The following is a 230,686-nucleotide window of genomic DNA, read 5'->3' on the forward strand; positions in this document are numbered from 1 at the left end:
TTTCGATCAATCAATCAGTAAAAATCCACACAAGTTGTTCTTCATAATCTCTTAATGATCTTCTTGTTGGTTCGTCACCAGCAAGCTAGGTCGGCTATATTACTCTTTATTTCTAAAGAGTCAACTGGTAATTCAAATTATTTTTAAACTTATCAAATAAAACCTAACTTAATCAATTCAACCAAGTCATTGTTTTATCAGAAGTTTTAATCTTCATCACCGCCGATGGATGTGCATTCTACAGCATTTCTGATCCAACGCAACACCTTTTTTTAAATAATTATTTTGAGCGCACATTTTTCACTCAAATTACATTTTTTCATTCATATTTTGATCAAATTTGGTTTAATAGTAATAAATCAGGATTATTTGAACGTTTTTACTTATTATACGGCAAACATTTTGCCGCGCTAAAAGCGTCAGGACTATATATGCGCCAAACTTCTTTTTTATATGCAGGATTATTGTCACTTGTCGTAACAACACCTGTATTTGCAAATGACGAGTCTTCAGCACCTGTTGCTCAAGACTCTGAAGCTGCCAATAAATCAAAAACACAACAACTTGCGCATGCTGCGATGGTCAAGTCATCTGAAGTTGCAAAAAAATTATCTGTAAATGCCAATGCAGCACAATCAGAAGAAGATAAAGACCCTTTTCAGCCGATCAACCGGAAAGTTTACGCATTTAATGATTATTTAGATGTCCATATTGCTCGCCCTGCTGCTGTGCAATATGTAGCGAAAACTCCTAAGGATATTCGTGAATCTTATCGTTTATTCCGTAAAAATTTGGGCGAACCGTGGAATGCGTTTAACCAACTCATCCAAGGACGACCGACACGTGCCGCAAAAAGTCTGGGGCGTTTTACTGTTAATACACTGACAACTTTAGGCTTTGCTGACCCTGCAAGCCGTCTAGGTCTAGAAACAGAAGATGAAAACTTTGGCGCGACTTTAGGTTATTACGGTATTCCTTCTGGTCCTTATATTGTTCTACCAGTGCTTGGTCCAAGCACATTGCGCCAAACCGTCGGTCTAGCAGTAGATAGTCAAGGACGTCCACAGAAATATATGCTTGATGGTCATGATGTGGCGTATTGGTCTGAGCAAACTTTACGTGGAATCGATACTCGCGCTCAATTACTGGATATTGAAGGTGTATTACAAGGGGATAAATATGCTCAAATTCGCGACATCTATTTACAACGCCTGAATTATTCAATTTCTGAGAAAAAAGGTATCGCTGAAGAAAACTTATTTATTGATGAAGAAGATGACGATATTGATGAATCTGAAGATAATTCAACAGATGTTTCATCTGATGATTCTACCGATTTCATTGATGACAGCAGTTCAGATGATACCGACACGGTAACAACTGAATAAATAAAATTTTTCAATTGGCTGGTGTGGTTTTTCCCTCCAGCCATCATTAGCTTGCTATAGTACACTTATTGTCTATCGAAGGATTCATCTAATTCTTTATGTATTTCATTCAACCTACTCGTGATATTCCATATTTAGATCAGGTACTTGATGCGCTTCCTAGCGTACAAATGATTAACATTGAAGATCTAGACTTGTATGATCCAACGATCATTGCAATTGCTGATGTTGCCGACTTTTTAAATCACCAATGGACACTTCCTACTATTGTGCTTGCTTTTGAGCATGAAGGTGCTGCATTGGCTCAAGCTTGGCAACAAGGCGCTTTAGCAGGATGGGTTTGGGATCATATCCCAACTAACCTTCAGGTGGCACTCACTAAAATTGATGCGCAATACAAACGCAATCAAGACAGCCGTGATCTCCCTTCTGCTGCAGATTTGCAAAAACGTTTACTGCCCAACCCGATTGAACTCCACAACTATAAAATTGAAACATTCTTCCAGCCTTCAGCCTATTTATCCGGTGATTGGTACGATTACTGGAAAATCAGCGATAAAGAAATCATGTTTTATCTCGCAGATGTATCTGGTCATGGGGTGACGAGTAGTTTACTGACCTCTTGGATGGCTGCTTTCCACGGTCGTTCAAAAACCCCGAGAGAACTCATCAAAAAGCTCAATGGCATGTTGGTTCAAGAAAATATTGAAAAGCACATTACCATGATTGCGGGAATACTTAATCTCGATACGCATGTCTTGAAATGGTCTAGTGCAGGCCATTATCCGCCGGCCATTTTATTTGAACCCGGTCTTCCCGCACGAATTTTAAATACCAGTAGCTTTCCACTTGGCTTAACTGAAGACCTAGAAGTTGAAGAGTTTGAATTCACCTTAAATCGTTATTCACGCTTTGTAATTTGCTCGGATGGCGCACTTGAACCTTTTGACGGTGGATTGAATGAACAGCTAGGTCAATTGGTTTATCACTTGCAAAATCAATCATTTCAAGCACCAGACCATGTTGCTGATGATATTGCCATCCTAAGTTTACGTCGAATCAATTAATCACGAAATCAATCACTTAAACCGAATACGACTTTCTGATCATACTCGGCTACTTGAGTAAGCTGTGCCCCTATGGGATAATTTACTATCCTTCTCTGCAAATGGCATTTATATGTCAACAGGTCATGTTGAATATGCAAGCTTGAACGGAACGCATATTTTTAAGCTTATTGGCGAAGTGCGTGCCCAATCTTGTATTAGTCTAGACAAGTTATTAAACAAAATTGAACAGCAACAAAATGTCGTCGGTGCAATCGTTGATTTAACCCAAACGACATTTATCGATAGTACTGTCCTTGGCATTTTGGCGAAACTGGGTTTGAAGCTCAAACAAGTTCACCATATCCAAGCGGTAATGTTGTCTACAAACTCTGATATCACAACGCTTGCCAATAGCATGGGTTTAGGTCAAGTGTTTGTTATTTTGAATTATTGTGGTGATCCAAGTGTATGCACTCGCGCACTTATGGAAGAACACATTACCCATAGCAATATGCTGAATACGGTTTTAGATGCACACAAAACGCTGATGAAACTAAATGATAGCAACCAAAATATGTTTGAGCCTTTGGTAAAACAACTGCAAAAAGAGCAGGACAATCTAGAGCAACCCAAGCAGCAAAATGTCTAATTTAGGTTAATCACAGCAGAGACCCTCTTCGCATGACTTTACTTTCCGTTGCACAAATGAATTCTCAAAATGACATTGAAGATAACTTCAAAGTGATCGAATCATTGATGCAACTAAGTCAGGCTCAAGGTGCGAGTCTCATTGTATTTCCTGAAAATTTTGTCTGCTTTGCCGCAGGTAAACAACGTGAAACCGCGGCGCAATTTGAAAGTATTCAGCAGCGACTAGAACAACTCGCACATCGTTATCAACTTTGGATTGTTGCGGGCACACTCCCATGCCCTTATCGTCCAGATGGTTCAATCATTCAAGATGGCCGTGTCCGTACTGTCAGCCTGTGTATCAGCCCTGAACGTACCGAAGCACGTTATGACAAAATTCATTTATTTGATGTGCAAGTTGGTGACGCTGTCGGTGGCTATCAAGAATCAAAATTTTTTGAACCTGGTACTGAAACCGTAGTTGCAACAACACCTTTTGGCAATATTGGCCTGATGGTGTGCTACGACTTGCGCTTTTCTGAACTGGCTTTGAAACTTCGTAGCCAAGGTGCAAACATTTTAACGGCGCCTGCAGCTTTTACTTATACCACGGGTGAAATGCACTGGCAGTTGTTACTGCAAGCTCGTGCCATGGATAGTCAATGTGCCGTATTAGGTGCCGCACAACAAGGCTGGCATGGTGAAAAGCGTCAAACTTGGGGTCATGCTGGAGCAAGCAACAGCCGTGGTCAAATTTTAGCAATCACCGCGGAAGAAGGCGCTCAACTACTCACAGTTCCTTTTGACTTAGACGAGCAGCAACAGATTCGCGCATCAATGCCACTGATGCAGCACCGTGTTTTGGTTCAATATTGATTTTCACTCTATAAAATTACAAAAAAACTGAATATTATTTAAACAAAATCCCCCACGATATGATTTTGAACCATCATCTGAGGGATTAGAAAAATGACTTTAGAAAAAGCAGTTTATACAGCCCATGCAAAAGCCACTGGTGGTCGTGATGGTCGTGCAACGACATCCGATGGTCATTTAGATGTTCAATTGGCTGTGCCGAAAATTATGGGGGGTACAGGTAATGGTACGAATCCTGAACAACTCTTCGCCGCTGGTTATTCAGCCTGTTTTTTAGGTGCAATGAAATTTGTGTCTAACCGAGATAAAATTTCGATTACCCCTACTGCCTACGTCGAGGGTGATGTTGGTATCGGCCCTATTCCAACAGGATTTGGTATCGAAGTGACGCTTAATATTCATCTTGAGGGTATGGATGCAAGCGAGGCACAGAAATTGGTCGATGCTGCACATATTGTGTGCCCCTATTCAAATGCGACCCGAAACAATATTAATGTCACTTTGAATGTTTTGACTTAAATCCATTTGTACCTATCTATACAAAGCACTGTTTTAATTCCTTATAAAATAGTGCTTTGAGTTTTTTGACCTCTACACATCTACAGCTGAGCTCAAAATAAAATCTTATCCATTTCCAATACATTTAAATATTCATATTCAGCTACCAAAACCTTGCTAAAATATATAACGATTCTTATTTACATTCATTTATTGATCTATGATGCTTAAACCTCTCCTTATCAGTACATTGCTAATCAGCGCATCTACACTAAGTTTTGCCGAATTAACGCTGTCTGAAAAAGTCCGCCCTCAAATTAAATCCCTGGTCAATCCAGATATTCAACGTCTTGCGCTACCGCCAACACCGAACAACATGTCTTTACCTGCCTATGGTCAAGGCATCATTGGTTGGGGCACAGGCCCAGAGGGTGCAGCAGCGCGCTTAGCCAATATCAGTAAAGCCGACGTTGAAAAGCTTAAAACTCAAGATGTCACTTTAGAGATGGTTCAAACTTGGCAAAAGTTTTATGAAAATGAAACGCAGCGCAATGCAGGTAACCCAACCGCGCCCATTCGTGCTGAATTGATGAAGAAAGTTGTCAGTTTGTGGTAAGTGAAAGACCGTACAGCCCATATTTTTTGGGCTGTTTTTGTTCAAATTAAAATAAAAAATTATGAGACATTCGATAGAAAGAATAATGAATAAAATTTAAAAAATGTTTAATATTCAAACTATAATTAACTATACATCCATAAAAAATTAAAATCATTTTCAGGACTTTACAATGAAAACATACTTTTCGATGCTTTTTCTAAGCTTGGCCTTAGCCGCATGTAGCCAAACACCTGCGCCTGATTTTTCAGGGGAATGGAAACAAACACCTGACACGGAGAGCCTACGCAAACTTTCCATTAGCAAACAAGGCGATGACTACCAAATTAAAGACGAATTTTGGCTCGATAAAAATAATACTGAGCGCACTTCTAGTGCTTCATCCGGTATGGCCGAAGTGAATAATGATGTTTTGAAATATAAAGAGAGCAATAACATTGAAATGAAACTCAGTGATGCAACTCACCTCACTCTGACAGATAAAGCATACGATGCTGTTATTCATTTTGAAAAGATTAACTAAAGCAAAGCCCCGAGTCCTTGCACAGGCTTCGGGGCTTTTTTTATAATTCACACCGACTATTCAGCCGCTTCATTGGTTACACGTAAAACCTCTTCTATCGTGGTTTTACCTGCCAAAACTTTACGCAATCCATCATCACGAATTGAACCCGCATTTGCACGTACATGATTTTCTAACTCAAACTCAGCAGCATTACCATGGATGAGGCGACGTGTTTGCTCATCAATCGGGACGATTTCATAAATTGCGGTACGCCCTGTAAATCCAGTATGCGAGCATTGTTCGCAGCCTTTAGGTTGTGGCAATTTTAATTCGGTCGAGGCATCGAGATGCTTAAATAAGTCTTTTTCAAAATCATCGGCATCATGCCAAGTCGCACAATGACGGCACAAGGTTCGAACCAAACGCTGCGCCACCACACCTATCAATGAGCTTGACAGTAGAAAGGGTTCAATCCCCATGTCTTTAAGACGGGTCACTGCACCGATTGCTGTATTGGTATGCAGCGTTGAAAGTACCAAATGGCCTGTTAATGACGCTTGTACTGCAATTTCAGCAGTTTCTAAATCACGAATCTCCCCGACCATCACCACATCTGGGTCTTGTCGAAGCATGGCTTTTAATGCACGAGCAAAGGTCATATCCACTTTGGTATTGACCTGCGTCTGCCCGATCCCTTCAAGTTGATACTCAATTGGATCTTCCGCAGTCAATATATTTTTTGAACCATCATTTAGATCAGACAATGCCGCATATAAGGTTGTGGTTTTACCCGAACCCGTTGGTCCTGTAACCAAAATAATGCCATGCGGACGATGTACCAGTTGTTTCAATCGATCATAGTCATGCTGCATCAAGCCCAAATGGGTCATGTTTAAACGCCCAGCTTGTTTATCGAGTAAACGCATCACCACACGTTCACCATAGGAAGATGGTAAGGTTGATACACGAACATCAACTTCTCGGCCCGCCAAACGTAGTGAAATACGACCATCTTGTGGAATTCGCTTTTCTGCAATATCGAGTTTGGCCATGACTTTGATCCGTGACACCAACAGTGGTGCTAGTTCACGACGTGGCTGCACAATTTCACGTAACTGACCATCGACACGTAAGCGGACAGACAGCTTTTTTTCAAAAGATTCGATATGAATATCTGAAGCACCGACACGGATCGCTTCAGACAATAAGGCATTGATTAACCGTACAATCGGCGCATCATCCTCCTGATCCATCAAATCTTCAGCTTCTGGTACAGAGTCCGCAAGGCTAAGTAAATCAGGATGATCTTCCAGACCCGCTACCACTTGTTGAGACTCACCGGTGTCTCCGGCAAAGCTTGCACTGAGTAATTGATTAAACTCTTGCTCACTACATAATTGATATTGTGCAGGATGCCCTAAATAGCGACGTGCTTCTTGTAAAGCCAGCAGTGGCGTGCTGTCACGACGTACAATAAAAGCTTGATCACCCTCATATCGAAGCAATACGCCATGACGTTTGGCAAAACTATATGGTATTTGTAATTGTTTAAGTACTTGCATCACGCATTATAATGATGAAAAAAGTTGTTTTGAGTGTACTCTAAGCATCTGACAGCGTGAAGTCTGTTTTTAGGATTTATCAGGACAAGGGATATACGCATTGCCATTAGAAAATGATTTGACTGAAAAGGAATCCCCAAAACGTAAATGGTGGGGGGAATATCAATTTGAACTGAATCACCCGCGCAGTTGGCAGTTTGGGTCTTTATTGTTCCGGGTGACGCGCGGCATGCAAGAGTGGCGTATGGAATATCATCGCCCGACCTTTCAGTTTGACTATGAGCAGCAATGGCATCCGATTCAAGACCCTGAATTTGGTTTTCCACAACCCATTAAAATGGAACGTTATATGTTCCGCCAGACGCATGACAAAATTCAAATCATGCCACGTTTGGCAGATCGGTCTGTGGTGATTAAACCGGTCGATCCGATTTATATTCCAGCCGGACAGCGCGGAACGCTATATATCAGTACGCCGCTGTGGATTGCCGGCTTTGTCGAAGGTCTTAGAGAACCCTTGTTTGATATACCTGTGATTTTACCTAAAGATACTTGGTTTGGACCAAATCATCGAATGGGGGAAATTTGCTATGCCACAGCAGTCGATGGTCGTACAGAACTCAAACAACTCAAACCTCGTGCTTTTCGTGCAGTAACCCCTATTGAGTTTCATAACGTGAGTAACCAACAGATTCGTTTTGACCGAATGAATGTCCCTGTACCGGCTTTGCCATTATTTTATAGTGAAAGTACGGGACGTTTATGGACTTCACAAATTCGGGTCGTCCATGAAGGTCATGACAAACCGCCGCGGGTCAAAATTGAAAACCGTACACCGCCACAAGCCGGTGACGTAATTTATCTGCATCCGCCACGCGAGTCAGCCAATGTACTATTCAATATGTTTGATTCATTTTTCTAACGGTGAGCCATGGCAGATTTAAATATTTCGACAGAAATCACCAGCAGCCTAAAAGGAATGGTCGCCAATCTCAATACTGATCGGCTGACAGAATTATTGGTGGCTGTTTTACTAGCAGTCATCGGCTTTCTGATTGCACGTTTTATCTCGAATACCTTTATTCGTACTGTAGGTATGCGTTTCAATGCCCATCAGCAGTTGGTTTGGCGTCGCGGGATTTTCTATTTCATCTTTTTAATCTTTGTGATGGCAAGTTTAAAAGAAGCCGGCTTTAAACTCAGCGTCTTCTTGGGTGCGGCAGGTATTTTAACGGTCGCACTGGGTTTTGCCTCGCAAACGTCCGCATCCAACCTGATCAGCGGGATGTTCTTGATCGGTGAAGGGTCTTTTGAAGTTGGTGATACCATTCAATTGACACTGATTCGCGGGCATACCATTGAAGGTGAAGTAATCTCGATTGATTTACTGTCGGTCAAATTACTCACGCAGGACAATGTCTATGTCCGTTTGCCGAATGAACAACTGATTCGGGCACCTGTACATAACCTGTCTAAGTTTCCAATACGGCGAATTCCAATTACCCTTGCAATTAACTTTCATGAAGACATCATCAAAGTCCGTGAAGTTTTATTAGATGCCGTTAGTAAATATCCATTGGTCTTGGCCGATCCTAAACCTGCCGTGACCGTCACTGCCTTTCGTGAATCTTCCATTGAGCTGCTTTTTGCTATTTGGTGTCAAAGAGAGAATTTCCTGAAAGTCCGTGATGAAATGCAGGAACGGATTCGAAATGCCTTTGTCGAAAATAAAATTGAAATCCCTGTCCCGAAAATGGGTTTTGTTGACCACCCACTTTCTACACAAGCAAGCGATGCTAACGTCGATCAATATGCCAATGCGCAAGAAATTCAACGAGAGCCTCAACTCAAATAATGGTCTATCGACTTGATATGAAAGGCCCTGCATATCTTCAAATGTGCAGGTTTTTTTTATCATGTACTTTTATAGCCATCGACCTGTATAGCTTAGTGATCTCGTACCTTTAAGAATTTCATCATGGTTCAACCTTGTCATTCGGCATGGGTGCAATATAGGCAATCAAAAGCATGGCAAAACCTGCCGCCATAAATGAAATCACTCGCATGAGTGTGCCGACATGAGATAAATCCAGCAAAACCAATTTCAAAGTGACCAAGACCAAAATACTGCCGCCGAGCAGCCAAACTGAACGTAATTGGCGCTGAGTGGCAAAGCGCATACTCACCAAAGCCAATAACACCCACAGCACAGTAAAACTCAGTTGAACGGTCGCATCGCTCCAAATGTCTAAACTGTTATAAGGCGTATCCAGATACCTATGTAAGGCACGAAGCACGACATAGCTACTTAACCAAAGTAGCCCAAGGACACTCAACACGGCAGCCAAGCTACGATCTAAACCAGCTTTTAACTGTTGATTCAACATCCATAAAAAAGCCGCTAACAACAGCAAACTCACTGCATCAAAAGGATTCAGTATCGGCAAGATATATCCCACAAAGGCCTGCTGACTAAATAATTGCGAACTGATGATCCAACTTAAAGCCAAAAACAAACTGCTACGCGCTTGCCAAAACATTTTCCAGACCGGTTGCTGCGCTTGCCAATAACACCATGCACAAAATATCAGCGGCAAAATTACCACACTGATATACGGCATACTGGGTATCAGCGTCAGACTGGTCCACGCCAAGCTACTCAAAATTCCGAGACTGACCCATTCTTTTTCTTCACGTACACCGAGTAATGGTCGTAGCCAAAGCAGCGCCAAGCTCAGCCCAGCGAATGCAAAATACATCTGCTCCATCGTTGAATGCCAAAGTAACTGACCGTTCTCACTCACTGAAATAACTTGGTACAGCCCCATCACATAAACAGGCACTAGACCGGTCCACTTAATGATGGACCAACTCCACGAAGCTTTTCGTTTTAACAAGCCTTCATTCACCAACAGATAGGCCACACTGACAATCAATAAACTCAAGGCCAATTGATGACTACTCTGCAGCCAATCTAAGAGCAACATGGTGAACATAGTAGTTGCTGAGAGCATTTGCACACATTGAAAGGCAATACTCGAACTTGAAAGCTGTTTATGAAATGCAGGAACCGCGTGCGTCACGATAATGGCCGCCAAATAGCTCAAACACACGCCCCAATACATCTGTGCAGGGAAATGTGGCAGTTGAACCAAATAATACAGACTTGAACAACCCGCCATCACCAAGAGCGCCATGCCTAAATAACGGCTGATATTGGACTGCTTGTATAAGGCATATATAAATATCAATGCACCTTCAACTGCCCAACCGACCACACTCCACTGCTCTTTCAATACTATCGGTGGAATCAATACCAAGAAAATTAAGGTCAAACTCAAATAACTTTGTGCAATCAGTGGGATCACAGCACTACGTTTACTGATGCTATACAGCGCGGCAAAAAGCGCCGCGAATAGCAAGCTATACCCCGCCTGCCATACCGTTTCCTCAAAATACATCAAATACAATGCCAGATAAGCAAGCACTGGTGCGGCAAAAATCAGTGCAATATCCAAGGCAGGTTTAAGCTGAAAATGCGCAAGATCTTGTTTCGCCAATAACTGACTAAAACGAAAACCGAGCCAAATAAAAATCGCAGCGTGAGCTAAAACCAACACGCTCATCATCTGACGTTCGGTGGTGTATCCGTGGTAAAAAGCATATCCTCCACCCATAATCACCGTCATCAAAAAAGCGATTTGATTCAGATATTTCCACGGTCTTAATGTACTCATGACCGCAACAGCAATATTAATCACAAGATAATAGGCAATAAATTCCGTTGCAGTTGCATCACGAACAGGCAAGGTAAATGGCGCAAGATAGGCGATCAGCATTGCCATAATTGCCAGTTCTACCGACTGTTGTTTCAAACTGAGCCAAATCGTCAATGCCATAAGTGCAGCATATAGTAAACAAGCTATGCCAAAGCCCGGAATGACGGCATTGTAATAGGCAAAAAATAAAGTCAAAAACAGCGCTGCAAGACCTAGACCTTCTAGAGCCAAGGCAAAACTGCGATTTTTGGTTTGTAGCCAAAAACCCAGTCCCACAACACCAGCACTGATCAAACTCACGATCAGCAGTTTCATGGCCAAGCTTAGTTGCCAATGCTCTGTGGCAAATCTGAGTAATAGCACCACGCCAATCACCAAGACCAATACCGCCACTTTTAACACGGGATTGCCTTGGAAAAGCCATTGCTGAATTTGACTAGATAGATTTAGCGCAGACTTGGATGGTGTATTAGAAAGCGTTGAATTGAATGTTGCCTGATGTCTAACTGTACCAATTGCCGTCTCGGGATGTACAGATGGTGTATCATCAGAATCAAAATTTTCAGGACGATCTATTGTCGACGCTGATATTGAAGTAGCTGCATGAATCGATTGCGACTGGAGCGCACGTCCTTGCAATAAATGCAGCTGATGTTCCAATCGTTTCAGCCAACGCAGAAAAAAATAAACCCATAGGCTAATCCCAATCGCAACCAAGTATCCCAATTCTGTTAACAGTCCAACGACCGTTAATAACGATGCAATATATAATGGAACCTTTGATGTCATTTGAAATGGTTGTTTTGATGAGCTCAGTGCATCAGCGCCGTGCTGTAAATCATCGACATAATTCATCACACTGAGCATAAAACCGATGCCACTGATATAACTCAGGATACGGAGGTCTAAGTACCATGCCCCGATCCCTACCAAGATCAGCGTCATCAACCAAATCATCTTGATTTCATTATTCTGTTTCAGCATACCTGCTTCGTCATTTTCCTGAATGTTTTGATGATACATGAGCCTGACCGATGGATTAAAACTATTCATCAGTGATTCGGTAAGTTACATATACAATCTAGACTCAGCGTACGGGCAAAAAATCACGTACAATAAAACCGTTTTTAGGATTAGGAAATTATCAATGCCACCATTTGTCTTGGTCGATGGCTCATACTTTTTATTTCGTGCTTACCATGCACTGCCACCATTAACCACTTCAACCGGTTTGCATACCAATGCAATCCGAGGTGCCATTTCTGCCATCCAAAAATTAATGCGTCGTATCCAACCGACGCACATGGCCGTTATTTTCGATACACCTGAACCAACCTTCCGTCATGAATTGTCCCCAATTTATAAGGGTGACCGTCCAAGCATGCCTGAAGAATTATCACAACAAATTCCATATCTTCATGCGTTAATTCGTGCTCTAGGGATTCCACTACATATGTTGCCAGGCGCTGAAGCCGATGACATTATCGGAACTTTAGCCAAACGCGCTGAAGCAGCCGGTCATCAAGTTTTGATCTCCACTGGTGACAAAGACATGGCACAGCTCGTTACTGAGCGTGTCACTTTAGAAGACAGCTTCAAAGACAAACCGATGGACGTTCAAGGCGTTTTTGAAAAATTTGGGGTGTGGCCGAATCAAATCATTGACTACCTCACGCTGATGGGCGATGCCTCTGACGGCATCCGTGGTGTACCCGGTGTTGGCGCAAAAACAGCAGCGAAACTTTTAACCGAGTACGGCTCGATTGGCGGCATTTTAGAAAATGTCGACAGCATTAAAGGTAAAGTCGGTCAAAACATTAAAGACAATGTTGAAGGAATTGCTCTTGACCACCAACTGGCGAGTATTGTTTGTGACCTCGACATGGGCCTTAAATACGAAGATTTGAAACTTGCCGATCCAAATATTCCAGCACTGCGTGATTTATATACGGAACTAGAATTCCGTAACCAACTGCAGTCATTAGATCATCCGAACAACCCCAATGGCGCAACTTACAAACAAGCAGCCAAAGCCATCAACACCACGGCGACTGTAGCCAATGCACCTGAAGTTGAAGATCAAGCGGACAAAACTAGTGTTGATGATTTACTCGGTGAAGCTCGTTATCACACAGTATTGACCCAAGAAGATTGGGATGTGTTATTCAAGCGTCTAAGTACTGAAAAGCGTTTTGCCTTTGATACCGAAACCACTAGCCTTGACTACCGCGTGGCGCAGATTGTAGGTTTCTCGGTGGCTTTAGATGCACATGATGCCTATTACGTGCCGCTTGCGCATGATTATGAAGGTGCGCCGCAACAACTTGATCGCGACACAATTCTGAATCAACTCAAACCTTTACTTGAAGATAATGACGTACAAAAAATTGGTCATCATCTCAAATATGATGCACATGTCTTAGAAAATCATGGCATTCATTTGGCAGGTTGGTATTTCGATACCATGTTGGCCTCTTATGTCCTTAACTCTGTGGCTACACGTCATGGGATGGATGACGTCGCACGTTTGTATTTAAGTCATCTCACAACGACGTTCGAACAAGTGGCTGGCAAAGGTGCAAAACAAAAGACCTTTAACCAAATTGAGCTTGAAACTGCAGCTCATTATGCCGCAGAAGATGCCCATGTGACCTATCGTCTATATGAAGTACTCGATAAGAAGTTACAAGCTCACCCGGAGCTGATCAATATTTTGCACGATATTGAAATGCCTGTTGCCCGTGTTCTAACCTCTATGGAAGAAAACGGCATTGAGCTAGATATGAACTTCCTCGACCAACTTGGTGTGGAATTTGCCAATACCATTCAAAATTTAGAAACCGAAATTACCGATCTTGCGGGTCAAAGCTTCAATGTCAGCTCACCAAAACAAGTGGGTGAGATTCTGTTTGATAAATTAGGTTTAAAAGGCGGTAAGAAAACTTCTACAGGTCAGTACAGTACCAGTGAAAGTGTGTTAGAAAAAATCGATCATCCGATTACTGATTTAATTTTGGAATATCGTGGTCTTTCTAAACTGAAAAGCACCTATACCGACGGTCTATTAAAGCAAGTGAATGATGACACACATCGTGTGCATACCAGTTACCACCAAGCTTTAACGGCTACAGGTCGTTTGTCATCTACCGATCCAAACTTACAGAACATTCCTGTCCGTGAAGATATTGGACGTCAAATCCGTAAAGCTTTTATTGCACCTGAAGGTCGCATTTTATTGGCAGCCGATTATTCGCAAATCGAATTACGTTTAATGGCGCATTTCTCGCAAGATCATGCCTTGGTCGATGCTTTCAATCATGGGCAAGATGTACATAAACGTACTGCAGCAGAAGTTTTGGGCATTCCACTCGATGAAGTGACCAGCAACCAACGTCGTCAAGCCAAAGCGGTGAACTTCGGTCTGCTCTACGGCATGTCAGAATTCGGTTTGACCCGTCAACTGGGTTTCACTCGAGAAGAGTCGCGTAACTATATTGGTAAATACTTCCAACGCTACCCTGGTGTTTTAGAATATATGGAACGTACTCGCCAAGTCGCACGTGAACAAGGTTTTGTGGAAACTATTTTAGGTCGTCGTCTATATACACCGGACATTATGGCGAGCAACAAAATGGTGAAACAAGGCGCTGAACGTGCAGCGATTAATGCGCCGCTACAAGGTTCTGCGGCGGATATCATTAAACTGGCCATGATTGCAGTCGATAAAATCTTACCGAAAGATCAAGCCAAAATGTTACTGCAAGTACACGATGAATTGGTATTTGAAGTTGATGCTGCAATTGCCGATGAACTCTCTGCCCAACTGACTGAAGTGATGCAATCTGTGTTGAAAATTTCCGTTCCACTGATTGTGGAAGTCGGTCAAGGTAATAACTGGGACGAAGCACACTAATTCATTCACGTTCATTCACGCCTTTCTCCCTCTAAGAGGAAGGTTGGGATAGAGGTGAGATATTTCTACTAACTAAGAAATTTCTTGTTTTACACCTCATTTTAAATCCACAAAAAAAGGACGCCTCGGCGTCCTTTTTAATTTAACTCGTCTTAGCTCAGATTAAAGACCAGTCAATAATGCAATTGCGACTTGCTTCATAATGGTTTCCGCAACCAACAATGCCAAAATCGCAAAAATTGGCGATAAGTCAATCATCCCCATATTTGGAAGGATACGACGGAATGGTGCAAGTAGCGGTTCTGCCAATTCTTGAACCACTTCAATATAAGGCGAACGTGACTGACTAAACATCACGACCCAACTCAAAATAATCGATGCAAAAATTAAGTAACGACAGAAACGGATTAAATCCTGAATCATGGTCACAAAGGTCATAATGATCAGATGGAATGGACTATTCACTGCCACGCCAGACAAATACATCAAACCAAACATTTTTAACAAATACAGAATCACCACCAACACTAAGGCCGCTGTATTTACCCGCCCTTTTGCCAAAGTGGGGAAAATTCGGCTAAAGATATCGACAATTTTTGTTGCTTTTGCTGTTGCCAAAACCACAGGGTTATATGGACTCACGGCAGCAAGCTGCATTAAAAAACGGAAAAATACGAGCAAAATTGCAACGTTAATAATGATTCCAAAAATTTGAGCAGAGCCCATACTTGAACTTTCCTAAATCAAATCGAATTATTTGGTGCTTTCGCTTAACTCTTGTGCCAACTCTTGGCTACGCTTTTGCGCTGCGGCTAAAGCGGCCTGAATATTTTGTGAAATTTGAGCATGATCAAATACTTCAATCGCAGCTTGTGTTGTACCGTTTGGAGAGGTTACATTTTTACGCAACTCCGCAGGACTGTTGGCACTGGTAATCGCCATTTGTGCAGCGCCCAATGCAGTTTGCAAGGTTAGTGCTGTAGCCACTTTTTCATCCAAACCCATGTTTTTACCTGCACGGATCATACTTTCCATCATATAGAAAAAGTATGCAGGACCTGAGCCAGAAACAGCTGTTACCGCATCAATTTGCGCTTCTGAGTTTACCCAAAGTGTTAAACCCGTTGAAGCCAAAACTTGACTTGCAAGATCACGATCTTCAGCTGAAACCGCTTCACCTGCATATAAGCCATGCGCACCGGTTTGAACTAAAGCCGGTGTATTTGGCATGACACGAACAATACGCTCTGTGCCTAATAGTTTTGAAATCGTTGCAATTTCTGCACCTGCAACAATTGAAATCACCAACTTCCCTTCTAGCAAACCTTGTAATGGTGCCAAAACTTTTGCCAACACCTGAGGTTTAACCGCAAAAAGAACAATGTCAGCATCTCGAATTGCCGCAACATTATCATCGGTCACATGCAAATCTTTTTCAGCCAAAAGCTCACGTACTTTTTCTACGGGATCTGAAACTGTAATACGTGTAGTCGGGACACCACGTGCAATTAGGCCACCAATTAAAGCCTGTGCCATGTTGCCGCCACCAATGAAACTGATATTACAATTTAGAATTGCGCTCATGATTGAAGATCCGATATTGCAGATTTAGCGTTAAGAGATAATGTCGGTTGCCAGCCAGCTTGAGTACAAAATTCAGACTGCGCCAACCAAAAGCCCTGAGGCGTAAAGACGCCTAGCATAACATTATCTCGGCTTAATATTTGAATAGTATGACGCTGCCACGGAAAAATTTGCGCCTGTTGAATGGCTTTTTTCAACGGCCAACTTCCGACACGGCCATATAAATGAATTTTTTCACCTCCAAGACGTGGGCGAATCTGCAGTTGCTGCCCCAATAATTCAGGTGATAAACCAACCTCTGAGGGTTGAATCACAAAATGGCCGGCAGGCAACTTGAGGCACTGACCTGCAACACAAGTTACAACCTCAACCTCTTGAATGGATTCTGCTGGCAGATAATCCGCTTTGGCAATCCGATGAAGTTGCTGTTGAAAGCGCAGATAATAAAATCCATTCCAGTGTAGTGCCGCTTGCGAGTCTTCGCGTGAGTTAATCACTTCTGAAACTAAACGCTGTACCATTTCAAAGCTTGGACGATATTGCCCCTCACCTTTCATCCAGTGCGATAACAACTGACGCTGACGTGCCAGACTGAGCTGTTGTAAAGCCTCCAAAGATAACACTTGCGATGAACCACAGGCAGCTAAATCTTGTTGCAACACCTCAAGTAAAATTTCATCAGCATCTTGCATCAAGTAACTGGTTCGACTCAGAGCTTGCTGCATTTTAGGAAATCGATCGCTGAGTAACGGCCACAAAATCTCACGACTCCACGCGCGGTCATAGTCGGTATCAAAATTGGTGAGATCTTGAATATTTTGCACATGCAGCTGTGCTGCCCATTGGCAAATTTGCTCACGTGAAAGATCCAATAGCGGACGCCATAATGTAAAATCTTCACGTACATCGAATTTTTTCATGGCAGCAAGGCCATGGACACCGGCACCTGAAAGTAGCCGCAATATCAGTGTCTCGGCTTGATCTTGCTGATGATGCGCGAGTACTAATATTTCATCTGCTTGTAAATGTTGGGCAAAGGCTTGATAGCGGGCTGAGCGGGCTTGGTTTTCAAGGTTACCTTGCGCAACCTGAACTTTTTGTATAATGAATGGAAGATTTAGCGCTGCACACTGAGCACGTACAAACTCACCCCAAGCGTGACTACACGCTTGTAGTTGGTGATCAATATAAATTACCCGCATTTTTTCAGGGCACAAAAACGACATAAGATGCAGCAGCAACATGGAATCCATGCCACCACTACATCCTATTAAAAATCGGCTTTGTTCAGGCAGCGCCTGAATTTGACTTAAGCAGTCAGCCCTAAATTGTCGCTGCCAAACTTCATTAAACGCTGATAACGCGCTTCGCATCGTTCGTTTGCATCCATTGGTTGCAGTTCTTCTAGAGCTTGCTTCAAGACCACTTTCAAATCCTGCATGACTTTTTCAGGGTTTAAATGTGCGCCCTCCGCTTCGTCCACCACGTATTCCACAATGCCCATCTTCTGCAATTTATCTGCCGTCAATGCCAATGCTTCACTTGCTTGCTCTGCTTTTTCTGCAGTTTTCCACAAAATAGATGCACAGCCTTCCGGTGAAATCACTGAATAAATACTGTGAGATAACATAATCACACGGTCAGCTACGCCGATACCGAGCGCACCACCCGAACCACCTTCACCCAATACCGTTGCCACTACAGGCACTTTAAGTGAAGAAAGCTGAGCTAAGCTAGTTGCAATCGCTTCGGCCTGACCACGCTCTTCTGCACCCACACCTGGGTACGCACCCATGGTATCAATAAAGGTAAAGACTGGCAGATTAAAACGCTCGGCCATATCCAATAAACGCTGTGCTTTACGGTAACCTTCGGGGTTACTCATACCAAAATTATGCTGTAATTTTTCACGTGTACTACGACCACGGTGCTGACCTACGATCATCACAGGCTGACCATCTAAACGAGCCAAACCACCAATCATCGCTCCGTCATCACCAAATAGGCGGTCACCGTGCAAAGCATCGAACTCTGTAAAAATTTCGCCAACATAATCCAAAAACTGCGGACGTTCAGGATGACGTGCGATCTGAACCGTAGTCCAGGCTTTAGATTGAGCTGCTTTATTTTTCATAGGTCGATCATTATCCCTAACTTAACTGGTCTGTTAATTGATAAATTGTTCCGACTGGATATTCAGTTCAATATCCCAATGCTTAAATTGCACCTGCTCATCATGCAAGTCTGCAACCAACAAAGGCCACTGTTTGGCATCACCAGAAACACTAAGTTGCCATTGTTGCGCATTGTCCACGCTTAATTCAATGGCAGGAAGCATCTCATCGCTGCGACTATGATTTAATAAAACTGCTAAACGAAGCAATAGACATAAGTAAACAAGTTTGTTACCACCGACTTTCATCACATCAATGCGCGCGTCACTACGTAACTTACGACGATGATGCGCCACTAAATGCGACAAATGGTTTTGATCAATTTGTGAGAAACCCGGAATATCCGAATGTTGCAGTAAATAAGCACCATGACGATGGTAACCACTATGACTGATCGCTAAGCCAATTTCATGCAAATACGCTGCACGACGCAGTAAATCACTGTCATCACTGGTCAAATTCAGTGCGGTCGCCACACCATTAAACAGTTGTTGAGCGGTATTTACCACACGTTCAGCTTGTTTCATATCTGCGTTGTAGCGACCCATCAACGCATGTACAGAACGGTCACGAACATCTTCATGTTGGAAACGTCCCAATAGGTCGTACATCACGCCTTCACGTAACGCGCCATCAGAATAAACCAATTTATCGATATTCAACACATCAAAGACGGCATACAAAATGGCAATGCCGGCTGGCAAAACTGCTCGACGGTCTTCTTTTAGACCATCAAATTCCATTTCATTGACATGCTTATATTTAAGCAATTTATCTTTGAGTTTAAATAAACCGTCACGTGTCAGTTCTTCCTGATCGTTGCTCCAGCCCATATTGACACAAATCTGACGACATGCTTTGATCGTGCCACTTGAACCGACAACAGTATCCCAGCCCGCAGCTTTATAAGTGTTGGCAATGCCTGCGATTTCCTTGCGAGCAGCATTTACCGCTTTATCAAAACTTTTCAGGTTAATTTCACCATCAGCAAAAAACGCTTTGGTAAAAGCGACACAGCCCATTTGCACAGATTCTGTATGAATCGGTTCAAACTCTTCACCAATAATCAACTCTGTTGACCCCCCACCGATATCAATCACAAGGCGGCGACCACTATTTGCCATAGTATGTGAAACCCCTAAATAAATGAGACGGGCTTCTTCACGACCAGCAATGATTTCAATTGGTTTTGGTAAAATTTCAGCGGCTTTTTGAATAAATTCATGACCATTTTTTGCTTGACGCAAGGCATTAGTCGCCACAATACGTAAACGGTTAGCTTGTACAGGATTTAAACGCCCCACAAAACGTGCTAGGCAGGCTAATCCTCGTTGCTGTGCGGCTTCAGTCAAATTTTTATTTTCGTCTAGACCTGCGGCAAGCTGTACTTTTTCTGACATTGATGCAACTTTTTTCACTTCACCATGGTCTACGCGTGCGATAGCCAAGTGGAAGCTGTTCGATCCCATATCGATAGCAGCAAGTAATTCTTCATCAATCAAAAAATCAGACATTATTCAAAAAAACCTGTTCAGAATTGTGCTTAGATTAATTCACATACATGTAATTTAAAAGCCATTTATGAGTAGTTCGGGCGGAACTTATCGATTTTTTATCTGAAGCAATGATAGTCATACACGATCATCGGCATCGTGATCATCCATTAGACAAACTCGCCATTCAGGTCGAAAATTTACATAACCCCCTACATTGTTATAGTTGGCTATGTAATACTTATAAACATAGAGTCAACTTAAAAATTAATTCCGGAGCAAAATCCATGTCTGGCAATATCGTAAATACAACTGATGAAAACTTCCAAGCCGATGTACTAGAGTCTGATACTCCTGTACTTGTAGATTTCTGGGCAGGTTGGTGTGCTCCTTGTAAAGCCATTGCACCTGTACTTGAAGTACTTTCAACTGAGTTTGAAGGCAAAGTTAAAATCGTTAAAGTAGACGTAACTTCTTGCGAACAAACAGCTGTAAACTACAACATCCGTAACATTCCTGCATTATTAATGTTTAAAAACGGCGAAGTTGTAGCAACCCAAGTCGGTGCCGCACCAAAATCTAAATTGACAGCTTTCATCGAAGAAAACATCTAATATTTTTTCGATAAAAACACTCGAAAATACGCTGTTTTACACAGCGTATTTTTTTGGTTGATAAATTGACAAATGCTGTGTTCTCTCTTATATTGTTTACTCAAGAAATTAAGGATCTCAAATCCTGTCATTTTCTTACAACACAACACATAAAATGCCGCTCGGCAACAGAATTGTTTTTCACATCTCTCTTCATATAACGAATCAGATCTCTGAATTGTTTTGTGCAAACCAATTGCTATCGTTTCTTGCATGATCGCGGCACATTTGTTGCTCCCTTTTCCAACCTGTACCTCAGAATTTTAGATTCTATCTGACCACCTATGAACTTAACCGAACTCAAGAAAAAACCGATTGGCGAACTCATCAAGATTGCCGAGTTTATGGGCCTCGAAGGAATGGCTCGTAACCGTAAGCAAGATATTATTTTTGCCATCTTAAAGCGCCACGCAATGAACGGCGAAGAGATTTTTGGTGATGGCGTTCTAGAAATTCTGTCGGACGGCTTTGGTTTCTTACGCTCTGCAGCGGGTTCTTACCTAGCCGGCCCTGACGATATCTATGTGAGCCCATCACAAATCCGTCGCTTCAACCTTCGTACTGGTGACACTATTACAGGTACGATTCGTCCACCTAAAGAAGGCGAACGTTACTTTGCATTATTAAAAGTTAATCAAATTAACTACGACACACCAGAAAACTCACGTAATAAGATTCTTTTCGAAAACTTAACACCTTTATTTCCAACCGAACAATTGGTAATGGAATTAGGTAATGGTACAACAGAAGACTTAACTGCGCGTGTGGTTGACTTGGTTGCTCCGATTGGTAAAGGTCAACGTTCAATTATCGTTGCACCGCCAAAAGCGGGTAAAACCATGTTGTTACAAAACATCGCACAGTCGATTGTTCGTAACAATCCTGAATGTTTCTTGATTGTCCTTCTAATTGACGAACGTCCTGAAGAAGTAACAGAAATGGAACGTACTGTTCGTGGTGAAGTGGTTGCTTCAACATTCGATGAATCACCAGCTCGTCACGTACAAGTTGCAGAGATGGTGATCGAAAAAGCTAAACGTCTTGTAGAACACAAAAAAGACGTGGTGATTTTGCTTGACTCAATTACTCGTTTAGCACGTGCTTACAACACCGTAATCCCTTCATCTGGTAAAGTTCTTACTGGTGGTGTGGATGCCCATGCTTTAGAACGTCCAAAACGTTTCTTCGGTGCAGCACGTAATATCGAAGAAGGTGGTTCACTGACAATTATCTCAACTGCCTTGATTGAAACTGGCAGTAAGATGGATGAAGTGATCTACGAAGAATTCAAAGGTACAGGTAACCAAGAAATTACCCTAGACCGTCGTATTGCTGAAAAACGTGTGTTCCCTGCGATGAACATCAAAAAATCAGGTACACGTCGTGAAGAGCGCCTAATGTCTGAAGATAACCTACGTAAAGTTTGGATTTTACGTAAATTGCTTCATACACAAGACGAACTTGCAGCGATGGAATTCTTGCTTGATCGCATGAAAGAAACCAAAACCAATGATGATTTCTTCGATCAAATGAAACGTAAAGCATCCAACTAAGTTGAATGTTTGACTGAAAAGGCCATCTATAACGATGGCCTTTTTATTTGGTTGACTTTAGTTACACAAAGAAACATTTGATAGATCTCCATGTAAACTTATTTTCAAGCTTCTGATTATAAAAAATATATTTTAAAAAACCCTATTCTTTTTAGTAGTTTATTGCTATTTCGCCAATATAAAACTTTCTCTTAATTGTTATTTTCTGTTAAAAAATGGCCGTTTTTCACCTATTTTTAACGGTTTTTTCAAAGTCAGTAGTAGCATTTCAAAATACTCAGTGATAGCATACACGCAGACCAGTTAGACTGCTCTATGCATTTTTAATACCTATTCAAATTAGGCATAATAAAAGCACACAACAGACTAACGCAGGTTATTTTTTAATCTCATATTTTAGAGAGTGATGCCATGTTATTCAAAAAAATCGCTATTGCTGCTGCAGTTGCTACTACTTTAGCTTTCGTTGGTTGTGCTAAAAAAACTGAAGAAGCTGCTCCTGCTGCTGCATCTGAAGCTGCTGCTTCTGAAGTAGTTGCTGCGTCTGACGCTGCTGCTGTTGAAGCTTCTGCTGCTGCTTCTGAAGCTACTGCTGCTGCTTCTGAAGCTACTGCTGCTGCTTCTGAAGCTACTGCTGCTGCTTCTGAAGCTCAATAATCTAACCGATTATTCAGCACAAAAAGAGAGCCCTTTGGCTCTCTTTTTTATTGCCTCAAACTTTAAACCCTAGTTCATAAAAAGCACTAAAATTCAAAATACTAAGCCCATGCTTATTGAAAATAAAAACTGACAATTTAGCTAAAGGAAAGCCACAATCAATCTTTACGACAACTCAACTCAAATATATCGTCTCACTTTAAAACGAATATTCTTTAACATGACTTGTGTGATAGATGATTAAAACTGGACCTACTAAATCAAAGGCAAAAAAAAGCAGATCAATCGATCTGCTCATTTCCAACACGTTGACGGAATTTTTGTCCCGCACGGAAGGTCACTACACGACGGGCAGAAATCGGAATTTCTTCACCCGTTTTCGGGTTACGGCCTGGGCGTTGACGTTTATCACGCAACTCGAAGTTACCGAAACCAGAGAGTTTAACTTGTTCCCCAGAGATTAGCGCTTGGCTAATCTCATCGAAGAATAACTCGACCATTTGTTTTGCTTCACGACGGTTTAAACTCGTGAGCTCACTTAAATGATCAGCCATTTCTGCTTTTGTTAATGCTGTCATGAAGCCCTCAATGTCGCCTGGTAAGTGTTTTCCAACACCTGAAGTATGTTATCCATACCGGTTTTGATTTCAGCATCTTCTAATGTACGTGTTGGATGTTGCCATTGAATTGCAAACGCCAATGAGCGCTTGCCTTCTTCGACACCTTGACCAGTGTACACATCGAATAACCAAACTGCGTCTAGAAGCTCACCGCCGGTTTTTTCGATAAGTTGCTGAATTTCACTAACATTAATCTTATCACTAATTAAAAGCGCAATATCACGTCGAACCGACGGAAAACGTGATAATTCTGTAAAATTAGATACATAAGTTTGCAAAACAGCCGATTGATCCAACTCAGCGACCCAAGTTGTCGCCAAATCCAACTCATCTTCTAAAGATGGGTGTAAACGACCGAAGTAACCAATTGATTGACCATTGACTAAGATTTCAGCAGATTGACCTGGATGCAACCACGTACGCTCTGAACGTACATATTCAACATTTAAACGTGCAGAATTTAAAATCTCTTCTACATCGCCTTTAAAGTCAAAGAAATCCATTGGCTGTGCTTTACCATGCCAAGATTCAGTCGTACGCGAACCTGTTGCAACCAGTGCAAATGTTGGGATCTGTTTAAGATCATGAATGCTGTTCGCACCTTGATAATCAAAACGTAGACCAAGCTCATAGAAACGCACACGGTTTTGTTGACGGTTCACGTTGTATTGCACACATGGGATCAAACTTGATAATAAGGTTGAACGCATCACTGCAAGGTCGCTAGAAATCGGGTTTGCAAGCGCTAGTGGTTGAACCTGTGGATTCAATTGTTTCTCTAGTTTCGCATCTGCAAAGCTAAAGCTAATCGCTTCTTGATAACCCAAAGCCACTGCAGTTTGACGTAACTGAACCAATTCAAATTGGTCTTGGTATTTCGCTAGTTTGACATCAATCACCGGCAAGCTAATTTGAATATTGTCGTAACCGTGAATACGTGCTACTTCTTCGATGAGGTCTTGATAAATCGCCATGTCAAAACGATGTGATGGTGGTAAAACAGTCCACTCACCTTCTGCTTTCACAGTGACATTGCAACCCAAACGCGTTAAAGCATCCGTAATAAATGCAGATTCAACTTTATAACCGAGCAGTTGATCAACTTGCGCTTGGTTCAGTTCAATGGCTTCACGTTTTGGTAATAACTCTACTTTTTCAGCAACAGTAATTGGACCAAACTCACCACCAGCTAAATCAGCAATAAGCTGAGAAGCACGATGCATTGCCGTCATCGGCAATTCAAAGTCTACACCGCGTTCATAACGCTGAGATGCATCGGTATGCAAACCAAAACTACGTGCACGACCTGCGATATAGAGTTGATCAAAGAACGCCGACTCAAGGAAAATTTCAGTGGTATCGTCAGAAACCGCTGAACTTAGGCCACCCATGATTCCTGCAATCGCCAAAGCTTTTTGATCATCCGCAATCACCATTACGTTTTCAGATAATTCAACTTCTTGTTCATTCAACAACGTTAATTTTTCTGCTGCTGTTGCTTGGCGTACACGAACTGAACCTTGAACTTTACCACCATCGAATGCATGTAAAGGTTGACCCAATTCCATTAAAACGTAGTTGGTAATATCGACCAAAATACTGTGCTGACGGATGCCCGCACGAGCCAATGCACGTTCCATCCACTCAGGAGTTGGTGCTTTGGTATTCACGTTTTTGATCACACGGCCTAAATAGCGTGGGCAACCATCCGTACTAACAACGACATTTTTTTCATCGCTAATGGTTGCAGCAACTTCTGTAATCACTGGTGCAGTCACAGGGAGTTGGTTAATCACACCAATTTCACGTGCAATACCACGAATACTGAAACAGTCACCACGGTTTGGCGTGATGCTGATATCAATCACATGGTCATCAAGATCTAAATATTCACGCACATTTACACCAACAGGTGCATCGGCAGGAAGCTCTAATAGACCGTCGATTTTATCTTCAAGATCAATTTCAGACGCACCGCACAGCATGCCTTGTGATTCAACACCGCGAAGCTTGCCTTTTTTAATTTTGAAATCGCCCGGAAGTACTGCACCAATGGTTGCTACAGGAGCTTTCATGCCTACACGTACGTTTGGAGCACCACAAACGATTTGTAACGGCTCGCCTGAACCGATGTTTACAGTAGTGACACGTAAACGGTCAGCATCGGGATGTTGAACCACTGTTAAAACTTCACCGACTACTACACCAGTAAATGGTTTTGCAGCAGGAGATAAATCATCAACCTCTAAACCTAACATGGTCAGTTGGTCAGAAAGTGTATCGCTATCAATGGCTGGGTTAACCCATGTACGCAACCAATTTTCGCTAATTTTCATTGTATAAAAACCTATTAATTCTAAATTTCTAATCCCCTCTAGCGCCCCTTTAAAGAAAGAGGACGAACCCTAAGTCATGATGGACACCCCCTCTCCTTTTAGGAGAGGTTAGGGAGAGGTATAAAACTGTTTAAGCAAATTGGCGTAAGAAACGCACATCATTTTGGTAGAACATACGCAGGTCATTAATGCCGTAACGCAACATGGCAAAACGCTCTACACCTAAACCGAAGGCAAAGCCTTTGTATTTTTCTGGGTCGATGCCAGCGGCTTGTAAAACGTTTGGATGCACCATACCGCAGCCCAAAACTTCCAACCATTTACCACGTTCATCCATGATATCCACTTCTGCACTTGGCTCTGTGAATGGGAAATAAGATGGACGGAAACGTACTTTCAAATCTTTTTCAAAGAACTCATTTAACAAGTTCACCAACAAACCTTTAAGTTCTGCAAAGCTGGTGTTTTCAGCCACATACAAACCTTCGATTTGATGGAACATTGGCGAATGCGTTTGATCTGAGTCACAGCGGTAAACACGACCAGGGCACACAATACGGATTGGAGGCTGCTGATTTTCCATCGTACGAATTTGCACGCCTGAGGTATGCGTACGAAGTAAATGATTCGCATCAAAATAGAAAGTGTCGTGCATCGCACGTGCAGGGTGATGACCCGGAATGTTCAATGCTTCAAAGTTGTGATAATCATCTTCAACTTCTGGACCAGTCGCAACAGTAAAGCCAGCTTTGGTAAAGAATTGGCAAATACGTTCTTGAACTTGAGTCACAGGGTGAATGCTACCCACCGTTTGACCACGGCCGGGTAAAGTAATATCAATCGTTTCGCTAGCAAGCTTTTGTTCTAATGCAGCTTTTTGTAATTCAGCTTGACGAGCAGTCAGTGCGCCAGTAATCGATTCACGAACGGCATGAATTTGAGCACCAAAAACTTTACGTTCTTCTGGGTCCATTTTACCGAGCGACTTCGATTGTTCCGCGAGCTGGCTTTTCTTCCCTGTAAATTGCACTCGCACTTGGTCGAGTGTAGCAAGGTCCTCTGCTGCTGCAATCGCAGCGAGCGCTTCAGTGGTCAGGGCTTCCAGTGACATAGTAACTCTCAAAGCAACAATTTAAAAAAATAATATAAACCCCTTATTCTAACAGTTTTTAGCCGTTATGATGAAGCGCATTCACAAGTTAAAATTGCATTAGCATCAAGTTTTAAAAAAAGTATAAGATAAACACAATATCAATGGGATCCAATCTTTATGGCACTCGATCCAATCTGGAAACAACAGCTCACACTCGTCACTTATGGCAATGAATTTCTCAACCAAGATTTGAGTTTTCAACGTTGGTTGAATCACCACATTTTTGATCAGCACAGTTTCCATTTTCGTGATTTGCTATCACAGCATTTATTGGCTCAACATTTCCAAATTTGGCTAGAAGGCTTAAAAAAACAAGGGGTACAACGCTTAAGTTTACATAGCTCCAGCTTGCTGAATGATGAACAAAATCCGAATGCTAACGTTGAACTTCTTCCCTTTGCCCATTTTATTGTAAGCCACGAAAAAAATAAAAAGCAGGCATGGATTTTTGGTAAAGAACTTGCCGAGTGGTATAACGCAGAAAATGACTATGAAGCACCGGCATCCCAACAACTGCAAATTCGTCGAGAAACCTTTTGGCGCTATGAGCTGAACCATAAACTCATTAAACGCATCGAAGCAGATATGCAGTTACCAAAATGGGATGATATTCATAACTTCACTGAAGCAGAATTATTTTTACAAAAACCTGCGGAAGGTTTTATTGAGCCGGAGGTGTTAGGGACACCTTATTATGGTACGCAGCCCGATCTAAGCAGCGAATCGAATGAATCCGCAAAACTCGCACTCTTGCCAACGGATGCACAAGCAGATTTCGCACATGACAGCTTACATCGCTTAGATGCATTAAACCGCCACATTCAGTCTAAAATTCAGCATCCCTATCATGCAGATGGCAGCATCTATACACCTGAAGAACAGTTAAATTTACGCCATTTTGCTCAAAAAACTGAAGATTTAACGGCTAAATTTATTGTGAAAGTCGCTAATCACTATAAAACTGCACGTTTAACTCCTGTGGTCGAAAGCTCTCCTCTGGATGGATTTAAAACTGAACAAAGAAAATCAAATCCTCAGCATGTACACACGCAAAATCCAACCCATAAACCTGGTGCAGGTGGAGTGATTACCTTAATTATTATTACGGTAGTGATTTGCTTATTGGCTTATTACTTCGGACTTTAACTGTATAAATGTGATCAACACTAAAAAGCCCTTCTCATGGAAGGGCTTTTTTATGAACATGCTTATGTATGAATGACCTCAAAATTATGAGGTCGTTAAATAATTAAATGGACGAACTTCTAATCGAACGCGATGCTGATCGGCATGTTGATTAATATAATGACTGACCGAGACTACTTCACCTTCAAGCTCTGCGTCTGCACCATACATGATTTTGACCGCCTCACCTTTGCGGGGAATCATTTCGAGCTCTACAGTGATGCTACCTTGACCCATACCAACTATTTCAGCCAACATTTTATTTTCCTTTTGTTCTTTTCTATCCATACATTAGGCATGGCGCAAAGCGCGGTATAAAGATTATTTCTGTAACTTAACTGCACTTTTTATTGATAAAACATCAAAACTTAAACATCAAAAACATAAGAGTCCAATTGTTCTAAAAATGCATCAACTGCATTTGCAGACTTTAAACGAATCCATTGAATATGTTGATATTCAGGTGCATTCATCATCTGTAGATATTTTTCACGATTCTTTTTATGGGTCTTAATCATCCACCAGACAATGGAATCTCGACCAAACATCCGCCACAAACTTTCCTGATTATTTGAATCTGGCCAAAGATCTTGTTTGGACTTAGCCCGAGAAATTGCGCGCTTTACAGAGCGGTATAAATTGACTGGAAACGGAAGGTCTAACCATATCACCGTATCTATTTCAGACCATTTAACAGGAATCGCCCGAGTATAGTTGCCATCAATAACATAACCATTTTTCGCTTTAGCAATTTCAGCTCCGATACGTGCAAAAAAGATTTCGTCAGGACACTCCTGCCAATCATCCAGCCAAAATAGGTTATCTAGTTCAATATAATGCAGCCCTATTTTGTCCGCCAAAGCTCTGGAAAAGGTTGATTTTCCAGTGGCCGATGTACCGACTACGTTTATTCTTTTCATTGTCATGATGATCTACTTGAGTCTGGTGAATCTACTTCAAGATAACAGCATTGGATCTGTAGGTTAACTTTTATTCTTCACGATAATCCAAAAGATCTGCATCGATATTGATAAAGTCAGGCTTTGGGATTTGTTCAAATTGAACGGCTAATATATGCGACTGACTGGTTATGCATGCTTTTGCGACTCGATGCATCCCATCCATCACTCGACCGCTGGCACATAAAATAATGGGATAACTTAAGTCCGCAGCATTTACCAATTGCAGATGTTCAATAATTTGCTGTGTGGTCGGTGCAGATTTTGGAAATTAATATGCTTCATTTAACTCCTAAATGTCATTTACAGGGATTTGCTGAATCTTAAAATTTTGACTGAGTTTTACTAAACGATGTACATCCCAAATATACGTATCATCACCCACTCGGCGGAAGTGATACTATTTGCGCATCAAGCAGTTACCTCTTAAATCAAATTAAAGCTAAGATAGCTTACAATTGAAAAATAAAAAAATGCTTCATTATGATAGATCATTACGAGCAATTTATTCTTGGTTTGCAATATAACGCTCAACGCTTTTTTAACCAGAAAATTTACTATGACGAGATTTTGCACCCATGGTGCGGCCAAGCTTGCGACATTTTCTTGATTCGCGATTTTAAAACCAATGCATTACTACATGACTCAGTTGATCATTTGATTATGTATATGGCTGAAAAGCGGATTAGAACATGCTCACTTTATCCATTTGATCTTCTTTTTGAGCATGCAAAACTTAATCAACATCCTCATTTTGACTTTGTAAAAACCAACTACCCTCTTGCTGTTTTCCACAACAATTTAAATCAAGCCTTTGCACTGGTTCAAATCCAATCTGAAACGAAAATTTTAGATATCAGCCCTATTGGTGATCCTCGGGAGTTTTGGGGTGCAAGTTCCACACAATTTCATGACGCATTCGGACTGTTTACATTAATTGAGCTCAATCAACAACAGCGGAACGAATGCTTTTACTTTGATAAAAAATCGAGTTGGAGCAGTTTAGTAAATAGCATTCAACTGGATTTATTTGAACATCCGTTTTCTACCCACATTCAGCCTCAATTTAAACTAATCCATAATTTGTATTATTATGGCCTTCTGGATGACTCACTCCCTCTTTTGGAGAATCCTCAAGCTTCACCTCAAGTTGGATTAAGTCTGCTTGAAATGCTCAATTCAATCGAAGCTGCTATCCAAAATTTAAAACATGTAAAAAACGAAAGCTCACCGATCCATTTATTTACAACCGAAGAATATGCACAACTATTGGATTATGAGTACAAACTGTCAGAACACCATGTAGATGTCACGTGCTATACAGCCAATCATTTCAACCGCGAAAATTTAGTCAATGATGAAGAGAAAGCTTTACTCAAACAACTACAGAAAAAATACCCCAAAGTTAATTATTTCAAATCAACATCTGATCAAGTTCTTTCCGCCACCAACACTTCAACAGATAAAGAGCCTGAAAAACCATGGGTTGTATTTTTTTCTTTAGTTTTAATTTTTGCCATGCTATTCGCTTTACTTTATGGCTTTTATTTACTTTTTAAACAATTTGAGTTTATAAAATTTGCCGCAATCACAATTGGCATCATTGTGTTTTTAGCCATATGGTCGAAAAAATAAGATGTCTAATCAAATTCGTCCATAAAAAAAGACCGCTAAAAGCGGTCTTTTTTTAAGTCATAAAGACTTATGCAGCTAATGCATCTTTAGCTTTAGAAGCTAAAGCAGCAAACGCAACTGCGTCATGCATAGCGATGTCAGCAAGTACGCGACGGTCGATAATCACTTGAGCTTTTTTCAAGCCAGCAATCATACGGCTGTACGACAAACCATTTTGACGAGCACCAGCATTGATACGCGCAATCCATAGAGCACGGAATTGACGTTTCTTTTGACGACGGTCACGGTAAGCATATTGACCTGCTTTGATTACTGCTTGGAACGCTACGCGATATACGCGTGAACGAGCGCCGTAGTAACCTTTAGCACGAGCAAGAATTTTTTTATGACGGCGATGAGCCTGTACACCACGTTTAACACGAGCCATTTATAATCTCCTTAGATGTATGGGCACATACGGCGAACTGAAGCAACGTCACTTACGTGAACCATTACACAGCCGCGTAATTGACGGATACGCTTAGCAGATTTTTTGGTCAAAATGTGTCGTTTGAACGCTTGGTGACGTTTAAAACCGTTTGCAGTTGGCTTGAAGCGTTTAGCTGCACCACGGCGAGTTTTCATCTTAGGCATAAGAACCTCTTTTGAACACCTGTTCGGCACGTCTGCACCATTGCAAAGACGCCCTGCAGGTAAGGGAGCGAGTATTCTAAAGCATCTTTGCTCAAAACAAAAGCGAATCTTTCTACCGAATATCGAACTTAATTAATTTTCTAATATAGATTTTCCGATGATTTTAGAAGCGATGCCCAATAAGGCTTATATAATGTCGGCACGCCAACTATTAATGTCCATTATGAAACCTGCACAGGATGCTTTTGCAGCCCTACGTTATCGGGATTTCTCGATTGTTACGCTTAATCAATTTTGTCTGACCTTAGCCATTTTGATTCAAGAAATTATTGTTGCTTACTCACTGTATCAAATCACTAAAGACCCGCTAACACTGGGCTTAATTGGTTTAGCCGAAGCAATTCCTTTTATTGCTCTCTCTTTGTGGGGAGGATACTTTGCAGATCGTTTCAATAAACAGACCATTATGAAAATTTGTCTGTTTTTTTCTGTACCGATGCCACTGATTCTTTGGGGGTTATTTCACCAATATGGTCTCGGCCAAATTGATGTCACCCAACTGTCTTGGGGTATTTATGCGGTCATTTTTGGGCTTGGAACGATCCGTGGTTTCTATAATCCCTCGGCAACGTCGCTTAAACCTTTTTTAATCCCGCGGGAGCTCTATACCAATGGTGCAACATGGACAACGATTGGTTGGCAAAGTGGGGTAATTATTGGGCCAATGCTCGGCGGTTTCATGTTGGCATTTTTAGGCCGTGAAACCAGCTTACTCAGTGTTGCAGCACTACTAACGCTCTGCTTCGTCCTTATTAATCTGCTCAGTAAACGCAGTTTCCCTAAAATTGAATCTGACAATTTAAAAGATAGTTTAAGTGAAGGTTTTCGTTTTATCTGGAAAACCAAAATTGTCCTTTGGGCGATTTCACTCGATTTGGTTTCTGTGCTTTTTGGTGGCGTGATTGCCCTCTTACCGATTTTTGCTGAAGATATTTTAAAAGTGGGGCCTGAAGGTTTAGGCTACTTACGGGCAGCTCCGTCTATTGGCGCACTCATCACCATGATTGCACTAACCAAATTCCCTCCAACCCATCATGCATGGCGTAATATGTTATTGGCTGTAGCAGGTTTTGGTGTATTTACCATTTTATTCGCATTTTCCAGCCATCTTTGGTTATCACTCTTTGCACTAGCAATGACCGGCGCATGTGACAGCATCTCTGTAGTAGTTCGCCAAACCATTTTACAGCTCTACCCGCCCGAAAATATGCGTGGCCGTGTAGCCGCGGTCAATGGCATGTTTGTCTCCAGTAGTAATGAACTTGGAGCTTTTGAATCGGGACTTGCAGCAAAATATATGGGCACGATCATGGCGACACTTTTTGGTGGCTGTATGACCATGGCTGTAGTTGCGATCAGTTGGGCAAAAACACGTGATTTGTTTGGGATCGACATTACCCATCAGTCAAAAAAATAATGGCATATTTTCCATTTAAACCTTGCCAGTATTTCCAATACAGGAAATACTGCGCAGCAATATCGACGCATTCATCACTCACTTTGTGATCTTAGAATAGACTTATGAAACAATATCTGTGCTTAACCCTTTTGGCCTGCGCTCCATTTTCTACAGCGTTTAGTGCTTCAACCAAAACCCATCAACTTCCGGCACAGAATATTGAAGTTGCTCCTGCACATTTAACCACGCGTTTAAATTGGTCGGTTTTTCCAAAACCGGTATATGCCAATGAAGACCTCAAGCAACGTGACCGCGCGGCCATTATTCGTGTTACAGCAAATGCAAAAGGCACCATTACCGATGCAAGTGTTGAAGAAAGTACAGGTGTCGATCAACTCGACCGAATCTTAATTTCTGCTGTCAAAAAAGCTAAAGTCAAACCACATTTAGAAAATGGTGAAGCCAAAGCCATTATTGGCTATCAAGCGTTTAATTTGAGAGTTAAAGGCAATACGCCTGAATGTGATTTCAACTTTGATTCAAAAGTTTGGAAGGCACAAAGTGCAGATAAGAAAACGCCATTCCAATATGTATCTCAACCAAAATTAGATCTCACTAGTCATGAGTTGAAACAGCATGATCGTAAAGTCAAATTTAACTTTAAAGTGGATAAACACGGACAAGTAAAAAAGGTCAAGATCAAGCAAGGCTCTGGCATTTATGCACTCGATCAGAAAGTCGTTGAAGCATTGAGAAATAGTCAGATCTCGGTTAAACGTACTGCGAGCACCCTTTGGATCTATAAAAAGTCGAACTTTAAAGATGAAATTCAATTTCAAGTAAATGGCTGCTCATAATCTCAATTTTTAGCGGCATTAAAATAATGCATTGGCATGCCGCGCACTGATGGAATGACTATGTTGAAACAATATACAGCAATAGGTCTAATGCTCTGTGCAAGCACAGTGATGTGCACGCAGTATGCTGCCGCTGAGACTGCGCCCGCCAGCGAAGTAAAAATATTGCAAGACAGACCTGTCAGCTGGATGCGCGCACCCAAAGTTAAATTTGAGCCAGGAGATCTGGAAGGACGCCCTAGATTTGTCAATGTCGCAATTGATGCAGACAACTCGGGCAACATTACCGCAGTCAAAATCATCACCAGTTCAGGCTTGCCAGATTTGGATGATATGGTCATTAACGCGGTAAAAAAGGCACGCTTCAGGCCTTATATAGATTCGGGCATCAGCTATCCCTTCCGAGCGACGCAGCCATTTGAATTTAATGCTGATGACTATTCATCGACACGTAAAACACCAAAAAGAAAGCCCATCAAAACCTGCTGGGCTGATTTTGAGCCCGAGGGCTTGCAGCTCCAACAGTCTGGCCAACATAGAACATTTCAATACAAAGACGTCCCCGCAATGAAGCTGCCGATGACGGAATCTGAAGCAAAACAATTCAGCATAGATTTTAGTTTTAGCGTAGATCGCAAGAACCAAATTTCCGATATTCGTTTAATACAAAGTCCAAGTGATCCAATTGCCCGCTTGCTATTAAAGAAATTTGAACTGGCAAAAATCGAAGCGCCACGTAAGTTTTATCAGATCTTTAAAATTCAATTTAAAGAGCGCATTCAGCTGAAAAATATTCAATGTAATTGAAAAAATAGCCCGTAGATAAACAGATAACGTCCAATTTTGGCGATACTGACCAGTGTGAAAAATCGCCAGAAGTTTTCTTTCATTAAACCCGCGATTAAAGTAATTGGGTCTCCAATCATCGGCAGCCAACTCAGTAGCAAAGACCAATAGCCATATTTGTGATAAATGCCCTGTGCCTGCTGCATTTTTGGCTCTGACACGGGAAACCATGTTTTATTTTTATAATGTTCTACTTTTAAACCGAGCCACCAATTCACACAAGAACCGAGGATATTTCCGATACTGGCCACCAAAATCAGTAGCCATGGATTGTGTTGACCATAGCTCAACAATCCGAGCAATACGGCTTCGGACTGTAAAGGAAGTAAGGTCGCAGCCCCAAATGCCGCGAAGAATAAAACTAAAAACGACCACATCGAAACGAATGCTTAGAGACCTAATTTTTTCTTCGACTTCAAATATTCAAAATTTGACCAAAGCACTGCTGCAACAATTACAACGATTCTCGACCATTTATATTGTGAAGAAATCGGTTCAATCGCAGCTCGCATCAAGTTTTGATCTTTGGTATGTAAATCTGCAAGAATATTTTGAACATGCACAATTTCAGCGACAAATAGCACTAAGCAGCCTGCAATACCCAAAATAATACTCCAATAGATTCTTGGGTTATTTTCAACAATACGGGTAAAATTTAAGAAAAAGTCTTTCATCGCAAAATCGTCCAACTAAGCCGTCAACAACGCGTTCTTTCGGCAGCGCCGCATTCTAACACAGCGTTAGAATTTTCTTCCGTCCTATCTAAAATCTTAAGGTGAGTCTTTCCGCACTTTACTTTTATACATGAGACTTCTAATCTGCCACGCAAATATTGAATAATTTTAACTCACTTTATGAAAAAAATTCTTTTCTTAAGTTTTATTGTGTTATTACAAATTTTGACCACTTTATATGCACAAAGTCCTTCTGAAGTTGCCAAACAACACGTGATTACACAAGATCAAATTATTTGGAAAAAGCGACCTATTTTTAACTTCAACAATGACGATCTGGGCAATCAAAATCGTGACCTTAGTTTTAAATTGTATGTTTTAGCCACCGGCGAAGTTCAAAAAGCTGAATTAATCAAAAGCTCTGGATTTACACACATTGATAAGCGGGTTGAACAGTCACTTTTACGTGCCAAGTTCAAACCTTATATCGAAAATGGTGTAGCTTACCCCTTTGTTGCCCTACAGCCCTTCTCACTCAAGACCCTGAAAGAAAACCAAAGACCTTGGTGGAAAAAGCTTCTATTCATTTCATAAAAAAAAGAGCATGTTTCCATGCTCTTTTTTTAAACCTGTATTGCTAAGGCTTTTTGTACCGCTGGACGGGCCGTCAGTCGATCGATATAGTCTTTCACGTATGGATAATCTTCCAGCTGAATTTGCTGCCATTCATGACGCAGTGCCCAAGGCAGAATAGCCATATCTGCAATCGAATACTCTCCAGCCACAAATTTTTGACCAATCAACTGATGGTTCAAAACTTTATACAAGCGTTTAGATTCATTTACATAACGTTCAGTTGCATACGGAATACGTTCAGGTGCAAAACGACTAAAATGATGATTTTGTCCTAACATGGGCCCAAAACCGCCCATTTGCCACATCAACCATTGTTCTACTTCAACGCGCTCAAACTCATCTTCTGGATAAAACAAACCTGTTTTACGTCCAAGATATTGCAGAATCGCACCAGACTCAAAAACTGAAATTGACTCTCCTCGTGGGCCATTCTGATCCACAATTGCAGGGATTTTATTGTTCGGAGAAATTCTCAAAAAGTCTGGCTGAAATTGATCATTTTCCAAGATATTAATCGGAAAAATTTGGTATTCCAAACCCATTTCTTCTAAAGCGATGGTAATTTTATGTCCATTGGGTGTACCCCAATAGTAGAGATCAATCATCTATATTCCTTTTTAATTTTCAGTAAGGCAATCTCATTTTGCTTTATGTATAACATGTTTAATCCAGTGAAAGCTTGTCAGTTTTTCTGAAAAGTAATGTTAAAATGTGAATTATCACTTTGCTTTTAAAATCACTTAAGGTACAAAAATTCAAAAAATATAATTTTTTTATAAAAATCCCTTGAAAAAAATCAGCACAGACCGATATTGATACATGTACAAGGATCAAACGATCTTGTTAGTGAACAGTGGATGCCAAGCATCACTGAACATTTCTTATTGTTACAACTTTGCTTATTAAAGAGAGTTCTAATTATGAGTAGTTTAAATCTTAACCCACTTTTCCGTCGTAGCATTGGTTTTGATCGTTTCAACGATTTATTTGATTATGCCATGCAAAGCGACACACCAAATTACCCGCCATACAATATTGAAAAAACGGCTGAAAATAGCTATCGCATTGTGGTGGCAACCGCAGGTTTTACAGAAGATGAACTTTCGCTAAACTTAGAAAATCAAGTGCTAAGCATTTCAGGTAAACCAACTGAAGCGCAAGATACAACTGTGGAATTCCTGCATAAAGGCATTGCGCGTCGTACATTTAAACTGTCTTTACGCTTAGATGAACATATAGAAGTGCAACAAGCCCTATATGAAAATGGTTTATTGACAGTGGACTTACAGCGTATTATTCCTGAAGAAAAACTACCACGCCAAATTCCAATTGGCAAAAAGGCATTGATAGAAAGTCCTGTCCAAGAAAATAGCGCTGAGTAAACTCTCATAAAAAAAAGACCCTTCGGGGTCTTTTTTATATTAAGAAAATTAGTTAGATTCAAAACATGACAAACAAGAATAAAAAATCATGCCATCTCAAGAATATAGTGTCTCGATTCCAATTTATATGTTTCGTTTTTTATCTATTCTCAACTTAATCTTACCCATAGGTGTTTTTAATGAATCCTTGGTGGGTCTGGCTTACAAGCTGTTCATCTACTCTTTTTAAATTTTGGCGTATCTTGCAAAAAATAATCCTACTCTGTATTACTATCTATTTATATGAAATGTACTTTGTTCTGATTGCTTTTATAACATGGAATATACGACCTAATATTACCAAGATGAAAATCTATTGGAGGGTACTGAAAATCCCCATCTCACTGCCGGTGTTATGTAAATAGATCTCACATAGTTAGCTCAATAAAAAGCTTTGCTCACTTTATACCTACATTAAAACTAAATTAAAGCATTTCAAAACGTCTGAATCGAAACAACGATTGAATATCAATTAGAATATAATCAAATTTGTCTTTCTTAAAGAAACTTACTTAATACCCTCAGACATAAGTTCGCATTCATGAATTTTGCTCTATTTTTCAATCAATACGCAGCAAAAATTATTGGTGCCCTTGAACATCATTGAGATTAAAAAACCAAAATATAGGCAAAAAAAAGCACTGCAAATGCAGTGCTTCTTTTATGGATACTTACTTTTTCTTTTTAGGACCAAGTAGCATACCCATTTGACGGCCTTCCATTTTCGGGGTTTGTTCAACAACACCGTATTCAACTACGTCAGCTTCAATTTTTTGTAATTGAGCCAAACCAAGTTGTTGGTGAGCCATCTCACGACCACGGAAACGAAGCGTGATTTTTACCTTATTGCCTTCTTCAAGGAACTTGATAATGGCACGTAGTTTAACGTTGTAGTCACCAACATCAGTACCAGGGCGTAGCTTGATTTCTTTCACCTGTACTTGATGTTGTTTTTTCTTCGCTTCTTTTTGCTTTTGTTTTAGATCAAACAAATGCTTGTTGAAATCCATGATTTTGCAGACTGGTGGCTCAGCATTAGCAACAATCTCAACAAGGTCAAGATCTACTGCTTCTGCAGCACGCAAAGCGTCAGCAAGAGATACAATCCCTTTTTGCTCGCCATTTTCGTCTACTAGACGGACTTCTTTTGCACGAATTTCATCATTCAAGGCAGGACGGTTTGATTTTCCGCCCTGTTGATTACGGTCAGGCTGTTTAATCGCTTTTACTCCACAATGTACCGGCCGCGTTCGGCTACGGCTGCTTTTACTAGGTCAACGAATGCATCAATTGACATAGTACCCAAATTTTTTCCAGAGCGAGTACGGACGTTTACAGTACCTTCCTCAACTTCACGGTCCCCAAGAACCAATAAGTAAGGAATACGCTCTAAAGTACGTTCACGAATCTTAAAGCCGATTTTCTCATTTCTCAAGTCTGAAATCGCGCGGATACCGCTTTCTTTAAGTTTAGCGACGACTGACTCACATGCTTCAGCTTGTGAATCGGTAATGTTCATCACACATGCTTGAATTGGAGACAGCCAAGGTGGCATGAAACCAGCATAGTGTTCAATAAGTATACCAATAAAACGCTCGAAACTGCCAAGTATTGCACGGTGCAACATTACAGGCTGATCACGGTCGTTATCTTCAGTCACATAAGACGCATCTAAACGTTCTGGTAAGTTAAAGTCACATTGAATTGTACCGCACTGCCATACACGACCTAAGCAGTCTTTCAATGAGAATTCAATTTTCGGACCGTAGAATGCACCTTCACCCGGTTGAAGTTCCCACTCTAGGCCTGCAGCATCTAAAGCATCTGCTAAAGATTTTTCTGCCATGTCCCAAAGTTTGTCATCACCTACACGTTTTTCTGGACGTGTCGACAATTTCATTTGAACTTCTTCAAAACCAAAGTCTTTATAAACATCTAAAGTCAATTTAATGAAGTCTGCAACTTCAGTACCGATTTGTTCTTTCGTACAGAAGATATGCGCATCATCTTGTGTAAAGCCACGTACACGCATAATACCGTGTAATGAACCTGATGGTTCGTTACGGTGACATGAACCAAACTCAGCCAAACGAATTGGAAGATCACGGTAAGATTTCAAACCTTGGTTGAAGACTTGCACGTGACATGGGCAGTTCATTGGTTTTACTGCATAGTTACGGTTCTCTGAGTGAGTCGTAAACATGTTTTCAGCATAGTTTGCTGCGTGACCTGATTTTTCCCAAAGCGTGAAATCAACCACTTGCGGTGTACGGATTTCTTGGTAACCGTTGGCTTGTTGAACTTTACGCATGTATTGTTCAAGCACTTGGTAAATAGTCCAGCCGTTTGGATGCCAGAACACCATACCCGGCGCTTCTTCTTGCATATGGAACAAGTCTAACGCTTTACCAATTTTACGGTGGTCGCGTTTTTCAGCTTCTTCAATACGTTTAATGTAGGCAGCTAACTGCTTTTTGTCCGCCCAAGCTGTACCGTAAATACGTTGTAGCTGTTCGTTTTTCGCATCACCGCGCCAGTAAGCACCAGAGATTTTAGTCAACTTGAACGATTTTAAGAATTTAGTATTTGGAACGTGCGGACCACGGCACATGTCCAAATAGTCCTGATGGTAGTACAAGCCCATTTCAGTTTCTTCAGGCATGTCTTCGATCAGACGTAGTTTGTATTCTTCGCCGCGTGCAGTGAATTCTTTGATCACTTCATCACGTGGAGTCATTTTTTTGATGACATCATAGTCTTGGTCGATGAGCTTTTTCATGCGCTCTTCGATTGCTGCCATGTCATCTAAAGTAAACGGACGTGGCATCCAGATGTCATAGTAGAAACCTTCTTCAATGACAGGACCAATGACCATCTTTGCTTCTGGGAACAATTGCTTAACTGCATGACCTACCAAATGCGCACAAGAGTGACGAATGATGTGAATACCATCTTCATCTTTAGGCGTGATAATTTGTAGGCTAGCATCTTCTGTAATTAAATCAGACGCATCAACTAAACGATCGTTTACACGACCCGCAACTGTATTTTTTGCTAGACCAGGACCGATGCTTTGAGCAACTTCCATCACAGACACGGCATGATCAAATTCTTTTTGATCGCCATTTGGCAAAGTGATAATTGGCATATAAAAATCCTTAAGGAGTGATGCCCCGTACAATGGAGCATGTCACCGCGAGATTATGATCGAGGGAGACCCTCAAAAGATAAAAACGGTGGATAAATAAAATTCGACCTAAATTTTACACGCCCTGCCAACTTTAATAAACCTCTAATCCCATGGAAGTTGATTTTTCTGCTGCCTTTTACAAGACTCCTGATAATTCAAGCAGATTTCAGCCGAAATACGCTTTATGCTGTCAACATAATAATCACGTTCTAATTCATAAAATTATTCCGAATTTCGAACACCTATACCCACTGAAATCTTTATGTAGGCAGGTATCATGCAAGCACATTCACTTATATCTTGGTCTAGTTTAAAACCGCTCCAACCCGCTTATGCCCTTGCAGCCAATGTCGATCTTGTGGTCTTACGGCTCGAAGATGATGATGCAGAACAAGTCGTGGTCATGTATGGTCGCTGTCAGCATCGCGGCGCACTCATGTCCGATGCCCATATTCAAGGAGATAAAATCGTCTGTGGGCTGCATGGTTCTCACTATATTTATAAAACTGGCATCAATCCACGTTATCTGAATAAAAATCTGCAAAAGTTTAAAGCGTGGGTGGAAGGCGATCAGGTGTATGTCGATCTTGAAGAAATTCAAGCGTGGGAGAAAAGAAATCCTCAACAATATAAGCGTGATCAATACCAAGGCCTATATGCTGATTCCGCGCCCGCGCCAGAAGAACCACATAATAAATTGATCTTAGAACTCGCACGAAATGGCTTAAGTAAATTTGGACATCATGGTCCGACAGCGGCGATGGGCGTGCCTTTTAATCAACTCCCGAAATGGGAGGACATTCAACTGATCACCGCACAACTGTGGAAAATTCCATTATTAGATGATGCCCCCGTAGCAACCGAAGTAGTGATTGGCCCAAATGCTAAAAAACCCTTAAAACTCAAAATCCCCCTGTTTGTGTCAGATATGAGTTTTGGTGCGTTATCTCAAGAAGCCAAAGTTGCCCTTGCAATAGGTGCTGAACTTGCAGGTACAGGCATTTGTTCAGGTGAAGGTGGAATGCTTGCTGAGGAACAAGCGGCCAATTCACGTTATTTTTATGAACTTGCATCGGGTCGTTTTGGCTATGACATCGAAAAAGTTAAAAAGTGTCAGGCCTTTCATTTTAAAGGCGGTCAAGCTGCAAAAACAGGTACGGGAGGACATCTGCCAGGCCATAAAGTGGTTGGAAAAATTGCAGAAGTGCGCAAATTACCAGAAGGCACCGCAGCCATTTCTCCTGCAACTTTCCCCGACTGGACTCATCTTTCCCAATATCGTGAATTTGCAGAATATGTCCGAGCAGAAACAGGAGGCATCCCAATCGGCTATAAACTTTCCGCACAGCATATTGAACGTGATATTGACGCAGCACTAAGCATCGGTGTGGACTATATTATTTTAGATGGTCGTGGCGGTGGAACAGGTGCAGCCCCAACCTTGTTCCGTGACAATATCTCTGTACCGACCATTCCTGCACTTGCACGAGCACGTCGTCATTTAGACCGTTTAGGACGGTCAGATATTAGTTTAGTGATCACAGGTGGACTTCGTGTACCCGCTGACTTTATTAAAGCACTCGCTTTAGGTGCAGATGCCATCGCGATTTCAAACTCTGCCATGCAAGCCATTGGCTGTTTAGCTATGCGTGCCTGTCAGACCAATGATTGTTCTGTCGGCATCGCCACACAACAAGATCATTTACGTCGTCGTTTAGAAATAGACAAATCGGCACAACAACTGGCGAATTTTCTAAATGCATCCGTTGAACTGATGCAAGTCATGGCTCGTGCCTGCGGACATCATCATCTGAATCAATTCTGCAAAGATGACCTGACCACATGGAAAAAAGAAATGTCGAACCTCACGGGTATTCACTACAGTGGATTTGAGTAAGCTTCAAATCATGAGCTTTTTTCAAAACAATTGAACCTAAAAAGAGTCCATACGGGCTCTTTTTTATTCTCTGAAGGTCTCAAAGGCCATGAATTGATCAGCTTGGTACAACCAAAGCTGTGCAAATTGAGGGATGATCATTTCACTCTGGGTAGGGCGTAAAAAAATATAATCATCTACATCTATGCTGCTTGTCTGTGGAATTTGCACAAGCTCCTGATTACTACTGCGACCATATAACGCATGGGGCTGACTGCCTTGAGGATAAACATAGTCCCCTCGCCAATAGCCTCCATAAATAAATACAGCCTGATATTTTGCCCAACGACTGAGCCATTCTAACTGTGGTAATTCAGTCCGTGGCAACACTTTTAACACAGGCGTGGCGATCCACAAGGCACTTTGGAAAGCTTGTAAATTTTTCAGTTCAAAATCTGCAGGTTTTAATAACATCGAGCCAAACGAGACTTCGTTACAGACACTCTGCTGACAATGAAAACTAAAACTAGGACTACCACCACCATTCCAACAGGTGTGTTCATCACATAAGGTTGGGTAGCGCTGTTGTACATAAGCTTTGAATTGTTGATAACTTTGCTGGGACTGTTGATAAGTCTGTTCAGCAGATTGGATCAGCCGTGGAATCTTCGCCACATGTGCGTCATAGCCCATTAATCCTGAAAATTTTAAATGTTGGGGATGTTGAACGATTAGATCCAAAACAGCCTTTAGCTCATGGATCGTTTTCAGGCCACCACGGTGTAGCCCCACATCGATTTCGATATTGATGCGTAGACACAGTTGATGCTGCTCAGCAAATTTGAGGTATTGGGCTAAACGCTGTTCACTATCAATCAGCCATTGCACTTGCGATTGCGTTGCCTGCAAAAACGCCTTGTCTGCATGGTTCAAAGCCTGAATCGGCATCGGTTTTCCAAACAACACATCGGCTTGCGGTATCGATTCGAAAAGTGTTTTTAGATGTGCAAAATGAAATAGCATGAAACGCTGTGTCTTGAGCTGTGTAGCACAGTGTTGAAGCAGAGCCATGCACGCCAAGGATTTCACCACCAAGCGCGGATGCAGACGCTCTGGCATTTGCTGCTGAGTGATCACCAAGTTGTGATTTAATGCATCAACATCCACAATTAACTGGGGCATCCCCGTACCATTTTGTTTTAACAGCGAATTCAACTTTTGAAAATATGCATCCATGCCATCCCCTTTTTCATATCGTTCAATTGGTCTTCAACGTTTAACGTTCCACGATGCTTATTCAATCAGTATTTGCTGTAGCTCTGGACTGAGCCACTTTTGCTTCGGATCTAATTCTTGTCGAATATTTAAAAAATCCTGCCACTTGGGGTACACATTTTGAAGCTGCCGCGCATTTAGGCTATGCAATTTCCCCCAATGCGGACGCCCGCCATATTTTAAAAAAATCGGCTCCACGAGCTTAAAGATGACTTGATAATCTTGCTTATAGAACTGATGCACCGAAATTGAGGCCGAATCTTGCTGATAAAACGGACTGAGCCAAATATCATCCCCACGTACAAGTCGATATTCTAGCGGGAAAAACATCGGAACCTTATGTCGTCGAAGGGTATGCAAAATTTCTTCTAAACAATTCATCCCGTGTTGCAGCGGAATCTGGTATTCCATCTCATTAAATTTGGTATTTCGAGCAGAAGGAAAAATTCGACTTGACCAATCTACGCTGATCGAAGGTTTGACAAAAACACCTAATAATTTTTGTAGCCATGGATTCAGTGGTGGAAAAATTCGCGTCAATTCTGCACAAAATTTGAGTAATACGTCATCATCTAACCACTGTTCTTTCCGCGGTTGAAGGTTATCTTCCGTCTCATCTAAGGTTTTTAAAATAACCTGATCGGCATGACTAAATGCCCAGAACTCAATATGTCGATGTGCATATTGCCATTGCTGCATATTCTGCAAGACATCTTTCAGCGGACATAATCGCGTTTGTTCTTTGAGTTTATACATCGGTCGGTTTTGCAACTGTACATGCGTCAGCACGCCTAAACTCCCGAGTGAAACACGCCCTGCTTGGAAAATTTCACTGTTCTGTTCAGCACTGCATTGTAGTAATTCGCCCTGCGCGGTTAATAATTTAAACCCCGTAACCAGTGCCGATAAACATGGTAATTCGAGTCCGGTACCATGCGTCCCTGTTGCAATAGCCCCAGCCAAACTTTGACGATCAATATCACCTTGATTGATCAGTGCCTGATCAAAAGAGGCGAGCTTCTCCCCCAAATCAAATAATCGTGTGCCAGCTTGGACGGTACTTTGGCAGCGTTCAGCATCGATATCTAGAATGCCTTTGAGATGATCTAAACTTACTAAGGTATCTGTGGTTTTTACCAAAGGGCTAAATGAGTGCCCTGCGCCAACCAAGCGAATCTTAGGATGGGATTGCACCACATCCATTAATTGCTCAAGATTTTGCGGTTGTATAAATGACTTCGGGATCGACTTCTGAGCACCTGACCAATTTTCCCATGCAATGTCGTGTTGAATTGTCATATTCATCCTTGTCGCCATACTTTTTATTGTATTTAGCCGTATTGTTTTATTTTTGATTTCCGCTTTTGCAATGTTAATGCACAAGCCATCTTGATTTTTTACTTAGATTATACGAAGTTTCGCATCTTCTCAAATTTAAGTTTATTGTTAAAAAACAGCAAATAAGCCACGATCAATTAAAGAAAATATCATTCGTTTATATCCCCACAAAGACTATTCAAGGCGCTCTACATTATTCGTTAAGCATCATTCAAACCGAATCAATAAAAAAGATCACACACGGAAATATCTGCCAAATTAGTATAAAAAACCAACAAACCCTGTATATTTTTCAACTAAATTATTTATGCTAAAAAATCAATTTTGAGAACCACAGGGTTCATTTTCGTCACCTTATTGTTTTTATTATGTTAAATTTCAATCACTTAAAAATTTAGTGTAAATACTCGACTAAAGCATAAATGCAGAGAAGCTACGGACTGAATTATTGTTAAGTCAGATTTAAAACAAATAGACATGGACTTGGAGTACCACGATGGTTAGCGCATACGATGAATTGCCACGGACCCCGGCAAATTTTGTGGCACTTTCGCCTCTACGTTATTTAGAGCGTGCAGCTTATATTTATCCTGATCAGGATGCCATTATCCATGGCAATCGTCATATTTCATGGCGCCAAACGTATAACCGCTGTCGTCAATTTGCACATCAGTTGCAACAATTAGGCATTGGCAAAAATGACACCGTGTCTGTGTTATTACCGAACATTCCGGCTATGGTTGAAGCACACTTTGCCGTACCGATGGCGGGTGCTGTACTAAATACGCTAAATACACGCCTTGATGCGAAAACCATTGCCTTCATGCTGGAACATGCAGAAACCAAAGTCCTGTTGGTTGACCCTGAATTTGCTCAAGTTGCCACCGAAGCTTTGGCTTTGATCGATCAAGACATTTATGTCATTGATGTTGCAGATGCTGAATTTGAAGGCACAGCACAACCGATTGGACAAATTGAATTTGAAGACTGGTTGGCGCAAGGCGATGCGAACTTTGAATGGCACTTACCTCAAGATGAATGGGATGCGATTAGTTTAAGCTATACCTCGGGTACCACAGGGAATCCAAAAGGCGTGGTGTATCATCACCGCGGCGCATATATCAATGCAGCGAGTAACATCATTGCTTGCGGCATGACGCCACGTGCAACGTATCTGTGGACGCTTCCTCTATTCCACTGTAATGGCTGGTGCTTTGCTTGGACAATGGCAGCCAATGGCGGAACCAATATTTGTCTACGTAAAATTGACCCTGAACTGATTTTCAAATTGATTGCAGAACACAAAGTAGATTATTTCTGCGGTGCACCAATCGTACTTTCAATGATGATCAATACGCCTGAAGAGAAAAAAGCACAATTTGACCATCGCGTTGAAGTGATGGTTGCTGGTGCAGCGCCACCTGCAGCGATTATTGAAGGGATGCGTAATATTGGTATCAATGTCACACATGTTTACGGTTTGACTGAAACCTATGGTCCATCAGCACTTTGCGCATCGCAAGCTGGTTGGTCTGATCTTTCCATTCAAGAACAAGCACAGTTGCATTCTCGCCAAGGTGTGCCATACCCGCTTCAAGATGGCATGAAAGTCATTGATCCTGAAACCATGTTACCTGTTCCGCATGATGGCCAGACCATGGGTGAAATCATGTTCCGTGGCAACATCGTAATGAAAGGTTATTTGAAAAACCCAGAAGCAACGGCTGAAGCCTTTGCCGGTGGCTGGTTCCATACCGGCGACTTAGCAGTCTGCCAACCTGACGGTTATGCCAAAATTACTGACCGCTCTAAAGATGTGATCATTTCAGGGGGTGAAAACATTTCATCGCTCGAAGTAGAAGAAATTCTATATCAACACCCTGCTGTACTGACCGCTGCAGTGGTTGCAAAACCTGACCCTCGTTGGCAAGAAGTGCCTTGTGCCTTTATTGAATTAAAAGCAGGTAAAGAAGCAACGCCTGAAGAACTGATCGAATTCTGTAAGCAGCACCTTGCACGTTTCAAAGTACCTAAAGATGTAGTGATTACCGAAATTCCAAAAACCTCGACAGGTAAACTTCAGAAGTTCGTTCTCCGTGAATGGGCTAAAGAGCGCGCTGTTGGTGAATTTGGTTAATATTAAAACTCAAAAGCCAAGCATGATTTTTTCAATCATTTAAGCAAAAAAAGCGACCTAATCAGGTCGCTTTTTTGATGTGAAGTCTATAACTTCACGTTTTGCTTCAATGATCAGATCATGTTGAATTCTCTGATCATTGAGCTATCTAAGTACTTGGCTATCTAATCATGCATTAGTTATCAGATAATAAAGCCACTTGTTGAATGTAGTTAAACAATTTCAACTTTGACGCAGTCAGTTCTTCTTCGCTTACATTTTTGGATATATCACGTTGAATACGCAAAATATGCTGACGAATGGGATGATATTCAGCAGCATTATGTGCTTTCATGAACTCTTTAATGACTGGATCACCTTGGGCAATCATACGTTCAGTCCAGCGTTGAAGCTGCGCTGTTTTTTTCGCACCTTGCTGCGGGGTTAAGTAAGATAAAATCATGGTTTCATCTTCATTACGCAGTAATTTACCTACACGTTGAAACTGACGGCGTCGCGCTTCATGTGAAGTAATTGTTTGTGCATCTAGTAGTGCTTCGATCAGACGCTCTTCTACAGGAAGATTTTTAATCTGTTTAGGATTTAGTTTTGCAAGTTCCTCGCCCAAAGCAGCCATACGTTGTACAGCTTTCTTTTGCTCAGTTTTACTTGCACGTCCTTCTAAGGATTCAAAGTCTTCTTCGGTATAGCGATTCGGTCGACGTGCCACGTTTAATCTGCCTCGTAAAATTTTGCCGCAAACAGTGCTTGAATTTCAGATAAAGCTTTTTCTTCATCTGCACCTTCAATCACTAAGCGTAAAGTTGTGCCCTTGCCTGCGCCAAGCATCAGCAAAGACATAATATTTTTGGCATCTACTAATTTTCCACCCTTACCAATTTGAATCGACGAGCGAAATTTGGTCGTGACTTCGATTAGCTTGCCAGATGCACGCGCATGTAAACCCAGTTTATTAATTACGTCAACAGTTGTGTCGATCATGACCAGTGCTTCATTTCTCTATGTAGAACCTGAATAGACCATTTTGCCTCAAGTGCTTTTTTTAGTCTATCTACGATATATACCGAACGGTGTTGCCCACCTGTACAACCGATCGACACCGTCATGTAATGACGATGCCCTTCGGCAAATGCCGGCAGCCATTTATCCAAGAAATTATAAATATCTTGGAACATTTCATTGGTTTGTTCACTTTGCTGTAAAAACTGACGAACTGGCTCATCTAATCCTGAATACTTACGTAATTCCATATCCCAGTGCGGATTGGGCAAATGACGGACGTCAAAAACATAATCTGCATCGAGTGGAATACCATGCTTATAGCCAAAAGACTGTAAGATCAAAATTAAATTATCTGCCTGTCCGAGTTTAGACAGCAAGGTATGTTTTAAATCATGTACGCTCTTATCTGTAGTATCAATATGTACTGTCGAGCGTAATTGAATCGGCAACAGTAAAGATTTTTCTTCCTGTATGCACTCATTTAAACTTTTGAAACGACTTGCCAACGGATGGGGACGTCGAGATGAACTGAATCGCGCAATCAATTCCTGATCACGCGTGGTCAAATAAATAATATCGACTGAGCCATGGCGCTGTAGCTGTTGAAAAACCAAATCGAACTCTTGTAAATCTGCACGTGTACTGCGGACATCCACACCCAGTGCCAATTGTTCAAGATTATTTTCTGAATCGAGTTTTTCAACAATTTCGGGGAGTAAGGCCAATGGCAAATTATCGATACAGTAATAACCCAAATCCTCAAGTATCTGTAATGCAGATGACTTTCCAGATCCAGATTGTCCTGTAACAATTAAAATGCGCTTCATCGCTTGCTACCCCATAGCCGTTTTAAACTGTAGTATATTTAACCTGCATATTATCAATAAGACGTGTTGCGCCTAATTTAGCCGCAATAAACAACACCACGTCTTGATCAAATTCTTCAATTTTCTGTAATTCAGGTGTACGTGCTTCAACATAGTCCACAACAAAACCCGCTGCTGTCAATGTTGCTTTAATATTCGCTAACACATCTGCCAGTCGAGTTCCAGCATGTAATTCTGCCTCAGCCGTTTTCAAGCTTTGGTAAATCGTTGGTGCAATCGCACGATTTTCCGCACTTAAATAACCATTGCGTGAGCTCAATGCCAAACCATCTTCAGCACGCGTAATCGGCACACCAATCACTTCTAGTGGAATATTTAAGTCACGTACAAACTGACGAATCACTGCAAGTTGCTGGTAATCTTTTTGCCCAAAGAATGCAAAATTCGGTTGAACAATATTAAAGAGTTTTGTCACAACAACAGCAACACCGTCAAAATGACCCGGACGCTGTTCGCCACACAAATCATTGGTAATGCCGCCCACGCTAATATTGGTTAAGCGCGGTTTGTTGCCATACATTTGTTCAACAGTCGGTGCAAACACGATGTCACAACCCACTTCAGCCAATAAGTGCTGATCTTGTTCCAAGGTACGTGGATAGTTGTCAAAGTCTTCATTTGGACCAAACTGAATTGGGTTAACGAAAATACTCACTACCACGACATCACACAGTTTACGTGCTTCACGAACTAAATTGAGGTGACCTTCATGCAAGTTCCCCATCGTTGGTACAAAACCAATGATTTTGCGCGCAGCACGTGCTGGATTTAGCGATGCACTTAAACCTTGAATCGTTGTTTCAGTTTTCATGTCTTACAGCTCAATTTGGAATGTATGTTCTTTGGCAGGGAAGCTACCATCTAGTACGGCAGCATGATACGCCTTAAACGCATCCACAATTGCCGTTTCCCCTGCTTGCTCTTTCATAAAGTTGCGAACAAATTTCGCCACGTGACTAAACGTCAGTCCCAACATATCTTGTTGAACCAAGACTTGAGCATCCGTTTCTGCACCGGCACCGATCCCAATTACAGGAGTATTTGGGAACAATTCACTAATTTCTTTACCCACTTGGGCAGGAACACATTCCAAAAGTAAAAGTGCTGCACCTGCATCAACCACAGCTTTACAGTCTGCAATGAGTTGATCCGCAGTTTCGCGTGTACGTGCTTGCACTTTATAACCGCCAAACACATGAACCGATTGCGGAGTTAACCCTAAATGCACACACACTGGAATACCATTACGGGTCAATACTTCAACTGTTTCTGACAACCATGCGCCACCTTCCAATTTGACCATCTGCGCGCCTGCTTGCATCACGGTCTTTGAATTCACCAAAGCGTCATTCAAAGTGGCATAAGTCATAAATGGCAAATCTGTCAAAATAAACGCATGCTTATTGCCACGACGCACTGCTGCTGTGTGATATGCCATATCTTCAACAGTGACAGGTAAAGTAGAGTCATTGCCTTGAATGGTCATCCCCAATGAATCACCAATCAGAATACTATCGACTTCAGCAACTTCCATTGCTTTTGCCATGCTCGCATCATAGCAAGTCAGGCAGGAGAATTTGCGGCCTTCCGCTTTAAATTTTTTCAAGTCACTTAGACTAATCATTTCAATATTCCTCAGATGACGGCTTTCTCAAGTGGTCATACAAAAATTAAAGATGGGCCCAGTTTCCTGCATCCAATACAGTTAAATTTGGATTATTCAAAATAGGTAAATCTTTTAATGGTTGTCCTTTAATCTGTAGATTCTCATCTAAATCCAATAAAGGTTTCAACACAAAATCACGTTCTAAAACACCAACATGAGGCACCGTTAAACGTTCATTTTGAATGTGCTGTTCACCATATATCAGTAAATCTAAATCCAGTGTACGCTCACCCCAATGACGTAGGCGTACACGCCCCGACTCTTGTTCAAAGCGTTGCAATTCATCCAACAAGGCCAAAGGAGCTAGATCAGTTTCTAATGCAACCGCTGCATTTAAATAATTCGGCTGATCCTGCGGCCCCATTGGTGGGCTTTGGTACAGTTGTGAGACCTTCACTGTTCCGAGTGTTGCAAGTTTATGTACCGCTTCACTGAGGATCTGCAAGGAATCACCTAAATTACTGCCTAAACCAATATATGTCAGCGTCATTGTGTTGGCCCAAAAATAACCTGAGTCAAATCTCGTTTCACACGTTTACGTTTTAAAATCGGATGATCTGCACCAATTTCACCACTGGCTGACGCTGCAACGATTGACACTGTCGCTGGACTATTAGCATGTGATTTAGGCTTACGTTGACGGCGACTTCTGCTTTCTGGTTCATTCACAAGCGGTTCAATTTCAACTTGCTGATGAGCAGAACCTTTCGTTTCCACATCTTCATGCACCGCTTTACGACGACTCTTGGCACGTTGACGATTGTATTGGCTAATTGCCCGTTCTTTTTCGTCAGTGCTCATCTGCTGATAAGCATCCCACCACTGGCCCATACCTTGTGTGCTTGTATCGCCCGACTTTTCACGCAGCAGCAAGAAGTCAAAGCCTGCACGGAAACGTGCATGACCTGAAAGTGCTTCAATTTGCTGTGGTTTTGGATTCAGCAAACGGGTTTGCATTTCCCAAACTTCACGAATAAATGTTTCGGCAAAGCGAGGAATAATGGTTCGTGTAGCCTGACGTTTCAATACATCCAAGCCTGCTTGAGCACGTGCTTCAGCTGGAACAACACCTTTATTCAAATAGAACGTACAACGCTCTTGGAACGGAATCCACAATAACACGGCATAGAAAAATGCAGGGTTAATGGTTTTCCCAATCGAAATACGTTGATCGGTATTTTTTGCAGCCAACTCAATAAATGGCGTTACGACTGGTTTAATATCTGCAAATAACTGATACCAAATACCAAAATCGATTAGCATCGGTAAGACGCGATTGAGATGCCCCATGGTAAAGAGCTTTTGTGACTCATCGTATAAACGATGTGGAGACACATCACGCAGCAATTGAGTAAGTTCTGGAGTAAAGACATCCAGAATTTTTTCATCAATATTAAAGTTTAATTTGGCTGCAAAACGTAAAGTCCGAAGCATCCGGACAGGATCTTCTTCAAAACGTAATTGTGGATCACCCAATAAACGCAACGTTTTATGCTTAATGTCATCTACTGCATGACAAAAATCTAGCACTTCACCTTTGCGTGGTTGGTAATACATTGCATTGATCGAGAAGTCACGACGTGCAAAGTCTTGCTCAATCGTACCCCAATTATTATCACGTAAAATCATGCCCGCAGCAGAAGTCACGGCTTTTTTAGGTGGCGCACGGAAGGTCGCAACTTCGATCAGTTCACGTCCTGAGTAGACATGCGCCAGCTCAAAACGACGACCAATAATTCGGCAACGTCGCCCGAAGACTTCTTTCACCTGAGCTGGTGTCGCATTAGTTACGGCATCAAAATCTTTAGGTGCATGACCCAACATTAGGTCACGGACACCGCCACCCACGATATAAGCTTCATAGCCTGCCTTAGTTAAGGCATCAATCACATCTAAAATGGAAGAAGGTAATTGTGTGGTTGATAAACCACATTTGGACGCGCGCAAAGTTTGCAAAAGACGCTGTCTCCTACGTCTGAACGTAAAATTCTTAAGATGTCGCTAATGATATCTCTAACACAATCAAAGGGCAATTTGATTATCTCGATGCTCAAGCTGAGCTTAACCTAATTCTTTTTTTTACACTTCACTTAAAGTGCCAATTTTGCTTTATTTTTAGCAAACAGCGCAGGACCGATTCCCTTAACCTGTTGAATATCATCAATGCTTTTAAATAAGCCATTACTTTTACGATATTGCACAATTGCTTCTGCTTTTTTCTGACCAATTCCATGCAATGTCTGCAGTTCATCGACTGAGGCTGTATTTAAGCGTACCTGATCTGTTCGACTATTTTGGTGAGTGCTGGGGCGTGACAAATAATAGTTGGCATTGCTCGGTGCAGTTGTCGCTTTGGACTTAGAGGCCTCAGATTGCTTTTTTAATTGCTGATCTTGAGCTTGCTGCATGGCTTTCCATTCCGCGTAGCCCGAAGGGCTTTGCGCAAAAGTTAAATCTGCCATTAAACTCAAAACCAAGACAAGTAGTTGCGTAAAGTATTTATTCTTTAGGATGTGGTACATATTCAGCCTGTTGTTTTAATTGTTGTTTTGCCTGTTCCCATAACTGATCCATTTCAGTCAGGGACAAGTCTTCTACATGTTTTTGTTGTAATGTGGCCTGTGCTTCAATATAAGCAAAACGGCTTCTAAACTTATGAATGGTACTTAACAGTGCCATCTCACTTGAGATGCCAATCTTACGTCCAACATTCACCAGTGAAAATAAGCAATCACCAAATTCATCAAATATTTCGTCGGATTTTTTACCTGCCAATGCCTCTTTTAATTCCCCCAGCTCTTCCTCAAGCTTGCCATAAGCCCCTTCAATATCTGGAAAATCAAAGCCTATTTTCGCCACTTTTTTTTGGATTTCATCTGCTTGGCTTAATGCAGGTGCATGTTTAACCTCATCTAATCTAGATGCTGATTTCCCTGCTTTTTCTTGTTGTTTAATCTGTTTCCATAGTGTTGCCACATCATCCGCATTGAGTGCTGAGAACTGCTCTGCCTGAAACACATGGGGATGACGGCGAATTAATTTATCTGTAATGGCTTGCACCACATCTTGAAAATCAAATGCGCCTTGTTCGCTATACATCTGCGACTGAAAAACCACTTGCAGTAATAAATCCCCCAGTTCATCTCGTACATCATCACTCTGACCTGAACGAACCGCCGCTTCCACTTCATAGGCTTCTTCAATGGCATAATGAGTCAGACTTTCTGGGGTTTGCTTTTGATCCCATGGACATTTTTCACGTAATTCTTTCATCACTGCTAATAATTGTTCCATGTGAACTCCAGCTATTTACTCATCAGTACATTGTTTCGATTACAGAATTTGATATGCTCAAAATTCACTCAAGGAATGAGCAACTCAATTCAGGGAAGCATAACATGCAAAGTATTTTTATTAGCGGTGCAGGACAAGGGATTGGCGCAGCAATTGCACGACTGTTCATACAACAAGGCTATAAAGTTGGGCTCTACGACATTAACCAATCTCAAGTCACCTCATTAGCGGCTGAACTCGGTAGCCATGCCAGAGCTGGGCTTTTAGATGTGACACAACCAGAGCAATGGCAAAGCGCTTTAGCTGAATTTGTTGCTTGGGCAGGTCAGCTAAATATCTTAGTCAATAATGCCGGAATTCTGTATTCAGGCAGCTTTGAACATACGGAATTGTCTGCACACCACCGTACGATTGATATCAATGTCAAAGGGGTGATAAACGGTTGCTATGCGGCATTTCCCTATTTAAAACAAAGCAATTTTGCTCGTGTGATTAACCTCTCTTCGGCTTCAGCAATTTATGGACAAGCCGATTTAGCCAGTTATGCCACATCTAAATTTGCTGTCCGCGGGTTCACTGAAAGTTTGGATATTGAATGGCAAAAATACAATATTCGCGTTTTAGATGTGATGCCTTTATTTGTTCAAACCGCGATGGTGCAAGACATGGATGCACAAAGCATTAAGAAAATGGGGGTCAATCTTCAACCTAGCGATGTTGCTCAGCAAATTTATGCCTTGGTACAAAAAAAGGATACCGTCTTAATGGCCACACATACACCTGTGGGGATGAAAGCCAAATTTTTATTTAATTTATCGAAGTTTAGCCCGCAATTTGTCAACCGCTTAAGTAATATTTGGATTGCACAAAAACCCAAATAGCAACGTGTTACTAATCATTTAATTTTGCAATCATATTTGTACGCAAATTACACAAAGTTACACAATTGTCACATTTTAACAGGACAAAATTCCTTTTTTTGAATAATATTCACCCGCCCATTACTTTCGGGCGTTTATTTTCTAACAATAAAAGTGAATTATTTCATGAAAAAATTACTTGTTCTTGCAACTGTTACTTCTATTTCAATTTCTGCTTTTGCTACAACTCAATTCGCATCTTCAGAATTAAAAGCGATGGATTGTGCAACTCTTGCTGTTGAAAAAGCGAATGCTAAGCGCTCTTTAGAAGCTGCTGACAAAAACATTGCAAACATCCAAGCATCTGCTCAAGCGCCAGGCAAATCATTGAGCAAATTTGCTGGTTTAGCGGGTGGCGCTCTTGCTGCTTTCGGTGGTAACTCTGAAAAAGCTGCTCGTGCAGGCAACATTGCAAACAGCTTGGCTGGTGAGCAAGATACTTCTGATGCAGGCAACCTTGAACTTCAACAAGCGAACAAATCTGCTGCTCAAGCAAACATCGACAACATTGGTATCTACCAAGGTTCTAAAAAATGCAAAATCTAATCTAAAGCCAGTTTAGATTGATTTAAAAAAAGCCCTGTTCAGCCAGAACAGGGCTTTTTTCATGGTGATTTATATGTCATACCGATTTATAAGACATTCAACTCAATATTAGGCAAATGAAAGCCTCGGCAAGATTGTTCACTTTGCCATGCCACCGTCAACATCACATGCGGCAGTTGAATATTCTGATAAGCAAAAGTGCCAATTGCTGGATGGCTACACATCCCACCATTCTGCTCAGGATGACACTGTGTATTTAGTTCATTCAGGTTCACTCGAATCCCTAAACCTGATGCTTTAAGTACCGCCTCTTTGGTGGTCCAAACTTTAAACCAAAAATCAGGATCATGCTCAAAGTTCTCCCAATTGAGCAATTCTTCTGGATGAAAGCTATGTTGAGCCATCGCATCAAAACGAACTTTTCGATTTAAATCTTCAATATCCACACCAATATTGGCGATTTTTTCACTGCTGGCCAATACATAATGCTGCTGGCTATGACTATGATTAAAATGAAAATGTGGCAAATCAGGAAGAAAAGGCTTACCAAACGGAGACTTTGAAAAATCTGAATTTTCAACTGACCTATTTAGCCGCTGCCCGAGTAATTGATTTCGATATTGGTAAATGGCTTGTTTACGCACGGCAATTACCTCTTGACGACTCAAGCCATGCGGCTCCACAAAGAAGTCAGTAATTGCACTATATTCAAGCTGAATTTTCGCCATAAGTTATTGATCCAATATCTTTTACACTACGTCCATGACGCTATATTTTATGCGACTCTCCGACACAAAATACACCACAATACAGATGAGCGCATCGGTCCTTTGACTCGTCGAGATTTTAAAACTCAGTTTAAAAATATTTCAAAACACTTAAGAAATATTTAATATTATAAATATATTCAAATACTTAAGTATAATAAATATTTCAAATACATCTTTAATTAGATAAAATACTCTAGATTCTTATAACTTTAATTTAAAACTCGGGGTAAACCACATGCTAAGAAAAATCACCTTAATCAGTTCACTTTGCGTCCTACCATGTTTCGCTCAAGCAGGATTATTGGATGCAGCCGTTGCAGTAATGGGTGCCAAAAATGGCGCGATCATGGACCAAGCTGAAGCACGTATGAATCAAAGCCGTCAAGAAGCTGCCAATGCCGTGGCTCAAGCAGACCGTGGCTATGCCTCAAATTTCAATCAAGCTAACCAAACCAACAATAGTGTTTATAGCACCAGTTATTTAAAAACCTTAGATTGCACTGATCTGAGCGTTGAACGTAAAACTTTCGAACGTACATTGGAAGCATCGCAACTGGCATTAAGCCAAGCGTCTGCACAGCAAAATAATCAAGTTTCAAAATGGGCTGGTCTTGCTGGCAACGCGCTATCCGCATTTTCAGGTCAATCTGAAACAGCCGCGCGTATGGGACAATTTGCGACAGCTATTTCTGGCAATAAAAATACACAACAGGATAGCAGCAGCGCACAGCAAGCCATGGAAATTGCTCAAGCTAATCTGGATAATATTGATATTTACCGCCAAGCTAAAAAGTGTAAAAACTAATTTCTACATCTTTTTAGATAAATAAAGTGAAATAAAAAAGCCTGCATATCTGCAGGCTTTTTTTGTTCATCTAAACTTAGCGTTTGAATTTCTTTTCCGCCTTTTTGAACTTCTGAACATAACGACGTTTACGTGCCGCCGTACGCTCATCGATTTGCGACTTACGACCTTCAAATGGGTTATCAGAGGTTTTAAATTCAATTTTGACTGGCGTACCTTCAAGTTTATAAACTTTACGGAACACGTTTTCTAGGTAACGACGATAGTCATTTGGCGTTTTATCGACCTTGTTACCATGAATCACAATCGTCGGTGGATTTTGTCCGCCCATATGCGCATAACGCATTTTGATACGACGACCTTGAACCATTGGTGGTTGGTGCGCATCAGTTGCATCATTCAAGATTTGAGTGATTTTCGCAGGTGATACTTTCAAATGAGAAGAATCATAAGCACGGTGGATCGATGGATAAAGATCACCAACACCTGTACCGTGAAGTGCAGAAATTAAGTGAATTTTTGCCCATGGAATAAAGTCAAAACGACGTTCAACATCTAATTTACATTGTTTACGGTCGTAGTCAGACATGTTGTCCCATTTGTTGATGGCAATCACCATCGCACGGCCTGCTTCAAGCGCATAACCAATCAAATGCAAGTCTTGCTCAACGATCCCTTCACGTGCATCGACAACAATAACCACAACATGCGCATCTTTCATCGCTTGTAAAGTTTTCACAATCGAGAATTTCTCGATCATTTCGTCCACTTTACCTTTACGACGTACACCCGCAGTATCGATTAATGTGTATTTACGGCCATCACGTTCAAATGGGATATATATCGAGTCACGTGTAGTACCTGGTTGGTCAAATGCAACCACACGGTCTTCACCCAACAAACGGTTCACTAGAGTCGATTTACCCACGTTTGGACGACCAATAATCGCTAAACGTAAGCCTGTGTCTTTATCGTGTTGTTCTTCACTTTCATCTTCAGGTACATCAGCCAACACTTCTTCAAGCATTTGCTGAACACCACGACCATGGCTGGCAGCCACTTGAAGTGGTTCACCCATACCCAATTTGAAGAATTCAACTAAAGCTGCTTCGGCATGAACACCATCAACTTTGTTGGCAACAAGATAAACTTTTTTACCTAGCGTACGTAAGTCACGTGCAATTTGCTCATCAGATGCCAATAGGCCTGCGCGCGCATCGACCACGAAGACAATAATATCTGCTTCATTAATGGCAGTTTTTGACTGTTCTGCCATGTACGAGTCGATACCACCTTCAGTTTCGCCAATACCCCCAGTATCAACGACGATGAAAGATTTATTTTGATAAGTCGCGTCACCATACTTACGGTCACGAGTCAGACCGGCAAAGTCAGCAACGAGAGCATCACGGCTCTTGGTTATCTGGTTAAACAACGTTGATTTTCCGACGTTCGGACGACCAATGAGCGCAATTACGGGTTTCATAGATTAACCTTTATTCCAGATCAGCCAGTTTGGTCTGGTCTGAACATCAGAAAGCTTAGGAAGAATGGAAATAGGATAAATGCCTAAAATAAATAAAAACACGGGGCATTGATGATTCAATCCCCCGCGTTAAAAATACGGTTTGGCTTATTTTAACATAAGCCGCAGAAAAATTAACGGTTCTGCCAAATGCTTAATGCACCCTTACGTGTCGACACATATAATTGGTTGTCAATCACACGTAGTGAACGTACTTCACCACTGGTTTTAGAACGACCAACCAACTCACCTGTCGCTGGGTTGATTAAGTGAAGTACACCATCCAGATCACCAACCACAAGGTCTTGACCTAACATCACTGGGTTACTCAAATTACGATTAAGCAATTGGTCATTTTCCCACAATGTTTGACCAGTGGTAATTTCGTAAGCCACAATTTTACCATCAGTTTGTGTCACAAAGACACCATTGCCTGCAACTTCAGGACGCTGAATACTGCTCGCATCATTACTCCAGATCACTTGTTGTGATGCAAGATCAAGTGCTGTCACTTGGCCTTGGTAACTGGTGGTAATTAAAAATTGACCTGCTACAGTCGGTTCACCGTCAATATCAATGAGACGTTGTACATCTGAACGACCGTCTGACACTGCAACACGACGCTGCATTTTCGGAATACCGCTCAATGCATCAATCACATAGATATAGGCATTTGAAGAAGCGATGAGAACATGACGGGCATCGAGTGATACCGGTGCTGCCATACCACGTAAACTAAACTGCACATTTGGCAAGTTATAGGTCCAAGTTTGTTGACCCGTTGCCACATCGTTTGCGTATACCGTACCATCATTGGTGACTGAAATAACGCGACCTGCTTGAATCAACGACGGTGAAAGTAACGCGCCGGTTAATTGCGCAGTCCACTTTTGTTCACCTGTTGCCTGATCTAATGCAAATAATTGACCTTTTGCATTACCAACAACCACAATTCCGTCAGCTGCTTCTACACCTGCAGTCAAACCTTGTTTAGAGATTTTCTTCTGCCATAAACGCTCTTTGCCTTTGTAGGCTTGAACTTCACCATTAGGATTTACGCTAAAAACAACGCCATTATCTGCATCCATACGTAAACGCAGTGGATCTGCTTCTTCAGTTGAAGCCACACTGTTTGAAAATACAGGTGCTAAAGTTTTTGCCTGTTCCAATTTTGGTAAAGGATTTGGTTTTACTTTTTCTACTTTTCCTTTATTTGCACAACCAGCCAAAGCAAGTGTTAAAACTGTCAGCGCACAGGTAATTTTGTATTTTCTATTCATTCAGTTGCTTCCACTTGTGTATCTATAATCGGACGTTCAATTTCAGGATCATCAACTAAAACGCCTACACTTTCGAGTTTAATTTGTAAAATTTGACGTTCTTCTTGTCGCTCAACCAAAGCATCCCATGCACTTTGATAAACTTTCTTTGCATTTTCGATATCATTTTTTGCAACATAGACATCGCCACGGGCTTCATCTGCAGTCGCTTGAAAAGCAGGTTCTTTAACCGCTTCTAAAGTTTTTAATGCTTCATCAAATTTCTTTTGTGCCAATTGTGCATACGCTAAACGTAATTTCACCAATTGAACTAAGCCCGCATCGTCAACTTTTGAATTTTCAACTTTTTTCAAAGCTTTTTCAGCGTTGGCATAATCGGCTTTATCATATGCCAATTTTGCCATAAGCAACTGAGTTTGAATGGCTTGTGGCGAATCTGGCGCTTCTTTTACAATTTTATCTGCAGTCGCAGAAAGTTGTGTAAACGCATCGCCAGTCGCCGACTGAGCATCATCCATTAACTGCTGTACTTTGGCTGTTTGCATTTGCGATTCAGCCAAAGTTTTCTTCTGCCAGTATTCCCATCCGAAAAAGGCAATCAACGCAATTAAAATGCCGCTAACAATGGCAGAGCCATATTTTTTAGCAAACGATTTTAAATTATCAAGTTGTTCTTCTTCACTCAATGCGCTCATGAAATTACCTTTTTCCTTATGTTATAGGGATTATTTTGAAGAAATTTTTTCGATAATGAAGGCAACAAAGTCTGCCACATTCACTTCGTGTTGTTCTGCAATTGCTAGCTCTTTTACCAGCACTTGCCCTGCTGCTTGCTCACGTTCACCGTAAATCACAGCAAATAAAGCACCCGATTGGTCAGCTTTTTTCATTTGCGATTTCATTGAACCTTGTGAACCAACTTTTAAGCGAATGTTACTACCCGCTGCTTCAAGTTGATCACGTATTTGTTCAGCAAGCACCAACGCTTTACCTTGAGTTGCAGGATCTGAAACCAAGAATAGCTCACAGTCACGCACTGGGGTATTGTCTTCCACTTGTTCAAGTAGAAGAAGCAAACGCTCCATACCCATTGCAAAACCAACAGCAGGCACAGACTGATCTGCTTTACCTTTAAGCTGACCGACTAAACCGTCATAACGACCACCAGCACATACCGTTCCTTGAGAACCTAAGTGTGTAGTTGTCCATTCAAAGACCGTTTTATTGTAGTAGTCGAGACCACGAACCAATTTTTGATTGATCACAAAACCAATACCAGCGTCAGTCAAATACTGCTGCAATTGAGCAAAGTGAGCCAACGTTTCTTCACCCATAAAGTCGTGAAGTTTTGGCGCATTTTCCAAAATGCTTTGTGTTTTTGCATCTTTAGAATCCAAAATACGCAGTGGATTCGTGGTTAGACGACGCTGTGAATCTTCATCTAAGTCATTTTTATGTGACTCTAAAAATTCAACCAATGCCGCACGATAAGCTGCACGTTCATCAGACTCACCTAATGTATTGAGTTCTAATTGAACTTTATCTGCAACGCCCATGCGTTTCCACAAACGCGCAGTCATTAAAATCAATTCTGCATCTTGATCTGGTGTTGCAACACCAAAAGTTTCTACGCCAAATTGATGGAACTGACGGTAACGACCTTTTTGTGGTTTTTCATAGCGAAACATTGGGCCAACATACCATACACGCGGTGTAGCACCACGAAGTAAGTTATGTTCAAGCATTGCACGCACACACCCTGCTGTTCCTTCTGGACGCAAAGTCAAAGACTCAGGCGGATTACCTTTGTCTAAGAATGTGTACATTTCTTTTTCAACGATATCCGTTGCATCACCAATAGAACGTTTGAACAGATGAGTCTGCTCCACAATCGGCAAGCGAATTTGCTGATAACCATAAGCATCCATCAAGCTAGATAAATGCTGTTCTAGACGTCTCCATGCAGGACTTTGCGTAGGGAGAATGTCATTAAAACCTTTGATTGCGACGATTGAACTCATGATCTACTCAGAAAAACTTGTGCGAATAATCTCTTTAGCTTTAGCGTCTTCAAGATCGCTAACACGTTGACGAACCATCGCTTCGATTTCGTCAACCAACTGATTTGTTTCAATTAAATGGCTCTTTTCGCCATTACGATACACCAGTGAACGCGGACTTGCACCTACTACACCAATATCGGCTTCTTTGGCTTCACCCGGACCATTCACTTTACAACCAATCACCGATACATCCATTGGGGTACGAATATCTTCTAAACGCTCTTCCAATGTTTGCATGACTTTGATGACATTGAACTCTTGGCGTGAACAACTTGGGCATGCAATAAAGTTAATGCCGTTCGAACGTAAGCCCAATGATTTTAAAATATCAAAGCCAATTTTGATTTCTTCTTCAGGCTCTGCTGCCAATGAAATACGCATGGTGTCACCAATACCTTCCATCAACAAACCACCTAAAGCGATAGCAGATTTGACTGAACCCGTACGGTATACACCAGCTTCAGTCACACCCAAGTGTAATGGGTTATCAATTTGTTTAGATAACAAACGGTAAGCATCCATCGTCAGAAAGACATTGGATGCTTTAACTGACACTTTAAATTCATGGAAATTTAAGCGATCTAAAATATCAATATGGCGCATTGCAGATTCAAGCAAGGCCTGACCTGTAGGCTCACCATATTTCTTTTGAATATCTTTTTCCAGTGAGCCTGCATTGACACCAATACGCATAGAGATGTCATTATGTTGTGCAGCAGCTACCACTTCACGAATTTTAGCTTCTGAGCCAATATTACCCGGGTTAATACGCAAACAATCTGCACCAAGGTCTGCAACACGTAAAGCAATTTTATAATCAAAGTGAATATCAGCAACCAGTGGCACTTGCACACGTTTACGAATTTCACCAAAAGCTTCAGCAGCTTCCATACTCGGTACAGAAACACGCATGATGTCCGCACCGACGTCTACACAGCGCTGAATCTGTGCCACGGTCGCTTCGACATCACAAGTTTCAGTATTGGTCATACTTTGGATGCTGATCGGCGCATCACCACCGACATACACCGAACCTACTTTAATTTTACGCGTTGGACGGCGCTTAATTGGATTTTCAATCATTGTTCAGTCTGCTCTGTTGTCCCTTAACGTGATAAACGGAAATCTGCTTTGCCGTTTACGGTATATGGTGACAATGAAATATTTTCATTATTTAAGCTTAATGACACTGCTGTTGCATCATCCAAACGAATTTGGAATGGTGTTTCACCGTTTAAGTTGAGCGTCGATGCTTGACGACCTGTCGCCAACACCTTACCCGTCGAATCCACAATATGTACTGAAGTTGGGCTACTGAAGGTCAATGTCAATTGATCACCGCTGACCGCTGCATTTCCGCCATTCATGTCGAGGACTTGAACTTCTGAAGCGACTTCACTGGTCACAGCGTCTTCATTATCGCTGCCCGAGGTCATGCCCTGAATCGCTGCCACGATCGCACCAATGACCACCAACACTGCCAATGCAATCAGACCACGTTTGATCCATTTACGATTACGGTCACGATTAGAACCGGGTAATTTACCCATTATTTTAATCGGTGAATTGTTTAACGCGTGATTTGGCAACAATCCCGTATCGTTGGCATAAATATCATCAAAACGTTGAATGATATTGGTTGCATCAACTTTTAAATATTTGGCATAAGTGCGGTAGTAACCTTTAATAAAGGTCGCTTCAGGCAATGACTTATAATCATCTTGCTCAAGTGCAGTCAGTGTTTTTAATGGAATATTGAGTTCTGATGCGACAGCTTCAAGTTCCAGTTTTTGCGTAATACGTACTTGACGTAAATACTCACCTGGGCGTTGTACATTTCCTAATGCATTTGGAGCTACGCTCGAACCATTCGATTGCGGTGAATTAGGATTTACTTCCATACGGCCTCAGTACTGTACTGTAATTGCAAATAGCGTTGGTATTCAGGACTTTCTGGGAACAAAGCACGTAACTGGTTAACCAGTACTTGCATACCCAAATTGTCGCCATTGGCACGCGCTGTTCGAATGCCAATCCAGAGTGCACGCGCACCCTGATTTTTTTGTCCTACTGCACGTACAAATTGTTCATACATTTGTGTAGCAGCAGGGAACTGCTGATTCAAATAAAAGATTTCAGACAACTCTAACATTGAAACATAAGAATCACGATTAGCCTGCAAAGCTTGTTTGAATGATTTTTCAGCATTCGCCACATCACCCACTTTCAGGTAAATTCGACCTAAATTTTCCAATGCTTTGAAACGTTGATCATAACCTAAAGTTGAACCTGCGATGCTGAACTGTTCAATCGCATCATTATAACGCTCAACTTGGTATAAATACGTACCGTAGTTGTTACGTGCTTGAGAATTTTTTGAGTCTGCTGAAATTGCACGCTTAAAATAACTATCTGCTTTTTCTAAGTTGGCTGGACTGCCTTCTCGTTGTAGTAAGACACCCATCATCATATTGGCTTGGGAATCGCGAGAATCCACCTCTAAAGCCTGATCTAATGCACGTTTAGCAGAGTCCAAATCCCCTGCTTTCAAGTGTTCAACAGCCAATTGCGTTCTGATTTTTACGGCTTTCTCTGGGTCTTTTTTCCCAATCTCAGGCGTTTGACATGCTGTTAATGCCAAAACCGATGCACATAAAGCTGAAACGAAAGTGAACTTATACGTTAACTTTTTCAATTGGCTGCCTCTTTATTATCCTTGTGAGCGCAGTATCTCATTTTGCTGCGCAACTTTCTTTTTCCATTGCTCCGCACGACGAGTACGGTCAGCAACTTGCCCCACGAGTTGTCCACACGCAGCGTCGATATCATCACCACGTGTCTGACGAATCGTACACACAAAACCGGCATCAGACAAAGTTTTTTGGAAAGAAATAATACGGTTACGGCTTGAACGACCGTATGGCGCATGCGGGAACGGGTTAAACGGAATTAAATTAATTTTGCTTGGTAAGTTTTTCAACAGCTTTAACATTTGCTGTGCATGTTCAGGATGGTCATTTACACCATCTAACATCACGTATTCGATGGTCACGTGTTTACGCGAACTTTCATTACCATCTTTGGCGATATAACGCTGACACGCGGCAATCAACTGTTCCAACGGATATTTTTTATTGATCGGAACAAGTTCGTTGCGTAATTCATCATTTGGTGCGTGGAGTGAAATTGCCAAGGCTACATCAATGTCTTGTGCCAATTGGTCAATTTTAGGCACTACACCTGAAGTTGATAAAGTCACACGACGCTTCGACATACCATACGCAAAGTCATCCAACATGATACGCATTGAATTCAATACGGCATCATAGTTCAACAGCGGCTCACCCATGCCCATCATCACCACGTTGGTCACTGAACGTTCACGATCAGCAACTGGCACATCTTCCATATAAGAGAAGTTCGCCATCCACAGCTGTCCAATAATTTCAGCTTGGCTCAAGTCACGTTGGAAACCTTGTTTACCAGTTGAACAGAATGAACAGTCCAGAGCACAGCCTACTTGTGACGAAATACACAAGGTCTTACGTGCGCCGGTTTTATCTTCTGCTGGAATGAGTACAGTTTCAACCAATGAACCTGCACCATCACCCACACGGAACACCCATTTACGAGTACCGTCTTTTGAGTAATTTTTATGCACCACTTCAGGCGCTTTAATTTCACAAATCTTTTCCAATTTTTCACGAAGTTTGCCAGAAATATTGGTCATTTCAGCAAAATCAGTCACGAAGAACTGATGAATCCATTTCATCACCTGCCCAGCACGGAACTTTTTCTCCCCCATATCTTCGAAGAATTTTTCCATTTGCGGACGTGACATGCCCAGTAAATTCACTTTCTCCACAGTATTTTGCTGCGTCGGAGCGGATGGAGATTGTTGCTGTGCATCAGAAACAGCTGATGTAGCGACTACTTCAGTACTCATGTGTAATTACCTAAACCATGTCTAAAGATCAAAGGAGAAGCTCAGTTATTGAGCAAAGAATTATTCAGAGAATAAAAAAACCAGACAAGCAGTATACCACTTATCTGGTTTGAATACTTCGAATTAACGAGTACGTGGAGCGATCTCAGTTTGAGCGAAGAAGTAGTTAACTTCACGATCAGCAGATGCTACAGAGTCAGAACCGTGAGCAGCGTTTTCGTCGATGCTTACAGCGAAGTCTGCACGGATAGTACCAGGAGCAGCTTCTTTAGGGTTAGTTGCGCCAAGGATTTCACGGTGAGCAAGAACTGCGTTTTCGCCTTCAAGAACTGAAACTACAACTGGACCAGAAGTCATGAATGCAACTAGGTCACCAAAGAAACCACGTTCTTTGTGCTCAGCGTAGAAGCCTTCAGCTTCAGCTTGAGTCAAGTGTTTCATTTTAGTTGCAACGATTTGAAGACCAGCTTTTTCGAAACGAGCAAAGATGTCGCCGATGTGGTTTTTAGCAACTGCATCTGGTTTAACGATAGATAAAGTACGTTCAATAGCCATGAGAGGCTCCTTAAGTCAATTTGACGTGAAAAATTTGCCGCATTATACCGAATAATGCGCTATTTTCTGCTTTTGCTATACAAAAAAATTGCTTTTTTCGATGTAGGGATTAACTTGCCTCATCAATCCAGGCCATCTGAATTCCCTCAAGCAGACCTTCAGTCGACTTTTCTGGGTCATCAGTGAAATTTGGCAATGCACATACCCATGCATGTAGGTCAGTAAAGCGAATCCATTGCGGATCAACATCAGGGTGAGCTTCATACAGCTCAATTGCGATATCAATGGTATCTGTCCAGCGTAAACCCATGGGTCTTCCTAACATCGTCTATAGAATGATGGCTTACTTTAACAAATTTCAGCAATTGGACGTGATAAACCCTTTTAATTTTTTTATTACCAGATTTTGCAATTGAGATCTCCACATCAAACTATAAAACCAAACCAAAAAGAGGTGCACAGAGAATAATAACAGCACCGATGGCAGCGCCTATTGCAGCACCGACTGCGACATCACTGGGGTAATGCAAACCTAAGATCATGCGGGATAATGCCACCAATAAGCTAAAAGGCAACATTAACACCAACAGCATGGGTTGAATATAGCCCAGCACTGTTGTTGCCATGACCGCATGTAGAGTATGCCCCGATGGAAAGCTAAAATGATCTAGAGGGCGTTCACCTAAGCGAATCACTTGATGCACTTGGTACGGTCTTGGGCGCACAGTTTTCTTTTTGAGGAGTTTATAGATCGAGGTGCCGACTGAACCACCCAGTAATACATAGATGATTTGTACACTGTAGGAGATACCCTGCACGATCCAAACCGTCGCCAACATGACATACCAAAACACACCATCACCAAGTCGACTCACCATTTTAAATATGTCAGCGACAACTTGTTGATGCGAAAAATGATTGAGATAAATACAGCCTTTTAAATCGAGATGCAGCATTCTTGTTTTTGCATTTTTAAAATTCATCGCTAATCTCCTATCTACAGTCAAAGCCTGACTGTGTTGGGGTTGAGCTAGATTTGTGTTGTTATTTTTACAAGTTGAGATCTGTATTTGACTCAGCTTAAGTTATATTTTTGACAGTGCAATGATGCTTTGATGACAGTTCGATGAATATTAATTTTTGAAGATGCTCAACTTTTCTATACAACCAATAGCGCTAGCTCCATTGGCTCATCATGGCTTGATCCACCACGCGATATAGCGCGTGCTCAAATTGCTGTACAGGATATTGCCAACCAATTTTAGCTGCGTCTTTTGCCGCTTCGATGCCCATCGTTTTTAATTTGGCGCGTTGCGGCAATTGTTGCATAAGACGAATAAATTCATCGGTTCGAGATAAATGACATAACCATCCCGTTTGCTGATTTCTCACGTACAGTTGGGCACATGCGGCATTATATGCAATCACCGGCAATCCGCTAGCCATCGCCTCCAAAACCACATTACCAAAGGTCTCAACCTGACTTGCGAAAACAAAAACATCCGCACTGGCATAGGCTTCCGATAAAGCCTGACCACTTAAACTTCCCATAAAAATAACATCTAGGGATTTTGCCAGTTGCATTAATCGTTCAAGATCTGGCCCATCTCCCACAATGACCAATTTCGTTCGTGCATCCATGGCCAACATCGAACGATAGGCTGAAATTAAAACATCCACCTCTTTTTCAGGAGATAGCCGACCGACATAGAGCATCACGCGGGTATGTTCATCTGCTTGCCACTGTTGTCTCAGTTCTGCTCGATAATGTGAGGGAGAAAATCGACTATGGTCCACACCTCGCCCCACCACCACCAATGGACAACTAAAACCTAATCGATGCAAGGCATCCGCAGTATCTTGGCTCGGGACACAGGTGAGTTGAGTATTGTTATGAAACCATCGTAAATAATGTTGTACAGGCTTCATTAAAAACGCTAAATCAAAGAAGCGACTAAAATCATGAAAGGCCGAATGAAAACCACTGGACACAGGAATCTGTAAAGAACGCGCCAGTTGAAGCATAGCAAATCCCAAAGGTCCTTCAGTGACTATATGCACAATGTCGACTTGGGCTTTTTTTAAAGCTTTACTCAGCTTAATTAGTTGCGGCCAGCCAAATTGTAAACCTGAATATTTAGGAATCGACTGCGCTCGAACCAAACACTCTTGATCAGGTCTGAAATCATGACAACTTTCGGACTGTTCAGGACGTATTAAAAAAATGGAGTGGCCTTGTTGCTGCAAGCCTTTACACAACTGCAATAAAGAATGTGCAACACCATTAATTTCTGGCGCCCACGTATCTGTAACAATGGCGATTTTTAGACCTGGACGGATTAAAGTTGAGACCGTTTGCACATCCATTCGTGATTGCATATGCTTAAATTGGAATTGAAAGCGTGCAGGTTCATCCTGCATACGCCCTAAATTGATAGCCGATTCTGTCATGATCTTACATGCTTCTTATAAATGTATATCCACAGTTTAAGCAGCAGTTTTTTGCATTTTGATGATTATTTGATGACAGTTTATTGAAAGAAATTATCTTATTTCATCTACAAAATCATGATTTATCCGTAATTTTTAATCACTTTTAAAATCGTCTGACCCACACGAGAAGTGATTTGCATATCTGCGTTCATCCGCTCTAAACGCCCACTCCTACTACGAAGCCCCACACTCAAACCAGCTTGATTGACCAGATCCACATCAACCCCCACGCCATTGTCTTCAACTTCCATTATCAACGCTGAGTTTTCGTAGTAAATTCGGATCTGCACCACGGTCGCATGACTATGCTTCACAATATTGGTTAATGCTTCTTCGGCTACACGCTGTAAGGTTAAACATTCCAATGGGGTAACATCCACCTCCCATTTTGCAGGAACTGACCATTTAGCGTGTATATCGAGCTCATCAAATAACTGATTAAAACGGTGCCTAAAGGGTGCCATCCATAACAATGGGGTTTCAGGCAGTTTGGTGCCTAAACTTGAACCGCTATCAATGATATGTCGTAAATCATCTCTTAAAATTTTCAACATCGATAAAAATTGCGAATTGGTCAGATCTTTGGAACTCTGCTCAACCGATGCCATTGAACGAACCAAGGAGCCACCTAAGCCATCATGTAGCTCATGTGCAATTTGAATACGCTCTTGCAAGCGGGTATTTTCCATTTCTAACTGATAATGATTTTGTAGGGTATGCGTCAACTCTTCCTTTACTTGAGTGACCGTTGTTGCCAACGTTTGATTAAACTTTTCAATTCGTCTCACACTTTTAGTCAAGCGTAGTGCAAAAATAATCGCCACACCCAAGGTTGTTATCGGGGAAGCATATGCCGAAATCAAATCCCCTTCATTCATCATTAAGCGCCAACCGTCATGGGCACCAATTGGGACATAAATCAACAACATAATCCCTGCCAGCAACTTGGCTTCAACTTGTCCTGATTTATAAGCAATCCACGAAAATGTCAGGCAATTCAGCATATAGCAAGCATAGCCCACCATAAAACTCAAATCTAAGACAGGTTATACCAAAGACTGTGGTGTAAAAAAATCAAGCAACCCAATACAAAAACAGTCACCCCCATAGCTTTTTCAAGACGTGGAAATTTTCGTCCTGCAAAACGCCAAGGATAGAGACAAGTCGCTGTCGTAAAACAAAGAAAGATAAAGATATGCAAACGATAGAAATCTAGCGTTGATAGCCCCCAAAGCGTCTCGGTAGCTAAAAGTTGCCCAACGTATAGCACCCAAAGAAAACTGGTTATGGCATACCAACCAAAAGCGTTCTCTTCGCGTCGAAACAGCCAAACCAGCCCCGCAATGACCCCCAAGATAAACTCAAAAATAGTGGTGTAGCTATGCAAGCCTCGCATAGCCAACCAATGTTTTTCATACACTTTGGTATTATCGTGATAGCGGTTTAAACTAACCTCACCAAGCCCTGGATTCAGTGCATTGACGCCCACCACTCGTATCAGCACTTCATTCTGACCTTGCTTTAGGCTGTTGGGTGGAATTACCCATTGCCGAGGCATATTCCAACTTCGTGACAAAGGCTCTTGTAATGAATCATCCTGCCAAAACAGCTGACCATTCAAATACATTTGCCCTGCCATATTGATGTAACTCACCATCAAAGAAAGCGGATCTGAGCCTGCATCTTGACACGTGTATTGCCATTTCAACCGATACCAAGCTGTGCCAGAATAATTATCCCAACGATCTTTCCAACGATCTGGTAACTTTTCTATCGTTTGCCAATGCTCATGCCCGGTCAATTCTCCGCTTGGCATCTGCGCCTGAGCGACTTCTTGACTGACTAATTTTGACTGACATGATTGGGCAATAGCTTGTGGACTTAGCCCAATTGCACCAAATACAAGACAAAGAACGGTAAATTTCAGCTTTAAAGGTTTAATTAGAGAAATGAGGACATTTAAAAATGTCAGACGTGTTTGAACGCAATACGCCAAGCACATCGAACCTTTTTTCCGACATGCGCAACTTGGAGCATTTGAATGATAGCGATTCAATACTGACCTTCCCCGTTAGCCGAAATAAAATGGCTAAAATAAAAACAAGATCACATATTAAACCTATGAACTCTAATAAGAAAAACTTTTTCTGAATTATTTATTCTTAACGCTATATCGATATTTTAACATCTCGAATACTCAAGACATTCACATCCAACTTTATATTTGCAACAGAGAATGGAGCTACTTAGATTGAAGCTAGAGACTCACATTAATATCTATACTCAAGCTTCAATCTAGCGACATGAACTTAGCACTCTGCATATAATCACCTTAACCATGAAATAAAATCACTCGCTAAGCCTCTCAAAACACCATATTTACAAAGACTGTATCGCGGTAGATTCCTGCAGGTGTCGTTGCATTCACTCGCTCCACCAAACGCACAGCAATCACATAGTTATTTTTGCCAGCGCCTTGCTCTGTAGAAACATTCCACAGATTTTCCATCGCACCTGAAACAGTCATTCGTGTTTTGAGCTTAATCGGGCCATTCGTCACAAAACTACTGCCCGAAGTATCCTGCAAATTACGGCTATTAAAGCGTATGCGGTATTTACCGGAACAATCGACACTAAATGAACTCGCCGCTTGACTATTATAGTAATTCGCCAAGCGCATATTGGTTTCACTGATTCGTCCCATTTCACAACGACTCGGTGCAGCAAATGTTATTGAACTAAATAACGCTGCTGAGATGAGTAAAATACTTTTCATTGGAAATACTCCTTTATTTACACTGCAATGTAATTAATTCAGGAGTTTGGTTTTCTACCTTTTTCGGCACTGTTAATGCTGTTTGGCAAGATCGACCACCACTGGTCCTCACCGTCAACTTGTAGTAACCTTCAACCAAACCATATAACATTACCGTGCCATCTGAACCCACTGGATAAACATCAGCTTCTGGGGTATCAATTGCAACTTCACTTCCTGCAACAAATTGATGACCTTGTTCATCCAATATTTTGACCAATATTTGTTGTGTATCAAATACTGAAAAATTAATGTTATAACCACGCTGTCTTAATGCGACTAAACGATGTGCAGCATTTGGAACTTTGCTTTCGATCGGTAATTGATTTTCATCAAATGAAATATCGTAATTAATATAAGGAACAATATCGTGTACAAAGGCATAGCCTTTTTTATTGGTTTTCGCGACTGGAGACATTGATCGCATGACATCAATATCTTCACGACCACCCACATTCACTAAAGCAAAAGCATTATCGACAAAACTGGTCAATGCGTATTGACCACCCAACCACACCATAGCGCCACGGTAGCCAACCTGTGTTGTTGAATCATTTTCACTATAGAGATGACTCAAGGTTAAATCACCTACATCAGTGGACAAACCACCATAGGCATTTAATACCGTTTCATCATTACGATAATCCACACCGAGCGCATAATTTGCACCATATTCACCAAATGCATTTTGGATGAAACGTACACCGCCGGATTTATTGGTACCTGCATCAGCCTGAATACGTTTACCACCACCAAAATTATAAGAAAATGTAATAAAGGCACCTGAGTCATCGCTATCACCAAATTCTTTAAAATAATTGGCGGTATACATTAAATTCTGTGTGATTTCGCGACTCACACCCACTGTTAGCATTTTGCGATCCTCTAATTCAAATAAAGGATCACTAGATTCATACTGGGTTTGTTCGATATAGTTCAGGTTTAAATTTTGAAAGAATGGAAAATTAGCAAAACTTAAATACGCCATATTTTCAAATTTTGGAAAAATATGATTATCTTCATAACCCAACGCCCGATAATCATTTGTAGCGTAACGAGAACTCACACCAAAATTGAGTTTCCCGAAATTACGACTGATAGCCAAACCAGCAGAATAGCCATCGTCGTCATCGGTTTTACTGCCTAAAAAAATACTGTCTAAAACAAACCATCGATTGACCGCTTGCGTCCATAGCAGTCCTGCATTTTTTACTTTGTCACTATAGGTAGCACTTGCACCTAAAGTGGTACGACTGGTGACACCTCTACGCCAATAGGCTGAACTAAAAAAATCGCGATAATCGCTATTTTCTTCGTCATAACTGAAGCGTAGTTTCCCTAATGATATGTTGTAATCATTTAAATCTTCTTTAAGCAATTTACTACTAATTAACACCGGGAAGCTTCGAACTGTGGTATTCCCCAATACATCTTGTACAACCATTTGCGCTGTACCCGCACTTTCAATATTGGCACCTGTTTGTAAGTTATAATCTCCAGGTGAAATCTTTTTCTGATAAATATTTACGCCATCAATATATAAATCAACAGTCGAAGGTAAAACCGCACTACCTTTTAGACTTGGAATATTCCAATACACGAAATCTGGACGTGATGTATAGTCTGTACCAAAACTCAAACCACCAAATCGCACACCATGAATTAATGCACTATATGCAGAGGTCGTATCACCAATAACCAGTTTGGTCGCACTTTTAGAAAAATCAAACTCAAGACTACTATTTAACCTGACGAATTTTTCTTCACGATAATCATCACCTTTATTATTTCGATAAAAGGCATTATTTCTTAAAATCCAATTGTCTTTAAACACGCCCAGTTCAGGTAGCACACCAAAATTATTATGTTGAGTATTATTTTCAAAATGCATTTCATAATTAAGAAATGCACCAAAATTTGCAGGCATCGGCTGGCTGATTAAGGTATCAGTTTCTAGCCCAAAGAAATATTTTGATGGAAGATTAATTTTGACGGCTTGCAATTGAGGATCAAATCCAGACTGAATATCTTGATCCGTTACCAAACAAAATGAATTTTTAGTTGCATGTCGTTTCAGAATTTCTACTTTGATTTGCAGCTTATCAAGATCTGCGCACTCTATATAAAACTTGTTATTTTCAGTCAGTAATAATACTTCGCTCTTGCGGTCTACTTCGTTTACCCAAATACTGGTTGGAAATAAATCATCAGGCATATCAACGGCTTCTGCATGAGCAGAATTAGCACATAAAATACAATATAGAAGCAATGTAATTCTGTTCATAGCCACTACTCAACTAAATTAAACTCCAAAGGAGTGTCACCTTTATCTGTTTCCACAACGACTTTATAATTACTAGCGCCTTGTAAAGAAACATTCCCGATGTCGTATTGGTTTTTACCTAATGCCAATAAATATTTCATATCGGAAGATTCAGCGACTGTTTTCTTGCTTTTATCGATGACATAAAGTTTTTGGATTTGAATGTGTGATTTTGCTAAATTTTCAACCTGAATAATGGTGCGACCATTCATTTTTTTGGCAATAAATTTTAAATAAGCGGGTTCTTGTTTGCCGACAAAAAATGGCACATTAATACTTAATAACAGTGCAATTTTCGATTCAGAGTTCGTCACTTGAGGTAGCTCAGTATAAATAATACGCCATGCTTCTTCTTGTTGTAGATTCATACTCTCTACAGATTGAGTAAAACCCACACGAACCATTTGTTTTGAGTTTGGTTTTAGAATGAAATTTTTCGGATTGATAATAATATTGGATTCAGGTGAAAGAATATCTTCACCTGCAGCATTTTGAGTCCATTTAAATGCTTGAGCTTCAAAAATACGTGGTGTCTCATCATCCCCTTTCGATTCCAAAGTAAATGTCGCACTGCGTTGTTTAGATTTATCGGTTAAATATAACTGCACAGGGCTAATTGAAATTCCTGCAAATATTTGAGGACTCAATAAGCAAGTTATTAAACTAAATGAAACGACTTTGAATAAACTTTTCATATACCCACCCCAGTACATTTAAATATTATTATCAATTCAAAATAAAAAGAAGTTGACCCTAACTGTGTAGAATCAACTCCCGAAATTTGGATTAGTAAGCTACTTTGATATATAAAGTATCTTTGTATGTACCAGCACGTTGAGTACCTGAAATTGTATTTTTTGGAGCTACAGATACAGCAAAGTTATCAACGCTCATACCAGCTACAGGTGTAGAACCGATTGGATAATTCACACCACCTTTTGAAGTCGTGATTTTTGTAAATACTTTATCACTAGTGGTTTCATGTTTTACAAAAGTATCTGCACTTGAACCCGCGTTTAGCGTAGATAGATTTAATGTATATGGAGTGTTCGTTGTAACTGTAAAGCCACTAGCACCCGTATAACTGTCTTCAACGAGTTTGATGTCTTTACCTACCAAAAGCTCACATGCTTTCAGAATCTGTAACTCGATGTCGATTTCGCCTTCACACGGCGCACCGCCACATTGTTTAGATTCTTTTTTACCACCAGCGATTGCAGATGTTGCTGGAAGTGCTACGAACAATGTTGCAGATAGTACTGCGGTTAAAATTTTAGATGTAGACATTTCACTTCTCCATTCTCATATGAGATTTATTAGTATGTGCATCAAAGGATATTTATTAAGAAAAACTAATTAATCTTACTTTCCCTAGGTGCTGATTCATTCTTAATCATGTTGAGAAAAAAAGAACCTAATATGGAAATTTCACACGAATAATCATGTAATATTATTTTTTACAAATATTTAAATTATGTGGTTGTAATATATTAAATATTTTTAATTTTTATATTTTTATTTAATTTTTCTCTTTATCCCAAATTTTGGGGATTTTTTTCATATCCCTATTTTTTGGTATATTATATCTTATTGTTTTTATTAAATTTAGTAACTTTAAAAATAATATAGGCTGTTACATATTTCACCAAATATTTGTGAAATAGTTCAAAATAATTTTCAAACAAAACAATACTACGTGAATATTCAACTATATTAATAGTAAAGACCGATTAAATTTAAATTTTAAATAGAATCTTAAATATATAATCACTACTTTCAGGTATGTCTTTTGAAACGCAATACAAGAATTACGTCACCAAATACTGAGCCTTTGTATTAAATTACAGGTTTTGAAACACGCCTTAGTTTCCAATGTTAAGCTTTTGTAAAACATATTTTCTTTCTTTAAATTTCAGTTTTTGTTTTTCATAATTTTTAGAATCTAATTTATTACGTGAATTATCACGTATATTAAAATTCCCCCCTGTCTTTCAACACTCATTTTACTTTGCTTTTTTATTCAAAATACGGACTACCTTCTTTAAAACTGCCTAAATTCTTCTTTAGAAAATTCTATAAATAAAAAAAGCCCCAAGTTATGGGGCTTTTTAAAAAATTTAACTTACTCACTGACTGGATAAAGCAATCCTTGATCGACTCGAAAGATTTGACCTGATCCAAAGTCGATCTGCTGCAGCTCTCCTTTTAATTTTGGGAAGCCAGCAATTTTCTCCAATTGCGGTGAGCGTTGAAAATTCTTCGTTTTAGGATTGTACATCCAATAAATAAATCGCTTATCTTCTATTTTTCGACCATCAGAGGTATCCGAAAGTACAACATCATAGTATCCATCAAAGTTTACATCTAAGAATCCCATACTATTCCCAAAAGCATTAAAGCCTTGTAATGACTGTAGTACTTTGCCATTTGATTTATTAATCACATCTACGCGTTTTAGTGACTTCCCATAAGGTTGGTCTGCAGATTGCACCCCATAAAACTTAAACAGCAGGATAGGTTTATCTGCAGCTTTAAACGCAGGTTCAAACTGTAGATAACTTGTAGATGGTGGTGCCGTTTGTTCCGTCAGTTCAGCTTTAAACGAGCCTGTATTTGCATTCAAGGTTCCTGCCAATCGATAAGCTGTTGCAGCACTTTGTTCAGTCACAACATTAACTGAATTCAAGTCAATAAAATCAGCTTTTTGAGTCCCTTTAAAGTTAATTTGTTTGGGCTCTTGCAGATCAGTCAAAGTCCCGTGCGGATTCCATATACCAGCATACAAATCTAAGAAATAGCGCCCCTCAGTCGAGCGAAGCATCCGCTGCATGGATATGCGAACATCAGGTAAAGGCTTTAACTCAGGCAGTGTTATATCTGCCTCTTGTGCAAAACTCACCACTGGTAGACAAAGAGCGAGTAAAAGAGAGATTTTTGATATTTTCATTGCAATTACACACTCCATGCAGCATGAATAATGCCTACTCTATCACAACCTAAATTCAACACAGATGACACAAATATAGGAGTTTTGAAACCACCTACAACTCAAATCATCAGATTAAATTGGAGTCGCTTTTAAAGCCCAAGTTTCCAAATCTAATGAAATACATTTCAAACCAATATTAAATTGAATACATAGATCTTTCAGCAATTCAAACTGATCTACCTTATGATCAATGACTGGTTTCACAAGCTCTTGCTTTCTTCTAAGATCAATATATGCATTTTTCCCAACATATACTTCAACAAAGGCTTCTTCAGGCAATTTTAATGTATAAATTGGACGCGTTTGCAATTGGACTCTTTGCCAAAGTTGGTCATTGATATATGCATGTGTTTTTGTAGAAAAGTGATACCCGAATTGAGCATCGCTAATATTCTTTACAATACGACTTCCTCTTCGTATGCCCATTCCTGCATTTTATAAAGCAAACCATGCTTTATTAAAACTTCTTCATTATCCCAATTTAAAATATTTGAATTTCCTACCGACATTAATTTTTCAACACTTGCCACATTGGCCTGCTTCGGCGCTGTTTTTAAATATCTCAATTCTCCTTTTGTTGAAGGAATAATAAATTGATCACCATCTTCAAGGCCTGCTTTGCATGTGTCTATTCCGATCACGACACCTTTTTTAACTATCCCCATAATGTGGCCAGATGAGTAGATTTAAAGCAGTTCTAGTCAAACTTAAAATCACATATTTTCTAGAAAACTGATTTCGGAATGCCCTACTGCTACCGATGTCGGTACATCCAAATTATAAAAACCAAAACCAGTGCATTCAAATGGGTCATTAAAATCTTCTAAATGTGAAAACCTAGAGATTTTGTTTTTAAAATCGTTAAAGCAGCTTCAAAACTCACATATTTATATAAAATCATTATTCTAACCCACGCTAATATTGGGTTCCTTGTAGCATAAAACTCAAAAGATAATTAAATAAATTCTTTTCTTTGCTTACGATTTTGTTCGCTTGGATCCAAAGTATGAACGAGTACAAAACATTGTTTTGTACGAAGTACAACGAGGCAGCACACTGTTTTGAGTGACGCGTAAGGAATGAGAGCACTACTTTTCTATTTTTAAGGCAAGTAACTTTAGATATTAAAAAACCCACTCAAAATGAGTGGGTCTTCGCATTCAAATCAATTGATTCAAGAAATTAGTTTTTCTCTTTATCAACGATTTTGTTCGCTTGGATCCAAGGTACGCAAAAATAGAAAAGTATGCTTTTCTATTTTTAAGGCACGTAACTTTAGATATTAAAAAACCCACTCAAAATGAGTGGGTCTTCGTATTCAAATCAATTGATTCAAGAAATTAGTTTTTCTCTTTATCAACGATTTTGTTCGCTTGGATCCAAGGCATCATCGCACGTAACTTGTTACCAGTTACTTCGATACCATGCGCCGCGTTTTGACGACGACGAGCAGTCATAGAAGGATAGTTCAACGCACCTTCTTGGATGAACATCTTCGCGTATTCACCAGATTGAATACGTTTAAGCGCATTACGCATCGCTTCACGAGACTGTTCGTTAATCACTTCAACGCCAGTTACGTATTCACCATATTCAGCATTATTTGATACTGAGTAGTTCATGTCCGCGATACCGCCTTCGAACATTAAGTCAACGATCAATTTAAGTTCGTGTAGACATTCGAAGTAAGCCATTTCTGGTGCATAACCAGCTTCAACCAAAGTTTCGAAGCCCATTTTAACCAATTCAACAGCACCACCACAAAGAACTGCTTGCTCACCGAAAAGGTCAGTTTCAGTTTCTTCACGGAATGAAGTTTCGATAATACCAGTACGGCCACCACCAACACCTGAAGCGTAAGAAAGCGCAACGTTACGTGCATTACCAGAAGCATCTTGGTGAACAGCGATAAGATCAGGTACACCTGAACCACGTTGGAATTCTGAACGTACAGTATGACCAGGCGCTTTTGGAGCAACCATGATTACGTCAAGGTCAGCACGTGGAACAACTTGGTTATAAAGAACAGAGAAACCATGAGCAAATGCTAGCGTTGCACCTTGCTTGATGTTTGGCTCAATTACGTCACGGTAAAGTTGTGATTGGAACTCATCTGGAGTCAAAATCATAACTAAGTCAGCTTGAGCTACAGCAGCAGGAACTTCTGAAACTTTAAGACCAGCATTTTCAGCTTTTTTCCAAGAAGTAGAACCAGCACGTAGACCTACAGTTACATCAACGCCTGAATCCTTAAGGTTAAGCGCATGAGCATGGCCTTGTGAACCATAACCAATGATTGCTACTTTTTTGCCTTGGATGATAGATAAGTCTGTGTCTTTATCGTAAAAAATTTGCATTGCTGTCTCCGCTAAAATGCTTTCGTTTCCTTTAACTTGATACCGTGATTCTGTTTGATTATTCACGTTTCAAGTACCTCACCCATAGGAGTGAGGTGAATATATAAAATTAGATAGTTAAAACTTTTTCGCCACGTGCGATACCTGAAACACCTGAACGTACAACTTCTAGAATTGTATTTTCAGCTAAGGCATCAATAAAACCATCTATCTTTTCAGTTGTACCTGCGATTTGAATGGTATATGTCGTTGGTGTTACGTCTACAATTTGTCCACGGAAAATATCCGCAGTACGTTTAATTTCTGCGCGCGCTGAACCAAGTGCTTTGACTTTAATTAACATCAATTCACGCTCAATATGAGCACCTTCAGACAAATCAACAACTTTAACAACTTCGACAAGCTTGTTGAGTTGTTTGGTGATTTGTTCAATTTTATGCTCATCGCCATACGTGGTTAAAGTCAAACGCGAAAGCGTCGGATCTTCTGTTGGCGCTACGTTTAATGTCTCAATGTTATAACCACGCTGAGAGAATAAACCTACCAAACGTGAAAGCGCACCTGCTTCGTTTTCTACAAGTACAGAGATAATATGTCTCATTGTGTGCGCTCTCCTTTGCCTAACCACATATCTTTCATTGACTGGCCAGCAACCAACATTGGATATACATGCTCTGAACGGTCAACCATCACGTTAATAAACACGCACTTGTCATTGATCGCCATCGCTTCAGCAAGCTTCGACTCGAGTTCATCTGCATGGTCAATTTGAATACCCACATGACCATACGCTTCCATTAATTTAGGGAAGTCAGGAAGTGACTCAACATACGAGCTTGAGTGACGACCTTCGTAGTTCATGTCTTGCCATTGCTTAACCATACCTAATGCACGGTTATTCAAGCATAGAATTTTTACATTCAAGCCATATTGCTTACATGTAGATAGTTCTTGGATACACATCTGAATCGATGCTTCGCCAGTAATACACACTACTTGTTGATCTGGGAAGGCAAGTTTAGCTGCCATAGCATATGGCAAACCTACACCCATGGTTCCTAGACCACCTGAGTTGATCCATTGACGTGGACGTGTGTATTTGTAGTAAAGCGCACCAAACATTTGGTGTTGACCAACGTCTGAAGTAATGATGGCTTGACTATTGGTAATTTTATCCAACGCTTCAACAACTTGCTGTGGCTTCATCGAACCATCAGTTGGTTTGTCATAGTTCAAACCATGAACTTGGCGCCATTCATTGATTTGTTTCCACCAAGCCCCGATATCTTCAGGATTTGGTTTAGACACATTCAATTGTTTTAATTGCGCCAACATTTCAGTCAATACAGGCTCTACTGCACCCACAATTGGGATGTGCGCCATAATTGTTTTTGAAATCGTTGCTGGGTCAATATCAATATGAATGACTTTCGCATTTGGACAGAATTTCGCTGGGTTATTGGTTACACGGTCATCGAAGCGCGCACCTACACACAAAATCACATCTGCATTGTGCATCGTCATATTGGCTTCATAAGTACCATGCATACCCAACATACCAATGAATTGTTCATCATTGCCCGGATACGCACCAAGACCCATTAAAGTACTGGTTACTGGATAACCCAATAAATGTGCAAGTTCTGTCAACTGTGCAGAAGCGTTGCCTTGAACCACACCACCGCCTGAATAAATAATTGGGCGTTTAGCATGAATCAATTCATCAATTGCTTTACGAATTTGACCTGAGTGACCACGATGCGGCGGTTGATACGAACGCATTTTCACTTTTTCAGGATATTCGTAAGCAAATTTCTCTGCTGGATTCGTCGCATCCTTTGGAATATCAACAACAACAGGACCCGGACGGCCACTTGAAGCGATATAAAATGCCTTCTTAATAATCGAAGGGATTTCGCTTGCATGACGTACTTGGAAGCTGTGTTTTACGATTGGGCGCGAAATACCGACCATATCCGTTTCTTGGAACGCATCCTCACCGATAAGATGGCTTGCAACCTGACCTGACAAAATCACCATTGGGATTGAGTCCATATAGGCAGTTGCAATTGGAGTTACGGTATTTGTTGCACCCGGACCAGATGTCACCAGTACGACACCTGTTTTACCTGTGACACGTGAGTAAGCATCAGCCATATGACCAGCAGCTTGCTCGTGGCGCACTAGGTAATGATTGATTTTTTCTTGTTGAAATAGCGCATCATAAATATGCAGTACTGCGCCGCCTGGGTATCCAAAAACATGTTCAACGCCTTCGTCCGCTAAAGCGCGAACAAGCATTTCACCACCAGATAAAAGTTCCAACGTGATTCACCCTAATCTTTTTTCACGCACAAATGGAGGGCATTTGTCGTGGTTAATTCATTAACTGTGTGCTCTGTTATAGCACACAAATTTCATAGTTTTCATAGCAATAAGAAAAAAATCTGACCTGCTTGCTGTTTGAGCAATATGGGGTCTAAAACATGTTGGGATAAACATATTTTGTTGGCTTTGTTCAACCTCTCGGCTAGAGAAGAAGTCCATTGCTAAAATGCACTCATTCGAAGGGTGATCGATCTAAGGCATATAAAACTAAAGACAGCATTTTTGTAGTTTCAACCATTAAAGTCAAGTTTAAAAATGGGCTTTTTTCTGATTACTTACAGACCGTTTGTTTTTTAAGCACACTCCCGTTCTTTGCATTCTTTGTAGTTTGTTTATTTATAACCAGTTAGCATGCATTTAATAAAATACTTTTATAAATCTAATAAATAAATTAAATGAATTGCTGTGGGTTTTTAATTCAATTGCCTCACTTTCAACTTAAGGCATGGATCAAATGATAAAAACACAATATTTTGATTGCTTATTAATTCCACAATTCATCATTCACAAAGTTATTCATCCCACACGATGCCCCTTTTATCCTTTGTGCTAAAAAATGCATAGATTCTACTGTCAAAAAAGCGCAAAATTTTCAGCATAATTTTGCATGATCACTCTAACTTTGGGACTGAATTTATGATGAAGACGACGATTGCTCGCACTGCCTGTATTTTATCTAGCATGGCATTTTGCCTGACCAGTTTGGACCTTTCAGCGAAAGAATATTACAAGTGGGTGGATGCAAAAGGTTCAACGCATTACACCACCACGCCACCGCCAAAAAATGCGCAGCGTAAAGGTAAAGTGAATACCTATGGTGCAACAACGACTACGCAATCAATTCCAGCAAAAAACCAAGAAGAGGTTTCACGTGAAGCCGAACAGTCGAATGAACAAAATGAGCAACTGGCGGAACAACAACGCGAAGCCAATGCAGCGCTCCGCCAAGGTCAAGCCGTAGCCTCCGCACCACAATAATTTACGCCAAAGCCTTCAATTTTGACTTAAATTATTTACATCTACACAGCATCGCAAAATTCACTCTAGGCGTATTTTGCGCTATGCTGTAGCACAAACTTTTTAACCGTTATTTCTATTTACGTTTATGACTACTCACATTGACCCTGAATATCAAGCCAGTGCGATTGAACCTACAGTCCAACAAGACTGGGAAAATCGCAAAGCCTTTAAAGTTGCCGACCAAGTAGAAGGACCACGTCGTTATATCCTCTCTATGTTTCCTTATCCAAGTGGCAAACTGCATATGGGTCATGTGCGTAACTATACGATTGGTGACGTGATCAGCCGTTTCCACCGCTTACAAGGTGAAACTGTGCTACAACCCATGGGTTGGGATGCTTTCGGCCTACCTGCTGAAAATGCGGCGATTGCCCATCAAGTCGCTCCTGCAAAATGGACTTTTGAAAACATTGATTACATGCGTAATCAGCTTAAAAAGTTAGGTCTTTCTGTAGATTGGGATCGTGAATTTGCAACTTGCACACCTGAATACTACCGTTGGGAACAATGGTTATTCGTTCAGCTTTATAAAAAAGGTTTAATTTACCGTAAGCTTTCAACAGTGAACTGGGACCCTGTAGACCAAACTGTTTTAGCAAACGAACAAGTTGAAAATGGTCGTGGCTGGCGTTCTGGTGCATTGGTCGAAAAACGTGATATTCCAATGTACTACTTCCGCATCACTGACTATGCGCAAGAATTACTTGACGATTTAGAAACATTAAAAGACGGCTGGCCACAGCAAGTTTTAACCATGCAACGTAACTGGATTGGTCGCTCACAGGGTATGGAAATTACCTTCCCTTCAGCGAATCCAGACGTTTATGCAGATGGTTTAACTGTATTTACCACTCGTGCTGACACACTCATGGGTGTGACTTATGTTGCGGTTGCAGCAGAACATCCGATGGCACTTAAAGCTGCGGAAAGCAATCCTGAGCTTGCTGCATTTATCGAAGAGTGCCGTATGGGTTCTGTTGCAGAAGCTGATCTTGCGACTGCTGAAAAGAAAGGCATGGCAACTGGTCTTTCTGTGAAGCACCCAGTTACAGGTGAAGAAGTTCCTGTTTGGATCGCAAACTACGTCTTGATGTCTTACGGTTCAGGTGCGGTGATGGCAGTGCCTTCACACGATGAACGTGACTTCGAATTTGCCAACAAATATGGCTTAACCATCAAGCAAGTGATTGATGCCAAAGGTGCAGACGATGCATACTTTGACGCAACCACTTGGCAAGAATGGTACGGTTCTAAAGAAGGCAAACTGGTGAATTCAGGCGAATTTGACGGTTTAGATTTCCAAGGCGCATTCGATGCATTCCTTGCAAAACTTGAGCCTCAAAAGCTTGCAAATGTAAAAGTTCAATTCCGTTTACGTGACTGGGGTGTTTCTCGTCAGCGTTATTGGGGTTGTCCAATTCCTATGATCAACTGTGAAAAATGTGGTCAGGTTCCAGTACCTGAAGAACAACTTCCAGTTGTATTGCCAACGGACGTGGTTCCAGACGGTTCAGGCAATCCACTCAACAAAATGCCTGAGTTCTATGAAACCACTTGCCCATGCTGTGGTGGCGATGCTCGTCGTGAAACAGATACTTTGGATACCTTTGTAGAATCATCTTGGTACTATGCACGCTATGCATCTCCAGATTTCACTGACGGTATGGTGAAACCTGAAGCGGGTCAAACTTGGTTACCTGTGAACCAATACATCGGTGGTGTTGAACACGCAATTCTTCATTTACTTTATGCACGCTTCTTCCACAAATTGATGCGTGATGAAGGCGTCGTTCAAGGTAACGAACCATTCACTAACCTTTTAACACAAGGTATGGTGCTTGCGGATACTTACTACCGTGAAGCTGATTCAGGTAAGAAGACTTGGTTTAACCCTGCTGACATCGATTTAGAACGTGATGAAAAAGGCCGTATCATTTCTGCGAAATATCAAGGTGATGGTCAAGATGTCGTGGTTGGCGGTCAAGAAAAAATGTCGAAATCGAAAAACAACGGTATCGACCCGCAAGCGATTATTGATCAATACGGCGCAGATACTGCACGTGTATTCATGATGTTCGCGGCACCACCAGATCAATCACTAGAATGGTCTGACGCAGGTGTTGAAGGTGCAAACCGTTTCTTAAAACGTGTATGGCGCCTAGCATCTGGTTTCCTTGAACAAGGCAACTCTGCTGCAAACATCGACAAAGCGACACTATCTACCGCCGCACAAGACTTGCGTCGTAAAACACACGAAACCATTCAAAAAGTGGGTGATGACATTGCACGTCGTCACGCCTTCAACACCGCAATTGCTGCGATGATGGAACTTTTGAATGCAAACAATAAGTTTGAAGCCAAAGATGACAATGACGTTGCCGTTGCACGTGAATCAATCATTACCCTTCTAACTTTACTTGCTCCTTTTGCACCACATTTAAGCCAAACCTTATTGGCTGAGTTTGGTATCGAATTAACATCAGCACGCTTCCCTGCGGTAGATGAATCTGCGCTGACTCGCAATACACAAACGATTGTAGTGCAAGTGAACGGTAAACTTCGTGGCAAATTAGAAGTGTCTGTCGATGCCTCTAAAGATGACATTCTGGCGCAAGCAAAAGCATTACCTGAAGTTCAGCAATTCTTGACTGGTCCAACCAAGAAAGAGATTGTTGTGCCGAATAAATTAGTGAATTTGGTGGTTTAATTTAATCCCCCTAAATCCCCCTTTATAAAAGGGGGACTTCCCGCTCCCAACAAAAAATCGGATCTCCTCCCTTTTTTAAAGGGAGGTCGGGAGGGATTAAAAAACAATTCCCAAACAAAGCCCGTTGCCAGTCAACGGGCTTTGACTTTACAATCCACACAGGATTTCAACATTATCCCTTCGGGAAACAGAGGACACTTTATGCACTTGGTTCAACGTGTTGCTGCAATTGTATTAACTATGGGCCTGAGCGCAGGCATGGTCGGTTGTGGTTTTCATTTAAAAGGCACCAACCCTGCTGCTGTACCTGTAGCCTATTCCAATATGCGATTGGCACTTCCTGAAGATACGGATGACTTACATGAAAAGTTAGCGATTTATTTAGGTTCTGCGGGTGTGCAACTGAGTAATAATCAAAATGCCTATGTCTTACATGTGTTGGATTACACTCCACGTCGTTTAGAACTCAATGGTAAATTGGTTGAAACTTTACTGCGCTTGAACGTGACGTTCCAAATTGAAGATGCTCAAGGCAATCCTGTAACTGAACCCCGTACATTGATGGCAACACGTAGCTACCAATACGACGTTGCAACCGTGAACACCGATGACCAAGAAGAAAAATATTTAAAACAAGTGATTATTGATGACATTGCACAACAGATCGTGCGCCAAATTTCATCAAACCGCTTACCGAAAGCAAACCCACTAACTGCACCAACCAAAGCTGAGTAATTTTGATTTATGAAACTTGACTATCTTCAGGCATTAAAACGTGTAGATGAAGCGCAAGGTGCCTGGGTGCTACATGGTCAAGAGCCATTACTTGAACAAAATCTCCTGGATGCATTTCGTAAGAGTTGGAGCGCTAGAGAAATCGAGCGTCAACGGTATGACATTAGCTCTGCTGCTGATTGGAAAAATGTCTTTAATGCTTTAAATAGCTTGTCATTATTTTCCAGTCAATTGGCAATTGAGGCACATGGCAGCATTAAACCCGATGCCAATGGACTAAAACTGTTAAAAAGCTATTTGCAGCAAAATGAAAGTAACTTGCTGCTCGTGGTCATGCCGAAGCAAGACAGTGCGAGTTTAAAGACCAGTTTTTTCCAAACCATTGATGCCAATGGAGTCAATGTTGCACTGACTGCAAACTACCCTAAAGATCGTCAGCAAATTTTGGCCGTTGAAGCACAAAAGCTCGGCATTAAACTCGCCAATGATGCTTGGCAATGGCTAGAACAGCATCATGAGCACAATTTACTGGCGGCAAAAAATAGTTTAATGCGTGTTGCAGATACTTTTCCTGAAGCAGAGATGATTCAGATTGATCATCTGTACTCTTGCTTACAAGATCAGTCACGCTATACCACTTACGATTTAAATGATGCCATGCTGCAAGGCAATTTGGCGCAATCAATTAAAATTTTTCAATACTTAATCGCTTCAGGCGAGCCGATGTCGCTGATTTTATGGAGTATCAGTAAGGAAATGCGTTTGCTGATGCAACTGTTTGAGCAGCCACAAAATGCCTTGCAAATCGGTATTTGGAAAACCAAAGTCGGGCTGTATCAACAAGCGTTACGCCGTTTAAATGCGAACGATTTTTTGACTTGGCCTGCCCTATTACTTCGTTTAGACGCGTCAATAAAAGGTTTAGGTCATGAAAATCCTGAGCACTTGGTACAACAAGCTATTGCCAGCTTGTGTGGGCGCAGACTCTTCTAGTCTAATGAAAAGGCTGTAATAACTTGCATTCCAGTATAAAAGAATAATTATCATTACTGTTTGTTCAAAAAGTTCACAATTTGTCCGTATTTAAATCTTATAATTCAATCATCTTTATAAACTTTTAACTGCCAATCATGCCAAAAATAAAACCAGCAAAATTGATCGTAGCCATCATCGTTGCTTTGGCAATCGCTGTCACTGCATGGCATTTCCTAAAACCTAAAGAAACTCAGCCGCAATATATTACTGCTGAAGTGAGTCGTGGTGACATTGAAAACTCTGTACTTGCAACAGGTGTACTTGAAGCAACCAAAATGGTGAGTGTTGGTGCACAGGTTTCTGGTCAGGTGAAAAAGATGTATGTGCAACTCGGTGATGAAGTGAAACAAGGTCAGCTGATTGCCCGTATTGACTCGGTACGTCAGGAAAATGATTTAAAAACTGCAGAAGCCAGCATCAAAAACCAACAAGCGCAATTGGCAGTTAAACAAGCAAATCTTGCAAAAGTCCAAGCTGAATATAATCGTCAACAAGCAATGTACGCTCAAGACGCGACTAGTCGTGCAGAACTTGAATCTGCGCTAGCAAGTTATAAAACTGCGCAAGCTGATATTGCAGCCATTAATGCACAAATCGAACAATCACGTTTAACTTTAGCGACTGCAAAAGAAGACTTAGGCTATACACAAATTGTTGCACCTATGGATGGAACCATCGTGGCGATTGTGACTGAAGAAGGTCAAACCGTAAATGCCAACCAAAGTGCGCCAACCATTGTGAAATTGGCAAAACTCGACACCATGACCATTAAAGCGGAAATTTCTGAAGCCGATGTGATGAAAGTCCAAGAAGGTCAAAACGTCTATTTTACAACCTTGGGCGACAGTGAAACAAAACACTATGCTACCCTGCGCCAAGTTGAACCTGCGCCAAACTCAATTAACACCGAAAGTAACAACAACACCTCTTCGTCTTCAAGTACTGCGGTTTACTACAATGCGTTATTTGATGTCCCAAATGAAGACGGTAAATTGCGTATTGATATGACTGCTCAGGTGTATATCATTTTAGATGAAGCCAAGAATGTCTTGACTGTACCTGCCGCAGCCGTTCAAACCTCGAACCGTCCACAACGTAGACGTAATAATGCATCTGCAAATGGTGAATCTGCTGATAAAAAAGCCAGCGCAGAAGCTAGATCGAACAAAGACACTCCAAACCGTCCTAAACGTTTAGAACTGACTGAAGCTGAAAAAACATTGGTCAAACAAGGTAAAGCCAGCGTTGCGATGGTTCGTGTACTACAAGCCGATGGTTCAGCTCAACCACAACAGGTATTACTCGGTTTAAATAACCGTGTGACCGCACAAGTGATCCGTGGCTTAAAACAAGGTGACAAAGTCGTGATTGCCGACGGTTCAGATACCTCTAATGATTCAGCGAAACGCAGCAACCGTGGTGGTGCTGGCGGCCCAATGAGAATGTAATCATGAGTCAACATCAAACACCTCTACTCGAGGTCAAGAATCTGACGCGTGAATTCCCTGCCGGTGAAAGCACAGTCCAGATTCTAAAAGGGGTTAATCTTGAGATTTACCCAGGTGAGCTGGTGGCGATTGTAGGTCAGTCCGGTTCTGGTAAATCTACCCTCATGAACATTTTGGGGTGTTTAGATAAGCCAACCAATGGTAGTTACAAAGTCAAGGGGCGTGAAACCCGTGAACTTGAACCAGATGAACTGGCACAGTTACGCCGTGAATATTTTGGCTTTATTTTCCAGCGCTATCACTTACTCGGTGATTTGAATGCTGCTGGTAACGTCGAAGTTCCTGCAATCTATGCCGGTACAGATGCAACCGAACGCAATGCACGTGCCAAGCAACTGCTGACTGACTTAGGACTGGGTGAAAAAACTCAAAACCGTCCGAGCCAACTCTCGGGTGGTCAGCAACAACGTGTATCGATTGCGCGTGCCCTCATGAATGGTGGTGATGTTATTCTTGCCGATGAACCCACCGGTGCATTGGATAAGAATAGTGGTATTGAAGTGATGCGGATTTTGCGCGAACTCAATGCCAAAGGTCATACCATTATTTTGGTCACGCACGACCATAATGTTGCAAAAAATGCGACTAGAATTATTGAAATTTCAGATGGTAACATCATTTCAGATCAGCCCAATGTACCTGAAACAGATGATGAACCTTTAGAAAAACAACAACTCGTTCCAAACACACAGAAAAAAACCTCAAGCTGGCGCTCTGCCGTTGACCGTTTAGGTGAAGCCTTCCGTATGGCGATTTTAGCCATGAATGCTCACCGGATGCGTACATTTTTAACCATGCTCGGGATCATTATTGGTATCGCTTCTGTGGTTTCTGTTGTGGCTCTTGGGAATGGTTCGCAAAAGCAGATTTTAGAAAATATCAGCAGTTTAGGTACCAATACCATCACGGTGTATCAAGGTCGAGGCTTTGGTGATAACTCAAGATCATCGCAAGTAAAAACATTGGTTCCAGCCGATGCGACGGCCCTTGCGGAACAACCTTATGTCGATGGCGTTAGTCCTTCAGTCAATTCATCTGTTACAGCACGTTTTAAAGATACAGAAGCGTCGACCACAGTGAATGGCGTGAGTGAAGATTTCTTCTATGTCAAAGGAATGAACTTCGCTTCGGGTCAGCCTTTTGATAAAGAAAGCGTGACTGAGCAAGCGCAAGATGTGGTGATTGATAGTAATACTAAAAATACCTTCTTTGCAGATGGCACCAACCCTGTGGGTCAAGTGATTTTATTAGGCAGTGTGCCGAGCCGTATCATTGGCGTGATCGAAGAACAAAAAAGCATGATGGGTAACTCAGATAGCCTGAATGTGTATTTGCCCTATTCAACGGTTATGAGTCGTATGCTGGGGCAGTCGAACGTACGTAGCATCATTGTTCGAGTAAAAGATGAATACCCAAGTGCCGCTGCTGAAAACGCCATATTAAACTTGTTAGTGCAACGTCATGGCGCGCAAGATGTCTTTACACAAAACTCCGATAGTATCCGTGAAACCATTCAACAAACTACTCAAACGATGACCTTGTTAGTTTCTGCTATTGCGGTGATTTCATTGATCGTAGGTGGTATCGGAGTCATGAACATTATGTTGGTTTCTGTGACTGAGCGTACTCAAGAAATTGGTGTACGTATGGCCGTGGGTGCCCGTCAAAGTGACATTCTGCAACAGTTCCTGATTGAGGCGGTGTTGGTGTGTATCTTAGGCGGTGTGCTTGGGGTTTTATTATCTTTAGGTATTGGACAATTGATTAGTCATTTTGCCGGTGGAACATTCCAAATGGCCTATTCAACAACGTCTATCGTTGCTGCATTTGTCTGCTCAAGTATGATTGGTATTGTGTTTGGCTTTATTCCTGCACGTAATGCCGCACAGCTTAACCCTGTCGATGCGCTTTCTCGCGAATAAGGAAATAATGATGCAAATGACCTTAACTAAACTTGCAAGTGCCTTCATTCTCGGAAGTAGCTTAGTCGGCTGTGCCGCTGTGGTTAAGACCCCGTATGAAGCTCCTGCAACACAAATCCCGACGCAATTTCAAAATGCGAAAGCCATGAGTCAGCAAGTACATGCAGATACTTATGCTGACCAATGGTGGACATTGTTTAATGATGCTCAATTAAACCAGTTGGTGAATCAAGTTTTAGCTGCCAATACAGACCTTGCTGTAGCAGGTATTAATTTACAGCAAGCTCGACTACAAGCAGGTTTGGCTGAAAATAAACAAGGGCCACGCGTGAGTTCAAGTGTTTCAACTGGACATAACTTTGACCTTAACTCAGGTGATGATTCCTCAAAAGGTGTATCACTCAGTGGTGGCGTTAGTTATGAAGTAGATTTATTTGGTCGTTTGGCTAGCCAGACTGAGGCCGCAAAATGGGAAGCTTTAGCGACTGAACAGGACCTACAAGCCACTGCCCAAAGCTTGATTGCAACAACAGCAAACCTATATTGGCAACTTGGCTATTTAAATGAGCGCTACAGTATTGCGCAGCAAAACTTAGCCAGTACGCAAAAAACCTATGACTTGGTCAAGGTGCAATATAAAGCCGGTGCTGTGTCAGGTTTAGATCTAACGCAAGCAGAACAGTCGGTCCAAAGTCAAAAATCGACCTTAAGCCAAATTGCCCAACAAAAAGTGGAAACACGTACTGCATTGGCTGTGTTATTGCATCAACCAGTGCAACAACTGAATATTTCAGAGCCGCAGCGCCTACCTCGAATTGCATTACCGACGATTGCAGCGGGTTTACCAGCCGAGTTGTTGTCTCGCCGTCCAGATTTACAAGCGAGCGAATTAAGATTACGTAAAGCTTTGGCAAATAAAGATGCAACGAAAGCGAGTTACTACCCTTCAATTAGTTTGACTGGCAGTTTAGGCTCGAGTAGTACCTCTTTGAGTAATTTATTACAAAACCCTACTTTGGCTTTGGGTGCAAGTTTAAGTTTACCTTTCTTGCAATATAACGATATGAAGAAAGACCTTGCGATTAGTGATTTAGATTATGAAAAATCTATTATTCAATATCGTCAGACCTTGTATCAGGCTTTTGCCGATGTGGAAAATGCACTGTCTAATCGTACTGAGTTAAGTCAGCAAGTTGCTTTGCAAGAGCGTAATGTACAGCTTGCAGAAAAGACTGAGCGTTTGACTGAAGTACGTTATCGTAATGGTGCAATTGCGTTGAAAAACTTGCTTGATGCACAGGAGACCACACGTAATGCGCGACTTTCTTTGGTTCAGACGAAGCAAAGTCAATACAATGCTTATGTGACTTTGATGCAGGCGTTGGGTGGCAGTCCGATTAAGCAGTTGCCTTAAACATTGATAATAGAAAAGCCCTGAGGGGCTTTTTATTTCATTTCCCCAAAGCTTAATCAGGCTTTGAACAAAACCTGTAACCATGCGTAAAGAGAGTCGAAATAGGGATTTAATCATTAGGCAACATTGAATAGCGGTGTCAGAGTAAGTTTTATTTCGACCTTGTTTACCTTGTGATTATGCATACCAATGGGTCTTTGGATCGAACCAAATAGCAATATTCCCACGATTAATGAGAGCTCTGTTATATGCGGGCCAATTGGTTGTGCGGTAGATTTTGTGTGTAGGCTTATTCATTTGAAAATTACATTGTGGAATAAGCCCTTAACGATAGGTTTGTGCAACAAAGCCATTCAAGATATCAGAATCTTAGAGTGTACGATTTCAATATTTTGCAACTTGCCTTCAATTTTTTTCATTTTTCTTGTCAAAATAGTCTTCAGGAAAAGGGTCTTTTCCTATCAAAACATCTCTATATTTCATCACACTCGGGTAAAAGCCTTCACTATCTATAAGCCTAGATTTATATAAGTCTTGTTCTTTTACATCTGAAAAATTGAGCATTTCAAATACATTTTCTGAAACTTGCGCTAATTCTCTCAAGTTATTTTTACCCAATAAAAAGCAAAACATTAGGAAAAATGAAAATAGAATACCAACAGGATAAAAAATCATTAGATTCAACTTAATTTCATCTATTGTAAAATCTCCGCTAAAATATTGCATAACAGCTATTGCACTAGCAAGAATAATCATTACTAATGAGAAAATAATTGCATATTTTATTGATGTTAAATAAGTTTTCTTTTTAGAGCGCCCCATTTCATATGGCATGTGTAAAAGCCCCTTTTTAGGATCTAAAGCTGCATATACAAAATGGTATCCTTCCTCTTGCTCTTCACTTATGACCATAATTAAAGGTGTATTATTTTTAAACTTTACACCAGTGAACTGACCAACAACGCGAATTCCGTTAATCTCACCTCTAAAAGTCTCTCCGTCTCTACCTTTTGCAGCTAATGCCATAATGGGCGCGTTACTCATTAAGGAAGTACTTCCAGCCAATGTACCAATTAACGCAGTATTCGCAGCATGTTTACCTAAATTACCAATGGACAAAATTTTAGAGTCTTCTACTTCAAGATTATTAATATAGCCTTCGATTTTTACTAATTTTTGCATTTATCAAATCCCCTGAATCGCTTCATTAAACGCTTTTTCTTCAAGTTCTAAAGTTTTGTATTTATCAGAATCTTTAGCCATACCCCAAGCTGAATTTGAACACCAAACTTGTAAATCATTTGGTAAAACAAATTTTTTTAAAATTATGATCAATATAGTTAAAGATAAACCAAACCAGTTTAAAATAGCTGCTGCCCTCATTACTTGTAACTCTATTAACTTTTCCAAAAGAATATACTTCGCACTTAGCTCCATCATTTTCGATTTTAAAATAGGCAACTGCACAATAATCCCCAAACCAACCCCGATCATAGCAAATGAACTTCCTAATTTAATAAATAGTAGTGCAGCAATCCAACCATTCTTTTCTTTTATAAATCCAATAAAATCACTAAAAAATGAAAAAACTGAACCAGCAACAGCAAATGAAGCACCATAGATTTTTATCTTCTCTGCTTTTTGAGCAAAACTTAAAGCTTCCATACCATTTGATGAAATATCTAGAGTTGCTGCTGTTAACGAGAACATTCCGGCTATCGCACCTGTACTATTTTCCCAATTTGGGTCATTGAGTAATTTACCACCTTTGCTTCCAAAGTTGATTAATTCTAAGAGAGCAACAACACCTGATATCCTTAAAGAAGTAGCCGTTGAAGAACTACTTAAAATCTCTTTTATCTTTTTTGCTGTAGCACTTGATTGAAGATTCTTCCAATTCGTTTGAATTTGGGTAGCACTCAAACTACTTCCGTGCTTAGCCATTCTTAAATCTGCATTATATAACAATGAATATTTAGGTACTTTGTCTTTAAGGACTCCTCCATGAGCATAAGCTATTAAAGAAATTCTAGACAATCCCCTAGAAATAGCATCTTTAGCGTTATATTTTAAACTCCATTTAACTGCAGTTCTGGTTATTGCAGAAATAAACAGCACACCTTTGTGGTTCCAACCAAGTTTTTCAACTTTATCACCATTTAATTTTAACCATTGTTCCCAAGCTGAATCCGCAGCAAACATTGCACTTATAAAATCTTTTATGGAAGATTGCCCTTGATCCCAATCCAAAGTATCAGTGGAATTAGCAGCCGACTCAAATTTAGTAAATAATTCTTTTTGATTATATAAAACTGCTCTTAGATATAAGTTATCAGTTGTTACTTTATCTTGTAACAACCATTTTTCCATCAAACTTTGACCAATATCCGTACCCGTCATCCCATTCATGATATTCATAACACGTGTATAAAAGGCAGCGCCATATGGATTTGTTGTCGCTTGATCATACACATGCAAGGCGTTTAATAGTTGCTTAGATTGAATCCAAATAAGGTGATCTTTAGCATAATTTGCAGAGGCATTCACTCCAGTATCTATATGACTCTTAACTTTTGTATCAAAAGTATTTTTAGCATCCCAGTTGAAACGATCTTTATATTTTTGATTCCACTCTGAACTACTCTTATCTTTTGCTGCCGTAATAATATTTTCTTTCGATTTTTCAATGTCATATTTTTTATTAAATTCTTCAAACGCTTTTTTCTTCTCTGCTGCAGAAGCTTTTTCCCAAATTTCATTTACTTTCTTTTGATATTCTCTTTGATCTATATTAATTGAGAATTGTGGTATTTTACCCTTAGCATATATCATCTTAATCGTTTGCTCATTTACGACAACGTTAGCCTCAAGATTTTGACGAATCAGTTTATTTTCAATAATGGTTTGCAAACTGTCCACAGTTTGAGATGATTCGAATTTATGTTGATTACTACCTTCTGCAAGGTATTTCATTAAAGAACCAAATTGTGCGTTACGCTCTTCATTTAATTTTTTCGTTATTCCAATTGGATCATATAAAACCAATGCTACACAAAGATTAGGTGTTTTTTTAAATACACCATTAATAGTTTCCCACCTACCTGCGTTTACATTTTTCCCGCTTTTTTGATTATTGGCATTAAATCCATTCGATTTATATACATTTTTCAACCCATTCACAGATAAACAATTATCTGACTTTTGATTCGCCTCCCACTGATTAGGGTCAATTTTCTGCCATCTTTTATTCTGTGCATAAGTGTCAGCATTATTTTCATATTCCTGCATTTTTTTTGTGCTTATTTGGTCATGAGTCAAAAGTAAATAAGCCGCTATAATTTTTTTACCACTTTTATTTGGTAATGTAATTACAGATGCCATAGCACTATGACCATTTTGCTGACATGCAAATTCATTTGGCACATCCGCTTCTACGGGTTTTGTCACATTAAAATATGACATATAGCCATGTTTAGTTGCCCTATAACCTAACCAATCTGCTTTAGTCTGGCCCTGTCTTTTTATGCAAACATAAATAAAACCCTCAGTAACCATTTGGGCAACATAATTGAAATTAGTCAATTGTAATCCTGCATGATCTTTCTTTAAAGATTCAGGTAATACTGGAACATTTATTCCTTTTTTTTCTATTCCATATTTTAACGGTAATATCCAAAACCCATTTTCTTTACAAAAGTTAGAGCATTTTTCAGCATTTTGTTTAGCCTTAGAACTCTGCTTATTAATATCAATTGACTGAACAGAAATTTTTGAATTTTGACCGGATTTTTCCATAATACTTTTTGGATCAAGTGCCCTTTTACCCGATAAATCGTAACTTTTAAGATTTTTTGCCCACTCATTACTTTTAGCTTGATCGAGTTTTCCTTGAGAACCAGTGAGCATCGGAAGTTTAAAATCCGTTAAATTTTTCTTAGAATTTTTATTATCATTAGCCATGAGTCATTATCTCTAATTTTTTTAAATCTTGTTTAATTACTTTCCATAAATCACGATCAATAAAATTCATTGCTTCATTAAAATCATATTCTGTTTCAGCCCGCTCCCAATATTTTTCTAAAATATTTTTTACTTCCGGATGTATTAAAAAATTTCTTCCTAAGATTTCTGCATATAAGCCATATGTAAAAAGATCGGCGTATCTATCGACTTTATTTTTTTCATGTGCCATATATAAATTTAATAATATATTTTTAGGATTTAAATTTTCTTTGTCTATCTCTTCATAGTTAAAAGATTGCACAAAGACTTGATTACTGATTTCTATAAGATCTAATGCTAAAGACTGCTCTGGTGATAATTTATATATTTTTCGCGAAATAAATTGCTGATCTTTTGTTTTATTCCAACTAAAATAACCAGTTGGATGTACAAACTTCCAAGATTCAAATATTCCTAATAAGCTATTCAATTCAACTTCATGAAAAATTTGATCTAAATAACTCAAGACTCTAGGATCATACCAACGAAATAAGATTTTTGAGGTTATATCTTGTACGACGAGGCTTTTCTTAAATCTTTCATTTATCATTTTATTTTCAAGTAAAGATGCACCGAATCCATGTACGAAATATTTATTATTTTGAATGTCAAAATTAGCTGTGATCTTTTCACAAATTTCTTTTCCAATCTTTCCCAATATTTCTCTATTAGCTATCTCCACAAAAAACAAATTGGTATCCTTCGACTTATTTCCCAATGCTAATGGTAAATAAATAATATTTTCTTCTTTAAGAATGCGCTTTAATTCTTTAAAACAGTCAGCTTCTAACGTTACATCTAATAAAACTAATAAACGTCCAAATTTATCAAGCAGACTCTCCATATCTGCATATATTTTATCTTTAGAGTAATTGCCGCCAATATTTATTATATTAAATTCACTCATAAAATCACCTTTGCAGATCCCAAATCAGCAGCTTGTTCTTGTTTTGCAGAACAATCCGGTAAATTCAGTGCTGGCGGATTAACTGATGCCGGTGTTACAAACTTATGCTGCCCCGCTTTCGCCTCAAACTTCCCACTCGTAGTCGGAAAGACGCCCGAACCATTCAGTTTGATCTGTGAACCACCCGCAGTTAAATTAATCTCTTTAGGGCTGGTGATATATACCGTATCTTCGGTTGAAATAATCTGAATACCCTTACGTGCTATCAGATCGAGTCCATCACCTTGTGCCTGAATTTCAACTTTCCCTTTCCCAGCAAATGCACGTAAACCATCTTGTGCTGCAAATAAACTGATTTTTTTACCTGCATGGCCAATTAAGGATTTTTGCGCGGAAATATTCAAACTCTCGCCAGCAGTGTGACTCATCAAACCAGCTGCTGAAATGTGTACATCTTCATTGGAACTTAGCGCAATCGAATTTGGAGCTGCTAATAGCATGACAGCCGATTTAAACTCAGCAGCTTTTTGCTGATCATCCTGACTTAATATCTCAATAAAGGCTTGAAGACTCTCCAATACCTCAAGAGGGTCGGTCTTTTGGTTTTTCGCTACATCACTCAGCCCTTTAGCATTATTCAATGCGCTTTCGATTTGTGTATGGGCTTCATGGCTCGCTAAATGCACCCCACCTGCTTGTGCTTGCTGATGTGTCGACACCAACAAACCTTGCCCAGCCCGTACTGCCCCCCATTGATCGGTCCGCAGCTCAAAACCTTCACCCCGACTTTCACTCTCAGCCTTTTCTTTAGGATGACTTAAATGACCTAAATTCAGTTGTGTTGCACCATGGCTACTTTGCAACTGCGTACTAATTTGTCCCGTGGTGTCATCAAAGCGTAATTGACCAAATCCCTCTCCCGCCACTTCTTTAGAACGAATTCCCGCGAGTTTTTTGGTATCTGGTAATTGTCCTTTATTGTCAAATTTAGTGGGACTACGCTGCGCTTCATGAATACGACCCACGACAAAAGGTCGGTCAATGTTGCCATCAAAGAAATCAACGACAACTATTTCACCAACTCGAGGTAAGAAACGCGCTCCATAACCTTCGCCGGCCCAAGGGGTCACCACATCAACCCAAGCCGAGTCTGTGTCATTATTATTCGCACCTGCACCGCCATCATGGCCATGATCATCAGAACGGGTAAACAGAAAACGAACTTTTATCCGCCCCCATTCATCAACATGGATTTCTTCACCAGCAGGACCCACAACTTTAGCACGCTGTGGATGTGTTACTGGTCGATGTGTAAGCGGATTAAATTCAGGGACGGTCGTTATATTTCGACGTTGTAAAGCCAAAGTATTGGCTTGGCGTTCATCCGCGTCGCTTTGTTTGACTTGCCACTGACTTTGATGGATCAGTTGTGTAACTTGATCGGTTAAGTCTTTGGGTAAATTATTTTGGTTATAAAAAGACTTGGATAAAATCAAAAACTCTTGATCGGCCCCACGATGCTGGTCAATCTCTGGATGCTCATCCAATTTGAACCAATAACCAACTTGTGTATCACGCACGGTACTTTTAGCAATAAATTGTTTGGCTTGAGCTGCATAATAATCACTAAAATTTTGATTGAGACGTTCAACTTGAGCACTATTAGAAGCTGTTGCAGCATCTTCACCATTCAGATCTTGCATCCATGCAGGGCTCACATGCCATGCTTGCTCTAAGCTTAAGCTCGCATTATCTTGATTTTGACTATGTAGGTGCTTGCTTTGTACTGCACCACCACCCTCGTCCTGTTCAAGCACATCTGCCTGCCACCGCTGCACATGCACCGACGTCGGTTGCAGACTACGCTGACCGATAAAACTGGTCATACTGTCATTTTTTTCAGTCGCACTACTGCGATGAAAACGGATATTACGTCGCTCCAAAGCTTGATATTGACTATTATCATCAATCAAACGTAGCTTTTGGGCTGCGATGGGTGCCGCAGACGATGTTACAAAAGATTGAGCTTCATCAACCAACCAATGAATGCCTTCACTGCGTAGTAAGCGAGTAATAAAATCATAGTCGGTTTCATTACTTTGCATCATGAATGGTCGAACGTCATACTCTTTTTTTAAGCCACTTAAGTCCAAACTTAAGCTCGCTGCAAAAAGTGGGCTCTTTTTTTGCCATTCTTTAAAAATAATCTCGACCACATCTTTGACCGATTTATTCATAAACACACGGCTATTACGACGCTTATGCCACAATGCCGTTGCATCTTCTAAGGTCAACTTATATAGCGTTAATGCACCATCACTTTGGCCTTGAAATGCTTCTGTAATGATCCCGGTAATACGAAAAAGTTGACCCGCATCGGTTACCTGATCGATTGCGACTTGTGTACCAATAAATTGTTTGAGTTCTAAGGTGGCAGAAGTTGAGAGACAGATGAGCTGAACATTCAAACCTTCACTTAAGGCATGTTCCCCATCAATACGTTGCAAGAATACTTGTTCATTCAGCGTGGTATTGGAAAATTGAATATGCAAGGCACGTTTTTGTGGACTAATGCCCAATTTCTCAAGTGCAGAATATATATTGTTCAGCATCGTTATTATCTAAAATCAGATTTTTATAAAATATGCGGGGTATTTAATCAAAAAAACTCATATTTTTCTAGGCATAAACTGCCTGCTTTGTTGGGTTTTATGTAAGTAAAAATTCAAATTTTCACATCAATTATTTATGTTATTTTTACTCTATTTATTTCTGCATTAAAAAAATATAGAGACCATCAAACTAAACTTCAGGTCTCTTCATACCACCTTACTGCTTTGCATCACGATTTATTGGTATTTAAAAATGCGTGAATATTCTCCAATTGTTCTTGTGCTTCGACATAGCCTTGCAAGGCCGCTTTTTCCAAATATTGCTGTGCAATTTTAAGATCACGCTCTACGCCCATGCCATGAATATATAAATAGCCCAATCGCGTTAACGCCGCAGCATTCATCCCCTGAGCCGCTTGTGCATAATAGCTATGCGCTAGGGTTAAATCTTGCTGTACACCTAAACCATGTTCTGACATTTCACCAAGCTGGTACAAGGCAGTCACATTTCCCAATGCTGCCGCTTGCGAGAAATACTGCAACGCTTGTTGGAAATCTTGTGTTCCCCATTGTCCTTTTAAATTAACCAGACCCAGTTGCGTGAGTGCATCAGGATGGCCTAATTTTGCCGCCTTCAACAATACTCGCTGGCTTTGAGCATCATCAAATTGTAGATCAGGCAAGATATTTTCCACAGCTAAACGATAGAGATACCAAGCAGCATCCTGCGAACCTTGTTCTGCAGCTTTTTCCAGATAACTCAAACAGTGATCACGATGTGCTAAAGGATATTCTGGCAATGCATAAAACCGTCCAATCACATAGTTTTGATCTGCGACACAAGTAATGGACATATCATTTAAATGCCTAGCAGCTTCAATTAAAAGTTGCTGTGCTTGCTTGATATTTCGCTCAACACCGACCCCATGTAGGTAGCATAGTGCCAAACCGACTTGGTTAATGAATAATGGTTTGAATTGATACGCTGTTTGATATAACTCAAATGCTTTTTGCGGATCATCACGAACCAAATACTTTTCAAAATACAGTGCTGCAATAAGACTAATCGCTTCAGCATCTTTAAGTTGAGCAGCTTCGGTTAGAAAGCGAAAACCTAAAGTTTCCTGCTTCTCCAAGTACCAACCATGAAAATGTGCAATGCCTAATAATCGGCTGGCTGCTGCAACTTTGTGCTCTTTGGCCTGCTGCAAAAGATCATGATAAACCCGCTGACGCTGATCGACGTCGATTTTACCCATCAATACTGCTTGATAATATTCATACAACTGCTGCTGGTGCCCGAGTAGCAATCCTCGCTTTAAATATTGCAATGACTTTTCATCATTTTGCGCAAGATACTTTCCTTGCGCATAGAACTGCTGCAATTGCTGAATAGCCGCCATATGGTCTTGTTGGGCAGCTTTCAGTAAATATTCCAATCCCAGAGCAATATTTGGCGTGGCTTGGTTTAAATAGAACTGTGCCAATTGATACTGTGAATTGGCATGTCCATTGTCCGCATTTTTTTGCAACAAATCTAAATGTTGCTGCTCGGCATGTGTCTGATCTTCTGGGTTTAATTCGGCGAGTCGATATTGCGCATCCAAATGACCGCGTGAAATCGCATGTCGATACCAATACTGCGCTTTTTCAAGATTGGGTACACCGCCATAGATACCTTCTTCAACTTGTCCCAACACATATGCAGCATCATCGCTGCCTAAACTATTGGCTTTTTCCAATAGAGCCAGCGCATTTTCCACACTGACTTCTCTGCCTAAGCCTTGTAAATGCATCTGTCCCATAGCGACATAGGCCTGTGGAATTTCATGCTGTTTGGCCAAATTTTGATACAACTCATAGGCACGCGCATAGTCGGTTGGTGCATCAAGCATTAAACGTTCTGCAAATTTCAGCTGTGCATCTAATTGGTCTATCCACAAGTCATGCCCAACCGCTTTAGCCTGATCGCGTTTCACTGGATCGGGTCTTTTCCACATCCAAAACGCAAGTGCTCCCATCCCCAAAATTAGTATCAGTAAAAACCACATACTCGCCCCAAAAAAATCAATATTTTAATTATTCCAACATTGTGTCTGATTTTAATTCTATATACAAAAAAAGCACCGAATTCGGTGCTTTATTTTTTTCAAAATGAGATAGCTGTCATGCTTTTGCTCGTTTTGCATCAAGTTTTTTGAGCACCTCTGACACAGCCACCATCGCAAAGCTGGACGTCACCACTACTGCTGAACCATATCCACCACAACGTAAGCCCGCACTTGGACAAACATCAGCACTGGAAAATGGATTATCAATCGAATAAACACAGGTAATCCCAAACTTTTCTTTCGGCTTTTTACAAATGCCTTTGCCGCGTAATTGTGTGCGCAATTTGGCTAACATCGGGTCTTGCTCTGTTCTTGATAAATCTGCGACTCGGATTTTCAGCGGATCAAGTTTACCCCCTGCTCCACCGGAAACGATCAACGGAATTTTATTAAAACGGCAATGTAGCATTAAGGCAAATTTGGCCTTCACATCATCAATACAATCTAAAATTAGGTCAGGAGCACCTGCCAAAATTTCTTTGACATTTTCGGGTGTGAGATAATCATCAATCAAATTTATTTTGATTCGGGGATTGATCGCACGGCAGCGCTCTGCCATCACTTCAATTTTTTCATGTCCCAGTGTCGTACTCATGGCAGGCAATTGTCGATTAATATTCGATGCAGCAACTACATCCATATCGACCAAGGTTAGCTCACCAATACCAGTACGCGCTAAAGCTTCGACCGCCCATGAGCCTACACCACCAATCCCTATCACCATGACATGACTTTTTTCATAATGATGAAAACTTTCATCACTATATATTTTGGCTACGCCAGCAAAACGGCGGTCATATTCATCATCTTGGAGCAGTTCAGTCATAGGTCTGGAGGCAGTGTTAAATCAGCCGCCATTTTAGCAAATTCGCTACTTATTTTCTTTGATAAAACGCAATTCAGCAGACAGCACAACAGAGAGGCATTCGCATCAGGTCTAAATCCATCAAAATAAACATTTACAGCGAACGGAGATCTGCTTTAAAAATATAACCATAGATCAAAAAATCAAGTGTGTATTGCCATGAACATCCATCCTCTGCCAAATAATTTAAAAATTACCGATGACAAAAATGAAATAGATTTAGACACCGTGCATCGCTTTTTAAGCCATACCTATTGGTCAAAAGATATTCCAAAACATGTGGTGAAAAAAGCGATTGAAAACTCTTTGGCCGTGGCCTTACTTCTCGATGATGAACTCATCGGTTTTGGTCGTGCTATTACGGATTATGCAACTTTTGCTTATTTAGCCGATATTTATGTCGCCGATGCGCATCGAGGCAAAGGCTATTCAAAATTGATAGTGAGTACTTTATTTGAAAAATGTGGCGCCGCAGATCTAAGACGCATGTTGCTTGCAACGGCGGATGCACATGGCCTATATCGTCAATTTGGCTTTACTGATTTGGCTCAGCCTGCAAGTTTTCTCGAAATTCATCAAGCCAACATCTATCAACGATAGAGAAAATATCTCGGATAAAAAAAGAGGCTTTCGCCTCTTTTTCGATCTTACAACCTTAGTCTTTATTCATAATAAAGAAATATTCACGGTAGTATTTGAGCTCTGCAATCGAGTCACGGATATCATCCATCGCTAAATGCGAGGCATTTTTCTTCAAGCCACCCATGATCTCTGGGCGCCAGCGTTTCGCCAATTCTTTCACTGATGATACATCGAGATTACGGTAGTGGAAGTATTGTTCCATTTCAGGCATTAAACGATGCAAGAAACGACGATCTTGGCAAATTGAGTTACCACACATTGGTGATGATTTTGGATTCACCCATTTTTTCAAAAATTCTAAAGTTTGCTGTTCAGCATCTTGTGCTGTCAATTTACTACGACGTACACGTTCGATCAGACCTGATTGACCATGTTGGCGAGTGTTCCACTCATCCATTGCATTGAGCACACGATCAGACTGATGTACCGCAAGCACAGGCCCTTCCGCCAGAATATTTAAATTATCATCCGTCACAATTGTTGCAACTTCAATAATCTGGTCGTTATCTGTATCTAAACCTGTCATTTCAAGGTCAATCCAAATCAGGCGTGTATCAGGTGTGCTGCTCATAAATGTGCAATCTTATTAGGCTGTAAAAATGAACATAGTAGCAAATTTATTGGGCTTGCGCTGTAAATAGACCCTGCTTTCATGCTATTTTTGCCATCTAGTTTTCATGGTTTTTTAGGATATGAATGGCTTTAATTCGTAAGCGCCGACTGACTGAACAGCAGCAACGTCGCATTCAGAAGCAACATAAATCTCGTCAGGAAGAAATCGATACTTCTGCAGATTTGGAAGGCTTGGTCGTCCAACATTATGGTCGTCAACTTGAAGTTCAAGCGCTGTCTACACCCGACCAACATCCTGAAAAACCCATTGTGCAAGCAGGTGAACCTGAACCCCATTGGAAACCCATCGAATTAGGCAGTGTTTGGCGCTGCCATACCCGTACCAATCTCGAATTATTGGTGACGGGTGACCGTGTCAAATGGCAAGCTGACCCGATCACAGGTTTAGGGATTATTACCGCGATTCATCCACGCCAATCTTTACTGACACGCCCTGACCGTTATCACAAAGTGAAACCTGTCGCAGCCAATGTCAGCCTGATTGTGATTGTATTTGCACCACTTCCTGAGCCAGCGCCAGGCCTGATTGACCGCTATTTGGTGGCCTGTGCAGATGCCGATATTCCAGCCTTATTGGTCTTAAATAAATCCGACTTGCTTAAAGACAACGATCCGATCTTAACGCTATTACAAGAATATCGTGACTTGGGCTATGAGGTCATGCAAACCCAATCTGATGGTGACTTAAGCGCACTTTCTGCTCGACTTTCTGGTGAAACTGTCGCATTTGTAGGTCAGTCTGGGGTTGGTAAAAGTACTTTAATTAATGCCATTGTTCCGGATGCTGCGCAAAAAACCAATATTATTTCGGAAAACTCCGCGCTCGGTCAGCACACCACCACGTCTACGCGCTTAATTGCGTTTGGTGAAGGTTCTGCATTGATTGATTCACCAGGAATTCGTGAATTTGGTTTATGGCACTTAGAACTTGAAAAAGTTCAACAAGGTTTCCCTGAGATCGAGTCACATTTGGGTTATTGTCAGTTCCGTAACTGTACGCATAAACATGAAAAGCAATGTGCGCTTAGAATGGCGGCTCAAAATGGCGAAATTTTACCGCGTCGATTAGACAGTTATTTACGTCTGATCGACGAAATCACGGAAGCGCAGCAAAAAAATTAATTTTTATTCTGTTCATACCCTTGAAGGGGTGATTTTGATCACCATATTTATGGGCTATACTCTTGGCAATTTAAAATTGTAGTTAGGTGAATTGTGGAACGTTGGTTCGAATTTATGGGGAATCACCCCTTCTTATTTGGAACGCTGGCTGTATTGGTCGTGCTGTTCTTTATTCTTGAAGGCCAGCGTAATGGTCGCAAAATTTCACCTCAATCTTTAGGGATTTTAGTTAAAGCTAAAAATGCTCAATTGATTGACTTACGTGATGCGAAAGACTTCCGCGAAGGTCATATTAGCGGTAGCCGTAATATTCCATATAGCCAAATTACAAAACACATTGAAGAGTTAAAAACTTCTGATCGCCCGTTGGTTTTTGTATGTAACCTTGGTCAAGTGGCAGGTTCTGCATTGCAACAAGTCGGTCATGCAGATGCATACCGTTTAGACGGCGGCATTAGCAACTGGAAAGCTCAAGGCTTACCTCTAGTTAAAAGCAAATAAGCGCTTCTTAGGAGATTAACATGGCTGAAGTTACGATTTATTCAACAACTGTATGTCCTTACTGCATTCGTGCAAAACAGCTCCTAGAGCGTAAAGGCGTGGCTTATAAAGAAATTAATTTATCAAATGAAGCGCCTGAAGTACGTGTTGAATTGATGCAACGCACCAACCACCGTACCGTTCCTCAAATTTTTATTAATGATCAGTTTATTGGCGGTTTTGACCAACTTTATGCTTTAGAGCGTGAAGGCAAACTCGACGGCATGCTATCTTAATTTTAAACATAAATCGTCACCTCATATTAAGGAATAAACAATGAGTGAAGAACAACAAGCTCAACCACAATTGGCATTAGAGCGTATTTATACTAAAGATATTTCTTTCGAAGTACCTGGGGCTCAAGTATTTACTAAAGAATGGCAGCCTGAACTAAATATCAACCTTTCTTCTTCTGCAGAAAAAGTTGATCCAACACACTTCGAAGTTTCACTGAAAGTTGTCGTTCAAGCGAACAATGCGGGTGACACTGCATTTATCGTTGACGTTACTCAAGCAGGTATCTTCCTAATCGATAGCGTTGAAGAAGAACGTCTTCCTTACATTCTTGGTGCTTACTGCCCAAATATCTTGTTCCCATTCCTACGTGAAGCTGTGAACGATATGGTTACTAAAGGCAGCTTCCCACAATTATTGCTTACACCAATTAACTTCGATGCTGAATTCGAAGCGAATTTGCAACGTGCGCAAACTGCTGCTGAAGGCCAAGCTTAATCGCTTATCTTCAAATCTAAAAAAGACCGCTTTTAGCGGTCTTTTTTATTGCTTTTTAGCTCCCCCCCTTTACTAAAAAGGGGAAATGAGGGGGATTTACTTCTACTTAACAAAATCCCTCCCACTCTCCCTTTTTAAAAGGGAGGAGCAAATTACTCAGCATCCATCATTAAGTCAGCGCTCATACCTACAGTATTAAAGCCAGCATCAACATACAGAATTTCACCTGTAATACCATTTGCCCAAGGCGAGCAAAGGAACAATGCTGCATTACCGACATCTTCAATAGTTACATTGCGTTTAAGTGGTGCGACTTTTTCATTTAGGTCTAACATTTTACGGAAAGATTTAATCCCTGAAGCCGCTAAGGTACGAATCGGACCTGCTGAAATCGCATTTACACGAATACCTTCAGCACCAAGACTTGTTGCCAAATAACGTACGCCTGCTTCTAGTGACGCTTTTGCCATACCCATAACGTTATAGTTTGGCATTACGCGTTCAGAACCTTGGTAAGTCAGCGTCAATAAGCAACCTTGACGTGCAGCCAATAAAGGTTTTGCCGCACGAGCCATCGCAATAAAGCTATATGCGCTGATGTCGTGAGCAATTTTAAAACCTTCACGGTCGGTAATATCAGTGAAATCGCCATCTAAAGTATGTGCCGGTGCAAAACCAATTGAATGCACAACACCATCTAGACCATCCCAATGTTTAGCAAGTTCAGCAAAAGCGGTATCAATTTCAGCGTCGACTGCTACATCACATGGGAAAACTAAAGTTGAACCAAATTGTTCAGCAAAATCATCTACACGTTTTTTTAATTTTTCGTTTGGATAAGTAAAAGCCAGTTCTGCACCTTCGCGATGTAAAGCTTGCGCAATACCAAATGCGATTGATAACTTACTTGCAATACCCGCGATTAAAAAGCGTTTGCCAGCCAATAGTCCTTGTGCCATGTGAAACTCACTCAAAATAATTTAACAGCATAATGCCAAGTCTAAAGCATTTTAGAAATTGCATAATGCGCCTTTTTTTAGAAAACCATCATTGCATGCACGATGCGAATAAAATCAGATTCAATCAAGCGGCGTCAATATTTATTGGCCGCTTAAGCGTCCAGATGCAATGCTTGTGATGAATTAGTCCATAATATATCTGCAATCTCAGATTCGGTACGATTTAAACTCTGAGCTAACCCCTGCAAGACATAGGGCAAATTGACCGGCGTATTACGGGTACGCCCTTCCGTCGAATGCTGACAACATAAGGGTGTCATATCGGGACAGTCGGTTTCTAAGACCAAATGTGCCGCCCCTAAAGTCTGAACCACTTGATGTAATTTTTTTGCATTGGGATTGGTGATTTGCCCCGTTACACCAATTTTAAAACCTAGCTTGGTAAATGCCTTCGCTTCTTCAACACCACCACTAAATGCATGTGCAATACCACCGAGCTTAAATTGATGCTTTTTCAACATCGAAAGCACCTCCGCATGGGATTTTCGAATATGCAGCAATATCGGTTTATCAAACTGCTGTGCTAACTCAAGTTGTGCGGAAAAATACTGCTGCTGCTTTTGAAAAAGTTCAGGCTGCTTATGCTGTTTCAAAAAGGTATCTAAACCAATTTCACCTACAGCAACACAATCATGCTGCTTTAGCATCTGTTCCACGTCGAGCAAATGTTCTGCACGATGTTGCTCAATATAAAACGGATGTAAGCCGGGAGCTAAATAGCTTTTGGGAGCATTGGATAAACGATCTAAAAACTCTTGGGTTTGCAGCAAATCGTGAAAACGTGACTGTACAAAACCAATCAATACTAACGCATCGACACCCGCCTGTTTGGCAGCATACGCCAACTGTTCCCGATCAGCGTCAAAATCGGGAACATCAAAATGCGTATGCGTATCAAACAATGAGTAAGTCATTGAACTAATTAATTTGCTTTTGCGGCTGAGGCTTCAACAGCTTCAACTGGAGGTAGATATTGCTTTTTCAATACACTTTGCAATTGATCATACGGAATGGTCAAACGTGGTAAACCCACCACATACGGCCCAATTTCATATTCGGCATATTGCAAAATTAAACCTTGCTGACTCAGATAAAAATTATCAGACAGTTTAAATTTCCAAATCTGTTCGTATTCTTGAATATTGTCTGCCAACTTGGCATCTTTCACCCAAGTTTTAAATACTTCATAGCCCCGCTTTTCAAGCTCAGCACGTTGATTTGGCAATAATATGTCGTTGAGCTGCACCAATTTTTGAGTGCTTAAATCAAAGTTGTAATATTGCTGTGCAGAAGAACCATGCGCTCCACCTAAATATGAACTGGTATTTAAAACCACTGTTGCCAAGGGTTTTTCAGCATTTAATATTTTAGGTTTAATCATCAAACTGATTTGCTGATTGGCACTTAAAGATTTCAATTCTTTATCTAAATTTAAGAACGCTTGCATGTAAGGCTGCGTGGCTTTTTCCAATTTTAATTTGGGCGTTTCAACCTTTGCCAAAGCAGATTTTGCTTCAGACGCTGCAGGAACTTCACTTGCAGCGGGAGCATCAGTACTCAGCGTTTTATCTTCTAAAGGCGATACAGATAGAATTTCACCTAACTGTTTTAGAATTTCCGCATCAATAAAGTCATCAATAAAGGCTTGATTACTGTTTAAGCGTTCAACTGAAATTTCAGGACAGACCCCGCCATCACATTCAGGTAAATTCAGTTGTAATTTTTCCGCATCACCAATCAGTTTTGCACTCAAATCTGGCTGTTCAGTTTTTGCTTGATCTGGCTTTTTTTCAGGTTCAGCTTGTTGTGGCTGACACGCCGTGAATGCAACAGAAACTGCCAATATTGAGCTTGCCCAAATTTTATTTTTTTGCACCATTGCTTCAACCTTTCATTTTGAATAATTGATATTTATTTTGGTAAATATCTTATCAAATTAAATACTTTCGTTGATTAGAACATATGCTGATAAACGTCAGCTTTCAATACTTGTTGTGTTTGCGCTTTGCTGAGATAAATATCCAGTTGTTTACTATCTTTGACAATTTCATCTGTACGATAATGCAAACCGACACCTTCTTGATCAAAGAACCAATCTGCTTGGCCCCAATAGAGTTTTTTCGGTGCCGATTTTTTGACATCTACCTCTTGTTCATCTAACCATTTGCTATAGGCTTGCTGCACAATAGCATCCATATTTTGCTGTTGCTTTGCATCAATAATATCTAAAGGTTTAAGATTCTTTTTCGCACGGCGGTCTGCCACAAAAAAATAATACCGCTCTTTGACCGTGATATTTTCCTGTTTGGTATCAACACCGATTTGCAGCAACACATATTGATTCCGTTGATATGGAACTCGTGTGTACATGGCCAATTCATAGGCTTTATTGGTTTTAAACTCTGCCTGCCAAGCATCTGATTTTTTCACATACGCATCGACGGCTTGTTGGAGATTCATATTTTGCTTTAATGCAATCTGATCTTGTACGACGCTGGCCTGATTTTTTTCAATCCAACCATTCAACCACGTATCTACGGTCTGAATGGTTTGTATCTCTAAATCAATACAACTTTTATTTTCACAAAACGGTTTGGCAATTTTTGCTGCTTGCTCTCGAATATTTAAATAGGGCAAAACATCTGGATTGATCACGACCGCTTCAGAAGCGCCATCATCGGCCGGCTTTGTCGCTTTGTTTTCTTTTCCTGAATCACATGCACTGAGCAGCAAAACACTCCCCAAAAGTGCAAAAACTGTAGCATCCTTGAATATTTTCATGATGTCCTAAACGACCAAATGATTGCGTAATGTATGGATTTAAAAACTCTACCACAAAATAAAACAGCTTCACGAAGAAGCTGTTTTATTTCTGTAAAAGAACAACTTAGTGTTCACGTGTATTGCTGAACACGATATCCGGATAACGTTCTTGCATTAACTGTAAATTCACACGACTTGGTGCAAGATAAGTTAAATGACCACCGCCATCGACAGACAATTGGTCGTGTGCTTTTTTCTTAAATTCGTTGAATTTTTTCTCGTCATCACACGATACCCAACGTACGGTATTGATACTTACAGGCTCGTAAATACAATCAACTTTGTATTCTTCTTTCAGACGATAAGCCACAACTTCAAACTGAAGTACACCCACAGCACCCACGATTAAATCGTTACTGTTTTGCGGCATAAAGACCTGAGTTGCACCTTCTTCTGAAAGTTCTTTTAAGCCTTTTTGTAGCTGTTTTGACTTCAAAGGATCTTTTAAACGCACGCGACGGAACATTTCAGGGGCGAAGTGAGGAATACCGGTAAAGTGTAAATCTTCACCCGAAGTGAAGGTATCGCCGATCTGAATCGTACCATGGTTATGCAAACCGATAATGTCGCCCGGCCATGCTTCTTCAAGGTGCTGACGGTCACCAGCAAGGAACGTTAAAGCATCACTAATACGCACATCTTTACCTAGACGCACATGTTTCATTTTTAAGCCTTTTTCATACTTACCTGAACAGATACGCATGAATGCAATACGGTCACGGTGTTTTGGATCCATATTGGCTTGAATTTTAAAGACGAAACCTGTGAAGCCTTCTTCAGTCGCTTCAACTTTACGGTCTTGCGTCGGATGTGCTTTAGGTTCAGGCGCATATTGACTAAATGCATCCAGCACATGGTCCACACCAAAGTTACCGAGTGCCGTTCCAAACAAGACTGGCGTTTGGCGACCTGCCAAAAATTCATCACGATCTAAGGGCTCGTTGGCCATTTGAACCAATTCCAACGACTCTTCAAATGCAGCCCAAGCGAGTTCGCCGACTTTTTCACGCAAATCTGCATAGTCATAGCCATCACGGACTTCAATATCCGTAATAGTTGAACCGAAACCTGCCTTATAAACGTAGAATTTTTCTTCGAGTAGGTTAAATACACCGGCAAAGTCACGACCTGTGCCCAGTGGCCAAGTAATCGGAACACATTTAATTTTTAAAACATTTTCGATTTCATCAAGAAGTTCTAATGGCTCACGAATTTCACGGTCCATTTTGTTGACGAATGAAATAATCGGCGTGTCGCGCATACGACACACTTCCATCAATTTGATCGTACGGTCTTCGACACCTTTTGCACCATCAATCACCATAAGCGCAGAGTCAACAGCGGTTAATGTACGGTAGGTATCTTCAGAAAAGTCTTCATGCCCTGGGGTGTCGAGCAAGTTAATCATCTTGTCTTTAAACGGGAACTGCATAACAGAAGTGGTGATCGAAATACCACGTTCTTTTTCCATTTCCATCCAGTCAGACGTTGCCGCACGATCAGATTTACGGCTTTTTACCATACCTGCAACCTGAATCGCCTGTCCCCATAACAACAGTTTTTCTGTCATTGTGGTTTTACCGGCATCGGGGTGGGAAATAATAGCGAAAGTACGTCGCTGAGCGACCTGTGTCGCTAATTCTTCTTTAAAACTCATGAAAGACACCTACTGCAAAACTCGCAGTGCAAAAGATCAGATCTGATCAATATGGAAAATTGGCGATATTGTATCAGATTGACCATTAAAAATAATCAACCACATCGGGTTGAGTCAAAATCTTAGCGTGGCGTGTCTTGATGTTTTACATTGGATGACGACCTGTTTTTATCGACGATATAACGCATTTCTCTGTCTTTTTTTCTCACTCATTGGCAATGCGATCAGACTACGAGGACTTTATTCAACCTTCATTTTCATGCTTTCTTCAAGCTGTGCCACTGGCATCGGCATTCCTAACAAATATCCCTGCAACTGTTGGCAACCTAAACGTTTTAAAATTTCTGCTTGTTGTTCTGTCTCTACACCTTCTGCAGTGACCGTTAAACCCAGTCGAATTGCCAAGTGAATAATACTTTCTAAAATAATTTCTTCTTTAGAACCGACGCTCAAATTGCGGATAAACTCACGGTCAATTTTCAGCTCATCTACAGGCAGTTCTTTTAAATACAAGAAACTTGAATGTCCCGTTCCAAAGTCATCAATCGCAACTTTAATCCCCATCTTTCTCAAATGTTCAAAAGTTACGATACTGGCATCGATATGATGCATCGCAGTTGACTCGGTAATTTCAATAATTAAATGTGACGGGTTAATTTCATACCGTGCAAAAAGCGAATCTAAGGTACTAAATAAATGTTTATGTTCAAACTGAATCGCTGATAAATTGACCGCAATCGGATACAGCGGCATATTCAGCTTTTCCCAGTGCTGAATTTGCTTACAGGCTTCTTCAAGCGCCCAATAGCCCATGGCAATAATCAGTCCAGTTTTTTCTGCACCATTGATAAACTTATTTGGCGTCAGCATACCTAGAGTTGGATGATTCCAACGAATTAAGGCCTCAACCCCACAAATTTCACGATCAACGGCATTAAATTTTGGCTGATAAAATAAGATAAACTGTTGTTCTTCTACCGCTTTATACAAATCATTGATCAGTTTCGTCTGACTTTTTTCTTCAAATTGGTCGGCGGTATAATTAAAAAATGAATAGGTATTACGCCCCTGATACTTCGAACTCAGCATTGCGGTGTCTGCATTGATCAGTAGGTCTTGTAAGTTCGCACCATGTTCAGGGTACATCGCAATACCAATACTGCCTGAAATGTTAATTTCCTTACCTGCAATCAAAAAGCTTTCTTGCATCAATTCCAATATTTTTTCAGACATTGCTGTGGCAGAGTCATTGCTTGCCGACTCAAGCACAATCAGAAACTCGTCCCCACCGATTCGTAGCAATTTGGCTTTATCATTAATTAAACGGTGAATGCGTGTGGCAATTTGAATTAGTAGTTGATCACCGACATGGTGTCCAAACACATCATTGACCGCTTTAAAACGGTCGATATCAATATAAATAAAAGCAATTTTATCTTGTCTTAAGCGATGCTCTGTAAATAGAAAATGTGCATATTCAGCCAAAAATAGTCGATTAGGCAAACGGGTCAAATTGTCCTGTACCGCTTGATTGGCCAGTTCTCGATTTGCGCGCATCAACTGCAAACTGCGATGTTCTAAACGTTGCTCAAGTACTGCAACGCTAAAGGCCGCCATCAACAATAAACTGGTGACAAATAAGACAATAAATAGCAATAAATTATGGTTAATTTGAGCCGCAACCAATACATCCATCGAGTTTAGCGGTACAAAATCAACAGCTGCCATACCAATATAATGCATAGCGACAATGCTAAAAGTCAGCATGACCGCAACAAAGGCATTCATGATGTTACGTTTTGGCGAGTATTTATTTTTAAAAGTTAGCCAAAATGCCAAACACGAGCCACAGATCGCAACTAAAATTGAACAGATAACAATTAAAGGTTCGTATCGTTGTTCATAACCCTGAACGTCTAAACTCAACATCCCCGTGTAATGCATGCCGGAAATGCCTAGCCCCATTAAAACTGAGCCTAAAATTAAACGAGGAAATGGTAGCGTCAGTCGTGTGGTTAACCACACGGCAAAAGTGGACGCAACAAAGGCGATAAAATAAGATGTTAGGGTCAGACTGGTATCAAAACTATGATTTGAAGGCAAATGGCTGGCCATCATACCTACAAAATGCATGCACCAAATCGCAGCACCTAAAATTGCACCGCTGAATAATAAAATGACATTTTCATATCTTGGTCGCGTTCCACGGAACAACATTTGTTCGAGTGAAACAGCTAAGTAACAACTTAATAATGCAACTACGATTGAACCAACGACCAGATTGTAATCATAATGAATATGGGTCATATCAAGCGTTCCGCTTAGGTTATCGTGGCACTTTCTTTAACCGAATTACCCAATCTATCTCTTCCCTTTAACTTGTTACATTTTCAATTACTTACTTATTTTCTCTTAGAATCTATTAGTCTACGGTAATGGTCAAGTCTTTCTTTCAAGATTTTAAGCAACTGATTAATTTAAAAAAATAAAGCTTGATGAAGTTCACTAAAACTTAAACTTTTGATAAAAATTGCATCAGGTGTTTATTATTTTAGAACAGTTTCTAATCATAATAAAATGAATAAGTTAGAATCATTTATAGATTGCTTTCTAGATTTAAATCGAACACCGCCCTACTCACAAAAAAAATAGCGAGCCGTAGCTCGCTATTTCTCAATGGATAAATTCATCTTTTCTGTCAAAAACTCAAGTAATCATCTCAATGTTATTTATGGATGAATTACTTACTTTTTGGCTGTTGTTGTATGCGTTTTGCCTTGTAATTTGGCATAGTCCATTAGCACGTTTGCTGCTTCCGTCACAAAGACTTCTTCTTCAGGCAGTGCTGGACGTTGGTTTGCCTTCATTTTTGCACGTGCCTCCACCAATGCATCCATAGACGCTTGGTAGCTTTCCCAGTTGGCATAAGGTTTTTGACCCACCACTTTACGACGCTGATTTTCAGCATCCAAAGACTTTTGCTCTAGTGCCAACAGCTCGGCTTTACGCTTCGCTAAGTCAAGCACCACACGCTTTTGCTCTTCTGTCTTTTTCGCAATCGCAGTACGTTGCTCTAAATATTTAAATTGCGGATCAATGCTGACACGTTGCTGAGATGACTTAATCAAATCGGGAACATAGGCTTGGATCGAGCCTTCACGTTTAAACGGTGCTGTAGGAATGGTATCCCACTGTAAAGCATTTTTCGCTTTACGTTCACCAAACTCTTCATTGTAAATATCAACCAACTTAATATCAGGCACGACTCCTTTATTCTGGGTACTGCCGCCAGTCACGCGGTAAAATTTACGTTGCGTTAAGGTTGCTTGACCATAGGCTAAAGAGTCAAGTTGTACCTGCGCTGTTCCTTTACCCGTTGTGGTGCTACCAATCACCACACCACGTTCATAGTCTTGAATCGCAGCAGAATAAATTTCACTCGCAGACGCCGAAGCCAAGTTAATCAATACTGCCAATGGACCTGCATAAGTTTGCGCGCCCCCATCATCATCTTCAAACACGCTGACATTGCCATTGCCATCACGGATTTGCACCACTGGACCTGATTTAATCACTTGACCAAGCATACGTGCCACTTCTTCAAGTGAGCCACCAGGGTTGTTACGCAAGTCAATGATGATACCTTCAACATTTTGAGCATCTAAAGTTTTTAAGGCTTTATTGGTATCTTCTGACACAGAACGGTAGTCTGTACCTGCACGACGTGCACGATAGTTCAAGTAAAACGATGGAATTTCAATTACACCGAACTTATGCTTTTTGCCATCACGCTCAATTTCAACGGTACGTGAACGCACGCCTGCATCTTCTTCTTGAATCACATCACGTACAATTGTGACATTTCGCGCTTGATTCATGGACGCACCAGCACCCAATAAACGTAGAGTCACTTTGGTGCCACGTTTACCACGAATCAGTCCAACAATTTCATTACTCGGCCAACCGATCACATCCACCATTTTGTCGCCATCTTGGGCAACACCAACGATACGATCGCCTGACTTGACTTGTCCTGATTTGCTAGCAGGACCACCTTCCACAATCGTCTCGATTTTGGTGTAGTCTTCATTACCACGTTCAGGACGGATCGATACCCCAATCCCTTCCAATTGCAGCGTGGTTTGACGGTTCAATTCCATCGCATCTACAGGTGGGAAATAGTTACTGTGCGGATCATACGTCAGCATCATGGCATTCAGAGTTTTATCAAGCACATCATCGCTTTTTAAACGACTAATCCGCTCTAACTGACGTGTATAACGCTTGGTTAAAGTCTGTTCAGGTGTTAAATCTTCAGGACCAGTTAAATCTTGACCATTTGCCAAAGCAGGATCATCTTTCAACGCTTTCTGTTTGGCTTTCTCTTCTTCTTTGCTGATGGTTAAATTGATCAGCTGAGAGACCAACATTTTATTCCAATGCGCACGCTGTTCTTCTGTCGATTTAAAGAATGGCGCTTTTTCACGATCGGTTTCGATGTAGTTATTCGGTTGATTTAAATTCTGTGGCTTTTTCAGCTCTTCCAACATATAGGTGTAGAACTGTTTTAAGCGCTCACGATATTGCGCATGAATCGCATACGGCCCTGTTAAATTGCCCGCTTTGAGATTTGCACCAAAAGTTGAACCATAACGTTTTTTATAATTTTCAATATCCGATGCCAAGAACAACGTATGTTCAGCATCTAAACTATCAATATAAAAATCTAAAATACGGTTAGATGTATTGGCATCTAAACGCTGATTTAAATAGTGTTGACGGTCTACCAATGTTGCAAGCTGACGTGAGACCAAGGCTTGCTCTTGTGTGGGCTGAATGGTACCCGCGCTCACTGCTTCTGTATTATTGGCAGCAATTGCGTCATTCACCACATGAGTGAAAAAGAATCCACCTGTCGCAATCGCAACGGCACAAGCTAATGTTTGAAGTTTCATAAATAATTTGTACTTCCTTGGTATTAAGACCAATATTACCGTGTTGGTTTTCGACCTGAATTGAATAGATTCAAAATCTTAAACAACTTAATATGTTTATGTCGTGTAGTTTTATCATATTCTCTGCTGACAAAGTGTAGCAAATCATTGCAGAATTCAGGTATTGTTTTTCCTTAAAAATTCCAACACGGACACCGAATATGATTGGCGCATTAATGCTCGACATTGCTGGCACAGAACTTACCCAAGAAGATATTGAACTATTACAGGCACCACAAGTTGGCGGCATGATTTTATTTGGTCGTAACATTGAATCTCCTGAACAAGTTCGTGCCCTAACCGACCATATGCGTCAAATTCGTCCTGATATTTTAATTGCGGTCGATCAGGAAGGTGGTCGTGTACAACGCTTAAAGCAAGGCTTCACACTCCTACCAGCTATGGGTAAGTTTGGAGAACTTTACTTAACTGAACCTGAAAAAGCTGTTGAACTGGCTGAACAATGTGGCTGGTTGATGGCAGCTGAAGTCCTTGCGGTCGGCATCGATTTTAGTTTTGCACCAGTGCTGGACCTAAATGATGTCAGTGATGTGATTGGTGACCGTGGTTTTGCCAAAAATATGCAAGACATCATTCCACTGGCAAGTGCTTTCTTAAAAGGTATGAAACGTGCGGGGATGGCATCTACAGGTAAGCATTTCCCAGGCCATGGCTCGGTGAAAGCAGATTCACATGTTGCTGCTGCCATTGACCATCGTAGTTATGAAGAAATCTATCAAAAAGACATGCAAAGCTTTATTCAACTGCAACCACAGCTTGATGCCTTAATGCCTGCGCATGTGATTTATGAAAATATTGATCCTAATCCTGCTGGATTTTCACCGTATTGGATTCAGAAAGTCTTACGTCAAGAGCTCCAATTTGATGGCGTTTTATTCTCCGATGATTTAAGCATGCAAGCAGCTTGTGTCGCTGGCGGCGCAGATGCTCGTATCCAAGCAGCATTAAATGCAGGTTGTGATATGGGCCTCGTATGTAATAACCGTGAATCTGCATGCATTGCGCTTGATGGAATTCAAAACTTGGCTCTTCCAAATCAGGAACGCTTAGAACGTATGCGCGGAAAAATCCCACAAATTGAGATTGGACAAAGCATTGAACTCGGAGCGGACTGGCAAAATGTGCGTAACCGTATCGTGGATTTTAAAAATCAATATTGCTAATCCAAGACTTTCAAAATTCTAGAAAATGGAGCACGACAAGGTGCTCCTTTTTGATTTATGATGAAGTCAAAATAAGTGCTTCGGCGCTATACAAAAATTGCCAATAAAAACAACATTAGGTCAGGACGACATGACACAAAGTTTATCGGAACATCGACACATTTCCTTTACTGCACATTACACCGGCTATATTTGGTACAGCATGGGGATTTCGCATCCCGTTTTTGCCACACGTAAAGGCAAATTTTTAGCACGTTTAGTCCATCCTTTAGAAAGCTGGGCAGAAAAGAATGTGGGCGGTAGCATGCGTTCGACGCTTAAACAGCGCCATGCCATGATCGATCAACATTTAGATCAACTCATTGCCCAACACCCTCAGCTACAAGTCCTTGAAATTGCTTGTGGCCTCTCCCCGCGCGGTTGGAATTTTCGCACCAAACATCCTGAAATTGACTATCGTGAACTCGACTTGCCAGATATGGCAAAAATCAAAACACAGGCACTCAAACAGATTGACCCGCATGCCCCTGAGGTCTTAACTGGTGACATTTTCACTCAAGATTTTGAACGTATTTTTCAGAGTTTTGACCCTGAACGTCCTTTGGTGGTGATTAGCGAAGGTCTGATTAATTATTTTGATCAAACGCTACTGAATAAGTTATTGCAAGGGATCACCGAATATGGCGCTTCATTTCAGGAATTACATTATCTGACCGACATCTATCCTGAACCCGTCAAGAACCGTTTAGCACGTTTTATTTGGGCCAGTAGTAAATTACTCAAAGTCATGTCTCGCAGCGCTTTTACTTTTCATTTTCAATCCCCTGCTGAATTACAGCAGTTTTTCAGTCATACAGGATTTGAAGAAGTAGACGTCGTTCAGCCGGCCTTATACTTTCCACAACAGCAACAAGATCAAGTGATTCCATTTCACGATGCAGAGCAGCACAGTGGAGATTTGGTTTGGATGGTCCATGCCAAAACAAAAAAACAGCGCTAACGCGCTGTTTTTTTTACTTGTTCATGTTTTAACTTACGGCTTCTAATAACAACACATCTTCTTTTTGGCGTTGTACAAAGCGCAATAGACGCTCTGCCAACTCAAAACTACCATGCTTAAACAAAGCTCGAACCTGCGTATCCACAACGTCAAAGATGAGACATTCAATTTTAAACTCACCTTCTTCATCTTCTAGATGTAATGCCAAATCCCGTGGATATGCGTGCATGCAGTCCAACATTTCAGCCTGTACATTCAGCAACACGCCGAAATAATTTAAATCCGTAATTTGAGTGTCAACCACGAGGTCTGAATGGCGATGAGATAAATGCGTGAATGGCTGTTGTACACTTACACGCGCTTCGCCACGGCGTTCAATATTTTGCATTTGCTCTCGGCTCATTGGAATGATTCCTTCCAACTGCTGAATAGACTCACCGCGTAGATAAGTTGCAAACAAATTCATGGTTTCCTTACGGCGTTGCAACTGCGGTAAATGATCCGCATTGGCAATCATGGCAAATTGCATATTCGGACATTGCAAGGCAAAGCCCGCATTTTCATGTGGCAAAGTAAAACTGTCGTACTGCCCGCAAGACACCAATACATCACACTGTGGAATCGGCACGTCTTGCAAACGCAGCAAACGGTTACAGTTAATGTCATAACGCTCTTGTTCGGTATTGGTGAATTCAGCCATTTGTCTAAAGAACAAACGCTTTGCTGTCGGTGACATCCGCGTCACATCCAGTTTGGCATGATTGACCAAATACAAAATCACCGCTTGACCAAATTCATCCATGCGTTGTTCTTTCATCAAATGCAAGGATTCTTCAAGCAACATGCGCCAGCTCTTGCGCGTTTTTTGCATTACGCCCATCAATATCATGCGGTCAATCAATTCAGGACGTTGATCCGCCAGTCCTGCAGCCACCACTGAACCTAGTGACATCCCCATCACGGATACTTTTTCTAGCCCGACGATATCCAACCAAACGCCTAACATCTGTGCCAGATCACCCAACTCTAAAGTCCCTGCCGACACCGAAGTATCGACATTGGTAATTTGCTGATTTGAGCCCATAGAGGGTAAATCAATTAAAATAATAGGTCCTGCCGCAAATAGTTGTTCGACACAATATTTGTAGGAATTAAAGTTTTGAAATGCACCACCAATAATAACAATCGGGGTGCGATGAATGGTTTCAGGTTGTGCAATGGCCATATATTCGACCTTCCAGCCATCAATCCATGTCGTTCTGGCAGGCTGTTTAAAGCTTTGCTTGTCATACAGATCGAAAAAACTGTAATGCGTACTTTCCTGTACGGTGGGATCCATTTGGATAATGGAATTCATATTCCTTTCCTCCATTCCTGCCTTATTTTTATTGTCAGGAATTCATTTAGAGACTCTGCTCGACTTAGCGTCCTGCTCTTTAATCGTTATTTGTACGACTTCAATGTCGCTATTGTTTCATTCTATACAGAGGTTCATTTTACAAGCAACTGATATCCCCGCCGCTTATCTACTTTTGCTCTAAAAACAATTTCAAAATGTTAATTCTGGTCAGCAAGTACAGTCGAATATGCACTTAAGTGCTTCATTGTTCAGTCACAGGCTGTTAATATCGAGTTGAAATTTCTAAGTGATCAAACCGCTATGCAAGAGTCTATTGAACAATACATGCAAACGGTAGGACAGCAAGCACGCACAGCATCACGTGTGCTCGCAGGGGCTTCTACCCAGACTAAAAATAATGCCTTATCAGCAATTTATACTGCTTTACAAAACAGTGAAACTGCAATTTTGGCAGCTAACCAAGTGGATATGACCAAAGCGCATAACAACAACTTGGATAGCGCTCTACTTGATCGCTTAGAACTTACCCCCACACGCTTTAAAGGCATGCTCCAAGGTCTAAAAGATGTAATCGCACTGACTGACCCGATTGGCGAAATTACCGATATGGCCTTCCGTCCGACAGGTATTCAGCTGGGCAAAATGCGTGTGCCGCTAGGTGTTGTCGGCATGATTTACGAATCTCGCCCAAATGTAACCCTTGAAGCCGCATCTTTAGCGCTTAAATCAGGTAACGCCATTATTTTACGTGGTGGTTCTGAAGCGTTGGAATCTAACCAAGCAATTGCGGCAGCGATTCAACATGGCTTAACTGCCGCAGGTGTACCTGAACATGCCGTTCAAGTAATTAATACCCCAGACCGTGCTGCGGTTGGCCAATTAATTACTATGCCTGAATATGTCGATGTGATCGTACCTCGTGGTGGCAAAAGCTTAATTGAACGTATTACCAATGAAGCACGTGTGCCTGTTATCAAACATCTTGATGGTAACTGCCATGTTTTTGTGGAAGCTCAGGCTGATTTGCAAAAAGCATTACCTATTGCGCTTAATGCCAAAACACACCGTTATGGCGTATGTAATGCCATGGAAACCTTACTTGTCGATGAAAATGTCGCTGAAGAGTTTTTACCACGCATTGCTGAACTCTATGCGGAGAAAAAAGTTGAACTGCGTGGCTGTGCTGAAACGCAGCGCATTTTGGGCGAATCGATTGTTCCTGCAACTGAGGAAGATTGGTACACTGAATACTTAGGCCCGATTTTGGCAGTGAAAGTCGTTACAGGCTTAGATGAAGCGATTGAGCACATCAATAAATATGGCTCACACCATACCGACTCAATCATTACCGAAAACTTTAGTCTGGCTCGTCAGTTCTTGGCGCGTGTAGATTCGAGTTCAGTGATGATTAATGCCTCAACGCGCTTTGCAGATGGGTTTGAATATGGTCTTGGTGCTGAGATTGGTATTTCAACCGATAAAATCCATGCACGTGGTCCAGTCGGTCTTGAAGGTCTGACTTCTCAAAAATGGATTGTGTTTGGTGATGGTCAAATTCGCCAATAACACCCAATAAGACAACGAAAGCTGTGCTTTTATGATTAAAGGCACAGCTTTTTTTATGGCGATTTAAAAAATTAGACCCAGGGTTCACATATTGAAATATAAGCCTGCAAACACACAGGATATAGAATCGAAAACAGATTTTTTGACAATTAAATACTTAAGAAGAATGAGAAAAGTTAAATTTACCTGCTTTTTTGCAACAATTTGAGGATTACAGCGCAGCGAACGCATGTTATGTTCTATGTATATCCCTTAAATCGTATAAATTTTGAGGACTATTTTATTAATAAATGAAAACTATGAACTGATAAATTTTAATTATTATTGTGCTCAGGGTCGATAGTGCTTAAGTCTAATCTCCTAAAGTCTATCTAGGACGATAAAAAAACCCATGATAAAACATCATCACAGATCTAAATTGTATCAATCAATACAACTGCAATCAGATCAATATTATGGATAAGTATTTCAATTAGAATTCGGGTATTTAAACGTGTCTACATCAGTATTAGTAATTAACTGCGGATCTTCTTCTATCAAATATGCGTTAGTTTCTGAGCGCCGTGAAGATCGTATTTTTGGTCTAGCCGAGAACCTAGGTTCTGCTGATGCACGTATTAAAGGGGTCACTACAGGTGGTGATGCGCTTGAGCTGTCTATTCCACATGCTGACCATGAAAAAGCCCTTGAAACTATTTTAGAGCGTTTGGCTCACCATAATCCTCAAGCGATTGGTCACCGTGTTGTTCACGGCGGTACATTAACCAAAGCTGAGCTATTAACACCAGAAATTATTGAACGTATTCGTGAAGCTACACCGCTTGCTCCATTGCATAACCCGGCTCACTTGGTAGGGATCGAAGCAACCATGCGCTTGTTCCCTGAACTTCCGCAAGTAGCCGTATTTGATACAGCATTCCACCAAACCATGCCGTCTCATGCATACCGTTATGCATTACCAAAATTCTTGTACACACAACATAACGTACGTCGTTATGGATTCCATGGTACTAGCCATGCCTACGTATCTGAGCGTGGCTCAATGTTGGCAGGCAGCTTTAAACAAGGTGGCTGGTTAACGGCACACTTAGGCAATGGTAGCTCGACTTGTGCGATTTGGAATGGTCAATCTGTAGATACGTCAATGGGTCTAACACCTCTTGAAGGTGTGGTGATGGGCACACGTAGTGGTGATGTCGACCCAAGTATTCACAGCTTCCTTGCAAGCAACTTAGGTTGGGATATCTACAAAATCGATAAGATGCTGAACAGCCAATCAGGCCTACTCGGTTTGTCTGATCTTTCAAATGACATGCGTACGTTGATCGAAGCATCGGAACAAGGCAACGAAGATGCCGCACTTGCCATTGAAGTATTCTGCTACCGTTTAGCAAAATCTTTGGCAGGTCTCAGCTGTGGTCTACCACGTATTGACGGTTTATTCTTTACCGGTGGTATTGGTGAAAATTCTGCCTACATTCGTGAAAAAACGGTTTCATACTTACCGCACTTTGGTTTCAACCTGAGTAAAGAATTAAATGACAACTTAAAACGCGGTACTGAAGGTCGTATTGACCATGGTACTGGCCCACAAATTTGGGTTGTTCCAACCGATGAAGAAGGCCGTATTGCCAAAGAAACTGAGCATGTTGTAGACGAGGTGACAGCGTCTGCTACAAAAAAGTCTGATGCTGAAGCTGCGATTGCATAAGCAATCGCATCAGCCCCTTCGCCTTCAATATTAATTTTTAGCTTTAATTTAGACACCGTATGAAAACAATTTTACTCGTGCCAACTGGGGAAGGTGTAGGTTTAACATCTGCATGCTTAGGTTTAATTTATGCTTTGGAATGCCAAGGGGTCAAAGCAGGTTTTCTGAAACCATTTTCACAGGAAAATGTCGCAGATACTGTAGACCGTACAACGGCTCTTTATCGTCATTTATTTAATAATGAAACGGTAGAACCCATTCATCATGCCACCATCGTGAAACAACTGAGTCATGATGAAAGTGATGAATTGCTCGAAGAAGCAGTTCGTTTGCACCGTGAAATTGCAAAAAAGCATGATCTGATTATTGTTGAAGGCTTGGTTCCAAACAGCCGAGATAACTTTGCCTCAGAACTGAACGCGACATTAGCAAAAGCTCTTGATGCTAAAGTAATTATTGTCAGCACAGCAGATATTCAAAATGCCACGAAAACGGCTGAGAAAATTGACAGTTCTCTACGCCAATTCGGTGGTGCAGCATCTGAACGTACTGCGGGCGTTTTGTTTATGCGCACACGTGGTTTGCCAGAAGAATCTGCGCAAATTCCTGTCACGCTTGATCCAAATCTGCGTTTAATCAGTGATACCAATAAATTTGTACTCGAATTACAACAAAGTAATCCGCAAATGGGTTCTACACAGCTACCTGTCATTGGCCTCGTTCCATTTAGTAATACGCTCAGCGTACCGCGCATGTCTGACTTGGCGACGCATATCCAAGCAGAATGGATCAACCAAGGCGATGCTGCTCATCGCCGCGTACTGCATAGCAGCTTAGTTGCATCTAATATTGAACATGAACTTCACAAATTTGTGGCAGGCGAACTGATTATCAGCGCCTCTGACCGTATTGATGTGTTGTTGGCTTCTAGCCTTGCAAGTAGCAATGGTATTCCACTTGCCGGTTTGGTTTTGACTGAACATCATCAACCGAACCCACAAGTTTTAGATTTCTGCCAAACCGCGATTAAGCAAGGCTTACCGATTTTACATACGCCTTTAAGCACGTTTGAAACGGCACAACAACTTTCAAATTTAGGCAATGAAATTCCTGTCGATGACGTCGAACGTGCAGAGCAAGTGACCCGCTTTGTTTCAAGCCACATCAATGCTGAGTGGATTACTGAAGTATTAAATGGTTCGTATCAACCCCGTTTGTCCCCTTCTGCATTCCGTCATGAATTGGTACAAAAATCGATTGCTGCGAAAAAACGAATTGTTCTACCTGAAGGTGATGAACCACGCACCATTCAGGCGGCTGCCATTTGTCAATCACGTGGCATTGCACACTGTATTTTATTGGCAAAACCTGAAGCCGTGATTGAAGTTGCAAAAGCACGTAATATCGAACTTCCACATGATTTGGAAATTATTGATCCAGATCTGATTCGTGAAAACTATGTGCCTAAAATGGTTGAGCTGCGTAAAGGCAAACTCAATGATCTACAAGCACGCGAACAGCTACAAGATACTGTTGTTTTAGGCACCATGATGCTTGCACTCGATCAGGTGGATGGCTTAGTCTCAGGCGCAGTACATACTACGGCAAATACTGTACGTCCTGCATTCCAATTGATTAAGACCGCACCTGAATATTCATTGGTTTCATCTGTGTTCTTTATGCTGTTACCAGATGAAGTTTATGTATATGGTGATTGTGCAATTAATCCAGATCCAAATGCAGAACAGCTTGCAGAGATTGCGATTCAATCTGCAGATTCAGCGAAAGCTTTTGGTATTGACCCACGTATCGCAATGATTTCGTATTCAACAGGTACTTCTGGTGCAGGTGCAGATGTCGAGAAAGTGGCTGAAGCAACACGTATTGCCAAAGAACGCCGCCCAGACTTACTTATTGATGGCCCGCTTCAATACGATGCTGCATCGGTGGAAAGTGTGGGACGCTCTAAAGCACCTGACTCGAAAGTGGCTGGTCGTGCCAATGTGTTTATCTTCCCTGATTTAAATACAGGTAATACAACCTATAAAGCAGTTCAACGTTCTGCAAATGTAGTCAGTGTTGGCCCAATGCTGCAAGGTTTAAACAAGCCTGTAAATGACTTGTCACGTGGGGCTTTGGTCGATGACATCGTATTTACCATTGCATTAACGGCAATCCAATCCGAACAGCAAGAAGCTTAATTTTAGTTTCGAGTTCTAAACCACCCTTTCGAAAGATTGGGTGGTTTTTTTATTCATTCCGATTTTCCCGCATTTCAATCTTATTTATATTGCGATAATTTTCATCTTATTAATTCTTGTCATCTTAGAGTCAATATTATTGCTTATGGTATGAGTGCTTTTTTAATTATTCAAAACTTAGCTATATCATGACAAACTTAAAATTTTATACTCCATGTGCCATCTCTACATTAATATGGGTTTGCTTAAGCGCACACTCCATGGCCGCAGATTCATATCTAACACCTGACTCAGCTCCAAATAGTCTTGAAATATTATCTACTCCTCCACAAGCCTATAGTGGAGATTTTATTCGTGATCAAAGTATTTTTAAACAATCTCAATATTTGAAAAATACGGCTCGCTGGCAGCAAGCACAAATTGATGCTGATGTTTCAGATGCACACTTAGGGCGACCTTTTTCACCTGCATTTGGCGTAGAAATTAATGAGAAAAATACACCTATTTTATTTGAAATTTTAAGAAAGATTAAACTTGATAGTAGATACTCTACTCAAACTGCAAAAAAGAAATATAGCCGTGAACGTCCATATGGCTATTTTAATGTCAGCACTTGTACTCCTGAAGAAGAAAATGAAAAAAATCAATATGTTTCCTATCCTTCTGGACATACAACTATCGGTTGGACATATGCATTAGTCTTAGCAGAGTTACGTCCTGAGCGTCAAAGTCAAATTCTTAAACGTGGTATTGAATTTGGTCAAAGCCGAGTCGTGTGCAATATGCATTGGCAAAGTGATGTCGATGCTGGCCGTATTATGGGAGCAGCACAATTTTCACGCTTGCAGGCAGATCCACAGTTCCAAGCCGATATGATCAAAGCCAAAACTGAAATTAACCATCTTATTTCTGCCACACATACAAAATCTGATTAAAAAAATCAGCATCTTGTCCCATTGCATAGATAGTAGATCACATGCATGGGCAGTGGTTTTTAATAGATGTGCATGTCCAATATAAAAATAAAGCGCTTAGAACCATCTAAGCGCTTTATTTAATTTAGCAGAAGTATTTTGATACCGTTTTATTAAGATTCAATCTGCTTCAGTTCTGGCTTGCCGTAAGCCACTTCAAAACTTGCTACGGTCGTCATTTTTCCACCTGGTTTTTCAACAAAGTCTAGAACCTTTAAGTCTGTACGCATATAGTCTTTAAAAAAGTCTAAAGTCTGATAACCGCGTTGATCATTGATAAATTTGATGTGTGGATTTAACTTCAGCACATCTTCCTGCCCTGGACGGATTGGTTGACCATTGCCGGTAGAGGTTATCGATGTAGTTAAAAATTCGGTTGCAATCGATGGACTCTTAAAATCATTCAAATCACTTGGAATATTCGCTGCAAAATATTGATGCAAATCTCCTGATAAAATTACTGTATTACCATGAGGTGCATTTTTTTTGATAGATTCAATCAAGCGCTCGCGTGCGTATGGATAGCCATTCCACGTATCTTTCCCAAAATAAGCTTTGCCTGATTTGTTATAACGTACCCAAGGCATAACCTGAATTTGCTGTGCCAAGACATTCCAACGCTTATCATGGCGCATTTGCTTCGCCAACCATTGCTCTTGTGCTTTACCAAGAACCTGCTCATTTCGGCTATTCTCAGTACGGCAGTAATCTACTTTATCAAACCCATCTTCTAACTGAGCTTTGGTGCATAAAATTGGAGAACGGTACTGGCGTGTATCCAAAATATTCATCCGTAGCATTTTGCCATAATCTAAAGTGCGGTAAGCAAGGATATCTGGGCCGTTCGGCTTCTGTTTTAAACGCACAGGCATATATTCATACCATGCTTGAAACGCTGCTGCGCGACGCAGTAAAAATATGTCTTTCTTCTCGCCTTTTTCTTCAATATCTGCAGCCCAGTTGTTATCCACTTCATGATCATCAAACGTCATCGCAAAAGGTGCAGATGCATGTGCAGCTTGTAAATCGGGATCCGCACGGTACTGTGCATAACGAATACGATATTGCAGTAAAGTTTGAATTTCAGGACCAATATGTTGACGTGCAGGAATTGAAACTCTTAGATCTCCAATTGCACGTCCCCCGCCTTTACCCTCTGGCCCTTCATAAATGTAATCACCATAGTGAAAGACAATATCGATATCTTTTTCTTGGCTCAAATAATCATAAGCGGTGTAATAGCCAGTTTCATAATGCTGACATCCCACTACAGCGACTCGAACTCGCTCTGGCATTTGGTGCGCGGCAGGTGCTGATTTTGCCGTGCCTACTGGGCTTTCATAACCAGATAGCCGGAATCGATAATAATAACGTGTCATCGGTGCTAAACCGGCCACTTCCACATGCACGGTGTGATGCAAGTCAGGATGTGCCTGTGCTTTGCCAGTTTGCACAATTTTTTTAAATTCAGTATCTGTAGCAATATCCCAATCTACTTCAACTGCTTCCTTCGGCATCCCACCATCTACAGAAAGTGGATATGGTGCAACACGCGTCCAAATCACAAAACCATCTGGCCAAGGCTCACCTGAGGCAACACCTAATTGAAACGGACTAATCGGAAATTTGGCATTTGCCCACGTGCTTACTGGACTCAGTCCAGAAAATAACGCTAAAGACCCGACTCCCATCAAACCCTTTAAGAATTGACGACGATTCGAATTAATATGATTCATTTTTATTTCTCTATAAACTTATTAATAAATTAATCTGATCAGTTTTGGATTAGAAAATTGGCATGGTGTAGGTCAAGTAGATACGGCTTTGTTCTTGCTTAGTTCCTGTACTTTTTTTGAATTTTCCGTACTGAGCGGTAAAACCTAAATTTTTGAATTTCCCTTCTGGAACTTTATAACGCAAGGTATAGTCAATTTCGGACTCAGTTGCACAACCACATTTACCAAAGTCACGTCCTTGTACTTTCAGGAACGATACATTTAAGCCTTTTAAGTATTGATTATTGAAGTCATATCGATAGCCATACCATGTGGACTTTTCGCCTGCATTAGTAAAGTTCTGCAACAGACGATTTGTTGGCAAATAAATGAACGTACCATCCGCACCATTATCTAAACTGCCCTGATTCATATGCAGAAAATCGCCATCATCACCAATTTTTTGCGCGCCAAATTGCAGCTGATGATTTTTAAATTTGTATTTGAAGTCTACACTGGCTGTCTGATTATCTACTTTGGCACCATAGCCTTTTTCACCACGCTCATTAGCTCCAGTCGCTTGAGTATCAAATAAACGTAAGTCCGTATTAAAACTCTGGTTTTCACTGAATGGAAATTTGTGTTTCACGCCGATAAATTGCTGTACATAAAAATCATCTAGCTCACCTGCATAGTACTGTAGCGTTAAATTTTTATTGGGCTTCCAGTCCGCACCGCCAAACATAAACCCATCACTGGTTTCAGTCGCGCCTTTAATAGAAAGCTTTGACGCATCTCGTGATGCACGTGGAATTGCTTTAGTGACGTAACCACCCGTTAAAGTCAATCCCTTTACATCTTTAGAAGTGACTTGACCACCTAAATAGGCAGATTCGAGCAAGCGAGCAAAGCTTCGACTTAAAATGGGTAAATTAGGGCGTAACTCCCCGACTTTTACATCAGTTTTCTGATAGCGCGCTTTTAAAGTGGGATATGCACGTGTCCAATAATTTGTTGGACTACCATCACCCTCTAAAGGAAACATCAACGAATTTTTGGCTTTATCTTTACTGCCGTCTAAACGTATACCTGCTGCCGCAGTCGCATCTAAACCAAAACCGACTTGACCTTCGGTAAAGCCAGATTGATAACTCAATTCAATACCTTGTCCCCAAACTGTCGAATCTTTATCGTTAGGCTCTTGATCTTGATCAAAATAATAATTTTTAAAATCTATTTCTGCTTTACTATCTTTAATAAATTCTGCTTGTGCTGCCTGCATTGTCAGCATGGGGGTGAAAACCATACAGCAGATGAGTGCTTTGTAATTCAACGTCTAACCTCTTTGGTCCTTGAGAAATACTGCAATAACCTAAAGACTCTGTATGACAATACACTTGCAATCCCATGACAATTACATGAAAAATAAAACAAATGTTTAATATAAATATTTGATAATATAAAAATTAGAGTTATTTTTTTTAAGCACTTATATACGAAAAAAGTTGACCATTAAAAGAACTGCAAGCACTCCATTTTTTGACTGCTAAGCTCTAAGCCTGATTTTAAAGAAGATTGCTCAAGAACTTTTATAAAACCTTGTTTAGAATAAAATTGAGTAGCTCGTAAATTAGTTAATTCAACACGAAGTACAATTTTTGTATAACCTTGGTTTGCTGCATATTTTGTAGACTAGATATTAAAAGATCAGCAACACTGTTTCCCCGATAATTCTCATACAACCACATTGCAACTACAGTAAATTCATGCTGTTTATCAATAGTACCTCCAACCATGCCTACAGCTCTCATTCCGTCAAATGCCAATAGAAACTGGCATGGTCTTTTTTGCGCAGCTCTATCACGCCATTCAGAATCACTATGAGTTTTAGTTTTTTCAAAAGTTGCTGTAAATGCATCGGGACTGTCTTGTAATGCTTCTAGCCGTACATTTTTCAGTATCTCCCAATCTGATTCAACAGTTGGTCGTACAGTAACAGAGCTCATTTTTATTTTATCTCTCAATTAATTACTTCAAAATTTAGCGTTTATAATTAAAGTTTAGTAAAAAATTGAAAGCTCTAGCGATCAACGATGATTATCACTCTGAGGCAAACTAATGCCAAGACTAAAAATTAGCTATTACTCATGATTAGATTTGAAGATTTGAAGATTTGAAGATTTGAAGATTTGAAGATTTGAAGATTTGAAGATTTGAAGAAGAATATTATTTTTATAAAATTTAAAGCAAAAAAAAGAAGATAAAGCTTTAGGCTTGATCTTCTTGTTGACCGTAGAACCAAGTTGCTGCGATAAACAGAGAAAAACCAATAACTGACAACACTGGAGTAACCATATATTTCACACTCTAACTTTGATGACGTCATTATGTAAAAGTTTTATGACAGTTATATGACAAATATGAAATATTCAAAAATAATAAATATTATTTAATTTCAAAATCTTAGAAACAAAAACAAATCTTCTCCTCTAGTTATGTGACAAATATTTCATGAAATATGACAGTGAAAACGTCATTTTTAGGATATTGATGGCAGCGAAACATGGCACTGTTAAACCCTATTAAACTTTCGGCCAAAGATTAAGCGAAATACCCACACAACTGTGTTTTTGTCTTATAATTTAGCCCGCTAGCTATCAGCCCGCTCAAGAGATATTTGTATGACAACTATTATCAAGCAAGATGACTTGATCACATCGGTAAAAGATGCGCTTCAGTTCATTTCTTACTATCACCCACAGGACTTCATCCAAGCGATGAGCCGTGCGTATGACCGTGAAGAAAACAAAGCCGCAAAAGACGCGATTGCACAAATTTTAATTAACTCTCGTATGTGTGCAGAAGGCCATCGTCCTATCTGTCAAGATACGGGTATTGTGAACGTATTTCTTGAAGTGGGCTTAGACGTTAAATTTGATTTAACCATGAGCCTAGACGATGCAATCAACGAAGGTGTACGTCAAGGTTATCTTGAAAACTCAAACATTCTTCGTGCATCAGTATTAGCTGATCCTGCTTTTGGTCGTAAAAATACCAAAGACAACACCCCTGCTGTAATTCACTACAAACTCGTTCCGGGTAATAAAGTTGATATTACTGTTGCTGCTAAAGGTGGTGGTTCAGAAAATAAATCTAAGCTTGCAATGCTTAACCCTTCTGACTCTATCGTAGATTGGGTACTTAAAACTGTTCCAACAATGGGTGCAGGTTGGTGTCCTCCTGGTATGCTCGGTATCGGTATTGGTGGTACTGCTGAAAAAGCCATGATGCTTGCAAAAGAAGCTTTAATGGAAGAAATCAACATGGACGAATTACTTCGTCGTGGCCCACAAAACCAAATCGAAGAACTTCGTATCGAAATCTTCGAAAAAGTAAATGCTTTAGGTATTGGTGCTCAAGGTCTTGGCGGTTTAACCACTGTTCTTGATATCAAAATCAAAGACTACCCATGTCACGCTGCGGGTAAACCAGTAGGTATGATTCCAAACTGTGCTGCAACTCGTCATGCGCATTTCCAATTAGACGGTTCAGGTGTAGCGCATATTCAAGCGCCTAGCCTTGAAGACTACCCTGCAGTGACTTGGGATTCATCAACGTCTAAACGTGTTGACTTAGACAACATTACTCAAGAAGAAATGAACTCTTGGCAACCAGGTGACACACTACTTCTTAACGGTACAATCTATACAGGTCGTGACGCTGCGCACAAACGTATGGTTGACATGTTAAACAAAGGTGAAGAACTTCCAGTTGACCTAAAAGGTAAATTTATTTACTACGTTGGCCCTGTTGATCCAGTCGGTGACGAAGTCGTTGGTCCTGCTGGCCCAACAACTGCAACACGTATGGATAAGTTCACACGTCAAGTGCTTGAAGCAACTGGCATGTTCGGTATGATTGGTAAAGCGGATCGTGGTCCTGCTGCTGTTGAAGCTATCAAAGACAACAAAGCAACTTACCTCATGGCTGTTGGTGGTGCTGCGTACTTAGTATCGAAAGCGATTCGTGAAGCTGAAGTGGTTGCTTTCGCTGACTTAGGTATGGAAGCGATCTACAAATTTGTTGTAAAAGACATGCCTGTATCTGTAGCTGTTGACGTAAATGGTACTTCTGTTCACGCAACTGCACCAAAAATCTGGCAAGCAAAAATTGGTAAAATCCCAGTAGTTGATGCTGCTACGAACTAATTTCACCACATTCAAGATCTAAAAAAGCACCCCATCGGGTGCTTTTTTATTGTCACTGTTTAGATTCTACCAAGTTAATGGATTCCACAGTTTAAAAGGCTTGGTCAACTGCACATCTTCCGCAGGATCATAATGAGGTGCCTTCAACTTCTGCGCACTTTTCCGCACTTTTCCAGTGTTTTGATCTTCTGCCACAAAGTTAAAACTGTTGGATTTCAACTCTGTAAATGCGATTTCATTTCGACCAATTTTTTCAGGCATGAGCAGCAATGGCCCTGAAACCGTTCTTTTACTGGATAAATTCTCTTCATCATATTTAATGAAGTAAGTTTGACCTGCTTCAACATCAAAGTCTAAATATTTAGGCTTTTGAAAATGATTCACCCCCAAAGGGCGACTGGACGATAAGCGGTAATTCCCTGCCGGTAACTCCACCCAGTAATAATGATTATTCAATAAACTTGGAATACGCTCACTATTCAGAAATAAGCTGCTGGCCACAATTTCTTGACGGTTCCATTTACTGTCTGGACGATATAAGTACACAATCGCTGCTTGGTCATGCTGAGCTTTCACTTCTTGAAAATGTCGACCTTGTTTCTGATTGACCCAACCACCAATGGTAAACATACCTAAGCGATATTGCTCAATATGACCCGGTGTACTTTCAGGATCCACGGGCTTTAATGTTGAAGCCAATGACGTTTGCTCAACGGCTGATTTTCCATGACAACCCAGCAGCGCTACACTGCTTAAAAGTAGAATTGCAACTCCACGCATGATTATCCCTCACTGCGTCTTTTTTTATTTTTACACTTTTGTTTTCAGTTTTTTACATTCAGGCATCCACGCCATCCTGCTGAGATTAACATTCTGCTTTTATTTTTGGAAATAAAAAACGTGTGCAAATCTTGGATTTACACACGTTTCAGACGAATAGCGCTTAAGCAGATTTAGAGTTCACAACTTTTAAATCTGACTTCGGTGCAGCTTCTTCAGTTTTCTTTGGTTGACGTTCTGATTTAAATTCAGGTTCCGCTTCACCATTAATCACCGCTTCATTGACGACAACCGTACCCACATCTGAACGACTTGGTAGGTCATACATCGTTTCAAGCAATGAATTTTCTAAAATCGAACGTAGACCACGTGCACCCGTATTACGGTCAAGGGCTTTTTTAGCCACGGCACGCAATGCTGAGTCTTCAAATACGAGGTCAACATTTTCCATTTCAAATAAATATTGGTACTGACGTGTCAATGCATTTTTTGGTTCAGTCAGAATCTGCATCAATGCTTCTTCGTCGAGTTCTTCCAAGGTTGCAATGACTGGCAAACGACCAATAAATTCAGGAATCAGACCGAATTTAACCAAATCTGTCGCTTCAACTTGGCGGAATAAGTCAGATAATTTTTTAGTTTCATCTTTCTTACGCACTTCAGCTGTAAAGCCAATACCTCCTTTTTCCTGACGCTGCTGTACGATTTTCTCTAGACCAGAGAATGCGCCACCACAGATAAACAGGATATTTGAAGTATCAATTTGAATAAATTCTTGCTGCGGATGCTTACGACCACCTTGAGGCGGAATCGACGCAACCGTACCTTCGATCATTTTCAATAACGCTTGCTGAACACCCTCACCCGATACATCACGAGTAATCGATGGGTTTTCAGACTTGCGGGTAATTTTGTCGATTTCATCGATATAGATAATGCCTTTTTGTGCTTTTTCTACATCGTAATCGGCTTTTTGAAGGAGTTTTTGAACAATGTTCTCAACGTCTTCACCCACATAACCGGCTTCAGTTAAAGTCGTTGCATCTGCCATCGCAAATGGCACATCTAAAAGACGCGCAAGTGTCTGAGCAAGCAGCGTTTTACCTGAACCTGTTGGTCCAACCAACATAATGTTACTTTTCGAAATCTCTACACCGTCTTCTGGTTTTTTACCACTAGTGCCAACTTTTAGGCGTTTATAATGGTTGTATACCGCAACAGAGAGGGTCTTTTTCGCAACATCTTGCCCAATCACATATTGGTCAAGCGCAGCACGGATTTCATGCGGTTTTGGTAAAGGACGAGTTGCCCAGTCATTTGATTCAACTTGCTGACTGGTCTGAACTAGGTCAAGACATACGTCCACACACTCATTACAGATGTACGCGTCCTCACCTGCAATCAGTTTCCCGACTTCAGACTGCGTTTTACCGCAAAATGAACAATGCTTTTGTCCTTGAGGATGTTCGGACATATTTACTCCAATAATTAATTCTTTAAAACTTATGGGCGTTTAGATAAAACTTCGTCCACAAGACCGTATTCTTTCGCAGCTTGCGCTGTCATAAAATTGTCACGGTCAGTATCTCGAGCAACAGTTTCGTAGTCTTGACCACTATGCTCTGCCATTAAACGATTTAAACGTTCTTTGATGAATAGAATTTCACGTGCATGAATTTCAATGTCAGATGCCTGACCACGGAAACCACCAAGGGGTTGGTGAATCATGACACGGGCATTTTCAAGACAGTAACGTTTGCCTTTAGCACCGGCGTTAAGCAGGAATGCACCCATCGATGCTGCTTGCCCCATGCAGTAAGTCACAACATCAGGTTTAATAAATTGCATGGTATCGTAAATCGCCATACCTGCAGTAACCGAACCGCCTGGTGAGTTAATATATAAATGAATATCTTTATCTGGGTTTTCTGCTTCTAAGAACAACATTTGGGCAACAATCAAATTTGCCATGTTGTCTTCAACTTCACCGGTTAAAAAAATCACACGTTCACGCAAAAGGCGTGAATAAATATCAAAAGAACGCTCGCCACGAGATGACTGTTCTACCACCATTGGCACTAGTGCGTTTTCAATTGTTGGAACATACATACGTTATTTATTCCTAAATTTTTCTGACTCAACCCATAATTCACAATATGAGGGATATTTGTCGAAATTGCAAAAGATTCCCAATTAAATAACAGATATTTTTTTCATAAGCATTGTGAAATCAGGACAACTTATTTGGGGGCAAATTTCGATAAAAAAAGGCGCTTAATGCGCCTTTTTTTGAAAGCTAGAAATTAGCCTTGTTGACGAGCTTGTTGCTCTTTCAATAAGTCTTCATAGCTCACAGTTGTATCAGTTACTTTAGCAGAAGCTAAGATGTGATCTACAACTTGGTCTTCTAGAATAACAGCTTCGATTTGAGCACGTTGCTGTTTATCGTTGTTGAAGTATTCAATTACTTCTTTAGGATCTTCGTAAGAAGAAGCCATGTCTTCGATGTAAGCATCAACACGTGCAGCATCAACTTCAATTTTAGCATCAGCTAATACTTTGCTGACCAATACGCCAAGTTTAACTGATTTTTCAGCTTGCTCTTTGAATAGGTCATCTGGAAGCATGCTTGAATCAAACGCTTTAGCGCCTTGAGCACCAAACTGTTGAGTGAATTGTTGGATCATTTGTTGACGTTGACGGTCAATTTCTTGAGCAACCATTGCTTCTGGAAGTTCTACTTCGTTTGCAGCTACAAGCGCATCAAAAGTTGCACCTTTCACTTGGTTACGAAGACCGTTTTTCACTTCACGTTCCATGTTTTTACGCACGTCAGCTTTCAGTTTTTCAACGCCTTCTTCTTCAGTTAGACCGAAGATTTTTAAGAATTCAGCATCAACTTCTGGAAGTTTTTGTTTTTCAACAAGCTTAACAGTGATTTTGAATTGAGCAGCTTTACCAGCAAGGTTTTCAGCTTGGTAGTCTTCAGGGAAAGTTACATCGATAACTTTCTCTTCGCCTTTCTTCATACCAACGATGCCGTCTTCGAAGCCAGGGATCATACGACCAGAACCAAGAACGAGTTTAAAGTCTTCAGCAGCGCCGCCTTCAAACTTCTCGCCATCAACAGTACCTTCAAAGTCGAAAGTTACTTGCATGTCTTTTTTAGCCATGCCTTTAGTTTCAACCCATGAAGCACGTTGTTTTTGAAGATTTTCAATCATCTTCTCAACGTCTTTGTCGTCAACTGAAGTTGCTTTACGTTCAACTTCTAGGCCTTCGAACTTAACTTCAACTTCTGGATAAACTTCTACAGTTGCTTCATAAACTAAAGCATCATCTTTCATTTCAGTTTTTTCAATGTTTGGCATACCAACAGCATTGATTTTTTCTTGTTGGATCGCTTCGAATACTGTGTCACGAATGATGTCGTTTACAACTTCTTGATAGATACCAGCACCGTATTCACGACGAACAACGTTTACAGGTACTTTACCTGGACGGAAGCCGTTGATCTTCACAGTTTTGGCAGTGCGTTTCAAGCGAGCTTCAAACTGCTCGTTAATACGGCTCGTCGGTACAGATACATTTAAACGACGGGCAACGCCCGAAACCGCTTCAGAAGTTACTTGCATGGCTTCCTCGATAATTTGTTAGTTAAAACAGTTTTAAAAAAAAGTGCCACATTATATGACAACAATTAAAGATATACAAAAATGGATTATAACACTATAAATTCAGGCATGGATGCCCTTCTTATTTTTAGAATTTTTCAGCTTTTTTCGAAGAAATATTGATTATTTTTTAATTCACCATTGAAAATGAGAAACTTTCTCACTATTATTCTTAATGATATTTTTTTAATTTATTTTCATATATTTATCTTGTCCATATTTGGTATTCTTTTATGAGTAAATTTAATCTCAACCCTCTTTCCGCTGCTTTATTTGGGGCAATTGTAACTACTACGAGTTTCGCACATGCTGAAACGACTGAATCTCAAGCTCAACAGATGGAAACCATTGTTGTTTCTGCAGCGGGCTTTGAACAAAAGATCAAGAATGCTCCTGCTTCAATTACCGTGATTACAGCTGAAGACTTAAAAAATAAGCGAATCACATCCGTTGCAGATGCATTAAGTGATGTAGAAGGTGTCGATATTAGCCCTACAGCAGGGAAAACCGGCGGATTAAATATTCGTATTCGTGGTATGGACGCCGAATATACCTTGGTTTTAATTGATGGCCGCCGACAAAATAGTACAGGTGACATTGCCCCTAACGGATTTGGTGAGTCGAATAATAGTTTTATTCCGCCCGTTTCAGCTATACAACGCATCGAAGTCATCCGCGGGCCAGCTTCAACTTTATATGGCTCTGATGCAATTGGTGGTGTAGTCAACATCATTACCAAAAAAGTTTCACCAGAATGGACAGGTTCGGTCACGTTAGAAGGGACAATGCTGCCAAATCACTCAGACTTTGGTAACCAACGCGCTGTCGATGCATTTTTAACAGGGCCGATCATTCAAGATTTATTGGGCTTACAAATCCGTGCACGTAAAGCGGAACGTGATCAATCAGATTTAATACGTAGTGATGACGATGATACTGGTGCTGAACTTAGTGGCGGAAATAACCCAACTAAATCAGATCTAGAAACAATCGGTGCTCGCTTAACCCTGACACCGCATAGCGACCATGATATTTCAGTTGAATATGAAAAAACTGAACAATGGTATGACAATAGCAAAGGTCAATTAGGCACTCTTGGTGCAAACGGTGGTTATGGTGATGCTCAAGAATATAACCGTGAGAAAATGATCCTCGCACATACTTGGAATAATGCTATTGGTAAACTTGAGTCAAGTATTACCAATACGCAAACTGAGACGATTGGACGTTTAATTCCTGCACGTGCACAAGGAATGTCAACAGCGATTACACCTCGCGTATTAGAAAGTGAAGATACGATTTTTGATACTAAATTTACCACTCAACATTTTGAAGACCACCGCATTACTCTAGGCGGTCAATGGTGGGAAGCCAGTATCAGTGATGGTTTACGTGTAAAAAAAGAAGTTTCTTTTGAGCAATTGGGCCTATTTGCTGAAGATACTTGGTCGCTGAATGATAATCTTGCATTAACACTTGGTCTTCGTTATGACGACCACGATACCTTTGGTGACTTTTGGACGCCACGTGCATATTTGGTATGGAATGCACATGAAAACTGGACATTCAAAGGTGGATATAGTGAGGGTTATAAAGCCCCACGTTTAGAAAGACTGACCGATGGCGTTGTCAATGTCAGCGGTCAAGGTCGTACACCTACTTTTGGTAACCCAAATCTAAAACCAGAAACCAGCAAAAACTTTGAACTTGGTACATACTTTTCTACCAATAATAATTTTGACTTCAACGTAACAGCTTTCTTTAGCCAAATTGAAGATAAAATTATGACGGGCAATAAAGAAATTAGCTGTAATACTGATAACACAACAACTTCGGGTATTAATTGGTCTAAAGCGGACTGTGAAGCATTCATGGCATCGGTGGGAACGCCGTGGGTGATGGATTATAACCGTGGCACACCAGATTCATGGAATGTGACTCGTCCTGTGAATGCCGAAGAAGCTGAAGTTTATGGTATTGAAGCCGGTTTAAACTGGGCATTTGCCGATAATTGGAAACTTGGTCTGAACTACACTTGGACTGAAACTGAAATTAAAGATAGCAGTTTAGGTAATCCTGTACTTAATGACACACCAGAACATATGGTCAATGCTTCACTTAAATGGCAAGCTGCTGACTTTGTGAATTTATGGGCGCGTGGTGAGTATCGAAGTGAACGTGCACGCTTCACATCAACTTATGACAATCTCACGACAGCTAATCAACAAGTGTATGACGCTTTAGGCGACTACAAAGAATATGCGCTATTACATGTGGGTTCAAACTTTAATGTCACCCCAAATTGGGATATTGGGGTTGCTCTGTACAATGTCTTTGATAAAGACTTTAACGATTATGAGAAAGTAGCCAATAGCTACTACAACCGTTATAGCAATACTCAGGAAGGCCGCCGTGTACAATTAAGTACAACCTTTAAATTCTAAATAACCACATAATAAAAAACCTGTTTCGACAGGTTTTTTTTGCATTAACAATTACGATTTATGCTTATTTAATTCACAATCATGGCTATATTTATAATCTCAATCAAATACAAACCAATAATATGTTTTATCAATACTTAATAAAAAACATAGCCTTAATTAGCACTTGTTATATCATTACATTAAATAGGGCTATCACGATACGATTATTTATCGTGAATAACAATTACATAAAGATGTAAGAACAAATAAGAATCATTATTATTCGCATACAAATTCACTACTCCGAATCGGGTTCGAAATGGCCTTCATTAAAACACGTAAGAAAATTGTTTCTACAGCGATTGCTTCATCACTTTCAATCATTGCAGGCAATGTAATGGCTGAAGAAAAAGCAGTCCAACTTGAGACGATTAATCAAACTGTAAACAAAGAGAACTATAAAGTAGAAAAAGCGTCATTAGATAAGTTTACGCAATCTCAACTAAATACGACTCAGACCATGGCCATTATCCCTGAGAAAGTATTAAAAGAACAAAATGCTACGACCCTAACAGAAGCACTACGAAACGTACCTGGTGTAGGCACATTCTCCCTAGGTGAGAATGGACGAATGAATACTGGTGATGCTGTTACCATGCGTGGATTTGATACAGCAAATAGTATCTTCATCGATGGAGTACGTGACTTGGGTAACGTTACTCGAGACATGTTTAATTACGAACAAATTGAAGTATTTAAAGGCCCTGCAGGAACAGACAATGGTCGTACTGCAGCTTCAGGTGCAATTAATTTATCAACAAAAGAAGCAAAACTTCAAGACTCTAATAATGCAACTCTTGGCTTCGGCTCAGATGAATATTACCGAGCGACTGCTGATATCAATAAAGCAATAAACGATACAACTGCCATTCGTTTTAATGCGATGGGTGAAAGCTCAGATGGTATTGGTCGTGATGGTGTAGAAAATGAAAAATGGGCTGCTGCACTTTCAGCAGGCTTTGGTTTAGGCACAGATCTTCGCCTTTTCTTAGATTATTTGCATATTGAACAAGACAATGTATTGGATGGTGGTATACCAACTGTTGGTTTACCTGGGTTTGATGCAACTAAAAGTAGTAATGCAGTTATTAAAAGTCTTGCACCATATCTAAATAACCATAAAGTGGATACGTCAAACTATTATGGCGCACCTGAAGACTTTGATGATGTCACTGCTGATATGGCAACTGCTCGTTTAGAGTATGATTTATCAGATAATACGAAAATCAAAAATACCTCTCGTTGGGGTAAAACAGAGCATCAATATTTAACCACATTTTCGGGTAATTCCTATACAACAACGTCAACTGATCTGAATGATCCTACTGCGATGCGCGTTTCAGGCAGTGCAAATAATAGTGATACTGAAAATGAAATTATGACTAACCAAACTAGCTTGGTTACAAGTTTCAATACAGGCCGCTTAAAACATGATGTCAGTACAGGGGTTGAATTTACACGTGAAGAAATGAAAACACGTGGTTGGACTGCTACGGTTACAGGTACAAGTTCATTGTATAACCCACAAGGCACTGTACATACAGCTTTAGTCAGAAATACCAATGGTAATGGTGATTCTGAAGCTCAAATGGATACTTACTCTATCTTTGCCTTCGATACTATTGAAATTTCACCACAATTTTCTGTAAATGGTGGTGTTCGTCTAGATCGTTATAAACTTGATGCCGATACATTTGTGAATACGGCTGCTTCAGGTCAACCTGCAAATTATGTTGCACAAAGCTTTAAAGATGACGGCAACCTATTCAACTGGAAAGTTGGGGCACTATATAAACCAACTGAAAACGGTAGCTTGTATGCTAACTACGCCATCCAACAACAAGCACCGGGTACTATTACAGGTGGTGACGGTATTGGTAATGCCAATGCATTTGCCCCATCTGGTTCAGCGAGCAGCAATAACAACTTAGATCTTGATCCTCAAGAAATTGAAACCATTGAAGTTGGTGCTAAATGGGAATTTTTTGACAACCGTTTACTCTTAACAGGTGCACTTTTCCAAACTGAACTCACAAATGAGTTGGAAAAAGATGGCGAAGAATACTACCAAACTGGTGAAAAATCAGTTAAAGGTGTTGAACTTGGCGTGATTGGTAACTTAAATGACAATTGGCAAGTTATTGCTGGTTATACACATCAAAAAACAGACATTAAAAATGTAACCCAAGCTGCGAGTAACCAGCAAGTTTCAGCAGATGGTTCAAGTAATATGCCATTTACGCCTTCTGATGCATTCACATTGTGGACGACCTACAATATGGATAAATGGAGCATTGGTAGCGGCGCGCGTTACAATGGTGAAATGACTAAAAACAAAGATGGCAATCAGGTCGGTCCTGCTGTCATCCCTGACTACTGGGTATTTGACTCAATGGTTAGTTACCAAGCAACACCAAATGTAGGGATTCAATTCAACATCAACAATTTATTTGATGAAGACTACATTAACAGCATCAACCGTGGTGGATTACGTTACATCGCAGGTGCTGAACGTAACTATCGCTTAACATTTAATTTTAAGTTCTAAATTAAATATTCTAAAAAAAGCCTTAATCTTGTATTAAGGCTTTTTTATTTATGCTTATCTTATGTAGATTTGATTAAAATTAGTTTAAGGTTAAATTATGCTTCTTCATGTCCCTCATGTCCTTTCAAAGCAACACGTTCAAAGCATCAGACAAGCGATGAACCAAGATAATCAGTGGGTTTCAGGAAAAAGTTCGGCCGGAGCACAAGCTCAAAACATCAAAAAAAATTTACAAATCAATTCAAATAGCGAATTATATCAGCAGTTAAGTCAGCAAGTATTACAGCAAATTAGACAAAGTCTGCTCATTCAATCTTTTGCATTACCTAAAGAAATTTTACCTCCGCTATTCAATTGCTACCAAGATACAGGCCACTACGGCAATCATGTTGACAGTGCAATCCATTACTATCATGAAAAAAATATAACTGTTCGTACTGATGTTTCAATGACCATTTTTTTATCAGAGCCCGATGAATATGAAGGTGGTGAACTGATCATTGAGGATACTTATGGTGAACACGAAGTAAAGTTAGATGCTGGAGATGCAATTGTTTATCCCGCGACTAGTCTACATCGTGTTGAACCTGTGACTTCAGGTTCCCGTATTGCAGCATGCACTTGGGTACAAAGTATGGTCAAAGATAATTGGCAGAGAAGTATGCTCTTTAATTTAGATCAGACGATTATGCAATTACGGCAAAATTTAGGTGATAGCAAAGAAATTTTACAACTGACGAATCACTACCATAATCTTTTACGTCAATGGGCAGTTCTATGAGACAACATTCACCATTGCAACCACTGACACAAATACCAGCTCATTTACAAACCATAGCTGATTATGAAAAAGAAGCTGAACTACACCTCTCGCACATGGTGTGGCAATACTTACAAGGTGGTTCTATGGATGAACACAGTGTCCGTGGCAATTTGTCTCAGTTTGAACAGATACAACTGCTACCACGTATGCTGAAAGATCTGACCCAAGGTCATACCCAAATTGAGATATTAGGACAGCGCTTTCCGCACCCTATTTTTGTTGCCCCGATCGGACATCAACAACAATTTCATCCTGATGCTGAAGCTGCAACAGCCCTCGCCGCCGAAGTCCTTGGCAGCAATATGATCCTCAGTACGTTTACCAATACAGATATGCGTGAGTTAAAGCAGGGCAATCCATTCAAATGGTTCCAATTGTATTGGCAAGGTGAGCGCGAAAAGTCATTATCACTGGTCAAAATGGCAGAAGCACATGGTTTTAAAGCGATTGTGGTGACCGTTGATTCTCCACATTCAGGAATTCGTGACCGAGAGAGACATGCGTTTTTTGAACTTCCTAAGTATGAACCTCAGCCTCATCATTTTATTCAACAACCTCAAAGCAAGCAAAATGAACACCCATTATTTCAAGGTCTGATGAAAATCGCACCAACATGGGCGGATATCCTTTGGCTCAGTCAAAACACCTCATTACCGATTATTTTAAAAGGCATTGTCAATCCACATGATGCTGAACTTGCCCTGCAACACGGTGTAAAAGGCATTATTGTGTCGAATCATGGTGGGCGCGTACTGGACGGTTGTATCTCCCCTATCACCGCCTTAGAACTGATTAAAAATGTTGTGCCTACGGATTTTCCAGTTTTATATGATGGTGGTATTCGTCGTGGTTCAGATGTGTTTAAAGCGATAGCCTTGGGTGCATCTGCCGTATTAGTCGGACGTCCCTGCATTTATGGTTTAGCGACTGCGGGTGCTTTAGGCGTTGCCCATGTACTCAAAATACTGAAAGAAGAATTTGAGATTACGATGGCATTGATGGGAACAGCCACCGTCGATGAGATCAATAAAGATTATATTTTTCAAAAAAGCTAATTTTATAGAAAAATATTTTCCAGTAATGGCATCTTGACGCAAAAATAGGAAATTATTTCCGGAATATATGGACTAATATTTAGTTATACATTTACGAGCTTACGGTAAAGCTAAGTCATGTGAATCTTTACAGATTTATTTCGACTTTCGACTAAAGACTCCGATATTAAACTTGTAAATTGCTAGAATAGACACAATCTATATAAGTAGTACCTTGCCGTTTATCCACGACATTTATCCACGGTGCTATAAGGAGTTTTCACATGATGTTGGCAGATCCAAGCAAAAAATACCGTCGCATGTACCAACGTGTAGACTTACCAGACCGTCAATGGCCAAATAACGAAATCAATAAAGCGCCGATCTGGATGAGTACCGACCTTCGTGACGGTAACCAAGCGATCTTCGAGCCAATGAACATTGAACAAAAGTTTAAAATGTTCCAAATGCTTGTGAAAATTGGTTTCAAACACATTGAAATCGGCTTCCCTTCTGCATCACAAATCGACTTTGATTTCACGCGTTTGTTGATCGAAGGCGGTCATATTCCTGATGATGTGTACATCGAAGTTTTGGTTCAAGCACGTGATCATTTGATTCAACGTACATTTGAATCTTTACAAGGTGCAAAACGTGCCATCGTGCATATCTACAACTCAAACTCTCCAACCTTCCGCAATAAAGTGTTGAATGTTGATGTTGCTGGTGCAAAACAATTAGCGATTAATGCCGCAACGAAAGTCAAAGAATACGCTGCAAAACAGCCTGAAACTGAATTTGTATTCCAATACAGTCCAGAGTGTTTTACTGCAACAGAATTAGAAGTTGCTAAAGATGTCTGTGATGCGGTCACTGAAATTTGGGAAGCATCTCCAGAGAACAAAGTGATTTTAAACTTGCCTGCAACGGTTGAAGTTTCAGGTCCGAACGTCTATGCAGACCAAGTGGAATGGATGCACCGTAACATTCAACGCCGTGACGGTGTGATTATTTCTGTGCACTGTCATAACGACCGTGGCTGTGGTATTGCTGCTTCTGAGTTGGCCATTATGGCTGGTGCTGACCGCGTCGAAGGTTGTGTGTTTGGTAACGGTGAACGTACAGGTAACGTGGACGTTGCAGCGATTGCATTGAACATGTATACCCAAGGTGTTGCGCCAAACTTAGATTTCTCAAACATTAACGAAATCATTTCAATCATTGAAGAATGTACAGGCTTGCCGGTACACCCTCGTCATCCGTATGCTGGTGATTTGGTCTTCACCGCGTTCTCAGGCTCACACCAAGATGCCATTAAAAAAGGTTTCGAGTTCCAAAAGAACGAAGAAATGTGGGATATGCCTTATTTGCCAATCGACCCGAAAGACTTGGGCCGCGACTATGATGCCGTGATTCGTGTCAACTCACAGTCTGGTAAAGGCGGTATTGCGTACTTGTTAGAATCAAATTACAACGTGGTGTTGCCTCGCCGTATTCAAATTGAGTTCTCGCAAATCGTACAGCAAAAAACAGATGAAGACGGCACCGAGATTTCTGCACAAGCGATCTGGTCATTATTTAAAGACACCTATGTTGCTGCCAAAGATACACATTATGCGGCGAAAAACTACCGCTTACATGATGAAAATGGCAAGCAAGTCATTGAACTCGATATCGAAGTGAACGGTGAGATCCAGCAATTACGTGGTGAAGGCAACGGCCCAATTTCTGCTATCTTAAATGCCTTGCAATTGCCGATTGATGTCTTGAACTATGAAGAACGCAGCATCAGTTCAGGCGCGCATGCCAAAGCCTTGGCGTTGATTGAGCTTCAAGTGAAAGGCACAGGCAAGTCTGCATTCGGCGCAGGTGTACATGACAACATCGTGACTGCATCCATCGAAGCGATTATTGCCAGCACTAACCGTTTAATTGAACAAGGTGTTTTAAGTACTGAACAAGTGATTGCTGCTGCAGTCTAATTCAATGCTTTAAATATCAAATAGCAATAAAATGACTTTAGAAGGATACCCTCAAGTGGTATCCTTTTATTATTCATACTAAAGATTTAAGGCGAATTATTCCTGTGTCTTTTCCAGCTGACTCAGTGGGCTTAGTTACCCCACAAAAGTTTATTTTTGAAGAGCCGTTAGAGCTCGAATGCGATCGCATACTCCCACGTTTTGAGCTCATGGTTGAAACTTATGGCGAACTGAATGCGGACAAATCCAATGCCATTTTGATTTGTCATGCTCTGTCAGGCCATCACCATGCAGCAGGTTATCATCATGAAGATGACCGTAAGCCGGGTTGGTGGGACGCATGTATTGGACCAGGCAAAGCCATTGATACGTCAAAATTCTTTGTCGTAGCACTAAATAATATTGGCGGCTGTAGCGGTTCTACTGGACCGACCTCTCCAAATCCTGAAAATGACAATCGTCCTTATGGTCCTGATTTCCCATTAGTGACTGTCCGTGACTGGGTCAAAACCCAAGCCATGTTGTCTGATCGTTTAGAAATTCAGCAGTGGTATGCGGTGATTGGCGGCTCTTTAGGGGGCATGCAAGCTCTACAATGGTCTGTGGACTATCCAGATCGTTTACAAAAGTGCGTGATTATTGCGAGTACACCAAAACTGTCTGCGCAAAACATTGCCTTTAACGAAGTGGCGCGTCAGTCGATTTTGTCTGACCCTGATTTCCATGATGGTCGCTATTTAGAAAATGATAGTTATCCTAAGCGAGGTTTGATCTTGGCCCGTATGGTCGGTCATATCACTTACCTCTCTGAAGAAGCCATGAAACAAAAATTTGGCCGTGACTTAAAGTCAGGTAAATTTATGTATGGCTTTGACGTCGAATTCCAAGTCGAAAGTTATTTGCGTTATCAAGGTGAGCAATTTAGCCGTAACTTTGATGCCAATACCTATTTGATCATGACCAAGGCTTTAGATTATTTCGATCCATCACGTGAATATGAGCAATCATTAAAAACCGCGATGTCTAAAACCAAGTGTCAATTTTTAGTTGTTTCGTTTACAACGGACTGGCGTTTTGCCCCTGCTCGTTCGCAAGAAATTGTAGATGCATTAATTAGCAATCATAAGCCTGTGAGCTATGTGGATATTGATGCTGAACAAGGCCATGACTCTTTCTTGTTCCCGATTCCGTTATATGTGAAAAGCTTACGTGCATTCCTAGGCGGTGTAAAACACCTGCAAGAAACACCGAAGGAGACCAACTAATGCGTATTGATCATCAACTGGCTGAACGTTGGATTAAACCAGATTCAAGCGTACTCGATTTAGGGTGTGGTGACGGTGAACTGCTTGCACATATGAGCAAAAAGCACAATATTCGTGCATATGGCTTAGAAATTGATCAAGAAAAGATTGCAATTGCAGTCAGTCGCGGGTTAAATATCATCCAACAGGACTTGAACTTAGGTTTAAGTCGCTTTGCCGACCAGTCTTTTGACTATGTGGTTATGGCACAAGCCTTGCAAGCTGTAGATGCACCAGACGTTCTCTTAAGAGACATGGTGCGTGTGGGGAAACAGGCTATTATTACCTTTCCAAACTTTGCACATTGGAAGACTCGTTCTTTCCTTGCATTAAAAGGAATGATGCCCGTTTCAGACGCGTTACCCTATATGTGGTATAACACGCCCAATATTCATTTATGTACTTTCCGTGATTTTGAAGCGCTGTGTGCTGAAAATAACATCCGGATTATTAACCGACTTGCCGTGAATGGGGATCAACAAGACAGTTTACTCAGTAAACGTCTCCCAAATCTATTTGGTGAAGTCGCAATTTATCGAGTGAGCGCTCTATGAAAAAATTATTATTAAGCACGACGCTACTGATTGGACTTTTTAGCATAGAAGCCCATGCGGATTATGTTGCTCCATCATCTTCAGTTTCTAGCCAAGCTGCTCAATATTCAATTATGGATATTCACAGCTTAAGTAAAGCTGCTAAAGCAGGTCAGCCCGGTGCTCAGTTTTACTTAGGCACTAAATATCAACAAGGTAAAGACGTTGCCAAAGATGAACGTCAAGCTTTTGCATGGTATAAGGCTGCTGCTGATCAAGGTTTATCTGCAGCACAGCTTAATGTAGGTCGTATGCTCGCTGATGGCATTGGGACTAAAAAAGATGAAGCGCTTGCTCGTCAATATTTCGAAAAAGCAGCCAGCCGTGGTGATAACCGCGCAAGCTTTAACTTAGCCATGATGGAAGAGCAAAAGAAAAACTACATGGGTGCATACCAATGGTATGAACTTTCTACCCGTGATGGCATGCTCGACAACAAAGTGATTAGCTTGTCTGAAGGTAAGAAAACGGCATTGGCAGCCAACTTAAGCCAAGACCAAATTCGTCAAGCACGTGACCGTGCAGACAAATGGATTCAAGCACAATAAGTTTTTGAATCTTAAAAAGCACCTTCGGGTGCTTTTTTATTGCCTGTCAACCACAGCATCTTGTTAAAATAGCCTCAAATCTTGTTTTATGGTGAATATTCACATGGCTTCAACTGATTGGTTATCTCAAGGCACTTTGGTGCTTGCAAGTAATAACAAAGGCAAAATTGCAGAATTTGAAAAAATGTTTGCGGAACTGAATTTGCCTGTTGAAGTGATTCCACAAGGTCAGTTGAACATTGAAGATGCCATCGAAGACGGTCTAAGCTTTGTTGAAAATGCCATTATCAAAGCGCGTCATGCGTCGAAAATTTCAGGCAAGCCAGCCATTGCAGATGATTCTGGCATTTGCGTACCTGTGCTTGGTGGCGCACCGGGGATTTACTCTGCGCGCTATGCAGGTGAACATGGCAATGATACCGCTAACAATGCCAAGTTGCTTGCTGACCTCAAACCACTCCGTAAAGAGGGTGAAGCCATCGAAGGGATGTTTGTATGTGTCTTGGCTTTGGTCCAACATGCAGAAGACCCACTCCCACAAATTTTCCAAGGGATTTGGCGCGGTGAAGTGATGGAAGCAGCACGTGGTGAAAATGGCTTTGGCTATGACCCACTGTTTTGGCTGCCTGAACTAAACGTTTCTAGCGCTGAATTATCAAAAGAAGAAAAAAATAAAATCAGCCATCGTGGTCAGGCGATGAAATTATTTAAAGCAAGTTTGAAATAATTTGAATTGGAGTTAATCTTAATGCCAAAGATTAACTCCAATCCCTGAATAAAAATAGAATAATTATGGCACTTCAACCGATACAGATCATATGCAACGCTTGCCATCACACTTCAACTGAAATCCCAACACGCTCATTTCTTGGTTTTCAAAAACTAAGCTGCCCTCATTGCCATGCGCAACTAACCTACCCGCTCACCTCAGGCTTTCGTACCACTTACGTTATTTTTGCAGTGTTGATCGTACTGTCGATCATGCTTAATCTGTCGCAAGGTCAGGTTGGATTTCCAGGCCTGATAGGTATCGCAATGATATACGCCCTCGTGCGTGATTGGCAGATTCGAAAACAGCTCAAGTAGTCACCCTTTGCTGGCATTTATAATTCACTTTTCATCTTAAAGCGAAAAAAGATGCAAAATTAACCCATAAAAACTAACGACGATGCAGCTCATAATCGTACCTGAAGCAATATAACGCGCCGAAGTGCCTGTTCCTTGATAATGCGTTTCTAAAGCCACAATATTGGCGGCAGGGGGTAAGCAGAACAGCATAAACATCACCCCAATATATTTCTCGATCTGGGGAATCGGAAGAAAGGCATAACTCAAACTACAGATCACCGCGCCAACGGTGAGTTTCATCGCATAAATACGACTACTGTTAATCAGATCACGCCACTGTACCTTAGTCTGGCGCAGCCACATGCCTAAGACACACATCCCTGTGAAACTCATTCCAATTTTTGCAGCCTGATACAGCCAATCTAAGATCTGATGTTCTTCTAAATGCTGCAGTCCAACTATTCGACAGACACCTGCAATCATCAAGGCAAATACAGGCGGTGACATCGCCACTTTTTGAATCACGCTCGACCATGGGAGTTGGGCTGAACTGACGGCTGTCACGGCCCACATATTGCCAAAGATAGAGCCACCGACATACAAAGCCACCATCGCTGCACTTATTTCAGGGCCGAACAGTGCTAAGGCAAAAGGAAAACCCAGCCAAGCCAAGTTCAAATAACTGACACACAAGGCACGTAAACTATCTTTTAACAGCCAGCGAAATAAATAAAACATCAGCACGGCAACACTAAAGCTAAAAAGCATGAGTGCTAAACTGCCTGCTTGATAGAACACCATGTTGTAGATGATCACGGCTGGAATAAAACAGCGTGCAAGTAAGCTAGAGAAAATCGATTTGAGCGATGATGTTCCTGATAATGATGCCAATCCGAGACCACTTAAAAAACCCAATATCGGAAGAAGAAACGCCACTACACCACCCTCACTGCTCAATCTATGCATAGTAACACTGAACATAAGCTTCGCGGCTGTCTTTAAACTGCAACATCTTGGTCACTTCACTGTCATCTACAACTGCTGAAATGTTGTGCAGACCAACAAGAGGATAACAAGATGGCTGGACTATCGATTTGGCATGTACTGATTTTTGCAATTGTGGTGATTTTACTCTTTGGTACCTCTAAGCTAAAAAACTTGGGCAAAGATGTCGGCGGCGCAGTCAAAGATTTCAAAAAATCGATGCGTGATGAAGACGCAGCAAATACACAGCTTAATGAGCCTCGCACGCTAGAGCATGAAGCTCAAAATAAAACCAATTCCTCAGTTCAAAGCTAAGGAGTTGTCATAATGCTTAATATTGGTATTAGCGAATTACTGGTGTTCAGCATTATTGCGCTGATCGTACTCGGCCCGGAAAAACTGCCTGAAGGTATCCGCTTTGCAGGCAAATGGTACGGGAAAGTTAAACGACTGATCAGTAACGTGCAAACAGATATTGACCGTGAACTTCGCATGTCCGAACTTCGTGAAGAAATGCAAAAAGAAATGCAACGTATTCAACAGCTCGAAGCGCGTATGCAGGCGCAGATGAATGAATTGCAACAAACGCAACATCCCATAGAACAGACTGCGCAAAAACAACAAGAAGCAGTCCTACCTGACAATAAAAATTTATCCCCACGTTATCAATACATCGAACGTGGTCAGAGCACGATCTTTGCCATGGTTACACCCCAAATGAAAATAAAGCACGAAATTAAAACAGATCAATCTGCTGCATTAAGCTCGACCGAAGCATTAGCAGAATATCAGGTGGCCGTATGACAGATCTTTCACTGAATAATTCACAGAACACTGTGCCTGATTTGGAAGAAATGCCGATCACCAAACATTTGGTGATTTTGCGTCGGCATTTGATCAAAATTACAGGGCTCATTTTGATTCTGTTCTTTTGTTTATTGCCCTTTGCCAATCAAAGCTATCAATTGATGTCAGAGCCTCTGCGTGCGCAGTTGCCGATGACCTCATCCATGATCGCAACGGATGTGACCGCCACCTTTATGGCGCCGTTCAAGTTGAATTTCTTTGTCGCGCTTATGCTCGCGATGCCTTTCGTGATTTATCAACTTTGGGCCTTCATCAAACCTGCACTGTATGAAAAAGAGCGGCATTTGGCGATGCCCTTATTATTCGGCAGTATCGTCCTCTTCTATGCCGGAATTGCCTTTGCCTATTGGGTTGCCCTACCATCCATCCTGCATTTTTTTATGAGTGTTTCCCCTGAAACAGTCGCCCCAATGACGGACATCAATAGTTATTTAAGTTTCTGCTTAAAGCTTTTTTTGGTGTTTGGACTGACCTTTGAGATTCCGATCATCACGCTAATTTTGATTTTGATCGGGGTGGTGTCTACTCAAACCTTGGTGGAGAAGCGTCGTTTTATTATCGTCGGCTGTTTTTTTGTCTCCATGTTTGCCACGCCACCCGATGCGCTTTCGATGATCATGTTAGCCATTCCTATGTGGATGCTGTTTGAGCTGGGTTTGTTCTTTGGCAAGCTGATTGAAAAACGACGTGCAACTACAACTTAAACAAACTTATTTTTCGACAATTTTGGTGAGTTTTACACCTAAGAGGCTGAGATAGCCTCTTTTTTTTATGCATACATTTAATGTTTTGCAATTTTCATGCAGCGAAATCTAAACGCCTATTTCATCAGTTTGCAACATTAGCTTCAAAGCATTGTCATATTTTATCGATAGTTTTATGTGATCAACTTTTACCCAGCACACCTTTGCCAGGATTTAAATTCATGACAAACATGCCATATAACGAAGATCAAGAACTTGATAACAACACTTCGGATAACCTTCATTTTCGTGACATTTTAGAACAACGCATCAGCCGTCGTAGCTTGATTACCAAGACTGCGAGTGGTGCAGTCGCACTTGCATTGGCATCTTCATTAACGGGGTGTAATGATGACAATGACTCAGGTTCAAATAGCAATACCAGACCACCTGTCACTGATCCAAATCAAAAACCAACCAAGTTCAATTTCACACCAGTGAAAAAGAATTTAGACGATATCGTGACTGTTCCTGAAGGCTATCAAGCGCATGTGCTATATGCGATGGGTGACTCGATTAACCCTGCATACCCAGCATGGGATGATAACAATGTTCCTTCTGGCCCGAGCTTCCAATTCCGCTCTGGTGACTGCCATGACGGTATGAGCTTCTTTGGTTTAAATACCACCTCTGGACGTTATGATGCCAAACAGTCTGACCAAGGTTTGTTGGTGATGAACCATGAATACATCAATCCAACCTTCTTACACCCACAAGGCCCAACCAAAGTAGATGGCCGTCGCCCTGAAGATGAAGTTATCCGTGAAGTCAATGCACACGGTGTTTCTGTGATTCAAATTGAAAAAGACAGCAAGACTCAAGCCGTTAAACTGGTACAAAACTCTCCATTTAACCGTCGTATTACCGCATCGACCGTAATGGACTTTAAAGGCCCTGTTGCAGGCTCAAGCTTAGTCAGTACGAAGTTTTCAGCCAATGGTCAACAAACCCGTGGTACACACAACAACTGTGGTAATGGTTATACCCCTTGGGGCACTTACCTGACGACAGAAGAAAACTTCATTGGTTACTTCGCTCGTGCGAAAGCAGATGATGCCAAACGTAGTCCTGCTGAAATTGTGGCACTCAACCGTTATGGCCTAAAAGCGGGTGCAAACTCACGCTATGGTTGGGAAACAGCGATTGGAAGTAATGAGTCTCAAGATTTATATGACCGTTGGTCGGCGAATGTTACCGGTACTCAGGCAGCAGAAGATTATCGTAATGGTCCAAACACCTTTGGTTGGATTGTCGAAATCGATCCATTTGACCGTCGTGAAAACCCCGTAAAACGTACAGCACTGGGTCGCTTTGCACATGAAGACTGCCGTGCAAGTCGCTTACGTGAAGATGACAACCTCGCATTTTACATGGGTGATGACTCACGCGGTGAATACATCTATAAATTTGTATCCGACCAAAAATGGAATAAAAAAGATGTCAACGGTGGCTATGCTGCAGGTGACAAATACATGAACAATGGTAAGTTATACGTTGCCAAATTTAACAATGACGGCAAAGGTCAATGGATTGAATTGAGCTATAACGTCAATGGTTTAAACCAAAGCAACAGCGTTTATCCGTTTAGCTCACAAGCAGATGTTCTGACCTTCGCACGTCTTGCCGCAGATGCTGTCGGTGCTACCAAAATGGACCGTCCTGAATGGGTCGCTGTGCATCCAGACAATGGTGAAGTCTATGTGACCCTCACCAATAACTCTAACCGTGGTACGACGCATGCACTAGATGCTGCCAACCCTCGTAACTACATCGACCCTGAAGGTGGTAAAGGCAACGTCAACGGTCATATTATCCGTTTCCGTGAAGATGGGGATACAACCACAGCACTCAGCTTTACTTGGGATATTTACCTGTTTGGTGCTGAAGCAAAAATGGCGAGCAACATTAACTTATCTGGTCTAAATGACAACAATGACTTGTCTTCACCCGATGGGATGTGGTTCGACCCACGTGGTGTGTTATGGATTCAAACCGATGACGGTGCTTATACTGATACCACCAACTGTATGATGCTTGCTGCGCTTCCGGGTCAAGTCGGTGATGGTACAAAAGCCACGACATCATCGGGTCAAGAAACCATTGTGGGTGCAAAACTGAATGATGAAAACTTACGTCGCTTCCTGACTGGACCTAAAGAATGTGAAATCACAGGTGTGACGATGACACCTGACTACAAAGCGATTTTTATCAATGTGCAACATCCCGGTGAAGATTCAGCATCCTATTCTGAACCGACCAGCCACTGGCCTGCATCACAAACCAATGCAGCAGCGACTTCACGTCCTCGCTCAGCGACCGTAGTCATCACCCGTAAAGATGGTGGAGTGATTGCTGGTGAAGCGGTAGAACAAGCTCAGCCAACACAAAAAACCGCATAAAACACCTTTTAAAAAAAAAGCCGACGAATCGTCGGCTTTTTTTATGGCTTTAAATGCACTTCTATCTGGGTGATCTGTCCTTGTTGCTCACCCTGCTGCTGTTTTTCCTGCCAATGCCACTGTGAATCCCGCATACACAATAAATTTGAACAGCGGGTGCCATACACCGGACTTTGAATAAAGGTTGAAGACAGCAAATGTTCCATTTCCGCCTGAATCCCAGTATTGGGTAACAATGATGGAATGATTTTACGTTCATCTTCCAAAATATCCCACGCAGCAGCGTCTATATCCGCCTGTGGTTGCTGGCTTTGTAGCATCGGCAAAAATTCTTGCGTGAAACGTTTGCGTAAATGTCGGGTCTTTTCCCAATGTTCAGTCATTAAACCATTGGATGTGACATAAACCCCTTTGGCTAAGACTTGTGGCGCTTCACCGCGATTACTCATATAAACGGCTTGAGTGGCGTCGCCAACGAATAAATTAAAGCCGGCATAATTACATTGGACTTGTTCAAGTGCTTGTGCAAAACGAATGGGCGTTTGCTCAGATTCTAAAAATTGCTGAATCAAAGCGCCACGTGAAGTGGGATATGCAGTCTGATCACGACCATCACGAAAATTGGTCACAATCGCCCAACGCCCTTGAGCGGTTATCCCCATCCATGTTCCACCAGACTGTAAGTCCTGCCCTGCAATAATCGGACTATCTACCCATTGCTTTAGGCCTGCCGTCGGTCGATGATAAAACTCATCACGATTCGAAATCAGGCAGAGTGGCATGTCATCCAAGACCTGCCAAGCAAAAGCCACAATGCACATATTCAACTCTCAATATCTTTACACATTGAATGTACAACATTTTTCAGCACATTCAGCTAAAATCTGTGCAAAACATAATGACAAGGAACAGCAATGCTGACATATCCAAATATCGACCCTGTGGCGATATCACTGGGGCCACTACAAGTTCACTGGTATGGTCTGATGTATTTATTGGCCTTTTTATTTGCATGGGGCTTGGCAAGCTACCGTGCAAAACAACGTGACGGCTGGAACGCAGAAATGGTCTCTGACCTGATTTTCTATGGTGCATTAGGTGTCGTGATTGGTGGACGCTTTGGCTATGTCTTCTTTTATGGTTTCGATCAGTTCCTTGCCAACCCATTGTGGCTATTCCAAGTTTGGACAGGCGGCATGAGCTTCCATGGCGGTTTCCTTGGGGTCATGATTGCCATGTTACTGTGGTGCAAGAAATATAAAATGACTTGGTTCCAGACCCTCGACTTTATTGCACCCTGCGTTCCGACAGGCTTAATGTTTGGTCGTATTGGGAACTTTATTGGTGGCGAACTATATGGTCGTGCAGTGACCGACCCTAATTTTGCTTTCGGCATGATCTTCCCGACCGATCCACTCCAGTTGGTGCGCCATCCGTCGCAGCTTTATCAAGCCCTCTGTGAAGGTTTAATTCTGTTTATCGTGCTGTGGTGGTTTAGTTCAAAAACTCGTCCACGTTATGCCGTTTCAGCCTTGTTCCTTATCGGATATGGTATCGCACGCTTCACCGTTGAATTCTTCCGTGAGCCGGACAATGGTCAACTGTTCATTGGATGGATGAGTAAAGGTCAGTTCCTGACGGTTCCGATGATTCTGATTGGCCTATGGATGATGTGGTATGCCTACCAGAAAAAAATCTATGACTGGGGTCCACAAAAAAATCATTAATATTTTATAATTGTCTTTAAGCAAGCGAGGTCTAAGCCTCGCTTTTTTATGCGCTGAAATTTATTCCTTCATACGCATTTACTGCACATGAAGTGACTGAATTAGACAACTGATCTGTGCTAAAGTTTATTCAGCTTATTTTTAAACTATCGATCCATGCTTGAATTTTGGTTTAACCCCAGCGTTTCTGTACTTAAAAAAATCCTGTTTTTTATTGCGATGGTCGTACTGACCGGTGTTCTGTATTGGATGGACCCCCTAACACTTCAAGCCATTCTCATGTTCATGGGTACAGGCGTGATTTTCCTGATTTGTCGTTATTGCAAGATTCATTTTGCAGCAAAAAACCCAACAGGTTTGCTCTATCGTTTATTGACCTGGATACCGATTGCACTGCTGTTAGCATTGGTTTTTATCAACATGAATAAGGGTGAAATTTTGATTCCGGGTGCTCAAGGCATTGGCTTTATGGCTTTGGCGATCTGCCTGCTCTCCCCGATTTCACTGCTGAATAAAAACGAGAACACTTCGCCCGAAGGTAAAGTTTAAATGCTGACGTTTTGGTACTCTGAGCGCTGTAACCGACAAATCAAGCTCATCATTTGTATCAGTACCTGTGTGCTTATTTTTCTATGCGCTGAACAAAAACAACTAGATCCCCGCTTTGCGGGCATAAGTTTAGCCATTGGTTTGATGATTAATCTGCTTTATAAGCTCAGACAAGACAAACTAAAAACACTGTCTCCGTCATTAAAATGCGCTTTGGCTAGTTTGCCAATTTTATGTTTAGTGTGCTTAATTTATTTTCTACCCAATGAGCAACGCTGGATTTTAGCGCTACAATGTATGGGCTTTGCGGCAATTGGATTATTTATCGTCTCGATCTACAGTCAGCGTGCAAAAAGGTTTGAAGACTAACCTTTTTGCAGCCATGGGCTGTTAATCCGCTAAGCGATAATAGCTATATTTCACATTTGGAGTTCGATAGACCGCATAGCCCGCTTGACGATAATCAGACACCCAGTCCTTACCTGAATATGCTGCGATATGACCATAACGACTACTTTGATTGCGGTCGATAATATAAATATCGCCTTTCTTTGGTCGATCAAACGCTAAATTAATTTTTTGATAACCAATTTTTTGTAATGTGCTGCCCCAGTCTGCTGCAGCAACGGGGTGACCGTTAAAACGTGCCCCAGCGGACTCAAGTGCTAGACGAACACTGCGGGCACATTTCTGAGTACTTCTTTGGCGGGTAATGCCTTGTAAAAATCCAGTCAAACGATCGATATCGATACGCTGACCATTTCGGGATACCACATTTTTAGTCGCTGCTTTTTGAGTGGTATTGGACTTGCCCGTATTTTTACTCGCCTGAGAACGAATTATGATATTTGCCTGAACTGGAGCATGCACTTCACTCAAGTTTACATTGTGATCATAAGCCATTCTTTAACCCACACTCCCGCCTATATTTAGGCATTCAAAAATTTTAACGAGGGTGATAGTACCCCGTAAATCATGTTTTTTCATGTAAAAAATGTAAGATTTCTTAAACAAATCTTCACATTTAAATACGACCGTCTATTTTTAACTCAAATAGATTTATTTTTTATATCAAACTCTTAATCAAAAATAGTTGTTCAATATCACCTCTTCATAATGAGAAAAATCACGTTTATTTTTTAATCAAACTTATCTGTATTTTTTTCAACACTGCGAAAGAAGCATCTCTCAATATGTAAAAAATAGAGCTTCGTTTTCTAAGCTCATGCTTGATTTAACAGACATATAGTCTCGTTAACACTTGATGTAGTTGTTATAAATAGACGTCTTCAGTTCAGGCAATTCAGCGCTTGTTGCCTGCAAAATTTGCTCATCACCCAATAAACACCGTATGTTTTGGATTTTTTAAACCTGACTATATTCAAGCGCCCATCACAGTTCCTTCCACACGCAAAACAAGCTAATATGTGCCACAAGAAATTTAGCAAATTATGAGAGAGACATGCGCCAGTATTTAGACCTTTTACAACACATTCTCGACAACGGCGGCGACAAGGGCGACCGTACGGGTACGGGAACACGTTCTGTATTTGGTCATCAAATGCGCTTCGATCTTTCTCAAGGTTTCCCTTTACTCACCACCAAGAAAGTTCATTTCCGCTCTATCGTGATTGAACTGTTGTGGTTCCTTAAAGGCGATACCAATGTTCAATATTTGCAAGACAATAAAGTCTCCATTTGGGATGAATGGTCTACCGCAGAACAAACTGCACGCTTCGGTCGTCCTGCCGGCGAATTAGGTCCTGTTTACGGTCATCAATGGCGTAATTTCGGTGCGACCAAAAAAGCCGATGGCCTATATGAACAAGATGGTTTTGACCAAATTAAATGGTTGGTCAATGAAATCAAAACCAATCCTAACTCACGTCGTCTAATCGTGTCTGGTTGGAACCCAAATGAGGCAGGTAATGTTGCATTGCCACCATGCCACACCTTGTTCCAATTTTTTGTCCAAAATGGAAAATTATCCTGCCAATTATATCAACGTAGTGCTGACGTTTTTCTGGGTGTGCCGTTTAACATTGCCAGCTATGCCCTGTTAACACACATGATTGCGCAAGTTTGTGGTCTAGGTGTAGGTGACTTCGTTTGGACCGGTGGGGATACACATTTATATGCCAACCATTTCGAACAAGCGCAGTTGCAACTGACACGTGAACCAATGGGTCTGTGCCAATTAAAACTCAATCCTGAAATTACCGATCTTTTCGATTTTAAATTTGAAGATATTGAAATCGTAGGTTATGAATCACATCCTGCGATTAAAGCCCCTGTTGCGGTTTAATTTTTAGAAATTCCAAGTGAAAAGCAAAATCCCGCTTTACCTCAAGCGGGATTTTGCATTCTAATAGACGGCAAATAATTCGGCTATTTGAGTTCAAACTATGGCATTTCAAAATTTAGAAATCGTGCACGTTGTCGCTATGGATCAGCAGCGCTGCATTGGTAAAGGTAATGATTTGCCGTGGCATATTTCTGCCGATTTACAGCACTTTAAAGCCATCACCCAAGGTGGTGTGGTAGTTATGGGACGCAAAACCTTAGAGTCTATGGGACGTACCCTACCGAAGCGTGTCAATTGGGTCATTACACGAGATAGCAATTGGTCATTTGAAGGCACCAAAGTTGCATATAGTATCGACGAGGCGTTAACGCAAGCTGTTGCTGATGTCGCAAGTTCAGAAAAACCAACAAGTTTGTTTATTATTGGTGGTGGTGAAATTTTTAAGCAAACCATCGGCATCGCAGACCGTTTAGAACTCACGCATGTTGAACTCGATGTTCAAGGTGATGCGCATTATCCTGAAATTCCTGCGGACTTTCAAAAAGTGGCATCAGAACAACACATCGACGACAAAACTGGGATTGCTTTTGAGTTCGCAACTTACCGAAAATAAAGAAAAATCTTAAGCTAAAAGAAAAATATGCAACAGAGTGACCAACGAGCAATGTTCAAAAAAATAGGGCGAAGTATTCTTCATTCTCTATTTAGTGTGTTTGTCCTCTGTTCTTCGATTTGGCTCTGTGCCGCCCTGTGGATACAGCAACCGGCAGGCTGGTTAGGCAGCCGCATTATCATTGGAATCTGGATCGCTTTTGCTCTAAGCATTTTAGGCATCTATATTACCCAACACTTTTTTAGCCGTCGTAAAGATGTCTTGATTTATATTGCGGGCTTTATCTGTGGTCTATTTTGGTATTTTGGCATGGAAGCACGCCAAGATCGTGAATGGAATCCTGAAGTAGCAGAAATTCTACATTATGAAAAGCAAGGCAATCTTGTCACCTTGCACAATGTGCGTAATTTCGACTGGCATGCCGATGGCAGCTATACCCCGCGTTGGGAAACCCGCCAATATGACCTGAGTCAAATCAATGGCGTCAACATCATTACCTCGTATTGGATGGGACCGCAAATTGCCCATACACTGGTCAGTTTTGATTTTGCTGACCGACCACCGCTGACGTTTTCGATTGAAATTCGCAAAGAGAAAAACGAAGAATTCTCTGCGATTGGTGGTTTTTTCCGTAAATATGAACTGAGCCTTATTGCATCAGATGAAAAAGATATCATCTATACCCGCAGCAATACACGCGGAGAACAGGTCTATTTCTTCCCCGTAAACATGCCAAAATCTGAAATGCAGGCGCTGTTTATTGAATATTTACATAAAGCCGATGAACTGCAGACTCAACCTAAATGGTACAACACGCTCACCAGTAATTGTACAACACTGGTTTTTGACATGATTCAAGCTGTTTCCAAACATCAACTTCCAACCGATTACCGCTTATTTGCATCCGGTTATTTGCCGAATTATTTATATGACCTCCATGCCATAGACCAAAATTGGGATATGAAAACATGGTATCAAAAAGCCCATGTTAACCCTCGTGTCTCTCAAATCAAGCAACTGAGCAGTGAACAATATTCGAAGTTAATCCGACAAGGTTTGCCGCATTCACAGTCCAATCCAAGCGCCAATCAATTGTAATTCTTAAATAATGATACAAATATGGCTAGCTTATCTGTGCGATATTTGCTTAGATAGTTGAAATGCTTCCACGGGGAAATTCCGATGCTAAAACAAATATTTGTTGCTGCAACTTTGGTTTCAACTTTAGTGGTGACAGGCTGTGAAAGCATGCCTGCACAAGACAACACCATAACTGAAAATTTAAACCTATTACAGAATCGTACTTGGATTGCCACTCAGATTGGCAACACTCCAATCAAAACAGCACCCAATGCGCATAATATTCCAAGCATTCAATTCGATGCGGCTTCAAAGCGTGTCTCAGGTGCAGACGGCTGTAATCGTATAATGGGTGGCTATAATGCTGGCAAAGACACCATAACGTTTGGCCCGATTGCTGCGACACAAATGGCTTGTCTCAATAACAATGGGCTAGAGCGACAGTACCATGCAGCACTCGAAAAGGTAACGCATTATCAAGTTTTTGGAAAAACCTTGAAATTGCTAGACCGTCACGGCAATTTATTAATTCAATATGAAAGCGCTGTTCAACCGCGTTAAATCATTAAAAAAGTCTGCTTCGGCAGACTTTTTTATTCACTGTTCAGTCATGCCAGAGACATTTAATGCACATAAACTAGTGATTAGTATACAGACGTACATTGCAGTTTTTAGCTATAACCCCATATTAAACATCAGGGAACAAAATAGGATTTCACTATGCAACAAGCGGTATTTGGTGGTGGGTGCTTTTGGTGTGTAGAAGCAGTTTTTCTACAACTAAAGGGCGTGCAAACAGTCGTCAGTGGTTATGCAGGGGGAGTTACTCAGCATCCAAGCTATGAGCAAATTTGTGAGGGGAATACCCAACATGCAGAAGTCATTCAGATCAATTTTGATGACAGCCAAATCAGTTTTAGCCAATTGCTAGATGTATTTTTCGCAACTCACGATCCAACCACGCTGAACCGTCAAGGCAATGATGTCGGTACACAGTATCGCTCAGTGATTTTCTATCAGGACGAATCACAAAAGCAGCTTGCTGAACAACGTATTGAAGAATTAAAAGCTGAAGGCATCAATATCGTGACTGAACTGAGTCCAATGCCAACCTTCTACCCTGCCGAAGAATATCATCAAAACTTCTTTGCACGTAACCCAAACCAAGGTTATTGTAATTTTTCAATACCACCTAAACTCATGAAATTACGTAGCAAATTTCAAGACCTACTCAAATCTGAGTGATCTAATTAAACGGCATCTATTTTCAAAATAGAGACATAAAAAAAGCGACATTTCAGTCGCTTTTTTTAGTTATCTTTGCTCAGTGCTTAGTTATCACTGGCAAAGGCGATATCGCTGAGTCCGGCTCCACTCGCACGCGACATCACTTGTGCAACTGTGTCATAACGTGATTCTTTATCGGCTTTTAATACCAATGCAGGCTTACGTTCTTGCTGACCAGCTGTATTTAGACGACTTTCTAAATCTTCAAGCGTGACAATATCACCATTCCAAGCGATATCACCCGCTGAGTTAATGCTGATGGTTACGCTTTCAGTTGGCAGATCAATCACTTCTGCAGTCGTTTGTGGCAAGGTTAATGGAATTGATGGGTTGGCAACAGTCGCAGTCACCAAGAAGATGATCATCAATACCAACATAATATCGATGAGCGGAATGAGGTTCATCTCATTCATGCCAGCATCGTTGTCTTCACCCAATTGAAAAGCCATTAAGCTTGACCTCCAGCTAAACTTTGCTGTGCAGTTTTCACGTCTTCTTTCTTCGCTGCAGATTCTTGTTGCAACATAGTATCAATCAATAAACCATGCGCTTGATCTTGCAATTCATTCGACAGTGTACGGTTAAAACGAACACAAATGTTATAAGCCAATACCGCAGGAATCGCCACAGCCAAACCAAGACCGGTCATGATCAAAGCTTCACCGACTGGAGTTGCCACTTGCGCTAAACCCGCTTGACCGCTTTTACCCACTGCTACAAGGGCATGGAAAATACCCCATACTGTACCGAACAAACCTACGAACGGTGCAATTGAAGCAATCGTACCCAATACAGATACGCCTTTTTCAGCATTAGCTTTTTCTACCGAAATTTGACGTAGTAATGCTTGTTCAGCCACAGCCTTACGTTGTTCAAAAGCCAAAGGAGCAAATTTCGCTTTCAGTTTGCTTAGTGCATCTGCAAGGTGGTTATACGCCACTTGTTTGAGCTGACGTGTGCCCATAATACGAAGAACGAAGATCGTCCAAGTCGCAATCGACATTGCAAGTAACACGAAATACAGTGTTTTGCTGACTGCATCTGCATGTTGCCAATAAACTGAAAAGTTCATATTCGAACTCCTAATGGGTTAGCCGGAATCTTAATTAAGTTTAAAGTTGAATGGTTGATCAACTCGCGTCGGAGTTGCCACACCATTATCAATATATTTGGATAAACGTGCACGCTTCACTGCAGCAGTCACTTTACGGTTTACAGCAGCGCCACAAGTCGAGTTTTTAATCGTTGCTGATTCGACTTTACCTTCAGCACTTGCTGCAATCGCAACTTCAACTGTACACGACGCTTTTAATTCACCATCTTCAAATTGAACATTCGGTTTCTTAATCCAACTGACACCATTACCAATGCTGACTGTTTTAGGTGTCGGTGGCGCAGGTGGTGCTGGAGGCGCAGGTGGTGGTACAACAGGTGCCGGAGGTGTTGGTTCAACACGAACGACTTTCGTTTCAGAAACCACAGTTGAAACAACAGGTGTTGGTGGTACGTTTTTGACCGCTTCAACAGTTGGTTTCGGCGCATCTTTCTTTTTCACCTGTTCCACTTTTTCCACTTTCTTCGGTGGAGGTGGTAAAGGCTTATCTACAATTTTAACTTCTTTTGGCTTTGGTGGCTCTTTCTTCGGTTCTGGTTTTGGCTTCGGAGGTTCTGGTTTTTTCTCTTCAACAATCTTCACAAAGCGAACTTTAATCGGATCTTTTTCGATCGGTTTAAGTTCTGGTGCTTTCATATTGCTGACCGCCCACAATACCCCCATATGCCCTACCACAACAGCGAGAAGCGCAGTAATGATTTTCTTTTTCATCGGGTTAGGTGATTGCATCATTGGAGCGGGAGATTGACTCATTAAACTCAGTTACCTTGAAGAAGCGATTGCATTTATTTTGTCAAAAATACAATCATGCTCATCGGTTAGCACAATTAAAGTACGGCAATAATAAATGAGAAGTGTTTTCATTTGCAACTATTAATTCGTCAGTTTTAATGACTTTTTTTAATCATAATATAAAAAAGGCATACCTAAAGTATGCCCTTTTATTCAAAAATTCATCTCGTTTTATTGAAATACAACAGTTTTATTACCATCGACAATAATACGATCTTCAAGATGCCATTTGACTGCACGTGCGAGCACATTACGTTCTACGTCCTGACCTAACTCACGCAATTGTTCAACAGTAAAGTCGTGGCTTACACGCTCTACGTCTTGCTCAATAATCGGCCCTTGGTCAAGATCAGCAGTCACATAGTGCGCTGTCGCACCAATCAACTTCACACCTTTTTCATGCGCTTGTTTATATGGGTTCGCACCAACAAAGGCTGGGAGGAATGAATGGTGAATGTTGATCACTTTCATTTCCCATTTTTGAACAAATTCTTCGTCTAAAATTTGCATATAACGAGCAAGAACCAATAAATCATTGCCTTGCATCAACTGATCAATTTGCTCATAAGCTTCACGTTTGTTTTCTTTGTTTACAGGAACAACTTCAAACGGAATACCGAAATTTTCTACAGATTCACGTAAAGCCTCGTGGTTAGACACGACTTTGGTGATTTCACATGGCAAACCACCACGTGCATGACGCCACAACAGTTCAAGCAAAGCATGGTCAACTTTTGACACCAAGATACCGACTTTCTTCACATCACTGACTAAAGCTAAACGCCAGTGCATGTTGTAACGCTCAGCAACATTGCTTGCAAATGTTTGAGTTAGACTTTCTTTACGGCTTTGTAAATTGTCCAATTCGAACTCAACACGCATGAAGTATCGCCCCCCTTGAGCTTCAGTCGCGTATTGATCAAGTGCGGTAATATTTGCTCCCTGATGATACAAAAAGCTCGATACAGCTTGCACAATCCCTGGTTTATCTTCACAGGTAATGAGTAAGCGTGCTGTGTTAGCGGTCGACATATTCATGTTGGTTTATATCACTAATCAGTTAAATTGAAAAAAGAGCCGAGTATTCTAACGCTTTTTAAAGCCAGACTAAATAGTCTTATTCAGTAACCTGATGCTTTACGTTTGAAAGACTTGCAAACAAGTCCGACGGCCCTAAAGTTTCGAGCAATCGCTCATAGGTTTCACGGCTTTCACCACGTAGATATGCGCCTTCTAAGAACACCATTTGTCGCAGTGCTTGCCACACCCACTTTTCTTCCAAAGTGTTGGAGTCGGTAATATGGCCCGACATATAAAGGAAGTTGGTCCAGTTGGTCAGCACGATCCACAAGTTAATGGTTAAGGCCTCAATTTCAGAATCGGTCATCTGCATTAAGCCTGCGTCAACAAAGGCACGATAAATTTTCTGCCCTTGTTGCATAACTTGACCGGCAAAACGTGGATACATTTTACGGAAATCTTCATTATTTTCGACCAAGTGATAAACATCACGATGTAAAAAGCGATAAGCCCATAATTGGCTACTTAATACTTGAAAATAGCGAATTTTATCATTGGCATCTAATTGACGATCATCAGGAAGCGCTAACATTTCTAGCGTTTCTTGCTGATATTGCTCCATTAATTCCTTAATAATTTCACTTTTATTTCGGAAATGGTAATACAAGTTACCTGGGCTCATTCCCAGTTCAGCAGCAATATGATTGGTTGTCACTGAACGCTCGCCACGCTCATTAAACAACTGCAAACTCAGCTGCAAAATACGTTCTTTCGTTTTTAAGGTTTTGGTGTGAGACATCCTAAAACAACCATTTATTTCAAAGCATTAGAACACTAACACATAAAGTAACTTGACTATTTAGAGTATTTGCTCTAAAAATTAATTAATCGCTAATTTGGATATGGTCGTGCGACATGAATAGTCAAACAAAAACAACTTCAATGACACCACATTCTTTTGATCACCAGCATCTCAACAATATGTTGGAACAGCAGAAACAAGCGTATTTACGTTACCCATTGCCTACAGCGAAGGAACGTATAGACCGTTTGGCTCGGCTTAAGCGTATCTTAGTTAAGTATCAAGATCAATTTGCTGATGCAATTAATCAAGACTATGGTAACCGTTCTATTGGTGAAACCAAGATTGGTGAGTTACTTACCTGTCTTGAGCACATCAAATATTATAGCAAGCATTTGACAGACTGGATGAAACCATCCAAACGCCATGTCGGAATTATTCACCAACCTGCCAAAGCATGGGTGCAATATCAACCACTTGGTGTCGTCGGCATTATTACGCCATGGAACTACCCACTGCTTCTTTCTATAGGCCCACTGATTTGTGCTTTAGCTGCGGGCAACCATGCCATGATCAAAATTTCGAGTGCCTCTGCGGCATTCGGTGATGTGCTAGAAAAAGCTCTCGCAGAAGCATTTCCTCAAGAATTGGTCGCAGTCGTCAACGGTGGTGGCCCAATTTCAGATGCGTTTAGTCACCTTGCCTTCGACAAAATGATTTTTACTGGCTCGACCAATGTCGGTAAAACCGTCATGGCGGCAGCGTCTGAAAACTTAGTTCCGGTGATTTTAGAATTAGGCGGAAAGTCACCTGTATTGGTTCATCCGTCTATTGACCTAGCAGATGTCGCACAGCGTCTTGCTGTTGGTAAACTTTGGAATGCAGGTCAAACTTGTGTTGCACCTGACTATGTATTCTTACCTCGTGGTAAAACGGCTGAATTTTTAGATCACTATAAAGTGTGCGTTGAAGCCATGTACCCAAGTATTGCCCATAATCAGGACTACACTTCGATTATTAATGACAAGCAGTACAACCGCCTACAAGGTTATTTAGAAGATGCGCGTGATCAAGGCGCACAAATCATCAGTTTTAACCCACAAAATGAAGATGTGGATGCTGTACGTAAAATTGCACCTACGGTTTTAACGGGTGTCACTCCAGACATGCAAATTATGCAGCAAGAAATCTTCGGTCCGATCCTTCCGATCATGGAATATGATCAAATTGACGAGGTTATTGCTTTTATTAATAGCCGTCCTCGTCCACTTGCTTTATACTATTTCGACTTTGATCAGGCACGTGCCGACTATGTCGCAACACGTACCCATTCAGGACATTTCGGACAAAACACGGTATTAACCCATGTTGCTCAAGATGACCTGCCGTTTGGCGGTGTGGGGGCTTCGGGTATGGGGAAATATCATGGTCCAGAAGGTTTCTTCAGTTTGTCGCATGAACGCTCGGTGATGTCGAATCCAAAACTCTATAGTTTGAAATTCATTCTTCCACCGTTCAATAAGCCGATCCACAAACTGATTTCGAAGACACTTCTTCGATAAACGATCAAGGCATGAACGATCACACTAGGTGATCGTTCGTTTTATGCAAAATCGCTTGTCTTTTAAGCGCATTTTTGATATAAAACGCCCCTTGAATGAATTCAATGTTTTTTTTGACTGGCCATACAGATTTGCTGTTGGCTAAATCAATGGAGTTACACCATGTCTAAGGTTTGCCAAGTTACCGGCAAGCGTCCAGTCGTTGGTAACAACGTCTCACACGCCAACAACAAAACTAAACGCCGGTTCGAGCCGAACCTGCATCACCACCGTTTTTGGTTAGAAAGCGAAAAACGTTTCGTACGTCTTCGTCTAACTACTAAAGGTATGCGTATTATCGACAAATTGGGCATCGAAAAGGTTGTTGCTGACCTACGTGCTCAAGGTCAAAAGATCTAAGGAGCTACGAACATGCGTGATAAAATTCGCCTAGTTTCTTCTGCTGGTACAGGTTATTTCTACACTACCACTAAGAACAAACGTACTATGCCGGAAAAAATGGAAATCAAAAAATTTGATCCAAAAATCCGTCAACACGTAATTTTCAAAGAAGCTAAAATCAAATAATTTTAGTTTTTTGAAAAAAACGACCTGCTTAGGTCGTTTTTTTTTGCATTTTTTTTATTCGAATTGCTAAACTTTCAAAATGCTTTTGGCACTTTTTGTGCTTGTCTTTTTTACCCTTAACTTAGGCTTAAGGAGTTTTTAGTGCCTCATGATGTAGAACTTATAATATTACTTGCTGTTGGCTTTGGTTTTGCCTTAATTTTTGGCTATATAGCTGCGCGCCTGCGACTTCCTCCCCTCATCGGCTATCTGATTGCCGGTATTATTATTAGCCCAAATACGCCTGGAGTAGTTGGTGACATCCATCTCGCTAACCAGTTGGCCGAACTCGGTGTCATGTTCCTGATGTTTGGCGTGGGTATGCACTTTTCACTCAATGATTTGATGCAAGTCCGTCGTATTGCTTTGCCCGGTGCCATTTTACAAATTGCAGTGGCGACCTTACTGGGTATGGGAATTTCCATGCTTTGGGGCTGGAGCATGGGCTCAGCCTTAGTGTTTGGCTTAAGTTTGTCGTGTGCAAGTACGGTGGTTCTCCTCAAGGCTCTCGGTGACCGAGGCTTACTTAACTCCGTGAATGGTAAAATTGCTGTAGGCTGGCTCTTGGTTGAAGATCTGGTCATGGTCTTGGTTCTGGTCTTACTCCCTGCCACAGCAGTATTGCTTGGTGGACAGCCACTCACAGAAAGTAGTGCAGATGAAAATATCTGGCTCACCCTTGGTATTACCTTACTCAAAGTGGCAGGCTTTATTGCCTTCATGCTGATCATTGGTAAACGCTTAGTGCCAATGATTATGCAAGTGGTTGCACGCTTAGGCTCACGTGAATTATTCACGCTTACCGTGGTTGCAGCAGCTGTGTCTATTGCCTTTGGTGCCTACAAGGTATTTGGTGTATCCATGGCACTGGGCGCATTTTTTGCCGGTATGGTGGTCAAAGAGTCTGACTTTAGTCACCGTGCAGAAGAAGAAACCCTTCCGCTTCGTGAAATTTTTTCGATTTTGTTTTTCGTCTCCGTCGGCATGCTGTTTGATCCACGGATCTTGATTGAACAACCGCTTCACGTCTTAGCAGTAGTCGGCATTATCATGATTGGTAAGACCATCGCTGCAATGGCGTTGGTGTTGTTCTTCCGTTACCCCATCAATACCGCATTAACCGTTGGGGCGAGTTTGGCGCAGATTGGTGAGTTCTCATTTATTTTGGCGACCTTAGGTGTATCTCTAAATCTCCTTTCAATGGAAGGTCAAAATCTGATACTGGCAGGCGCTTTAATCTCGATTACGCTGAATTCATTTATATTTTCTGCAATCGAGCCTATGCAGCGACTCATCCGTGAGCGCTCGAATTTGGCCCGTTTACTGGAACGTAGTAGTGACCCATTGGCCATGTTGCCGGATGAGGTCTCACAGGATTATCTGCGTGATCAGGTGGTGCTGATTGGTCATGGTGAAGTCGGTCGTCGTATTACTCGCGAATTAATGAATGAAAACATTAAAGTGGTTATTGCTGAAGAAAACCGTGAAATCGTGGAAAACTTGCGGGAAAAAGGCATCGCTGCGGTATCTGGTGTAGCAACAGAACCGGGTGTTTTAATTCAAGCCCATATTCAACACGCACGCCTTTTGGTCATTTCACCTATGGATATTTTAGATATTCATAAAATTGTCGATATTGCCAAAATGCTGAATCCGTCTATCCAAGTATTGGTTTGTGCGGAAAGCAAAGAAGAAGCTGAAGTCATTCGTCGTGACAATATCGGTGAGGTTTATTATGCCAAAGAGGAAATGGCGAAAAATATGAGCAATCATATTTTAAATCAAATCCAAATTGCCCATCACCAAACACCGACACACTAAATGCCTAAATAAAACGCTTAGGGGCAATACCCAAAAGGCGATGCATTAAAGCATCGCCTTTTTTTAAACTGATATAATTCAGTAATATTAAAATCACAAATAATTGAATTTAAAAAACATATTGATAAAATGAGCACCAAACAAAGTATCATTTTAAAAACTTCAAACAAGATAAACATGTTCATTCTCTATTTAGGCTTTGCCATTATTTTAATTGGCGGTCTGGGCTTTCTCATCGCTGCATTTAAAACCAGTATTTTATGGGGTCTAGGCTGTCTATTGTTTTATCCCATTTCCATCGTCTTTCTGATTTTGTATTGGCAAGATGCCAAAAATCCATTTTTCTTACAGCTCATCGGGGTCTTCATTGTATTTTTAGGTTCGATGCTGATCTCACCTGCTGAACTGAGCAAAGTCTAAGTGCCATTTTGAGTATAAAAAAACGCACCAAAAGGTGCGTTTTCATCAACATGATCCACAAAATCAGCAGCTATATGATTAGCTCATATATTTTGGCTTTTCATCAACCACTTCGGCATGCCATTCATCCACTTGTTTTTCTAACAGACCAAACAATGCAGCCTGAATCATTTGCTGAGCGATCACACTCATTTGATCGCCCAAAATATTGCGTAATTCTTCATTGAATTGGATAGTCACCAAAGGCTCTTTTTCTGAGCCTGCATTACGCAATGCCAACTCACCACCTTCCAATTGAACCAGCTCTAAAATTGCTTCCTGGTTCCCAAAGAGTTCTTTCAACTGTTCTATAGACATATATCCCTCCATGCGCAACATGGTGATAAAGGCATCTGCACTTTGTATTACTTAGATAATCTTATATCGGGTTAAATAAATTTATTTCAAGTAGCAATAGTCCGATTAGAACTCCACCATCTCGTTACGAAATCCATCAATCAATTGAGTTAGATCACGATGCCATTCACGCAAAATAGCGGTATCTGGTAACCATGCTTGCGGTGTTTGGGTAACTTTAATAATTAAATTTGAAGATGTTTCATCTTCTGGCTCTGGTGCAGACGGTTCAGGTGCATACTGACACATACGATGTGCACGTTTCAGCTCTGCAATAAAACCCTGCTTTGCCAATTGCTGCATAACAGTCACTTCAGGTGATATCTGACCTTTTTCAGCCATCAGCGTTTCAATCGACTTTAACGTGGGCGCAGGATCATTTAAACGATAGTAACGCACCAACTCTTGTAAAAACGCAAGTACTGCACCATGCAAATGAAAAACTGCTGCTTCGCGATAAGCCTGAGCTTGTTGAACATGATCAGTCTGCTCGGCTTGCTGACATGCAAGACGGGTAAAATATAACTTTTGATTGGTACGATCAGCATGAAAGCGAGCAACACGAGACATGAACAATTCCCTAAATTTTGGCGTTTTTCTACATGAATAAGCTTAAACGGATTTTTAGGAAATTCACAATAAATATTATGGATGATCGATTTCAATTAAATAAATGTCACGCTTGGCAGGAACAGGCATATCCCAATCAATCATCCTGATATTTTCCAGACGCCAAGCCCAGTACCCTGCTGCCCAATATGTCGCCTGCGCTTGGTCTACCTCTGTTTCAGTCCATGCATGAACGTCATATACATCGACCATCGCCACTGCACGTCCAATATCTTCATCTCCGCTTTCATGTAAGTAGCGTTGATTTTCCACGATCACTAAATCTTTTAAAGGCAAATGTTCGGGCTGCCATGAGCGGACTTCAAGCGTTTTAAGCCCACAAGCAATGTTCGAACCAGATGGCGCAACAATCGACAAAGCCGAGTAGCATTTTTTCATAGATCACTGATAAAAAAAGGAGCGTAACGCTCCTTTTTAAATTTATGCTTTAGGCTTATCTTCAGCCGCTTTTACGCGAATACCCGCACCTTTGACTTTCAAAGTATTCAGGCCTTTAATCGCTTTTACAGCTTCACGACCATTTGGCATTTCGACAAAACCAAACCCTTTCGATTTACCTGTGCTTGCATCCATAACAACAACAGCAGACTCTACTGCGCCAAATGGTTTAAACAGTTCAACCAATTCTGCTTCAGTAACTGAACGCTCTAAGTTACGTACTAAAATTTTCATTCAATCTTCCAAATAGACAGCATCATCAAAAAGCATTTGTCTATTTTGCTTTTTAACTTGCGTGTAAATCACGTCAAAAATCTATTTTAATCGAGATCGATACCAAAATCTAAATTAATCGATTTTCTTTCGATTAACGCACTTTTTACGGTTTGCTGACGGGTTTTATAATGTGTTTCCAAACTACATAGGTTTCGAGTTAAATCATTCATAAAGTAACTTTCTACTTTACGCCCTTGCTCATCGACAGTTTCACGCGCCCAGTGGTTCAAGTTTTGCTTAGTCAAAATCAATTCATTTTGCGCACGTGTCAGCGCCACATATAACACCCGACGTTCTTCTTCCACTTCATCGAAATTACCTTGGGCACGTGCATGCGGATATTGCCCTGGTGTGACATTCGCCACATAACAGACTTTTTGCTCCGTTCCTTTTGCCGAATGAATGGTAATTAAAGTCACGACATCACTATCTGATTGCCGTTCAATTTCAGAAATAGACACAGGATCGAGCACATACTCTTCAAGAAATTCACTGAGCTGTGTATGCTTTGATGCCAGTTGTTTCACCAAATCAAAATCCCCGACACGGCGGTTCCAATCTTTTTTATAGTTTTCTTCCAGCTGCTCAGAAATCGCTTGAACAGCCAAGCTTACACATTCTTTGACTTGATCTTTCAACACCGACATTTGCTTCATCATCAGAATCGCTTGATCAGGTACTTTGCCAAACTTTTCCAACTTGGTTGCAATGGCTTGCATTTCTGGCTCGAGTAAAATCTGCTGCGATAACTTACTCGCACCTACATCACCCACACCATTCCACAAGGTTAAAAAGCGCATCCATGCAATATCATCTAAAGGATTGGCCACTACACGCAATACACTGAGTAAGTCTTTTACATGGGCTGTTTCAAGTAATTTCATGCCGCCAATAAAGCGATACGGCACGTTTGCGGCAATACAGGCCGCTTCAATATGACGAGCAGCAAAGCTTGAACGCACAAGCACCATATGATCCGACCATTTGCTGCCTTCGAGGTAATGGCGCTCTTTAATATCAATGGCAATCCATTTGGCTTCATCAAACTCATTCGGGAAAATATGCATTTTCGGCTTAATCCCTTCACCACGATAGGCATCTAGGCGTTTGTCATATTTAATTTCACTTTCATCCAACAACCAATTCGACAGATCTAAAATTTCTTGGGTTGAACGATAATTTTTTTCGAGTTTGAAAATCTGTGCGTCGGGTACACGCTCTTTGAAATGATGAATATTTTCAAAGTCTGCACCACGGAAGCCGTAAATGGACTGTGCATCATCGCCGACACAGAACAAGCTGACACGTTCTTTTAGTGGCTCAAGTAACGCCCATTGCAGCGGATTGGTATCCTGCATTTCATCAACCAACATGTGGCGACAAATTGAAGCGACATAATCGACCAGTCCATCTGATTCCGCCAAGGCTTTCGCCACAATCGCCAAGATATCGTCATAATCTAAAAAACTACGCGCACGTTTACGAGCTTCGTATTCTTTCATGATATCCGCGATTTGATCTTTTAACGCAAAGTACTCAGGCATTTGCTTTTCCATGGCAATGCTGAGTTTTTGACGCGTATTCCGCGCAAAAGAATATAGGTCACAGAGTTCTTTTGGCTTGGGTAAGTGATTGGGGTTTTTCTTATCATCACGGCCACGAATCAGGCGGAACATCATGAGTTGATCATCACGATCAATAATCGAAAACTGTTCTAGACCAAAGGCTTTTGGAATACGGCGCAAGAGGTACATACAAAAGGTATGAAAGGTTGATGCACGTAACCCTTTGGCTTGCTCACCTAGAGCCAACTCCACACGAGCGACAATTTCACTGGCAGCACGGCGAGTAAAAGTCAAAATTTGAATTTGATTGGCAGGCACGCCTTGATCAATTAAATAGGCAGCACGCGCCACGATGGTTTTGGTTTTACCACAACCTGCTCCTGCCAAAACCAAGCTATGCTGTGCTTCTGTTGTTGCGGCTTGTTTTTGTTGAGGATTTAATTCATCAATCAGGTTGGCTAAACTCATGGTTTCTCATCATTTCATGGATAGGTATAGTTTAGCAGATTGAAAAAAAATACATGTTAATGTAGGATCAAAATTACAACTAGAAAAAGATAAGTTTATGAAAAATTTTAAGCTAATTAGCCATTTCCTTCAGCCAGTTTTATTACTTTTAATATTTACAAATCATCCATCTTACGCAAAAAAATTGACTCAAACTGAATTTGATCACTTGATAAGTAAAAATAATCAGAAAGGAATTCAACTCCATGATGATCTAGCTGTAGCTCTAATTTCTGGCAATCATAAGCTTATATCCGATAATTTATGTGCAACTTATAAAATGAGTAAAGCACAATATGAAATTGCTTCAGAGAATTCTGAATTATTAAAAGCGAAACGGGCAAAAGAAAATGCAATAGAAAATATAAAAAACATTGAAAATATAATTCCAAAAAATCAAAAACCAATGGAAAAATATTGCAAAGATTCTCAACCAAATTAATCATATTTTCTAACTATGATTATCCTAAAACTCGCTAGATGCATTCATAAATTTTACCTTGATTTTTATTTCAAACATCTCATCACATTTCGACAGCAATGTTCCAAATTTAGTTCCGCATTTTTTAATGCATCTTCCAACTTACAATCTGGTGGATTAATCCCAACAATCTGTGTGAAACCTAAATCATAGAGTTCTGCTATCCCCTCACCCACTAGACCAGTAAAGGCGATCACAGGTTTATTAAACTTTTTTGCAACTTGCGCCACACCAAATGGCGTTTTACCGAACTTAGTTTGATGATCAATTTTCCCTTCACCTGTCAGCACATAATCTGCCTGTGCTATTTTTTCATTCAACTGACATTGTTCAATGACCAATTCCACACCTGATTGCATCGATGCACCTGCAAAAGCCATCAACCCAAAACCTAATCCACCAGCAGCGCCTGCACCTACTACATCACGTAAAGTACAACCCAGTGTCGCTTCAACGACATTAGCATAATGACTGAGGTTCTGATCTAACTGACGCACCATCTCCTGCGTTGCGCCTTTTTGCGGGCCAAAGATATGGGATGCGCCATTATCACCACATAGTGGATTAATGACATCGCTGGCAATGATGATCTCTGTGTACGTTAAACGTGAGTCGAGCTGCGTCAAATCAAGACTGTTAATTTGATCCAGATAACCACCACAAACTGCTATTTCGAAGCCATTTTCATCTAAAAATTGCGCCCCCAAGGCCTGCGCCATACCTGCACCGCCATCATTGGTCACACTCCCACCCAAGCCAATGATAATTTTACTTACTCCGAAGTCTAGAGCAGCCTGGATCATTTCGCCCGTACCATAAGTTGACGTCAATAAAGGATTTCGCTGAACAATATCGACAAGATGAATACCATTGGCTTTTGCCATTTCAATCACCGCAGTTTTTCCACCGTCAATCAAACCGAAATACGTCGTCACACGTTGATTGGGCAAAGGACCTGTAAGCGCTATCGTCACTTTTTGGCCGTCGCAAGCACTGAGTAACGCATCTACAGTTCCCTCACCGCCATCTGCCATTGGCACAGCGATGACATTTGCATCTGGTATGAGCTTTAAAATTGCACGCTGCATCGCGTCACAGGCTTGTTGAGCACTCATACTTTCTTTAAATGAATCGGGCGCAAGAACAAAAGTGGTCATCTAAATGCTCAAAATAAAACTTGTCCTCAACCATAACGGTTTTAAAATAGCAGGTATATCTAAAAACATCAGAAAGGTTCGAAATGTCACGAATCAACCTAGGTCAGTCTGCACCTGAACTGTATAAAAAAGTTGCAGAACTTGATGCACTGGCAATGCAAAAAATAAATGAGTCTGGCCTAAGTGAAGGTTTAGCCCATTTACTGAAATTACGTGCATCCCAAATCAACGAATGTGCATTCTGTATTCGCATGCATGCACAAGATGCACTGAAAACTGGTGAAAGCATTGAACGTATTAGCCTACTCAATGCATGGCGTGAAACTGCGTACTACGATGAAAAAGAACGTGCGGCTTTAAGCTTGATCGAAGCAATTACATTGATTGCCGAAGGCCAAGTTCCCGATGCAGTTTATGAAGATGCTTTGCCCTTTTTAACAGATGATCAAATCAGTGCCGTGGAATGGCTGGCTATTGTGATCAACACATGGAACCGAATTGCAATTAGTAGCCGCTATAGCGTTAAACCTTAACGGGTTGTACACATTAAAAGTGAATAAAAAAAAGAGTGCCTCAGCACTCTTTTTTTATTTATCAGATCCGCAAGCAGCTTACTGCTCTGCCGAGCTTTTCGGCACTTCACGTCGAATATAAGAAGCCAAAGTAAGGTAGTTGACCCCTTGGAATAAAATATCAACCGCCAAGAATAATCCTAATACCCAAAATGGCGCATCAGGCGACATCAAAATGATCACACCCGTAATCAAGGTCAATAGACCTGAAAATAGTGTCCATCCCCAACCTTGAAATGCTCGAAATAGCACAGCATTAAAGATACGAATGACCCCTGCAATGATCAAAATAATCGCCAACAAATTGGTCAGGACAATGGCCGTTTTGACAGGCGTTGTAAATGCATAATAGCCTGCGACCAAATACAACACACCAAATAGTGCCCAGAACCAGCGGTAGCCGCCTTCAAAAATTTTAAATGCTGCGATGAAGTGAATTACGCCACCTAACATCATCAGCAAACCAAAAATATAAATCACCGTAAGTGTCGCAAATGGCAAGGCTACCAAAAGGACCAATCCGAAGACCACCAATAAAGCACCTAAACCGAGATACCACTTACGGTTTTCATGGAGCTGACTGCGAATTAAATCGTTGCCTACTGTTCTCATGCTTTTTCTCAAGTTATTCGTTATTCAATGGATTATGCAACTTCATGATGAAGAAAAATGAAAGAAAAGTCCAAATCTTATCCACACTGCTGACTTAGACTGTGGATAAGATAGGTTTTATCCACATTATTTTTTCCATCCCACTTCAATCGCTGTGACGTCATTCACCACAGTATCAGCTAAATCTTCAGGCATTTTACTTTGCGTCTGTGAGGTAGGAATATGCCCTGCCATCAGTTCAGCTTTGCTTTGTGGAAACAAAGGCTGCCGCTCAGGTTCTGCATAACCGACAGGAAAAATCGGCTGACCTGTAGCCAAATCATACTTATCAGTTGCACCAAAAGCGTGTAATAACTCATGTGCTAAAACGATTTTATTCTGCGCTGTCTGTTTATTCGATGCAAATAAATTCACCGATCCAATTCGACCATTTTCCAAGGCTGTGGAATGTTTAAGTTCTTTGGTTTGGTTCGGATCGTAATAATTTAGAAAGAGCGTGACACTCGAAACCCCGTCTACATTTTCATGCTGCTGCCAAGCATAGTAGCGGAATTTCAAACTCCATAAGATAACGTCCAACATGCCAGCATCATTGGGTACTTTGGGAGGTAAAACTTTCAGCTCGCGACCTAACTTAAAATACACATAAGTCGGTTGTCCTCGGTATTTCTGTGCCGTCGCTTGTAAATATTTTTGAACATCATTTAAATCATTGACAGAGAGCTGCTGTATATAAGCTTGTGTGCTCTCTCGACCATCTGCATTAATTGGATGTAACAATACAAAGATCGGTTTACTCCAGTCTTGATTTTTGTCTTTATAGGCATTGAATGCGACCACTAGTAAAATCAGCAATAAACACAGTACCCGAATTTTTTTCCACATTTTAAATCGTACTCTGCTTTTTTATCTTTCTTAAATACATTTGACTCATTTCTATTTTTGTTTCAAATAAATTTAGCGTTTTAATTAGTCCAGATAATTTTGCTCGACCGTAGTTTCTAGAATCAAAGTCAGGTTTGACTGCGCTGATATATTGCCCAACCATACTTAAATTAGCCCATCCATTTTCATCCGCATTATCTTTCACAGCTTTATAAATCAAATTTAAAGTGGGTTTATCAATGATTTCAGTGATTGTATTCTCTTTAATCTGCACAGATGGCTTTGGTTCACTTACTTTTATATTTTCAATGACTTCTTTAATTGGTGAATTAATAAGATCTTCTTCAGTATTTTTTAGCTCATTATCTTGCAGTAAGTTTTCAACATAAATAAATTTATCACATGCTTTTTTAAATGCCTCTGGCGTCGACTTTTTTCCAAAACCGTAAACACTTAGCCCATTTTCACGAATTCTAGATGCTAAAGGGGTAAAATCACTGTCGCTTGAAACAATACAAAAGCCATCCAATGCACCTGCGTACAGCAAATCCATCGCATCAATGATCAAAATCATATCCGTTGCATCTTTGCCCTTTGTGTAAGCAAACTGCTGAACAGGTGTGATTGCATGAGGAAGTAAGACTTCACGCCAATTTTTTAAGGTTTCGCTGCTCCAATCTCCATAAACTCGTTTAACACTTGCGATTCCATATTTTGCAACCTCTTCCAACACAGATGGAATAGCATTGGTCGATGAGTTATCCGCATCTATGAGTACAGCAAACTTTTTCGTTTGAATTTCCACTATTCCCCCAATCATTTTTATCATTTAAATTTTGATTAATTCTGACATAAAAAATGCCGACCGAAGTCAGCATTTTATTGATTTTAAAGCTTAAGCCTCAACCCACTTACCGTCTTGGTACACCAAAGACCATTTGGTTTGTTTGCCTTCAGCATTTTCAGAACCAATATATTGCGCTTGGTTCTTACGGCTGAATTTCACCAATGTTGGGTTGCCTTCAGGATCGACATCCGGCGCTTGCAAGATGAACTGATATTTTGCATCCAACTGATCTGCGACAGAACGTAGTTCCGCGACTTTAGGCGCACGAGTTTCACGAACTTTCGGGAACTTACTTGCAGCTAAGAATAAACCTGCTGCGCCATCACGAAGGACAAAGAAGTCATCATGTTTGGTTGAGCGTAAGTGTTCCATTTTGATTGGGTCGACACGTGGAGGTGCCGGCTGACCGCTCTTCAACACTTTACGTGTATTGTCACAGCTATTACATGCAAAGTAAGGACCGAAACGGCCTGTCTTCAATTGCATTTCGCCATCACATTTGTCGCACGGAATGGTTGGACCATCATAACCTTTGATTTTGAACTCACCTTCTTCAAGCTCAAAACCAGCACAGTCTGGGTTATTACCACAGATATGTAACTTACGACCGCCATCAATCACATAGCTGTCCATGGCTGTTTCACAGATTGGACAACGTTTTTTCGACATTAAATCTGCTGTTTCTGCCGAGTCATCGTCAGACAATGCAGCCAATGATTCTACAGGTGTCAGGTTTAAAGTTCCCTTACAACGCTCTTTTGGCGGTAAGTTATAACCTGAACAACCCAAGAACACGCCGGTAGTCCCTGTACGAATTTGCATCGGACGGTCACATTCTTTACAGTGCACAGCATCCACTTCTACAGGTAAATTACGGCGCATGCCATTTTCACCCTGAGCTGTGGTTAAGCGTGTTTTAAAATCACCGTAGAAGCTATTGAGTAACTCTTTCCAATTACGATCACCATCCGCGACTTTATCTAGCTGACCTTCAAGATCTGCCGTGAATGCATAGTTCATCAAGTTATTGAAGTTTTCATCGAGACGATCTGTCACGATTTCACCCATTTTCTCAGCGAACAAACGACGGTTATCAAGCTTCACATAACCACGGTCTTGAATAGTTGAGATAATCGCAGCATACGTCGATGGACGACCAATCCCTTTTTTCTCAAGCTCTTTGACCAAAGATGCTTCAGTGAAGCGCGCAGGTGGTTTAGTAAAGTGTTGCGATGGATCTAATTTTTCAAGCTTGAGTACTTCACCGACTTTTACAGCAGGTAACAGTACATCATCATCCGATTTGTTTTGACCACGCACTTTAGTGAAACCATCAAAGACCAATGTACGGCCTTTGGCTTTGAGTTCTACACCATTGGCATCTACTAAAATGGTCGATGATAAATATTCCGCTGGTGTCATCTGACATGCCACAAACTGACGCCAAATCAAGTCATACAGGCGTTGTGCATCACGTTCTGCACCTGCCAATTGGTCGCCTTTTAGCGCCACATTTGACGGACGAATCGCTTCATGGGCTTCTTGAGCACCCGCTTTGTTGCCATAACGGTTTGGCTTCGCCGGCAGATATTTTTGACCAAATTCAGACTCAATATGACCACGTACCATATTGACTGCATCATCACTCAAGAAAGTTGAGTCTGTACGCATATAGGTAATGAAACCCGCTTCATACAAGCGCTGTGCCAACATCATGGTTTTCTTCACAGAAAAACCAAGACGGGTACTTGCAGCCTGTTGTAAAGTCGACGTGATGTAAGGCGCACTCGGATTAACCTTAGTTGGCTTATCTTCACGAGTCGTTACCGTATAATCAGCATCTTTAATCAGATTTAGAAGCGCATCTGTTTCAGCTTTATTGTGTAATTTTAAAGTCTTGCCGTTTTGCTTCACCGCTTCAAGACGAATATCATCTTTCTTAGCTTTGGTATCTGCAAAAACTTGCCAAAATTCTTCAGGAATGAAAGCACGAATTTCACGTTCACGCTCAACTACCAGCTTCACCGCAACGGACTGTACACGACCAGCTGAAAGACCACGGGCAATTTTTTCCCACAACAATGGTGAGATCATAAAGCCCACAATACGGTCTAAGAAGCGACGTGCTTGCTGTGCATTGACTTTATCTGTATCGAGGCGAGAAGGATGTTTAAAGGCTTCTTGGATAGCATTTTTAGTGATTTCGTTGAACACCACACGTTGATAACGTGAGTCATCCCCGCCAATCACTTCTTTTAAATGCCAAGCAATCGCTTCCCCTTCTCTATCCATATCCGTTGCGAGATAGACTTCATCGACTTGCGATGCCAATTTTTTCAGTTCTGCAACTACATGTTCTTTGCCTGGAAGCACTTCGTATTGAGCTTTCCAGTCGTTTTCAGGGTCGACGCCCATACGGTTGACCAAAGCTTTTTGTGCTTTTTTTGCTTTTTCTGCTTCAGTCAATTTGGTACGCGTCGCTGGTTTTTTCTCTGCTGTTTTTGCAGAGCCACCAGTTGGTAAATCACGGACATGACCCACCGAAGATTTTACGATGTAGTCAGAACCCAAATATTTATTGATTGTTTTCGCTTTAGCAGGCGATTCCACAATCACTAACGCACGCTTTTTCCCAGCATCGGAAGATTTTGCTGTGGTACTTTTAGATGTAGACCGAGGAGCGTTCGCCATAGTTAACCATCATTCCTGTTTAATAGGTATTTTAAAATTTAAAGTTCAGCCAATGAATGTAGAAATGCTTTCATATCATCAAGCTGGGTAGCTCTTAAGTCAGATTCTTCGTTCCAATAGAGTCCTACACAGTTTGCCTGCATATCAATAGCATAAATGCCCTTTAATGTAATGGGTAAGTCTTTAAACTTATCATCACCATAGACAAGTTCAAGTTTGTCATCCACCACCAAAGCTCGCATTAAAGGCAAGCGCGCATCTGGAATAAGCACACTATAATATGCCACCATACTGGCACGATTTTCCGATGCCTTTGGAATCTTGGTCCAATCAGGAGCAGCCACTAGACGCGGATGTAAACTCATTTTTCGAGCTTTTTCACGCATGATGCCTAAAGCTTTTTCTCTTGGATTTACTCGTAGCCCAAAAATTGACCCAAGTACAAAGACCACAATAAAAACGGTAACCCAGATTCCAGTATTTTCCATAGCACAACCTTTATATTCCTTTATTAGAGTTGCATAAGCGCAATATAAAACGCAAGTTCACTCGATAAAATTAATTCAGGAACATCTCGTGGCTATACAGCACTTCGTGACCATTCCAATAGATATATCCTTTTTCGATCAACTCTTTAAGTAATAATCGAACGTCAGATTGTGGGAACATTTGCTCCAATAAATCACGTAAGGCGTAGATATCTTTTGGTTTATCTGACTTTAATTCATGCAATTTTCGGATCACTTCCATTTGCACAGGATCAATCTTATTGAAATTTTTAAATAAGCCTTGCTGTGCAGCCTGAATCATCGACGCCGTATCATCAGTATTTGAGGTTTGTTCTTCGAGTGAAGCAGTAAATGCATTCAGGTCTGTTTTTATCGGCAATGCTGTTTCAGCCGTCGCATTTAAATCTAGCTGCACCCATTGTTTGAGTACTTTTTTTCGAATCGAAATTTGCTCATCAAAGCGTTTGACGATTTTAAGATTGATCAACATACCGACCAAATGCTGAGCTTTTTCGCTAGAGACTTGCAAAATATTCATCAGCGAATTTTTCAGTTTATCCAAACTGTTGGGCTTGCCACTGAGTTTTTCCAGACCATCACAATAGTGTTTAATCAGTAATAAATCAGGTTTATTCCGAATGGTTTCTAGGTCAGGAATTTTATACTTCACTTTATGTGAAACTTCTTGTTCTGACTGAATTTGAATGAGATGTGCGCTGAGTCCAGAGCCGTCCAATTGTTCTATCAATAAGCCAATATCCGGCATCGCTGAAATCACTTCAATATGCGCATCTGGATCCATCAAGGCCATCAGTTGCCCCACAATCACCGCATATTCAAATTCTTTTTGCGGCGTTTCTGGAATATCCAAAACCACCAATTGACCAGTCGCGATCCACCCTGCAATTTCAGTCAAATCTTCAAGTGCATATTCAAATTTTCCGCTGCAGCTAAACACATACAAAGTACTGTAATGTTCAATGATATTGCGCAATAGATTTGCTGTGGGCGGGTTATTTTCCAAATCTAGCAGGACAACTTTTTGACTCATGAGATGAAATAATGGGTTTCGATCAGCAGATGCGGTGCATTAGACCTGTCACGCTGCAAAAGGTCAAATAAATTTACACCAATCCACAGCTTTGGCGCTGATTCGTCATCTGCCTGTCATTCAATAGTGACATTAATAATGCGGTGGGCGGTTAGTCATTGGGTCAAATGCCGCAATACCTTCAGATAAATCTGCCGATTCAATACGACGATACAAAATCTGCATTTGTTTCTTTAAATCAGCGATTTCGGCGTTTTGACGCGCAACTTGATCATTCAGTTGGTCAACTAAATCATCTAAAAATGCAATTCGGACTTGCAAATCTTCAATGGGTGCGGAAAATGACGCCTGTTCATCAAGATTTTGTTGTGTAGTCAATTTACACTCCTCATATAAGATTTCAGGAAACATTATGGCCTATATTACTTTAAGGGACGTCCAGCTTGCATTTGGCGGACCTTCCCTACTCGACGGCGCGAACTTCAGTTTAGAACGTGGCGAGCGAGTGTGTCTAATCGGTCGTAATGGTGAAGGTAAGTCTACTTTACTTAAACTGATTGAGGGAACTTTATTGCCAGATGGCGGTGAAGTTTCATTGCAAAATGGCATTACGATTTCAATGCTTGCTCAAGATGTACCCATGGATTCGGGCAAAGTTGCTGATATTGTTGCCGATGGTGCAGGTGAAGCTGCAACTGTTCTACGTGCTTATCATGAAGCCAGCGAAGCCTGCGTACTCGGCGATATGGACGCCTGTGAGCGCATGGGCAACCTACAACATCAGATGGATCAAATGGATGGCTGGTCACTTGAAACCAAAGTGAATGCCATCCTCAGCAAAATGGGCCTAGACCCAGAAGCTGACCTTGCAGATTTGTCTGGTGGTCGTAAGCGTCGTGTTTTGTTGGCACGTGCTCTCTTAACGCAGCCCGATGTCTTACTACTCGACGAACCGACTAACCATTTGGACGTTGAAAGTATTGAATGGCTCGAAAAATTCCTGCTTGATCAAAATAACTTAACCCTGTTGTTTATTTCGCATGACCGTTCATTTGTCGATAGCATCGCAACCCGTATTGTGGAACTTGACCGCGGCATTTTGCGTAGCTATGAAGGTAACTATTCACGTTACCTCGAACTCAAAGCTCAGCAAATGGAAGCGGAAGAAAAGCAAAATGCGCTATTCGATAAAAAACTCGCTGAAGAAGAAGTGTGGATTCGTCAGGGCATTAAAGCGCGTCGTACCCGTAACGAAGGTCGTGTTCGTGCCCTAAAAGCATTGCGTGAAGAGTCTAAAGCACGTCGTTCACAACAAGGCAAAGTGAGCATGGCAACGCAAGATGCGCAGCGCTCAGGTAAAGTGGTCTTTGAAATTGAAAACTTAGCTGTGCAATTTGGCAACAGCGCACCAATCATCAAAGACTTCTCGGCACTGGTATTACGTGGTGACCGGATCGGCTTAGTCGGTGACAACGGTGTGGGTAAAACCACTCTTATCAAAGCTATTTTGGGTGAGCAAGAACATACTGGTACAGTAAAAACAGGTACACAGCTTGAAGTTGCTTACTTTGATCAGCTTCGAAATGCACTTGATCTTGAAAAATCAGTGAAAGATAACGTCTCTGAAGGCTCAGACCATGTCGATGTCAATGGTAGCCGTCGTCACATCTACAGTTATTTACAAGACTTCTTATTCTCTCCAGAACGCGCACGTACACCAGTTAAAGCACTGTCTGGAGGTGAGCGTAACCGTATTCTGTTGGCTAAGCTTCTACTGAAACCATCGAACCTTATCGTGATGGACGAACCGACCAACGACTTGGATATGGTGACTCTTGAACTGTTAGAAGAAATGCTCAGTGCTTACAAAGGCACACTGTTACTGATTTCGCATGACCGTGCATTTATGGACAACGTGGTGACTTCAACTTGGGTCTTTGATGGTAAAGGTCAAATCGATGAATACATCGGTGGTTATCAAGACTATTTGGAACAGCGTCCTGACCAAACTGTCGTGGATCAAAAAAGCGATGTGAAAAAAGCCATGGCTAAAGCCGAAGCAGCGGCTGCCGCTGCGGTGCCTAAAAAAGTCAAGCTCAGCTATAAAGACCAACGTGCCCTAGAACAACTGCCGACTGAAATTGAAGCATTGGAACAAGAGCAAGCTGAATTGTCTGAAAAATTAGCTGACGGTTCTTGGTTCATGACTGACGCCAATGCTGCGACCAAAGCATCACAGCGTCTAGCTGAAATTGATGACGAAATGCTAGAAAAAATGGAACGTTTAGATGAGCTAGAAACGCTCGCTAAAGGCTAAATCTACAAATATTCCACACAGAAAAAGCCGTATCTCGATACGGCTTTTTTATGTCATATGACTCGACTGGATGGCTAACCTAAATGACGCTGTTTCAAATTGGAGCATACAGCGTCTGTAAAGACGATTCCGCAAATGTGAAAAGCTTGCTATGGTGACGTTCAATATAAGATTGAGTCACGAGCATGCAAATTTCAGATCAAATTGTCTTGGTTACAGGAGGCGCACGTGGCCTCGGTTTGGCAATTAGCAAAACTTTAATAGCTGAAGGCGCACGCGTGGTCGTGAACTATCTATCCAGTCAAACTGCGGCAGAACAGTTGGCGACCGCATTTCCTCAGCAAGTGTTTGCCTATCAAGCAGATGTCACAGATAAAGCTCAAGTAGAACAGCTTTTTGCCGCAGCAGAAGCACATTTTGGTACCGCGATCACCTCTGTCGTAAATAATGCCCTCATCCATTTTCAATTTAATGGCGATGCCCGTCCTAAAATGGAAGAACTGACTGCACAGCACTTACAGCAACAGTTTGATGGCGCAGTCGTCGCTGCACTCAACACCACGCAAGCGGCGCTTCCCAAGATGAAAGCACAGGGTTTTGGTCGCATTGTCAATATTGGCACCAACCTGGTACAAAACCCTGTCGTGCCTTACCACGACTACACTGCAGCAAAGGCAGCTTTGTTGGCCTTCACCCGCACAGCGGCACATGAGCTGGGTGAGTTTGGGATTAATGTGAATATGCTTTCAGGTGGCTTATTACAAAGCACCGATGCCAGTAAAGCGACGCCCGATGCCGTCTTTGACTTAATTGCGGCATCGACACCTTTACGCACAGTGACCACGCCTGAAGAATTTGCTGCAGCCATCATGATGTTCTTGTCCCCTTACTCACGTGCGGTCACAGGGCAGAATTTGATTGTCGATGGCGGTTTAGTCAAAGGTTAAGTCTAGCGCAGCATGAGGTTGAACTTTCTCTTTCAATTCAGCTTCATGCTAAACTGAACCCTATTTTTTAATCTTTGATTTAGCCCTATGAGTCAAAAGCCAACATATCAACCCGGAAAATTCCAATGGTCTTTCTTACTTCCTCAGTATTGGGGAATTTGGATAGGGATTGTATTTCTTATGATTTTGGCGATTCTTCCGTGGGCAATTCAGTATCGACTTGGGCAATTCCTCGGTTCTGTCGCATTTAATAATCTCAAATCACGTCGTAAAACCACGATTCGCAACTTGGAAGTTTGCTTTCCTGAATGGACGGCAGAACAGATTGAAGCTAATGCAAGACAGGTTTTTATCGACCAAATGATTGGTATTTTTGAAACCTTAAATGCATGGTACAGCCCGCAGTGGTTCAAAAATCGGGTGCAAATTGAAGGCTTAGAACATATTCAAAATGCACAAGCTGAAGGCAAAGGTATTTTACTCCTCGGCACACATTCTACCCTGCTCGATGCTGGTGGCTATTTATGCGCACAGTTTTTTGAGCCGGATGTGGTTTATCGTCCGCAAAATAATCCGCTGTTGGATATGTTGATTGTGCGTTGCCGTGCCACCATCTATGCCAACCAAATCGACCATGATGATATGCGTGGCTTGATTCGCAATCTGAAAAATGGCCATGCCATTTGGTACAGTCCCGATCAAGACTTTGGTTTAAAACAAGGGGTTATGGCACCGTTTTTTGGTACTCCCGCAGCCACTGTTACTGCACATCGTCGCTTATTAAAAATTGCTAAAGCCGTAGCGATCCCATTGTATTTTTATCGAGATGGCGACATCAGCAACCCTCAATATCATGTGCTGATTGAACCTGCTTTGGATAATTTTCCGAGTGAAGATGAAGTTTCGGATGCTGTTCGAACCAATAAAATTATTGAAAATCAGCTACGAATCGCACCGACACAATACATGTGGTTCCATCGCCGCTTTAAAACCCGCCCACAAGGCTATGACAAAATCTATTGAGTTCAACTCAGCACATAAAAAAGAGAAATGCTATGAAAGTAATGCAGCTTTTACCTGAATTGAACAGTGGTGGTGTCGAGCGAGGAACCTTAGAAATAGCTCGTGCTTTAGTGACCGCCGGTCATGAGTCCTTAGTGGTTTCAAATGGTGGTCGCATGGTAACTCAATTGGAAGCTGAAGGTTCAACTCACCTCACGCTCGCAATCCATAAAAAAGCCTTATCAAGCTTATGGCAAATTCGTCCTCTACGTAAACTGATTGAGCAACATCAACCAGACATCGTGCATGTGCGCTCACGTGTCCCTGCGTGGCTCACGCATTTTGCCCTCAAAGGGATTCCTGCAAACAAGCGACCTCACCTGATTTCAACTGTACATGGTTTTTATTCGATTAATCGCTATAGTCAAATCATGACGCAGGCTGAAAAAGTCATTGCGGTCTCGGATAGTGTTGTCAAATACATCACGGACAACTACAAAAACTGTCCTACCAAGGACATTGTGCGTATTTATCGTGGCATTGACCCCGCTGCTTTTCCACATGGTTATCAACCCTCAGCACAGTGGCTCAATCAAACCCTAAAAGATTTCCCTGAACTAGAAAATAAGCGTCTGATTTGCTTACCAGGCCGTATCACCCGTTTGAAAGGTCATGAAACCCTGATCCATTTAATGGAACAGCTACAAACACAGTATCCCGACGTACATGCGGTGGTGGTCGGTGGTGCAGATCCGAAAAAAGCGGCTTATTTACAAGAAATGCAAGACAGTATTGCGGCTAAAGGGCTGAGTGATCGGATTACTTTTGTCGGTCATCGTTCAGATATCCGTGAATGGTTAGCTTTTAGCGATTTGGTTTTATCTTTGTCGAGCCAAGCGGAAACCTTTGGACGGACTGTACTCGAAGCACTGTCTGTAGGTACACCTGTGATTGGTTGGAACCGTGGTGGTGTAGCTGAAATTTTATCCAATGTCTATCCGCAAGGTTTAGTCACTGTCGATGATGAAACACAATTACTCGACACCTTAAAGTTGCATTTAGACCAACCACAACACGTGCAGCCTATCAGCATGTTTAGTTTAAAAGAGATGTGTGATCAGACTTTAGCGTTGTATACGCAAGTGGTCTCTCAGCATCCAGCTTGATTGACTACACGCCATAGATCTTTGCTGTGCAGGATAACGTTCTGGAAATCTTTTTAATTCAGCAACTCGATCATCATCTAGAAAGGATATTGTGCATTTCACAATATCCTTTTTTTCTATTAGGATTTTTTAACTGGCGATTTAATCCTTCAATTTCGGGCTTCCACTTAGCCCTTCCATACACGGTATCGGGACATCAACCAAAGGATTAGCGGCAACAACATGACATTCAGAATATATTTCAAACTTTGCCCTATACGCCAATAACCTCTATCTAAAATGTCATGCCGTGCATTAAACAATTCCAATCCCACTGCGACGACCACAACCGTCCAAATCGCATAAGGTGATTTCAATTGGCGGTGATGGCAAAAGGCCACAAAAAAGAACAGTATTAAGCCAAGGTAAATGGAAAGTGCATCGGTGGATAAGTGTGTAATCTGCAATATTTTTTGGTGCCATTCGGACAGCATAGAACGTCTCATACCTATATTTTTATTGGAAATTCATCGTTTTTTTCTTGGCACACTGTATAAAGAAATTGATCAAAAGAAAAGCAAAAAATTCTATATCACAAAAGCAAAACCCGAGTTCTGCATCCTGCAAAACTCGGGTCTATGAGGTTGTGCTTTCACAAGTATTCTTTTTATTTTTTATTGGCTTTCCTTTCCTGCATCCGTTCCGTGATGCTTCCATCGGCTTCGTCTTCCTTAGTGGGATGTTCCGTTCCCAGTTCCATGTGCCGATGATCAAAGAATAAGTCAATACACTTGACCTGACCATTCGTCAGAAGCCGAAAGCTGTGTAAGCTATTTCTTACACTTTTCTCTTAAATCAAACAAAATCAAGGTGCCTTCGTACTATCCTTATAATCACGGGCGATTTCATCGGTCACAATCTTCTCCTCTTTCTCAGCTTTTTCTATACCCTCCTGAATTGCCTCTTGCGCTTCTTGTTCATCTTCATCTGTTTGCTCTAATTCTTCTTGGATTTGCTCAAATACCCTGTCTGTTTGCAGCACCACATAGACTGGAAAATGGTCTGAACCGATATTGGGCAAGCGTTCCATATGTACCAAGGCAAAATCTGTACTATGAAAAATATGGTCGAGCGACCAACGCAGCAGTGGATAATTGGCATGAAAGGTATTTACGAAATGCCGTCCAACACGTGGGTCTAAAAGCCCACTGATTCGTTGAAAGAGTCGTGTAGTACGTGACCATGCCACATCATTCAGGTCCCCCATAACGATGCAACTTTCATCTAAATCTTTAATCTGATCGCCCACAATCAGCAATTCTGCATCGCGTAAAGTTGAATCTTTGGCTTCTGTTGGACTTGGCGGTTTGGGATGTAAACAATACAGTTGAACCTGATTTCCTGATGCTAAGGTGACTCGGGTATGGATCGAAGGAATTTCATCACTGAGAATAAATTTGACTTCAGTTTCACTAAGTTCTAACTTGCTATACAAATGCATGCCATACAAATTATCCAAAGGTACGGGTACGCGATAAGGATAATCAGCTTCAATCACTGCCAATTCATTTTGCCAAGTTTGATCTGTTTCTAGCGTGAGTACTAAGTCAGGTTGATGCTTTTGTATTTGTGCCAATAATAAGTGATATTGAGTATTCGGCGTAAGTACATTTGAGACAATGATTGAAATTTGTTTCTCTTTATCTAACTGGTCTGATCGAACTTTTTTGACTTGTTTTTTCCAAATAAAGGTATAAGGCAAAACCATTTTTAATTGATATGCCAAGGCAGCAATCAACCCAATTAAAATGATTTCACGCGCCAAGTCCCATTCAGCATTCCATAAAATTAAGCCTATGAAGGCAAATATGCCCAAAGCCAAGATTTGCAGACGCGGAAAATCTGCACCACGAAACCACCATTCATCTCGTGGTATGAGTGACCAAAATGTCAACCAAATGACGAAGCCAGCCAGTATTTCAATCCAAATCATTACGCCTCCCTTATATTCTTTATTTTTTATTGATTCATAAATTTATATCAGTTTTGCATGTAACATAAACAAGATATATTGCACAATATTATTGGTGTTTTCATTATGTAGCGCTTGCAGTTATGCGCCCTTTTGGTACACTCGAACCCCCTTTTTATTTTTTTAACGCACCGAGGCAAAGTGACATGAAAGTAGGTCTGGTCGGTTGGCGCGGGATGGTTGGTTCCGTCCTTATGCAACGTATGGTTGAAGAAAACGATTTCGCTCATTTCGAACCGTTTTACTTTTCTACCAGTAATGCAGGTGGTGAAGCCCCTGCGTTTGGTGGTAAGACTGCCCCAGCACTTATGGATGCAACGGACATTGATAGTCTGAAGCAAATGGATGTCATTATCACCTGCCAAGGTGGCGATTATACGACTGAAGTTTTTCCTAAGCTTAAAGCTGAAAATTGGAATGGTTACTGGATCGATGCTGCATCGACTTTACGTATGGATGATGAAGCGATCATCGTACTTGACCCAGTAAACATGAACGTAATCAAAGACGGCTTAGTGAAAGGTACAAAAACCTTCGTGGGCGGTAACTGTACCGTTTCATTAATGTTAATGGGTTTAGGCGGTCTATTCCAAAATAATTTAGTGGAATGGGCAACCTCAATGACATATCAAGCGGCATCTGGTGCAGGCGCGCAAAACATGCGTGAACTAATTTCAGGGATGGGCTACTTGTATAACAACACCAAAGACTTGCTGGATGACCCACGTTCACCAATTTTAGATATCGATTCTAAAATTGCACAGTTACAACGTGGCGAAGGTTTCCCATCTGCAAACTTCGGTGTGCCTTTAGCGGGTTCTCTCATTCCTTATATCGACAAACAGCTTGAAAGCGGTCAGTCGAAAGAAGAATGGAAAGGGCAAGTTGAAACCAACAAGATCTTAGGCAACCAGCAAATCGTTCCAATCGATGGCCACTGTGTCCGTATCGGTGCAATGCGTTGTCACTCACAAGCATTGACTTTAAAACTTCGTAAAGATGTTCCACTGGATGAAATCGAAGATATCATCGCAAGTGCCAACGATTGGTCTAAAGTGGTTCCAAATACCCGTGAAGCGTCAATGACTGATTTGACTCCTGTTGCTGTAACAGGCACCTTGTCTGTTCCAGTTGGTCGTCTCCGTAAGCTCAACATGGGTAAAGAATACCTAGGTGCATTTACTGTAGGTGACCAATTGCTTTGGGGTGCTGCTGAACCTTTACGCCGTATGCTAAGAATTCTCATTGATTATAAAAATGCTTAAGCATTTTTAAGTCTCTGAACAGGAAGCCGATCACAATTGATCGGCTTTTTTATGTAACTGTCGTGTAAATATTTTACAATTCTTTGACAACTCGCTAATCTATAATTTTCGCCATGCGACATATATTCGAGCTAAAGATTAAGATGACCGTATATAACAAATTAAAGATCGCCATTTTAGCCGTTATTGCATCTCAAAACATTCAAGCGATCAGCATTGATCCTGTACAAGTCCAGTCAGCACCCGGGGAATTGCTGTACGCTGAGATTCATTTTCGCCACTCCAATACATCTGTGCCGCTCGATGCAAGTTTAGCCACGGCAGAAGATTTGTTGAGTATGGGTACAGGGCATCAACCACCGGGGCATTTAAACTTCTTCACGCGTCGTGATGGTGCGGGCAATGGGGTAATTACTATTACCTCTTCGCGTCCAGTGACCGATGCTGAGCTTAATTTTATTGTCAATATTAAAGAAGGTAATGCTTCACGCCTGCAACAAATTCGTACCCCATTAAAACGCAATCCAGCACCGTCGAATGCGAATCAACCCCTTGCCAATGAACGTGCTTTAGCACCTGTCGTGATCGTAAATGAAAAAGAAATTGCCTTAAATTTACCTGTTAGCACCCTCTACACCGCAAAAGCACCTGTAGCTGTAGAACAACCCTTATTACTCAGCACCAAAACACCGCCGAAGTTAGCACAATTAGCAACGTCAACGCCTGTTGCGATTGAACCTGTCACGCATGTACAAAATTATAGTGTTACGCCTGCGGAGCAAAATAGCGCAAGTACTTCATCAGGTTCTGAAACATCAATTTCGCAAGTTACAAAAACCAATTCGACCGGCTCTGTCAGTTCAGAAATGCAAGCTGCAACAGCATCAACTGCAAGATCTCAAGACCCATTGGCACAAAAATTTGCTGCGGAGCAGGCAGCACAAAAACGTGAAAATCCAACAACGACAACTCAAACAGCATCTACACCAAAACCAACAAGTACTGCAGCTGCATCAACAGCAACACCTGCAGCAAAATATGTGGTTCGCTCAAATGAAAGCCTTTGGGGGATTGCCTCACGTATTGCAACAGAACAAAACCGCCCTGTCTCTGAAGTCATGCAACAGATTAAAAACAGCAACGAACATGCATTCATTCAGGGCGATGTAAACCGTCTGCGCCGTGGTGCTGCCTTAAATCTGCATGGTATGCAGCAAGCAAAACAGCCTGTAAAAGTCTCTGCTGCAGAACTTGCCAAAGTACCTTCGAAGCAGTCAGGTAAAACCAAATACCGCTTGAATCAAGCTGAAATGAGTCTGGTGGCAGAGAAAGCGCAAGATTCAGCACAATCTTCTGCCAACAGTGCAGCAGAAAAGAATAAAACTTCGAAAGAGTTGTCATTAAAAGTTATGACATCTCGTGAAAAAACCGTTAAATTACAGAGAAACGTAACTCAATTAGAATTGGCGCTAAATCAAAAGGATCACAGAATTCAATTATTAAATGCTCGTCTTGCTCAACTGCAACAACAGTTGAAAGCTCAACAAGCAGATAAAAGAAGCCAATAAACTAAAACGTTACCAATCAAGATTTTATAGGGATGAGTGCAACTTTATATCACTCTATCTCCAAGGGGTTAAAACATGCTGATTTATGTGATTCCATTAGTGATCTTAGTGATCGTATTGGTTTTTTTAAACAAACGCCAAAAAGGTCAAGAATCAAATAAAGCCAAACCAACATCCACTAAAACCAAGAAAAAGGGTGTTTCGGCCAAAGCAACTCCGAAGAAAACTCAAGTGGTTGAAAGCAGTGTCATTGAAAAAAAATCAATGACGCCATTAACGACCGATGCTCGTGGCAAAATTGAAAAATTAATTGCGGAACGTAATTTCTTTTCTGCTGAAGCGCAAATCAATCAATCATTAAAACGTGATAACTCACAACATGAGTTGTATCTATATCTATTAGATATTCACATTTTACAAAAAGACGAATTTGCCATCAGCCAATTGCTGAGCCATATTCGTTCACTTGAACTTGATGAAATTTTAGAACAAGCTGAAGCAAAAAAAGTAGAGTTTGAAAATTCTCAAAATGTGAAAGATGATGCCATTAACTTTGTATCACCGATCACTGAAGAGGCTCCCTCAAAAGCCCAAAATACCTCTGATTTTGATGCTTTAATGCAAAGTTCAACTGCTGCACCTGTTGAGCCCAAAGCAGCCGAAATTAAACCACTAGATTTTAATTTCACCACTGAAACGCCTGCAAAAGCAGACATTTCTACCCCAGTTGAAAGTGCGCCTGCTGAAAAAATACAGCCGCTTGAATTTGACACGCTTTCAATTTCACTAGAACCTGCACTTGAAGCAACACCGAAAACCGAAGAGATTGCTCAGCCAACTCCTGCCGTTGAGGAAATCAAACCGATTGATTTTGTAATGGACTTTGCCCCAAGCACTGAAGCTGCGGCTGAAACCAAAACAGAAATTGTAGAAGAAAAAATCGAGCCTTTAGATTTTTCATTTACAACAGAAAAACCAGCTGTAGAAGAAAACAAAGTTGAAGCTCCAACCTTAAACTTTGACTTAGGTGCTTTTGAAACAGCAAAAACAGAAGAAGCAGTTGTCGCTCCTGCAACAGAGTTTAACCTAGAGTCTACGCCTGAAGATAAACCTGCCGCACCTGCTTCAAGTGGTGTGAGTTTTGATATTAGTGGTTTAGGCACACCTTCAACCCCATCTGCTACAGACCAAAACGATCCATTGGTTCAATCTTTCCCTGAACTGGTTGAAGTCAATGAAATTGAATTGAATCTTGAATTGGCAGCGCAATACATCAAACTAGGTGCTTATGACGCTGCACGTGAAATTTTGACTGAAAAAGAAGCTGAGTTTTCTTCAGCTCAACGTCAACAAGCAGATCAGTTACTGAATCAAATCGCATCTTAAGCAAAAGCGATTTAAACTAAAGCAGTCTTTCAAGGCTGCTTTTTTTATGATGAAAAAAATTGCTCTTATTTATATGGGTGGTACCTTTGGTTGTATCGGTGAACCTTTAAGCCCCATGCCAGCGAATGCGTTTTTACCTAAATTACAGCATGTCCTGCCACTGCACCTTAACATTGAATGTTTTGTCGCACCTGTCATTCGTGACAGTAGTGCCTGTACCGCACCCGACTGGCTGGCACTAATCCAACAAATTCAAAGCTTACAATTACAACAATTTCAGCATTTCGTAATTATTCATGGCACAGACACGCTTAGCTATGCCAGCGCAGTGCTTGCACACTTTATGGGACAGTCTGCTCATATCGTGCTAACAGGCAGCCAATATCCGCTGTTTAATGTGGCTGGTGACAACACCCGTGAATTTACCGATGCCATCGACAATTTAAATTTTGCATTGGAATCGGTGCACCAATCGAGTGTTGGGGTTTATTTGGCCTTTCATCATCAATTAATGCATGCTCAATCCGCACTAAAAGTACATACAACCGATCTGAAAGCCTTTGATGGGCTGCTAGCCACACAGCCACTTCCAACGCTTACATCGCCATATATTGTTCAAGCCAATGATTTAGACAAAGCGGCTCATTTCAATTGCCTGAATTGGATGTTGCAACCGATTGCAACCAAGCTACACAGTCAAAATTTAGCGGCTCTACTTACACACACGCCAGACGTTTTAATTCTGCAAGGTTTTGGCACAGGCAACATTGCCGTTGATGCTGAATTACTCAATGTATTAAAGGCTATACAACAAAAAAATTGCAAAATTATTTTAAGTACACAGGTTGTTCATGGCGGTATAGATCAGCGCTATGCTGTCAGTGACTGGGTCAAAGATAGTGGAATATTACTGAGCAATTGTTTGGGTCATGCAGATCTTTATGCCAAATGTTTGAAAATGTATTTACAATACGGCAGTGCCGCAGACTGGACTGCGCATTGGAACGATTAAGTCATTTGAGGTAACTATGCAACGTTTTGCGATTGGGATTGAGTTTTGTGGCATGCAATACAAGGGCTGGCAAACTCAGCAACCGGGCGTACCAAGCGTGCAAGAAACCATTGAAACGGTCCTCAGTAAAGTGGCCAATGAGCCAATCATGTTGCACGGCGCTGGCCGAACAGATGCGGGCGTCCATGCAACCAATATGGTGGCACATTTCGATACTCATGCGATTCGTCCCATTCGTGGATGGTTAATGGGCAGTAATAGCCAATTACCTCGTGATATCTCCATCCAATGGATTAAGGAAATGGATCAGGACTTCCATGCCCGCTTTAAGGCACAAGCGCGTCGATATCGCTATGTGGTCTATAACAATCCACAGCGCCCAGCTTTACTGCACAAACAAGTGACTCATGTTTATGCCAAGCTAGATGTGCTGAAAATGCAACGTGCCGCGGCCAAATTTGAAGGCACTCATAATTTCGAAAGCTTCCGTGCCGCAGCGTGTCAGTCCAATCAGCCCGTTCGTCATGTCAGCCATTGTCGCTTGATCCAACACGGATGTTACTTAGTCCTAGATATTCAGGCCGATGGTTTTTTACATCACATGGTGCGTAACATCATGGGCTGTTTGTTGGAAATTGGGCAAGGTATGTATGACGTTGACCATATTGACGATATTTTTGCTGCTGAAGATCGTAAAGCAGCAGGTGTCACCGCACCACCCGATGGACTATATTTTATCCATGCAGACTATCCAGCTCAGTTTGAACTTCCTCAAGTTCCGTTAGGACCACATTGGCTAAATATGCCTGAATAAACAATCCCTCCCAACCTCACTTTCACAGAGAGGGTGTTTCATTTCCGCCATTGCCAGATTCTAAAGATGAAAATCCCCCTTTGAAAAAGAGGGATTCTGTTTAGGGAAGGATTTTATCGAAGATCAACCTTAACGCTGCTTCCGCTTACGGTATTCCACGGGCGTTTCATTGGTCCAGCGTTTAAATGCGCGATAGAACGTACTTGGCTCAGAAAAACCCGTTAAGTACACAATGCGCTCCACACTTTCATTGGTATTGGCTAATAATTTTTTAGCCAAACGACAGCGATAGTCTGACAAAATTTGCTGAAAACTGGTATTGGCTTCTGACAACTGAGTCCGTAAACGACGCGGAGTAATGTTGAGCTGCGCAGCGACCGTTTCGAGTGTGGTTTCACCGCTTTCAAGCGTTGAACCAATAGCACGGCGAACTTCACCGACCAAATCATAACGCGCCAACTCCTGAAGCTTTTCAATCGCCAACTGCTCATGCAATTGTAATAACTCAGGTTCTGCCTGCCACAATTGATACTCTAAAATAGCCGGATCAAAATACAATCGGGTTTCTTTCTGCCCTAAGCTCACAGGACATTCATAAACACGGAAATACTCATCATCTGGCGCGCCCTGACTAAAGTTAAAGTCGATATAAATCGGCTGAAAACGCCCTTCAGTAATAAACTTAAAGAAACGCAAAACACCGGACATCGCGCATTCAGAAAAATGACGATTCACGATATTTTCTGCCCAAGGCTGATGACCATTGGTCAAATAGCAGCGGTCATCTTCAATCACCAATTGTGCATGAAAGGCATCGCTAATTAGGCGTTGATACGCCAAAGCTCGCTTTAAACCTTCACCAAAATTCTCAGATGAAATAAATAAGTGTTCAATCACCTGCCCTCGATATAAAGGCAAATGCTCTCCCAGATGCAAACCAATATCAGGATCCTTACTGACTTCTTCTGCAGCCACCCAGAACGCAAATTGCGCATTCAATGGGGTACGGTCATTGGTTTCAACCTGATTTAATGCCACACCCGCTTTTGTTAAAATTTCTTCTGTTGGCAATCCGGCACGACGAATCGCTTGATACCCTAAACGCAACACAACAGATGCATCAGTTAGCTGACCCACTCCAGAACCTTCCTTGTATGTACTTCATTTATACCTAAAAAGATTGATTTTAGATTAACTGCGATTGACCAAACTGACAACTGTTACTGCACATTTTTTGTTGAAAATATTTAACTGAATTGTTCGCTTATTTTACTGACAGTCGATCAGTTCAAAGCCTTTTACGGCTTGTATTCTGAAAAAAAATTGACTATAATTTGCGCCTTGCTAATTTATTCATTCAGGTAGGCTATGGCCAATAAAGAGGAACTCATCGAGTTCGAAGGCGTTGTCACCGAGACGCTTCCTAATACTATGTTCCGTGTACGTTTAGAAAACGGTCATGAAGTGATTGCTCACATCTCTGGCAAAATGCGTAAACACTATATCCGTATTTTGACTGGCGACAGTGTTAAAGTAGAAATGACACCTTATGATTTGACTAAGGGTCGTATCACTTACCGTGCGCGCTAAGTTTTAGCGAAGCGAAAAAGCCACTTTATCAGTGGCTTTTTTTGTATTTATTTCAATACAATGATAAAAATTGACTGCAAATTTGCTTTCCTTTACAGTCTAAAAACATAAAAATTCGATTATAAAATTCAAAATATAAGGACATAAAATCATATGAAACATCTAGGATTAGTCGGTGCTATCTTTTGTGTTGCTTGCGCCACGACAGGCCAAAAGCAACTCAATCAATCCCTACAACACTATATTGGACAGCCAGCTGATCAAGTTCGTAAAGAGCTCAACTTGAGTCAATTGGGCTACAAAGTGATGGGAGCACCTGTACAAAGCAATGAAAAACTCAGTTATACCATTTTACGCTCAATGCCAATTCCGATAGGTACACCGAATATCGGCACCAGTATAGCCATGGGCGCCCCTATCCCAACGCCGTCTAAAGGTGGTGTCACTGTCGATATGGAATGTAAAATCGAGTTCAAATTACGCAATCAAATAGTTGAATCCATTGACTATGTTGGCAGAGCTTGTTGATCCTACGATAGAATACTAGAGGCTAATCTTGCTCGGATGACCGTGTATCAAATGATTACAGTGTTATACAGACCGATCTGATTAAACTGAATTTATTTCGTGAGGAATTGACCCATGAAATTTATTTTAGAACATCAGGTTTACGAAGATCAGCGTTTTATTCGCCCGATATTGAGCATGGGATGCGTTCTAAGCATTGTATGGTTGGCTGGTTGTACCACGACATCAACGATATCCTCCGTTGAACGTGAACGCTATTTAGCCTCATTTATTGGTCAATCGAGCCAAACGATTCAAGCAGAACTTAATCTCAGCAAACTCGGCTATCAAAGAACCTCTCCCGTAGAGGTCAGTTCAGACTACCTTCGTTATCGTGTTACACGCCCGATCAGTATTCCTTTACCGATGGCGGAAAATCCTGCGATGGGCATGGGCAGCGGCGCTGCTGTGCCGATTCCCAGTGGAAATACACGCTATGAGGTTGAGTTAAACTGCCTTATTCAATTTCGCTTAAAGCATAATATTGCAACTGATGTCCGATTAACTGGTCGCACCTGTTAGCGCATCAATTCTAGGATTGATAATTTCTAGGCACAAAAAAACGCAGCATAAACGCTGCGTTTTTTGATTCGCCATTAGTTCAATGCAGAAACTACAGCTTGACCCATTTCAACAGTACCGACTTGAGTACTGCCTTCTGACATGATGTCACCTGTACGTAAGCCTTGATCTAAGACATTACCTACAGCATCTTCAATTGCTTTTGCCGCCGCTTCTTCACGGAAGGTATAGCGCAGCATCATAGCAACAGACAGAATTGTTGCTAATGGGTTCGCAATGTTTTGACCTGCGATGTCTGGTGCTGAACCGTGGCAAGGCTCATACATACCTTTACCATTTTCATCTAAAGAAGCCGATGGCAACATGCCGATAGAACCGGTTAACATCGCCGCTTCATCAGACAAGATATCGCCGAACAAGTTACCTGTCACGATTACATCAAACTGTTTTGGCGCACGGACCAATTGCATTGCAGCATTGTCAACATACATATGAGACAAGTTAATTTCAGGATAATGCTCTTCTTTTAACGCAGTTACAGTTTGTTTCCAAAGCTCAGTCACTTCTAGTACGTTGGCTTTATCCACTGAACATACCTTACCACCACGTAAGTTCGCCATTTCAAAAGCAACTTTGGCAATACGCTTGATTTCAGATTCAGCATATACGTCAGTATTGAAACCTTGTTTTTCGCCGTTTTCGAGTTCACGAATACCACGTGGTTGACCGAAATAGATCCCGCCAGTTAACTCACGTACGATCAAAATATCCAAACCTGCTACGATTTCAGGTTTTAAGCTCGACGCATCTGCAAGCTGCGGATAAAGAATTGCTGGACGTAAATTGGCAAATAAATTTAATTCTGAACGAATTTTTAATAGGCCACGTTCTGGACGAATTGAACGCTCAATGGTATCCCACTTAGGACCACCCACTGCACCCAATAAAATCGCATCAGCAGTCTTCGCTTGTGCTGCTGTTACATCTGGATAAGGTGAACCGTGCGCATCGATCGCTGCACCACCTAAAAGACCTTGTTCCCAAGTCAAACCTAAGTTGAATTTCTCGTTTACACGTGTCAGCACTTGTTCAGCCGCTTTCACGATTTCAGGACCAATACCATCACCTGGTAAAATCAAAATATGTTTTGACATGAGTCTTTCCATTTATACGCTGGCTTGATTACCAGTCAGATTTAAAGTTTCTTTTCTACAAACTCACCAAGTCCTGTGAGGACATTGTACGGTCGGCAGAAACGTCGAATCGTTTTTGCACCTTGCTTTAAGTCTACACAGAGCGGATCAGGCGCAGATTTATCCAGTAAACTGCCTCTGTTTTTTGAACGCTCACGGTACATTTTAAAGGTGTACTCGTGTTTGGACCTAAAGTTGTGAATGACATGCAAGCGCTCTGCTTTTTCCTGAGAAATTGGATAATAGCGAATCACGATTTCATGCTGACCTGTAGGTACAGACAAATACAAAGGATTAGGTTCAGACAATGAACGACCATTCAACCGTACAATGCCTGCTTTAATCGCAGCACGTTGTACACGTTGATTATTTGGATCAACCACTTGTATTTGATCAAAACGCTCAAATTCACAGTGCGCTGTACCTGCACAGTAAATCAAAGCATTATTGTTTGTACTTTCAGTTTCTTTCACATTTTTAATGCGTGCCGTGTCAAAGCTTTGACAGGCAGAGAGCGTTGCAAACAGCGCTCCCGTTACAACCAGCTGACCGAAGAACTTTTTCATTTTTCGAACCCAACCTGATAAATTCTGGCTAACGTATAAATTTTGTTTCGCCTGATATTAACAAGACTTAAGCCGACTGACTACTAAGAAGTTCTACAGTGACACTGACTTAAGCTTTAATTTCTGCAAATACCCAAGGGCGAGATGCTTTGGTTTTTTCTTCATAAGCACGGATATCATCGGCTGCTTGTAAAGTTAAACCGATATCATCCAAGCCATTCAATAAGCAGTGTTTACGGAATGGATCGACTTCAAATGTAAATGCTTCACCACTCGGTGTACGTACTTCTTGCGCAGCCAAATCAATGGTTAATTGATAGCCTTCAGATGCAGCACATTCTTTAAATAACTGATCTACGATCTCTTCAGACAAGATCACTGGCAACATGCCATTTTTAAAGCTGTTATTAAAGAAAATATCCGCATAGCTTGGTGCAATGACAGTACGGAAACCATATTCTTCTAATGCCCAAGGCGCATGCTCACGGCTCGAACCACAACCAAAGTTTGCACGAGAGATCAAAATCGACGCACCTTGATAACGCGGTTTGTTCAATTCGAAATCGGGGTTAATCGGACGTTTTGAAATGTCCTGACCTAAATAGCCTTCATCCAAATAGCGCAACTCATCAAATAAGTTGGCTCCGAAGCCTGTACGCTTAATAGATTTCAAAAACTGTTTTGGAATAATTAAATCTGTATCAACATTGGCACGGTCTAATGGTGCAACGATACCTTGTTCAACGGTATATTTTTTCATGCGATTTGCTCCTATTAGCCCTGATTAGAAGGTACGAACGTCAACGAAGTGACCTGCAATTGCCGCAGCTGCTGCCATTGCTGGACTCACCAAATGCGTACGACCACCATTACCTTGACGACCTTCGAAGTTACGGTTAGACGTTGATGCACAGTGCTCACCCGGTTGCAACTTGTCAGCATTCATTGCCAAACACATTGAGCAACCCGGCTCACGCCATTCAAAGCCTGCTTCAATTAAGATTTTATCTAAGCCTTCTGCTTCTGCTTGTGCTTTAACTAAACCTGAACCCGGAACCACCATGGCTTGTTTAATCGATGCCGCCACTTTTTTGCCTTTGGCCACTTCAGCCGCTGCACGAATATCTTCGATGCGTGAGTTGGTACATGAACCAATGAATACACGGTCTAATTGGATATCTGCCAAAGCTTGACCCGCTTCTAAGCCCATATAGTTGTATGCACGTGTCCAGTCATTACGCTGTACGTCATCTTTGGCTTGTTCTAAAGTTGGCACTGCTTGAGATACAGGAATCACCATCTCAGGAGAAGTCCCCCAAGACACTTGTGGCTCAATTTCTTCACCTTGCAATACCACAACAGTATCAAAATGCGCACCTTCATCAGACACTAAAGTATTCCAATACTCTACTGCAGCGTCCCACTGTTCGCCCTTCGGTGCATACGGACGGTCTTTCACATAGGCAATGGTTTTGTCATCGACAGCCACCATACCCACGCGCGCGCCACCTTCGATCGCCATGTTACATACCGTCATACGACCTTCGATCGACATATCACGGAACACTTGACCACCAAATTCAATCGCGTGACCTGTACCACCCGCCGTACCGATTTTTCCGATAATCGCTAAAACCACGTCTTTAGGAGTTACGCCTTGACCCAATTGACCATCAACACGCACCAACATATTCTTCATTTTCTTTTGAACTAAGCATTGAGTCGCCAATACGTGTTCAACTTCCGATGTGCCGATACCATGAGCCAAGCAGCCAAATGCACCATGCGTTGCAGTATGTGAGTCACCACATACCACGGTCATACCGGGCAAGGTTAAACCTTGTTCAGGCCCCACCACGTGCGCAATACCTTGACGTACATCGTTGATGTCAAACTGGGCAACATCAAAAGTTTTACAGTTGTCATCTAAAGTTTGCACTTGGATACGTGAGGTATCATCTTCAATACCTGCAATACCTTCAGCACGCTCCTTAGTAGACGTAGGTACGTTATGGTCTGGCGTTGCAACATTAGCGCTTAAACGCCACGGTTTACGACCTGCAAGTTGTAGCCCTTCAAAGGCTTGTGGAGAAGTCACTTCATGCAATAAATGACGGTCGATATACAATAATGAAGAGCCATCATCTCGCTGTTTTACTAGATGGTCATCCCACAATTTGTCATACAAGGTTTTTTTTATTTGGGTTTCCGCTTTTTGGGTTTCGCCTGCCATGTCGATTTGCTCCACTGGACTGGGTAAATTCTTTCGTTAAATCGATTATAACCACGTATTCACATAAATCTAATTTATCATTTTTATTAGTTTAAAAACTTATAGGAATGATATTTAACTGCTGATTTCCGCTGCATTTTAATCACCATTGATGCGTTCAAAACACACTCACTTCAATACTTTCAGCAGATGAAACTTTAGATTTTTCTCCGAGTTTTTGATCACTTTCTGCCATTTTTAAATGGTGATTTAGAAATTCAATGATCATAAATTGAATTTTCTCTTTTACATTGCAAATAAGAATCATTATTATTAACTCATTGCCAAGATTTATCAATTTAACAAGGAGCATTCTCATGGCACACATTAACAAGTTCGTCGAAAATAATCAGCGCATGTTCAAAAAAACCTTGAGCTATTACATCATGCATATCACGGTTGCGATGTTGGTTGGTTATTACGTGACTGGCAGTATTGCAATGGCCATTACCTTAAGTTTACTTGAACCAACTGTTCAAGCGGTTGCCTTTTTCTTCCACGAAAAAGCATGGGAAAAGAAAGATAAAGCAGCAGAGGAAAATATCCCCGCTTAATCCAACCCTGCTCCTTGTAAAAAAACCACCATCACGGTGGTTTTTTTAATGACCTTAAAACGTTCTTTTACTCTATCCACTTTAACTTTCTATTTTTTTCATCCTATAGATTCAATTGCAGACGGATCATCAAAGCTTGTTTTTTTGCTGTAAGGCCAACTGATCATGCGCCTCAACCAATTGTTCTATCGCAAGAATCAGTTTGTTTTTTGCCGCATTACACTCGGCAGCTGCGCGGTTTTCGTCGTCTTCGTCATCTGCGATTTCATATATCGCACAGCGCTTTTCGACTGTCCCTTCAAAAATATCCAATAAATTTTTAATGTGTTTAATATCCATCGCCTTCTCCCTGTGAGGTACAACATTGCTAATCGATGCCGCCCTGACTGTACCTGTTGCTTTAATTATTCAATGAAAAGTTGTTCCCCAAGCCATCAAAACTTGAGTTCATTTTTTTTAGTTCAATGCTGAGTTAACAAGAAACGCCATCGCTCCTTTTCAAGTCAAACGGTTGAAGTACTTTCCAGCCCTGTATTTTTATATTATGCATAACTCTGGTTTCGGTTTAAAAAACAACTTTGTAACAACGCATTTGAGCTGAAAACGTCACAGTCCAACCTTAAATCATGCAGCGACCAAGTACTCGAATAACGCTATGGAACTAAGAAAATTCCCTCAGATTTAAAGCGTCATCTGGCTTGAACGCCTAGTTTTAAATCAAAAGATACAACTTTTCCTTTGATTTATTCTTAAAATATTATAACAATGAGACTACGCATAAAAATTCTTTATAGGAATGAAGATGAATCTCGCAGCCTTTGAAGCCTTTGTAAAAGTCATGGAAACTGGTTCGATCTCTTTGGCAGCAGATCAGCTCTTCATTACGCAACCTGCTGTGACCAAGCGTATTCACAGTTTAGAAGAATACTTCGGTGTCAAACTTTTTGAATCGGCGGGTCGTGGTGTTCAAGCGACGCATGCAGCAAACTCTCTCTTGCCAAAAGTAAAAAGCTGGCTGAATGAGTTGGGCGATATTCACCATACGCTCAGCCATGAGCAAGGTCAGGTTCAAGGTAAACTGAAAATTGGCACTAGCCATCATATCGGCTTACACCATTTACCGGCGCATTTGCGTCAATATGTACAACAGTTTCCAGAAGTGACCTTAGATGTACACTTTGTTGATTCTGAACAAGCCCATGAGCAAGTTTTGGCAGGTGACTTAGAGTTGGCATTTTTGACTTTACCGCCACAGGGTGACAGCCGTTTAAAATACATTACGACATGGAATGATCCACTGGTATTCGTGGTTGCGCCTTTCCATCCTTTGGCGCATGTTGAGCATTTAACCTTAGAAGATTTGATCCAATACCCAAGTCTATTGCCTGCGGCGCAAACCTATACCAGTCAAATTACCTTAGCTGAGTTTGAAAAGTATGGACTCAAGCCAAAAGTTACCATGAGCAATAACTCACTTGAGTCGATTCGTATGTTGGTTTCAATTGGTCTCGGTTGGTCAGTCCTTCCTAAAACCTTATTGAACCAAGATTTAAAACAACTGAATTTACCTTCAAACATGAATCGTCAATTGGGCATGGTATGGCACCCAGGCCGTACTCAGTCACTTGCTGCACAAAAGCTGGTTGAATTGATGAAACACATCTAATTCATTTTTTTGCCTACAAAATTCAATTATTAATCAAGCCACCGCTATGGTGGCTTTTTATATTCATCTGTTTAAGCATTTAGAAAAAGCGAATAATTTTCTATATATTGAATGGTCGCTTAAATTTCTTTTGCATTAAAAATGGGATCGCCTTTTTCAGCCGATCCCATTAAAAACTAAGGAAGACCTGTCAGTTTTACTTCGTCAATGAATCTTCATGTAATGATTCATTCAATTGATCGACAATAATCGCCCATTCACCATCTGACTTAATTTTTTCGGCCAAGAACTGGCGCTGAGCATCTGTCCAATAATCTGCTTCGGTGATTTTAGTTTGGGCACTGAGTTGATGCGTCACGATAAATAAAGCAATCGCGTCTTCACTCGAATCTAAACCCAGTTGTTCAAATAGATGAGTCATGCGTGGACGTACACTCATTGTCATTCTCCTTGTTAAAACTTATTGTTTATGGATACAAAATTATTCTGTTTTAAGGATATAACATGGAACGAACACGCACTCAATTACAGAATTCTATAGCGGTGAAAATTGAATAAAAGGCAAACTGAGCATAATCATCACGACAGATTGAATAAATACCAACAATAAAGGTAGCCCCCAGTTCACTCCCCCTTCTTCAGCAAACACCTGTTCACTATATTTCGGCTGCTGCATATAGGCTTTGGTCTTTTGCACAGCAAAATCGCTATAAAGCCGCTTTCCGATCCCAGCGAGTATGAGGTTAGGAATCAATGACAGCCCCATCAAGACTTGTTCAGGCACACCGATGATGAGTGCCAACATGCTAATCAAAAAACCAACCGCAAAGAATAAGAAGAAATAGCGGTACATCTTTCGATAGAGTAACCAATAGGGTCCAAAAATTAGCCCTGCCCAACTTACACCATTGTTCTGTCCAACTTGTTGTTCAATGAACTTTAAATAAGATTGAGCACGTGGCCCAATAAAGATTTGAATTAAATGTTTAAAAGAAGCTTCTGTCTGCATACGGAGCGATAGTTCAAATTAGTGAGCTGAAGTTTAATCAAAAGGACGTCAAATAAAAAAGCATCTAATGATGCTTTTTTATCATATCTATTTTTAGGCTTGAATTGACCAGTCTTGAATGTCCCAACCTTGTTCTTTTGCAAGGACTTCTAAACGGTCATCTGGGTTAATTGCAAAGGCATGATCGGCATATTCCAATAGGAAGCGGTCATTAATCGAATCTGAATAGGCCCAAGACTCTGTCACATCACGACCTTCTAACCATTGATTCAAACGGACTAATTTGCCCTTTTGGTAGCACGGAGTATTAATCACTTTACCCGTATATTTACCATCCACAACTTCGGCATTGGTCGCAATGATTTCAGTAATACCAAATTCACGAAAAATCGGTGCGGTAATAAAATCAGACGTTGCGGTGATCCCGACCAATTGATGTCCTGCATCTTGATGGCGCTGAATGGCAGCAAAGCCCTCAGGTCGCATTTGCGCACGAATGACTTTTTTCATAAACAACTGATGTAACTCAGTTAAGTAGGCATTGTCATGTTGGGTTAAAAATTCAAATACAAATTCATTATAAGCAATCGGGTCAAGCTGGCCTTTTTTATAATCATCATAAAATTTATCATTCATGGCACGATGATGAATTGGATCAACCAAGCCTTCATTGACCAAAAACTCCCCCCAAGAATGGTCTGAGTCGGTATTTAATAAGGTGTGATCAAGGTCAAACAGTGCCAATTTCATGAAAATACTCGTAAAAGCTGAAATTTAAGAAAAAAATTGTAAATCTATCTCCGCTAGTCGATAGAAATTCGTTAAGATCATAACAATTTTAACATTTTTACACTTTGCTTTTTCGAGATGGACACAGAAATAAACGTCCCCGTGAGCAAAGTCATAAATTACACAATATTTAGGTAGCCAAATGATCGATTCAGAAGGTTTCCGACCCAACGTCGGGATCATTTTGGCAAACGACATTGGACAAGTTTTATGGGCAAAGCGCATTGGTCACAATGCCTGGCAATTTCCACAAGGAGGTATCCAACATGGAGAAACCCCCGAACAGGCACTTTACCGTGAGCTGAGAGAAGAAGTTGGCTTACTGCCCGAACACGTCCAGGTGATAGCACAAACCCAAGGGTGGTTGCGCTATCGTTTGCCACATCGGTATATACGTACTGATTCAGCCCCCGTTTGTATTGGTCAAAAGCAAAAGTGGTTTTTATTGAAACTGACAGCTTCAGCACAGCATATTCAGCTTGATTTGTCAGATCCACCTGAGTTTGATCAATGGCAATGGGTCAGCTATTGGTACCCACTAGGACAAGTGGTGAATTTTAAACGCGATGTATATCGTAAAGCCATGGTGGAACTTTGCAGTCAGCTTCCACAAAAGCCGTAAAAATTTGCTGAATGGATGCAGATTTTTAGGATGAGTGTTGTTATAAATAAAGCAGAATAAATTTTGGAGCAGACACGATGTCGAACATGCAGCTGGATACATTAAGACGCATAGTCCAAGAGATTAATGCGTCAACCAGTTTGCATGAATCTTTAGACATAATGGTCAATCAAGTGGCAGAAGCCATGCATGTGGATGTCTGCTCAATCTATTTGCTTGATGAACGAAATCATCGTTATTTACTGATGGCTTCTAAGGGTTTAAACCCTGAAGCCGTTGGGCATGTCTCTTTGCATACCAGTGAAGGTTTGGTTGGCTTAGTGGGACAACGTGAAGAAATCGTCAACCTTGATAACGCACCGAAGCATGAACGCTTTATGTATCTGCCAGAAACGGGAGAAGAAATTTACAATTCCTTCCTCGGTGTTCCGGTAATGTATCGCCGTAAAGTTATGGGTGTCTTGGTGGTTCAAAACAAAGAACCTCAAGACTTTAGCGAAGCTGCCGAATCCTTCCTCGTGACCCTATGCGCTCAGCTTTCAGGGGTGATTGCCCATGCACATGCCGTCGGCAATATCGAAGTCTTTCGTAAGCCAAATAATCTGCCAGCGTACAAAACCTTCCAAGGCATTTCAGGTTCAGGCGGTATTGCCCTAGGTCGTGCAGTCATCTTATATCCACCTGCTGACTTGGCTTCAGTCCCCGATCGTGAAGCCGATGACATTAGTGAGGAGCTCGAATTACTCGACAATGCCATAGACGCAGTTCGCCAAGAAATTCAGTCGCTTGATGAAAAAATGCAAGATGCCCTCATGGCTGAAGAACGGGCATTATTTAGCGTGTTCTTACGGATGCTCGATGCCAATGCCCTCCCCGCGGAAATCAAAAGTGAAATTCGCGACGGTAACTGGGCACAAGGTGCTGTTCGCATTGTCATTGATAAACACATTGCGCTCTTTGCACAAATGGAAGATGACTATCTCCGTGAACGTGTTTCAGACTTAAAAGATCTAGGGCGTCGTATCTTGGCCTTTTTGCAAGAAGCAGATGCTAGTCACCGTGAAATCACCGATGAAAGTATTTTAATTGGTGAGGAAATTTCTACAGCTGCTTTGGTTGAACTCCCAGTCGATAAAATCGCAGCGATTGTGACCACTGAAGGTGCCATGAACTCACACATGGTGATTGTGGCGCGTGCCCTCGGCATTCCAACTGTAGTCGGTGTGACTGAATTGCCAATTAACACCCTCGATGATGTCGAAATGATTGTCGATGCACATCAAGGTCGTGTATTCATCAATCCACCTCGTCGTTTACGCACACGTTATAAAGAGATTCAAAAAGAAGAAGAGCAAATTGCCAAAGACCTAAAACAATACGAAACAAAAGATGCCATCACGCCAGATGGCGTCGCGGTTCGATTGTTTGTAAATACAGGCTTGATGATCGATGTAGTTCGCGGTGTACAACGTGGCGCCAAAGGTGTCGGTCTATACCGTTCTGAAATTCCATTTATGCTGCGTGATCGCTTCCCAGGTGAAGAAGAACAGCGCGCGATTTATCGTCAACAGCTCAGTCATTTTGCCAATAAACCCGTAGTGATGCGTACCCTCGATATTGGTGCAGATAAAGACCTGCCTTATTTCTCAATTGAAGAAGAAAACTCAGCTCTGGGTTGGCGTGGGATTCGCTTTACCCTCGATCATCCTGAGATTTTTTCAGCCCAAATTCGCGCCATGCTCAAAGCCAGTATTGGCCTGAACAACTTGCATATTTTGCTGCCGATGGTGACCAGTGTCAGCGAAGTCGAAGAAGCGTTGTATTTGCTCGATCGTGACTGGCAAGCGGTGCAAGAAGAAGAACAGGTGAAAATTACCAAACCTAAAATCGGCATCATGGTCGAAGTGCCGAGTGTGCTATTACAGATCGATGAATTTGCTGAATTGGTTGACTTCTTCTCAGTGGGATCAAACGATTTAACCCAATATTTACTTGCGGTTGACCGTAATAACCCACGTGTTGCCAATGTCTATTCACACTCACACCCAGCCGTACTTCGTGCGCTGACTCGTTTGGTGCAAGAATGTCATAAATACGACAAGCCGATTAGTATTTGTGGGGAAATGGCTGGTGATCCACTCACCGCTATTTTATTGATGGCAATGGGCTTTAATACCCTATCGATGAGTTCGAGTAATATCCTGAAAGTTCGTAAAGCCATCTGCCATGTGCCGATGCCAGATGCAAAAGAGCTCTTGGATCGTGCCTTAAGCATGAATAATCCACTGATGGTGAAAAGCTTAATGGAGTATTACTTTAAGACTCATGGTCTAGGTGATATGGTGAAATCAGCGACACGAATAGTCAGTTAAATTATAAAAATACAGACCAATAAAAAGGGAGATAGTCATTTGAGTATCTCCCTTTTTTGTGCTTGTCATAGCCACGTTTCGCATTTTTCTTTCGATCTACAAAAGTTTGGCTTTTGTTAAAATCATTCATGTGTTTTGCCACGAAGTTGCGAACTTCAACTTCAGGCAGGACTTTTTTCTTTGCCATTTGCATTCACCTTTTGCCTATACAGCACCTTCGTGCTGTAGTGCATATATTGGTCTATTTTTAGATTTTTTCAAGCACTTTCCTATGGCTTTTTGATACAGCGTAGTTAGTCCCATGTCCATAAAAAATTGTTTTCCCACATTATTCCCATCTCCAAAACCCTCTCCCATTAAGAGAGGGAAATACATTGTATTTAACTTGCGAAAGCCCGTTCCAACAAACGCTCTACATCGACCATTTTGGCATCCAACATCCCCACCACTTGCCCGTGTTTAGCGCTATAACGGCTTTGAATAAAACCATTTGCTACATAATCAGGCGCATAGCGTTTCAATAACACCGCTTGTGCAAGTACCGTTAAACGACTGACCAAACTGCGCCCCATAAATTGTAAATCTTCAGGCGATTGATGGAACAACCTGAACAAGTCCTGCAATTCTGTTTGCAAGCTTTCATCTGTACTTGCTGTACTGGCCAAATCTTTAAACAGCACCTCAATAGATTCAGGATCACGCCCAATCGCGCGCAGCACATCTAGGCACATGACATTGCCTGAACCTTCCCAAATGGTATTCACAGGTGCTTCTTTAAAAATGCGCGCCATGATGCCGTTATCAACATAGCCATTGCCGCCAAAAACTTCCATCATCTCACCAGTTAGTTCGACTGCACGTTTACAAATCCAAAACTTAGCTGCTGGGGTCAAAATGCGTTTCCATGCCACAGACAAGGCATCATCTGATTCATAGCACTGCGCCAAATGGAAACTGAGCTGCGTCGCTGCTTCACTCTCTAAAGCCAAATCTGCCAAAACTGCACGCATTAAGGCTTGTTCAATCAAATGTTTACCAAAAGCCTGACGCTGACGGGTATAAGCAATGCATTGCACCAAAGCTTGACGCAGCATGGCGCTCGAACCGATCGAACAGGTCAGACGGGTATAATTCGCCATTTCAATAATGGTCGGAATGCCACGCCCTACCTCACCAATCATGATGCCCCATGCATTTTTGAATTCGACTTCGGAACTTGAATTACTTCGATTACCGACTTTTTCTTTTAGGCGCTGTACCTGAATATTATTCTTCGTGCCATCTTCCAGCCAACGCGGTACAAAGAAACAGGCCAAGCCATCTTGTTCGGTTTTTGCCACCACCAAATGCGCATCACACATCGGTGCAGAGAAAAACCATTTATGCCCCGTGAGTAAATAAGCTTTGCCTCGTCCTGTTTCTGCCACAGGCACAGCTATAGTTTCATTAGCACGTACATCTGAACCGCCCTGCTTTTCGGTCATGCCCATACCGAGCCAAATCGACTTTTTCTGCGCAATCGGCACGTCACGTTCATCATATTCAGTCGAAAGCAGTTTCTCTCCAATTTTGGCCCACAGTTCAGGTTCGCGCTGAATGAGTGGAATACTGCCGAGCGTCATTGAATTTGGACATAAATTGCCGCACTCGACCTGACCTGCTAAATAAAAACGTGCTGCCCACTCCACCCATTTTGTCTTGGAATTTGGCTGATTAAATGGATGTGCATGGGTATCAAACTGGCGGTTGAGTCCCATCCATTTATGCCATGAAGGATGAAACTCGATAAAGTCAGTACGGCGACCTCGCGCATCGAAGGCATGTAAAATTGGGGTATGTTTGTTGGCTAAAGCCCCATGCTGAAAGTATTCACTCGAACCTGCCACTTTGCCCATTTCGCATAAAGTCGGCTGATCATGGCTGCTGCAGCGTTTTAAGATTTCATGTAAAACCGTATCGCTTAAAAATAGATTGTAGTTTTCTAGTTCATCAAATTGGTTGCTGATTTGATGCGTCATCCATGGCTGTTCTAATATATTCATCGTCTATATTTTCCACTTGTTCTTGTTGGCTTTTCATTTCAGTATAGAGAAAATTTAAAGCATAGACGTTCGGTTTTCAGCGCTTAACAATATGAAGAATTCAGCCATTCAGATACGGCGTAAGCCGCGTCAATCACGTGCAAAGCTCACCCAAGAAGCCTTACAGGACAGTTTTGTTCGGCTTTTGCATGAGCGCCCTGCCGACAAAATTACCATTCGTGAAATTACTGATCTCGCAGGTGTCGGTTTAGGCACCTTCTATGAGTATTTTTCAAAAAAAGAAGATTTGATTGCGCTAACCATTCATTTGCATGTGAAACACAATGCCGAACAGATGAAAACTTATGCACAATCGCTGATGAAGTTATCCACAGATTTGGATTTTCAAGAGTATTTAAAGCAAATCATCCACTTCCAAATTGAGCAAATTCAAGCGCAGCAGTTTTTATGGTCACAGGTGTTTTTATTGGAACGGCGGATTTCAGATATTGAAAGTTACCGTAAAAGTTATGTCATGATGGTGCAAATGTGGCAACACATGCTTAAGCCTTTTATAAATAACGAGGAAAAGCTCAAGCCAATGGCTTTAAATATACAAAGAGTGTGTTATGGCTTTGTGTCGCAAAGCTTGTTGATCGTACCCAACTTTACTGAATGGGATGAATTAAAGCGAGATATAATTCATATGTTGCGCGATTAGACTTCGCGGACAAGTCTAATGATGTTTCAAATGCATCGGTGAATAAAATAAAGTCATGTTATTTACAAAAAATCGGCTCTTAAACCAGTTATTTTAGATATTTAGGAAATTCATTTTTACGGTAGAAGAAAATCATTCATCACTTGTTTCATCCGTCAATAAAAGTGCTTTAGAAGTTAAGCTTTTATTGCTAGCTTACTTATCTCATTTATACGCCTTTGCAATGCTGGCCAGTTGTAAGCTCTTTAAAAATTCAGCCGTATATTTTGGACTATGGCCTAATGCACCCCGATGATAGCCATTTGGGATCGCCTGATAGACTACTGGCAATTTTTATTTGCACACTTTCTGGTAATAACTTTGAGTACCAAGGTGATCTACAAATGGTCTGCGGCGCCTTAAACAAACATCAGTGTTACGGTTAGGGTCTTATATTCAATCGACTGCCGTTTTAAATAGCTTAGGGATGGCCTTAAGTCTGAATTTTTTAAAAGATTGGCTGAGGTGCTTGTTTTAACTCAGTTTGTAGTTCTGACAAACAGCGTTTACGGGCCTGATTTAATAAAGACTGCATATCTGGACTAACCAGTTGATTTACATTGATCGATGGATCTGCTGCGGCTGCTCCCAACAACACGATTGGGAAAAATGCCGCTACATTGGTATCTGGATTTGGATTGGTTTCTACGTATTCAGCAATACATTCATATTGATAACCACCCGGTGCCAAGGGTATTGCAGCTTTAAGATTCAATTCAAGCGCATCTTTTTGCCCCTGAGCTGCAACCGCAATCACAGCTGCACCAACTTGACTATGCCCCATCACCATCCAGTCTTTATTAAATTGCTTCGACTTGCAAGAATGCAGTGCATGTACAGAATGCACCAAATTATAAACTTAACTGACTACATTCATATAAGGGTGCAGTTTTGGCTTACCCAGTCCTTGATAATCTGTTGCAACCACTACATAGCCATGCCTCAAACAACTGTCGATTGCACCATCTATGACTAGTTGCAAAGTATATATAGGCCCATTGTATAACCACTTGAAGGAGCACTTGTATCAGCCACACAATCGTGCCATGTGCTCATGCCAATACGGTCCAGTCTTGTTTAAGTGCTTATTCTTTTGGGCGTAAAATATATCCCGAGGTCGAAATGGGTTCGCCATTAACCCCCTCAACTACGATATGCAATCATGTAAGGTTGCCTAGTATGTTGATATGATGTAGGAATCGATTCACGCTGGAGTGACAACACCTGACCTGACAACAATAAAGATAGCTGTACCAACTGGCATCACCCCATAAAAATTTATTTACAATTTTCTAAAACAACTTAGACCACTTGCCAATATTTCTTCAGCTGTATTTTTAGCTTATTTTAAGTATTAAATAATGTCTTTAATGTTGAAAAGCTCTGCAATATTAACAACATAAAAATGTCTTTCATTAACTAGAATTTGCCCAAAAAACCTATATTAAGGCCAAAATCCATAATAAAAATATGGATTTAATTAGTTCGTCCTGTTCTACCTGTCATAGCTATATATTTGAGTTTAATTCATGGATAAAATATTAAAACAAAATATATAAATAAATAATATAAATTCAATAACTTGATTCATCGAATTAACCATTTATTCAAAACTATTTTTCCATTTGTCAAAAGCCACAGAAAGCTTTAGAGTCAATAAGTATATAAAGATTTTTAAGCTTTTAACGGCTACAGTTTTATGACTTATCTTCGATTGATTGCTGCTTGAAAAATTTTAGATTGAGAGAAAAACTGTTGTCACATTGTCACTTTAAAATGAATTAACAAAACGGTTAATGTCATGTGCTGTTGAGCGTGTTATCAATTGAAGGGTTATAACTCCCAACTTTAATACATGATTATAATAATGGAGATACTCAATGAGCGACGACGTTAAAAAATGTCCTGTCACCCACCTAACAACTGATGCTGGTGCTCCTGTTGTAGATAATCAGAACAGTATGACGGCAGGTGCACGTGGTCCTTTGCTTGCCCAAGACCTATGGCTTAATGAAAAACTCGGTAATTTCGTTCGTGAAGTAATTCCAGAGCGTCGTATGCATGCCAAAGGTTCTGGTGCTTTCGGTACGTTTACCGTGACTAACGATATTACCCAATATACCCGCGCTAAAATTTTCTCAGAAGTTGGTAAAAAAACTGAACTTTTTGCTCGTTTCTCTACCGTAGCGGGTGAGCGTGGTGCTGCAGATGCAGAACGCGATATTCGTGGTTTTGCCCTTAAATTCTATACTGAAGAAGGTAACTGGGATTTAGTTGGTAATAACACCCCTGTCTTCTTCCTACGTGATGCTCGTAAATTCCCTGACTTAAATAAAGCAGTGAAACGTGATCCTAAAACCAATAAGCGTAGTGCAACTAATAACTGGGATTTCTGGACTTTACTTCCGGAAGCTCTACACCAAGTTACTATTGTGATGTCTGACCGCGGTATTCCAGATGGTTACCGTCATATGCATGGTTTTGGTAGCCATACCTTCAGTTTTATTAATGCTAATAATGAACGCTTCTGGGTTAAATTCCACATGCGCACTCAACAAGGCATTAAAAACTTAACCGATGCTGAAGCTGAAGCGATTATTGCCAAAGACCGTGAAAGCTCACAAACCGATCTGTTCAATGCAATTGAACGCGGCGATTTTCCAAAATGGAAAATGTACGTTCAAATTATGCCTGAACTTGATGCAGAAAAAGTACCTTATCACCCATTTGATTTAACCAAAGTATGGCCTAAAGGCGACTATCCGTTGATTGAAGTGGGTGAATTCGAACTCAACCGTAACCCTGAAAACTATTTCCAAGATGTTGAACAAGCCGCTTTTGCACCAAGTAACTTGGTGCCGGGCATTAGCTTCTCACCTGACCGTATGCTGCAAGCGCGTTTATTCAACTATGCTGATGCTGCACGTTATCGCGTGGGTGTAAACCATTACCAAATTCCTGTAAATGCACCACGTTGCCCTGTTCACTCGAACCGTCGTGATGGTCAAGGCCGTATGGATGGTAACTATGGTGCAACACCGCATTATGAACCAAACAGCTTCAGCCAATGGCAAGAGCAACCACAATACAAAGAACCACCATTGAAAATTACTGGTGATGCTGACTTGTGGGATTATCGTGAAGATGACAGCGACTATTTCAGTCAACCACGTGCATTATTCAACTTAATGAATGATGAACAAAAACAAGCATTGTTTAATAACACTGCTGGCGCAATGGGCGATGCACTCGACTTCATTAAATACCGTCATATCCGTAACTGTTACGCATGTGATCCAGCTTATGGTGAAGGTGTTGCAAAAGCATTAGGCTTAACTGTAGCGGATGCGCAAGCTGCTCGTGCAACTGATCCAGCTCAAGGTAATCCTGGCTTGCTTTAAGTTTTATCTTTGAATAAAAAAACCACCTTTTAAGGTGGTTTTTTTCTTGGCATTAAATATTCCAATTACCTTCTATTAATCCTTAAACAATCAATTTTTTGCCTTCATGCATGGTTAAAAATGGATTCATTAACTTTGATGTTTTTCGCATTGCATGATGTAAGTCATGTTCAGGTTGGTCTCTAGCTTCATCAGTCAACTGAAAAGTCCGATAATGCATTGCCAATGAACATTTTGACTGTAAATCTTTATGCGCCTGAAAAGCTTCTTCGGGATTCATGTGCAAATATTTCATTAAACGACGTGGCTCATAAGCTCCAATCGGTAATAATGCTACTCGGGGTGCACCTAAGCGTGTATGGATTTGTTTGAAATGTGCAGCATAACCCGTATCTCCAGCAAAGAAGAAATGTCCTGTACTATGCACGATGGAAAAACCTCCCCATAAGGCATGATTTTGATCTCGCCAACCACGACCTGAACCATGCTGTGCAGGCGTATAAACGATACGCAAATCTTCAAACATTTCCGATTGCCACCAATCAAGTTCAATGACATTGAAATGTGTGGGTAAATAATAAGCATTGCCTAAACCAGTATAAATCGGCATAGCAAATTGTTCATGTAACCAATTCAAGGTTGCTAAATCCATATGATCATAATGATTATGGCTTAGTAAAACCCCATGAATTGTAGGTAATTCTTCTAAGGCAATTCCTGCAGGACAAGCACGTCGTGGTCCAGTCCCTTGACGTGGGCCTGCATACTCCGCCCATACAGGATCGGTCAAAAAATTATATGGCCCAATTTGAATCAAAACCGTCGCATGTCCGACAAACCAAACCAACCAATCATCCATTTTAGCCAATGGCCGATTGTGCGGAATGCTACGCGAAGAAGCAAAAAACTGTTGGTATTCTTGCTCACGATCTACTTTCCATGTATCGCTTTTACGCGTCATGATCCATTTCAGCATATCTTTACGCGTAAACGCATCTGGATTTCGAAGGGTATTAAAGAATTTTTCCCCATTAAAATGGTCAGTTGCCAGATAATCAAATACAGGCTTCGTCCACGTATGTTTCATACAGCTTTTAGTACTGATTTGAAACTGTGCTGATTGAGTTTTTTGATTCATGTGTATTTAAAATTCATTCACTATGCTGACAAACCTTGCAAAGTATTTAACCTCGCAGACCTATTGATCAAGACGACCTTTCATGCGCTCAAGCCAAACCTTCCGAGATTGAGGCTTGACAAAGAGTGCCACAATTTCAGGATGAAGCTGTTTAATTTGTGCTTCAATTCTGTTGACACAAGCTTCTATATCATCTGACGTTAAATTATCTTTAAATTCAAGACTCAAAGATGCCAAAACTTGATGTGCACCCATCTGCTCTGTTAACACCCCATTGGCAGAATGCACTGCTGGATCTTGCTCTGCAACCATCAAGACATTATGCCTCAATTGTGGGTCAGCAGTTTCTCCCATGAGCAATCCTTTAGTCTCACGTGCAAGTAAAATTGCTGAAATAGCGAGTACAACCCCAATTAGAATTGATGCCAGACCATCAAGCATTGGCATATTCAGCGCGTGTGATAAATAGATACCGATCAGGGCAATAAACAGACCAATCAGCGCTGCTGAATCTTCAAATAACACGGTAAATGTCGTCGGATCTTTACTGCGTCGAAATGCTTCAAAATAGCCCTGTTTCCCTTTGATTTTACGAAATGCTTTCAATGCCACAAACCAAGAGGTCCCTTCACACAAAATCGCAATACCTAATACGATATAGTTAATCATCGGATTTTGCATTTCTTCGGGGTGATAAATATGACTAATCCCTTGATAAATCGACACGATCGCACCCAAAGCAAAGACCATCAACGCCACAATAAAAGCCCAAAAATACAGCTCTCTCCCATAGCCAAACGGATGGCGTGCATTTGCTGGCTGCTGCGATTTTTTCATACCGTAGAGCAGTAAGATTTCATTTAAAGTATCAACCACAGAGTGAATAGCTTCACTCAACATGGCCGAACTATTCGTGATGTAGGCAGCGACAAACTTCACCAGTGCAATCGCTAAATTGCCGAAGAGCGCTGCATATACCACGATTTTGTTAGATTCAGACATTTAAAATTGTCCTAAATTTATTTTTATCAAACAGATCTATTTGATTTTATAGCTCATTCCATAGTACTCAAACTGACTGTAGCTGTTGTTTGTTATTTTGTTGTTTTTACACCAACTGTCGATTGTTTCGACAATGCCATCATGTTCCATGTGAAACACGCTCTTTAGCGAAAAGGTATAGAACAAAAAAGGAAGCCGCAGCTTCCGTATAATTCTCTAGATGTACGAGGTTCAACGTACTTTATTAAAATATTGCTCGCGCCACTCTTTCCAAAAGTACATCACAATACCAAACATCACGACCACGATTCCAACAAAGGCATTGGAGCTAATATGTTCACTGTTCAACGTCGCTCCCAAAACCAATGCTATGACAGGTGTCATCACATTACTGAGTGACACCGTTGATGCCGCCAAACGTTTGATCAGCCAGAAGTAACACAGCATTGCCACAATGGATGACATGATCATGGTAAAGACAAATCCAATCATCGCACGGCCGCTTGGCAATTCGGTTGGAAAATGCTGCCAGATAAAAGGAATGATGAGTACCGAACCCAAGGCAGAAACAATCAGAGAACCGGTTGCCTGTGACATCGGCTTTAACGGTGCATTAATCTGCTTCACCCAAAAAATCGAACTAATATACGACACCATGCTGATTAGCATCAGTACAACGCCAATTGGATTGACTTTGCTATCAGCAGAATCTGCAAAGACAAAAGTTAGACCTCCCACTGCAACCGCCATGCCCAACCACTGCAAAGCGACCAATTTATGTGTTTTTAAAATTACATGCCCACTCAAACCGGCAATTAAGGGTGAAAAACCAAAAATCAGTGCCATTAAACCAGAGGTGAGATAATTGGCTGCGAGATAAATAAATAACTGTGCACCAATCAAATTTAAACTCCCTGCCACATAACTTTTTAATGAGGTTTCATCAAACGGCAAAGGATCACGCATCAATTTCAATAGAAACAGCGCAATAATAGATGCGCCGAAGTAACGGATAATCAACACCCACATCGGATGTATTTCCTGTACACTCCACACAATCGCGAGCGGCGTCGTCGCCCAAATCAGTACCAAAAGAGCATATATACTTGCCGTCAGCGGCAGTGAAGATTTCATTTCATTCTCAAATTTGATTGTTCTAACGACTTAACCTGAAACCCACTATTCAGATCTGGAACTACTCGTAAGACCAGTAACTAATAAAGTTTAAGACCAATTATTGCTCTCCCCTTTATCAACTAAATTGGAGGCGGTATGAATGCCACCGATCGTTTGGGGTATAAGGACTTCTCTTCAAACGATCAATAATCTCCCCTAACCCCTCTTTAAAAAAAGAGGGGGAATCATCCAAACGAAATCCATTCTTCACAAAGACTACTCCCTCCTTTGAAAAAGGAGGGCTGGGGGGATTAAAACCGTTGAATAGATCTACATAAGCTAAAACTATATACATGGACTACAAAATAGCTTTATAAGTGCGACGCTAAAACTAAAGACATAAAAAAACAGACCTACGTTACCGCAAGTCTGCTCCTCTTAGACATTCAGCTTACTTTACAAGTTTACGTAAATCTTGGCTTAAATCTAAATATTTATCCGCTTCAAACGCCGCATTCTTGCTAATCAATTTTTTCAAATGACGCATCTCTTTTGCAGCATTCACCGTAATACCACCAACAATGACACCGTCAGTTACACCAAACAATACAAATGAAGACTCAGCCGCCAATCCAGGATTAACTTCGCCACGTGCAATCCATTCGCTTGCAGCCATATCACCTACAAATTGATAGTTGATATTTAACTGATCTGTCCAGAACCACGCTGGATTTGGGGTTGGATGTTCAACACCCATTACATGACGAGCAAAGATACCTGCTTGCAAGTTCGCATTTTCCCAAGTTTCGACACGACGGTGGTTACCACAGTCACGAAGCTGAGTCGCAACGTCACCCGCTGCATAAATATCTGGATGCGAAGTTTGGCAGTTATCATTCACTTTAATGGCAAAATCAACGTCTAAACCTGCATCAACCGCAAGTTGAGCATTTGGCACAATGCCAATACCATAGATCACTGCATCGGCACGAAGTTCTTCACCGCCTTCAAGCGTGATCACCACTTCTTCGCCATCAAGCTTACAGTCAGCAATAGAAGTCGAAAGACGAACATCTACACCTGCAAGACGTTGCTGTGCCAATAAGAATTCACTTAAAACACGTGGAGATGAACGACCCATGACCATCGGACCCATTTCAATCACGGTCACGATACAGTCTTTAGAACGTGCTGAAGAAGCAAGCTCAAGACCAATCACACCACCGCCGATCAATACAATACGGCGACCCGCTTGTAATACAGGCACCAATGCTTGTGAATCTTCAAGGTTACGTAAGGTATAAACGTGTTTACCCAAAGCATCGAAATTCGGTAAACGGCGTGCTGCACCACCGGTTGCTAGAAGCAACTTGTCAAATGCAACAATTTCGCCATTTTTCAGTTCAACTGTTTTTGCATCGCTATGGATTTTCACAACGCCATTGCCACGAATATGTTCAACACCGAGTTCTGCCAATTTTTCTTCTGACAGAATTTCGATTTTGGTCTCTTCAGGTTTTAGAATTACGTCTTTAGACAAAGGCGGACGTTCATAAGGAAGATGTGTTTCATCACCCACCAAAATGATTTTGCCTTCATACTTGTTCGCACGGAGTTCTAAAATGGCGCTAGCACCAGCTTGACCAGCTCCAACAATAACGATGGTTTCGATACCATTTTGGCTCATGGGTTTGTTCCTTATTTCAATTCTGCAGATACGATGCCGAAGCCCGCAATCCACTCACTAATATCTTCGTAGCAATGTGTTGTCATGTCGTATTCGCCCACTTCATGTAGTGCAGCAAAAGCAGCCATCCAAGAACGAACTTCTTGACCGCCACGACCGCCTTCAACACGAATTTCAGCTTCAGTCATCGCTTCAATGGCAGCAAAGTCAGCTTTGGCGAAAGTATCAAGCAATGCACGATCCCATTCTGGGTTTAAAGGCACTGCGACAGAAGTATCACCCGCTGCGAGTTTTTGACCGACAGCAATGATTTTGCCTTGACGTGTATTACGTGCCTCTTCAGTTGGATTACGACCTGCAATCAGGAACTCTTCCACTTCTGGTGGAACTGAACCCATTTGCGGCGTTGGTGGATCATGAGACAAACCACCTGTACCCAAAACAAGTACACGTTCATTCTCTAAGTTCAATGATTTAATGAACTGACCGACTGCACGACCCAAAGCGACTGTACGCTTGGTTGTTGGCATCGGTGCAGCTGCACCATTGATAAAAATTGGAATCGTTGGATAACGATCAAGCTTGCCACCACAAAGGAAATGTAATGGTTGAGTCACACCGTGGTCTGCCTGCATACGATAAGAGTATGCAACATCGACACCTTCATCCAATACGCGACGAACCAGACTAATTGCTGTTTCTTCAGGCACATTAATGTGGTCATTGTCTTTACCATAATCCCAATCACCTGCTGCTTTGGCACGAATACCGACGCAGAAAGATGGCATGAGGTCATAGAAGAAACCATTGAAATGGTCTGGACCAAAAGTAATGATCAATGTTGGATTATAGTCTTCAACTTCTTTAGCAAGTTTGGCAAAAGTTTCGCGAACTTTTTCCTCTTTGTATTTCTCTTGCGGAGAAGCGAATTCCATTAGGGGACTGTGCGATGCACAAATAAGTTTAACGGCCATGGGTGACTCCTAAACGGAAGGCAGCCAAGACGGCTGCCGAGTAAGTCCTTTACGTATTTGGCGAATTAAATCTCGTCAAAGAAGCCAGCACGTGGTTGACGTAAACCACGGATACCCAGACCACATTCAGCATTAATTAAAACACCAGTTAATGGGCGGTTGTTTTGACGAGAAGCCAATAACACGTATGAACCAGTCATATCTTCAGGTTCGGGTAAGAAATTGAGCGGCATGCCGCGTGCAATCTTCTCAGGATCACGTGCATCGAGTAGACCGAGGTTTTCTTGGCCTAAAGAAGCAGCGCCTTTGATGTTGACATTCATACCCGACGGAGCAACAGCGTTCACTCGTACTTTAGGCGCAAGCTCGTAGGCTAATTCTTTCATGATCCCAACGCCAGCATGCTTAGACGCTGTGTATACAGGGCCTCCGCCTGCCGAATACAGTGCTGAGTTAGACAAAGTAAATATGATAGAACCTTCCGAAGCTATCAATGCATCAAGTGCAGCTTTGGCACCTAAGATGAGAGATTTGGTGTTAATACCCATAATCTCATCAAAAGCTTTTTCCAGCTGTTCACCCGATGTATTGACGATATCTGCGTAATGATCCCAGATACCTGCGTTTCCGACGAAACAGTCAAGTTTGCCATAATGTTCTACAGTTGCTTGAACTGCACGAACATTATCCTCATAGCTGGCTACATCTCCTGCGATCGCAAGCACGCGGTCACCAAAATGTTCTTTCAATGCATCAACTTTCGATTGAGAACGTTGAAGAACAGCAACTTGTGCACCTTCTTCTAAGAAACGTTCAACCAATGCCCAGCCTAAGCCTGAACCACCACCGGTAATAAGTGCAACTTCGCCTTGTAGCCAACCCATGATTACTCTCCTGCCATCTCTACGTATAAAGCACCATCTTCAACAATCACAGGGAATGTTTTGATAGGATCTGTTGCTGGTAAGCATAATGCTTGACCAGTTTTCAAACAGAATCGAGCCGAATGAAGTGGACATTCAACAGTGCCATCATCTTCAAGGTAACCTTCAGACATTGAAGCATTACCATGTGAACAACGGTCGTTCATCGCGAAAAATTCGCCATTGTTGTTGAATACTGCAAGCGCATCGATACCGTTAACGCCGCAATCTACTTTCAATGCTTCGCCTTCGTCTAATTCGTCAACTTGGCAAACAAAAATCTTATTCATTAGAAGAACACGCTCAGGTTATGTGAGTTGTAAGTCACCTGATCAAGGGTAATCTTACGGTTGAAGATTTCGAAACCTTGCTCAGTGTCGACTTTGCGGATCTTGTCGTGACGCTTACCACAGTAGATTGTTACATCTTTCTCTTTCTGGGTACGGTACAACAAGTACGTTACGTAAACGTCGTATTCGCCTTCAACTTCAGTCGCTTCAACAATCACATTTGAAACCATGTGTGTTGTACGTGAAGGAGGTTCTTCAGCCCAAGCCATACCTGTCTCTAAACGAGCTACACGGCGTTCCAACAAATCTTTAGTATCATTAAATACCCAAGTTGTTGGCGGCTCAATCGAACGACGACGGTCACGTGTTTGCGCGTTTGGTGTTGTGCGTAACGTATAAGAAATATCTTCCGCTAATACAGCTAACCAATCGCGGAACTTCCAATCGTCAAGCAATTTTGCTTCACGATAAAGAAACTGACTAATTTGGTGATGGAGTTCTAAACTAATTTGACTCATTTCATAAGCTCCTTCTCATATTCGTCAGCCGCAGCTTCAACGTCTTCCCATTTTTCATGAATCAATAGGTCAGCCCAACGACGGTACATACCACGTGCAGCTGTTTCTGAGAAAATGTAGTTGGTGATACCAGGGATACCATCTTCACGTACTTTCTCGTTACCTTTACCCATTTCCATAATTAATTTGTTTTGACGGGCTTTATAACCACGTAAAACTTTTTGAATTTCAATCCAGTTCTCAGAGTCATCTTGCTCAAGGAAACCAGCAGGACCGAAGGCACGTGTTGCAGAACGTTCAAATGCTGCTTGTACATCTTCTGGCGCGTCCGCATCACAGATACAGAATGCCCATACTTCAGTCTTGTTTGGACCACGTGGGTGCCATACACGAAGCGTTGCAGTACCGTTCAACCAAGATAGTGTTGGGAACATGGTGTTGTGACCAGCAAGACGCAGTGCACGAGTTTCACCTAGGCGTTCTTTCACTTCTTCATACGTTTCACGGAAGTAGTTTGCTACTTCACCATCCACCCATACGTTTGCGTCTGGTTTCTCAGTGAAGAAGAAGCCTGAACCGTGACCACGTGAACCGTATTGGATCGCGTCTTTGGCAGTTTCCCAAACTGGACGGGCAGTTTGTGCAGCACCTAATTTCTTAGAAGATTCATCATCTGGTTTAGCACCAAGCACCTGAATCGCAGATGCATGAGAGAACAACGCGTGGTATTGGTCAGAAGCGAACTGTTCAGCTGCAAATTTCCAGTTACAGTCGATTTCCCATTTGTGTACACCACCAACGATCACAGTACCACCTTCACGACGGTCTACAACGCCGTCCAGGTACCAAGCGATATCGCCCATGTATTCTTCTAGATCTGGAGTTGTTTCATCCCAGCAGCCGAATACTAAGCCTTTGTATGATTTAACGCGGTTAACTTCTACCAGACCCCATTGCTCTTTACATGCACCATGTGGGTAAGCACGATCTTCAAGCGGGATATCTTTTAGAGAACCGTCAATACCGTATGACCAGCCGTGGTATGGGCAAGTGAACGCACGTGTATTACCACAGTCCGCGAAGCTCACACGCATAGAGCGGTGACGACATTGGTTTAAGAATGCTTTGATTGAGCCATCTTTTTGACGTGCCACGATGATTGGATCTTCACCCATATAGGTATTGAAGAAATCGCCGGCTTTAGGAATTTGGCTCTCATGGCATAGGAATAACCATGTACGACCGAACACACGTTCTAATTCAAGTTCGTAAATGTCTGGATCGGTATAGATAGATGGCGTGATACGTCCATTTTGTGCATCGACTAAAGCATCGATTTCGCGCACATCAATTTTTCCACTCATGAAAAGCTCTCCTGTGACCATAAGGCACAAAGTAATAGACTCAACTTTTCAACGATGATGGATTTTAGAGCGATATTCGGGAAATATTTATTTTGTTTTAATTAAGAGATTTTATGGATTATTACGGTAGATTTTTTTTATAGTATTTTTTTTAAATTACCGAGAACACCATTTATTTCGTGAATGGCAAAATAATCCTCACGCAATAGTTGTTTATAGATTATACTGAACGAACTTCTAAGTAAGACATTTTTTGGATTACTCCACGGGTTGATTATATGGAATTACGACACTTACGCTACTTCATTACTGTCGCTGAAGAACTCAATTTCAGTAAAGCTGCGTTAAAACTTTATACTGCTCAACCTTCTTTAAGCCAACAAATTAAAGATCTTGAAGAAGATGTCGGCGTAAAATTGTTGCACCGGACTAAACGCAAAGTTGAGCTCACAGAAGAAGGTGCCGTATTTCTAGAACAAGCACGTTTGACACTAGCTCAAGCAGACAAGGCCGTAGCGATGGCACGTCAGGTTTCACAAGCCAAACAACAGATGCTACGGATTGGTTTTGTGCCTGTCGCAGAGATGAAAATCTTCCCATACGTCTTGCCAAATCTGCGTGTTCAAAACCCAGAACTCAAAATTGAATTACTTAGTTTAAATAATCGCGATCAGATGAAATTGCTACAAAAAGGTGAATTAGATATCACTTTTACTCGCAATAACTTTCATAGCGACGAAATTGAAAGTCAGTTTGTATTACGTGAACCATTGATCTTTATTTTACCCAAAGATCACCCTTTAGCGAAGTACGAACGTATTCCAGTTAAAGCATTGAACGGTATTGATTTTATCATTCCTGCACGCGAACAATCAGGCACATTGCATGAAGCCATTTTAGACTTTGCTTCTAACCATGGCGTTCAATTTAATATCGTGCAAAAAGCCGACAATATCCTGTTTAACATTAACTCCATCGGCATGGGCTTAGGCTGCACGATCCTACCGGGATACATCGCGCCATTGACCATGAACAATACGGTGATTCGTCCTTTAGATGTCGAATTACCGTATCTAGACTTGTATGTAAGTTACCGAAAAACGGCGAGTTCTGTGGCTGTAGATAAATTCCTTGAACTGCTAACCAAAGTTTTTTATCTCGATATTAATCGCGAACAGCGTTAATTTTCGCCAAGTCATAATTTATAGATATAGCACCATTATTTTTGAAATAAATAATGGTGCTTTTTTTATGGCTAAAAAGTCGCTTTTTTAATCGTTTAAATGTTTTAATCGACGCATTTTATCTATCATGCATATCGACTTGATGGAAAATAACTTATAAATTTTAGTTTAGACATTGATAAAAATTGCTAAAAATTGCCGATTTACAACTTAAGTCTAATAAATAATTCCCCTTCCCCAACCATTCAGATGAGCTTATTTTATGCCTTTTTACTGATTTAGACCGTACACTGTCGACCCATTAATGAGAATAATACTCATTTAAAGTATTTCTTTCAAAAGATTTATATAAAAAAAAGGATGGCAAAACCATCCTTTTTTTGAATTTCATGTCAGTGACAAGAAATTACACACCACGCGCTTTTAAATAATCTTTAATCACGGTGTTGAATTCTTCTGCTTTTTCAACTTGTGACCAGTGACCACATTGGCTAAAGATATGCGCATCCGCATTTGGAACTGTGTTCAAAATATCCCACGTACGAGATACTGGAATCACCACGTCTTGTACACCGTGAATCAACAATACTGGCACAGTAATGTCTTTCATTTTTTCAAAGTCGAGTGGGAATTCGAAACGGTCACGGTCGCGTGCGCCAACAACATCCATCAAACGATTTGATGCATAGTCATTTGCAGCAGAAGCGAAACGTACTTTTACCAATTCGTCTGTGATCAAGTCTTTGTTTACAACAAACATAGACAAGGTTTTCTTGATGCCTTCTTCGGTTAATACAGGGTTTGCATGTGCTTTAAGTGCTGCAGTTTGTTTAGCACCGCCTGTACCCATAGACACGATACCCAATACACGTTCTGGATAGTCCAAAGCCATTTGGAATGCTAACCAGCCACCGAGTGAGTTACCCACTAACCAAGTTTTTTCAATACCTAGGGCATCTAACGTACGTACAGCGTGATCAACCCAAGCACGGATACCATAAGCAGTATTCGGTGCAACAACAGTTTGACCATAGCCAATCGTATCGATAGCGATACAACGTGCTTGTTCACCAATTTGTGGAAGGTTTAACCACCAGTTAGCAGCAGCAGATACACCTGTACCTGAACCGTGTAAAAATAGAATTGGTGTGCCTTCACCCACTTCGTGGTAATGCGTTAATTCGCCTTCAGCAGTTTCAATCCATTTATCTTCTAAACCAAAGAATGAATCAGTTGTATAGTCAGGAATCTGAACAGTGCTCATACATGCTCCTCGTATTGCGTAGAGCTTATGTTTCAATCCATAACGGATTTAAACACAAGGGGGACTCTTTTGGATTTTGTGGTTTTTACAGTCTCATATTACCTGTTCAGCCACTGCTAACTGATACATATTTACGATCATAAACAACAAATAGACTATAATTTAAGTTATTGTTTTTAAATACATAACTCAAAAATATATCCATAAAATCTTTGAGGTATTTCTTTTTTAAATAAACCAGCGAATAAAAAGGGAAGCAATGAATCCACTTCCCTCTTTTTTATCCTGAGAAATTAGAACTTATAGGTATAAGTTGTCGCGACACGGTACTCTTGCAAGTCAGATTTGTAATCGAAATCGGCATCGATATACATTGCCTGGAAGCCTAAGCCCTTCAACTTACCTTCAGGCACGGTGTAGTTCACAATTAAGTTCAATTCATCTGACTTCTGATCTTTAAGACCAGCAATTTCTGCATCTGAACCTGTGAAATACACAGCAGTTGTATTTAAGCCTTTCACACCCATTTCTGAGAAATCATAGCCATAAGTAAAGCCCCATGATTTTTCATTTTTTGCAGTAAATGTTGCTATACCCCAGTTGACTAAGTACGGCTGCGGCACCCATCCACCCAGTGTTGGGAATGCATTATCACCAAACATTTGTTGATAACCCAAACCAAAGGTATGCGAACCGTAATTCACTTTCGCACCCACCGACAACGCTTGGTTATCAATTTCACCATAGAGCTTGTCACCCGAATCCGAGTTATCAAAATAGCGGATATGACTGTCTAACTTGACTTTTTCACCCAGTTTAGTTTTGTAGTTCGCACCTATATAGTGCTGTTGGTAGATATCCTGTACATCGGCATACCAGTAGCTACCACCAATTTCAGGCGTAAATTGGTGATCAATCCCCGCAATATACATCCCGTCAGATGCTGGACCGTTGTCAAAATGACCTATTTTTCCATTCGGCAGCTCTTTACCTGGTGAAAATAAAGTTAAATCACGGAACTGGTTATCATAACGATTATTAATACCGTCAATATAAGCCACGGTCAACTTGGTATCTTTCAGGTCTTTCGACTCCAGCCATGCACCGCTGTAAGTAGTCAGCAACTGACGTGATGGATCAAATACTAGCACTGGAGATACCGGCAATAGCTCGCCCACTTTCAATTCAGTTTTTGACACTTTGGCTTTAAGGGTCACACCCACTTTACCAAAGTTATCTTTTGATTCTTTACCATCGTGCGGCAAAATAAAGTCTGCATTGGTATCACGGCCATTGAGTTTAAAGGCATGCTGTACCAGCAGGTCCGCGCCGACTTGAATGCCCGCGCCAATATCCTGATAACCTGACTTCGCATCCAGCGTAATGCCTTGCGACCATGAACCCCAATTTTTATTTGGAGTATCTTCAATTTGACGATCCAAATAAAAGTTTTTAAATTTCAATTGCACTTGGCTGTCGTCAACAAAATCCGCATAAGTTGCAGATGTTCCTAATGTTGCTGTCGCAGCAAGAATTGCTATCCATAAATTTTGACGACGCATGGCTTATTCCCAGTGATCAAATTAAGCTATGACATCATCATGCTCAACAATACCTTGGAAAAAAATCCGACTACAGTATTAAGGTTTATCAGGCTTTTGTACAACTTGAACTTTGGAAGCTATTTCTGCTTATTTTCCTTAGAGATTAAAACAATAACTCTTTTTTATCATTTAGAACGGCTGATTAAATTAACCCCATGTTTTATTAACATAAAATTTAAAGTTTTTTATTTTTTGCAATTACATCCCCTGTATTAATTGCTTTTAAGTTTAATCAAAGTTTTCTAATGAGATTTATCCTCATTTAATTTATAAAATTTAGCTATTACGTTATATTTAATTTATATAATCATCAACAACTTAAAGTTAAATTTTACTACTATGGCTGCTCGAAATCAGCCATTGGTTCGTAAGATATTTCTTATTTCAATCCACTTTTCATGCCTCAAATCAATCTCAACGTAATCTCAAGCCCATCTCAAACCAACACAGCCACTTCAGACATAAAAAAAGCGCCCATTTCGGGCGCTTTTTGATTTAAAGCAAATTAAGCATTGGCTTCTTTTGCTTTAGACATGGTCAATGCCAAATCTTCGATCATATCTTCTTGACCACCAACAGTACCACGACGACCAAGCTCAAGAAGAATTTCACGCGCAGAAACGCCATATTTCGCTTCAGCACGTTTCGCGAATAACAAGAATGATGAGTAAACACCGGCATAACCTAAAGTTGCTGCATCACGGTCAGCACGGATCTGATGTGTCATCATTGGAATGATTAAATCTTCCGCAACATCTTGAACTTTAAACAAGTCCACACCTGTCTCCATTTGCATACGGTTGGCAACCGCAACAAACAATTCAAGTGGAGTATTACCTGCACCTGCACCTAAACCTGCAGAAGCTAAATCGACACGCGTTGCACCAGCTTGAACCGCTGAAACAGAGTTCGCAACACCCATACCTAAGTTATGGTGACCGTGGAAACCGATTTCGATCTCTGAAGCCAGGTTGGCACGTAAAATACCCACGCGGTCAGTCACGTCTTGAGGCAACATATAACCAGCAGAGTCAGTCACATAAATACAGTTTGCACCGTATGACACCATTTTGCTGGCTTCTTCCAAAAGTTTTTCAGGAGTTGCCATGTGCGCCATCATCAAGAAGCCCACAGTGTCCATGCCAAGTTTACGTGCAGCCGTAATGTGCTGTTCAGAAACGTCAGCTTCAGTTGAGTGCGTTGCAACACGAATGGTTGCTACACCAACATCATGTGCCATTTTCAAATGGTCAACCGTACCAATACCAGGAAGTAAAAGTGCAGATACTTTTGCCTGTTTCAGGTTTGGAATCACCGCTTTTAGGTATTCTTCATCGGTTGCTGCTGCAAAACCATAGTTCACAGAGTTACCGCCTAAG

General features: G+C 41.2%; 215 protein-coding genes and 2 pseudogenes (1 of these 217 cut by a window edge). 91 read left to right on the plus strand and 126 right to left on the minus strand.

Features of this window, described 5'->3' with window-relative positions; genetic code table 11:
• Window positions 1-431 precede the first annotated feature (431 nt).
• The 7 genes from FTU80_RS07405 (at window position 432) to FTU80_RS07435 (ending at window position 5,580) form a co-directional block, all read left to right on the plus strand.
• Window positions 432-1,388: a VacJ family lipoprotein gene (locus tag FTU80_RS07405; RefSeq protein WP_180065847.1), complete on the plus strand. Its 957-nt coding sequence runs from the start codon at window positions 432-434 to the stop codon at window positions 1,386-1,388.
• Window positions 1,389-1,486: 98 nt separating this feature from the next.
• On the plus strand, window positions 1,487-2,455 hold the full coding sequence (gigA, locus tag FTU80_RS07410) for an RsbU family protein phosphatase GigA (protein WP_078192616.1): 969 nt from the start codon (window positions 1,487-1,489) through the stop codon (window positions 2,453-2,455).
• Between the two features lie 112 nt (window positions 2,456-2,567).
• A complete protein-coding gene (gene gigB, locus FTU80_RS07415; protein ID WP_078189558.1) occupies window positions 2,568-3,086 on the plus strand; it encodes an anti-anti-sigma factor GigB in 519 nt (172 codons plus the stop codon).
• 32 nt (window positions 3,087-3,118) lie between these two features.
• Window positions 3,119-3,943, plus strand: a complete 825-nt coding sequence (locus FTU80_RS07420; protein ID WP_180084644.1) for a carbon-nitrogen hydrolase family protein — start codon at window positions 3,119-3,121, stop codon at window positions 3,941-3,943.
• Window positions 3,944-4,036: 93 nt separating this feature from the next.
• Window positions 4,037-4,462 (plus strand): organic hydroperoxide resistance protein, encoded by a 426-nt coding sequence (locus tag FTU80_RS07425; RefSeq protein ID WP_078192618.1) that lies wholly within the window; start codon window positions 4,037-4,039, stop codon window positions 4,460-4,462.
• A gap of 202 nt (window positions 4,463-4,664) precedes the next feature.
• Complete coding sequence (locus FTU80_RS07430; RefSeq protein WP_180034859.1) at window positions 4,665-5,057, plus strand: DUF4951 domain-containing protein; 393 nt, start codon at window positions 4,665-4,667, stop codon at window positions 5,055-5,057.
• 172 nt (window positions 5,058-5,229) lie between these two features.
• Window positions 5,230-5,580 carry a hypothetical protein gene (locus tag FTU80_RS07435; protein ID WP_180084645.1) on the plus strand — a complete coding sequence of 117 codons (351 nt, stop codon included), beginning with the start codon at window positions 5,230-5,232 and terminating at the stop codon, window positions 5,578-5,580.
• 56 nt (window positions 5,581-5,636) lie between these two features.
• Here the strand turns inward: FTU80_RS07435 and gspE are convergent, their stop codons facing one another.
• Window positions 5,637-7,124: a type II secretion system ATPase GspE gene (gene gspE / locus FTU80_RS07440; protein ID WP_180084646.1), complete on the minus strand. Its 1,488-nt coding sequence runs from the start codon at window positions 7,122-7,124 to the stop codon at window positions 5,637-5,639.
• Between the two features lie 100 nt (window positions 7,125-7,224).
• Between gspE and FTU80_RS07445 the strand changes: the two genes are divergently transcribed.
• Window positions 7,225-8,046, plus strand: coding sequence for a hypothetical protein (locus FTU80_RS07445; protein ID WP_078192622.1), 822 nt, complete (start codon window positions 7,225-7,227; stop codon window positions 8,044-8,046).
• A gap of 9 nt (window positions 8,047-8,055) precedes the next feature.
• The gene (locus tag FTU80_RS07450) at window positions 8,056-8,979 is read left to right on the plus strand and encodes a mechanosensitive ion channel family protein (protein WP_180007243.1); all 924 of its coding nucleotides are present in this window, start codon (window positions 8,056-8,058) and stop codon (window positions 8,977-8,979) included.
• A 121-nt stretch (window positions 8,980-9,100) separates the two neighbouring features.
• Here the strand turns inward: FTU80_RS07450 and FTU80_RS07455 are convergent, their stop codons facing one another.
• Window positions 9,101-11,887, minus strand: coding sequence for a DUF2339 domain-containing protein (locus FTU80_RS07455; protein WP_180084750.1), 2,787 nt, complete (start codon window positions 11,885-11,887; stop codon window positions 9,101-9,103).
• Window positions 11,888-12,050: 163 nt separating this feature from the next.
• On the opposite strand from FTU80_RS07455, the gene polA reads away from it, so the two are divergent.
• Window positions 12,051-14,816 carry a DNA polymerase I gene (gene polA, locus FTU80_RS07460; RefSeq protein ID WP_180034861.1) on the plus strand — a complete coding sequence of 922 codons (2,766 nt, stop codon included), beginning with the start codon at window positions 12,051-12,053 and terminating at the stop codon, window positions 14,814-14,816.
• A 162-nt stretch (window positions 14,817-14,978) separates the two neighbouring features.
• On the opposite strand, the gene FTU80_RS07465 is transcribed toward polA, so the two are convergent.
• From FTU80_RS07465 to ppx, 5 genes are read right to left on the minus strand one after another with little or no spacing between them, the layout of a single operon-like run.
• Complete coding sequence (locus FTU80_RS07465) at window positions 14,979-15,542, minus strand: YggT family protein (RefSeq protein WP_078189567.1); 564 nt, start codon at window positions 15,540-15,542, stop codon at window positions 14,979-14,981.
• A 27-nt stretch (window positions 15,543-15,569) separates the two neighbouring features.
• Complete coding sequence (gene proC / locus FTU80_RS07470; protein ID WP_180007240.1) at window positions 15,570-16,400, minus strand: pyrroline-5-carboxylate reductase; 831 nt, start codon at window positions 16,398-16,400, stop codon at window positions 15,570-15,572.
• Window positions 16,397-17,773, minus strand: a complete 1,377-nt coding sequence (gene tilS, locus FTU80_RS07475) for a tRNA lysidine(34) synthetase TilS (RefSeq protein ID WP_180084647.1) — start codon at window positions 17,771-17,773, stop codon at window positions 16,397-16,399. The genes proC and tilS overlap by 4 nt, the downstream gene beginning before the upstream one ends.
• Entirely contained in the window at window positions 17,710-18,534 is an 825-nt protein-coding gene (locus tag FTU80_RS07480) for an acetyl-CoA carboxylase carboxyltransferase subunit alpha (RefSeq protein WP_078189570.1), read from the minus strand. Before FTU80_RS07480 ends, tilS begins: the two co-directional genes overlap by 64 nt.
• Window positions 18,535-18,567: 33 nt before the next feature.
• Window positions 18,568-20,088, minus strand: a complete 1,521-nt coding sequence (gene ppx / locus FTU80_RS07485; RefSeq protein ID WP_078192628.1) for an exopolyphosphatase — start codon at window positions 20,086-20,088, stop codon at window positions 18,568-18,570.
• A gap of 266 nt (window positions 20,089-20,354) precedes the next feature.
• Between ppx and trxA the strand changes: the two genes are divergently transcribed.
• From trxA to FTU80_RS07500, 3 genes are all read left to right on the plus strand, one after another.
• Entirely contained in the window at window positions 20,355-20,681 is a 327-nt protein-coding gene (trxA, locus tag FTU80_RS07490) for a thioredoxin (RefSeq protein WP_078192629.1), read from the plus strand.
• A gap of 323 nt (window positions 20,682-21,004) precedes the next feature.
• Window positions 21,005-22,273, plus strand: a complete 1,269-nt coding sequence (rho, locus tag FTU80_RS07495; RefSeq protein ID WP_067731074.1) for a transcription termination factor Rho — start codon at window positions 21,005-21,007, stop codon at window positions 22,271-22,273.
• Between the two features lie 411 nt (window positions 22,274-22,684).
• Complete coding sequence (locus FTU80_RS07500) at window positions 22,685-22,930, plus strand: hypothetical protein (RefSeq protein ID WP_078192631.1); 246 nt, start codon at window positions 22,685-22,687, stop codon at window positions 22,928-22,930.
• A gap of 281 nt (window positions 22,931-23,211) precedes the next feature.
• Here FTU80_RS07500 and FTU80_RS07505 read toward each other — a convergent pair whose 3' ends face one another.
• From FTU80_RS07505 to pheS, 3 genes are all read right to left on the minus strand, one after another.
• Window positions 23,212-23,508 (minus strand): integration host factor subunit alpha, encoded by a 297-nt coding sequence (locus FTU80_RS07505; protein ID WP_004649746.1) that lies wholly within the window; start codon window positions 23,506-23,508, stop codon window positions 23,212-23,214.
• Window positions 23,505-25,886, minus strand: a complete 2,382-nt coding sequence (pheT, locus tag FTU80_RS07510) for a phenylalanine--tRNA ligase subunit beta (RefSeq protein ID WP_180084648.1) — start codon at window positions 25,884-25,886, stop codon at window positions 23,505-23,507. Before pheT ends, FTU80_RS07505 begins: the two co-directional genes overlap by 4 nt.
• 130 nt (window positions 25,887-26,016) lie before the next feature.
• Entirely contained in the window at window positions 26,017-26,997 is a 981-nt protein-coding gene (gene pheS / locus FTU80_RS07515) for a phenylalanine--tRNA ligase subunit alpha (protein ID WP_078192633.1), read from the minus strand.
• 159 nt (window positions 26,998-27,156) lie between these two features.
• Between pheS and FTU80_RS07520 the strand changes: the two genes are divergently transcribed.
• On the plus strand, window positions 27,157-28,185 hold the full coding sequence (locus FTU80_RS07520; RefSeq protein WP_180084649.1) for a hypothetical protein: 1,029 nt from the start codon (window positions 27,157-27,159) through the stop codon (window positions 28,183-28,185).
• Between the two features lie 84 nt (window positions 28,186-28,269).
• On the opposite strand, the gene FTU80_RS07525 is transcribed toward FTU80_RS07520, so the two are convergent.
• The 3 genes and pseudogenes from FTU80_RS07525 to FTU80_RS07535 form a co-directional block, all read right to left on the minus strand.
• A complete protein-coding gene (locus FTU80_RS07525) occupies window positions 28,270-28,482 on the minus strand; it encodes a hypothetical protein (RefSeq protein ID WP_180084650.1) in 213 nt (70 codons plus the stop codon).
• Window positions 28,483-28,592: 110 nt separating this feature from the next.
• On the minus strand, window positions 28,593-29,144 hold the full coding sequence (locus tag FTU80_RS07530; protein ID WP_180024392.1) for an adenylate kinase: 552 nt from the start codon (window positions 29,142-29,144) through the stop codon (window positions 28,593-28,595).
• A gap of 70 nt (window positions 29,145-29,214) precedes the next feature.
• Window positions 29,215-29,568, minus strand: a pseudogene (locus FTU80_RS07535) (hypothetical protein).
• Between the two features lie 284 nt (window positions 29,569-29,852).
• Between FTU80_RS07535 and FTU80_RS07540 the strand changes: the two are divergent.
• A complete protein-coding gene (locus tag FTU80_RS07540; protein ID WP_180084651.1) occupies window positions 29,853-30,818 on the plus strand; it encodes a hypothetical protein in 966 nt (321 codons plus the stop codon).
• 67 nt (window positions 30,819-30,885) lie between these two features.
• On the opposite strand, the gene rplT is transcribed toward FTU80_RS07540, so the two are convergent.
• Together rplT and rpmI are read right to left on the minus strand one after the other, a co-directional pair.
• Complete coding sequence (rplT, locus tag FTU80_RS07545; RefSeq protein ID WP_004647525.1) at window positions 30,886-31,245, minus strand: 50S ribosomal protein L20; 360 nt, start codon at window positions 31,243-31,245, stop codon at window positions 30,886-30,888.
• A gap of 11 nt (window positions 31,246-31,256) precedes the next feature.
• Window positions 31,257-31,451: a 50S ribosomal protein L35 gene (gene rpmI, locus FTU80_RS07550; RefSeq protein ID WP_065994397.1), complete on the minus strand. Its 195-nt coding sequence runs from the start codon at window positions 31,449-31,451 to the stop codon at window positions 31,257-31,259.
• Between the two features lie 223 nt (window positions 31,452-31,674).
• Between rpmI and FTU80_RS07555 the strand changes: the two genes are divergently transcribed.
• From FTU80_RS07555 to FTU80_RS07565, 3 genes are all read left to right on the plus strand, one after another.
• A complete protein-coding gene (locus tag FTU80_RS07555; RefSeq protein WP_180084751.1) occupies window positions 31,675-32,928 on the plus strand; it encodes an MFS transporter in 1,254 nt (417 codons plus the stop codon).
• Between the two features lie 104 nt (window positions 32,929-33,032).
• Window positions 33,033-33,767, plus strand: coding sequence for an energy transducer TonB (locus FTU80_RS07560; protein WP_180025967.1), 735 nt, complete (start codon window positions 33,033-33,035; stop codon window positions 33,765-33,767).
• 60 nt (window positions 33,768-33,827) lie between these two features.
• Entirely contained in the window at window positions 33,828-34,574 is a 747-nt protein-coding gene (locus tag FTU80_RS07565) for an energy transducer TonB (protein ID WP_162689745.1), read from the plus strand.
• Here the strand turns inward: FTU80_RS07565 and FTU80_RS07570 are convergent.
• Both FTU80_RS07570 and FTU80_RS07575 read right to left on the minus strand, forming a co-directional pair.
• Window positions 34,562-34,990, minus strand: a complete 429-nt coding sequence (locus FTU80_RS07570) for a YqaA family protein (RefSeq protein WP_180025968.1) — start codon at window positions 34,988-34,990, stop codon at window positions 34,562-34,564. The genes FTU80_RS07565 and FTU80_RS07570 overlap by 13 nt on opposite strands.
• Window positions 34,991-35,002: 12 nt before the next feature.
• Entirely contained in the window at window positions 35,003-35,287 is a 285-nt protein-coding gene (locus FTU80_RS07575) for a hypothetical protein (protein ID WP_180025969.1), read from the minus strand.
• Between the two features lie 180 nt (window positions 35,288-35,467).
• Here FTU80_RS07575 and FTU80_RS07580 point away from each other — a divergent pair, with 180 nt between their 5' ends.
• Entirely contained in the window at window positions 35,468-35,881 is a 414-nt protein-coding gene (locus FTU80_RS07580) for an energy transducer TonB (protein ID WP_180084652.1), read from the plus strand.
• Between the two features lie 29 nt (window positions 35,882-35,910).
• On the opposite strand, the gene FTU80_RS07585 is transcribed toward FTU80_RS07580, so the two are convergent.
• On the minus strand, window positions 35,911-36,528 hold the full coding sequence (locus FTU80_RS07585; protein WP_078192641.1) for a glutathione S-transferase N-terminal domain-containing protein: 618 nt from the start codon (window positions 36,526-36,528) through the stop codon (window positions 35,911-35,913).
• Between the two features lie 315 nt (window positions 36,529-36,843).
• Here FTU80_RS07585 and FTU80_RS07590 point away from each other — a divergent pair, with 315 nt between their 5' ends.
• A complete protein-coding gene (locus FTU80_RS07590; protein WP_168378471.1) occupies window positions 36,844-37,305 on the plus strand; it encodes an Hsp20 family protein in 462 nt (153 codons plus the stop codon).
• Between the two features lie 710 nt (window positions 37,306-38,015).
• On the opposite strand, the gene infC is transcribed toward FTU80_RS07590, so the two are convergent.
• Window positions 38,016-38,564: a translation initiation factor IF-3 gene (infC, locus tag FTU80_RS07595; protein ID WP_180026032.1), complete on the minus strand. Its 549-nt coding sequence runs from the start codon at window positions 38,562-38,564 to the stop codon at window positions 38,016-38,018.
• Window positions 38,565-38,569: 5 nt separating this feature from the next.
• Window positions 38,570-40,492 carry a threonine--tRNA ligase gene (gene thrS / locus FTU80_RS07600; RefSeq protein ID WP_078189589.1) on the minus strand — a complete coding sequence of 641 codons (1,923 nt, stop codon included), beginning with the start codon at window positions 40,490-40,492 and terminating at the stop codon, window positions 38,570-38,572.
• Between the two features lie 319 nt (window positions 40,493-40,811).
• Between thrS and FTU80_RS07605 the strand changes: the two genes are divergently transcribed.
• Complete coding sequence (locus FTU80_RS07605; RefSeq protein WP_180024396.1) at window positions 40,812-42,431, plus strand: glutamate synthase-related protein; 1,620 nt, start codon at window positions 40,812-40,814, stop codon at window positions 42,429-42,431.
• 63 nt (window positions 42,432-42,494) lie between these two features.
• Here the strand turns inward: FTU80_RS07605 and FTU80_RS07610 are convergent, their stop codons facing one another.
• Entirely contained in the window at window positions 42,495-43,646 is a 1,152-nt protein-coding gene (locus FTU80_RS07610; RefSeq protein WP_180084653.1) for an alanine racemase, read from the minus strand.
• A gap of 57 nt (window positions 43,647-43,703) precedes the next feature.
• Window positions 43,704-44,984 carry a D-arabinono-1,4-lactone oxidase gene (locus FTU80_RS07615; RefSeq protein WP_180084752.1) on the minus strand — a complete coding sequence of 427 codons (1,281 nt, stop codon included), beginning with the start codon at window positions 44,982-44,984 and terminating at the stop codon, window positions 43,704-43,706.
• A 535-nt stretch (window positions 44,985-45,519) separates the two neighbouring features.
• On the opposite strand from FTU80_RS07615, the gene FTU80_RS07620 reads away from it, so the two are divergent.
• Window positions 45,520-47,160, plus strand: a complete 1,641-nt coding sequence (locus tag FTU80_RS07620; RefSeq protein WP_180084654.1) for an acyl-CoA synthetase — start codon at window positions 45,520-45,522, stop codon at window positions 47,158-47,160.
• A 175-nt stretch (window positions 47,161-47,335) separates the two neighbouring features.
• Here the strand turns inward: FTU80_RS07620 and yjgA are convergent, their stop codons facing one another.
• The 9 genes from yjgA to mazG all read right to left on the minus strand — a co-directional run bounded on the left by yjgA (window position 47,336) and on the right by mazG (window position 54,009).
• Window positions 47,336-47,869: a ribosome biogenesis factor YjgA gene (gene yjgA / locus FTU80_RS07625; protein WP_180084655.1), complete on the minus strand. Its 534-nt coding sequence runs from the start codon at window positions 47,867-47,869 to the stop codon at window positions 47,336-47,338.
• Window positions 47,870-47,871: 2 nt separating this feature from the next.
• Window positions 47,872-48,141, minus strand: coding sequence for an HPr family phosphocarrier protein (locus FTU80_RS07630; protein ID WP_067763492.1), 270 nt, complete (start codon window positions 48,139-48,141; stop codon window positions 47,872-47,874).
• Window positions 48,138-48,989 carry an RNase adapter RapZ gene (gene rapZ / locus FTU80_RS07635; RefSeq protein WP_078189595.1) on the minus strand — a complete coding sequence of 284 codons (852 nt, stop codon included), beginning with the start codon at window positions 48,987-48,989 and terminating at the stop codon, window positions 48,138-48,140. The genes FTU80_RS07630 and rapZ overlap by 4 nt, the downstream gene beginning before the upstream one ends.
• A gap of 22 nt (window positions 48,990-49,011) precedes the next feature.
• Window positions 49,012-49,860 (minus strand): pantoate--beta-alanine ligase, encoded by an 849-nt coding sequence (panC, locus tag FTU80_RS07640; RefSeq protein WP_180084656.1) that lies wholly within the window; start codon window positions 49,858-49,860, stop codon window positions 49,012-49,014.
• A 3-nt stretch (window positions 49,861-49,863) separates the two neighbouring features.
• Complete coding sequence (panB, locus tag FTU80_RS07645; RefSeq protein ID WP_180007226.1) at window positions 49,864-50,673, minus strand: 3-methyl-2-oxobutanoate hydroxymethyltransferase; 810 nt, start codon at window positions 50,671-50,673, stop codon at window positions 49,864-49,866.
• 46 nt (window positions 50,674-50,719) lie between these two features.
• Window positions 50,720-51,205, minus strand: a complete 486-nt coding sequence (gene folK, locus FTU80_RS07650) for a 2-amino-4-hydroxy-6-hydroxymethyldihydropteridine diphosphokinase (RefSeq protein WP_180005386.1) — start codon at window positions 51,203-51,205, stop codon at window positions 50,720-50,722.
• The gene (gene pcnB, locus FTU80_RS07655; RefSeq protein ID WP_180084657.1) at window positions 51,202-52,671 is read right to left on the minus strand and encodes a polynucleotide adenylyltransferase PcnB; all 1,470 of its coding nucleotides are present in this window, start codon (window positions 52,669-52,671) and stop codon (window positions 51,202-51,204) included. The genes folK and pcnB overlap by 4 nt, the downstream gene beginning before the upstream one ends.
• 134 nt (window positions 52,672-52,805) lie before the next feature.
• Window positions 52,806-53,237, minus strand: a complete 432-nt coding sequence (locus tag FTU80_RS07660; protein WP_180084658.1) for a ComEA family DNA-binding protein — start codon at window positions 53,235-53,237, stop codon at window positions 52,806-52,808.
• Window positions 53,215-54,009 (minus strand): nucleoside triphosphate pyrophosphohydrolase, encoded by a 795-nt coding sequence (gene mazG / locus FTU80_RS07665; protein WP_180084659.1) that lies wholly within the window; start codon window positions 54,007-54,009, stop codon window positions 53,215-53,217. Before mazG ends, FTU80_RS07660 begins: the two co-directional genes overlap by 23 nt.
• Window positions 54,010-54,113: 104 nt before the next feature.
• On the opposite strand from mazG, the gene FTU80_RS07670 reads away from it, so the two are divergent.
• Both FTU80_RS07670 and FTU80_RS07675 read left to right on the plus strand, forming a co-directional pair.
• Window positions 54,114-54,890, plus strand: coding sequence for an SDR family oxidoreductase (locus tag FTU80_RS07670; RefSeq protein WP_180084660.1), 777 nt, complete (start codon window positions 54,114-54,116; stop codon window positions 54,888-54,890).
• A 165-nt stretch (window positions 54,891-55,055) separates the two neighbouring features.
• Window positions 55,056-55,475 (plus strand): hypothetical protein, encoded by a 420-nt coding sequence (locus tag FTU80_RS07675; protein ID WP_078192655.1) that lies wholly within the window; start codon window positions 55,056-55,058, stop codon window positions 55,473-55,475.
• Between the two features lie 86 nt (window positions 55,476-55,561).
• On the opposite strand, the gene FTU80_RS07680 is transcribed toward FTU80_RS07675, so the two are convergent.
• A complete protein-coding gene (locus FTU80_RS07680; protein WP_180084661.1) occupies window positions 55,562-56,203 on the minus strand; it encodes a 4'-phosphopantetheinyl transferase superfamily protein in 642 nt (213 codons plus the stop codon).
• Between the two features lie 277 nt (window positions 56,204-56,480).
• Between FTU80_RS07680 and FTU80_RS07685 the strand changes: the two genes are divergently transcribed.
• Window positions 56,481-57,050 (plus strand): hypothetical protein, encoded by a 570-nt coding sequence (locus FTU80_RS07685; RefSeq protein WP_180084662.1) that lies wholly within the window; start codon window positions 56,481-56,483, stop codon window positions 57,048-57,050.
• Between the two features lie 76 nt (window positions 57,051-57,126).
• On the opposite strand, the gene der is transcribed toward FTU80_RS07685, so the two are convergent.
• From der to FTU80_RS07805, 24 genes are all read right to left on the minus strand, one after another.
• Entirely contained in the window at window positions 57,127-58,536 is a 1,410-nt protein-coding gene (der, locus tag FTU80_RS07690) for a ribosome biogenesis GTPase Der (RefSeq protein WP_111884742.1), read from the minus strand.
• 173 nt (window positions 58,537-58,709) lie between these two features.
• Window positions 58,710-59,855, minus strand: coding sequence for an outer membrane protein assembly factor BamB (gene bamB / locus FTU80_RS07695; protein ID WP_078189607.1), 1,146 nt, complete (start codon window positions 59,853-59,855; stop codon window positions 58,710-58,712).
• A complete protein-coding gene (locus FTU80_RS07700; protein ID WP_078189608.1) occupies window positions 59,852-60,550 on the minus strand; it encodes a tetratricopeptide repeat protein in 699 nt (232 codons plus the stop codon). Before FTU80_RS07700 ends, bamB begins: the two co-directional genes overlap by 4 nt.
• A gap of 30 nt (window positions 60,551-60,580) precedes the next feature.
• The gene (hisS, locus tag FTU80_RS07705; protein ID WP_078189609.1) at window positions 60,581-61,876 is read right to left on the minus strand and encodes a histidine--tRNA ligase; all 1,296 of its coding nucleotides are present in this window, start codon (window positions 61,874-61,876) and stop codon (window positions 60,581-60,583) included.
• A 3-nt stretch (window positions 61,877-61,879) separates the two neighbouring features.
• Window positions 61,880-63,001 carry a flavodoxin-dependent (E)-4-hydroxy-3-methylbut-2-enyl-diphosphate synthase gene (gene ispG, locus FTU80_RS07710; RefSeq protein WP_180084663.1) on the minus strand — a complete coding sequence of 374 codons (1,122 nt, stop codon included), beginning with the start codon at window positions 62,999-63,001 and terminating at the stop codon, window positions 61,880-61,882.
• A 23-nt stretch (window positions 63,002-63,024) separates the two neighbouring features.
• Window positions 63,025-63,819 carry a RodZ domain-containing protein gene (locus FTU80_RS07715; protein ID WP_180084664.1) on the minus strand — a complete coding sequence of 265 codons (795 nt, stop codon included), beginning with the start codon at window positions 63,817-63,819 and terminating at the stop codon, window positions 63,025-63,027.
• Window positions 63,810-64,613 (minus strand): type IV pilus biogenesis/stability protein PilW, encoded by an 804-nt coding sequence (gene pilW, locus FTU80_RS07720; protein ID WP_078189612.1) that lies wholly within the window; start codon window positions 64,611-64,613, stop codon window positions 63,810-63,812. The genes FTU80_RS07715 and pilW overlap by 10 nt, the downstream gene beginning before the upstream one ends.
• Window positions 64,614-64,628: 15 nt before the next feature.
• A complete protein-coding gene (gene rlmN / locus FTU80_RS07725; RefSeq protein ID WP_180024403.1) occupies window positions 64,629-65,864 on the minus strand; it encodes a 23S rRNA (adenine(2503)-C(2))-methyltransferase RlmN in 1,236 nt (411 codons plus the stop codon).
• 123 nt (window positions 65,865-65,987) lie between these two features.
• On the minus strand, window positions 65,988-66,419 hold the full coding sequence (gene ndk, locus FTU80_RS07730) for a nucleoside-diphosphate kinase (RefSeq protein WP_078189614.1): 432 nt from the start codon (window positions 66,417-66,419) through the stop codon (window positions 65,988-65,990).
• 109 nt (window positions 66,420-66,528) lie between these two features.
• Window positions 66,529-66,729 (minus strand): Fe-S cluster assembly protein IscX, encoded by a 201-nt coding sequence (gene iscX / locus FTU80_RS07735; protein WP_078189615.1) that lies wholly within the window; start codon window positions 66,727-66,729, stop codon window positions 66,529-66,531.
• A gap of 121 nt (window positions 66,730-66,850) precedes the next feature.
• Window positions 66,851-67,402, minus strand: coding sequence for a phosphatase PAP2 family protein (locus FTU80_RS07740; RefSeq protein ID WP_180050139.1), 552 nt, complete (start codon window positions 67,400-67,402; stop codon window positions 66,851-66,853).
• A gap of 193 nt (window positions 67,403-67,595) precedes the next feature.
• Window positions 67,596-68,873, minus strand: a complete 1,278-nt coding sequence (locus FTU80_RS07745) for a glycosyltransferase family 4 protein (protein WP_373685191.1) — start codon at window positions 68,871-68,873, stop codon at window positions 67,596-67,598.
• Window positions 68,874-68,992: 119 nt separating this feature from the next.
• Complete coding sequence (locus FTU80_RS07750) at window positions 68,993-69,937, minus strand: sensor histidine kinase (RefSeq protein ID WP_180084666.1); 945 nt, start codon at window positions 69,935-69,937, stop codon at window positions 68,993-68,995.
• Window positions 69,938-69,948: 11 nt separating this feature from the next.
• The gene (locus FTU80_RS07755; protein WP_180084667.1) at window positions 69,949-70,908 is read right to left on the minus strand and encodes a hypothetical protein; all 960 of its coding nucleotides are present in this window, start codon (window positions 70,906-70,908) and stop codon (window positions 69,949-69,951) included.
• A 369-nt stretch (window positions 70,909-71,277) separates the two neighbouring features.
• Window positions 71,278-71,688, minus strand: coding sequence for a hypothetical protein (locus FTU80_RS07760; RefSeq protein ID WP_078189619.1), 411 nt, complete (start codon window positions 71,686-71,688; stop codon window positions 71,278-71,280).
• Window positions 71,689-71,701: 13 nt separating this feature from the next.
• Window positions 71,702-74,011, minus strand: coding sequence for a fimbria/pilus outer membrane usher protein (locus FTU80_RS07765; RefSeq protein ID WP_180084668.1), 2,310 nt, complete (start codon window positions 74,009-74,011; stop codon window positions 71,702-71,704).
• Between the two features lie 5 nt (window positions 74,012-74,016).
• Window positions 74,017-74,745 carry a molecular chaperone gene (locus FTU80_RS07770; protein WP_180084669.1) on the minus strand — a complete coding sequence of 243 codons (729 nt, stop codon included), beginning with the start codon at window positions 74,743-74,745 and terminating at the stop codon, window positions 74,017-74,019.
• Window positions 74,746-74,836: 91 nt separating this feature from the next.
• Window positions 74,837-75,337, minus strand: a complete 501-nt coding sequence (locus FTU80_RS07775) for a hypothetical protein (RefSeq protein WP_180084670.1) — start codon at window positions 75,335-75,337, stop codon at window positions 74,837-74,839.
• Window positions 75,338-76,172: 835 nt separating this feature from the next.
• Window positions 76,173-76,997, minus strand: a complete 825-nt coding sequence (locus FTU80_RS07780; protein WP_257221466.1) for a hypothetical protein — start codon at window positions 76,995-76,997, stop codon at window positions 76,173-76,175.
• Between the two features lie 114 nt (window positions 76,998-77,111).
• Window positions 77,112-77,348, minus strand: coding sequence for a hypothetical protein (locus tag FTU80_RS07785; RefSeq protein ID WP_180084672.1), 237 nt, complete (start codon window positions 77,346-77,348; stop codon window positions 77,112-77,114).
• A gap of 86 nt (window positions 77,349-77,434) precedes the next feature.
• Window positions 77,435-77,704 carry a hypothetical protein gene (locus FTU80_RS07790; protein ID WP_180084673.1) on the minus strand — a complete coding sequence of 90 codons (270 nt, stop codon included), beginning with the start codon at window positions 77,702-77,704 and terminating at the stop codon, window positions 77,435-77,437.
• Between the two features lie 675 nt (window positions 77,705-78,379).
• Complete coding sequence (ilvC, locus tag FTU80_RS07795) at window positions 78,380-79,396, minus strand: ketol-acid reductoisomerase (RefSeq protein ID WP_078192867.1); 1,017 nt, start codon at window positions 79,394-79,396, stop codon at window positions 78,380-78,382.
• 109 nt (window positions 79,397-79,505) lie between these two features.
• Window positions 79,506-79,997: an acetolactate synthase small subunit gene (ilvN, locus tag FTU80_RS07800; RefSeq protein ID WP_078189625.1), complete on the minus strand. Its 492-nt coding sequence runs from the start codon at window positions 79,995-79,997 to the stop codon at window positions 79,506-79,508.
• Entirely contained in the window at window positions 79,994-81,721 is a 1,728-nt protein-coding gene (locus FTU80_RS07805) for an acetolactate synthase 3 large subunit (RefSeq protein ID WP_078192673.1), read from the minus strand. Before FTU80_RS07805 ends, ilvN begins: the two co-directional genes overlap by 4 nt.
• Window positions 81,722-82,465: 744 nt before the next feature.
• Between FTU80_RS07805 and FTU80_RS07810 the strand changes: the two genes are divergently transcribed.
• From FTU80_RS07810 to FTU80_RS07840, 7 genes are all read left to right on the plus strand, one after another.
• The gene (locus tag FTU80_RS07810; RefSeq protein ID WP_373685192.1) at window positions 82,466-82,762 is read left to right on the plus strand and encodes a DUF4124 domain-containing protein; all 297 of its coding nucleotides are present in this window, start codon (window positions 82,466-82,468) and stop codon (window positions 82,760-82,762) included.
• 127 nt (window positions 82,763-82,889) lie between these two features.
• On the plus strand, window positions 82,890-85,511 hold the full coding sequence (gene leuS / locus FTU80_RS07815; protein WP_180084674.1) for a leucine--tRNA ligase: 2,622 nt from the start codon (window positions 82,890-82,892) through the stop codon (window positions 85,509-85,511).
• A gap of 201 nt (window positions 85,512-85,712) precedes the next feature.
• The gene (gene lptE / locus FTU80_RS07820; protein ID WP_078192675.1) at window positions 85,713-86,246 is read left to right on the plus strand and encodes an LPS assembly lipoprotein LptE; all 534 of its coding nucleotides are present in this window, start codon (window positions 85,713-85,715) and stop codon (window positions 86,244-86,246) included.
• Between the two features lie 9 nt (window positions 86,247-86,255).
• Entirely contained in the window at window positions 86,256-87,239 is a 984-nt protein-coding gene (gene holA / locus FTU80_RS07825; protein ID WP_180084675.1) for a DNA polymerase III subunit delta, read from the plus strand.
• Window positions 87,240-87,376: 137 nt separating this feature from the next.
• Complete coding sequence (locus tag FTU80_RS07830) at window positions 87,377-88,729, plus strand: MacA family efflux pump subunit (RefSeq protein WP_180084676.1); 1,353 nt, start codon at window positions 87,377-87,379, stop codon at window positions 88,727-88,729.
• Window positions 88,730-88,731: 2 nt separating this feature from the next.
• A complete protein-coding gene (locus FTU80_RS07835; RefSeq protein ID WP_180084677.1) occupies window positions 88,732-90,711 on the plus strand; it encodes a MacB family efflux pump subunit in 1,980 nt (659 codons plus the stop codon).
• A 10-nt stretch (window positions 90,712-90,721) separates the two neighbouring features.
• Window positions 90,722-92,125 carry an efflux transporter outer membrane subunit gene (locus tag FTU80_RS07840; protein WP_180084754.1) on the plus strand — a complete coding sequence of 468 codons (1,404 nt, stop codon included), beginning with the start codon at window positions 90,722-90,724 and terminating at the stop codon, window positions 92,123-92,125.
• Between the two features lie 42 nt (window positions 92,126-92,167).
• Here the strand turns inward: FTU80_RS07840 and FTU80_RS07845 are convergent.
• The 7 genes and pseudogenes from FTU80_RS07845 to FTU80_RS07875 all read right to left on the minus strand — a co-directional run.
• Window positions 92,168-92,422: pseudogene (locus FTU80_RS07845) on the minus strand (transposase); the annotation flags it as partial.
• 108 nt (window positions 92,423-92,530) lie between these two features.
• Window positions 92,531-93,307: a putative type VI secretion system effector gene (locus FTU80_RS07850; RefSeq protein ID WP_180084678.1), complete on the minus strand. Its 777-nt coding sequence runs from the start codon at window positions 93,305-93,307 to the stop codon at window positions 92,531-92,533.
• Window positions 93,308-93,310: 3 nt separating this feature from the next.
• Complete coding sequence (locus FTU80_RS07855; protein WP_180084679.1) at window positions 93,311-96,085, minus strand: T6SS effector BTH_I2691 family protein; 2,775 nt, start codon at window positions 96,083-96,085, stop codon at window positions 93,311-93,313.
• Window positions 96,078-97,034: a hypothetical protein gene (locus FTU80_RS07860; RefSeq protein ID WP_180084680.1), complete on the minus strand. Its 957-nt coding sequence runs from the start codon at window positions 97,032-97,034 to the stop codon at window positions 96,078-96,080. Before FTU80_RS07860 ends, FTU80_RS07855 begins: the two co-directional genes overlap by 8 nt.
• Window positions 97,031-99,646, minus strand: a complete 2,616-nt coding sequence (locus tag FTU80_RS07865; RefSeq protein WP_180084681.1) for a type VI secretion system Vgr family protein — start codon at window positions 99,644-99,646, stop codon at window positions 97,031-97,033. Before FTU80_RS07865 ends, FTU80_RS07860 begins: the two co-directional genes overlap by 4 nt.
• 230 nt (window positions 99,647-99,876) lie before the next feature.
• Window positions 99,877-101,697: a tetratricopeptide repeat protein gene (locus tag FTU80_RS07870; RefSeq protein WP_180084682.1), complete on the minus strand. Its 1,821-nt coding sequence runs from the start codon at window positions 101,695-101,697 to the stop codon at window positions 99,877-99,879.
• A 115-nt stretch (window positions 101,698-101,812) separates the two neighbouring features.
• Complete coding sequence (locus FTU80_RS07875) at window positions 101,813-102,583, minus strand: ThiF family adenylyltransferase (RefSeq protein WP_180004537.1); 771 nt, start codon at window positions 102,581-102,583, stop codon at window positions 101,813-101,815.
• 198 nt (window positions 102,584-102,781) lie between these two features.
• On the opposite strand from FTU80_RS07875, the gene FTU80_RS07880 reads away from it, so the two are divergent.
• Entirely contained in the window at window positions 102,782-103,222 is a 441-nt protein-coding gene (locus FTU80_RS07880) for a GNAT family N-acetyltransferase (protein ID WP_180084683.1), read from the plus strand.
• Window positions 103,223-103,277: 55 nt separating this feature from the next.
• Here FTU80_RS07880 and orn read toward each other — a convergent pair whose 3' ends face one another.
• Entirely contained in the window at window positions 103,278-103,835 is a 558-nt protein-coding gene (orn, locus tag FTU80_RS07885; RefSeq protein ID WP_067763591.1) for an oligoribonuclease, read from the minus strand.
• Window positions 103,836-103,960: 125 nt separating this feature from the next.
• On the opposite strand from orn, the gene rsgA reads away from it, so the two are divergent.
• From rsgA to secB, 4 genes are all read left to right on the plus strand, one after another.
• Window positions 103,961-105,019 (plus strand): ribosome small subunit-dependent GTPase A, encoded by a 1,059-nt coding sequence (rsgA, locus tag FTU80_RS07890; protein WP_180004539.1) that lies wholly within the window; start codon window positions 103,961-103,963, stop codon window positions 105,017-105,019.
• 93 nt (window positions 105,020-105,112) lie between these two features.
• Complete coding sequence (locus FTU80_RS07895; RefSeq protein ID WP_078189639.1) at window positions 105,113-105,520, plus strand: rhodanese-like domain-containing protein; 408 nt, start codon at window positions 105,113-105,115, stop codon at window positions 105,518-105,520.
• Between the two features lie 20 nt (window positions 105,521-105,540).
• A complete protein-coding gene (grxC, locus tag FTU80_RS07900; RefSeq protein WP_078189640.1) occupies window positions 105,541-105,795 on the plus strand; it encodes a glutaredoxin 3 in 255 nt (84 codons plus the stop codon).
• Between the two features lie 40 nt (window positions 105,796-105,835).
• Complete coding sequence (gene secB, locus FTU80_RS07905) at window positions 105,836-106,291, plus strand: protein-export chaperone SecB (RefSeq protein WP_078189641.1); 456 nt, start codon at window positions 105,836-105,838, stop codon at window positions 106,289-106,291.
• Between the two features lie 152 nt (window positions 106,292-106,443).
• Here secB and FTU80_RS07910 read toward each other — a convergent pair whose 3' ends face one another.
• From FTU80_RS07910 to FTU80_RS07940, 7 genes are all read right to left on the minus strand, one after another.
• Window positions 106,444-107,250 (minus strand): enoyl-ACP reductase, encoded by an 807-nt coding sequence (locus FTU80_RS07910; protein WP_180055657.1) that lies wholly within the window; start codon window positions 107,248-107,250, stop codon window positions 106,444-106,446.
• Window positions 107,251-107,402: 152 nt separating this feature from the next.
• Window positions 107,403-108,224, minus strand: coding sequence for a TatD family hydrolase (locus tag FTU80_RS07915; RefSeq protein WP_180084684.1), 822 nt, complete (start codon window positions 108,222-108,224; stop codon window positions 107,403-107,405).
• Between the two features lie 8 nt (window positions 108,225-108,232).
• Entirely contained in the window at window positions 108,233-109,189 is a 957-nt protein-coding gene (locus tag FTU80_RS07920) for an RsiV family protein (protein WP_180084685.1), read from the minus strand.
• Between the two features lie 74 nt (window positions 109,190-109,263).
• A complete protein-coding gene (locus tag FTU80_RS07925; protein WP_180084686.1) occupies window positions 109,264-110,091 on the minus strand; it encodes a hypothetical protein in 828 nt (275 codons plus the stop codon).
• A gap of 106 nt (window positions 110,092-110,197) precedes the next feature.
• Window positions 110,198-111,790, minus strand: coding sequence for a peptide chain release factor 3 (locus FTU80_RS07930; RefSeq protein WP_180084687.1), 1,593 nt, complete (start codon window positions 111,788-111,790; stop codon window positions 110,198-110,200).
• Between the two features lie 240 nt (window positions 111,791-112,030).
• Window positions 112,031-114,097, minus strand: a complete 2,067-nt coding sequence (locus FTU80_RS07935) for an EAL domain-containing protein (protein WP_180084688.1) — start codon at window positions 114,095-114,097, stop codon at window positions 112,031-112,033.
• A 437-nt stretch (window positions 114,098-114,534) separates the two neighbouring features.
• Window positions 114,535-116,745, minus strand: a complete 2,211-nt coding sequence (locus tag FTU80_RS07940; protein WP_180084689.1) for a carboxy terminal-processing peptidase — start codon at window positions 116,743-116,745, stop codon at window positions 114,535-114,537.
• Window positions 116,746-116,945: 200 nt separating this feature from the next.
• On the opposite strand from FTU80_RS07940, the gene nagZ reads away from it, so the two are divergent.
• Window positions 116,946-117,968 carry a beta-N-acetylhexosaminidase gene (gene nagZ, locus FTU80_RS07945; RefSeq protein WP_180034909.1) on the plus strand — a complete coding sequence of 341 codons (1,023 nt, stop codon included), beginning with the start codon at window positions 116,946-116,948 and terminating at the stop codon, window positions 117,966-117,968.
• A 130-nt stretch (window positions 117,969-118,098) separates the two neighbouring features.
• The gene (locus FTU80_RS07950) at window positions 118,099-118,968 is read left to right on the plus strand and encodes a class I SAM-dependent methyltransferase (RefSeq protein WP_180084690.1); all 870 of its coding nucleotides are present in this window, start codon (window positions 118,099-118,101) and stop codon (window positions 118,966-118,968) included.
• 28 nt (window positions 118,969-118,996) lie between these two features.
• On the opposite strand, the gene FTU80_RS07955 is transcribed toward FTU80_RS07950, so the two are convergent.
• Window positions 118,997-120,325: an alpha/beta fold hydrolase gene (locus tag FTU80_RS07955; RefSeq protein WP_180084691.1), complete on the minus strand. Its 1,329-nt coding sequence runs from the start codon at window positions 120,323-120,325 to the stop codon at window positions 118,997-118,999.
• Window positions 120,326-120,628: 303 nt separating this feature from the next.
• Between FTU80_RS07955 and FTU80_RS07960 the strand changes: the two genes are divergently transcribed.
• The 4 genes from FTU80_RS07960 to FTU80_RS07975 all read left to right on the plus strand — a co-directional run bounded on the left by FTU80_RS07960 (window position 120,629) and on the right by FTU80_RS07975 (window position 126,741).
• Window positions 120,629-121,894, plus strand: a complete 1,266-nt coding sequence (locus FTU80_RS07960; protein ID WP_111884042.1) for a glutamate-5-semialdehyde dehydrogenase — start codon at window positions 120,629-120,631, stop codon at window positions 121,892-121,894.
• A 493-nt stretch (window positions 121,895-122,387) separates the two neighbouring features.
• A complete protein-coding gene (locus tag FTU80_RS07965) occupies window positions 122,388-123,605 on the plus strand; it encodes an acetate/propionate family kinase (protein WP_111884043.1) in 1,218 nt (405 codons plus the stop codon).
• Between the two features lie 59 nt (window positions 123,606-123,664).
• Entirely contained in the window at window positions 123,665-125,806 is a 2,142-nt protein-coding gene (gene pta, locus FTU80_RS07970; RefSeq protein ID WP_180034913.1) for a phosphate acetyltransferase, read from the plus strand.
• Between the two features lie 260 nt (window positions 125,807-126,066).
• The gene (locus tag FTU80_RS07975) at window positions 126,067-126,741 is read left to right on the plus strand and encodes a phosphatase PAP2 family protein (protein ID WP_180084692.1); all 675 of its coding nucleotides are present in this window, start codon (window positions 126,067-126,069) and stop codon (window positions 126,739-126,741) included.
• A 152-nt stretch (window positions 126,742-126,893) separates the two neighbouring features.
• Here FTU80_RS07975 and FTU80_RS07980 read toward each other — a convergent pair whose 3' ends face one another.
• The 3 genes from FTU80_RS07980 to FTU80_RS07990 form a co-directional block, all read right to left on the minus strand.
• The gene (locus tag FTU80_RS07980; protein WP_180084693.1) at window positions 126,894-128,516 is read right to left on the minus strand and encodes an alkaline phosphatase; all 1,623 of its coding nucleotides are present in this window, start codon (window positions 128,514-128,516) and stop codon (window positions 126,894-126,896) included.
• 49 nt (window positions 128,517-128,565) lie between these two features.
• Window positions 128,566-129,786, minus strand: a complete 1,221-nt coding sequence (locus tag FTU80_RS07985; RefSeq protein ID WP_180034916.1) for an OprD family outer membrane porin — start codon at window positions 129,784-129,786, stop codon at window positions 128,566-128,568.
• 343 nt (window positions 129,787-130,129) lie between these two features.
• Window positions 130,130-130,501 (minus strand): GNAT family N-acetyltransferase, encoded by a 372-nt coding sequence (locus FTU80_RS07990; protein WP_180084694.1) that lies wholly within the window; start codon window positions 130,499-130,501, stop codon window positions 130,130-130,132.
• Between the two features lie 675 nt (window positions 130,502-131,176).
• On the opposite strand from FTU80_RS07990, the gene FTU80_RS07995 reads away from it, so the two are divergent.
• Window positions 131,177-132,703: a fumarate hydratase gene (locus FTU80_RS07995; protein ID WP_180084695.1), complete on the plus strand. Its 1,527-nt coding sequence runs from the start codon at window positions 131,177-131,179 to the stop codon at window positions 132,701-132,703.
• Window positions 132,704-132,769: 66 nt separating this feature from the next.
• Here FTU80_RS07995 and FTU80_RS08000 read toward each other — a convergent pair whose 3' ends face one another.
• The 4 genes from FTU80_RS08000 to tig all read right to left on the minus strand — a co-directional run bounded on the left by FTU80_RS08000 (window position 132,770) and on the right by tig (window position 137,118).
• A complete protein-coding gene (locus tag FTU80_RS08000) occupies window positions 132,770-133,483 on the minus strand; it encodes a DUF2846 domain-containing protein (RefSeq protein ID WP_180007185.1) in 714 nt (237 codons plus the stop codon).
• 163 nt (window positions 133,484-133,646) lie between these two features.
• Window positions 133,647-134,957: an ATP-dependent protease ATP-binding subunit ClpX gene (clpX, locus tag FTU80_RS08005; protein ID WP_078189661.1), complete on the minus strand. Its 1,311-nt coding sequence runs from the start codon at window positions 134,955-134,957 to the stop codon at window positions 133,647-133,649.
• Window positions 134,958-134,986: 29 nt separating this feature from the next.
• Entirely contained in the window at window positions 134,987-135,592 is a 606-nt protein-coding gene (clpP, locus tag FTU80_RS08010) for an ATP-dependent Clp endopeptidase proteolytic subunit ClpP (RefSeq protein WP_078192707.1), read from the minus strand.
• Between the two features lie 194 nt (window positions 135,593-135,786).
• On the minus strand, window positions 135,787-137,118 hold the full coding sequence (gene tig / locus FTU80_RS08015) for a trigger factor (protein ID WP_180084696.1): 1,332 nt from the start codon (window positions 137,116-137,118) through the stop codon (window positions 135,787-135,789).
• Between the two features lie 272 nt (window positions 137,119-137,390).
• Between tig and FTU80_RS08020 the strand changes: the two genes are divergently transcribed.
• The 9 genes from FTU80_RS08020 (at window position 137,391) to rdgB (ending at window position 149,202) form a co-directional block, all read left to right on the plus strand.
• Entirely contained in the window at window positions 137,391-139,601 is a 2,211-nt protein-coding gene (locus FTU80_RS08020; protein WP_180084697.1) for a TonB-dependent receptor domain-containing protein, read from the plus strand.
• A gap of 301 nt (window positions 139,602-139,902) precedes the next feature.
• On the plus strand, window positions 139,903-142,191 hold the full coding sequence (locus tag FTU80_RS08025; protein WP_180084698.1) for a catecholate siderophore receptor Fiu: 2,289 nt from the start codon (window positions 139,903-139,905) through the stop codon (window positions 142,189-142,191).
• A gap of 97 nt (window positions 142,192-142,288) precedes the next feature.
• Window positions 142,289-142,972: a Fe2+-dependent dioxygenase gene (locus FTU80_RS08030; RefSeq protein WP_180084699.1), complete on the plus strand. Its 684-nt coding sequence runs from the start codon at window positions 142,289-142,291 to the stop codon at window positions 142,970-142,972.
• Window positions 142,969-144,069, plus strand: coding sequence for an alpha-hydroxy acid oxidase (locus FTU80_RS08035; RefSeq protein ID WP_180084700.1), 1,101 nt, complete (start codon window positions 142,969-142,971; stop codon window positions 144,067-144,069). The genes FTU80_RS08030 and FTU80_RS08035 overlap by 4 nt, the downstream gene beginning before the upstream one ends.
• A gap of 263 nt (window positions 144,070-144,332) precedes the next feature.
• On the plus strand, window positions 144,333-146,030 hold the full coding sequence (leuA, locus tag FTU80_RS08040) for a 2-isopropylmalate synthase (protein ID WP_078192712.1): 1,698 nt from the start codon (window positions 144,333-144,335) through the stop codon (window positions 146,028-146,030).
• A 104-nt stretch (window positions 146,031-146,134) separates the two neighbouring features.
• On the plus strand, window positions 146,135-147,295 hold the full coding sequence (locus tag FTU80_RS08045) for a homoserine O-acetyltransferase (protein ID WP_078192713.1): 1,161 nt from the start codon (window positions 146,135-146,137) through the stop codon (window positions 147,293-147,295).
• Window positions 147,295-147,888: a methionine biosynthesis protein MetW gene (gene metW, locus FTU80_RS08050; protein ID WP_067763682.1), complete on the plus strand. Its 594-nt coding sequence runs from the start codon at window positions 147,295-147,297 to the stop codon at window positions 147,886-147,888. The genes FTU80_RS08045 and metW overlap by 1 nt, the downstream gene beginning before the upstream one ends.
• On the plus strand, window positions 147,885-148,475 hold the full coding sequence (locus FTU80_RS08055) for a tetratricopeptide repeat protein (RefSeq protein WP_218949020.1): 591 nt from the start codon (window positions 147,885-147,887) through the stop codon (window positions 148,473-148,475). The genes metW and FTU80_RS08055 overlap by 4 nt, the downstream gene beginning before the upstream one ends.
• A gap of 103 nt (window positions 148,476-148,578) precedes the next feature.
• Window positions 148,579-149,202 carry an RdgB/HAM1 family non-canonical purine NTP pyrophosphatase gene (gene rdgB, locus FTU80_RS08060; RefSeq protein ID WP_180084701.1) on the plus strand — a complete coding sequence of 208 codons (624 nt, stop codon included), beginning with the start codon at window positions 148,579-148,581 and terminating at the stop codon, window positions 149,200-149,202.
• A 395-nt stretch (window positions 149,203-149,597) separates the two neighbouring features.
• Here rdgB and FTU80_RS08065 read toward each other — a convergent pair whose 3' ends face one another.
• Window positions 149,598-150,479: a permease gene (locus tag FTU80_RS08065; RefSeq protein ID WP_180084702.1), complete on the minus strand. Its 882-nt coding sequence runs from the start codon at window positions 150,477-150,479 to the stop codon at window positions 149,598-149,600.
• A gap of 141 nt (window positions 150,480-150,620) precedes the next feature.
• Between FTU80_RS08065 and tatA the strand changes: the two genes are divergently transcribed.
• The 4 genes from tatA (at window position 150,621) to FTU80_RS08085 (ending at window position 154,536) form a co-directional block, all read left to right on the plus strand.
• Window positions 150,621-150,842, plus strand: a complete 222-nt coding sequence (gene tatA, locus FTU80_RS08070) for a Sec-independent protein translocase subunit TatA (RefSeq protein WP_078189673.1) — start codon at window positions 150,621-150,623, stop codon at window positions 150,840-150,842.
• Window positions 150,843-150,854: 12 nt separating this feature from the next.
• Complete coding sequence (tatB, locus tag FTU80_RS16490) at window positions 150,855-151,331, plus strand: Sec-independent protein translocase protein TatB (protein ID WP_180024441.1); 477 nt, start codon at window positions 150,855-150,857, stop codon at window positions 151,329-151,331.
• Window positions 151,328-152,098, plus strand: a complete 771-nt coding sequence (gene tatC / locus FTU80_RS08080; RefSeq protein WP_180084703.1) for a twin-arginine translocase subunit TatC — start codon at window positions 151,328-151,330, stop codon at window positions 152,096-152,098. Before tatB ends, tatC begins: the two co-directional genes overlap by 4 nt.
• Before the next feature lie 221 nt (window positions 152,099-152,319).
• A complete protein-coding gene (locus tag FTU80_RS08085; RefSeq protein WP_180084704.1) occupies window positions 152,320-154,536 on the plus strand; it encodes a PhoX family phosphatase in 2,217 nt (738 codons plus the stop codon).
• A gap of 41 nt (window positions 154,537-154,577) precedes the next feature.
• On the opposite strand, the gene FTU80_RS08090 is transcribed toward FTU80_RS08085, so the two are convergent.
• Window positions 154,578-155,357: an NRDE family protein gene (locus tag FTU80_RS08090; RefSeq protein ID WP_180084705.1), complete on the minus strand. Its 780-nt coding sequence runs from the start codon at window positions 155,355-155,357 to the stop codon at window positions 154,578-154,580.
• Between the two features lie 93 nt (window positions 155,358-155,450).
• Between FTU80_RS08090 and lgt the strand changes: the two genes are divergently transcribed.
• From lgt to FTU80_RS08105, 3 genes are all read left to right on the plus strand, one after another.
• Window positions 155,451-156,263 carry a prolipoprotein diacylglyceryl transferase gene (gene lgt, locus FTU80_RS08095; RefSeq protein WP_180084706.1) on the plus strand — a complete coding sequence of 271 codons (813 nt, stop codon included), beginning with the start codon at window positions 155,451-155,453 and terminating at the stop codon, window positions 156,261-156,263.
• A gap of 156 nt (window positions 156,264-156,419) precedes the next feature.
• A complete protein-coding gene (locus FTU80_RS08100) occupies window positions 156,420-156,812 on the plus strand; it encodes a hypothetical protein (protein WP_180084707.1) in 393 nt (130 codons plus the stop codon).
• Complete coding sequence (locus FTU80_RS08105) at window positions 156,813-157,181, plus strand: hypothetical protein (RefSeq protein WP_180084708.1); 369 nt, start codon at window positions 156,813-156,815, stop codon at window positions 157,179-157,181.
• Window positions 157,182-157,202: 21 nt separating this feature from the next.
• On the opposite strand, the gene FTU80_RS08110 is transcribed toward FTU80_RS08105, so the two are convergent.
• The gene (locus FTU80_RS08110) at window positions 157,203-157,715 is read right to left on the minus strand and encodes a peptidoglycan amidohydrolase family protein (RefSeq protein ID WP_168377881.1); all 513 of its coding nucleotides are present in this window, start codon (window positions 157,713-157,715) and stop codon (window positions 157,203-157,205) included.
• A gap of 559 nt (window positions 157,716-158,274) precedes the next feature.
• On the opposite strand from FTU80_RS08110, the gene thyA reads away from it, so the two are divergent.
• The 5 genes from thyA to msrA all read left to right on the plus strand — a co-directional run bounded on the left by thyA (window position 158,275) and on the right by msrA (window position 162,055).
• Window positions 158,275-159,117, plus strand: coding sequence for a thymidylate synthase (gene thyA, locus FTU80_RS08115; protein ID WP_078189681.1), 843 nt, complete (start codon window positions 158,275-158,277; stop codon window positions 159,115-159,117).
• 100 nt (window positions 159,118-159,217) lie between these two features.
• On the plus strand, window positions 159,218-159,730 hold the full coding sequence (locus FTU80_RS08120) for a dihydrofolate reductase (RefSeq protein ID WP_168377882.1): 513 nt from the start codon (window positions 159,218-159,220) through the stop codon (window positions 159,728-159,730).
• Between the two features lie 27 nt (window positions 159,731-159,757).
• Complete coding sequence (locus FTU80_RS08125) at window positions 159,758-160,828, plus strand: DUF4105 domain-containing protein (protein WP_180084709.1); 1,071 nt, start codon at window positions 159,758-159,760, stop codon at window positions 160,826-160,828.
• Window positions 160,829-160,912: 84 nt separating this feature from the next.
• Window positions 160,913-161,371, plus strand: a complete 459-nt coding sequence (locus tag FTU80_RS08130; protein ID WP_111884063.1) for an META domain-containing protein — start codon at window positions 160,913-160,915, stop codon at window positions 161,369-161,371.
• A 159-nt stretch (window positions 161,372-161,530) separates the two neighbouring features.
• Window positions 161,531-162,055, plus strand: coding sequence for a peptide-methionine (S)-S-oxide reductase MsrA (gene msrA, locus FTU80_RS08135; protein WP_180024449.1), 525 nt, complete (start codon window positions 161,531-161,533; stop codon window positions 162,053-162,055).
• An 86-nt stretch (window positions 162,056-162,141) separates the two neighbouring features.
• Here the strand turns inward: msrA and FTU80_RS08140 are convergent, their stop codons facing one another.
• The 5 genes from FTU80_RS08140 to FTU80_RS08160 form a co-directional block, all read right to left on the minus strand.
• Window positions 162,142-162,546, minus strand: a complete 405-nt coding sequence (locus FTU80_RS08140) for a biopolymer transporter ExbD (protein ID WP_078192724.1) — start codon at window positions 162,544-162,546, stop codon at window positions 162,142-162,144.
• Window positions 162,546-163,169 (minus strand): MotA/TolQ/ExbB proton channel family protein, encoded by a 624-nt coding sequence (locus tag FTU80_RS08145; RefSeq protein WP_078192725.1) that lies wholly within the window; start codon window positions 163,167-163,169, stop codon window positions 162,546-162,548. The genes FTU80_RS08140 and FTU80_RS08145 overlap by 1 nt, the downstream gene beginning before the upstream one ends.
• Before the next feature lie 30 nt (window positions 163,170-163,199).
• A complete protein-coding gene (locus FTU80_RS08150) occupies window positions 163,200-163,964 on the minus strand; it encodes a TonB family protein (protein WP_180084710.1) in 765 nt (254 codons plus the stop codon).
• A 210-nt stretch (window positions 163,965-164,174) separates the two neighbouring features.
• Window positions 164,175-165,041, minus strand: a complete 867-nt coding sequence (purU, locus tag FTU80_RS08155; protein ID WP_078189689.1) for a formyltetrahydrofolate deformylase — start codon at window positions 165,039-165,041, stop codon at window positions 164,175-164,177.
• Between the two features lie 79 nt (window positions 165,042-165,120).
• Window positions 165,121-165,822, minus strand: a complete 702-nt coding sequence (locus FTU80_RS08160; protein ID WP_180034938.1) for a TetR/AcrR family transcriptional regulator — start codon at window positions 165,820-165,822, stop codon at window positions 165,121-165,123.
• A gap of 116 nt (window positions 165,823-165,938) precedes the next feature.
• On the opposite strand from FTU80_RS08160, the gene FTU80_RS08165 reads away from it, so the two are divergent.
• The 5 genes from FTU80_RS08165 to FTU80_RS08185 all read left to right on the plus strand — a co-directional run bounded on the left by FTU80_RS08165 (window position 165,939) and on the right by FTU80_RS08185 (window position 170,234).
• Entirely contained in the window at window positions 165,939-167,387 is a 1,449-nt protein-coding gene (locus FTU80_RS08165; protein WP_180084711.1) for a coniferyl aldehyde dehydrogenase, read from the plus strand.
• Window positions 167,388-167,549: 162 nt separating this feature from the next.
• Complete coding sequence (gene rpmB, locus FTU80_RS08170) at window positions 167,550-167,786, plus strand: 50S ribosomal protein L28 (RefSeq protein ID WP_000048256.1); 237 nt, start codon at window positions 167,550-167,552, stop codon at window positions 167,784-167,786.
• Between the two features lie 12 nt (window positions 167,787-167,798).
• The gene (gene rpmG / locus FTU80_RS08175) at window positions 167,799-167,954 is read left to right on the plus strand and encodes a 50S ribosomal protein L33 (protein ID WP_001205031.1); all 156 of its coding nucleotides are present in this window, start codon (window positions 167,799-167,801) and stop codon (window positions 167,952-167,954) included.
• Between the two features lie 141 nt (window positions 167,955-168,095).
• Entirely contained in the window at window positions 168,096-169,814 is a 1,719-nt protein-coding gene (locus FTU80_RS08180; RefSeq protein ID WP_180024451.1) for a cation:proton antiporter, read from the plus strand.
• Between the two features lie 177 nt (window positions 169,815-169,991).
• Window positions 169,992-170,234 (plus strand): hypothetical protein, encoded by a 243-nt coding sequence (locus FTU80_RS08185; RefSeq protein ID WP_180024452.1) that lies wholly within the window; start codon window positions 169,992-169,994, stop codon window positions 170,232-170,234.
• Window positions 170,235-170,312: 78 nt separating this feature from the next.
• Here FTU80_RS08185 and FTU80_RS08190 read toward each other — a convergent pair whose 3' ends face one another.
• The 5 genes from FTU80_RS08190 to FTU80_RS08210 form a co-directional block, all read right to left on the minus strand.
• On the minus strand, window positions 170,313-170,591 hold the full coding sequence (locus FTU80_RS08190; RefSeq protein ID WP_078192732.1) for a hypothetical protein: 279 nt from the start codon (window positions 170,589-170,591) through the stop codon (window positions 170,313-170,315).
• 105 nt (window positions 170,592-170,696) lie between these two features.
• Complete coding sequence (locus tag FTU80_RS08195) at window positions 170,697-171,200, minus strand: DUF6586 family protein (RefSeq protein WP_180024453.1); 504 nt, start codon at window positions 171,198-171,200, stop codon at window positions 170,697-170,699.
• Window positions 171,201-171,275: 75 nt separating this feature from the next.
• A complete protein-coding gene (locus FTU80_RS08200; RefSeq protein ID WP_180024454.1) occupies window positions 171,276-171,638 on the minus strand; it encodes an ASCH domain-containing protein in 363 nt (120 codons plus the stop codon).
• Between the two features lie 42 nt (window positions 171,639-171,680).
• On the minus strand, window positions 171,681-171,932 hold the full coding sequence (locus FTU80_RS08205) for an RNA-binding protein (protein WP_078189697.1): 252 nt from the start codon (window positions 171,930-171,932) through the stop codon (window positions 171,681-171,683).
• Between the two features lie 86 nt (window positions 171,933-172,018).
• Complete coding sequence (locus FTU80_RS08210) at window positions 172,019-174,007, minus strand: ATP-dependent helicase (protein WP_168377891.1); 1,989 nt, start codon at window positions 174,005-174,007, stop codon at window positions 172,019-172,021.
• Between the two features lie 97 nt (window positions 174,008-174,104).
• Here FTU80_RS08210 and FTU80_RS08215 point away from each other — a divergent pair, with 97 nt between their 5' ends.
• On the plus strand, window positions 174,105-174,488 hold the full coding sequence (locus tag FTU80_RS08215) for a hypothetical protein (RefSeq protein WP_111884070.1): 384 nt from the start codon (window positions 174,105-174,107) through the stop codon (window positions 174,486-174,488).
• Window positions 174,489-174,553: 65 nt separating this feature from the next.
• Here the strand turns inward: FTU80_RS08215 and FTU80_RS08220 are convergent, their stop codons facing one another.
• A complete protein-coding gene (locus FTU80_RS08220) occupies window positions 174,554-175,684 on the minus strand; it encodes a glycerate kinase (RefSeq protein WP_180084712.1) in 1,131 nt (376 codons plus the stop codon).
• An 83-nt stretch (window positions 175,685-175,767) separates the two neighbouring features.
• On the opposite strand from FTU80_RS08220, the gene FTU80_RS08225 reads away from it, so the two are divergent.
• Complete coding sequence (locus FTU80_RS08225; RefSeq protein WP_180024456.1) at window positions 175,768-176,217, plus strand: carboxymuconolactone decarboxylase family protein; 450 nt, start codon at window positions 175,768-175,770, stop codon at window positions 176,215-176,217.
• 78 nt (window positions 176,218-176,295) lie between these two features.
• On the opposite strand, the gene FTU80_RS08230 is transcribed toward FTU80_RS08225, so the two are convergent.
• From FTU80_RS08230 to FTU80_RS08260, 7 genes are all read right to left on the minus strand, one after another.
• A complete protein-coding gene (locus tag FTU80_RS08230; RefSeq protein WP_180024457.1) occupies window positions 176,296-176,868 on the minus strand; it encodes an HdeD family acid-resistance protein in 573 nt (190 codons plus the stop codon).
• A gap of 126 nt (window positions 176,869-176,994) precedes the next feature.
• Window positions 176,995-177,753, minus strand: a complete 759-nt coding sequence (locus tag FTU80_RS08235) for a hypothetical protein (protein ID WP_180024458.1) — start codon at window positions 177,751-177,753, stop codon at window positions 176,995-176,997.
• A 1-nt stretch (window position 177,754) separates the two neighbouring features.
• Window positions 177,755-178,558, minus strand: a complete 804-nt coding sequence (locus FTU80_RS08240) for an NYN domain-containing protein (protein WP_180024459.1) — start codon at window positions 178,556-178,558, stop codon at window positions 177,755-177,757.
• Between the two features lie 90 nt (window positions 178,559-178,648).
• Complete coding sequence (topA, locus tag FTU80_RS08245; protein WP_180084713.1) at window positions 178,649-181,291, minus strand: type I DNA topoisomerase; 2,643 nt, start codon at window positions 181,289-181,291, stop codon at window positions 178,649-178,651.
• Between the two features lie 38 nt (window positions 181,292-181,329).
• A complete protein-coding gene (locus FTU80_RS08250; protein WP_067763805.1) occupies window positions 181,330-181,779 on the minus strand; it encodes a hypothetical protein in 450 nt (149 codons plus the stop codon).
• Window positions 181,780-181,849: 70 nt separating this feature from the next.
• A complete protein-coding gene (locus FTU80_RS08255) occupies window positions 181,850-182,851 on the minus strand; it encodes a hypothetical protein (RefSeq protein WP_180084714.1) in 1,002 nt (333 codons plus the stop codon).
• A 132-nt stretch (window positions 182,852-182,983) separates the two neighbouring features.
• Window positions 182,984-183,229 carry a SlyX family protein gene (locus FTU80_RS08260; RefSeq protein WP_180024468.1) on the minus strand — a complete coding sequence of 82 codons (246 nt, stop codon included), beginning with the start codon at window positions 183,227-183,229 and terminating at the stop codon, window positions 182,984-182,986.
• Window positions 183,230-183,263: 34 nt separating this feature from the next.
• Here FTU80_RS08260 and FTU80_RS08265 point away from each other — a divergent pair, with 34 nt between their 5' ends.
• The 4 genes from FTU80_RS08265 to FTU80_RS08280 all read left to right on the plus strand — a co-directional run bounded on the left by FTU80_RS08265 (window position 183,264) and on the right by FTU80_RS08280 (window position 188,283).
• Window positions 183,264-185,168, plus strand: a complete 1,905-nt coding sequence (locus FTU80_RS08265; RefSeq protein ID WP_180007159.1) for an ATP-binding cassette domain-containing protein — start codon at window positions 183,264-183,266, stop codon at window positions 185,166-185,168.
• Window positions 185,169-185,353: 185 nt separating this feature from the next.
• Entirely contained in the window at window positions 185,354-186,115 is a 762-nt protein-coding gene (locus FTU80_RS08270; protein ID WP_180084715.1) for a 3-oxoacyl-ACP reductase, read from the plus strand.
• An 87-nt stretch (window positions 186,116-186,202) separates the two neighbouring features.
• Window positions 186,203-187,138, plus strand: coding sequence for an LpxL/LpxP family Kdo(2)-lipid IV(A) lauroyl/palmitoleoyl acyltransferase (lpxL, locus tag FTU80_RS08275; protein WP_180084716.1), 936 nt, complete (start codon window positions 186,203-186,205; stop codon window positions 187,136-187,138).
• Window positions 187,139-187,170: 32 nt separating this feature from the next.
• Entirely contained in the window at window positions 187,171-188,283 is a 1,113-nt protein-coding gene (locus FTU80_RS08280; protein WP_180084717.1) for a glycosyltransferase family 4 protein, read from the plus strand.
• Between the two features lie 167 nt (window positions 188,284-188,450).
• Here FTU80_RS08280 and FTU80_RS08285 read toward each other — a convergent pair whose 3' ends face one another.
• Both FTU80_RS08285 and FTU80_RS08290 read right to left on the minus strand, forming a co-directional pair.
• The gene (locus FTU80_RS08285; protein WP_257221470.1) at window positions 188,451-188,756 is read right to left on the minus strand and encodes a hypothetical protein; all 306 of its coding nucleotides are present in this window, start codon (window positions 188,754-188,756) and stop codon (window positions 188,451-188,453) included.
• A gap of 371 nt (window positions 188,757-189,127) precedes the next feature.
• Window positions 189,128-190,255, minus strand: coding sequence for an endonuclease/exonuclease/phosphatase family protein (locus FTU80_RS08290; protein WP_180084719.1), 1,128 nt, complete (start codon window positions 190,253-190,255; stop codon window positions 189,128-189,130).
• Between the two features lie 185 nt (window positions 190,256-190,440).
• Between FTU80_RS08290 and asd the strand changes: the two genes are divergently transcribed.
• From asd to truA, 5 genes are all read left to right on the plus strand, one after another.
• Window positions 190,441-191,559, plus strand: a complete 1,119-nt coding sequence (asd, locus tag FTU80_RS08295) for an aspartate-semialdehyde dehydrogenase (RefSeq protein ID WP_180005293.1) — start codon at window positions 190,441-190,443, stop codon at window positions 191,557-191,559.
• A gap of 143 nt (window positions 191,560-191,702) precedes the next feature.
• Window positions 191,703-193,127, plus strand: a complete 1,425-nt coding sequence (locus tag FTU80_RS08300; RefSeq protein ID WP_180084720.1) for a hypothetical protein — start codon at window positions 191,703-191,705, stop codon at window positions 193,125-193,127.
• 75 nt (window positions 193,128-193,202) lie between these two features.
• Window positions 193,203-194,513 (plus strand): fimbrial protein FimV, encoded by a 1,311-nt coding sequence (locus FTU80_RS08305; RefSeq protein ID WP_180084721.1) that lies wholly within the window; start codon window positions 193,203-193,205, stop codon window positions 194,511-194,513.
• A 49-nt stretch (window positions 194,514-194,562) separates the two neighbouring features.
• A complete protein-coding gene (locus FTU80_RS08310) occupies window positions 194,563-195,525 on the plus strand; it encodes an asparaginase domain-containing protein (RefSeq protein ID WP_180084756.1) in 963 nt (320 codons plus the stop codon).
• A gap of 16 nt (window positions 195,526-195,541) precedes the next feature.
• Window positions 195,542-196,339 carry a tRNA pseudouridine(38-40) synthase TruA gene (gene truA / locus FTU80_RS08315; protein WP_180084722.1) on the plus strand — a complete coding sequence of 266 codons (798 nt, stop codon included), beginning with the start codon at window positions 195,542-195,544 and terminating at the stop codon, window positions 196,337-196,339.
• Between the two features lie 129 nt (window positions 196,340-196,468).
• On the opposite strand, the gene FTU80_RS08320 is transcribed toward truA, so the two are convergent.
• Window positions 196,469-197,476 (minus strand): AraC family transcriptional regulator, encoded by a 1,008-nt coding sequence (locus FTU80_RS08320; RefSeq protein ID WP_078189717.1) that lies wholly within the window; start codon window positions 197,474-197,476, stop codon window positions 196,469-196,471.
• A 231-nt stretch (window positions 197,477-197,707) separates the two neighbouring features.
• Here FTU80_RS08320 and infA point away from each other — a divergent pair, with 231 nt between their 5' ends.
• The 3 genes from infA (at window position 197,708) to FTU80_RS08335 (ending at window position 199,018) form a co-directional block, all read left to right on the plus strand.
• The gene (gene infA / locus FTU80_RS08325; RefSeq protein ID WP_001284370.1) at window positions 197,708-197,929 is read left to right on the plus strand and encodes a translation initiation factor IF-1; all 222 of its coding nucleotides are present in this window, start codon (window positions 197,708-197,710) and stop codon (window positions 197,927-197,929) included.
• Window positions 197,930-198,082: 153 nt separating this feature from the next.
• Window positions 198,083-198,457, plus strand: a complete 375-nt coding sequence (locus FTU80_RS08330; protein ID WP_078189718.1) for a hypothetical protein — start codon at window positions 198,083-198,085, stop codon at window positions 198,455-198,457.
• Window positions 198,458-198,571: 114 nt separating this feature from the next.
• On the plus strand, window positions 198,572-199,018 hold the full coding sequence (locus tag FTU80_RS08335) for a hypothetical protein (RefSeq protein WP_373685187.1): 447 nt from the start codon (window positions 198,572-198,574) through the stop codon (window positions 199,016-199,018).
• Between the two features lie 74 nt (window positions 199,019-199,092).
• On the opposite strand, the gene leuB is transcribed toward FTU80_RS08335, so the two are convergent.
• The 4 genes from leuB to leuC form a co-directional block, all read right to left on the minus strand.
• A complete protein-coding gene (gene leuB, locus FTU80_RS08340; protein WP_180084723.1) occupies window positions 199,093-200,172 on the minus strand; it encodes a 3-isopropylmalate dehydrogenase in 1,080 nt (359 codons plus the stop codon).
• 41 nt (window positions 200,173-200,213) lie between these two features.
• Complete coding sequence (locus FTU80_RS08345; RefSeq protein ID WP_111884086.1) at window positions 200,214-200,777, minus strand: hypothetical protein; 564 nt, start codon at window positions 200,775-200,777, stop codon at window positions 200,214-200,216.
• 109 nt (window positions 200,778-200,886) lie between these two features.
• Window positions 200,887-201,537 carry a 3-isopropylmalate dehydratase small subunit gene (gene leuD, locus FTU80_RS08350; RefSeq protein WP_078189721.1) on the minus strand — a complete coding sequence of 217 codons (651 nt, stop codon included), beginning with the start codon at window positions 201,535-201,537 and terminating at the stop codon, window positions 200,887-200,889.
• A gap of 24 nt (window positions 201,538-201,561) precedes the next feature.
• The gene (gene leuC, locus FTU80_RS08355) at window positions 201,562-203,010 is read right to left on the minus strand and encodes a 3-isopropylmalate dehydratase large subunit (RefSeq protein WP_180084724.1); all 1,449 of its coding nucleotides are present in this window, start codon (window positions 203,008-203,010) and stop codon (window positions 201,562-201,564) included.
• 356 nt (window positions 203,011-203,366) lie between these two features.
• Between leuC and FTU80_RS08360 the strand changes: the two genes are divergently transcribed.
• On the plus strand, window positions 203,367-203,603 hold the full coding sequence (locus FTU80_RS08360; RefSeq protein ID WP_078189723.1) for a DUF2061 domain-containing protein: 237 nt from the start codon (window positions 203,367-203,369) through the stop codon (window positions 203,601-203,603).
• Window positions 203,604-203,732: 129 nt separating this feature from the next.
• Here FTU80_RS08360 and FTU80_RS08365 read toward each other — a convergent pair whose 3' ends face one another.
• Complete coding sequence (locus FTU80_RS08365) at window positions 203,733-203,942, minus strand: hypothetical protein (protein WP_168377916.1); 210 nt, start codon at window positions 203,940-203,942, stop codon at window positions 203,733-203,735.
• Window positions 203,943-204,405: 463 nt separating this feature from the next.
• Here FTU80_RS08365 and FTU80_RS08370 point away from each other — a divergent pair, with 463 nt between their 5' ends.
• Complete coding sequence (locus FTU80_RS08370) at window positions 204,406-205,269, plus strand: LysR family transcriptional regulator (RefSeq protein ID WP_180084725.1); 864 nt, start codon at window positions 204,406-204,408, stop codon at window positions 205,267-205,269.
• A gap of 196 nt (window positions 205,270-205,465) precedes the next feature.
• Here the strand turns inward: FTU80_RS08370 and FTU80_RS08375 are convergent, their stop codons facing one another.
• From FTU80_RS08375 to FTU80_RS08385, 3 genes are all read right to left on the minus strand, one after another.
• Window positions 205,466-205,708, minus strand: coding sequence for a DUF2789 family protein (locus FTU80_RS08375; protein WP_078189726.1), 243 nt, complete (start codon window positions 205,706-205,708; stop codon window positions 205,466-205,468).
• Between the two features lie 96 nt (window positions 205,709-205,804).
• Complete coding sequence (locus tag FTU80_RS08380) at window positions 205,805-206,278, minus strand: DUF2628 domain-containing protein (protein WP_180084726.1); 474 nt, start codon at window positions 206,276-206,278, stop codon at window positions 205,805-205,807.
• 93 nt (window positions 206,279-206,371) lie between these two features.
• Complete coding sequence (locus tag FTU80_RS08385) at window positions 206,372-207,028, minus strand: HAD family phosphatase (protein ID WP_078189728.1); 657 nt, start codon at window positions 207,026-207,028, stop codon at window positions 206,372-206,374.
• A 181-nt stretch (window positions 207,029-207,209) separates the two neighbouring features.
• Between FTU80_RS08385 and FTU80_RS08390 the strand changes: the two genes are divergently transcribed.
• Both FTU80_RS08390 and ptsP read left to right on the plus strand, forming a co-directional pair.
• Window positions 207,210-207,689 (plus strand): RNA pyrophosphohydrolase, encoded by a 480-nt coding sequence (locus FTU80_RS08390; RefSeq protein WP_078192761.1) that lies wholly within the window; start codon window positions 207,210-207,212, stop codon window positions 207,687-207,689.
• 77 nt (window positions 207,690-207,766) lie between these two features.
• Entirely contained in the window at window positions 207,767-210,061 is a 2,295-nt protein-coding gene (ptsP, locus tag FTU80_RS08395; RefSeq protein ID WP_180084727.1) for a phosphoenolpyruvate--protein phosphotransferase, read from the plus strand.
• A gap of 1 nt (window position 210,062) precedes the next feature.
• Here ptsP and FTU80_RS08400 read toward each other — a convergent pair whose 3' ends face one another.
• Window positions 210,063-210,248, minus strand: a complete 186-nt coding sequence (locus FTU80_RS08400) for a hypothetical protein (protein WP_078192875.1) — start codon at window positions 210,246-210,248, stop codon at window positions 210,063-210,065.
• Between the two features lie 193 nt (window positions 210,249-210,441).
• Window positions 210,442-212,103, minus strand: coding sequence for an acyl-CoA dehydrogenase family protein (locus FTU80_RS08405; protein WP_180084728.1), 1,662 nt, complete (start codon window positions 212,101-212,103; stop codon window positions 210,442-210,444).
• Window positions 212,104-212,194: 91 nt separating this feature from the next.
• Here FTU80_RS08405 and FTU80_RS08410 point away from each other — a divergent pair, with 91 nt between their 5' ends.
• Window positions 212,195-212,803 (plus strand): TetR/AcrR family transcriptional regulator, encoded by a 609-nt coding sequence (locus FTU80_RS08410; protein WP_180084729.1) that lies wholly within the window; start codon window positions 212,195-212,197, stop codon window positions 212,801-212,803.
• Window positions 212,804-213,290: 487 nt separating this feature from the next.
• Here FTU80_RS08410 and FTU80_RS08415 read toward each other — a convergent pair whose 3' ends face one another.
• On the minus strand, window positions 213,291-213,692 hold the full coding sequence (locus tag FTU80_RS08415) for a hypothetical protein (protein WP_180084730.1): 402 nt from the start codon (window positions 213,690-213,692) through the stop codon (window positions 213,291-213,293).
• A 1,030-nt stretch (window positions 213,693-214,722) separates the two neighbouring features.
• Here FTU80_RS08415 and FTU80_RS08420 point away from each other — a divergent pair.
• The gene (locus FTU80_RS08420; protein ID WP_111884100.1) at window positions 214,723-216,243 is read left to right on the plus strand and encodes a catalase; all 1,521 of its coding nucleotides are present in this window, start codon (window positions 214,723-214,725) and stop codon (window positions 216,241-216,243) included.
• A gap of 82 nt (window positions 216,244-216,325) precedes the next feature.
• Here FTU80_RS08420 and FTU80_RS08425 read toward each other — a convergent pair whose 3' ends face one another.
• From FTU80_RS08425 to hcaE, 9 genes are all read right to left on the minus strand, one after another.
• Window positions 216,326-217,381 (minus strand): MBL fold metallo-hydrolase, encoded by a 1,056-nt coding sequence (locus tag FTU80_RS08425; RefSeq protein ID WP_078192767.1) that lies wholly within the window; start codon window positions 217,379-217,381, stop codon window positions 216,326-216,328.
• Window positions 217,382-217,441: 60 nt separating this feature from the next.
• Window positions 217,442-218,383, minus strand: a complete 942-nt coding sequence (locus FTU80_RS08430; RefSeq protein WP_078192768.1) for a cation diffusion facilitator family transporter — start codon at window positions 218,381-218,383, stop codon at window positions 217,442-217,444.
• 231 nt (window positions 218,384-218,614) lie between these two features.
• Window positions 218,615-219,517: a DMT family transporter gene (locus FTU80_RS08435; RefSeq protein WP_180084731.1), complete on the minus strand. Its 903-nt coding sequence runs from the start codon at window positions 219,515-219,517 to the stop codon at window positions 218,615-218,617.
• A 433-nt stretch (window positions 219,518-219,950) separates the two neighbouring features.
• Window positions 219,951-221,186 (minus strand): 3-phenylpropionate/cinnamic acid dioxygenase ferredoxin--NAD(+) reductase subunit, encoded by a 1,236-nt coding sequence (gene hcaD, locus FTU80_RS08440; protein ID WP_180084732.1) that lies wholly within the window; start codon window positions 221,184-221,186, stop codon window positions 219,951-219,953.
• 11 nt (window positions 221,187-221,197) lie between these two features.
• The gene (locus tag FTU80_RS08445; RefSeq protein WP_180007135.1) at window positions 221,198-222,160 is read right to left on the minus strand and encodes a 3-carboxyethylcatechol 2,3-dioxygenase; all 963 of its coding nucleotides are present in this window, start codon (window positions 222,158-222,160) and stop codon (window positions 221,198-221,200) included.
• Between the two features lie 65 nt (window positions 222,161-222,225).
• Window positions 222,226-223,044: a 3-phenylpropionate-dihydrodiol/cinnamic acid-dihydrodiol dehydrogenase gene (gene hcaB, locus FTU80_RS08450; RefSeq protein ID WP_078192772.1), complete on the minus strand. Its 819-nt coding sequence runs from the start codon at window positions 223,042-223,044 to the stop codon at window positions 222,226-222,228.
• Window positions 223,045-223,046: 2 nt separating this feature from the next.
• Window positions 223,047-223,373, minus strand: a complete 327-nt coding sequence (hcaC, locus tag FTU80_RS08455) for a 3-phenylpropionate/cinnamic acid dioxygenase ferredoxin subunit (protein ID WP_067763933.1) — start codon at window positions 223,371-223,373, stop codon at window positions 223,047-223,049.
• The gene (hcaF, locus tag FTU80_RS08460) at window positions 223,373-223,891 is read right to left on the minus strand and encodes a 3-phenylpropionate/cinnamic acid dioxygenase subunit beta (RefSeq protein WP_067763936.1); all 519 of its coding nucleotides are present in this window, start codon (window positions 223,889-223,891) and stop codon (window positions 223,373-223,375) included. The genes hcaC and hcaF overlap by 1 nt, the downstream gene beginning before the upstream one ends.
• Complete coding sequence (gene hcaE, locus FTU80_RS08465; RefSeq protein WP_078192774.1) at window positions 223,888-225,255, minus strand: 3-phenylpropionate/cinnamic acid dioxygenase subunit alpha; 1,368 nt, start codon at window positions 225,253-225,255, stop codon at window positions 223,888-223,890. The genes hcaF and hcaE overlap by 4 nt, the downstream gene beginning before the upstream one ends.
• 278 nt (window positions 225,256-225,533) lie before the next feature.
• On the opposite strand from hcaE, the gene hcaR reads away from it, so the two are divergent.
• Complete coding sequence (gene hcaR, locus FTU80_RS08470; protein ID WP_078192775.1) at window positions 225,534-226,439, plus strand: DNA-binding transcriptional regulator HcaR; 906 nt, start codon at window positions 225,534-225,536, stop codon at window positions 226,437-226,439.
• A gap of 406 nt (window positions 226,440-226,845) precedes the next feature.
• On the opposite strand, the gene FTU80_RS08475 is transcribed toward hcaR, so the two are convergent.
• The 3 genes from FTU80_RS08475 to dmpG form a co-directional block, all read right to left on the minus strand.
• The gene (locus tag FTU80_RS08475) at window positions 226,846-227,703 is read right to left on the minus strand and encodes an alpha/beta fold hydrolase (protein WP_168377928.1); all 858 of its coding nucleotides are present in this window, start codon (window positions 227,701-227,703) and stop codon (window positions 226,846-226,848) included.
• A 293-nt stretch (window positions 227,704-227,996) separates the two neighbouring features.
• Window positions 227,997-229,265 carry an OprD family outer membrane porin gene (locus FTU80_RS08480; RefSeq protein ID WP_180084733.1) on the minus strand — a complete coding sequence of 423 codons (1,269 nt, stop codon included), beginning with the start codon at window positions 229,263-229,265 and terminating at the stop codon, window positions 227,997-227,999.
• A gap of 547 nt (window positions 229,266-229,812) precedes the next feature.
• On the minus strand, window positions 229,813-230,686 hold the 3' portion of the coding sequence (gene dmpG / locus FTU80_RS08485; RefSeq protein WP_111884105.1) for a 4-hydroxy-2-oxovalerate aldolase. The gene runs 146 nt beyond the window's last position; 874 of the gene's 1,020 nt are visible here — the last part of the coding sequence; its start codon lies off the right edge, out of view — the gene reads right to left on this strand; its stop codon occupies window positions 229,813-229,815.

The sequence above is a fragment of the Acinetobacter sp. YH12145 genome (assembly GCF_013418335.1).
In the GTDB taxonomy this organism is placed as follows: Bacteria; Pseudomonadota; Gammaproteobacteria; order Pseudomonadales; family Moraxellaceae; genus Acinetobacter; species Acinetobacter amyesii.

Bases quoted from the DNA above. Each gene is read 5' to 3' on its own strand.
- FTU80_RS07960 (WP_111884042.1), top strand. From the start codon at position 120,629: ATGCAAGAGTCTATTGAACAATACATGCAAACGGTAGGACAGCAAGCA.
- rpmG (WP_001205031.1), top strand. From the start codon at position 167,799: ATGCGTGATAAAATTCGCCTAGTTTCTTCTGCTGGTACAGGTTATTTC.
- FTU80_RS07425 (WP_078192618.1), top strand. From the start codon at position 4,037: ATGACTTTAGAAAAAGCAGTTTATACAGCCCATGCAAAAGCCACTGGT.
- rlmN (WP_180024403.1), bottom strand. From the start codon at position 65,864: ATGAGTACTGAAGTAGTCGCTACATCAGCTGTTTCTGATGCACAGCAA.
- FTU80_RS08220 (WP_180084712.1), bottom strand. From the start codon at position 175,684: ATGACCACTTTTGTTCTTGCGCCCGATTCATTTAAAGAAAGTATGAGT.
- gigB (WP_078189558.1), top strand. From the start codon at position 2,568: ATGTCAACAGGTCATGTTGAATATGCAAGCTTGAACGGAACGCATATT.
- FTU80_RS08130 (WP_111884063.1), top strand. From the start codon at position 160,913: ATGCTAAAACAAATATTTGTTGCTGCAACTTTGGTTTCAACTTTAGTG.
- ppx (WP_078192628.1), bottom strand. From the start codon at position 20,088: ATGTCTGATTTTTTGATTGATGAAGAATTACTTGCTGCTATCGATATG.
- FTU80_RS08150 (WP_180084710.1), bottom strand. From the start codon at position 163,964: ATGAGTCAATCTCCCGCTCCAATGATGCAATCACCTAACCCGATGAAA.
- FTU80_RS08330 (WP_078189718.1), top strand. From the start codon at position 198,083: ATGAAACATCTAGGATTAGTCGGTGCTATCTTTTGTGTTGCTTGCGCC.
- FTU80_RS07585 (WP_078192641.1), bottom strand. From the start codon at position 36,528: ATGATTGATCTCTACTATTGGGGTACACCCAATGGACATAAAATTACC.
- FTU80_RS07685 (WP_180084662.1), top strand. From the start codon at position 56,481: ATGCTAAGAAAAATCACCTTAATCAGTTCACTTTGCGTCCTACCATGT.
- tig (WP_180084696.1), bottom strand. From the start codon at position 137,118: ATGCAAGTAACTTCTGAAGCGGTTTCGGGCGTTGCCCGTCGTTTAAAT.
- FTU80_RS08250 (WP_067763805.1), bottom strand. From the start codon at position 181,779: ATGGAAAATACTGGAATCTGGGTTACCGTTTTTATTGTGGTCTTTGTA.
- FTU80_RS08000 (WP_180007185.1), bottom strand. From the start codon at position 133,483: ATGCGTGGAGTTGCAATTCTACTTTTAAGCAGTGTAGCGCTGCTGGGT.
- FTU80_RS07540 (WP_180084651.1), top strand. From the start codon at position 29,853: ATGGCTGAAAAGCGGATTAGAACATGCTCACTTTATCCATTTGATCTT.
- FTU80_RS08405 (WP_180084728.1), bottom strand. From the start codon at position 212,103: ATGAATATATTAGAACAGCCATGGATGACGCATCAAATCAGCAACCAA.
- FTU80_RS07570 (WP_180025968.1), bottom strand. From the start codon at position 34,990: ATGTGGTCGTTTTTAGTTTTATTCTTCGCGGCATTTGGGGCTGCGACC.
- FTU80_RS08110 (WP_168377881.1), bottom strand. From the start codon at position 157,715: ATGGCTTATGATCACAATGTAAACTTGAGTGAAGTGCATGCTCCAGTT.
- truA (WP_180084722.1), top strand. From the start codon at position 195,542: ATGCAACGTTTTGCGATTGGGATTGAGTTTTGTGGCATGCAATACAAG.
- FTU80_RS07995 (WP_180084695.1), top strand. From the start codon at position 131,177: ATGACAACTATTATCAAGCAAGATGACTTGATCACATCGGTAAAAGAT.
- lpxL (WP_180084716.1), top strand. From the start codon at position 186,203: ATGAGTCAAAAGCCAACATATCAACCCGGAAAATTCCAATGGTCTTTC.
- lgt (WP_180084706.1), top strand. From the start codon at position 155,451: ATGCTGACATATCCAAATATCGACCCTGTGGCGATATCACTGGGGCCA.
- metW (WP_067763682.1), top strand. From the start codon at position 147,295: ATGCGTATTGATCATCAACTGGCTGAACGTTGGATTAAACCAGATTCA.
- ispG (WP_180084663.1), bottom strand. From the start codon at position 63,001: ATGATTGAAAATCCAATTAAGCGCCGTCCAACGCGTAAAATTAAAGTA.
- FTU80_RS07910 (WP_180055657.1), bottom strand. From the start codon at position 107,250: ATGGCACAAGGACTATTGGCTGGCAAACGCTTTTTAATCGCGGGTATT.
- hcaB (WP_078192772.1), bottom strand. From the start codon at position 223,044: ATGGGTTGGCTACAAGGCGAAGTTGCACTTATTACCGGTGGTGGTTCA.
- FTU80_RS08285 (WP_257221470.1), bottom strand. From the start codon at position 188,756: ATGCTGTCCGAATGGCACCAAAAAATATTGCAGATTACACACTTATCC.
- FTU80_RS07450 (WP_180007243.1), top strand. From the start codon at position 8,056: ATGGCAGATTTAAATATTTCGACAGAAATCACCAGCAGCCTAAAAGGA.
- thrS (WP_078189589.1), bottom strand. From the start codon at position 40,492: ATGCCAATTATCACTTTGCCAAATGGCGATCAAAAAGAATTTGATCAT.
- FTU80_RS08365 (WP_168377916.1), bottom strand. From the start codon at position 203,942: ATGGATATTAAACACATTAAAAATTTATTGGATATTTTTGAAGGGACA.
- FTU80_RS08085 (WP_180084704.1), top strand. From the start codon at position 152,320: ATGACAAACATGCCATATAACGAAGATCAAGAACTTGATAACAACACT.
- FTU80_RS07860 (WP_180084680.1), bottom strand. From the start codon at position 97,034: ATGAGTGAATTTAATATAATAAATATTGGCGGCAATTACTCTAAAGAT.
- FTU80_RS07810 (WP_373685192.1), top strand. From the start codon at position 82,466: ATGGCATTTTGCCTGACCAGTTTGGACCTTTCAGCGAAAGAATATTAC.
- leuS (WP_180084674.1), top strand. From the start codon at position 82,890: ATGACTACTCACATTGACCCTGAATATCAAGCCAGTGCGATTGAACCT.
- gspE (WP_180084646.1), bottom strand. From the start codon at position 7,124: ATGCAAGTACTTAAACAATTACAAATACCATATAGTTTTGCCAAACGT.
- FTU80_RS08125 (WP_180084709.1), top strand. From the start codon at position 159,758: ATGCAACAGAGTGACCAACGAGCAATGTTCAAAAAAATAGGGCGAAGT.
- bamB (WP_078189607.1), bottom strand. From the start codon at position 59,855: ATGAATAGAAAATACAAAATTACCTGTGCGCTGACAGTTTTAACACTT.
- FTU80_RS07925 (WP_180084686.1), bottom strand. From the start codon at position 110,091: ATGAAAATATTCAAGGATGCTACAGTTTTTGCACTTTTGGGGAGTGTT.
- FTU80_RS08430 (WP_078192768.1), bottom strand. From the start codon at position 218,383: ATGTCTGAATCTAACAAAATCGTGGTATATGCAGCGCTCTTCGGCAAT.
- FTU80_RS08030 (WP_180084699.1), top strand. From the start codon at position 142,289: ATGCTTCTTCATGTCCCTCATGTCCTTTCAAAGCAACACGTTCAAAGC.
- FTU80_RS07455 (WP_180084750.1), bottom strand. From the start codon at position 11,887: ATGCTGAAACAGAATAATGAAATCAAGATGATTTGGTTGATGACGCTG.
- FTU80_RS07865 (WP_180084681.1), bottom strand. From the start codon at position 99,646: ATGCTGAACAATATATATTCTGCACTTGAGAAATTGGGCATTAGTCCA.
- FTU80_RS07675 (WP_078192655.1), top strand. From the start codon at position 55,056: ATGAAAAAATTACTTGTTCTTGCAACTGTTACTTCTATTTCAATTTCT.
- FTU80_RS08145 (WP_078192725.1), bottom strand. From the start codon at position 163,169: ATGAACTTTTCAGTTTATTGGCAACATGCAGATGCAGTCAGCAAAACA.
- FTU80_RS07740 (WP_180050139.1), bottom strand. From the start codon at position 67,402: ATGAATTTTAAAAATGCAAAAACAAGAATGCTGCATCTCGATTTAAAA.
- hisS (WP_078189609.1), bottom strand. From the start codon at position 61,876: ATGAGTTCAATCGTCGCAATCAAAGGTTTTAATGACATTCTCCCTACG.
- tatC (WP_180084703.1), top strand. From the start codon at position 151,328: ATGACAGATCTTTCACTGAATAATTCACAGAACACTGTGCCTGATTTG.
- nagZ (WP_180034909.1), top strand. From the start codon at position 116,946: ATGATTGGCGCATTAATGCTCGACATTGCTGGCACAGAACTTACCCAA.
- FTU80_RS07855 (WP_180084679.1), bottom strand. From the start codon at position 96,085: ATGGCTAATGATAATAAAAATTCTAAGAAAAATTTAACGGATTTTAAA.
- FTU80_RS08420 (WP_111884100.1), top strand. From the start codon at position 214,723: ATGAGCGACGACGTTAAAAAATGTCCTGTCACCCACCTAACAACTGAT.
- FTU80_RS08140 (WP_078192724.1), bottom strand. From the start codon at position 162,546: ATGGCTTTTCAATTGGGTGAAGACAACGATGCTGGCATGAATGAGATG.
- leuB (WP_180084723.1), bottom strand. From the start codon at position 200,172: ATGTCAAAACATATTTTGATTTTACCAGGTGATGGTATTGGTCCTGAA.
- FTU80_RS07780 (WP_257221466.1), bottom strand. From the start codon at position 76,997: ATGAAAATATCAAAAATCTCTCTTTTACTCGCTCTTTGTCTACCAGTG.
- FTU80_RS07955 (WP_180084691.1), bottom strand. From the start codon at position 120,325: ATGAATTCCATTATCCAAATGGATCCCACCGTACAGGAAAGTACGCAT.
- infA (WP_001284370.1), top strand. From the start codon at position 197,708: ATGGCCAATAAAGAGGAACTCATCGAGTTCGAAGGCGTTGTCACCGAG.
- FTU80_RS07920 (WP_180084685.1), bottom strand. From the start codon at position 109,189: ATGGTGCAAAAAAATAAAATTTGGGCAAGCTCAATATTGGCAGTTTCT.
- rsgA (WP_180004539.1), top strand. From the start codon at position 103,961: ATGGCTTTAATTCGTAAGCGCCGACTGACTGAACAGCAGCAACGTCGC.
- FTU80_RS07500 (WP_078192631.1), top strand. From the start codon at position 22,685: ATGTTATTCAAAAAAATCGCTATTGCTGCTGCAGTTGCTACTACTTTA.
- FTU80_RS07505 (WP_004649746.1), bottom strand. From the start codon at position 23,508: ATGACAGCATTAACAAAAGCAGAAATGGCTGATCATTTAAGTGAGCTC.
- ilvN (WP_078189625.1), bottom strand. From the start codon at position 79,997: ATGAGACATATTATCTCTGTACTTGTAGAAAACGAAGCAGGTGCGCTT.
- gigA (WP_078192616.1), top strand. From the start codon at position 1,487: ATGTATTTCATTCAACCTACTCGTGATATTCCATATTTAGATCAGGTA.
- FTU80_RS08370 (WP_180084725.1), top strand. From the start codon at position 204,406: ATGAATCTCGCAGCCTTTGAAGCCTTTGTAAAAGTCATGGAAACTGGT.
- FTU80_RS07430 (WP_180034859.1), top strand. From the start codon at position 4,665: ATGCTTAAACCTCTCCTTATCAGTACATTGCTAATCAGCGCATCTACA.
- ilvC (WP_078192867.1), bottom strand. From the start codon at position 79,396: ATGCAAATTTTTTACGATAAAGACACAGACTTATCTATCATCCAAGGC.
- FTU80_RS07870 (WP_180084682.1), bottom strand. From the start codon at position 101,697: ATGTGGTTTTTACTGATACTAATTTTGGGGATGGGAGCACTTGCGTTT.
- FTU80_RS07770 (WP_180084669.1), bottom strand. From the start codon at position 74,745: ATGAAAAGTTTATTCAAAGTCGTTTCATTTAGTTTAATAACTTGCTTA.
- FTU80_RS07765 (WP_180084668.1), bottom strand. From the start codon at position 74,011: ATGAACAGAATTACATTGCTTCTATATTGTATTTTATGTGCTAATTCT.
- hcaF (WP_067763936.1), bottom strand. From the start codon at position 223,891: ATGAGTCAAATTAGTTTAGAACTCCATCACCAAATTAGTCAGTTTCTT.
- FTU80_RS08190 (WP_078192732.1), bottom strand. From the start codon at position 170,591: ATGTCTATAGAACAGTTGAAAGAACTCTTTGGGAACCAGGAAGCAATT.
- pta (WP_180034913.1), top strand. From the start codon at position 123,665: ATGAAAACAATTTTACTCGTGCCAACTGGGGAAGGTGTAGGTTTAACA.
- FTU80_RS08090 (WP_180084705.1), bottom strand. From the start codon at position 155,357: ATGTGCATTGTGGCTTTTGCTTGGCAGGTCTTGGATGACATGCCACTC.
- FTU80_RS07575 (WP_180025969.1), bottom strand. From the start codon at position 35,287: ATGAAAGACTTTTTCTTAAATTTTACCCGTATTGTTGAAAATAACCCA.
- FTU80_RS08290 (WP_180084719.1), bottom strand. From the start codon at position 190,255: ATGATTTGGATTGAAATACTGGCTGGCTTCGTCATTTGGTTGACATTT.
- FTU80_RS08375 (WP_078189726.1), bottom strand. From the start codon at position 205,708: ATGAGTGTACGTCCACGCATGACTCATCTATTTGAACAACTGGGTTTA.
- tatA (WP_078189673.1), top strand. From the start codon at position 150,621: ATGGCTGGACTATCGATTTGGCATGTACTGATTTTTGCAATTGTGGTG.
- FTU80_RS07715 (WP_180084664.1), bottom strand. From the start codon at position 63,819: ATGGAAGTAAATCCTAATTCACCGCAATCGAATGGTTCGAGCGTAGCT.
- secB (WP_078189641.1), top strand. From the start codon at position 105,836: ATGAGTGAAGAACAACAAGCTCAACCACAATTGGCATTAGAGCGTATT.
- FTU80_RS08435 (WP_180084731.1), bottom strand. From the start codon at position 219,517: ATGAAATCTTCACTGCCGCTGACGGCAAGTATATATGCTCTTTTGGTA.
- FTU80_RS08475 (WP_168377928.1), bottom strand. From the start codon at position 227,703: ATGAGCACTGTTCAGATTCCTGACTATACAACTGATTCATTCTTTGGT.
- FTU80_RS07565 (WP_162689745.1), top strand. From the start codon at position 33,828: ATGTTGAAACAATATACAGCAATAGGTCTAATGCTCTGTGCAAGCACA.
- FTU80_RS08230 (WP_180024457.1), bottom strand. From the start codon at position 176,868: ATGAGAACAGTAGGCAACGATTTAATTCGCAGTCAGCTCCATGAAAAC.
- hcaD (WP_180084732.1), bottom strand. From the start codon at position 221,186: ATGAGCCAAAATGGTATCGAAACCATCGTTATTGTTGGAGCTGGTCAA.
- orn (WP_067763591.1), bottom strand. From the start codon at position 103,835: ATGAGCAGCACACCTGATACACGCCTGATTTGGATTGACCTTGAAATG.
- clpX (WP_078189661.1), bottom strand. From the start codon at position 134,957: ATGTCCGAACATCCTCAAGGACAAAAGCATTGTTCATTTTGCGGTAAA.
- FTU80_RS08305 (WP_180084721.1), top strand. From the start codon at position 193,203: ATGCTGATTTATGTGATTCCATTAGTGATCTTAGTGATCGTATTGGTT.
- FTU80_RS08400 (WP_078192875.1), bottom strand. From the start codon at position 210,248: ATGGCAAAGAAAAAAGTCCTGCCTGAAGTTGAAGTTCGCAACTTCGTG.
- FTU80_RS08310 (WP_180084756.1), top strand. From the start codon at position 194,563: ATGAAAAAAATTGCTCTTATTTATATGGGTGGTACCTTTGGTTGTATC.
- panC (WP_180084656.1), bottom strand. From the start codon at position 49,860: ATGAAAACTGAAACAACGATTCAAGGTTTAAGTGCATCGCTAAATCCA.
- FTU80_RS07555 (WP_180084751.1), top strand. From the start codon at position 31,675: ATGAAACCTGCACAGGATGCTTTTGCAGCCCTACGTTATCGGGATTTC.
- FTU80_RS08255 (WP_180084714.1), bottom strand. From the start codon at position 182,851: ATGAGTCAAAAAGTTGTCCTGCTAGATTTGGAAAATAACCCGCCCACA.
- FTU80_RS08025 (WP_180084698.1), top strand. From the start codon at position 139,903: ATGGCCTTCATTAAAACACGTAAGAAAATTGTTTCTACAGCGATTGCT.
- leuD (WP_078189721.1), bottom strand. From the start codon at position 201,537: ATGAAAAAATATACCGTTGAACAAGGTATCGTTGCACCATTAGACCGT.
- FTU80_RS07935 (WP_180084688.1), bottom strand. From the start codon at position 114,097: ATGACCCATATTCATTATGATTACAATCTGGTCGTTGGTTCAATCGTA.
- FTU80_RS07610 (WP_180084653.1), bottom strand. From the start codon at position 43,646: ATGGATGCATATTTTCAAAAGTTGAATTCGCTGTTAAAACAAAATGGT.
- FTU80_RS07560 (WP_180025967.1), top strand. From the start codon at position 33,033: ATGAAACAATATCTGTGCTTAACCCTTTTGGCCTGCGCTCCATTTTCT.
- FTU80_RS07880 (WP_180084683.1), top strand. From the start codon at position 102,782: ATGAACATCCATCCTCTGCCAAATAATTTAAAAATTACCGATGACAAA.
- FTU80_RS08225 (WP_180024456.1), top strand. From the start codon at position 175,768: ATGTCACGAATCAACCTAGGTCAGTCTGCACCTGAACTGTATAAAAAA.
- FTU80_RS08210 (WP_168377891.1), bottom strand. From the start codon at position 174,007: ATGAGTTTAGCCAACCTGATTGATGAATTAAATCCTCAACAAAAACAA.
- pheT (WP_180084648.1), bottom strand. From the start codon at position 25,886: ATGAAAATTAGCGAAAATTGGTTGCGTACATGGGTTAACCCAGCCATT.
- FTU80_RS08270 (WP_180084715.1), top strand. From the start codon at position 185,354: ATGCAAATTTCAGATCAAATTGTCTTGGTTACAGGAGGCGCACGTGGC.
- FTU80_RS07480 (WP_078189570.1), bottom strand. From the start codon at position 18,534: ATGAAAAATAAAGCAGCTCAATCTAAAGCCTGGACTACGGTTCAGATC.
- FTU80_RS08055 (WP_218949020.1), top strand. From the start codon at position 147,885: ATGAAAAAATTATTATTAAGCACGACGCTACTGATTGGACTTTTTAGC.
- FTU80_RS08265 (WP_180007159.1), top strand. From the start codon at position 183,264: ATGGCCTATATTACTTTAAGGGACGTCCAGCTTGCATTTGGCGGACCT.
- leuA (WP_078192712.1), top strand. From the start codon at position 144,333: ATGATGTTGGCAGATCCAAGCAAAAAATACCGTCGCATGTACCAACGT.
- msrA (WP_180024449.1), top strand. From the start codon at position 161,531: ATGCAACAAGCGGTATTTGGTGGTGGGTGCTTTTGGTGTGTAGAAGCA.
- clpP (WP_078192707.1), bottom strand. From the start codon at position 135,592: ATGTATGTTCCAACAATTGAAAACGCACTAGTGCCAATGGTGGTAGAA.
- FTU80_RS08195 (WP_180024453.1), bottom strand. From the start codon at position 171,200: ATGTCTCGTGTTGCTCGCTTTCATGCTGATCGTACCAATCAAAAGTTA.
- FTU80_RS07950 (WP_180084690.1), top strand. From the start codon at position 118,099: ATGACACAAAGTTTATCGGAACATCGACACATTTCCTTTACTGCACAT.
- FTU80_RS07840 (WP_180084754.1), top strand. From the start codon at position 90,722: ATGCAAATGACCTTAACTAAACTTGCAAGTGCCTTCATTCTCGGAAGT.
- FTU80_RS08165 (WP_180084711.1), top strand. From the start codon at position 165,939: ATGAATAGTCAAACAAAAACAACTTCAATGACACCACATTCTTTTGAT.
- rho (WP_067731074.1), top strand. From the start codon at position 21,005: ATGAACTTAACCGAACTCAAGAAAAAACCGATTGGCGAACTCATCAAG.
- hcaE (WP_078192774.1), bottom strand. From the start codon at position 225,255: ATGAGTGGAAAAATTGATGTGCGCGAAATCGATGCTTTAGTCGATGCA.
- FTU80_RS07875 (WP_180004537.1), bottom strand. From the start codon at position 102,583: ATGACTGAACTGCTCCAAGATGATGAATATGACCGCCGTTTTGCTGGC.
- rpmI (WP_065994397.1), bottom strand. From the start codon at position 31,451: ATGCCTAAGATGAAAACTCGCCGTGGTGCAGCTAAACGCTTCAAGCCA.
- FTU80_RS08410 (WP_180084729.1), top strand. From the start codon at position 212,195: ATGAAGAATTCAGCCATTCAGATACGGCGTAAGCCGCGTCAATCACGT.
- rapZ (WP_078189595.1), bottom strand. From the start codon at position 48,989: ATGAAGCGCATTTTAATTGTTACAGGACAATCTGGATCTGGAAAGTCA.
- FTU80_RS07980 (WP_180084693.1), bottom strand. From the start codon at position 128,516: ATGAATCATATTAATTCGAATCGTCGTCAATTCTTAAAGGGTTTGATG.
- FTU80_RS07520 (WP_180084649.1), top strand. From the start codon at position 27,157: ATGGCACTCGATCCAATCTGGAAACAACAGCTCACACTCGTCACTTAT.
- FTU80_RS07580 (WP_180084652.1), top strand. From the start codon at position 35,468: ATGAAAAAAATTCTTTTCTTAAGTTTTATTGTGTTATTACAAATTTTG.
- ptsP (WP_180084727.1), top strand. From the start codon at position 207,767: ATGTCGAACATGCAGCTGGATACATTAAGACGCATAGTCCAAGAGATT.
- FTU80_RS07700 (WP_078189608.1), bottom strand. From the start codon at position 60,550: ATGAGCGCATTGAGTGAAGAAGAACAACTTGATAATTTAAAATCGTTT.
- asd (WP_180005293.1), top strand. From the start codon at position 190,441: ATGAAAGTAGGTCTGGTCGGTTGGCGCGGGATGGTTGGTTCCGTCCTT.
- FTU80_RS07790 (WP_180084673.1), bottom strand. From the start codon at position 77,704: ATGGGGATAGTTAAAAAAGGTGTCGTGATCGGAATAGACACATGCAAA.
- trxA (WP_078192629.1), top strand. From the start codon at position 20,355: ATGTCTGGCAATATCGTAAATACAACTGATGAAAACTTCCAAGCCGAT.
- rpmB (WP_000048256.1), top strand. From the start codon at position 167,550: ATGTCTAAGGTTTGCCAAGTTACCGGCAAGCGTCCAGTCGTTGGTAAC.
- FTU80_RS07850 (WP_180084678.1), bottom strand. From the start codon at position 93,307: ATGCAAAAATTAGTAAAAATCGAAGGCTATATTAATAATCTTGAAGTA.
- mazG (WP_180084659.1), bottom strand. From the start codon at position 54,009: ATGGAACAATTATTAGCAGTGATGAAAGAATTACGTGAAAAATGTCCA.
- FTU80_RS07670 (WP_180084660.1), top strand. From the start codon at position 54,114: ATGCAAAGTATTTTTATTAGCGGTGCAGGACAAGGGATTGGCGCAGCA.
- FTU80_RS07630 (WP_067763492.1), bottom strand. From the start codon at position 48,141: ATGATCGACACAACTGTTGACGTAATTAATAAACTGGGTTTACATGCG.
- FTU80_RS08300 (WP_180084720.1), top strand. From the start codon at position 191,703: ATGACCGTATATAACAAATTAAAGATCGCCATTTTAGCCGTTATTGCA.
- FTU80_RS07590 (WP_168378471.1), top strand. From the start codon at position 36,844: ATGAGTAGTTTAAATCTTAACCCACTTTTCCGTCGTAGCATTGGTTTT.
- FTU80_RS08235 (WP_180024458.1), bottom strand. From the start codon at position 177,753: ATGTGGAAAAAAATTCGGGTACTGTGTTTATTGCTGATTTTACTAGTG.
- FTU80_RS07835 (WP_180084677.1), top strand. From the start codon at position 88,732: ATGAGTCAACATCAAACACCTCTACTCGAGGTCAAGAATCTGACGCGT.
- FTU80_RS07525 (WP_180084650.1), bottom strand. From the start codon at position 28,482: ATGTTGGCTGAAATAGTTGGTATGGGTCAAGGTAGCATCACTGTAGAG.
- FTU80_RS08380 (WP_180084726.1), bottom strand. From the start codon at position 206,278: ATGCAGACAGAAGCTTCTTTTAAACATTTAATTCAAATCTTTATTGGG.
- FTU80_RS08100 (WP_180084707.1), top strand. From the start codon at position 156,420: ATGCTTGAATTTTGGTTTAACCCCAGCGTTTCTGTACTTAAAAAAATC.
- FTU80_RS07760 (WP_078189619.1), bottom strand. From the start codon at position 71,688: ATGAAAAGTATTTTACTCATCTCAGCAGCGTTATTTAGTTCAATAACA.
- lptE (WP_078192675.1), top strand. From the start codon at position 85,713: ATGCACTTGGTTCAACGTGTTGCTGCAATTGTATTAACTATGGGCCTG.
- ndk (WP_078189614.1), bottom strand. From the start codon at position 66,419: ATGGCTATTGAACGTACTTTATCTATCGTTAAACCAGATGCAGTTGCT.
- FTU80_RS07985 (WP_180034916.1), bottom strand. From the start codon at position 129,786: ATGCTGACAATGCAGGCAGCACAAGCAGAATTTATTAAAGATAGTAAA.
- FTU80_RS08335 (WP_373685187.1), top strand. From the start codon at position 198,572: ATGAAATTTATTTTAGAACATCAGGTTTACGAAGATCAGCGTTTTATT.
- grxC (WP_078189640.1), top strand. From the start codon at position 105,541: ATGGCTGAAGTTACGATTTATTCAACAACTGTATGTCCTTACTGCATT.
- FTU80_RS07420 (WP_180084644.1), top strand. From the start codon at position 3,119: ATGACTTTACTTTCCGTTGCACAAATGAATTCTCAAAATGACATTGAA.
- hcaC (WP_067763933.1), bottom strand. From the start codon at position 223,373: ATGAATAAGATTTTTGTTTGCCAAGTTGACGAATTAGACGAAGGCGAA.
- FTU80_RS07775 (WP_180084670.1), bottom strand. From the start codon at position 75,337: ATGTCTACATCTAAAATTTTAACCGCAGTACTATCTGCAACATTGTTC.
- FTU80_RS07605 (WP_180024396.1), top strand. From the start codon at position 40,812: ATGCAAGCACATTCACTTATATCTTGGTCTAGTTTAAAACCGCTCCAA.
- FTU80_RS08120 (WP_168377882.1), top strand. From the start codon at position 159,218: ATGGCATTTCAAAATTTAGAAATCGTGCACGTTGTCGCTATGGATCAG.
- hcaR (WP_078192775.1), top strand. From the start codon at position 225,534: ATGGAATTACGACACTTACGCTACTTCATTACTGTCGCTGAAGAACTC.
- FTU80_RS07990 (WP_180084694.1), bottom strand. From the start codon at position 130,501: ATGAGCTCTGTTACTGTACGACCAACTGTTGAATCAGATTGGGAGATA.
- FTU80_RS08360 (WP_078189723.1), top strand. From the start codon at position 203,367: ATGGCACACATTAACAAGTTCGTCGAAAATAATCAGCGCATGTTCAAA.
- tilS (WP_180084647.1), bottom strand. From the start codon at position 17,773: ATGCGAAGCGCGTTATCAGCGTTTAATGAAGTTTGGCAGCGACAATTT.
- rplT (WP_004647525.1), bottom strand. From the start codon at position 31,245: ATGGCTCGTGTTAAACGTGGTGTACAGGCTCATCGCCGTCATAAAAAA.
- FTU80_RS08280 (WP_180084717.1), top strand. From the start codon at position 187,171: ATGAAAGTAATGCAGCTTTTACCTGAATTGAACAGTGGTGGTGTCGAG.
- holA (WP_180084675.1), top strand. From the start codon at position 86,256: ATGAAACTTGACTATCTTCAGGCATTAAAACGTGTAGATGAAGCGCAA.
- FTU80_RS07465 (WP_078189567.1), bottom strand. From the start codon at position 15,542: ATGGGCTCTGCTCAAATTTTTGGAATCATTATTAACGTTGCAATTTTG.
- FTU80_RS08425 (WP_078192767.1), bottom strand. From the start codon at position 217,381: ATGAATCAAAAAACTCAATCAGCACAGTTTCAAATCAGTACTAAAAGC.
- folK (WP_180005386.1), bottom strand. From the start codon at position 51,205: ATGACGCTGACATATATTGGTTTAGGCAGTAATTTAGGTGATTCCTTG.
- FTU80_RS07915 (WP_180084684.1), bottom strand. From the start codon at position 108,224: ATGACTTACTCATTGTTTGATACGCATACGCATTTTGATGTTCCCGAT.
- FTU80_RS07940 (WP_180084689.1), bottom strand. From the start codon at position 116,745: ATGAAACTTCAAACATTAGCTTGTGCCGTTGCGATTGCGACAGGTGGA.
- pheS (WP_078192633.1), bottom strand. From the start codon at position 26,997: ATGTCACTGGAAGCCCTGACCACTGAAGCGCTCGCTGCGATTGCAGCA.
- der (WP_111884742.1), bottom strand. From the start codon at position 58,536: ATGAAACCCGTAATTGCGCTCATTGGTCGTCCGAACGTCGGAAAATCA.
- rdgB (WP_180084701.1), top strand. From the start codon at position 148,579: ATGGCTTCAACTGATTGGTTATCTCAAGGCACTTTGGTGCTTGCAAGT.
- FTU80_RS08215 (WP_111884070.1), top strand. From the start codon at position 174,105: ATGAAAAATTTTAAGCTAATTAGCCATTTCCTTCAGCCAGTTTTATTA.
- FTU80_RS08160 (WP_180034938.1), bottom strand. From the start codon at position 165,822: ATGTCTCACACCAAAACCTTAAAAACGAAAGAACGTATTTTGCAGCTG.
- FTU80_RS07405 (WP_180065847.1), top strand. From the start codon at position 432: ATGCGCCAAACTTCTTTTTTATATGCAGGATTATTGTCACTTGTCGTA.
- FTU80_RS08020 (WP_180084697.1), top strand. From the start codon at position 137,391: ATGAGTAAATTTAATCTCAACCCTCTTTCCGCTGCTTTATTTGGGGCA.
- FTU80_RS07615 (WP_180084752.1), bottom strand. From the start codon at position 44,984: ATGACAATTCAACACGACATTGCATGGGAAAATTGGTCAGGTGCTCAG.
- FTU80_RS07680 (WP_180084661.1), bottom strand. From the start codon at position 56,203: ATGGCGAAAATTCAGCTTGAATATAGTGCAATTACTGACTTCTTTGTG.
- FTU80_RS07830 (WP_180084676.1), top strand. From the start codon at position 87,377: ATGCCAAAAATAAAACCAGCAAAATTGATCGTAGCCATCATCGTTGCT.
- proC (WP_180007240.1), bottom strand. From the start codon at position 16,400: ATGAGCGCAATTCTAAATTGTAATATCAGTTTCATTGGTGGCGGCAAC.
- iscX (WP_078189615.1), bottom strand. From the start codon at position 66,729: ATGGGTTTACGCTGGACAGATACCATTGATATCGCAATTGAGCTGTAT.
- FTU80_RS07930 (WP_180084687.1), bottom strand. From the start codon at position 111,790: ATGAGTTTTAAAGAAGAATTAGCGACACAGGTCGCTCAGCGACGTACT.
- FTU80_RS07530 (WP_180024392.1), bottom strand. From the start codon at position 29,144: ATGAAAAGAATAAACGTAGTCGGTACATCGGCCACTGGAAAATCAACC.
- FTU80_RS08035 (WP_180084700.1), top strand. From the start codon at position 142,969: ATGAGACAACATTCACCATTGCAACCACTGACACAAATACCAGCTCAT.
- FTU80_RS08200 (WP_180024454.1), bottom strand. From the start codon at position 171,638: ATGAAAAAATGCTACTCGGCTTTGTCGATTGTTGCGCCATCTGGTTCG.
- purU (WP_078189689.1), bottom strand. From the start codon at position 165,041: ATGAATATGTCGACCGCTAACACAGCACGCTTACTCATTACCTGTGAA.
- FTU80_RS07975 (WP_180084692.1), top strand. From the start codon at position 126,067: ATGGCCGCAGATTCATATCTAACACCTGACTCAGCTCCAAATAGTCTT.
- FTU80_RS08205 (WP_078189697.1), bottom strand. From the start codon at position 171,932: ATGAAAATTTTAGTACGTAACTTAGAGCGTTCAGTTACTGAAGCAGAA.
- polA (WP_180034861.1), top strand. From the start codon at position 12,051: ATGCCACCATTTGTCTTGGTCGATGGCTCATACTTTTTATTTCGTGCT.
- thyA (WP_078189681.1), top strand. From the start codon at position 158,275: ATGCGCCAGTATTTAGACCTTTTACAACACATTCTCGACAACGGCGGC.
- FTU80_RS08480 (WP_180084733.1), bottom strand. From the start codon at position 229,265: ATGCGTCGTCAAAATTTATGGATAGCAATTCTTGCTGCGACAGCAACA.
- topA (WP_180084713.1), bottom strand. From the start codon at position 181,291: ATGGCGAACGCTCCTCGGTCTACATCTAAAAGTACCACAGCAAAATCT.
- FTU80_RS08385 (WP_078189728.1), bottom strand. From the start codon at position 207,028: ATGAAATTGGCACTGTTTGACCTTGATCACACCTTATTAAATACCGAC.
- panB (WP_180007226.1), bottom strand. From the start codon at position 50,673: ATGATTAGTCTAAGTGACTTGAAAAAATTTAAAGCGGAAGGCCGCAAA.
- FTU80_RS07660 (WP_180084658.1), bottom strand. From the start codon at position 53,237: ATGTACCACATCCTAAAGAATAAATACTTTACGCAACTACTTGTCTTG.
- FTU80_RS08185 (WP_180024452.1), top strand. From the start codon at position 169,992: ATGTTCATTCTCTATTTAGGCTTTGCCATTATTTTAATTGGCGGTCTG.
- FTU80_RS07620 (WP_180084654.1), top strand. From the start codon at position 45,520: ATGGTTAGCGCATACGATGAATTGCCACGGACCCCGGCAAATTTTGTG.
- tatB (WP_180024441.1), top strand. From the start codon at position 150,855: ATGCTTAATATTGGTATTAGCGAATTACTGGTGTTCAGCATTATTGCG.
- FTU80_RS07750 (WP_180084666.1), bottom strand. From the start codon at position 69,937: ATGGTGGGCTATGCTTGCTATATGCTGAATTGCCTGACATTTTCGTGG.
- FTU80_RS08445 (WP_180007135.1), bottom strand. From the start codon at position 222,160: ATGGCCGTTAAACTTATTTGTGCATCGCACAGTCCCCTAATGGAATTC.
- leuC (WP_180084724.1), bottom strand. From the start codon at position 203,010: ATGGCAGGCGAAACCCAAAAAGCGGAAACCCAAATAAAAAAAACCTTG.
- FTU80_RS08390 (WP_078192761.1), top strand. From the start codon at position 207,210: ATGATCGATTCAGAAGGTTTCCGACCCAACGTCGGGATCATTTTGGCA.
- FTU80_RS08105 (WP_180084708.1), top strand. From the start codon at position 156,813: ATGCTGACGTTTTGGTACTCTGAGCGCTGTAACCGACAAATCAAGCTC.
- FTU80_RS07435 (WP_180084645.1), top strand. From the start codon at position 5,230: ATGAAAACATACTTTTCGATGCTTTTTCTAAGCTTGGCCTTAGCCGCA.
- FTU80_RS08345 (WP_111884086.1), bottom strand. From the start codon at position 200,777: ATGAAAAAGTTCTTCGGTCAGCTGGTTGTAACGGGAGCGCTGTTTGCA.